Origin of the sequence: Paenibacillus sp. NPDC057934 (assembly GCF_042887565.1) — a bacterium.
Taxonomy (GTDB): domain Bacteria; phylum Bacillota; class Bacilli; order Paenibacillales; family Paenibacillaceae; genus Paenibacillus_AQ.
Genome location: NZ_JBHVPB010000008.1, coordinates 1 through 217,915, shown reverse-complemented (window position 1 = coordinate 217,915; position 217,915 = coordinate 1). Strand labels below are relative to the sequence as shown.

175 protein-coding genes, 2 tRNA genes, 2 pseudogenes, 1 riboswitch and 2 other annotated features are annotated in these 217,915 nt (G+C 48.9%); of the genes and pseudogenes, 149 read left to right on the top strand and 30 right to left on the bottom strand.

Translation table 11 applies throughout. The annotated features are described in order from the left end of the window. The 5 genes from ACFVRY_RS19635 to ACFVRY_RS19615 form a co-directional block, all read left to right on the top strand. A partial coding sequence (locus ACFVRY_RS19635) for a WIAG-tail domain (RefSeq protein WP_387501981.1) occupies positions 1-1,196 on the top strand: 1,196 nt, incomplete at its 5' end. A gap of 241 nt (positions 1,197-1,437) precedes the next feature. Beyond that, positions 1,438-2,280 (top strand): glycosyltransferase family 2 protein, encoded by an 843-nt coding sequence (locus ACFVRY_RS19630; protein WP_387501980.1) that lies wholly within the window; start codon positions 1,438-1,440, stop codon positions 2,278-2,280. 3 nt (positions 2,281-2,283) lie between these two features. After that, complete coding sequence (locus tag ACFVRY_RS19625; RefSeq protein WP_387501979.1) at positions 2,284-3,222, top strand: glycosyltransferase family 2 protein; 939 nt, start codon at positions 2,284-2,286, stop codon at positions 3,220-3,222. Continuing rightward, a complete protein-coding gene (locus ACFVRY_RS19620; protein WP_387501978.1) occupies positions 3,219-3,956 on the top strand; it encodes a glycosyltransferase family 2 protein in 738 nt (245 codons plus the stop codon). Before ACFVRY_RS19625 ends, ACFVRY_RS19620 begins: the two co-directional genes overlap by 4 nt. A gap of 47 nt (positions 3,957-4,003) precedes the next feature. Further along, on the top strand, positions 4,004-4,735 hold the full coding sequence (locus ACFVRY_RS19615) for a sugar phosphate nucleotidyltransferase (protein WP_387501977.1): 732 nt from the start codon (positions 4,004-4,006) through the stop codon (positions 4,733-4,735). Between the two features lie 168 nt (positions 4,736-4,903). Here the strand turns inward: ACFVRY_RS19615 and ACFVRY_RS19610 are convergent, their stop codons facing one another. Then, a complete protein-coding gene (locus tag ACFVRY_RS19610) occupies positions 4,904-6,508 on the bottom strand; it encodes a glycoside hydrolase family 26 protein (protein WP_387501976.1) in 1,605 nt (534 codons plus the stop codon). A gap of 229 nt (positions 6,509-6,737) precedes the next feature. Between ACFVRY_RS19610 and ACFVRY_RS19605 the strand changes: the two genes are divergently transcribed. The 9 genes from ACFVRY_RS19605 (at position 6,738) to ACFVRY_RS19565 (ending at position 14,282) form a co-directional block, all read left to right on the top strand. After that, the gene (locus ACFVRY_RS19605; protein ID WP_066376590.1) at positions 6,738-7,025 is read left to right on the top strand and encodes a nucleoside-diphosphate sugar epimerase; all 288 of its coding nucleotides are present in this window, start codon (positions 6,738-6,740) and stop codon (positions 7,023-7,025) included. 23 nt (positions 7,026-7,048) lie between these two features. After that, positions 7,049-7,387: an alpha-helical endospore appendage domain-containing protein gene (locus tag ACFVRY_RS19600; RefSeq protein WP_387501975.1), complete on the top strand. Its 339-nt coding sequence runs from the start codon at positions 7,049-7,051 to the stop codon at positions 7,385-7,387. Then, positions 7,384-7,692: a hypothetical protein gene (locus tag ACFVRY_RS19595; protein ID WP_379469371.1), complete on the top strand. Its 309-nt coding sequence runs from the start codon at positions 7,384-7,386 to the stop codon at positions 7,690-7,692. Before ACFVRY_RS19600 ends, ACFVRY_RS19595 begins: the two co-directional genes overlap by 4 nt. A 5-nt stretch (positions 7,693-7,697) precedes the next feature. Next, complete coding sequence (locus ACFVRY_RS19590) at positions 7,698-8,111, top strand: FliH/SctL family protein (protein ID WP_387501974.1); 414 nt, start codon at positions 7,698-7,700, stop codon at positions 8,109-8,111. Positions 8,112-8,294: 183 nt separating this feature from the next. After that, positions 8,295-8,813 carry a GNAT family N-acetyltransferase gene (locus ACFVRY_RS19585; protein WP_387501973.1) on the top strand — a complete coding sequence of 173 codons (519 nt, stop codon included), beginning with the start codon at positions 8,295-8,297 and terminating at the stop codon, positions 8,811-8,813. Between the two features lie 209 nt (positions 8,814-9,022). Next, positions 9,023-9,121, top strand: a riboswitch (purine riboswitch). Positions 9,122-9,210: 89 nt separating this feature from the next. Next, a complete protein-coding gene (locus ACFVRY_RS19580) occupies positions 9,211-10,548 on the top strand; it encodes a 5'-deoxyadenosine deaminase (protein WP_387501971.1) in 1,338 nt (445 codons plus the stop codon). A gap of 125 nt (positions 10,549-10,673) precedes the next feature. Continuing rightward, the gene (locus ACFVRY_RS19575) at positions 10,674-11,429 is read left to right on the top strand and encodes a DeoR/GlpR family DNA-binding transcription regulator (protein ID WP_387501970.1); all 756 of its coding nucleotides are present in this window, start codon (positions 10,674-10,676) and stop codon (positions 11,427-11,429) included. Between the two features lie 243 nt (positions 11,430-11,672). Next, on the top strand, positions 11,673-13,007 hold the full coding sequence (locus ACFVRY_RS19570) for a DUF6271 family protein (RefSeq protein ID WP_387501969.1): 1,335 nt from the start codon (positions 11,673-11,675) through the stop codon (positions 13,005-13,007). A gap of 18 nt (positions 13,008-13,025) precedes the next feature. Beyond that, on the top strand, positions 13,026-14,282 hold the full coding sequence (locus ACFVRY_RS19565) for a sugar efflux transporter (RefSeq protein WP_387501967.1): 1,257 nt from the start codon (positions 13,026-13,028) through the stop codon (positions 14,280-14,282). Positions 14,283-14,509: 227 nt separating this feature from the next. Here ACFVRY_RS19565 and ACFVRY_RS19560 read toward each other — a convergent pair whose 3' ends face one another. Together ACFVRY_RS19560 and ACFVRY_RS19555 are read right to left on the bottom strand one after the other, a co-directional pair. Continuing rightward, positions 14,510-15,343 (bottom strand): sugar phosphate isomerase/epimerase family protein, encoded by an 834-nt coding sequence (locus ACFVRY_RS19560; protein ID WP_387501966.1) that lies wholly within the window; start codon positions 15,341-15,343, stop codon positions 14,510-14,512. Further along, positions 15,343-16,416 (bottom strand): Gfo/Idh/MocA family protein, encoded by a 1,074-nt coding sequence (locus tag ACFVRY_RS19555; protein ID WP_387501965.1) that lies wholly within the window; start codon positions 16,414-16,416, stop codon positions 15,343-15,345. The genes ACFVRY_RS19560 and ACFVRY_RS19555 overlap by 1 nt, the downstream gene beginning before the upstream one ends. Before the next feature lie 197 nt (positions 16,417-16,613). Here ACFVRY_RS19555 and ACFVRY_RS19550 point away from each other — a divergent pair, with 197 nt between their 5' ends. From ACFVRY_RS19550 to ACFVRY_RS19530, 5 genes are all read left to right on the top strand, one after another. Beyond that, positions 16,614-18,512 carry an LTA synthase family protein gene (locus ACFVRY_RS19550; protein WP_387501964.1) on the top strand — a complete coding sequence of 633 codons (1,899 nt, stop codon included), beginning with the start codon at positions 16,614-16,616 and terminating at the stop codon, positions 18,510-18,512. A gap of 9 nt (positions 18,513-18,521) precedes the next feature. After that, positions 18,522-19,940 carry a glycan biosynthesis hexose transferase WsfD gene (gene wsfD, locus ACFVRY_RS19545; RefSeq protein ID WP_387501963.1) on the top strand — a complete coding sequence of 473 codons (1,419 nt, stop codon included), beginning with the start codon at positions 18,522-18,524 and terminating at the stop codon, positions 19,938-19,940. A gap of 317 nt (positions 19,941-20,257) precedes the next feature. Next, on the top strand, positions 20,258-23,338 hold the full coding sequence (locus ACFVRY_RS19540) for a sensor histidine kinase (protein WP_387501962.1): 3,081 nt from the start codon (positions 20,258-20,260) through the stop codon (positions 23,336-23,338). Positions 23,339-23,360: 22 nt separating this feature from the next. Further along, positions 23,361-24,452: a response regulator gene (locus tag ACFVRY_RS19535; protein ID WP_387501961.1), complete on the top strand. Its 1,092-nt coding sequence runs from the start codon at positions 23,361-23,363 to the stop codon at positions 24,450-24,452. Positions 24,453-24,465: 13 nt separating this feature from the next. Beyond that, positions 24,466-25,647: a response regulator gene (locus ACFVRY_RS19530; protein WP_387501960.1), complete on the top strand. Its 1,182-nt coding sequence runs from the start codon at positions 24,466-24,468 to the stop codon at positions 25,645-25,647. Between the two features lie 461 nt (positions 25,648-26,108). On the opposite strand, the gene ACFVRY_RS19525 is transcribed toward ACFVRY_RS19530, so the two are convergent. Next, on the bottom strand, positions 26,109-26,870 hold the full coding sequence (locus tag ACFVRY_RS19525) for an AAA family ATPase (protein WP_387501958.1): 762 nt from the start codon (positions 26,868-26,870) through the stop codon (positions 26,109-26,111). 242 nt (positions 26,871-27,112) lie between these two features. On the opposite strand from ACFVRY_RS19525, the gene ACFVRY_RS19520 reads away from it, so the two are divergent. The 11 genes from ACFVRY_RS19520 (at position 27,113) to ACFVRY_RS19470 (ending at position 37,704) form a co-directional block, all read left to right on the top strand. After that, on the top strand, positions 27,113-28,201 hold the full coding sequence (locus tag ACFVRY_RS19520) for a CgeB family protein (RefSeq protein ID WP_387501957.1): 1,089 nt from the start codon (positions 27,113-27,115) through the stop codon (positions 28,199-28,201). Positions 28,202-28,233: 32 nt separating this feature from the next. Continuing rightward, positions 28,234-29,367: a CgeB family protein gene (locus ACFVRY_RS19515; protein WP_387501956.1), complete on the top strand. Its 1,134-nt coding sequence runs from the start codon at positions 28,234-28,236 to the stop codon at positions 29,365-29,367. A gap of 25 nt (positions 29,368-29,392) precedes the next feature. Continuing rightward, positions 29,393-29,560, top strand: coding sequence for a hypothetical protein (locus ACFVRY_RS19510; protein ID WP_387501955.1), 168 nt, complete (start codon positions 29,393-29,395; stop codon positions 29,558-29,560). A gap of 55 nt (positions 29,561-29,615) precedes the next feature. Beyond that, positions 29,616-31,112 (top strand): glycosyltransferase, encoded by a 1,497-nt coding sequence (locus ACFVRY_RS19505; protein ID WP_387501954.1) that lies wholly within the window; start codon positions 29,616-29,618, stop codon positions 31,110-31,112. A gap of 90 nt (positions 31,113-31,202) precedes the next feature. Continuing rightward, complete coding sequence (gene wecB / locus ACFVRY_RS19500; protein ID WP_387501952.1) at positions 31,203-32,297, top strand: non-hydrolyzing UDP-N-acetylglucosamine 2-epimerase; 1,095 nt, start codon at positions 31,203-31,205, stop codon at positions 32,295-32,297. Further along, positions 32,287-33,273: a polysaccharide biosynthesis protein gene (locus ACFVRY_RS19495; RefSeq protein WP_387501951.1), complete on the top strand. Its 987-nt coding sequence runs from the start codon at positions 32,287-32,289 to the stop codon at positions 33,271-33,273. The genes wecB and ACFVRY_RS19495 overlap by 11 nt, the downstream gene beginning before the upstream one ends. Beyond that, positions 33,270-34,109 carry a dTDP-4-dehydrorhamnose reductase family protein gene (locus ACFVRY_RS19490; protein ID WP_387501950.1) on the top strand — a complete coding sequence of 280 codons (840 nt, stop codon included), beginning with the start codon at positions 33,270-33,272 and terminating at the stop codon, positions 34,107-34,109. The genes ACFVRY_RS19495 and ACFVRY_RS19490 overlap by 4 nt, the downstream gene beginning before the upstream one ends. Beyond that, entirely contained in the window at positions 34,034-35,101 is a 1,068-nt protein-coding gene (locus tag ACFVRY_RS19485) for an NAD-dependent epimerase/dehydratase family protein (protein WP_387501948.1), read from the top strand. The genes ACFVRY_RS19490 and ACFVRY_RS19485 overlap by 76 nt, the downstream gene beginning before the upstream one ends. After that, on the top strand, positions 35,098-35,817 hold the full coding sequence (locus ACFVRY_RS19480; protein WP_387501947.1) for a glycosyltransferase: 720 nt from the start codon (positions 35,098-35,100) through the stop codon (positions 35,815-35,817). Before ACFVRY_RS19485 ends, ACFVRY_RS19480 begins: the two co-directional genes overlap by 4 nt. A gap of 133 nt (positions 35,818-35,950) precedes the next feature. Beyond that, positions 35,951-36,673 carry a glycosyltransferase family 2 protein gene (locus ACFVRY_RS19475; protein ID WP_387501946.1) on the top strand — a complete coding sequence of 241 codons (723 nt, stop codon included), beginning with the start codon at positions 35,951-35,953 and terminating at the stop codon, positions 36,671-36,673. Continuing rightward, the gene (locus tag ACFVRY_RS19470) at positions 36,670-37,704 is read left to right on the top strand and encodes a glycosyltransferase family 4 protein (protein ID WP_387501945.1); all 1,035 of its coding nucleotides are present in this window, start codon (positions 36,670-36,672) and stop codon (positions 37,702-37,704) included. The genes ACFVRY_RS19475 and ACFVRY_RS19470 overlap by 4 nt, the downstream gene beginning before the upstream one ends. 106 nt (positions 37,705-37,810) lie before the next feature. On the opposite strand, the gene ACFVRY_RS19465 is transcribed toward ACFVRY_RS19470, so the two are convergent. After that, complete coding sequence (locus ACFVRY_RS19465) at positions 37,811-38,881, bottom strand: glycosyltransferase family 4 protein (protein ID WP_387501944.1); 1,071 nt, start codon at positions 38,879-38,881, stop codon at positions 37,811-37,813. Between the two features lie 210 nt (positions 38,882-39,091). Here ACFVRY_RS19465 and ACFVRY_RS19460 point away from each other — a divergent pair, with 210 nt between their 5' ends. After that, positions 39,092-40,198 (top strand): YhcN/YlaJ family sporulation lipoprotein, encoded by a 1,107-nt coding sequence (locus ACFVRY_RS19460; RefSeq protein ID WP_387501943.1) that lies wholly within the window; start codon positions 39,092-39,094, stop codon positions 40,196-40,198. A gap of 109 nt (positions 40,199-40,307) precedes the next feature. Here the strand turns inward: ACFVRY_RS19460 and nagA are convergent, their stop codons facing one another. From nagA to ACFVRY_RS19415, 9 genes and pseudogenes are all read right to left on the bottom strand, one after another. After that, the gene (gene nagA, locus ACFVRY_RS19455) at positions 40,308-41,498 is read right to left on the bottom strand and encodes an N-acetylglucosamine-6-phosphate deacetylase (RefSeq protein WP_387501942.1); all 1,191 of its coding nucleotides are present in this window, start codon (positions 41,496-41,498) and stop codon (positions 40,308-40,310) included. Then, positions 41,486-42,214 (bottom strand): glucosamine-6-phosphate deaminase, encoded by a 729-nt coding sequence (gene nagB / locus ACFVRY_RS19450; protein ID WP_387501941.1) that lies wholly within the window; start codon positions 42,212-42,214, stop codon positions 41,486-41,488. The genes nagA and nagB overlap by 13 nt, the downstream gene beginning before the upstream one ends. Continuing rightward, on the bottom strand, positions 42,214-43,092 hold the full coding sequence (locus ACFVRY_RS19445; RefSeq protein ID WP_387501940.1) for a MurR/RpiR family transcriptional regulator: 879 nt from the start codon (positions 43,090-43,092) through the stop codon (positions 42,214-42,216). Before ACFVRY_RS19445 ends, nagB begins: the two co-directional genes overlap by 1 nt. 205 nt (positions 43,093-43,297) lie before the next feature. Next, a complete protein-coding gene (locus ACFVRY_RS19440; RefSeq protein WP_387501939.1) occupies positions 43,298-45,109 on the bottom strand; it encodes an FTR1 family iron permease in 1,812 nt (603 codons plus the stop codon). A gap of 201 nt (positions 45,110-45,310) precedes the next feature. Further along, positions 45,311-46,537, bottom strand: a complete 1,227-nt coding sequence (gene efeB / locus ACFVRY_RS19435; protein WP_387502122.1) for an iron uptake transporter deferrochelatase/peroxidase subunit — start codon at positions 46,535-46,537, stop codon at positions 45,311-45,313. A gap of 98 nt (positions 46,538-46,635) precedes the next feature. Continuing rightward, positions 46,636-47,535, bottom strand: coding sequence for an iron uptake system protein EfeO (gene efeO, locus ACFVRY_RS19430; RefSeq protein WP_387501938.1), 900 nt, complete (start codon positions 47,533-47,535; stop codon positions 46,636-46,638). A gap of 219 nt (positions 47,536-47,754) precedes the next feature. Further along, positions 47,755-48,735, bottom strand: a complete 981-nt coding sequence (locus ACFVRY_RS19425) for a LacI family DNA-binding transcriptional regulator (RefSeq protein WP_387501937.1) — start codon at positions 48,733-48,735, stop codon at positions 47,755-47,757. 283 nt (positions 48,736-49,018) lie between these two features. Then, a pseudogene (locus ACFVRY_RS19420) lies at positions 49,019-49,117 on the bottom strand (LuxR C-terminal-related transcriptional regulator); the annotation flags it as partial. Between the two features lie 121 nt (positions 49,118-49,238). Next, positions 49,239-50,084: a helix-turn-helix transcriptional regulator gene (locus ACFVRY_RS19415; RefSeq protein ID WP_387501936.1), complete on the bottom strand. Its 846-nt coding sequence runs from the start codon at positions 50,082-50,084 to the stop codon at positions 49,239-49,241. Between the two features lie 243 nt (positions 50,085-50,327). Between ACFVRY_RS19415 and ACFVRY_RS19410 the strand changes: the two genes are divergently transcribed. The 8 genes from ACFVRY_RS19410 to ACFVRY_RS19375 all read left to right on the top strand — a co-directional run bounded on the left by ACFVRY_RS19410 (position 50,328) and on the right by ACFVRY_RS19375 (position 56,208). Then, complete coding sequence (locus ACFVRY_RS19410) at positions 50,328-50,630, top strand: Dabb family protein (RefSeq protein WP_387501935.1); 303 nt, start codon at positions 50,328-50,330, stop codon at positions 50,628-50,630. A 231-nt stretch (positions 50,631-50,861) separates the two neighbouring features. Further along, positions 50,862-51,047: a hypothetical protein gene (locus tag ACFVRY_RS19405; RefSeq protein ID WP_387501934.1), complete on the top strand. Its 186-nt coding sequence runs from the start codon at positions 50,862-50,864 to the stop codon at positions 51,045-51,047. 237 nt (positions 51,048-51,284) lie between these two features. Beyond that, positions 51,285-51,509, top strand: coding sequence for a helix-turn-helix domain-containing protein (locus tag ACFVRY_RS19400; RefSeq protein WP_019908812.1), 225 nt, complete (start codon positions 51,285-51,287; stop codon positions 51,507-51,509). Positions 51,510-51,695: 186 nt separating this feature from the next. Next, positions 51,696-52,211, top strand: a complete 516-nt coding sequence (locus ACFVRY_RS19395) for a MarR family transcriptional regulator (RefSeq protein WP_387501933.1) — start codon at positions 51,696-51,698, stop codon at positions 52,209-52,211. Between the two features lie 39 nt (positions 52,212-52,250). After that, on the top strand, positions 52,251-53,282 hold the full coding sequence (locus ACFVRY_RS19390) for a nitroreductase family protein (protein WP_387501932.1): 1,032 nt from the start codon (positions 52,251-52,253) through the stop codon (positions 53,280-53,282). Between the two features lie 406 nt (positions 53,283-53,688). Further along, positions 53,689-54,705 (top strand): ABC transporter substrate-binding protein, encoded by a 1,017-nt coding sequence (locus ACFVRY_RS19385; RefSeq protein WP_387501931.1) that lies wholly within the window; start codon positions 53,689-53,691, stop codon positions 54,703-54,705. Then, positions 54,686-55,462, top strand: coding sequence for an ABC transporter ATP-binding protein (locus ACFVRY_RS19380; RefSeq protein ID WP_387501930.1), 777 nt, complete (start codon positions 54,686-54,688; stop codon positions 55,460-55,462). The genes ACFVRY_RS19385 and ACFVRY_RS19380 overlap by 20 nt, the downstream gene beginning before the upstream one ends. Further along, on the top strand, positions 55,456-56,208 hold the full coding sequence (locus tag ACFVRY_RS19375) for an ABC transporter permease (protein ID WP_387501929.1): 753 nt from the start codon (positions 55,456-55,458) through the stop codon (positions 56,206-56,208). The genes ACFVRY_RS19380 and ACFVRY_RS19375 overlap by 7 nt, the downstream gene beginning before the upstream one ends. Here ACFVRY_RS19375 and ACFVRY_RS19370 read toward each other — a convergent pair. Beyond that, a complete protein-coding gene (locus ACFVRY_RS19370; RefSeq protein WP_387501928.1) occupies positions 56,189-57,178 on the bottom strand; it encodes a serine hydrolase domain-containing protein in 990 nt (329 codons plus the stop codon). The two genes, ACFVRY_RS19375 and ACFVRY_RS19370, sit on opposite strands and share 20 nt — an antisense overlap. A 214-nt stretch (positions 57,179-57,392) precedes the next feature. Here ACFVRY_RS19370 and ACFVRY_RS19365 point away from each other — a divergent pair, with 214 nt between their 5' ends. Together ACFVRY_RS19365 and ACFVRY_RS19360 are read left to right on the top strand one after the other, a co-directional pair. Further along, positions 57,393-58,175 carry a TrmB family transcriptional regulator gene (locus tag ACFVRY_RS19365; RefSeq protein WP_387502120.1) on the top strand — a complete coding sequence of 261 codons (783 nt, stop codon included), beginning with the start codon at positions 57,393-57,395 and terminating at the stop codon, positions 58,173-58,175. 177 nt (positions 58,176-58,352) lie between these two features. Then, positions 58,353-60,725 (top strand): YcdB/YcdC domain-containing protein, encoded by a 2,373-nt coding sequence (locus ACFVRY_RS19360; protein ID WP_387501927.1) that lies wholly within the window; start codon positions 58,353-58,355, stop codon positions 60,723-60,725. Between the two features lie 85 nt (positions 60,726-60,810). Here ACFVRY_RS19360 and ACFVRY_RS19355 read toward each other — a convergent pair whose 3' ends face one another. After that, positions 60,811-61,638 (bottom strand): TerC family protein, encoded by an 828-nt coding sequence (locus tag ACFVRY_RS19355; protein ID WP_387501926.1) that lies wholly within the window; start codon positions 61,636-61,638, stop codon positions 60,811-60,813. Positions 61,639-62,063: 425 nt separating this feature from the next. Between ACFVRY_RS19355 and ACFVRY_RS19350 the strand changes: the two genes are divergently transcribed. Next, positions 62,064-63,182: a hypothetical protein gene (locus ACFVRY_RS19350; RefSeq protein ID WP_387501925.1), complete on the top strand. Its 1,119-nt coding sequence runs from the start codon at positions 62,064-62,066 to the stop codon at positions 63,180-63,182. Between the two features lie 104 nt (positions 63,183-63,286). Here the strand turns inward: ACFVRY_RS19350 and ACFVRY_RS19345 are convergent, their stop codons facing one another. From ACFVRY_RS19345 to ACFVRY_RS19335, 3 genes are all read right to left on the bottom strand, one after another. Next, positions 63,287-64,177: a carbohydrate ABC transporter permease gene (locus tag ACFVRY_RS19345; protein WP_387501923.1), complete on the bottom strand. Its 891-nt coding sequence runs from the start codon at positions 64,175-64,177 to the stop codon at positions 63,287-63,289. A gap of 63 nt (positions 64,178-64,240) precedes the next feature. Then, positions 64,241-65,125, bottom strand: a complete 885-nt coding sequence (locus ACFVRY_RS19340) for a carbohydrate ABC transporter permease (protein WP_066376735.1) — start codon at positions 65,123-65,125, stop codon at positions 64,241-64,243. Positions 65,126-65,295: 170 nt separating this feature from the next. After that, positions 65,296-66,669, bottom strand: coding sequence for an ABC transporter substrate-binding protein (locus ACFVRY_RS19335; protein WP_387501922.1), 1,374 nt, complete (start codon positions 66,667-66,669; stop codon positions 65,296-65,298). 197 nt (positions 66,670-66,866) lie between these two features. Between ACFVRY_RS19335 and ACFVRY_RS19330 the strand changes: the two genes are divergently transcribed. The 6 genes from ACFVRY_RS19330 to ACFVRY_RS19305 all read left to right on the top strand — a co-directional run bounded on the left by ACFVRY_RS19330 (position 66,867) and on the right by ACFVRY_RS19305 (position 74,620). Next, entirely contained in the window at positions 66,867-68,687 is a 1,821-nt protein-coding gene (locus tag ACFVRY_RS19330; protein ID WP_387501921.1) for a cache domain-containing sensor histidine kinase, read from the top strand. Positions 68,688-68,689: 2 nt separating this feature from the next. Next, positions 68,690-70,345 carry a response regulator gene (locus ACFVRY_RS19325; protein ID WP_387501920.1) on the top strand — a complete coding sequence of 552 codons (1,656 nt, stop codon included), beginning with the start codon at positions 68,690-68,692 and terminating at the stop codon, positions 70,343-70,345. 368 nt (positions 70,346-70,713) lie between these two features. Further along, entirely contained in the window at positions 70,714-70,845 is a 132-nt protein-coding gene (locus ACFVRY_RS19320) for an ion channel (RefSeq protein WP_387501919.1), read from the top strand. 117 nt (positions 70,846-70,962) lie between these two features. Next, a complete protein-coding gene (locus tag ACFVRY_RS19315) occupies positions 70,963-72,669 on the top strand; it encodes a glycoside hydrolase family 13 protein (protein ID WP_387501918.1) in 1,707 nt (568 codons plus the stop codon). A 178-nt stretch (positions 72,670-72,847) separates the two neighbouring features. After that, positions 72,848-73,582, top strand: a complete 735-nt coding sequence (locus tag ACFVRY_RS19310; RefSeq protein WP_387501917.1) for a class I SAM-dependent methyltransferase — start codon at positions 72,848-72,850, stop codon at positions 73,580-73,582. Next, on the top strand, positions 73,583-74,620 hold the full coding sequence (locus ACFVRY_RS19305; protein ID WP_387501916.1) for an MBL fold metallo-hydrolase: 1,038 nt from the start codon (positions 73,583-73,585) through the stop codon (positions 74,618-74,620). A 250-nt stretch (positions 74,621-74,870) separates the two neighbouring features. Here the strand turns inward: ACFVRY_RS19305 and ACFVRY_RS19300 are convergent, their stop codons facing one another. Then, on the bottom strand, positions 74,871-75,473 hold the full coding sequence (locus ACFVRY_RS19300) for a phosphatidylglycerophosphatase A family protein (protein WP_387501914.1): 603 nt from the start codon (positions 75,471-75,473) through the stop codon (positions 74,871-74,873). 206 nt (positions 75,474-75,679) lie between these two features. Here ACFVRY_RS19300 and ACFVRY_RS19295 point away from each other — a divergent pair, with 206 nt between their 5' ends. The 3 genes from ACFVRY_RS19295 (at position 75,680) to ACFVRY_RS19285 (ending at position 78,368) form a co-directional block, all read left to right on the top strand. Further along, the gene (locus ACFVRY_RS19295; protein ID WP_387501913.1) at positions 75,680-76,804 is read left to right on the top strand and encodes a GerMN domain-containing protein; all 1,125 of its coding nucleotides are present in this window, start codon (positions 75,680-75,682) and stop codon (positions 76,802-76,804) included. 162 nt (positions 76,805-76,966) lie between these two features. Next, positions 76,967-77,725 (top strand): ribonuclease PH, encoded by a 759-nt coding sequence (gene rph, locus ACFVRY_RS19290; protein WP_387501912.1) that lies wholly within the window; start codon positions 76,967-76,969, stop codon positions 77,723-77,725. A 1-nt stretch (position 77,726) separates the two neighbouring features. Continuing rightward, on the top strand, positions 77,727-78,368 hold the full coding sequence (locus tag ACFVRY_RS19285) for an XTP/dITP diphosphatase (protein ID WP_387501910.1): 642 nt from the start codon (positions 77,727-77,729) through the stop codon (positions 78,366-78,368). A gap of 996 nt (positions 78,369-79,364) precedes the next feature. On the opposite strand, the gene ACFVRY_RS19280 is transcribed toward ACFVRY_RS19285, so the two are convergent. Continuing rightward, entirely contained in the window at positions 79,365-81,869 is a 2,505-nt protein-coding gene (locus ACFVRY_RS19280; protein WP_387501909.1) for a glycosyl hydrolase family 18 protein, read from the bottom strand. Between the two features lie 182 nt (positions 81,870-82,051). Continuing rightward, the gene (locus ACFVRY_RS19275) at positions 82,052-84,019 is read right to left on the bottom strand and encodes a glycosyl hydrolase family 18 protein (RefSeq protein ID WP_387501908.1); all 1,968 of its coding nucleotides are present in this window, start codon (positions 84,017-84,019) and stop codon (positions 82,052-82,054) included. Positions 84,020-84,772: 753 nt separating this feature from the next. Between ACFVRY_RS19275 and ACFVRY_RS19270 the strand changes: the two genes are divergently transcribed. From ACFVRY_RS19270 to ACFVRY_RS19255, 4 genes are all read left to right on the top strand, one after another. Next, positions 84,773-85,192, top strand: a complete 420-nt coding sequence (locus tag ACFVRY_RS19270; RefSeq protein WP_387501906.1) for an NfeD family protein — start codon at positions 84,773-84,775, stop codon at positions 85,190-85,192. Between the two features lie 13 nt (positions 85,193-85,205). Next, entirely contained in the window at positions 85,206-86,141 is a 936-nt protein-coding gene (locus ACFVRY_RS19265; protein WP_066376762.1) for an SPFH domain-containing protein, read from the top strand. Positions 86,142-86,239: 98 nt separating this feature from the next. Further along, on the top strand, positions 86,240-86,695 hold the full coding sequence (locus ACFVRY_RS19260; RefSeq protein WP_387501905.1) for a cupin domain-containing protein: 456 nt from the start codon (positions 86,240-86,242) through the stop codon (positions 86,693-86,695). Positions 86,696-86,849: 154 nt separating this feature from the next. Next, entirely contained in the window at positions 86,850-87,686 is an 837-nt protein-coding gene (locus ACFVRY_RS19255; protein WP_387501904.1) for an aldo/keto reductase, read from the top strand. A 108-nt stretch (positions 87,687-87,794) separates the two neighbouring features. Here ACFVRY_RS19255 and asnB read toward each other — a convergent pair whose 3' ends face one another. After that, positions 87,795-89,639, bottom strand: coding sequence for an asparagine synthase (glutamine-hydrolyzing) (gene asnB, locus ACFVRY_RS19250; protein ID WP_387501903.1), 1,845 nt, complete (start codon positions 89,637-89,639; stop codon positions 87,795-87,797). 145 nt (positions 89,640-89,784) lie between these two features. On the opposite strand from asnB, the gene ACFVRY_RS19245 reads away from it, so the two are divergent. Together ACFVRY_RS19245 and ACFVRY_RS19240 are read left to right on the top strand one after the other, a co-directional pair. Further along, on the top strand, positions 89,785-90,141 hold the full coding sequence (locus tag ACFVRY_RS19245; RefSeq protein ID WP_387501902.1) for a hypothetical protein: 357 nt from the start codon (positions 89,785-89,787) through the stop codon (positions 90,139-90,141). 195 nt (positions 90,142-90,336) lie between these two features. Then, a tRNA-Arg gene (locus ACFVRY_RS19240) sits at positions 90,337-90,410 on the top strand. Positions 90,411-90,488: 78 nt separating this feature from the next. Here the strand turns inward: ACFVRY_RS19240 and ACFVRY_RS19235 are convergent. Then, complete coding sequence (locus ACFVRY_RS19235; RefSeq protein WP_387501901.1) at positions 90,489-91,397, bottom strand: serine hydrolase domain-containing protein; 909 nt, start codon at positions 91,395-91,397, stop codon at positions 90,489-90,491. 417 nt (positions 91,398-91,814) lie between these two features. On the opposite strand from ACFVRY_RS19235, the gene ACFVRY_RS19230 reads away from it, so the two are divergent. From ACFVRY_RS19230 to ACFVRY_RS19175, 12 genes are all read left to right on the top strand, one after another. Then, the gene (locus ACFVRY_RS19230) at positions 91,815-92,825 is read left to right on the top strand and encodes a LacI family DNA-binding transcriptional regulator (protein WP_387501900.1); all 1,011 of its coding nucleotides are present in this window, start codon (positions 91,815-91,817) and stop codon (positions 92,823-92,825) included. Positions 92,826-92,859: 34 nt separating this feature from the next. Beyond that, positions 92,860-93,609, top strand: a complete 750-nt coding sequence (locus ACFVRY_RS19225) for an alpha/beta hydrolase (protein ID WP_387501899.1) — start codon at positions 92,860-92,862, stop codon at positions 93,607-93,609. A 29-nt stretch (positions 93,610-93,638) separates the two neighbouring features. Further along, on the top strand, positions 93,639-94,595 hold the full coding sequence (locus ACFVRY_RS19220) for an ABC transporter permease (protein WP_387501898.1): 957 nt from the start codon (positions 93,639-93,641) through the stop codon (positions 94,593-94,595). Between the two features lie 18 nt (positions 94,596-94,613). After that, positions 94,614-95,510, top strand: coding sequence for a carbohydrate ABC transporter permease (locus ACFVRY_RS19215; RefSeq protein WP_387501897.1), 897 nt, complete (start codon positions 94,614-94,616; stop codon positions 95,508-95,510). Positions 95,511-95,566: 56 nt separating this feature from the next. Beyond that, entirely contained in the window at positions 95,567-97,180 is a 1,614-nt protein-coding gene (locus ACFVRY_RS19210) for an extracellular solute-binding protein (protein ID WP_387501896.1), read from the top strand. 189 nt (positions 97,181-97,369) lie between these two features. Next, complete coding sequence (locus tag ACFVRY_RS19205) at positions 97,370-99,568, top strand: glycoside hydrolase family 3 N-terminal domain-containing protein (protein ID WP_387501895.1); 2,199 nt, start codon at positions 97,370-97,372, stop codon at positions 99,566-99,568. 19 nt (positions 99,569-99,587) lie between these two features. Beyond that, the gene (locus ACFVRY_RS19200; protein ID WP_387501894.1) at positions 99,588-102,929 is read left to right on the top strand and encodes a GH36-type glycosyl hydrolase domain-containing protein; all 3,342 of its coding nucleotides are present in this window, start codon (positions 99,588-99,590) and stop codon (positions 102,927-102,929) included. Positions 102,930-103,981: 1,052 nt separating this feature from the next. Beyond that, complete coding sequence (locus ACFVRY_RS19195; protein WP_387501893.1) at positions 103,982-105,346, top strand: cytochrome ubiquinol oxidase subunit I; 1,365 nt, start codon at positions 103,982-103,984, stop codon at positions 105,344-105,346. Next, entirely contained in the window at positions 105,346-106,359 is a 1,014-nt protein-coding gene (locus ACFVRY_RS19190) for a cytochrome d ubiquinol oxidase subunit II (protein WP_387501892.1), read from the top strand. The genes ACFVRY_RS19195 and ACFVRY_RS19190 overlap by 1 nt, the downstream gene beginning before the upstream one ends. A 15-nt stretch (positions 106,360-106,374) precedes the next feature. Continuing rightward, positions 106,375-108,150 carry a thiol reductant ABC exporter subunit CydD gene (cydD, locus tag ACFVRY_RS19185; RefSeq protein ID WP_387501891.1) on the top strand — a complete coding sequence of 592 codons (1,776 nt, stop codon included), beginning with the start codon at positions 106,375-106,377 and terminating at the stop codon, positions 108,148-108,150. Then, positions 108,147-109,874 carry a thiol reductant ABC exporter subunit CydC gene (gene cydC / locus ACFVRY_RS19180; protein WP_387501890.1) on the top strand — a complete coding sequence of 576 codons (1,728 nt, stop codon included), beginning with the start codon at positions 108,147-108,149 and terminating at the stop codon, positions 109,872-109,874. Before cydD ends, cydC begins: the two co-directional genes overlap by 4 nt. Positions 109,875-109,926: 52 nt before the next feature. Beyond that, positions 109,927-110,655 carry a response regulator transcription factor gene (locus tag ACFVRY_RS19175; RefSeq protein ID WP_387501889.1) on the top strand — a complete coding sequence of 243 codons (729 nt, stop codon included), beginning with the start codon at positions 109,927-109,929 and terminating at the stop codon, positions 110,653-110,655. Positions 110,656-110,818: 163 nt separating this feature from the next. On the opposite strand, the gene ACFVRY_RS19170 is transcribed toward ACFVRY_RS19175, so the two are convergent. Beyond that, a complete protein-coding gene (locus ACFVRY_RS19170) occupies positions 110,819-112,687 on the bottom strand; it encodes an arginine--tRNA ligase (RefSeq protein WP_387501888.1) in 1,869 nt (622 codons plus the stop codon). Between the two features lie 45 nt (positions 112,688-112,732). Beyond that, positions 112,733-112,954 (bottom strand) — a binding site (T-box leader). 230 nt (positions 112,955-113,184) lie between these two features. Between ACFVRY_RS19170 and ACFVRY_RS19165 the strand changes: the two genes are divergently transcribed. Together ACFVRY_RS19165 and ACFVRY_RS19160 are read left to right on the top strand one after the other, a co-directional pair. Continuing rightward, positions 113,185-114,816, top strand: a complete 1,632-nt coding sequence (locus ACFVRY_RS19165) for an exosporium glycoprotein BclB-related protein (RefSeq protein WP_387501887.1) — start codon at positions 113,185-113,187, stop codon at positions 114,814-114,816. A gap of 99 nt (positions 114,817-114,915) precedes the next feature. Further along, positions 114,916-116,019, top strand: coding sequence for a tetratricopeptide repeat-containing glycosyltransferase family 2 protein (locus ACFVRY_RS19160; RefSeq protein WP_387501885.1), 1,104 nt, complete (start codon positions 114,916-114,918; stop codon positions 116,017-116,019). A 91-nt stretch (positions 116,020-116,110) separates the two neighbouring features. Here ACFVRY_RS19160 and ACFVRY_RS19155 read toward each other — a convergent pair whose 3' ends face one another. Continuing rightward, complete coding sequence (locus tag ACFVRY_RS19155; protein ID WP_387501884.1) at positions 116,111-119,479, bottom strand: DEAD/DEAH box helicase; 3,369 nt, start codon at positions 119,477-119,479, stop codon at positions 116,111-116,113. Positions 119,480-119,695: 216 nt separating this feature from the next. Here ACFVRY_RS19155 and ACFVRY_RS19150 point away from each other — a divergent pair, with 216 nt between their 5' ends. Next, positions 119,696-120,148: a putative iron-sulfur cluster-binding metallochaperone gene (locus tag ACFVRY_RS19150; protein ID WP_387501883.1), complete on the top strand. Its 453-nt coding sequence runs from the start codon at positions 119,696-119,698 to the stop codon at positions 120,146-120,148. Positions 120,149-120,251: 103 nt separating this feature from the next. On the opposite strand, the gene ACFVRY_RS19145 is transcribed toward ACFVRY_RS19150, so the two are convergent. Next, positions 120,252-121,328, bottom strand: a complete 1,077-nt coding sequence (locus tag ACFVRY_RS19145; RefSeq protein WP_387501882.1) for a hypothetical protein — start codon at positions 121,326-121,328, stop codon at positions 120,252-120,254. Positions 121,329-121,349: 21 nt separating this feature from the next. After that, positions 121,350-121,520, bottom strand: a complete 171-nt coding sequence (locus tag ACFVRY_RS19140; RefSeq protein WP_387501881.1) for a hypothetical protein — start codon at positions 121,518-121,520, stop codon at positions 121,350-121,352. A 450-nt stretch (positions 121,521-121,970) separates the two neighbouring features. Between ACFVRY_RS19140 and ACFVRY_RS19135 the strand changes: the two genes are divergently transcribed. The 6 genes from ACFVRY_RS19135 (at position 121,971) to ACFVRY_RS19110 (ending at position 129,792) form a co-directional block, all read left to right on the top strand. Next, complete coding sequence (locus ACFVRY_RS19135) at positions 121,971-123,407, top strand: TolB family protein (RefSeq protein ID WP_387501880.1); 1,437 nt, start codon at positions 121,971-121,973, stop codon at positions 123,405-123,407. A gap of 65 nt (positions 123,408-123,472) precedes the next feature. Further along, on the top strand, positions 123,473-124,330 hold the full coding sequence (locus tag ACFVRY_RS19130) for a phosphate ABC transporter substrate-binding protein (RefSeq protein ID WP_387501879.1): 858 nt from the start codon (positions 123,473-123,475) through the stop codon (positions 124,328-124,330). A gap of 87 nt (positions 124,331-124,417) precedes the next feature. After that, positions 124,418-125,365, top strand: a complete 948-nt coding sequence (gene pstC, locus ACFVRY_RS19125) for a phosphate ABC transporter permease subunit PstC (RefSeq protein WP_387501878.1) — start codon at positions 124,418-124,420, stop codon at positions 125,363-125,365. After that, on the top strand, positions 125,362-126,243 hold the full coding sequence (gene pstA / locus ACFVRY_RS19120; protein ID WP_387501877.1) for a phosphate ABC transporter permease PstA: 882 nt from the start codon (positions 125,362-125,364) through the stop codon (positions 126,241-126,243). The genes pstC and pstA overlap by 4 nt, the downstream gene beginning before the upstream one ends. Before the next feature lie 274 nt (positions 126,244-126,517). After that, a complete protein-coding gene (locus tag ACFVRY_RS19115; RefSeq protein WP_387501876.1) occupies positions 126,518-127,924 on the top strand; it encodes an MATE family efflux transporter in 1,407 nt (468 codons plus the stop codon). 59 nt (positions 127,925-127,983) lie between these two features. After that, on the top strand, positions 127,984-129,792 hold the full coding sequence (locus ACFVRY_RS19110) for an LTA synthase family protein (protein WP_387501875.1): 1,809 nt from the start codon (positions 127,984-127,986) through the stop codon (positions 129,790-129,792). 173 nt (positions 129,793-129,965) lie between these two features. On the opposite strand, the gene ACFVRY_RS19105 is transcribed toward ACFVRY_RS19110, so the two are convergent. Continuing rightward, positions 129,966-130,039: transfer RNA gene (locus tag ACFVRY_RS19105), tRNA-Arg, on the bottom strand. Between the two features lie 171 nt (positions 130,040-130,210). On the opposite strand from ACFVRY_RS19105, the gene ACFVRY_RS19100 reads away from it, so the two are divergent. From ACFVRY_RS19100 to ACFVRY_RS18890, 43 genes are all read left to right on the top strand, one after another. Then, positions 130,211-131,104: a hypothetical protein gene (locus ACFVRY_RS19100; protein ID WP_387501873.1), complete on the top strand. Its 894-nt coding sequence runs from the start codon at positions 130,211-130,213 to the stop codon at positions 131,102-131,104. Positions 131,105-131,200: 96 nt separating this feature from the next. Then, positions 131,201-132,541, top strand: coding sequence for a trigger factor (gene tig / locus ACFVRY_RS19095; protein ID WP_387501872.1), 1,341 nt, complete (start codon positions 131,201-131,203; stop codon positions 132,539-132,541). Between the two features lie 319 nt (positions 132,542-132,860). After that, complete coding sequence (gene clpP / locus ACFVRY_RS19090) at positions 132,861-133,451, top strand: ATP-dependent Clp endopeptidase proteolytic subunit ClpP (protein ID WP_066376827.1); 591 nt, start codon at positions 132,861-132,863, stop codon at positions 133,449-133,451. A 12-nt stretch (positions 133,452-133,463) separates the two neighbouring features. Further along, complete coding sequence (gene clpX, locus ACFVRY_RS19085; protein ID WP_387501871.1) at positions 133,464-134,720, top strand: ATP-dependent protease ATP-binding subunit ClpX; 1,257 nt, start codon at positions 133,464-133,466, stop codon at positions 134,718-134,720. Between the two features lie 163 nt (positions 134,721-134,883). Continuing rightward, complete coding sequence (gene ispG / locus ACFVRY_RS19080) at positions 134,884-136,008, top strand: flavodoxin-dependent (E)-4-hydroxy-3-methylbut-2-enyl-diphosphate synthase (RefSeq protein WP_066376839.1); 1,125 nt, start codon at positions 134,884-134,886, stop codon at positions 136,006-136,008. Positions 136,009-136,550: 542 nt separating this feature from the next. Then, on the top strand, positions 136,551-137,162 hold the full coding sequence (locus ACFVRY_RS19075) for a hypothetical protein (protein ID WP_387501870.1): 612 nt from the start codon (positions 136,551-136,553) through the stop codon (positions 137,160-137,162). Positions 137,163-137,329: 167 nt separating this feature from the next. Further along, positions 137,330-139,039, top strand: a complete 1,710-nt coding sequence (gene lonB, locus ACFVRY_RS19070) for an ATP-dependent protease LonB (protein WP_387501869.1) — start codon at positions 137,330-137,332, stop codon at positions 139,037-139,039. Between the two features lie 175 nt (positions 139,040-139,214). Then, positions 139,215-141,545, top strand: a complete 2,331-nt coding sequence (gene lon, locus ACFVRY_RS19065; RefSeq protein WP_387501868.1) for an endopeptidase La — start codon at positions 139,215-139,217, stop codon at positions 141,543-141,545. Between the two features lie 47 nt (positions 141,546-141,592). Beyond that, entirely contained in the window at positions 141,593-142,249 is a 657-nt protein-coding gene (yihA, locus tag ACFVRY_RS19060; RefSeq protein WP_387501867.1) for a ribosome biogenesis GTP-binding protein YihA/YsxC, read from the top strand. Between the two features lie 83 nt (positions 142,250-142,332). Next, on the top strand, positions 142,333-142,920 hold the full coding sequence (locus ACFVRY_RS19055) for a non-ribosomal peptide synthetase module (RefSeq protein ID WP_387501866.1): 588 nt from the start codon (positions 142,333-142,335) through the stop codon (positions 142,918-142,920). Then, on the top strand, positions 142,826-143,803 hold the full coding sequence (locus ACFVRY_RS19050) for a tyrosine-protein phosphatase (protein ID WP_387501865.1): 978 nt from the start codon (positions 142,826-142,828) through the stop codon (positions 143,801-143,803). The genes ACFVRY_RS19055 and ACFVRY_RS19050 overlap by 95 nt, the downstream gene beginning before the upstream one ends. Before the next feature lie 103 nt (positions 143,804-143,906). Next, complete coding sequence (locus ACFVRY_RS19045; protein WP_387501864.1) at positions 143,907-145,916, top strand: S-layer homology domain-containing protein; 2,010 nt, start codon at positions 143,907-143,909, stop codon at positions 145,914-145,916. Positions 145,917-146,003: 87 nt separating this feature from the next. Then, a complete protein-coding gene (locus ACFVRY_RS19040; protein ID WP_387501863.1) occupies positions 146,004-146,798 on the top strand; it encodes a YveK family protein in 795 nt (264 codons plus the stop codon). After that, complete coding sequence (locus tag ACFVRY_RS19035) at positions 146,779-147,468, top strand: CpsD/CapB family tyrosine-protein kinase (protein ID WP_387501862.1); 690 nt, start codon at positions 146,779-146,781, stop codon at positions 147,466-147,468. Before ACFVRY_RS19040 ends, ACFVRY_RS19035 begins: the two co-directional genes overlap by 20 nt. Before the next feature lie 41 nt (positions 147,469-147,509). After that, complete coding sequence (locus tag ACFVRY_RS19030; protein WP_387501861.1) at positions 147,510-149,342, top strand: polysaccharide biosynthesis protein; 1,833 nt, start codon at positions 147,510-147,512, stop codon at positions 149,340-149,342. A 32-nt stretch (positions 149,343-149,374) separates the two neighbouring features. Beyond that, the gene (locus ACFVRY_RS19025) at positions 149,375-150,043 is read left to right on the top strand and encodes a hypothetical protein (RefSeq protein ID WP_387501860.1); all 669 of its coding nucleotides are present in this window, start codon (positions 149,375-149,377) and stop codon (positions 150,041-150,043) included. Then, entirely contained in the window at positions 150,036-151,097 is a 1,062-nt protein-coding gene (locus ACFVRY_RS19020; protein ID WP_387501859.1) for a stalk domain-containing protein, read from the top strand. The genes ACFVRY_RS19025 and ACFVRY_RS19020 overlap by 8 nt, the downstream gene beginning before the upstream one ends. A 45-nt stretch (positions 151,098-151,142) precedes the next feature. Further along, positions 151,143-151,760: a sugar transferase gene (locus ACFVRY_RS19015; RefSeq protein WP_387501858.1), complete on the top strand. Its 618-nt coding sequence runs from the start codon at positions 151,143-151,145 to the stop codon at positions 151,758-151,760. Between the two features lie 17 nt (positions 151,761-151,777). Beyond that, positions 151,778-152,431 (top strand): acetyltransferase, encoded by a 654-nt coding sequence (locus ACFVRY_RS19010; protein WP_387501857.1) that lies wholly within the window; start codon positions 151,778-151,780, stop codon positions 152,429-152,431. Beyond that, entirely contained in the window at positions 152,431-153,573 is a 1,143-nt protein-coding gene (locus ACFVRY_RS19005) for a DegT/DnrJ/EryC1/StrS family aminotransferase (protein ID WP_387501856.1), read from the top strand. The genes ACFVRY_RS19010 and ACFVRY_RS19005 overlap by 1 nt, the downstream gene beginning before the upstream one ends. 12 nt (positions 153,574-153,585) lie before the next feature. Continuing rightward, the gene (locus ACFVRY_RS19000) at positions 153,586-154,749 is read left to right on the top strand and encodes a glycosyltransferase (RefSeq protein WP_387501855.1); all 1,164 of its coding nucleotides are present in this window, start codon (positions 153,586-153,588) and stop codon (positions 154,747-154,749) included. 78 nt (positions 154,750-154,827) lie between these two features. Continuing rightward, entirely contained in the window at positions 154,828-155,850 is a 1,023-nt protein-coding gene (locus ACFVRY_RS18995) for a glycosyltransferase family 2 protein (protein ID WP_387501854.1), read from the top strand. A 10-nt stretch (positions 155,851-155,860) separates the two neighbouring features. Then, on the top strand, positions 155,861-156,841 hold the full coding sequence (locus ACFVRY_RS18990; protein WP_387501853.1) for a glycosyltransferase family 2 protein: 981 nt from the start codon (positions 155,861-155,863) through the stop codon (positions 156,839-156,841). An 87-nt stretch (positions 156,842-156,928) separates the two neighbouring features. Next, positions 156,929-158,227 carry an O-antigen polymerase gene (locus ACFVRY_RS18985; RefSeq protein WP_387502119.1) on the top strand — a complete coding sequence of 433 codons (1,299 nt, stop codon included), beginning with the start codon at positions 156,929-156,931 and terminating at the stop codon, positions 158,225-158,227. Positions 158,228-158,249: 22 nt separating this feature from the next. Beyond that, positions 158,250-159,287 carry a polysaccharide pyruvyl transferase family protein gene (locus tag ACFVRY_RS18980; protein WP_387501852.1) on the top strand — a complete coding sequence of 346 codons (1,038 nt, stop codon included), beginning with the start codon at positions 158,250-158,252 and terminating at the stop codon, positions 159,285-159,287. A gap of 18 nt (positions 159,288-159,305) precedes the next feature. Beyond that, complete coding sequence (locus ACFVRY_RS18975; RefSeq protein WP_387501851.1) at positions 159,306-160,706, top strand: lipopolysaccharide biosynthesis protein; 1,401 nt, start codon at positions 159,306-159,308, stop codon at positions 160,704-160,706. A gap of 258 nt (positions 160,707-160,964) precedes the next feature. Beyond that, on the top strand, positions 160,965-163,148 hold the full coding sequence (locus ACFVRY_RS18970; protein WP_387501850.1) for an S-layer homology domain-containing protein: 2,184 nt from the start codon (positions 160,965-160,967) through the stop codon (positions 163,146-163,148). Positions 163,149-163,506: 358 nt separating this feature from the next. Continuing rightward, the gene (gene hemA, locus ACFVRY_RS18965) at positions 163,507-164,904 is read left to right on the top strand and encodes a glutamyl-tRNA reductase (protein ID WP_387501849.1); all 1,398 of its coding nucleotides are present in this window, start codon (positions 163,507-163,509) and stop codon (positions 164,902-164,904) included. A gap of 4 nt (positions 164,905-164,908) precedes the next feature. Beyond that, positions 164,909-165,733, top strand: coding sequence for a cytochrome c biogenesis protein CcsA (gene ccsA / locus ACFVRY_RS18960; RefSeq protein WP_387501848.1), 825 nt, complete (start codon positions 164,909-164,911; stop codon positions 165,731-165,733). Between the two features lie 7 nt (positions 165,734-165,740). Further along, positions 165,741-166,388 (top strand): precorrin-2 dehydrogenase/sirohydrochlorin ferrochelatase family protein, encoded by a 648-nt coding sequence (locus tag ACFVRY_RS18955; protein WP_387501847.1) that lies wholly within the window; start codon positions 165,741-165,743, stop codon positions 166,386-166,388. 3 nt (positions 166,389-166,391) lie between these two features. Continuing rightward, positions 166,392-167,369: a hydroxymethylbilane synthase gene (hemC, locus tag ACFVRY_RS18950; RefSeq protein WP_387501846.1), complete on the top strand. Its 978-nt coding sequence runs from the start codon at positions 166,392-166,394 to the stop codon at positions 167,367-167,369. Positions 167,370-167,375: 6 nt separating this feature from the next. Further along, positions 167,376-168,926 (top strand): uroporphyrinogen-III C-methyltransferase, encoded by a 1,551-nt coding sequence (gene cobA / locus ACFVRY_RS18945; RefSeq protein WP_387501844.1) that lies wholly within the window; start codon positions 167,376-167,378, stop codon positions 168,924-168,926. A 732-nt stretch (positions 168,927-169,658) separates the two neighbouring features. Continuing rightward, complete coding sequence (gene hemB / locus ACFVRY_RS18940) at positions 169,659-170,660, top strand: porphobilinogen synthase (RefSeq protein ID WP_387501843.1); 1,002 nt, start codon at positions 169,659-169,661, stop codon at positions 170,658-170,660. A 177-nt stretch (positions 170,661-170,837) separates the two neighbouring features. After that, positions 170,838-172,139, top strand: coding sequence for a glutamate-1-semialdehyde 2,1-aminomutase (gene hemL / locus ACFVRY_RS18935; RefSeq protein WP_387501841.1), 1,302 nt, complete (start codon positions 170,838-170,840; stop codon positions 172,137-172,139). Between the two features lie 65 nt (positions 172,140-172,204). Continuing rightward, on the top strand, positions 172,205-173,101 hold the full coding sequence (locus tag ACFVRY_RS18930; RefSeq protein WP_387502118.1) for an RluA family pseudouridine synthase: 897 nt from the start codon (positions 172,205-172,207) through the stop codon (positions 173,099-173,101). Between the two features lie 508 nt (positions 173,102-173,609). Next, on the top strand, positions 173,610-173,879 hold the full coding sequence (locus ACFVRY_RS18925) for a hypothetical protein (protein WP_387501840.1): 270 nt from the start codon (positions 173,610-173,612) through the stop codon (positions 173,877-173,879). Positions 173,880-174,534: 655 nt separating this feature from the next. Continuing rightward, entirely contained in the window at positions 174,535-175,971 is a 1,437-nt protein-coding gene (locus ACFVRY_RS18920; protein WP_387501838.1) for a LysM peptidoglycan-binding domain-containing protein, read from the top strand. A gap of 530 nt (positions 175,972-176,501) precedes the next feature. Next, a complete protein-coding gene (locus ACFVRY_RS18915) occupies positions 176,502-179,138 on the top strand; it encodes a valine--tRNA ligase (RefSeq protein WP_387502117.1) in 2,637 nt (878 codons plus the stop codon). A 5-nt stretch (positions 179,139-179,143) separates the two neighbouring features. Then, positions 179,144-180,514, top strand: coding sequence for a bifunctional folylpolyglutamate synthase/dihydrofolate synthase (locus tag ACFVRY_RS18910; protein WP_387501837.1), 1,371 nt, complete (start codon positions 179,144-179,146; stop codon positions 180,512-180,514). Between the two features lie 7 nt (positions 180,515-180,521). Next, the gene (gene murC, locus ACFVRY_RS18905) at positions 180,522-181,898 is read left to right on the top strand and encodes a UDP-N-acetylmuramate--L-alanine ligase (protein WP_387501835.1); all 1,377 of its coding nucleotides are present in this window, start codon (positions 180,522-180,524) and stop codon (positions 181,896-181,898) included. Positions 181,899-182,126: 228 nt separating this feature from the next. After that, complete coding sequence (locus ACFVRY_RS18900) at positions 182,127-183,287, top strand: GGDEF domain-containing protein (RefSeq protein WP_387501834.1); 1,161 nt, start codon at positions 182,127-182,129, stop codon at positions 183,285-183,287. A 90-nt stretch (positions 183,288-183,377) separates the two neighbouring features. Further along, a complete protein-coding gene (locus ACFVRY_RS18895; protein ID WP_387501833.1) occupies positions 183,378-184,520 on the top strand; it encodes a GGDEF domain-containing protein in 1,143 nt (380 codons plus the stop codon). Positions 184,521-184,779: 259 nt separating this feature from the next. Beyond that, on the top strand, positions 184,780-185,958 hold the full coding sequence (locus tag ACFVRY_RS18890) for a glycosyltransferase (RefSeq protein ID WP_387501832.1): 1,179 nt from the start codon (positions 184,780-184,782) through the stop codon (positions 185,956-185,958). Between the two features lie 87 nt (positions 185,959-186,045). Here ACFVRY_RS18890 and ACFVRY_RS18885 read toward each other — a convergent pair whose 3' ends face one another. Then, positions 186,046-187,032: a diaminopimelate dehydrogenase gene (locus tag ACFVRY_RS18885; RefSeq protein ID WP_175369736.1), complete on the bottom strand. Its 987-nt coding sequence runs from the start codon at positions 187,030-187,032 to the stop codon at positions 186,046-186,048. A gap of 268 nt (positions 187,033-187,300) precedes the next feature. Between ACFVRY_RS18885 and ACFVRY_RS18880 the strand changes: the two genes are divergently transcribed. The 28 genes and pseudogenes from ACFVRY_RS18880 to ACFVRY_RS18745 all read left to right on the top strand — a co-directional run bounded on the left by ACFVRY_RS18880 (position 187,301) and on the right by ACFVRY_RS18745 (position 217,489). Further along, positions 187,301-188,668, top strand: coding sequence for an SPOR domain-containing protein (locus ACFVRY_RS18880; RefSeq protein ID WP_387501831.1), 1,368 nt, complete (start codon positions 187,301-187,303; stop codon positions 188,666-188,668). A gap of 141 nt (positions 188,669-188,809) precedes the next feature. Beyond that, positions 188,810-189,055 (top strand): DUF4321 domain-containing protein, encoded by a 246-nt coding sequence (locus ACFVRY_RS18875; protein ID WP_175369735.1) that lies wholly within the window; start codon positions 188,810-188,812, stop codon positions 189,053-189,055. A 360-nt stretch (positions 189,056-189,415) separates the two neighbouring features. After that, positions 189,416-193,720 carry an S-layer homology domain-containing protein gene (locus ACFVRY_RS18870; RefSeq protein ID WP_387501830.1) on the top strand — a complete coding sequence of 1,435 codons (4,305 nt, stop codon included), beginning with the start codon at positions 189,416-189,418 and terminating at the stop codon, positions 193,718-193,720. Between the two features lie 125 nt (positions 193,721-193,845). Beyond that, a complete protein-coding gene (locus ACFVRY_RS18865) occupies positions 193,846-194,583 on the top strand; it encodes a Maf family protein (protein ID WP_387501828.1) in 738 nt (245 codons plus the stop codon). A 675-nt stretch (positions 194,584-195,258) separates the two neighbouring features. Beyond that, positions 195,259-195,355: pseudogene (locus tag ACFVRY_RS18860) on the top strand (Maf family protein); the annotation flags it as partial. A gap of 34 nt (positions 195,356-195,389) precedes the next feature. After that, on the top strand, positions 195,390-196,079 hold the full coding sequence (gene radC / locus ACFVRY_RS18855; RefSeq protein ID WP_066376956.1) for a RadC family protein: 690 nt from the start codon (positions 195,390-195,392) through the stop codon (positions 196,077-196,079). Between the two features lie 40 nt (positions 196,080-196,119). Then, the gene (locus ACFVRY_RS18850) at positions 196,120-197,154 is read left to right on the top strand and encodes a rod shape-determining protein (RefSeq protein WP_066376960.1); all 1,035 of its coding nucleotides are present in this window, start codon (positions 196,120-196,122) and stop codon (positions 197,152-197,154) included. 57 nt (positions 197,155-197,211) lie between these two features. Continuing rightward, complete coding sequence (gene mreC, locus ACFVRY_RS18845; RefSeq protein WP_387501827.1) at positions 197,212-198,090, top strand: rod shape-determining protein MreC; 879 nt, start codon at positions 197,212-197,214, stop codon at positions 198,088-198,090. Next, positions 198,090-198,620, top strand: coding sequence for a rod shape-determining protein MreD (gene mreD, locus ACFVRY_RS18840; RefSeq protein ID WP_387501826.1), 531 nt, complete (start codon positions 198,090-198,092; stop codon positions 198,618-198,620). Before mreC ends, mreD begins: the two co-directional genes overlap by 1 nt. 80 nt (positions 198,621-198,700) lie before the next feature. Then, a complete protein-coding gene (minC, locus tag ACFVRY_RS18835; RefSeq protein WP_387501824.1) occupies positions 198,701-199,360 on the top strand; it encodes a septum site-determining protein MinC in 660 nt (219 codons plus the stop codon). 5 nt (positions 199,361-199,365) lie between these two features. Further along, positions 199,366-200,160, top strand: coding sequence for a septum site-determining protein MinD (minD, locus tag ACFVRY_RS18830; protein WP_387501823.1), 795 nt, complete (start codon positions 199,366-199,368; stop codon positions 200,158-200,160). 168 nt (positions 200,161-200,328) lie between these two features. Then, positions 200,329-201,186 carry a peptidoglycan DD-metalloendopeptidase family protein gene (locus ACFVRY_RS18825; protein WP_387501822.1) on the top strand — a complete coding sequence of 286 codons (858 nt, stop codon included), beginning with the start codon at positions 200,329-200,331 and terminating at the stop codon, positions 201,184-201,186. Continuing rightward, the gene (locus ACFVRY_RS18820; RefSeq protein WP_387501821.1) at positions 201,179-202,021 is read left to right on the top strand and encodes a M50 family metallopeptidase; all 843 of its coding nucleotides are present in this window, start codon (positions 201,179-201,181) and stop codon (positions 202,019-202,021) included. Before ACFVRY_RS18825 ends, ACFVRY_RS18820 begins: the two co-directional genes overlap by 8 nt. 62 nt (positions 202,022-202,083) lie before the next feature. Beyond that, on the top strand, positions 202,084-203,325 hold the full coding sequence (locus tag ACFVRY_RS18815; protein WP_387501820.1) for an Rne/Rng family ribonuclease: 1,242 nt from the start codon (positions 202,084-202,086) through the stop codon (positions 203,323-203,325). Between the two features lie 780 nt (positions 203,326-204,105). Beyond that, positions 204,106-204,193, top strand: a sequence feature (ribosomal protein L21 leader region). Between the two features lie 14 nt (positions 204,194-204,207). Then, on the top strand, positions 204,208-204,519 hold the full coding sequence (gene rplU, locus ACFVRY_RS18810; RefSeq protein WP_066376967.1) for a 50S ribosomal protein L21: 312 nt from the start codon (positions 204,208-204,210) through the stop codon (positions 204,517-204,519). Positions 204,520-204,531: 12 nt separating this feature from the next. Beyond that, a complete protein-coding gene (locus ACFVRY_RS18805) occupies positions 204,532-204,867 on the top strand; it encodes a ribosomal-processing cysteine protease Prp (protein WP_387501819.1) in 336 nt (111 codons plus the stop codon). Positions 204,868-204,885: 18 nt separating this feature from the next. Next, positions 204,886-205,197 carry a 50S ribosomal protein L27 gene (rpmA, locus tag ACFVRY_RS18800; RefSeq protein ID WP_019908993.1) on the top strand — a complete coding sequence of 104 codons (312 nt, stop codon included), beginning with the start codon at positions 204,886-204,888 and terminating at the stop codon, positions 205,195-205,197. A gap of 238 nt (positions 205,198-205,435) precedes the next feature. Next, positions 205,436-206,176, top strand: coding sequence for a Spo0B domain-containing protein (locus ACFVRY_RS18795; protein ID WP_387501817.1), 741 nt, complete (start codon positions 205,436-205,438; stop codon positions 206,174-206,176). 15 nt (positions 206,177-206,191) lie between these two features. After that, positions 206,192-207,502: a GTPase ObgE gene (gene obgE / locus ACFVRY_RS18790; RefSeq protein WP_387501816.1), complete on the top strand. Its 1,311-nt coding sequence runs from the start codon at positions 206,192-206,194 to the stop codon at positions 207,500-207,502. 330 nt (positions 207,503-207,832) lie between these two features. Continuing rightward, complete coding sequence (locus ACFVRY_RS18785; protein ID WP_387501815.1) at positions 207,833-209,005, top strand: SPFH domain-containing protein; 1,173 nt, start codon at positions 207,833-207,835, stop codon at positions 209,003-209,005. A gap of 12 nt (positions 209,006-209,017) precedes the next feature. Further along, positions 209,018-209,764: a hypothetical protein gene (locus tag ACFVRY_RS18780; protein ID WP_387501813.1), complete on the top strand. Its 747-nt coding sequence runs from the start codon at positions 209,018-209,020 to the stop codon at positions 209,762-209,764. 14 nt (positions 209,765-209,778) lie between these two features. Continuing rightward, positions 209,779-210,552, top strand: coding sequence for a hypothetical protein (locus tag ACFVRY_RS18775; RefSeq protein ID WP_387501811.1), 774 nt, complete (start codon positions 209,779-209,781; stop codon positions 210,550-210,552). A gap of 174 nt (positions 210,553-210,726) precedes the next feature. Next, on the top strand, positions 210,727-211,164 hold the full coding sequence (locus ACFVRY_RS18770) for an ACT domain-containing protein (RefSeq protein WP_387501809.1): 438 nt from the start codon (positions 210,727-210,729) through the stop codon (positions 211,162-211,164). 57 nt (positions 211,165-211,221) lie between these two features. After that, positions 211,222-212,508: a homoserine dehydrogenase gene (locus ACFVRY_RS18765; RefSeq protein WP_387501808.1), complete on the top strand. Its 1,287-nt coding sequence runs from the start codon at positions 211,222-211,224 to the stop codon at positions 212,506-212,508. 47 nt (positions 212,509-212,555) lie between these two features. Then, positions 212,556-213,536: a homoserine kinase gene (gene thrB, locus ACFVRY_RS18760; RefSeq protein WP_387501807.1), complete on the top strand. Its 981-nt coding sequence runs from the start codon at positions 212,556-212,558 to the stop codon at positions 213,534-213,536. Further along, positions 213,533-214,420 carry a prephenate dehydratase gene (pheA, locus tag ACFVRY_RS18755; RefSeq protein WP_387501806.1) on the top strand — a complete coding sequence of 296 codons (888 nt, stop codon included), beginning with the start codon at positions 213,533-213,535 and terminating at the stop codon, positions 214,418-214,420. The genes thrB and pheA overlap by 4 nt, the downstream gene beginning before the upstream one ends. Before the next feature lie 3 nt (positions 214,421-214,423). Beyond that, entirely contained in the window at positions 214,424-215,305 is an 882-nt protein-coding gene (gene ilvE, locus ACFVRY_RS18750) for a branched-chain-amino-acid transaminase (RefSeq protein ID WP_387501805.1), read from the top strand. Positions 215,306-215,572: 267 nt separating this feature from the next. Further along, the gene (locus ACFVRY_RS18745; RefSeq protein WP_387501803.1) at positions 215,573-217,489 is read left to right on the top strand and encodes a LysM peptidoglycan-binding domain-containing protein; all 1,917 of its coding nucleotides are present in this window, start codon (positions 215,573-215,575) and stop codon (positions 217,487-217,489) included. The last annotated feature ends 426 nt before the right edge of the window (positions 217,490-217,915 follow it).

Here is a 217,915-nt window from a genome sequence, read left to right as displayed (position 1 = left end):
AGCTGGCAGAGGGAGCTGTGAACAGACAGCATTTGCAGCCTGACAGCATAACTAGCGGGCACCTGGCAGAGCAAAGTGTGGAAGAGCGACATTTAAGTCCCGGAATTATTAAGCTTTCGCATTTGGCAGAGGAGGTATACACGTCTGATCTTCTGCCTGATGGCAGCATAACAGAAGCGAAGCTGGCAGAGGGAGCTGTGAACAGACAGCATTTGCAGCCTGACAGCATAACTAGCGGGCACCTGGCAGAGCAAAGTGTGGAAGAGCGACATTTAAGCCCCGGAATTATTAAGCTTGAGCATTTGGCAGAGGAGGTATACACATCCGATCTCCTACCTGATGGCAGCATAACAGAAGCGAAGCTGGCAGAGCAAAGTGTGGAAGAGCGGCATTTAAGACCCGGAATTATCAAGCTTGAGCATCTGACAGAAGAGGTATACACGTCCGAACTCCTGCCTGATGGCAGCTTAACAGGAGCGAAGCTGGCAGAGGGAGCAGTGAACGGACAGCACTTGCAGCCTGAAAGCATAACCGGTGGGCATCTAGCTGAGCAAAGTGTGGAAGAACGGCATATAAGACCCGGCAGTATCAAGCTTGAGCATCTTGCAGAGGAAACACACATCAGCGGACTGCTGCAGGATGGCAGTATACCAGGGATCAAGCTGCTGCCAGGCAGTGTAGGAACGCTGCAATTGTCGACCGATGCCGTTGGGACTGCAGAGCTGCAGGATGAAGCCGTAGATTCCGGCAAAATTGCCCCCTTCTCCGTACAGTCTCGCCATCTCGTGGAAGAGAGTGTACAGGGCTATCATCTTGCGCCGGGCGCGGTTAGCGCAGAGCATCTGGTCCCCGGCACGGTCAATCCGGAGCATCTTTCCTTCAGTCCGGTGCAGACTGCTGGTTCGCGCAAAGCCTTTCAGCAATTTGGCATGACAGCCTTTATGTTCAATGGGGATGCAGAAAGCGTCGAAGTGACAGTGACCTTCGACGAGAGCTTTGGCCACACTGGCTATGTCCTTGTGGCGATGACGAATCAGCCTTTCTTTCATGCTTCTCTCAAGAGCCGGTCCTTGCATGAGGCCGTAATTGAGGTAGTTAGACTACGTGAGAACAGCCAGTTCTACGGTGTTGTTTCCTGGATTGCAATCGGTTCTCCACAGCTCAAAGCTGCTGGGAATCAGGTTCTTTTCGATTAATGGATGACTGCATAAGCCCATCAATGACTAGCGCGGCCTGAGGCCGCGCTTTTTTTTCATCATCACAGGAGATTCAGGTTCGGTGACATTGCTGGAGGACATGGCCTTTTGTCACTAAACGGCATTTGTCCTGTTTTCTGTGCGTATGAGACATTGGCCGTTACCCTGCACGGCGGATGACATAAACTGTGGTGTAACCCTCAGCCCGGATAATCAGCCCTGCAAGAAAGGTGGATGTGATATGAAGCCCAAACGTTCCTCTGCCCGTCGCCAGTTGCGACCGGCTCCCAAAGCTCGCCGGCGGACGGCCCGTCTGGTGCAGCAAGCTGCAGCAGTACCTCCTGTCAATCATTCCGAGCCTTATGTGTCTGTTATCATTCCCGCCATGAATGAGGAGCGGACCATCCGTGGTGTAATCGCCGAGGCCAGGGGGGTTCATTCGCGCTGTGAGGTTATTGTGATTGTGAACGGCTCTGCTGATCGTACAGCAGAAATGGCAAGTTCATCAGGTGCCCGCGTAATCTCCTACGAACAGCCGCTTGGACATGACGCCGGACGCAGTGTTGGAGCAGAGGCTGCTATAGGGGAAGTCCTGCTGTTCTTAGATGGAGATTTTGTTATACCGGCTTCAAAATTGCGTCCTTTCGTGCGGGCTGTAAGCGAAGGTGCTGACATTGCCCTGAATGGTTATTCCGGTCCGGTTCGCCAGGCAATGCCTCATCCGGTGGTGCTTTCTAAACATGCGCTGAACCTTCTGCTCGGCCGTCCGGACCTGAAAGGCAGCTCTATGACTGCTGTGCCGCATGCCTTGAGCCGCAGGGCGATTACAGTGCTGGGTAGCGGCCTGCTGTCTCGTCCGCCGCTGGCTCATGCGGCGGCTGTTACGACAGACTTGCGGGTGCAGGCGGCTCTTACAGTGGAGGTAGGGAAACTGAACTCGATCCGCCGCAAGGCGGGCGGAAGGGATCCCCTGCAGCAGCAGATTGTAGAGGATCATCTGGCGGCGGTATCCCTGCTGCTGGAGCGGCGCGGACACCGGGCCGGCTTCGGCGACGGGAGCCGGCGGCGTGAGATCGTGAGGTGACAGATGAAGATAAAGTCGACACGTAGACGGAAGCTTATCGTAGCCGTGCCTGGCAAGTCCGCCTCTCAGCGAGTGGCGAGAGGTGCAACAGCAGCGGCCAGCAGAAGGAGTCCGCGGCGCAGCGGCGGCCGGCCCGCTGTGACCCGCAGACATGGCTCTCCCAAGATGGGAAGATGGAAGCGGAACGGCACCCTATCGGTAATCATCTCGGCGCGTAATGAGCAGAAAACACTGCTGCCTTTGCTCAAGCAGGTGTCGCGGCTTCAGCCTATGGAGATCATTGTTGTACTTAACGGGTGTAGCGACAACAGCTACCGGCAAGCCCGCCTCTCCCAGGAGGCGATAATCATCCACCTCCCGGATTCTGCAGGTCATGATGTCGGCCGGGCTATAGGCGCGAAGCTGAGCAGAGGGGACATCCTGCTGTTCCTGGACGGCGACATGGTGATTTCGGCGCCGCAGCTTGCTCCCTTCCCTGCTGCCGTGGACAAAGGAGTAGATGTGGCCCTTAATGACCTGAACTCGTTGCTGCCGCCGTTCCGGCTGAGCGACGATGTGACTCGTAGCAAGATGTTTCTGAATCTTGCTCTGGGCCGGGGAGATCTGGGAGTTAGCTCTATGACGGCCGTTCCGCATGCGCTCTCTAGGCATGCGCTGGAGAAGATCGGCTTTCAGGAGCTGATGGTTCCGCCCAAAGCGCAAGCACTCTCTATCCTAGGAAGCCTCCGGGTGGAACAGGTGGGAACGGTTGATGTCATCAAGCAAAATAGGCTGCGCAGAACCAATATTGGAACGGGCAACGCTGTGGAGCAGCTGATTACCGGGGATCATGCCGAAGCACTGCATGAGGTACTTTCCCGGCGGGGCCCCAGCAGTCTTGCACCGGAAGAGGTCTTTTGGGAAAAGCGGCGTCAGATGGCGATCTGGAGGAATGGGTTATGACGCGAACTAGTATTATCATTCCGACCTATAACGGACTTCGCCTGCTGCGGATCTGTGTGGAGGCCATCCGGGCTTGGACGGAGGTTCCTTATGAAATCATTGTTGTAGACAATGCCTCAAAGGATGGGACCGCAGAGTACTGCCGGTCGCAAAAATTGGCGTTTATCTCTTTACCCGTCAACCGCGGCTTCCCCGCCGCCTGCAATCTCGGGCTGCAACTGGCTTCCGGTGATGAAGTGCTGCTGCTGAATAATGATGTAGTTGTCTCCACCAGGTGGCTGACCAATCTGAAGGCGGCGCTGTACAGTGCGCCGGGTATCGGGATTGTCGGGCCAGTGACGAACTATGCCAGTGGCCGGCAGCAGGTCAAGACGGAATACACTGACTTGCCAGGGTATCATGAAGCTACGAAAATCGCGAATATTCCCGATCCCCGCAAATGGATCGGAACGCAGCGGCTGGTGGGCTTATGCTTTTTGCTGAAGCGAGAGGTGCTGGAGTCTGTGGGGCTGCTGGATGAGAGATTCTCACCGGGACATTATGAGGATGATGACTACTGTTACCGCGCTCGTCAGCAGGGTTACCGGCTAGTGATTGCCGGAGACTGTCTCGTACACCATGAAGGAAGCTCCAGCTTCAAGGAAGTATACAACAGCGGCTGGGGGGATCTGGTGGAACGAAACCGCGGCAAGTTTATAGATAAATGGCAGGTGGACCCTGCAAATTTCATGTAATGTGCAGACCCTAAGACTAACGACGTAGATAAAGAGGAGGAAAGTAAGTGAAGGGAGTCATACTGGCGGGCGGAACAGGTTCCAGACTCTTGCCGCTGACCCGGCTTATGAACAAACATTTGCTTCCGGTCGGCAATTATCCTATGGTGTGCTACGGTATAGACCGGCTGCGCCAAGGGGGGATCACCGATATTCTTCTGGTCATCAGCAAGCAGTCCGCCGGGTTGTATACCGATTTTTTGGGCAGTGGTACCTCTTTCGGCGTCTCTCTGACTTATAAAATTCAGGAAGCCGCGGGAGGCATCGCGGAAGCCCTGGAGCTTGCGAAAGGATTCATTTCTCCGGGGGAACGGTTCGTGGTTCTACTCGGCGACAATTTGTTTTTAGACGATCTTACCCCATACGTGGATAGCTTTCTCAAACAGTCCCAAGGGACGGCCAAAGTGCTGCTGACACCAGTGGAGGATGCACGCAGATACGGTGTTCCCGTCTTTGACGATAAGGACCCTTCGTGGATTGCCTACATCGAAGAGAAGCCCAAGCGGCCAAAGACGAATTACTGCGTGACCGGTATTTATATGTACGACTCGGACGTATTTGACATTATACGGCGGATCGCTCCCTCGGGAAGAGGCGAACTAGAGATCACCGATGTGAACAACCTGTATGCCGCAGACCGCAAGCTGAGCTATGATGTGCTGAAGGAATGGTGGAGTGATGCCGGAACGTTTCAGTCACTGCGCGAGGCTGGAGAGAAGATGAAAGACTTGCTGCCTTAACGGGAGAGTGCAAGTCAGGATAATAAGATTTTGTTGAAAAGCGGCCGGTACCTTCTGGGTAGTGACGGCCGCTTTTTATGAGTTAATGTGGAGAACACCTTGCTTTTTCAGGGGTGAACAGTGTTACTTTTGAAGAATTTTCAAACCCCACTACAAGATTGACATGGTCTACTGTACCGTGGTTTTGACGACTTTTTTGGTTGCCAGCTTGCCGGTTCCGTCAAAGGCTTTGACTGTAATGTCGATGTTCTTGCCTTTATAGGGGGTAAAGTCGACGTTCACTTTCCAAGGTGGCGATGAAGCGGTCGCTATAGTTTTTCCGCCAATGTCGTAAGTTACCTTGGACAGCGTCGGTGACCATGTTTTTACATAACCGGCGAGCTTCAGCGGTGCAGCGGGCACAGTGCTCCATCCGACAGGCAGGTAAGCGAGTTTGGATTCATCGCCGAATGCCTCCAGATAATAAGGGGATGCCACGGCATCTTTATATGCTTGAAGCAGCGCGGCGTTGGCTGAAAGCTGATAATATTTGATCCGCGAAGCATCGTAGTTAGAGTTGAACCAGAAAACAGCCTTCACCTTTGGGTAGAGCATGGGAAGTGTTCCATAGAACTCTTTGAGCTTATAGATAGCCCAGTCAGTCTTATCCTGCATCTTCTCCGGGTACATATAAGAAATTCCACCCTCAGCAATGAAGATCGGCTTGCGATTTGCGTAGGTGTTATAGATTCCAGCCAGTTTATCAACATGGCTTGTCCGGTCGACGCCTTGGCCAAGTGGATCATTCACCGGATTGTAGATCGAGTAGAGGCTGACTCCGATCCAGTCTACATAAGCATCACCAGGATAGTAGCTGTCGATCGTATCTTCCGGCTCGCTGCCCGGCGCCCATACCATTGCAACGTTTCCTTTGGCTTCCTGATGCATAACATTCGCTACCAGCCTGAACTTCTCTTTGTATATTTCAGGAGTGGTGTACCATGGCACCCATTTGCCGTTCATCTCGTTAGCGAACCTGAGCAAAATCGGAATATCGGCTGCAGCCATATCCTTGGCAAGCTGGCGCAAATAATCATCATCTTGTACGACCCCTAATCCCTGCAGCGGCTGGATGGCGATTTCTAGGCCAGTGCCTTTTTTCTTCGCTTCCCGGATGTGCGTTTCTATGCTGGAGAACTTCATTCCATAGGAAAAATAGAGCAGGTAAGCAGCATGATTCTTGCCGGTCAGCGCCGGGAATCCTTCTGTATAGAACTTTCCGCTGCCGTGGGTGTTCTCATCCCGCTCGGTGTAAGCTCCCAGCAGGGCACCATTCTTTGGTTCAAGTACGGCCCCGTGAAAGTTGGTATTTCCCACGCTGCCTGCAGTTGTCTCATAATACAAACTGACCTTGCTCCGCAACTTATCCGCTTTGACACGAACAGCGATGCTATCTTGCTTTCGCCCTGCCTTCAAATAATATTCTGATTCCTTATCCCAATTGGCCACAGCGGCATCATAATCTCCCAGCTTGACATAATTGTCGCCGATCCGGCGTTGCATACTGCCCGCATTACCGTATTCCCCCTTAGCTAGAAATATCGGAAGGGTCTGATTGTATTTAGCTATGGCCTTGGTGTATTGACCGTTGTTCTCCAGCCGCTGCGCTTCCTTGTACACTTGCCACACATCGGCTGCCGCCGCTCGCTGTGGCATCAGCTCGAATAGCAGCATGACGGCGATGATTGCACTGAGCCAGCGTAAGGATAATCCATAATTTCTTCGTTGAGACATTGTTATTTTTCCTCCATAAATAGTGTCTAATAGAAAATTATATATTAGGCCTATATTCCTATCAAACCTTAATTTACCAAATGAATTAAATTTTTAACTGCGTCATTTGGTTGTACTCTTCCCTATTTGTTTCCGGAGACCTTACGTCAGCTTTGTTGAGATCCTCGGCACAGCAAGGGCATCTGCCGCATATGTTGTAGCAGGGCGTTTGAGCAAAGGAGACCTGAAGGTGCAGAATAAAATAACAAAAGTGCTGCAGCACATGGCCCATACGCACGAACAGATGGCGCGGATCCTCGACGCCGAACGTCACGTGGTTGTCCGTATGTCGCAAATCGTCCATGATTTGCCGGATGCAGAGCCTGATTTTGGAGGAACCAGCGGTCTGATCGAAAGCTCGGGTCAGGTCAACAAGAATATTATTTCGTATCTCAATGCCCTGGCTGATCTGGAAGAGGCGATGGCGGAAGGGGTCGGCAGAGTCATCAAGGAAATGAATGGGCAGGAAGAAGAGTAGGCGCAAGGAGTAGGAGGCTGGTGATGAGCAGGGAGAAGGCTTTTCTACAAATGCTGGAGTCGACGGCAGTGATCCAGTGGAACGTCGCCATGATTCTGGAGGCGAAGGCTGTCGAGGCGGAGAAGGTCAAACAGTGGACACAGCATCATATCCACGCGAGAGCGTTCGAAAGCCATGAGGAGCAGTTAAAAGAAACCCTCTCCATTCACGAAGTGATCGTTGAGATGGTCGAAGGGCTGACCAAGCTGGAGAACGGGCTTTACAGCAATTTGAAGGCTGTGCTGGGCAGTGGTGAGGAAGAAGGCGGCGGAGAAGGGTTCTCGGGCGGCGACGGGTTTGATTTTGGGGACCTGAGCAAATGACCGGGGGCCGTCTATCGGAGCATGCCGTCAAACTGGAGATGATCCGCTCCATTTCCCGTAGCCAGGCTGCGTTGGCCGCCATACTGGAGAGTATCGCTGAATTGACGGGGCATTCCGAGCTGACGGCCCGCAAGCTGAGCGACAATATCCGGATCTTAAGTGGGTACCAGAGCGCCATGTGCCGGATGATGTCCGGCATTTCGCTACACCGGCCTAAACGGGGAACTCCTGCAGCGCCATGGTTAAACAAGACTAAGACGTGGGCTGGAGGAACCTCCAAAGTACATGGAGTACAGGAGGAATAAAGAGAATGAAGAAAAAGAGCAGCAGAAAAGTGCGTTTAGGCACGACAACCCGCAGACGGCGCAAATTGTTGCTGTCGCGGAAGGTCAAGGTTCGCAAAGGCCTTGCCCGTAAAACTCGCAGAGGACTGATCCGTAAAGGGAAGACCCGCAAAAGTCTTGTGCTGCGCAAAAAAAGAAGACTTCGGCGCCGCCGCATCCTGCGCAGAAGAATCAACATTGCCCCACAAGCTAACGCAGCACCTCCAGTGGATCCTAACGATGCACCACAGGTGATTCCGCTCCCCCCGGATCTTGGCGTCTCTCCGGAAACGCCTCCGGGAGACGCCTATCAGCAGGGCTACACCGAAGCATACAACGTGGGGTTCGACGCCGGTTTCGCCAAGGGCTTCGAGGACGGGCATAAGCTGGAATTCAAGTAACCCAGAGGCTCAGAGGCCTGGGTCAAGAAGGAAAAAACATCCGGTCGGGAAGAGTCCGTCCGGATGTTTTGCTGTTCTTTTTTTCCGGAAATCCCCTCCTCAAAGTGGACCCGAATATGATAGACTTCTTATCAGGGTCTCGCTGAAGGGATCGAATTTGGAAGAAAGAAAGCAGGTGCACAGGTGAGCAATGGGATTCGAACTGCACATAAGGAAGAGCTGGAAGAAATCATGAAGCTTATTGCCAAATGTGTAAAAGTCATGCAGGATGGCGGAAGTGACCAATGGGATGAGCATTATCCCAATAAGGAAGTTATCGGAACAGACATTGAGCGCGGTACACTATATGTATACGAAGACAATCAAGCTATTGCGGGAATCCTTGTACTAGATGAGAATCAGGCAGAAGCCTATGAGACGATCACTTGGGAGCAAAACCAGGGACCTCATTTAATCATGCACCGTTTGGCAGTACATCCTGAGGTTCAGGGCAAGGGTATTGCACGGCAATTGATTGCTTTCGCAGAGGAATTGGCGCTGGACAGAGGGTATACAAGCATTCGTCTCGACACCTATGCTAAAAATACAAGAGCGTTGGAGATATACCCGCGGCTGGGCTATGATCTTAGAGGCGAAATCAGCTTTCCGAGCCGTACGGCAAACTTTCCAGTGTTTGAGAAGGTACTGATTGCTGCAGAGTAAATCTATGTTAGATATGTTTGATATCATCGTTTGATGGGATCGGATAACATTGAATATGTCATTTAAAATAACATATATACCGGATTCATTCTTTGTTTGTAGAATGTAAATATAGAAAACATAAGAAATACGAATATCAATGTCATTTTAATTAACTTTTAATTGACGTGAATCATGTCTTTCTTTTATGATTGGCTTATTCAAGTGACTGAATTGAATAAGCTTTTTTTCGTATATCCTTAATAATGGGTTTAAGGGTCTCTACTGGAAACCGTAAATTTCCGGCTACGAAAATATGCTACGGCATATTTTGTGGCCTTTTTGTGTTACAACTGGTTCTCAGTACTCAACAGCAATTTAACAATTCGGGGTAACCAGGCTAAAGGGGGAGAACGCAGTGGCAGACATCCTGATTAGAAACGCAGAGATTGTAACCATGAACAGCTCGGAGGATATCATCACCGGTGATATTCGAATCAAGGGCAATCTGATCGCGGAGATCGGCAGTGGGCTTACTCCACAAGCGGGCGAGACTGTAATTGATGCCACTAACCGTACGGTTATCCCTGGCTTTATCCAAACGCATATCCATCTGTGCCAGACGCTGTTCCGCGGCAAAGGGGATGATCTGGAGCTGATGGATTGGTTGCGCAAGCGAATCTGGCCGCTGGAGGCTGCGCATGATGAGGAATCGCTGTATTACTCTGCGATGCTGGGTATCGGCGAGCTGATCTCCAGCGGGACTACGACGATTGTGGATATGGAGACGGTACATCATACGGATTTTGCTTTTCAGGCCATTGCGGCGAGCGGCATCCGCGCCTTGTCCGGCAAGGTGATGATGGATCAGAAGGGCGGGGATGTGCCCGCAGCCTTGCAAGAGGATACAGCATCCTCCTTACAGGAGAGCGTGGATCTATTGGAAAAATGGAATGGCTACGGGGGAGGGAGAATTCAGTATGCCTTCTCCCCGCGGTTCGTTATTTCTTGTACCGAGCCGCTACTGACGGAGGTGCGGGATCTGTCTGCCCGGTATGGGGTTAAGGTTCATACCCATGCATCGGAGAATCTGGGAGAGATCGAGATTGTGCAGGCCATGACAGGTATGCGGAACATCGTCTATCTGGATCATTTGGGTCTGGCCAATGAGCGTCTTATTCTGGCGCATTGCATCTGGCTGGATGCCGAGGAGCGGCGGATTTTGCGGGAGCGCGGCGTGCATGTCAGCCATTGCCCCGGCTCCAATCTGAAGCTGGCTTCAGGTATTGCGGATACGCCGGGCATGCTGCATGGGCATGTCTCCCTGAGTCTTGGTGCCGACGGTGCCCCTTGTAACAACAACCTGGATATGTTCAATGAGATGCGCTTGGCTGCCATCATCCAGAAGCCGCAGCATGGGCCGACGACTATGGATGCGAGAAGTGTGTTCCGCATGGCTACCATTGGCGGGGCTAAGGCAGTAGGGATGGAGAGCAGCATCGGCAGCATCGAGGTGGGCAAAAAAGCTGATCTCGCATTGCTGAACTTGCGTAATTTTCACACCTTCCCGTCCTATGATGTGGACCCGATCACCCGAATTGTGTATTCTGCCACCCGTGCGGATGTGGAGACGACTATTATTGACGGCGAGATCGTGATGGAACGTGGGCTCATGAAGACGATGGATAAGGAAACGGTGCTACAGGAAGCCAATCGTTCTATTAAAAGACTGCTCAGCCGCACACCCCTGGGCTGAGTCTTGCCGGATTGACCTTGATCAATCCCAGCCGCTATAATTTGCGTAGACAAACGCCGGAAATTACGCGCCGCGGATTGTTATAGACTTCGTCCGCGAGGGACGATGAACAAGGGGTCTTACCAGTGCTCAAAGAAGAACGGCAACAAATCATTCTGGATATGCTTGTGAAGGAAGGGAAGCTGGTAGCGGCCGAGCTCAGCAGCCGTCTGAATGTGTCCGAGGACACGGTGCGCCGCGATTTGCGGGAAATGGACAATGTGGGTCTGCTGCATCGGGTACACGGAGGTGCGCTGCCGTCATCCCCGACGTTGGCCAGTTTCGGAGACCGCGAGCGGCTGGGGACAGAAGCGAAGATGTCTCTAGCTCAAGGCGCAACCTCGTTGATCCGCAGCGGCCAGGTTATTCTTATGGATGGCAGCACAACCACGCTGCAGATTGCCAAAGCCATCCCAGCGCATATCTCGGCGACTGTGATTACGAATAGTCCTCCGGTAGCTGTGGCCTTGGCTGGTCATCCAGGAATTGAGGTTACGATGCTGGGCGGCAAGCTGTTCAAGGAATCCCTGGTGAATCTGGGTCCGGCTACGATTCAGGAATTACAGCATATCCGTGCTGATTTGTGCTTCCTCGGAGTGTATTGCATTCACCCCGAGTTCGGCATTAGTCTGCCGCACAGCGATGAGGCTTTTGTCAAAAGAGCTATGATCGCAGGTTCATCGGAGGTGGTGGCACTGGTGACACCTGATAAGCTTGGAACCTCAGCACCGTTCATCGTCGCCCCAGCCTCGGCATTGACTTGCATGATTACGTCAAATGAAGTGCCGGAGGACATTCTTCTTCCTTATAGGGAACAGGGAATTACCGTCATTCAGTACTAACATGAGGGATACCGCAAAACAGTGTAGAGGCAATACAGATTACCAGAAATACAGATTACTGCAACAGAGCTTGCTGGAATCAACTAATTATGGCAGAGGGTCACGTGACCCTCTGCTTTTTTGTTGTTACTAAAGAGCGAAACTGTGGTGTAGATATATCGTCCCATTCCGTGATTTTTTCATAAATGTTATAATATTCCTTGTTTTTATATTTAATCCAAAATATTGGGAGAGGGTATGTTTATGTTTGCTATTCCTACCAACCGGCCTGTTTTAGCTGCCGCTCAGTCCATTCTGCGTGAAATGACATCGATGAGAAAGCGAGGGATGGACCCTGAAGAGCTGATCATATTAGATAACGGGCCATCTCCTGTAGTGGAGCAGAACAGAAGGGATATCGAGGAACTCCGGAAGGAGACCTCCATACCTATTATTTACCATGACCTGGATGATCAAATGCAATGGATTCGCGAACTTGCAGAGCAGAGTGGCAGGCATATAGCCGAGCTGACCTCCCTGCTCTACCCATTCCCGGGAGAAGGGGATTATGGCAAGGTCTTTAATATGATTTATTTGGCTGCCGCCAGATATGGCCGCAAGGTGGTCCACCGCAGGGATTCCGATTGTTTTGCCCCGCAGGGGGATGAAGAGCTGTATCCGGTATGGGGGGAGATCCAATTTATTGGCAAACGGGTAGCCGAGATTCAACATTTAACGGATACCTGCGAACCTCTTGTCACAGCCTTGCAGCAGGAAGAGATATGGATTGCCGGCAGTGACTATACCGGTAACTGGAATGTGAACATTGAATCCCTACAGGAACGTAACGAACAGACACTCCCTCAATTACTGCGCATTCTGAGCATTCCGGAATCCCGGATTCCGGATTATATTACTGCCAAATACAGCGACGATCATTTGAGTGGCCGTTCCCGCCCGCTACTGATTACCTGCCAGCATGCGCCCGACGTGCCTGAGATCGTACCTTATTATCCGGAATGCGGAAATATCGCGATGAAGGAGATTTTTGAGTGGATCCCCAACTTTATCGGCTCGCGGTGTATCGGTTTCGATTATCATACCTATATCCTGGGAGCGCTGCTTAAGGTACCGGCGGTGTATCATACGAACCGGATTATTCATGCGCATGATAACAACCGGAAAGAGTTGGACGGTTCCTATAACTATTGGAAAGGGATGGCGAAGCTAGCGGATTATAATCTGTTCATTACCGAATTCCGTATCCGCTATCTGGATCAAATCGCACCAGAAGGGGTGAACGGGTTCCGTGATCTTAAGGAACAAGGCCCATCCACACTGGTGCGGCTGTTATCCGAATGCCATGCGGGCTTGGATAGAAGTGTAAGGCTGGGCCTGATTCACGATTTGGTGCATCGGCTGCTGCTTCCCTCGGGCTTGGCAGAATATCTGCCGGTGGCAGAGGAATTGGAACGCCGGGCGGAGGAACTGGTTGACGAACTGGATGATGATTACCGGAGAAGCATCGCACTGCAGGCGATCTGGCAGGAACTCGTAGAAATCTCCGGACGGGTAGGAAGCCCGTATGTACAAGCCTAGGAAGGATGACAAGACCTCATGAATCACTTAATAACAAGATTGAAGACCGATATAGCAGAAGCACGAGGTATACCGGCCTATCTCCCGGCCCTGGCCTGCACGTTCCTGATGGGTGTCGGCTTCTCATTGACCATGACCTTCATGCCGTTATTCGGTATGCAGCAAATGGGGATGAGTTCGTTGATGCTTGGCATTTTTCTAACCGTATCGTCCATGTTTGAGGTAGGGATATGCAGTTGGCTCGGGAAATTGTCGGATACGCGGGTGGACCGTAAAATCATTCTGCTGTCTGCATCCATTGCCGCCGTGCTGGGTTATATTCTGTTTGCTTTTCTCGATAACTACTACGCCTTGCTGCTGGTGTCCATTACGTTTATGGCACTGGCAACCGCAGTGTTTCCGCAGATCTTCGCCTATGTCAGAGATGCCGCCACTGCGGTGAACAAGGATGCTTCCATCGCCATTTCCGTGCAAAGAACGTTGTTCTCGTTCTCCTGGGTGGTAGGTCCGCTGCTGGCTCCGCTGCTGATCAGAGAGAAGAATTACAGCTTACTGTTTCTGTTCGTGGCTCTGCTGTACGCTGTTATAGCGGTCATCACCGTTGTCTATTTAAAGAGTTATGGTCGGCCTGCTGCTATTAATGAAGCTAATGATCAAGATATGGCAAAGCGGAGCAAGATGAGCAAGCCGATTGGCCGCTGGCTGTTGTGGATTTCTATTGCCGCTTTTATGGTCTTTGAGACCAGCAACGCCATGTCGGGGATTGCACTGCCGCTGCTTACGACTGCTGATCTACAGGCAACGGACCGCACCGTAGGGCTGATCGTGGGCTTGAATGCCTTGCTGCAAATCCCGTTAATGCTGGGCTTCGGACTGCTGGCTAAAAGATATGGTAATGCCTTTATGATGAAGAGCGCCGGCTGGTTCGGTATTCTCTATTTTGTGCTCTCGGCTTTTGCCGAATCAACCTGGCAGCTTGCCGTCTGCCAAGTTCTGAATGCCGCTTATGTCTCTATTGTTCTGGGGGTCGGCCTCAATTACTGTCAGGACCTGATGCCAGACTCGCCGGGTGCAGCGACGACGTTGTACTCCAATGCCACGACGATTGGCGTTATGCTGGGTGGTTTTATGGCAGGAAGTATTGGGGAGTGGATCGGAAACCGGGCGATCTTTATCGCATGTGCTATCCTGGCTGGACTTGGGCTGGTGCTGATTAACGGTACCAGTATGTTCCGAAGTAAAGCGCCTGTGCATACGGCAGAGACCGTATCGTAAAGCAGAGATCGTATCATAAAGCAGGTATAAGGGAGATCACTAATCACTCATGATCTCCAGATTGAAGCAAACATGCATGGAGTGTTCTGCCTTAACTAAAAAACGCCTGCCGGAGACTGCAAACCGCAAGGGATGCTACTTCCGTCAGGCGTTTTCTATAGATAATTCTACAATCGTACAATCTGCAACCCTGATGTGCTGTGTGTCTGAGCGCACTACAGCTTTTTCTAGGCTGTAGCGATTTTGCTGTTTAGAAAATTGCTGCTTCCCAGAACGTCCCGTTCCTCCAGGCCGTGCATGATCAATGGCCCTTGGTATCCGCATCTGAGCAGCAAATCTATATACTGCTCGTAATTAATCAGTCCCTCTCCGGCCGCACCGAAGCGGGTGCCCGCTTCATCCAGCACATCCTTGGCATGTGCGAGGATAATGTCCTTCCCAAGCAGATGAAAGGCTTCCTCCAAAACCGCCGGAAGCTCCTGTGGCCTTCCAGCCGGGTACAGATTGGCTGCATCCATAATGATTTTGAGCCGGGAGGATTGCATTTCGTCTAGCAGGCGGCGTGCTTGGCGGGCGGAAGCCACAACATTGGCTGGCTCAGGCTCGATGGCCAACTGAACGCGCTGCTGCTCGGCGAGCAGCAGCGCTTGCTCCAGTGAGGCCGTCAATGTACGCCAGGCTTCGGGCGAAGCATTGCCGGGATGATAAGCCCACATATTGCCGGGATCGAGCGTTCCCGTGCACAGCGTAATCACGGAAGTGCCCATGTCCCGGCAGGCTCCGGCCAGCAAGGCTAGGGCATGCAAGCCTTTTTCCCGAACTGCGGGATCAGGGTGGACCATGTTGAAGGTGCCGGATACGGCCGACATGGTGATCCCGCGCTGCCGTAGTTCATGCCCAATCATTCTGGCTGTATCTATAGAGAGATCATCCGGCAGGGAAGAAAGTCCGGCACAGGACATATTGAACTGGGTCTCGGTGAAGCCGTAGCTGCGGAGGCTGTCCAGCACTTCAGGCAGGGATCGTCTCTGAAAAGTCTTGGAAAAGATCCCCAGATTCATCAGACACCTCCCGTGATATCTTCAAGTGCAATCCGTTGTCCTGTCTCTACAGATCTGGCGATGGCAGCCATGCCCCGCATCGCGGCAATCCCATCCTGGATGTTCGCTCCCTGAAGTGGCAATCCATGCAGAATGCTATCTGCGAACCCTTCGGTCTGCAGCTTATAGAAATGAGCATCCGCGCCCAGCGGGCGGCGGGTGACGCCATCCGTGGCAGAGAAGACCTCGACATCGCTGGATTTGAACAGCCATGGATTATAGGTCTTGCCGGTGACGCTGCCGTGCTCGCCATAGATCTGGAAGCCTTCGTGCCAATCCATGCGCACGGCAACAGTAAGATCGAGATGGCCCAAGCTGCCATCGGCGAATTCCACGGCGACGAACCAGCAGTGCGCGCTGTATTTCTGCACATGCCTCGCTTGGACAGCAAGAATTTCTCCTCCCAGATAGCGGGCGGTGTCCAGCAGATGGCTGCCATGTGTGAGCATGTAGTAGCGCTGCTTGTCTTCCTTGGGATTGCCTTGCGGCTTTAGCGCGCCACTGCCGGTTACAGGCAGCGGCATCACGTTATCCGTAACCGTATAACGGTAAGTAGAATCGCAGTACCAGGCCTTCAGCGCCAGCATCTGGCCCATTTCTTCACGGATGAACTTCCGGGCATAAGCAATGCCGGGGTCAAAACGCTTCATGTGACCAACCTGAAGCAGCAGCTCACTCTCCTCCGCTTGCCGCTCTAACTTCAAGCATTCCTCCACAGTTACGCCAAGCGGTTTTTCCACTAGCACATGCTTGCCTGCAGCCAGCGCTTTAGCGGCCATAGGCACGTGAAACTGATCGGCAATGCCAATGATTACGGCCTCCACCAGGGGATCGGCAAGCATGTCATCATAATTATAATAGACCTTCTGGGGGGAATGGACAGCGGCCATGACGTCTGCCAGTTCCTGCGAAATGTCGCAGATGGCGTACAGCTCTGTATTACGTCCTCTCCGACAAGCCTCGAAATGAGCAGCCTGGGAAATCGGCCCGCAGCCCAGCACCCCGATGCGCAGCAGCCTTTCTTCTTTGAACATGAGAATTCCTCCTGATATTGGGAATAGTAGTTATTAAAAAGTATATGCGCAAAAACATGCAATATCAATTATAAAAACGCATTAATAACAGCAATCCATTTTGAAATAAAAACAATTATTGCTATACTAGTGAAATCTGCTATTTTCCAAGCGGAAAACAGGAATCGAAATCATGTTCAAGAGTTAGAGGGGATGTTATGTACAAAGAGAAAAACGGGCCGGTATACGCCCAGTTTTATATGGTATCAGGGCTGCTGCTATTGAAGCTGTTGCTGCTGAGAGTATTGTTTTTTGACAGAATCGCCTGGGAGTGGGTGGCCGCCGATGCTGCTCCGTTACTGATGTTGATGGGGGTGCTGGCTGTAGTGATCCCCCGGCGTCTGAAGTCTGAGGTCTTCTGGACATTCAATATCGTACTGTCGCTGCTGTTCTTTGCGAGTAGTGTGTATTTCAACCATTTTGGAGCGGTACCTACCTATCTGGCTCTATATGAGCTGAATCAAGTGTTCCAAATCAAGGAGAGCGTGGAGTCGACGATACAGATTATTGACTACCTGTTCTTTGTAGATATCGTGGTGTATGCTCTCTACCGCGGGTTACGCAAATGGCTGCGGGGTTCTGCCTATACACAGGAAAGATATGTATCGTCTAACGCCCGCAGAGGTCATCTGATCGTGCTTCTAGTATGTGTGATCGGTGGCGCTTGGCTGTCAGGCTATACAATCACGAATGCCAAAGGCATCACGAATGAATTGGTGCAGGCGGAAAGCGCTGGATTCCTCAACTATGAGGTAGTGGCAGCAATTAAGGCTAATGCCGATAACGGTCTGATCGGAACCGGGGATATTAAGGAGACCATTGGAAAAGTTGAAGTGCTGGAAGCTTCCTATCCTTACCGCGATCAACCAATGGGGACGATCCCTGATCGGTTTGGCTCACAGAAAGGCCGCAATGTCATTGTGATTCAGATGGAAGCCTTTCAAAACTTCCCGTTGCATCAATCGCTAAATGGTCAGGAACTGACACCGGTACTGAACAAGCTTGCGGATGAAGGTTTTTATTTTCCCCATGTCTATCAGCAGATTGGTCCGGGGAACACATCCGATGCCGAATTCATGAGCAATACGTCTATCTATCCCATTGCTACGTTAGCGATGTCGACCGGATTCGGAGATCGTGAGCTTCCCAGCCTGCCGCGTCTTCTGCGCAGCAAGGGCTATGAAGCGTATACCTTTCATGTGAACAAGGTTGGTTTTTGGAACCGGAATGAGCTGTATCCGGCATTGGGTTTCAACGGTTACTATGACAAACAGAGTTTCAAGAATGACCACTTTAACGCGTTTGGTGCATCGGACGAGCAGTTGTACATCACCGGGGTGGAGAAGCTTGCTGAGCTAAAAGCCAAGGGAACACCTTTTTACGCACAAATGGTCACCGCTTCCAGTCACCACCCATTCAAGATTCCTGATGACTTCAAAAAAATCAACGTCGAAGGTGACTTGAAGGATACGATGCTGGGCGACTATTTGACGGCAATCCATTACACAGACTACGCCATTGGTACCCTTATTGAAGGCTTGAAACAGAACGGACTTTGGGACAATACGGTGCTTGTCATGTACGGGGACCATTTCGGCCTCCAGCCGAAGGATGTCTCGCCAGAGCAGGTGGAGAAGGCGCTTGGGATCAAATATGATTCCCGGGTCAGCCGCTTCAACATTCCGCTTATTGTGCGTGTACCGGGGATGGAGCAGGGGAAGGTGATCAACCGTACCGGTGGACAGCTGGATATTATGCCGACGGTTGCCAATCTGCTGGGTGTTTCATTGGAGGGAGAGGGCTTTACCGCCTTTGGGCATGACCTGTTGAACATCGACCGCAATGTGGTAGGGATGCGATACTATCTGCCGACAGGCTCATTCTTTAACGATGACATCATGTTCGTGCCAGGCACAACGTTTCAGGACGGTGAAGCCATCTCACTGAATACACTGGAGCCGGTGACGGACTTCAGCAAGTATGAGACCGACTATGATTATATTCTTCAACTAATGAGCTTGTCTGATGAATATGTGAAGCTGCTTCCGCAGCGGTAAGGAGAGACTATGAGAAGATTAGGCCGTCCAGAGACGGTAGTGGTGCTGGTCGGACTGGGGATTATTATTTCTCTGTTGTTCTGGGGTCATTTCATTGGAGTGGCTGACAACGGAGATTTCCTGCGCATGATGAGCACTACCGGTCTGAATTACTACGATGCTAATGAATCGTATGCCGATCGTTTTTTCAGCTTTAGCCATTCCCGTTTCTCGTATGAGAATCTGTTCAAGGGCTTCTATCCGTCCTCGCAAATCTTGCTGGTACTGATTCCGCGGCTGCTGGGTGGGCTGTTTCACGGAAGCTTCTTCGATATTCGTTTGCTGGGTGCAGTGTATACTGTACTGCTGCTGGCAGCATCCTGGCTGCTAGTAAAACATAACGCAAAGGGATCATATCTGACAGGGCTGTTACTTGGTGCCGGTATTCTGTTCGTCTTTTATGACATCGGGTATCTGGCGTACTTCAACTCTTTGTACGGTGAGCCGGTATCGCTGGTGTTTATGCTGCTGGCTTTCGCTCTGGGTTTAAAGCTGACATCTATGGAAAAGCCCACGCCCAGAGTGCTGACCTGGTTCTTTATCGCGGTGGTCTTTCTTACCTGTTCCAAAATCCAGAATGCGCCGATCGGGATTGCCTTCGCCCTTATTTTTCTAAGATTCTCCTTCCTTAAAGGAGAGGGGAACTGGCGGAAGCTGGCGCTGCGGTTCTCTGCCGCGATCTTCGTGGTATCGGTCGTTCTGTACGTGGCTGCGCCGAAGGATCTGAAGCATATCAACCTGTACCAGACGGTCTTCTTCGGAATTCTTAACGAATCGCCGGATGTGCGTGGGGATCTGCGCGACCTGGGATTGCCGGAGCGGCTTGCGGTACTGGCGGGGACGAATTATTTTCAGAATGATACGGCTATCAAGCAAAATGACCCTTCGCTAGGGCCGGACTTCTACGACCGGGTATCCCATAAGGATGTGTTGTTCTTCTATCTCAAGCATCCAGATCGACTGATTAAGAACATGGAATATGCAGCGAGCAACAGCATGGCTATCCGTCCATACTATCTCGGGAATTACGAGAAGACGGAGAACAAGCCGGCCGGAGCCTTATCCTACACCTACAGTACGTGGAGCCAATTCAAAAACAAACATATCCCGCACACGTTGGCTTTTCTGTCTGTATTCTACGTTGTGTACTTCGCAGTGGCACTGTTTCAGTATTTCCGTGCTCGGGAAACCCGGAGCCGAATGGCGGGAGAACTGCTGATGCTGCTGGGTCTGATTGGTATCTTTTGTTTCCTGGTACCGATCCTAGGCGATGGTCGGGCTGATATCGGCAAGCATCTGTTCATGTTCAACGTGAGCTTCGATATGATGGTTGTTGTGATGTTCGGCTGGGTGCTGCACCGACTGACCCGGCTGTGGAAGCGGGGGTAAGCACACTACTCGGAGCTTCAATTGCGAAGAATGGTTTGTTACTTTTAAATACAAGGTCATTTACATGTTAAGATAGGTTTATTTGAGACACTTTAAGAGGCATTGCCCTCTAAAGTGTCTTTTTGCTATACGCCCGTCTTAGACGAGACGAAAAACTAATATATATGTAAGATGAATGAGCAAAAGAAAGTAACGAAAAGCGAGAAGGAACGAAGGGGAAAGTTTGGAACTGTAGGAATCTATTTATTTTGAGATTTTTGTGAGTCACTAGGTATACAATGAGGTTGTTCTATTGTTTGTGGAGAGGGGAACGGCTGGTGAGAAGGATCAAATATAGCAAGGCTGTTGGCTTTGCTTTGTTTTTTGTAATAGCAATATCGTTATTGACCACAATTTATTCCCACACGCTTCCTAACCGGATGGCGCCTCTGGCCAAGCATGGCGTGCTTGATCTAACCCAGTGGGATTTGCACAATAATGGCGTCATCAATCTGGATGGAGAGTGGGAGTTCTACAAAGACGAACTGCTTGAGCCCAAAGATTTCGTGCAAGAACGTGCAGAGAAGGCCTCCTATCTGTCCGTCCCGGGTACATGGCGGGGGAAGAGTGAGGAGGGAGGGGTTAGCCGTAAAGGCGCTGGAACGTATCGGCTTACCATTTTATTAAAGGAGAAGGACGAAGTTCTCGGATTGAAAATGCGGAGCGTCCGCATGGCCCACCGGCTATTTATCAATGAGGATCTGGAAGGCGGGAGTGGTGTTCCTGCAAAGAATGCCGAGGCTTTCCAGCCGAGCAATACGCCCTATACAGTTTTTTTTCATACGGATACAGGCAAGCTTGAGATTCTTCTCCAAGTATCTAACTTCAACTTTGTTACCGGGGGGATCGTGAACTCCATTCCTTTTGGTACACAGGGACGAATTTCGGAAGTGAGCAGCATTCAGCTGGGAGCGGATATCGGGATTATCTTAATTCTGGTCATGTTCGGAGCTTATCATTTTAGCTTCTATTTTCTGGGACGAAGAGAGAAGGCTTATCTGCTTAGCGGACTATATTTGCTGCTGCAAGCCTTTCAGGATTCCTTATATGGTGAAAAAGTGTTTCAGCGCTTCTTCCCGGACCTGCCGTTTAACTTTACATATAAGCTGCTGGAGTTCAGCCAGTTTATGGGTGCGATTATTATTTTCATGTTCTTCTGTAGTGTGGAGACCCGTCTGATGTCTGTGAAAAAGCTGAGGCTCCTCCTGTTGCCCTTCGCACTGTACCTCATAGCAGTTGTCACTGTGCCGTACAGTGTCCACATCAGTGTGAAATATTTTTTGGTGATCTATATGGGATTCGCTGTAGCTGGGCTTATTATCCGTATGATCTACTTGTACATTCGCAATCTTCAGCCATCGTCCCATCGCTCAGAGCTTCTGCTCATCATAGTGGGGGCTTTCGCGTTGCTGGTGTTTTTGGTGGATTCAAGCCTTTATTCCGAGAACGTCATTACCAATGATCTGGTTGGCAAATGTGGGGTCGTCATCTTTATTGTCCTCATTAATATCATGCTGGCCTTACGATTCTCGAATGCTTATGCCAATATAGAGGTGTTATCACGCCGGCTGATGGTCTCCAATCAGTTGAAGGACGAGTTCTTAGTGAACACTTCTCATGAGCTTAAGACCCCCCTGCATGGCATTATGAATATGACCTCCTACTTGCTGGAGGATACGGAAGAGAATCTGCAGACGAGCCAAAAGCAGAACCTTTGGCTGATTAAGGATACAGCAACCAAGCTATCCATGCTTATTGAGGATCTTATTGATGTCAGCCGTCTGAAGCATGGGGAGCTGCGTCTGCAAATGACGGTGGTGGATCTTCGCGTCGCTTCCCAGATCGTTATAGATGTGCTGCAGTTCGAGCTTGCGGGTAAAAAAGTAATGCTTGAGAATCTGGTAGCCGACGATACCTGGGTTCTGGCAGATGAAAGCCGGTTACAGCAGGTGCTGTATAACCTCGTTCATAATGCAATTAAGCACACGGAAGAGGGAGAAATCCGCATCAGTTGCAGCCTTGCTGAGAACATAGCATCCATAGTAGTAGAGGACACGGGAACCGGCATTCCGCTGGATAAGCAGGAGACGATATTTGAATATTTTGAACAGGTGGAGAAGCCGCTCCCTAAGGATGGTTATACCGGCATGGGCGTTGGACTGTACATCAGCCGTAAACTGGTGGAACGCATGGGCGGGGAAATCCGGGTGGAATGGTCCGAGTTGGGACTAGGAACACGAATGCTTTTCACCATGCAAAAGATGCAGCGGATTCCGGGATACCGTGAATCAGCGGCAACCGCTGAAAGGCAGAGAACGGCTCATACTGAGCTTATCTCATTGGATGACATCGACCCGGAGTTTGCGCACACCATATTAATTGTCGATGACGAGGCCTCCAATATCCATAGTTTGCTGCATATCCTAAGAAGGCATCACTACAATGTAGTTACTGCATTCTCTGCTAAAGAAGCCTTGGACAAAATGAACACTTATCCAGGTATCGACTTGGTCATTCTGGATGTCATGATGCCAGAAATCTCGGGCATTGAATTATGCCGGACCTTGCGTGCCAAGCACTCTATTCTGGAGCTACCGATCTTGTTCGCTACGGTCAAAGATTCGGGATCAGACATTGCGCTGGGGTTTAGGGTCGGGGCGAATGACTATGTCACCAAGCCATTTGATGTGGAGACGCTTATCGCGAGAATCCAGACCTTGATATCAATGAAAACGTCATTCGAGGAGGCGCTTCGTAACGAGCAGGCTTTTCATCAGGCACAGATTAAGCCCCATTTTCTATACAATGCACTAAGCAACGTCATTTCCTTCTGTTATACGGATGGAGAAAAGGCCGCTTATTTGTTAACCATGCTCAGTCAATATATCCGCTTTATTCTGGACATGGACCGCTCTACGCTGGTGGTGCCCTTGCATCGGGAATTGGAGCTTATCCATGCGTACGTTGAGATTGAGAAGGCCAGGTTTGGGGAGCGGTTTGATTATGTGCTTGCCGTGGACACCGGGCTGGAGTATTTTGATATCCCTGCTTTAAGTATTCAACCCTTCGTTGAGAATGCTATCCGGCACGGACTGTTTGAGAAAGAAGGACAAGGCAGAGTTACACTAACTGTGCAGGCAAGAGAAGAATATATCAAAATTACTGTCGAAGATGACGGGATTGGTATTCCGGATGATTTGCTGTACAAGCTGACCGGTGGCGAAAGAGAGGACGGAGGCATAGGCATTGCCAATGTTAGAAAGCGTATAGAGCGGATTCCGGGTGCTGGCTTAAGTATCCATTCCAAACCGGAGCAGGGAACGGTAGTCACGATCTATTTGCCTGTAGAACAGGGATAAGAGGAAACGAAGGAGGACAAGCATGTTTCGTGCGGTAATTGTTGAGGATGAGCAGCCCATTCTTGAATTGATGAAGGTCATGATTGGTCGTGATCACAATTTCATCATTGCCGGTGCATTCATCCATCCACTGGAGGCGTTGGAGCAGCTGCCGGAATTGGAGCCGGATGTGGTGTTTATAGATGTTGAAATGCCGAGGCTGAACGGGATCGAGTTGGCTAACCGAATCTATGCATTACTCCCTAAGACACAGATCGTATTTACGACAGCCTATAAGGATTACGCCGTGGAGGCGTTCGAGGTACAAGCCTTGGATTATATACTCAAACCCGTGACGCCAGCGTCCATTAACCGGGTGCAAGAACGCCTGAATCACAAACGCGTGTCTAGTAACGAGAATCTTCAGAGAAAGAAGGTGGCAGTCCGCTGCTTTGGTGAATTTGAGGTTCGGGATGCCAGGGGGAACCCGCTGCATTACCGCACCCGAAGAGCAGAGGAGTTATTAGCATACTTCCTATGTCATCCGGCTACCTATATCAGCAAATGGAGACTGCTTGACTTGCTTTGGCCGGAGATGTCGGAAAAGCAGAGCTTTTCTAATTTTTACAATACGCTGTACCTCTTAAGGAAATTGCTAAGGGAAAATAACTTTGAGATGGAAATCAAGAAGCTCAATGACAGATACATGCTGGATATCGGTAATGCAGTTTACGATGTACTGGCGTTTGATCAGGCTAAAAGTAATGAGGGTAAAGAGGCGCTCAACGAGGAGCAAGCAGAGTATCTTTGTTCCTTGTATCAGGGTCCGCTACTAGAAAATAAGCCATATATATGGAAAGCAGCCTTGGAAGAGGCGTACTTTAAGCAGTATACCGTGCTGATTGGTGAACTCGTTGAACGGAAGATTGCTTCTGGGTACTTGGATCAGGCAGAGGATCTGCTGGAAGGCTATCTGTCTATGTATCCACTGCAAGAGAAAATGTATGAGCTTCTGATAGATAATTATGAACAACGCGGAAAAAAAGAGAAGATCAGCCGACTTCGCGAACAATATCTGGAGGCGTATAAACAAGAGTTTGGTGCTGAAGCATTGGCAGAACTGAAATTGAAATGAGGAGGATCATTGGTTGAATGTTAGTACCCGAGAAAGGAACGATGGAATGGAAGAAGGAAGGGCGGACTTATTTACTGTTGTCATTGTGGAAGATGAGAAGCCGATTCTGGAGCTGATGAAGGTAGTTGTAGGAAGGAATCCGCACTGTCACATTATCGGGGCGTTCAGCAATCCTATGGATGCCTTGACCAGCCTGCCCAATCTCCAGCCGGACATTGTGTTCTTGGATGTGGAGATGCCGCGGCTTTCCGGCCTAGAACTGGCTCGCAGAATTGATGAGTGCTGCGAAAATACGCGGATTGTATTCACAACAGCCTACAAGGAATATGCGCTTGAGGCCTTCAATGTCTTCGCTTTTGACTATATTCTGAAGCCGGTTACCCCGGCTGCTATCGCGAGAATTACAGATCGGATGATAAAAGAAGCCGGGCGCTCGTCTGCGTCTGCGGCCATGTCCACTTCCATGCCGACGGTTTTTATCCGCTGCTTCGGAGGCTTTGAAGTTCGGAATTCGAAGGGAGAGCTCATCCATTGGTCCGCGCGGAAGACGGAAGAGTTGTTTGCTTATTTGCTCTGTTATCCCAATCAGGATTCTAACAAGTGGTATCTGATGAATGTGCTGTGGCCGGATATGGATGAGGAGCGTGCTGCACATAATCTGCACAATACGGTGTACCGCCTGAGGAAACTACTGAAGGAACAGGACATCGGCATGAACATCGTCAAAACCGGAGACGGCTATTGTCTGGAAACCTTGCAGGTTTCCTATGATCTGCTGGAAATGCAGCGGAGCAGCCCGCCTTTGGCTGATACACTGGAGGATATGTCTTCGCTGGAGCGTTTATGCGATCTTTATAGGGGCAGCCTGCTTGACCGGAAGGATTACCTTTGGAAGGTAAAACTTGAGGAAGGCTGTGCCAAGCAGTACAAGGTACTACTCTATCAACTGGTACGGCGCCAAATGGCTAGAGAAGACTGGGCTCAGGCGGAGCGGAGGCTGGAAGCAGGCCTGTTGCTTCACCCCCTTGAGGAAAATATGCACCTGTTGTTACTAGAGGTGTATGCGGAAAGTGGCAAGCCGGAGCGTGTTGTGAAGCACTATGCAGGTTTTGAGGAGCAATACCGCAGAGAATTGGGACTCGGGCCACCGCAGGAAATGAAGAGATGGTTGGATGCCTATGTGAGCAGCCAGTAACTGTAACGGTCTTATAGTGGAATCCCCTGTACCCGTCTTCATAACAGTAGAAAATGGCGCTACCTTCCCAACTAACGGCATTTTTGTACCTTATATTTCTTGATTAAAGGAAAATTAGGGGAATAGAAGCATTATTGTATCTTATTTTTAAAAAAAGTGCCTTGAAAGGGCTATAGTGAAAGATTTAACGTACAATATTGCACTTAATTTCCAAATACCCTTTGACGTAGACTAATTAGGATACAAAAATGCCGTTAATTTCACTTCGGAAATAATGTCGACCGGAAGTCCAAACATTCCACCAAAGTGACGACCGAGCCTTACGTTCGGATCTTACGTTGAGCTCTTAAGTTGAGCTCTTAAGTTCGTCTTATATAGCAATCTATCATTTCTCGCTTCAAATCCCCCAACTAGCTTCAAATCCCTCAGTAGCTTTTAAACTCCATCCGTCTGAAAAAATCCTATTCATCATCCACGAGCAGTTCCCGTAGCATCTTCTCGCGGTCGTTCATGAATGCTTTGGTCACAGTGAAATGTTCAGTCTCCTCCAGCGTGACCTTGCGTATTCCCTCACTCTCCAAAAGAAAGATATCCGCGCCGGGATAGGACATCAAAATTGGAGAGTGGGTTGCGATAATAAACTGAGAGTTCCGTTTCACCAGCTCATGCATCCGTGCTATTAGCGACATTTGGCGTACCGGAGAAAGCGCAGCTTCCGGCTCGTCGAGAATATAAAGTCCCCGTCCGCCGAAACGATGGATGAAGGCAGCTAAAAAAGACTCACCATGGGACTGCTCATGCAGTGACTTGCCGCCATACGAGCCTATAATAGCTGGACCTCCGGGTTCCTTGTCCAACTCATCTATATACGAAGCGACATTATAGTAGCTCTCCGCCCGCAGGAAGAATCCGTCCTTTGGCCGTTTCACACCTCGGGCAATTCTTAAAAACTCATAAAGCTGCGAATGAGAGGGACGAGTACTGAACGAAAAGTTCAGGGTCCCGCCTTCGGGATTAAAGCCCCAGGCAGCAGCGATACCTTCCAGCAGTGTTGATTTTCCCGTCCCGTTTTCCCCGACCAGAAAGGTAACCTGCTTCTCAAAAACAAGACGCTCCAGATCACGTACCGCTGGCAAATTGAAGGGGTAAGAGCCGAAAGAAGGAACTTTATCCCGCAGCAACTCTGCGTGTCGTAGATACAGCATGACGTTGGCGTTATACATGTGGATTTCCTCCCCGTAGATCGAGTCAGGCAGCAGCACAGCATTCGTCCTGAATCTGATGATCCCTCTATTATAGCAGTTTGGCAGGAGTGGATACATTCTGCATTGGTGTGTGCCAAGTCGGGCGAAAGACAGGGGGCATCTGCCAATTTATGCGTGCTACAGACAGATGTCCATGAGGCGAGTGCTGACTCCGCATATAGTACACTGTCTTGAGAATACGACAGGGCAGGGTGAAGGCCGTGACAGCAACGATAAGAAAGGCGCATAACCCCGAATACCTCCATGGTTACCACGAGGGGTATCACTTCGGGTTATGCCAGGCCGTGCAGCGATTGAACCCGCCGAAAGCGGAGGCATGCCGGCCATTTAAACTCATGTATGTACCTCAGGGTTTCGAAGCCATTGATACTGGTGTGAGGGAAGCATTGCAGCAGCTTGTCAGCGAATTGGTGGTTAGCACGCCTGAAGCTATGTATGAGACTGCGGCAAGAGAGCGGCCGGGAGCAGTGCTCGTTATGAACGGGCTGCACGTGTTCCCGGAGAACCATCTGGAACAGATTGCTGCTATACGGGGTCTGGGCATTACAGCGGCGATCTGGTTTGTGGATGATCCTTATTTTACAGAGGACACCGCGGTCATTTGGCGGCATTACGATCATGTCTTTACGCATGAATTGGGTGCTGTGGAGTTTTATCGCTCGCTTGGAGCGGTGTCGGTACATTATGTGCCCTTGTGTGTGAACCCAGACATGTTTCATCCCCGCCGCACCGGGCCGCAGTACAAGTACGATATCGTATTCATCGGCAATGCCTTCCGCAACCGGACAGAGTTGTTCGACAAGTTGGCCCCTTATTTAAGCACCAAGAAGGTATTGATTGCCGGGGGATTCTGGGAGCGGCTGGGCCGTTATGACCAATTGGCCCCGTTCATCAAGGATGGGTTTATCCCACCCGCAGAAACTGCGAATTATTACAGTGGTGCCAAGCTCGTTATCAATATTCACCGACCGTGGGAAAACGGACAGGATAACCGTAATACACATCAGTTGCCTTCCCGGTCTATCAATCCGCGCACCTATGAGATCAGCGCCTGTGGAACGATGCAACTGACGGATGTTCGGGAGGATCTGGGCAGCTTTTACCGCCCCGGTTATGACATTGAAACGTTCGGGTCCGCAGAGGAATTGCAGCGGAAGATGGACTATTATCTCCATCATGAAGAAGAACGTCGCCAAATTGCGTTACGGGGACTTCATACCACGCTGCGAAATCATACGTTTACTGCCCGCTTGCCGCAGCTGCTAAATGTCATTGCCCCACGAAAATGAATCTATTCATGAGATAAAGGAGCGAGAAGCTGATGAGCAATAATTTTGTACTCCCTACACCCCCGCTGCCTCTTACGCCTGCGGAAGAAGAAAAGCTGCGGGGAAGGTTAACCGGCTTCAAGACAGGTTATGACGAAGGGTATCTGCGAGGCCGGCTGGCAATTCTAAGCGGCAGACCGGAGGAACCGGTGCCTGTGCGCAATATCCACGTTATGTATGTAGCTTCAGGCAAAGGGTACCCTTATTCTCCCCTGGATGAAGCCGTTGTCGCAGCTCTGCAAAAGCTGGCCTCCCGGGTAACAGTCACGGATGTTCGTCAGAACTTGGTGGAGCTGGCCGGGGCCAATCAACCGGATCTGGTGCTAGTCTTGGACGGAATGGATCTGCCGTTGGAGCAGATTAACGAGCTGAGAAACTCCGGCATTCGCACGGCCATCTGGCTTACAGATGATCCTTACTACACAGACTTCACTTTGAAAATCGTACTGCATTACGACTATGTATTCACCTTGGAGCGCAATTGCGTTGATTTCTATAAAGGACTGGGCTGCCAACAGGTTCATTATCTGCCATTTGGGGTCCACCGGGAGCATTATCATCCGACTACGACACGCTCACCGATCCAGCGCGATATCAGCTTTATCGGCTCCGCCTACTGGAACCGGGTCAGCTTCTTCCGTGAAGTCTTGCCTGAACTGATGCAGTACAACACGGTCATCAACGGAATCTGGTGGGACCGCTTGCCCGAGGCTCCGCAGTATGGCGAACGGATTGAGATCGGCAAATGGATGTCCCCGCAGGAAACAGCACTTGCTTACAGCGGCTCCAAAATCGTCATCAACCTGCACCGTTCCCACATTGATGAGGATGTCAACAACAATTCACTGGCTATTCCAGCCGTTTCTCCGAACCCGCGCACCTTTGAAATTGCCGCTAGCGGTACGTTGCAGCTCTGCGATGCCAGGGATGACATGGGGAACTTTTACAAGCTTGGTGAGGAGATTGAGACTTATGCCAGCCCGAAGGAAATGATGGACAAAATTCGCTTCTACCTTACGCATGAGGAAGAGCGCCGGGAGATTGTACTTCGTGCCTATGAGCGGACACTGAAGGATCACACGTACACCAAACGCCTCAATCAATTGCTGACTATTATCTACAGCTGAGCGAAATCAGGTGAGGGACAGGAATGTGCTTTTGCCAGGTGAGCAAATGCCGGTGCCGGGAGTCTATTCATCTCAATATACTGAATCACCGGATTCGGCATTTGTCTCTGCAGGAATAGCCTGGCTGATGGGTACCGCTGTACAGGGAGGAGTCCGGTCCATGAAGGAGCATTGGTGGCCGGACTCTGGATAACTTTTAGGAGGTGAATGGTCGCTCCCAGCCCTGGTTAAAGGAGCGCCAAGACGCCATGGCCGACAAAGCTACAATCGTCCTCTTTTCTCATGTCTCCAATACACGAAGCATTACCGGTGCGGAGAAGCTGCTGCTCTTCTTCGGCCGTGAGCTATCCCGGTTTTTTAACTGCATACTGGTTGCGCCGCATGAAGGGAAGCTGACCGGGCAGGCCCGGCACTTCGGGCTGAATGTAGAGCTTATGCCGATTCCTCTTTTGTATGGAATGTACACTCCGTATGCAGGTCTTCCAGCTGATGCTCGAACCATGCAGGAGGGTAGGGAATATCGGGAGCTAACGAACTGGCTGGTCGTTCTGCGTCCGGCCTTTATCATCACCAGCACCTGTGTTCATGTGCTTCCTGCTATTGCCGCTAAGTCGCTGGGTATTCCTGTACTCTGGAAAATTTCAGAAGCTATAACGGACAATGAATTTACACAGATCAGTGTCGATCTGATAGACCGCAACAGTGATGAGATCCTGGCCATCTCCCATACGGCAGCAGCCTGTTTTACGCCCGAGATGATGGCGAGCAAGGTCACGCTGCTTCCCCCGTCATGGAATGATGGAGAGATGATGGCAGCGTCCTGGAGCAAGCTGCGTAGCGAACGGAGACTGGAGCTGCGGGTGCAGCCGCACCAGAAGCTGGTCGGCTATATATCTTCCTTTATTAATAAGGAAAAGGGACTGGAGCATTTCGTAGATATGGCTGTAATTGTATCGGCCGCACAACGGGATGCGAAGTTCCTAGTTATCGGGACACCGGGGGATAAGAGTTTCTATGACCGCTGTGTTCGTAAGGTGAAATTAGAAGGCCTTCAATCTCGCTTCCAATTTGTTGGCTATGAGGATTGTCTGCCGGCTGCTTATTGTGCGATGGATGTACTCGTTGTGCCCAGCCTCATCCGTGAGGGCTTTGGGATGACAGCCTTGGAAGGAATGTCTTACGGCAAGCCTGTCGTGGCCTATGCTTCAGGGGGACTGCAGGAGATTCTGCAAACTGCGGGCTGTAGCGATTATCTCGTCCCGGTAGAGAATACCGACGCACTAGCCGATGCGGTAAAAGCTTTGCTGGCGGAGCCTGGCCATGCCGCCGCGATAGGCAGCAGGGCGCGCGAACTGGCCGAGGCCGCCTACGGCCCGGCAGCGTACCGCATGCGGCTGCATGGACTCGCGGAGAAGTGGAACCTCCGCTACTGCACTTCGTCGCCCGCTGCGATCCCCGTCGCAGCGGTGCCTCCGCCCGGACCTGCGGTCCCGGGCGAGAGCGAACCTCCCGCCGCAGCTGAGCAGCGGCGGGGAACTTCGCGCCGCGCGTCTCTGCGGCGCAGCAAGATCCGGCGCGGCCGTCTGCGCCGCGCCAAGGACCGGGCGCGCCGGCGCGAGCGCCCGTCCGCCATTCGCCGCGCGTCCCGCAAGCGGCGGTCCAAACCCGCCGCCCGGCGGCAGCGTTCCGGCGGCAAGAGCCGCAGCAGCGCCCGCCGGGCCAAGGGCCGCCGCAAGGCGGCGTAGGCCGCGCCAGGGGAAGCGCGGCCTCTCCGACCGGCCGCTTCAGACCTGGCGGCCGGAACGGAATTATATACAAAGCAGGGGAGTGAACTCATGAAGATCATGACGATCTTGGGCACACGGCCCGAAATTATCCGTCTAAGCGTAATCATTCCGCTGCTCGACGAGCATGCGGAGCGGCATGTGCTGGTGCATACCGGCCAGAATTTCACCTCCAGCCTCAGCGGTATCTTCTTTGCGGAACTGGGGCTACGGGCGCCAGATTATGTGCTGCAGGATAAGCAGGCAGGGCTTGGTGGACAAATGGCCGCCATGTTCGGCGGACTGGAGCCGATTCTGCGGAAGGAGCAGCCGGAACGCATTCTGCTGCTGGGTGATACCAACAGCGCGCTATGTGCGATTCTGGCTGAACGTATGGGAATTCCGGTGGTGCATATGGAGGCGGGAAACCGTTGTTACGATTTAAATGTGCCCGAAGAGAAAAACCGCCGTGTCATCGATGCGGTTTCCACCATTAATATGCCATATACGCAGCAGAGTAAAAGACATCTTGTCAGTGAAGGTTTCCCTACGAACCGGATCGTGCTGACTGGTAATCCGATCCACGAAGTGATGACACATTACGAAGCCCAGATTGGGGGGAGTGATATTCTGGACCGGTTAAGCCTTACACCGGGTCAGTATTTCCTGGTCACGGCTCACCGTGCTGAGAATGTCGACGATCCTCGCTCGCTTGAACAAATTATGTCCGGTTTGAATGAGGTTGCCGAGCATTTTGGAATTCGCTTGATCTGCAGCATCCATCCCCGCACACGCTCCCGTCTTACGGAGCAACTCTCGCTATCCATGCACCCGCTGGTTGAATTTCATGAGCCTTTCGGATTTTTTGACTTTGTCCATTTGGAGCGACATGCGCTGTGTGCGATTAGCGACAGCGGCACTGTTCAGGAGGAATGCTGCTTGATGGGAGTACCGACTGTTACTATTCGCAAAACCACTGAACGCCCGGAGACGGTGGATTGCGGAAGCAATGTGGTATCCGGGGTGAATCGGGACAGCATTCTGCGCTGCGTCAAGCTGATGACCTCGCTGCACCGGGAATGGGAGGCACCGGAAGGCTATAAAGCCCCGGATGTCTCGGCTAAAGTAGTCAAATTTTTGCTTGGAGGGAACCTGCATGTTCAATAAGAAACGGATTCTGGTCACAGGCGGCACCGGTTCCTGGGGACATGAACTGATCCGGCAGCTGCTGCCGCAAAATCCGCGTGAAATCATAGTATTCTCCCGCAGCGAGTCCGCCCAGGTAGCGATGAGTCGCGAATTCGAGGATGACCGTCTCAGCTTCACCATTGGCGATATCCGCGATAAGGATGCTCTTACCGCAGCATGCCGGGGGATCGACTATGTATTTCATCTGGCAGCGCTGAAGCATGTTCCGGTCTGCGAGGATCAACCTTATGAAGCCCTGAAGACCAATGTGGTCGGCACACAGAATGTGATTGAGTCGGCGATTGCCAGCCATGTTGAGAAAGTCATCTATATCTCTACCGACAAAGCGGCTAACCCGTCCAACTTCTACGGAATGACGAAAGCGATCGGGGAGAAGCTGATCGTCTACGCTAACCTGCTTGGTTCAAACACCCGGTTCGTAACGGTACGTGGGGGCAACGTGCTAGGCACGAACGGCAGTGTTGTGCATCTGTTCATGAAGCAGATCAAGGACAAAGGGCAGGTGCGCATTACAGATATGGGGATGACGCGCTTCTTTCTGACCCTGCGCGATGCGATTACGCTGCTCTTCAAAGCCTCGGAGGTCAGTGTCGGCGGTGAAATCTTTGTCATGACCATGCCGACCTGCCGGATCGTCGATCTGGCGGAGGTACTGATTGAGGCTTCCGGGAGAGAGGATGTCAGTATCGTTGAAGCGGGTATCCGGCCTGGTGAGAAAATCCATGAAATCCTCATGAGTGATTTTGAAAGTATGACTACAGTAGTCTATGACGAGCAGTATCTGGTGATTCTGCCGACACTGGATATGCCGGAACTGAAAGAGCATTACAGCCGCTACCCGCATGTCTCCTTTAACAGCTTCAGTTCCGAGACCAATCTGATGGACCAGAATGAGATCAAGGACATTCTGATCCGGGGAGGGTTTCTGCAATGAAGCTGCTCATCCTCGGTGGAAACGGTATGGCGGGGCATATGCTCGTGAATTATTTTCGCCGTCAGGGCAAGCATAGTGTGTTCTATACAACCCGGGATAAAAAAGATCTCAGTGGGCTGTATGTAGACGCCGACGATATTGCCGGGGTGGAAAATCTGGTTGATATCGTCTCCCCCCATTGCATTATCAATGCCATGGGGGTGCTTAACCAGTTTGCAGAGCGTGACAAGATCGGAGCTTACCATGTGAACGGCTTTCTGCCGCATCGCCTGCGGCGTGTGGCAGATGAGGTTCATGCACGGCTAATCCATATCAGTACCGACTGCGTGTTCGAAGGAACACGCGGCGGTTACGCCGAGGATGATACCCCGGACGGGACCTCGGTATACGCGATTACCAAAAGTCTTGGTGAGGTGCGTGAACCGGGGCATTTGACCATTCGCACTTCTATTATAGGGCCCGAAATCCGCTCCGGCGGAATCGGTCTACTGGAGTGGTTCCTGGCTCAGTCAGGCCAGGTCTCGGGCTACAGCCGGGTGATGTGGAACGGCGTAACCACTCTGGAGCTGGCCAAAGCTATAGATTCTTTGCTGGATTCCACCGTTTCTGGCCTCATCCATCTTGCCCATCCCCAGCCGGTAAGCAAATATCAACTATTGCAGCAGATTCGCACAGCTTTTGACAAGCGGGATGTGGAGATTGTTCTTGAAGATATGTACGTGCAGGATCGTACACTCCAAAGCACAAGACCCGACTTCAGTTGGGATTTCCCAACGTATTCGGTGATGCTGGCGGAGCTGGCAGAGTGGATGAACCCGCCAGAAGCGACCCTATGAACGGGCGGAGGCTGCTTATCACCGGCGCAGGGGGATTTACTGGACGCCATGCGGTTCACAGCTTTGCATCAGACGGAGCGCAGGTTACGGCAGTGCTGCGCCATCCAGGGAATGACAGGGGAGTAGGGGGAGTTGCTCCTATATTCCCGGAAGGCGTACATGTGTATTACTGCGATTTGAGCGACAGGAAAGCCGTGCATGAAATGATCCAGACAGTCGCACCAGACGAGGTTCTGCATCTTGCAGGCAAAAATTCCGTACCGGAATCCTGGCGTGACCCGCTCCTGTATATAGAGAGTAATGTAATGGCAACCCTCTACTTGCTGGAAGCCCTGCGAAGCCGGCCCCAAAGTCGGATTCTGGTGGCGGGATCACGTCTCAAGTTCAAGGCGGGCACGGTAGAGGGACCGCCGCATCCCTACAGTCTCAGCAAAACATTGGAGGAACTGGCGTCACTGGCCTGGGGAACCCTTTTTCGGCAACCGGTAATTATCGCTGAGCCCTGCAACCTGATTGGCCCCGGTCCCTCCACCGGGTTTTGCTCATTATTGGCTCGATATATTGTCACTCTGGAAACAGGAGGGCAACCGCCTCTATTCAAGCTTTCTTCCCGGTATGACCTCCGTGACTTTCTGGATGTTCGTGATGCTGTCAGAGCCTATAGCGTAATTTTGAATAAAGGAGAGACAGGAACAGTGTATAAGATTGATTCCGGGCAGCAGCGTTCCTTGGGCGAGATTGCGGAGTATCTGGTCAGCCGCTCGGCAGTAGCGGTTCCGCTGGACTGGGGCTTGGGAGCCGATGAACCACTGAAGCAGGTCACGACGAATCGGACTCAACGTGAGGATGTCAGGGCAGATGACCAGAACCTTAAGGCTACACCGGAAGTGAATGTAGCCACTTTAGGTTGGCAACCGGAGATCGGACTGGAGACCTCGCTCACCGATATTCTGGTCCATTATCGAACCGATGGGGAAGGGAGATTAGTATGAATAATCCGAAAGTATCAGTAGTTATCCCTTTTTACAATTGTCCTTATATTGAACAGGCGTTGCAAAGTGCGTTGTCACAATCCTGGCAGCCCTATGAAATTATTCTGGTAGATGACGGTTCGACGATACATCAGGAGCGGATTACCCCGTATCTCCCTTATATTCACTATCTGGGGAAGAGCAACGGGGGAACCGCCTCCGCTCTGAATCACGGTATTCGGCAAGCTACGGGCGATTATATCGTCTGGCTTAGCTCGGATGACCTGTTCTATCATGACAAAATCAGAAATCAGGTTCTGTACATGGAACAGAACAACCTGCTGATCTCCTATACCAACTTCAATTATATTAACGGACAATCCCAATTGATCAAGATGGATGCGGCAGCGGTGTTTCCGGATTATCTTGCCTATCTTCGCTGCTTCCTCCAGGGCAATCCCGTGAACGGTTGTACGATCATGATTAAGAGAGAACTGCTTGGAGCCATTGGTTACTTCAACGAAACGCTACCTTATACCCATGACTATGACTTGTGGTTCCGGGCGATATTGAATGGCTATCCACCGGTGCTGCTGAACCAATCTCTGACCGCTTACCGTCAGCATGACGGCATGGGCACATTGAAGCATTACGATGCCATTTTGGAGGAAGTGGCTGTAACCATCGACCGTTATCAAGCTCCGCTCCGTGACCTGATTTCTTCTATGGGAGGCTAATAAAGAGAGAAGGACAGGGGGGATTCCTGGAGGGCTAAATGACCCGTGCAGCGACCTCCGCCTGCACGGCCTCCTTTAAAGGACGGCAAAGATTCCGCGGAGACCGGACTTTTTAGGAGAAGGAGGTGAGCACATGAATAATAAATCCAAGGTTTCGGTAGTCATTCCTTTTTACAATTGCCCTTATGTGGATCAGGCGCTAGACAGCGTTCTGGCTCAGAGCTATACCGATATCGAAATTATCGTCGTTGATGATGGTTCCACTGTCCATGTGGAGAAGCTTGCACCTTACATGGACAGTATTTTATATATCCGCAAAGAAAACGGGGGGACAGCATCGGCCCTGAATCAGGGGATTAAAGCGGCAACGGGAGGATTTTTTGCCTGGCTCAGCGCGGATGATATTTTTCACCCTGACAAAATCAGAAGACAGCTGGAAATTCTGCAAAGCTCGGGTCTGTCCTTTAACCATACGGCCTATTATTGCATCAATGAACGGGGGGAAAGGCTGACCGAAGCGGTGAATTTTCCGTTTGTCAGTAAAAAGCATCTGCTGGAGACGTTGATGACGGGCTGCACCGTGAATGGCAGTACCGTGCTACTAGATACGGATATTTTTCGGAAGCTGGGGCTGTTTAATGAGGCGTATTTGTATACCCATGACTATGAGTTATGGCTCCGGCTGCTGCCTTATTACGAATGGTCTTTTATAGAAGAGCCACTGCTTGATTACAGGGTTCATGAGGCCATGGGCTCTGTGATTCATAGCGAGGCGCAACGTCGGGAAATCAAACGGCTACAGGCCAAGTATCGTATGCAGATTCTGCGTTTGTTGCGGAAGGAGGAGAGCAAATGAAGCTGACGTTTCCGATTCTGACTTTGTCCAAGGGCGGGGCGCAACGGATGTTAGCTGAACTCGCCAACCGTTTGGCCGGGTTCGGTCATGATGTGACGATCCTTATGCCCCGGAACGGGATTGTGGAATATCCTATGAAATGCAAAATCATTCATTCCTCGGGTGCGGTTATCAGCGCTGCCGATTTTCCCTTCAGTGATGTTATTGTTTCCAACTATTACAGTACGGTGGCAGTGTCGCAGCAGGCCAGCGAAGCAGGCAAAGGTATTCACACCCGGCTGACGCTCTGCTATGAACCGACTTTTTTGCCAGACAATAATGTGTCCTTCGCCTCCTACAATGTGACGAACAATCTCTTCGTCCTGTCCAATTGGCAGCAAAGTCTGGTGCAACTAGTCCATGGCATCAAGGGTCGAATTGTGCCCATTGGTGTTAACTCTGACTTCTATAATATGAAACTCCGCAGGCAGGGAGGTAGACCGCTCATTGTTTCGACGATCTTGCGCAAGCCTGAAGGGGGGTTCTCCGACCACCGCGAGCAGGCTTACCTGATCCGGCAGTTGAACAAGGTGAAGGAGCGGCATCCAGGGGTGGTGATCTACCTAATTATTCCACCGCGCGAGTTTGCCGAATCAGCGATCCTACAAGAATTCCTGCATGATCCGGCCTACCAGATTCGTACACCGGCCAATGATGCTGAGCTTTGCTACCATTATAACGAGAGCGACATTTTCGTCAGTGCAAGCACACATGATTCAGGTTCGCTGCCTGGACTAGAGGCCATGCGCTGCGGAGCGGCGCTCGTAACCATTTATGCGGGCGGAAACATGGAATATTGCAAACCTGGCGAGAACTCTCTGATGTCCTATCGCTATGAGAACAAGCTGGCTGAGGATGTGCTGAGGCTGATTGAGGAGCCGAATATACGTGCTAAACTTGCGTTTAGAGGTGAACAGGATTCACAGGGTTTTACCTGGCAGCAGAGTGCTGAAATATTTCAGCGTGAGCTTTTGGAGATCCTGTCGCAGTAAAGAAAGTCAATTCTTTGTCATAGGGATATAAAAAGAACCTTCAATGCCACGTCAGTGGATTGAGGGTTCTTTGAGCAGAGTTAAGCGATTTGAGGCCAATTTGAATTTAAAAAATGGAGAAGGAGTTCAGCATCTCGCGAAAGGAGTGGCTGTATTGTCCCGAACCGAAGCTGGTGACCATATGGTCTCTGCCCTGCTTGCGGATGCGACTCCGCAGCTTGTCGTCATCCATCAGCTCCAGCGCTTCTGTGACCGCGGTGTCAATATCACCCAGCGGATAGAATTTGCCGGTCTGGTTATGCACGATAAAGGAGCGGACACCATCCGAATCCGTACTGAGCACAGGGCAGGTACAGCAGATGGCTTCAGCAACGGCATACCCAAATCCTTCTGTAATTGAGGTGGATAACAGGAGACCCCCGGAATTTACAATGGAGGAAAAGTATACTGGCATAGTCCCGTTAGGAATGTTAGTAAACACGCTGAGTCGGTCTTGCAGTCCCAGCAGCTGAAGCATCGTTTCAAATTTCTCTGATTCTCCCACTCCAGCCAGGGAGGGGTCATGGAACATCCAGAGATGTAGATTCGGCTTATGGCTTCGGAGGCGATAGGCGATCTCCAGATACTCGCGCCAATTCTTGTTGCTCTCCAGACGACCAACCCAGGCGAGGACCGGGTCGGCAGGTGGATCATTCGGAATATGATTAAAGGTGTGTACATCGACAATGTTAGGAATGATAAAGCGCCGCATCCATGGGCAGATTTGCATGAATAGTTCCATTAAATGATCTGTAGGCGGAATCAGGATTGCATTGCAGAAGGATTGTAAATAGGGAACAGCTACTGTAATCAGTTCCTTCGCTTCATTTCTTTTTCCCAACCCCTGCGCCTCATAGATGAGAATTCCTCTGTAACCGAGCATACGGAGTCGTTCCAAGAGGAAAATATCTGAAGTTACAACAATGGCATCATAATAATTGGATTTGATGATTTTGGTGATCTCTTCATCCGTGGAACCGATAAATGTCGGAAAGGCTGCTCCGTTATCCTCGCCCGATCCCGGCATGAGATACAGCAGATGGCATTCAATCCCGCTCCGCTGCAAGCTCTCGCATCTCAGCTTGTTCAGCGTTTCGACCCCTCCGCTGGGTACATAAAACGTAAATAAAACCTTCAACGCTCACCCCTCCTGACTATTTTGCAACGGTAACGCCGGACCCTTCTCGAAAACATAAGCTACTGTTTATAAGATACGCGGCTGTTCCCTGGCATGTGACGGTGAAAGCCTGTAGTGCCAAATCCTTTCAGCATAGCCTGACTGAAATCAAGCCATCCTAACGATTGTTACATTGGACACCCATTACATTTAGAGATGGAGGATGAATTCATGTTGCGATCCAAAATCAGCATGTCCGTTTCCGCTGCATTGCTGCTTGGTATGGTCAGCCTTACCGGGTGTGGTGCCAACAACACGGCAGGAAACACGGTTCATACGAAAAGTGTCCGGGGAACACATGATGGCAGGCTGTCCGTGAATTCGGTGCGCGGAGGGAACCAAATCCGCAACTACGACAAATTAGAGATGAGTCAGAAGCTGGCTGACCGTGTAGCTTCCTTACCGGAAGTTCGCTCCGCCAATGTCATGCTTGCCGGCAGATCAGCGTATGTTGCTGTAACCCTTGACCGTTCGACTACCCAGCCGAATGCCTTGGGAACAGGGCGTTACGGGACACGCTCTTCATCCACAACACATGGACTGGGGAATGGCACAACAAATGGCTATACTGACGGAGGCATGTATGGTTCCAGCAGAACAGGTCATTACGGGACACGCTCTTCATCCACAACACATGGACTGGGGAATGGCAGAACGAATGGCTATACTGATGGAGGCATGTACGGTTCCAGCAGAACAGGTCATTACGGGGCGCGTTCTTCATCCACAACACATGGACTGGGGAATGGCAGAACAAATGGCTATACTGATGGAGGCACTTATGGTTCCAGCGGAACAGGTCTGGGTGGGAGTGCGTACAGTCCAGGGCTTGGTGCAAAAGGAACTTACAACCCAGGTCGTGGAATAACAGGTAACGGTAACGGTGCCCTTGGCACAGGACGCAATATGGCTGGTGTCGGCGGAACAGGTGCGGGTGTAGGGCTAAACACTAACCGTGGTTACGGAATGCAAAGCACAGGTACAGGGTCTTACAATGACCGTGGAATAACCGACCTTGGCACTACGAATACAACAACACCAGCCAGAAACGTCAAGATGGAAGAAGATAATGTGACTCAGGCGATCAAGGATAAGATTGCAGCCGAGATCAAAAAGACCTCGCCAAATATCGATGCCGTATATGTATCTGCCAATCCGGATTTCGTGGAACGCTTTAACGTTTATGCTGAAGAAGCGCGCGCCGGGCACCCGCTGAAGGGTTTTGCGGATGAATTCCGTAAAATGGTAGAGCGCATTTTCCCGACTCGCAGTCACTAACCCTTGGTTAGTATGTCTGGAGAACTCCCGGACTAATCGTCATTTTTAACCTGATCGGCACAAAAAAAGCAGCAGCCCCGCCGAAGCGTGGGACTGCTGCTTTCTTCATTTAACTTTGCCGCTGTTGCTTGCGGCCGCGGATCCATACTTCTTGCAGTTGAAGCTTGTCGTCAAGCAGCAGGATATCCGCTTGCTTGCCGGTTTCTAGCGAGCCGATTTTCTGTTCGAGGCCCAGCGATACCGCCGGAGTAAAGCTGGCTGCACGGGAGGCTTCTTCCAGACTGATTCCGGCTTGCTGAATCAGGAATTGAAAGCCACGAATCATCGTAAGCGTGCTGCCAGCAAGAGCGGCTGGATTATCACGGAGAGTGGCGATGCCATCTTTAACAATGACGGGCAAATCACCAATTGTATATTCCCCGTCACTGAGTCCGGTCGCTGACATGGCATCCGTGATCAGCAAGAGATTGCCGTCACTCTTCAACTGAGCCAGCAGGGCCACCATGGCAGGATGGACATGAATCCCGTCGGCAATAATCTCTCCGCGTATGCGTTTGTCAGATATTACGGCTCCCACCGTTCCAGGCTTACGGTGATGAAGCGGCGTCATCGCATTGAACGTATGCACAGCCTGATTCAAGCCAGCGTCCGCCGCGGCAATGACTTCTTCATAAGTTGCATCGGTATGACCGAGAGCAGCTGTGATGTCATGCTTCCGAAGCCAACGGATCGCTTCCAGCGCACCTTCGCGTTCCGGTGCCAATGTGACCTGGCGGATCATACCGGGATAGGTATGTTCCCATTGCTCCAGCCAGTCAATATTAGCCGGGACAATATGCTCCGGATTCTGGGCACCCGGCCATTTGTGGCTAATGAACGGGCCTTCCAGATGCACTCCCGCCAGCTGTGCATAAGGCATTTCCTTGGAAAGGTAGACATGTACTTCTTCCAGAACACGGTCGATATCAGCTTTGGTGGCCGTCATCGTGGTAGCCAGCATAGTCGTTGTTCCCTGGGTACTGTGGAACTTTGTAATGGCGTCAATGGAATCTTTATCACTGTACATAAAATCATATCCGGCTCCGCCATGAACGTGAACATCCACAAAGCCAGGTAGCAACAGGTCATTGTCATGGTGACTTGCTTCCCAGTTAGCATAGGCAGAAGGCAGGTTATGAGCTTCACCGGCATAGAGAATTCGCTCTCCAGAGATCGCAAGCACGCCTTGCGGAATCAGACCGTCCGGAGTCAGCACTTTACCATACAATAATTCGCCGTCTGTTGCCGTTATTTCAGCCATTTTCCTGCACCTTCATCCAGCAGCACGACTACGTTCGGGTGACTTTGCAGCAAGGAGGCTGGGCATTGAGTGGTGATAGGACCCTCAATGGCATTGCGGATCGCTTCGGCTTTCTCTTCGCCACGGACCAGAAGGACGATCTGCTTGGCTTTCAGGATGCCACCAATTCCCATTGTGACCGCCTGACGGGGCACATCTTCCAGCTTATCGAAGAAACGGGCATTGGCTTCCCGTGTACCTTCCAGCAAGTCTACCACATGAGTACCACTGCTCAGACTGGCATCCGGTTCGTTGAAGCCGATGTGACCATTGCTCCCGATGCCGAGGATCTGCAGGTCCACCGGGCCATTCTCTTCCAGCATCCGGTCATAGGCGGCACATTCTGCGCTAGGATCAGATGCGTTGCCATCAGGCACATGGGTCCGCGAGAGATCGATATCAACATGATTGAATAAATGCTCGTTCATGAAGCTGCGGTAGCTCTGCGGATGATCCGCAGGCAAGCCTACGTATTCGTCAAGATTATAAGAGGATGCTTTGGCAAAGCTCACAAGACCTTTTTTGTGCATGTCTACAAGCCGGGCGTAAACACCTACTGGTGAGCTTCCGGTAGCCAGGCCGAGCACGGCTTTAGGGTTACTTTGCAGCAGGGTTGCAATCAGATTGGCACCGGTTTGTACGAAATCCTCTTCACTATGAAATTTTAAAATATTCATTAGGATTGACCTCCTCGTTTATGACGATAATGTTGTACATTCACATAAGATTGCTCCAGCTTAGGAATATAGTCTGTAAATCGCGTACTGACCATTCCGGTAAATAAAATATCAATGATATGCAGTTGTGCAATGCGTGAAGCCATATCGCCCCGCCTCATCCCCTTCTCCAGTGAGGAAGAGAAAAGCGGGATATCGGCGAGTGAGGCAAGTGTGCTGCTGCCGTAAGAAGTTAGGGCAATAGTACTGGCTCCACCTGCACCGGCACAGTTCAAGGCGTCAATCGTTTCGGGGGTTTCCCCGGAGTAGGAGACCGCAAAAGCCACATCGCCCTCGCCCAGCGAGGAGGCAGAAGTAATCTGCATATGGGAGTCTGCGAAGGCTGTGCAGTTCACACCGATGCGAATGAGCTTCTGATAGAAGTCTTGCGCCACGATGGAGGAAGTAGCCATCCCATAGAGATCAACGCGGCGGGCGCGGCACAGCAGATCTACAGCAGCCTCCAGCCGCTCTATATTAAGCAGCGAAGTGGTATCCCGGATCGAGGCGAGATGATTGTTCTGCATCGCTTCAACAATGGTGGAGAGCGGATTGCCCGCGACAATATCCTGATAGGAAGAGCCGCCTTCGTGTTGCCCCTGATCGCTGCCAGCAATTTCTGCAGCCAGGTTTACTTTAAAGTCCGGAAAACCCTTGAAATGAAATACCTTGCAGAAACGGGTAACTGTCGCCGGGCTGACGCCGCATTGTTCAGCCAGTTCTGTGATACCCATATGGACAATCTCGGCGGGAGAAGCAAGAATCCGCTCTGCGAGCTTGCGTTCCATTTGCGACAGCTTGGTCATCTCATGCTCCAGAGCATGAAGAATTGGGGACATGACCCACCTCCATTCGTAAAATTCATTTTAAAATTATTTTTAAAATTAGTTAATATATATAGAAAATTATTTTCATAAATAGGATAAAACAAAACGATGAGCGTTGCAAGGGCATCTTTATGAATAAAGTGTGGAAATGACAAAAACCCGCTCGCAACCATTGCGATACGGGTTTCTGAGAATAATATTAGATGTGTTCGAGCGGCTAGGCTGCGGTATGAGACGAGGTTTTGCCAGGTCTGCGCCGCAGCATTTCCCACAGGATGAACAGCAGTACGATCAACTGAGGCAGCAGTGTCTCCCATGTCGGGTACAAGCCCAGCCATCCAATAGAAGGAAAACCTTCCTGCACATGTGAGGGAATCTTTCCGGCCACCTGTAGGGAATGAATGCTTTCCCCAAGAAAGCGGAACACCAGATAATAGATAAGCACGGTAGCCGTTTTGAAAAAGGCTCCGATGGGCAGTTTCGCACTCAGGGCGATGATGGAATAACCCAGAATGATCAGGATTAGCAGTGCGCTTCCGATCCCGATCAGCAGTGAGGAGGTCTTGATTGCTGGGGCCATCCCTACATAAAAGATTGTTGTCTCCGCGCCCTCCCGGAGAATGGCTAGTAGCGAGACAAAGAACAATGACCACAGGTTGCCTTTAGCCAGCGCTCCATCAACCTGTCTACCTACATAGTTATTCCAGGATGCCGTATTCGACTTGCTGTGCAGCCATCGTCCAATGGTTAGCATCATGACTACGGCTACAAGTCCGGACACGCCTTCAATCATTTCGCGGGTGCCACCGGCTGCCGCTTTGGAAATGGCATAGGAGAGCAGCACTGCCAGAACAGCACTTCCGGCAAGACCAGCCGCGGCTCCGGACCAGATCCATTTTTGTGCAACGGGTTGCTTGCCCCGCTTCACATAAGCGAGCAGAGCGGACAGTACGAGAATGGCCTCTAGCCCTTCACGAAGCAGAATCAGAGCGGCATCCCAGGCCGTGTAGTGGGTTTCTCCCGCTAGCGGGGTCAACTCAGCTGTCATCTGCTCCAGAGTGGAGAGTGCCCGTTCCAGCTTCGGCGGGTTGGAGAGTAGATATCCCGTTACAGCTGCACTTTCATTTTCGATACTGGTATAGACCTTAGGGGAAGCAATCTGCACCTGACCTTCAGCCATCGGCCAGACAATAATGAACTGCTCCATGACCTCTGCGGCCTTGGCACTATCTCCATCGGTAGCTGCAGCTGTGGCCTGCTTGAGATAGGCAATCAGCCCTTCAATGGAGGTATCCTCGCCGGCAGTGTTCGGCGCAGCAATGGCTTTACCCTGGCCGTAATCAGCGAGCAACTGGTACAGCGCGTTGGCTTCGCTGCGGGCCGATTCCTCACGGCGCGGCTCTGCCTGCAGCGCGATCCGCAGCAGGCTCATCTTCGTCTCTAGCATGCCGTAGACGGCGGGATTGTCCTTGCGGATGGCGCGCTCCACCGGCTTCCAGCCGCTGGTTAGAGCGCTGTACGCCTTCTCCGCGGCGGCCCAGTCGGCGCTTTGCGCCGCATCCCGCGCCGTCTTCGCCGCGGGCAGCAGCTTCTCCGCCGCGCTTCGCCCGGCGGCAGCGGAATCACCGCCGCTATCACTCGCGGCGGTCACATACGCGTCCACGGCTCTGGCGAGCGTGGACAGTGCGCTCTTGGCGGGCTCTCCGCCGCCCGCCTTAAGCGTGGACGCCGCTTCGGCCAGCGCGGCGTCTACGGCTGCTGCCGGACCGGCGAGTGCCTCGTCCGGCGTGCCAGTGTTCGCGGTGCGCCACAGTGCCGCGAACGTCTCCACATCGACGGCGGCGTCGCTCCAGCGGCTCTGCCCGGCTTCGACGAGCGCGCTGCCGACAGGCGGCAGCAGCTCATCATGCCGGGCGCTGCCTTCCGCCGCGAAGCCTGCTGCTGCCGGGAGGGTCAGCAGCATACAGATCAAGAGCATCATGGCGGTTGCCTTAAGCGCCCGCCAGGGATGATGAACAAGAGAGAACATCGGGATAATCCCCTTTCAAGTAAGAAGGCATATGAATAGAAGCCAAATATAGAAGGCATTTGAGATAGGCTCAAATATCGCTGCAAATGTAGTTTGCTTATTTTAATGGAACCATCCCTAATGTGACTCGTGTCGTCGGACTTCGTAGCTTCCGGGCTTCACTACTACTTTAAGTAATTCTCTTGTCTGGAAACACTCCGGTCAGCCGAGCAGTGTGTCTCCGATAAAGCCGCCTTCGCGGACGCCAGGGAAGCAGGCGAAGACCGCACTGCCGATATGGACCATATATTCATTCAGGCGATCATTGCGCGATAAGCGCTGCTGAATCGTCACGAACTGTTTGACGAGATCCCGCTGGAAGCTGATGAATAATAGACCCGCATCCAGCTGGCCGGTCTTGGCATTCAGTCCGCCGGAATAGGAGTAGGAACGGCGCAGCATTTTGACAGTGCCATCGCCATGGGCCAGGGCGGAATGGGAGTTCGCTGGAATCAGCGGTTTGCCGGAAGTATCCGCTGCCTTAAGGTCCAACTTATCGAATTCGTCCCGGGCGCCAATAGGGGCACCGCTCTGACGGTGCCGACCGAAGGTCGCTTCCTGATCGCTCAGGGATGAGCGGTCCCATACTTCGATGCGGAACCGGACCCGGCGAACCGCCATATAGGTGCCGCCGTTCATCCAGGCAGGGCCTTCGCCGCTGCCCGGCCAGACGACCTTGTTCATCTCGGCTTCATCGGTAACATCGGGATTCCCGGTGCCGTCCTTGAAGCCGAGCAGATTGCGCGGTGTTCCATTCTTGGGATCAGCCTCGCCCGTCCGCTGGAACCCTTCCTGGGTCCAGCGCAGCACGGCAGTCCCGCGGGCAATCCGCGCCAGATTGCGGATGGCGTGGAACGCCACCTGCAAGTCATCCGCGCAGGCCTGCACGCAGAGATCACCGCCGCACCAGGCGGAGTCGAGATTGTCACCCACAAAAGGCGGGAGATCGGCCAGCGAGGAAGGCCGCTGCCCGGACAGTCCAAAGCGTTCGTCGAAGAAGGACGGTCCCACGCCAAAGGTGAGCGTGCAGCGAGAAGGGCTCAAACCATCAGTCTCTCCGGTATCGGAAGGCGGTAAATTAAGGTTGTCATTGGTATTGCCGACCAAACGACCTGTGGTTAGAGCAGCCGCAGCGGTGGTCCATTCCTGTAACAGCTTCTTCACGTCGGCGAGTTTGGTCGTCGTCAGGTCGAAGGCTGCAAAGTACAGGAAGTTTTGTGCAGGTGTAAGAATGCCTGCCTGATGGCTGGCATAAAAAGGGATGGAGGAATCGGTCTGCACAGGAGTGGCGGGTGCTTTGGCAGCTGTTCCTCCCCTCGAAAGCAGACTCCCCATGGCCCCGCCGCCCAGCAGGAGGCCTAGCCCGGTGGCGCCAGTAAGCCGCAGCATATCGCGGCGGCTTACTTTTGTATCCAGCAGTTTCTGGCTGGGCTCTGAATTTGTTGTTGGGGTAGATTGCTTATCCTTATCGTGTTTTTTCATGATAATCACACTCCCAGAATGGTCCCCATGTTAGATAGTGGCTCTGCGAGCGCATCGAGGTTCTGGCTTAATTTGCGAACTTCTTCTTCCTTCAGTTCCTGGTAGGAGACATAGCCATCACCAGATTTGAACGGTGCCAGCTCTGCTTGCAGCGCTGCAAATCGTTCACCGATCGTTTGCTCAAGTGCGGCATCTTTTTTGGCCAGCTCCGGTTTGAGTAGTTCATATATTTTCTGTGCGCCCTCTACGTTGGCGACAAAATCGTACAGGTCGGTGTGGGAATAGCGTTCTTCTTCACCCGTAACCTTGGAGGAGGAAACTTCGTTCAGCAGTTCAACAGCTCCGGTAACGAGCAGATTGGCATCAATCTCTACCGTCTCTACTTTTGCCCGTAGCAGTTGTGCATCTTTCAGCAACTGGTCTGCTGTTTCTTCGAATCCAGCTGTGGTTTTATCCTCCCAAAGGGCCTTCTCCAGCTTGTGGAAGCCGCGCCATTCCGCAGGATCGACATCATTTTCACGGGCGTCAATATGAGGATCCAAATCTCCGAGCGCTTCAGCAATAGGCTCAATCCGTTCATAATACATCCGAGTCGGAGCATACAGCTTCTTGGCCTCTTCAATCTGGCCTGCCTTCACGGCGTTCGTGAACTTCTCCGTCTCTTTGACGAACAGATCACACTGCTCGATGACAAACGTGCGGTATTGTTCGATGGCTGATGTGAAGTCTGCTGCCTCAGTCGTATTGGAGGCATCAGCAGTCGCTGCAGGAGCATTGGTTGCCGTGTTGCTGCCCGCTCCATTTGTTGATTGGGCCGTGTTTCCATTGGTATTATTACTTGCGCAGCCGGTAAACAGAATAGAAGCCGCAAGCAGTCCTGCGGGTACAGCATAACTGAATTTCAAACGAGCCACCCCTTTATATATATGTGTGTGAATGATAATCGTTATCAATAATACTGGAACAATCATAAGTCTGTGTACTTGGGCTGTCAATATAAAATGTGATAATTCTCATTGATTAGCATTACAGCATAAATAAGGCGGACACCAGTAGGTGTCCGCCTATTGTTTCAATAGGGGAATTCCTAGATTTATCCCTTTGTTGTGCCGATTAGCACTCCTTCACACAGAGGAGCGCTCTATAAGTTCATAATCTAGCTTACGGTGGACGGGCTGGCTCCCGCCATCCCCGTGGATCTGCTCATGGATCGTCTGAAAAGCAGCCGCGCCCATCTCGAACAACTTGTTATCAATCGTGGTCAGTCCCAGCAGCTTGCCGATGGGCTGGTTATCAAAACCGATCACTGCGAGGTCTTCAGGAATCCGGATGCCTTGTTTCCCGGCTTCTATCATCAGGGCGGCTGCGACATGATCCCCGGCGACGATAATGGCTTCCGGCCGTACTTCCATCGCGCTCAGACGATGCAGCAACGCTGCTCCATGCTCTTCGTTCAGGCAATCAAATATCATCCATTCTTCATGCAGCGGAAGTCCGCTCTCTTGGTGAAAGTCCCGGAAAGCAGACTGACGGATGGAGGAGGAGGAACCATGTTTTCTCCCGTCACAATAGCCAATGGAACGGTGGCCTTTATCGGCCAAGTATTGCAGACCATGGCGGAAGGCGGCGTAATGCTCGATGTAGACAGAGGAGAAGCGGCTTTCCCCGCTGTTCTGGCAAGTGACGATAGGGCCATATGCAGTATATTCTTCGATAACCTCCGGCTTCAGGGAGGTGGATACAATAACCACACCATCGATTTCCTTGTTGCGCAGCATTTCCAGTACCTTAAGCTCTTCTTCAGGACGGTAGTTAGTCTGGCACAGCACTAGTCTGTATTGAGCCAGTAATGCTTCCTGGGCCAATCCCTCCATAATGATGGAAAAATAATAGATACGAATTAGCGGCATGATTACTGCGACTGATTTGGTACGTCCGGTGATCAGATGCACAGCGTTCATATTCCGGCGGTAATTCAACTGTTCTATGGTATTCAGGACCGCATTCCGTTTGTCCTCGCTGACATAAGGGTGATTGTTAAGCACACGCGAGACGGTGGTTACGGACACTCCGGAAATTCGGGCGATTTCTTTAATATTGGCCATACGCAAGAAAGCCTCCTGAAGTGGATATTGTAGTGATGATCTTATTCTACCACATGATTTTTACTCCCCCGAAAATAAAAGGCTTGCTCTGGTATCCATTTCATATTTTACACTGAGGATGCAACAGCATTACCGGACTAAATCGGCGTGACCGCAAGGGCGTGACGAACCGGTAAGGTTAATGTTGCTGTTTTTTTGTTTAGCGTAAAGGACAACAAAAAACCTCCTCTCACCCGATTGGGTGAAAGAAGGCTTAAACGCGTCACTTTCGACAGCAAGGTAGCTATATTTTCAGATCCTCAAGCTTAATCAGCTCGACAACCGCTTGCGAACGGCCTTTTACGTTTAATTTTTGCATGACATTGGAGATGTGGTTTCGAATGAGTAGTGAAACCCGTCCAAGTATGATTCCTCTATTTAAAACAAGCGATACCCCGTTACCCGGACATCGCTTGTTTTTTTGTTATGAGCGTGATCGTAATACAAATTCTTGAGCATCTTCATTACGAACTCTTTTCTTTCAAAAGCTGCTCCATCTTCTCCATCGTACCATCCTGCTGTGGGACGTGAATGGTCACTGTTAACTCCGGGTGTTCTAGGGATTGAAAAGAGATGTAATCAAAGTTTAGCTGACCTAGATTGGGACAATGGAGAGTTTTTGGGGCGTCAATAGCCTCACGGACATCATAGGCGTCCCAGAAATCGCGAAATTCAGAACTCGCTGCGGATAATGATTCATATTGTTCGGACCACCAAGGGTCATCTGCGTACCGTGCATAGCCGGCGTGAAATTGGGAGGCAATACGCCGGGCGTGATGCTCCCACTGATCGCCTTTGAGATGACGGAATTGCGGAGAAGTAAAGGTCATCCATACGAAGTTTCTCTCTTGTTCGGATTTGAGGTTGAAATCCCCGTTCAGAACGCAATAGGCAGAGTTCCAGGCCACAATGTTCATCCTAAAGTCCATAATGCAGGCTGGAGAAGTAGCAAGCCCATCAAGAAAACGCTGAAGAGATGACTCCACTGCCGGAGCTTCTTGAATCTTTTCCAAAGGGAACTGCTTGCGGGCCAGGTAAAAGATATGCTTTCGTTCCGCTGCATCGAGCATGAAGACATCGGCTAGACGGTCGAGTACATCTGCTGAGACATTAATAGGGCGTCCCTGTTCCAGATAGGTATACCAATCTAGCCCGACTCCCGCTAGCATTGCTACCTCTCCACGGCGTAGCCCCGGTGTTCTTCTTCGCCCATGATCCTGCAGTCCGGCTTGTTCCGGAGAGATGCGTTCCCGTCGTACCCGCAAGAACCGTGCTAATTCTTGATGACGGTCTATCTGTGGAATCGACATTACCCGTGCTCCTTTCTATATAAAGAATCCAAGGATAGTGGGACTGCCAGTCCCAGGATAACCTGATCTCTCCCTGGTGTTTGCCCAGCGATGTAATATAGTTTATGTCACTTCATGACGTGAAATCAACGGGAGAAGGGAAGGGATAAAAGACAGTTATCTGTAAAAACTGTTCATATCGCATTACATCTGCGGGTAGTCGGAGTCTCAATATAATAGTTTAGACAAATGGAGGAGTTAAATATGTACGAGCATATCGTTCTTTTTAAATTCAATGAGAAAGGAACTACGGAGAAGCAAGAACAAGCGATTCGTCAAGTGCAGTCTTTCAAAGGCAATATTCCCGGAATCGTTGAACTCAGCGCAGGAATCAATGAGACAGAAGAGACCGCAAACATGAACGGATACGCCTTGGGTATACGCGTTACCTTTCAAGATCAGCAGGCCTGCCGGGATTACATGAATCACCCTCTGCACCAGGAATTGCTGCAAAGTGTGGGGCCATTGGTCGACAATGTTGTCGTTGTAGATTATCCAATCATATAAGTTCATGCAGTTATCCTCGGGCTTTATCCCGGTAGTTCAACAGGTGTCTCTCACAAGGAGACACCTATCTGTCGTTGATAAACAAATCCTTATTATATAAGAGTTTCAATAATAAATATTGTGTCTATCCAGTGGACATCGCACTTTAGCGCATTGTTCTATGCTATAATGAAAGCGTAAACATGATATGTAAAGTACCGTTGAGCTCATCGCCTAAGGAGGATGATGGATATGCTGACAGGTTTGAAGGAACTTACCAAATGGGTGTTTGAATTTTGGCAACCAGGGATGCCTTCGGGAGTAGAAGACTACCAGAGTATCGAGTTTACAACGAGTCGCCATATGCACAATCCACAATTGCCAAGTCCGCTCACTTATGAAGAAGAAGCGCGGATCAAGACTATAAAGTTTCATTAATTCATTATCTTCAGGGCCGTACGAACCGGAAGCCATTTCCGATTTGGCGGCCTTTTATTTCGTTGTCTGTTTTTTTGTATGCGTGCATGTCATGGCAGCAAATTTTTCGCTGTATCCGCTACCGCCTATTTTAGAGTCGCTACGTCACCATTAACATCTCCCATACATAGTATGGTTTTGACTGTATCCCTTTACCTTGTTATACCAAACAAACCCGAGCAAGGAGGGGTGACACCATTGAAAGGGAACGAACATCATAGCAAATTTCTTTTAACGCATCGCGAGCGTGAAGTTTTTGAACTTCTTGTTCAGGATAAAACTACGCGCGACATCGCTGGCCTGTTGTTTATCAGCGAAAAAACCGTCCGAAACCACATCTCCAATGTTATGCAAAAATTAAACGTAAAAGGCCGTTCGCAAGCGGTTGTCGAGCTGATTAAGCTTGGGGAGCTGAAAATATAGCTACCGTGCTGTCGAAAGTGACGCGTTTAAGCCTTCTTTCACCCACTGGGTGAGAGGAGGTTTTTTGTTGTGTTATAGTACATAAAACGATATTGATAATCATTATCAGTTATGATATATTGTTCACAGGTAAACAATATTTTAGATATCTATATGCTTTTTAAAGGAACGGAGTGTGCAAAAACGATGAATTCAGGTTCTGGCTTTCAACAACTGCTATATGAGCAGTATATTCGCATGCTGCATCTGCATGAGAGCTATGCGAATGAGGAGCTGGATCATTTTCTTCGCATCGCGAGTGCTGCGTCAATTGAGAACTGCCCACGGAATCTTACGGATATTCATGTGATTGATTGTATCGGACGATATGAACCGATCAATAGCACCTCTATCGCCGAACGGATGGAATTATCCAAAGCCGGCATAACCAAAATCAGCGGCAGGCTGCTGGCTGATGGGCTGGTTGAGCGGACGCAGATGAATGACAACAAGAAAGAGGTTTATTTTCTGCTAACACGGCAGGGCAGGATATTATTCGATCTGCATGAGAAGCTGCATGATATTGAAGCTGAGCGGGCGTTTAGCTTTTTGGGCAAATATCCGGCCGAAGAATTACATATTATTCAGCGCTTTATCCAGGACGTCAATATAGAGATGGAGTCACGATTGGGCAAAACAGATATTCCAGAAATGAATGAATAATTACGTGAATAATATCAGCCAACGGTGAGGTGGGGTAACATGGATCTGGAAGCATTGATCAAGGAACGTAGAAGCATTAGGAAATATAATCAGACCCCGGTGTCTGAGCAATTGGTGACTGAACTGTTGAACTCGGCCGCAGCACTGAATGGTCCTATAGGTAACGAACCATTGCCCTGGCGCTATCTGTATGCAGGGTCAATGGAAGCAAGGCTACGACTGGCTAATTACTTGACGGAACAAGTGACGCAGAGCCGACTGGGGAAGCTCATTCCCGGTAAACTGGTGGAGATGTATAAGAAGAGGTTCACCGACATCCCTGCCCATCTAATTGTGATATGCGATACGGACCCGGAGCGTGGTCAAAGTGAGTCTATTTATGCGGAGGCTTGTGCCGTTCTGCAGAACTTCCAGCTACTGGCCTGGGAGCGTGGGCTTGGCATGGTCTGGGATACAGAGCCGATGATCCAGACCGAAGCGTTCTTTAAGGGAATTGGCCTTCGCGGGCAGGAGAAGTTCGTGGGGATTTTTCATATCGGATATTTTGACAAGTCGCCAAGAGGCCGGGCGCGAACAGCTGCGGAGAAAAAATGGACGGTAGCGCAGGATAATGATCTTGTCCAGGAACAAGTGGCTACTCGGCAGCCCGTCCCGCAGGGACTTGTGCTGGAACTGCTGAACCATGCGGTCTGGGCGCCCAATGATGGACTCCGTGAGCCTTGGCGCTTTGTTTTTGCAGAGGAAGCATATAGAGGACTCATGCCTGGGCAGGGTGAAGCGGCTGCTTATCTTATCATTGTGATGCCTGAAGATAGCGATCCAATCAAGCAAAATGAGGATTTGGCTGCTGTGGCCTGTCTTATGCAAAATTTTGTACTATTGGGCCGGGAGAAGGGGCTGCGGGTAGTACGGACGATGAATGAGTGGATTTATGACCGCAAATACAGCGCGCCCTTTGGTGTACAGGCTAATGAACGGATTGCAGCAGTATTGGAACTTGATCTTACGGATGCTGTGGATCGTCCAGTACGTGAAGCCCAATTTCCCAACCTTATCCTAGAGGGAATTTAGCTCGCCGGTACTCAAGCTTATGTCAGCGGAAACACATTATTCGACACTCATGCCTTTCTCTGCCAGACGGCGGGGGAGGCTATTTTCGTATGGTCAGTTATGGCTCGGGTTCTGGAACTATTTAAATTTATAAATATACAAAATGCAACAATAGGTGTAAAATGGCATTGTTTGAAACTGCCGGAATGACATAAAGGGATATTCACAGATTTGTTTGTGAAAAAAAGAGCAAAGATTTGACTGCGGCTGTGCAGGCTGCTGACAATAATATTTCCGATGGAAAGGAGGAAGCCTTGTTCCTTTATGCAGGGCGTACCGGGCATTTGGCAAGTGCTGGCGGAACTGAAAGGGCCGGATACGGCTGTAACGGAGTTACATAGAAAACACATGGGAGATGGAACAAACGATGAAGAATAGAGTGACTGTGAAAAAGATGACGATGCTGCTAGCACTCATGCTAACAGTTAGTATAGTGGGCGTGGCATGCGGTAATAAGGCCAGCAATGCCACTACAAATAACGCTGCAGGAAATACTGCAACTGCTAGTACATCTAAGGACACACCGGCAGAGACCCCAGAGTTATCGCTTGGACTTCTGCCTTCGATCGATGCTATTCCGTTCATCATTGCCCATGAGCAGGGCTTTGACCAGAAGCGCGGCGTGAACCTGAATATTCAGACGTTCAAGAGCGCCAAGGACCGCGATGTAGCTTTTCAAGCGGGGAAAGTAGACGGGCTTAGCGCCGATCTGGTGGCAATCTCCATCTACAATCAAGCCGGGCTGGATGTGAAAATCACGAGCACGACTTTCGGTGAATTTGACCTGCTGACCGGGAATGACGACATCAAGGACGTGAAGGACCTGAAAGGCAAAACCGTGATTTTGTCCAAAAACACTTCCACACAGTATACGGTGGCTACGATCCTGAAGCAGGCCGGTTTGACCGAAGAGGATATCAAGGTGACTGAAGTCCCGCAGATTCCAACTCGTCTGGAGCTGCTTAAGAATAATAAGGCTGATGCCGCCATTTTGCCGGAGCCGTTTGTAACGATGGGTAAAGCCGCAGGTCTGCGCGTGCTAAGCTCCACGATTCAGGCGAATGTAAATCCATTCGTGCTGGCTTTCCCGCAAAGCGCAATTGATGCCAAACCGGACGCGATTCGGGCTATGTATGCTGCTTATGACGATGCAGTAGAGTATATGAAAACACATGACCAAAGTGATTATATTGATCTTGTGATCAAAGAAGTAGGTTACCCGGACACATTGAAGAACGAGATTAAGATTCCGGCTTATATTCCAGCCAATCAGGTGGATGTGAAAGAGGTTGAAGCTGCATTTGCCTGGGCACGGGAAAAAGGTCTGCTGACTAAGGATATTAAGCCCGAAGATGTGATCTCTGATGTCCAGTTTAAGAAATAGCGGACTGTGCGTAAAGGACCTGGAAGTTGAATATAAAAGCGGGCAGCTGGCGCTGGAACGGATGAATTTCACCCTGCCGGAGACTGGCATCTATACGGTTATAGGGCCTTCCGGCAGTGGGAAATCCACGCTGTTGCGTGCGATTGCCGGCCTGCTGCCTTCCTACCAGGGCGAATTGCTGTTCAATGGAAAATCGCTGCGCGATAAAGAAACACTGGTTGGCCTTGTGCCACAGAATTACGGCCTGCTGCCCTGGAAGACGGTGCAGGCTAATATTGTAATGGCGATGAAGATCGCCCACCGGTCTACCCAGAGTAAGCTGGAGCAGGAAGAACAGATCACCCGCTGGCTGACCGCCATGGGGATCTCGGAGCTGGCGAAACGTTACCCGCTGTCACTCAGCGGAGGGCAACAGCAGCGGGTCGCGATTGCGCGGGCGTTTGCTATTTTACCCACCATTCTTTTGCTGGACGAGCCGTTCTCGGCTCTGGATGCCATTACGCGGGAAGCGTTGCAGCAGCTGTTCCTGGACAATTGGCTAGCGAACCCGGCCACAGCGCTATTCGTTACGCATGATGTGGAGGAGGCCATTCTACTGGGCCAGAAGATCATTATTATGCCATCCAGCAAGCAGGATTCTCCGGTCTTTGTGGACAACGAGACAGTGTTTGGCATGCAGCACGGGGAGAAACGGGACAGTGATGAATTTTTTGAGCAAATGAAGAGAATCAGAAAGGTAATGCAGGAGAAATGGTGAAAAAAAAGAAGCTCCATCAAGTGTTCAGGTTGTTATTGGTCTTCTTCTGTATGAATGTGGTCTGGTATATCGCTTATTTGCTGATGAATCACCCGATTCTGCCGAGTCCGCTGGCAGTCTATCAGGCCATGGGCGAACTCGGAGGACGGGATCTTGCACTGAATGTCGGCTACAGTCTGATGCGGATTTTTGCGGGGGTACTGCTGGCGTTGCTCATCGGCCTAATGATTGGCTTGTTAATGGGGCGCTCGGCTACCTGGAACAAGCTGCTTGATCCGGTGGTGTACCTGACTTATCCGGTGCCGAAAATTGCTTTGCTGCCAGTGGTGATGCTGTTCTTCGGGCTTGGTGAGACCTCCAAGATTTTGATGATCATGCTCATCCTGCTCTTCCAGATTATTATCTCCGTGCGGGACGGCGTGAAGTCTATCCCGGATAATACGTATGATGTCCTGACGAGTCTCGGTGCAGGCTCTGCGCAGAAATTCTGGAATGTCACGCTGCCCGGCGCATTGTCTGTAATTCTCAGCACGATCCGGATTTCCCTTGGAACAGCGATCTCTGTGTTGTTCTTCACAGAAATCTATGGCACAGACCATGGCATGGGCTTCTTCATTATGGATGCCTGGCTAAGGCTGGATTATCCGGAAATGTACGCAGGCATCATGCTGTTCAGCCTCGTGGGCTTTGTACTGTTCCTGCTGGTGGACCTTCTGGACTACAAGTTCATGAAGTGGCGGAATTAGAGCTGCCGCTATAAGGTTCTTCGGTCAGAAGCGGTACCACCAGCTGTCGGAAGACATCTACAGGCTTCCTCTTTCTGCCGTATTTATCGTTAGTAACAACTACGACCAGCTTGAAGCTGGGGACAACCACGATATATTGGCCGCCGTAGCCAAGTGCATAGTAGTAGCTTGTCTCGCCGAGGTCTTCCTCAGCGTTAGGGAAGCTTGAGACCCACCAATGCCAGCCGTAAAATCCCTTGCGGGGTAGTGTGGCTGCATACAGTGGCTGCGTGGCTACATGTACGGTGGATGGGGAAATGATCTGCTGTCCTTCCCACTGACCCTTTTGCAAAAACAATTGGCCGAATTTGGCCATGTCCTTAGGCTGCATATACAGCCCGAAGCCGCCGGTGTGATTACCCTGCGGGTCGATATCCCAGCGGTACTCCTGAATGCCGAGCGGCCCGAACAGATGCTGCTCGGCGAACTCCGCAACTGTTTGTCCTGCGGCCTGCCGCAGGATGGCCGACAGGAGTTGGGAGCCGCCGGAGTTATACTCCATGCGTGTCCCGGGCTCATCTTCCAGTGGCAGGGATAGCACATACTGGATCCAGTCGTCCGTCTTCGTCATGGTCGGAAAGGAATTCCGTCCGCCAAATTCAGTCCAGCCAAAACCTCCTGTCATCGTTAGCAGATGTGCCAGAGTAATCTCATGCTTGTGGTGATCCTGGTCTAGTAGGAGAGAAGGGAAAAACGTTGTAATAGGGGTATCCTGGTGAGGGAGAATTCCCCGGTCTATGGCGATGCTGACCAAAGCTGAGAGAATGCTTTTGGTGCAGGAATTTATTCTACTAAGTTGTGCAGTAACCTCTGATTCTCGGTAATGCTCCAGTACAGGGGAACCCTTGTGGAGAATCAGGGTGCTGCGGATTTCTAATTCCTCCAGCCCTTGAACCAGCGATGTGAAGTTAAAGTCGTGTATGCGGATCATCTCCTAGGTAGTTAGTGCGCTTGTATGATGAATACGGTTCTGGAAAGTCTACCAGATCATCTGATGAAGTTCAAACTCGGCAAGTTCATTCTCGCAAATATATCCGTAACGAGGTTTGTAGTTGGAAGTCCAGAAGGTCGTTTATTGTATTCATAGTGGTATTTGTTTATACTCCTATGGAGAAGGTTATCGGGACATGAAAGGGGAACAACCATTGATTGAAGAGCTACGCAAAATTGGATTATCGGATCTGGAAGCAAGATGTTATCTGACCCTGCATGAAGAGGGCAACCTGTCCGGTTATGAAGTGGCCAAAAGAGTGTCGGTGTCCCGTACAAATGTGTACGCGGCACTTCGATCGCTGACGGACAAAGGCGTGTGCAGAGCTATTGAAGCCGAGCCGGTTCTGTACGATGCTGTTCCGATTGGACAACTGATCCGTCTCCTCAAGGCAGACTTTGAGCAGACGGCAGCGAATCTGCTGGAGCAGATGCAGAATCCGGTACGGACGACCACCTCTTTTTATAACTGGCAGGGTGAGCGGGCGCTGGAGATGGCTATCCGGCGATTGGTTGCGAATGCAGACAAGAGTATCATAGTTGATTTGTGGTCAGAGGATATTCATTGGGTCGAAGAGGTGCTGCTGGAGGCTGAGAATCGGGGCGTGGAAGTGGTGCTGATCACGATTGGTGAAAGCCACACACCACTTAAGAAGGTTATCGTTCACGAGCGGCAGGAGGCATGGAACGGGGCGGAGAGCCGGCGCTTCTCGATCCTCTGCGATAACCGTTCCGCCTTAATTGGCAGTTTCGGTAAAACGCTACGGCTGACGGCTCTGGAAAGTGATCACCCTTCGGTGATCGAATTGTTGCAAAACGCTTTTTATCATGATGTCGTGATGGAAAGAATCGGGCAAGACTTCGCCGAGGTACTGGCAGCGAAATACGGCAGTCACTATGAGGCAATTATCGCTCCATATAAAGGCTTGCTTGAGTAAGTTTTGTGAACAATCGGGGACAGCATCTGCCACCATAGTGGCCTGTGGTGTCCCTTTTTGCGGTCAGCGATGAACGATTTGGAGAGTTTAAGAATTTCCTGTCGCAAATAAATAATGGGAAATTAATGAAACTAATGGTATAATTAGTAGATCATGTGTAGAGGAGGATGAACACTTTTGAAAAGCAACAACACTACTTTTATTCAGCAAAAGACTAGAACTGCACTAGTAGCCACCGTCGCACTCTCTCTGTTATTGCCCGCGGGCCTCGCCGGAGCGGCGAGCTCTGTTACTGTCAACTCATCAGCCGTCAATGTCTCGGCAAGCGCAGTTAGCGAGCCTGCTACAAACACAGAGGTCGTGGCTGCTGACCCTTCCAAGGTGAAATTCTCGAAGGAAGCTGCCATCGCCAAATTAAAGGAATTATTCCCTATACTTAAAGAAGCAAACATTAGTTCCACGGAGCTCGGGTCAACCAATAGGTATCCACCTTCCCCGAATCAAATGGTCTGGACTATCCAGTGGCATTATCAAATTGGAAATTCAGGGTTCGGATCCAGTAGTGAAATGGACGCCCTGAACGGTGATCTGCTCAACACGTCTATCTATTTTTCTAATCAATTTGATAATGAAAGCTACTACCCGCCCAAGGTAACAGAGGCTCAAGCGCTGGAAAAAGCACGAGCTTTTATTGCTAAAGCCGCAGCTAGCATCAAGAGCAGTGATTTGAAGCTGCAGGAAAGTCCTATATATGATTATGGAAACGCATTGTTTGGACCGATTCGTTACAATTTCTCGTTCAATCTCTTGAAGAATGGACTTCCTTCCGCAGGCGATTATCTGAATATTACAGTGGATGGTAATGGAGAAGTGGTCTCCTTTAATAAATCTTCTGAGAATCTCGTCTATCCTTCGGCAGTGCCAAAAGTAACCCAAGCCCAGGCGGAGAAGAGCATTCGGGACAGTTTTGATGTGGGATTATATTATAATCCGATTTATAAAAATGGGGTACCTGACAGTTGGATTCTGAGCTGGTCTCCGCTGGAGCAGTCGCTCTACGCTGTTGATGCAGCAACGGGTAAGAAATTGACGGATGATGGACTTACGGCATCTTCCAGTCCAGTGACCTACACCGCTGTACCGCAGGCTAAGGAAGTCTTCAAGTCGCAGGGTAGCTCTGAACTTACTGCAGAGCAGGCGGCCAAGCTGGTAGAGAAGGTAGGGTATATTCCTGCCGGACGCAAACTGACCAACAAATGGCTGAACGATAGTTACCCGAGTCCAGGTCGCAAGGTATGGAGACTCAACTGGGATGAAGGACAGCGAGGCTTTGGACCAGGGTTTCCGTCCCAATCCTCTGCCGAGATTGATGCGGTTAGCGGAGAAATCATAAGCTTCCAGACGGAGGAATACAACTTTAGTGAAGATGGGAAACCGAAGACTCCCGCAGCGCCAGCAGGTGCGAAGAAACTGACTGCTGCGGAAGTCGCGCAGAAGGCGAATACTCTAATCAATGCACTGTACCCGCAAGCTAGCAGTACATTGAAGCAGATTGAATATGGCACTGAATGGAGTACGCTTCCAGATGGTGCAGGCTACAGATATCAGTACATTCCCCAGCATAATGGTATCCCTGTTAGTGGAAGCACCATCAGTTTAAATCTGGATGTGTACGGAAGATTGCTGACTTACTACGGTAATCGTTTGAACACCGACAAGATTACCCAAGAGCCGGTAGCCAAGATTACCAAGCAGGATGCGCTGGAAAAATACGCAAAGCAATACAAGGTGGAGCTTCAGTATAAACGGACCGGCGGCTATGTTTTCAATAATACCTATGCAGAACCGAAGGTGACCTTGGTGTACGCGTTGGTGCCGACCGAAGAGAAGAACTCGTCTCAAGCTTTGAACGCTGTCACCGGTCAATGGACGACCATCTTCACGAATCCTGTGAAGAAGGGTGCTGAAGCCAGTGATATCAAGGGGCACGCGGCCGAGCAGCAGCTTGCTGAACTTCTGAAATACGGAGTACTCGAGGTGGATGAGAACGGCAAATTAAACCCCGATCAGGAGATTACTGCTGGGGATTTAATTAGTTATCTGGCCAAAGCTACTCAACCTTACTATACCAACTATAATAATGGTAGTGAACGTAAAGCAGTAGCCGGTACTAGTGTGGATAGTCCGTATTATGATGCTGTGAGTTTTGCCGTGCAAAGCGGCTGGATCAGCAAGGATACAGCGTTCCAGGCTGAGAAGAAACTGACTCGTGAGCAGTTGGCTGTTCTGCTAACCTCTTTTGTAAAATATAGCAAAATCTCCGCCTACCTCGATAAGGATGCTGCGGTAGAACAGTTCAGTGATGCATCCGCTATCGTTAATAAGGGTGCGGTAGCTCTCACTGTGAAGCTGGGGCTTTTGAAGGATGATGGTGGCAAGTTCAATCCCGGCCAGAATGTAACAAAGGCGCAAATTGCTACTATTATTGTGAAGCTGGTAGAACTGCAGGGTAAAACGGATCAAGCGATCGGCAGCGGCAATAGATACTAATCCCAAGTATAAGCTTGTACCAAAAGAACAGCCTGCTCTCCGCCATAATGGCGGGGCAGGCTGTTTGCTTTTGTAGTATTCGCTATTACTTGCCTAGCTGTTTATTTACTTCCTTGACCAGGTTGTCATGAGCCTGCTCTTCCTCTTTCTTACTGCTCATGAACCATCCGATTACAGCAATAAGTACTAATACTACGTAGAAGGTTAATTTCCACCAGGTGCTGTGGGCGAAGTCCTCAGACAGCACGCCGAGCGAAGGATGCGCCAGAGTGATGATCGCCAGCTTGACGCCGACCCAGCCGACGATGAAGAAGGCTGCAATCTCAAGTCCAGGGCGGGAATGGAGCAGCTTGACGAAGAAGGTAGCTGCAAAACGCATAATGACCAGTCCGATGAATCCGCCAGCGAAGATGACCAGGAATTGTCCACCGTCGAGGCCTCCAATTTTAGGCAAGCCACTTGCAGGGAGCGCTACGGCCAAAGCTACTGCTGCCAAGATGGAGTCGACGGCAAAAGCGATATCAGCGATCTCGACTTTAAGTACGGTAAACCAGAAACTCGATTTCTTTTTAGCCCCAGCGGTCTCACTGCCGTCGCCAGCAGTTGCTTCGGTAGAGGGCTTCTTGACCAATAGTTTTCGGAAAATATGGTTACCCGCAATAAATAACAGATAAATTGCACCAATGGCTTGTACCTGCCATATATCTACCAGATAAGAGATGACAAATAGTGAACCGAAACGGAACACAAATGCCCCGGCCAATCCGTAGAACAGTGCTTTCTTCCTCTCTGCATCTGGCAGGTGCTTGACCATAATAGCCAGAACCAACGCATTGTCTGCTGCCAGTAGCCCCTCCAGTGCTACGAGGACAAGCAGTACCCATCCATACTCTAATAATAATCCCCAATCCATTGTTGTTTCCTCCTCTTTGACTGTAAGTATCCCGTAAAGAGACACTTTTAATACCATAAAATGGTAATATTAATATATAAAAAAGACCTTTACCAAACAGATTAGCCTTTGGAATAAAGGTCTAACCTGATTGGTAAAGGTCTCGCTAACAATGTATATTGCCAATAAAGCCGGAGAACATCCTCACGTTCTCGTACTGACGACTTTATTTAACAGCTACTCCCCTTTACGGGATATATGAAATTTTGAAGTTTCAGCAATGATTCTAGGTAGATCATATATTAGTTGAATCCCCATGTCAATGGTTGTGTGTGTGATCGTAGGGGCATGATGATTTTACTTTTGCATGTTGTGAGGTTAGGATGTGCATATGAAGTCTATATAATTGATAGAGTATCGAATTTACGTGAAAGAGAGCGTGATCCATGATGAAAAAGCCAAGGTTTACGTTCCTAGCTGCTACGTTACTACTCTTCTTGGCGGCATGCAGCAGCATAGCACCGGCACCCGAAGGGGTCAAAGATAACAACAATGAGGAACACCCCCCTGTTCAGGCAGAAATCCCATTTCTCGTCTACCGGGTGGCGGATGGGAACGGCGGAGCGGCGAAGCTGGGAACCTGGGATCTCTCCCGATCGGAGCTAGCCTACGGGGATGATCTTTATTCGTATAAGGGTGACCATGCTTCACCGCTATATTGGAGCGGAACCACATTGATTCTGGATCGGCAAAATGCCGTGCCCGTGAGCGGATCGGATCATGGTTATACGCTTCAGCTAACTGATGTGAAGCAGAAGCCTGAGGAGCAGAAGTATGTCTTCAAAGGGTTCGAGGTGACAGGCTCTGGAGATGAAGAGAACCCTGTGTACACGATTCAGGACCAAGAAGGCAGTTATAAGCTTACACTGAACGATTTTCAGGGGTTTACAGACAGACGTTTTTATCTGGCTAACGCAGCCGCTACAAAGGATAATAGTGGCTTCAGACTTGTCTTTACGACGGCGCCCAAAGTTTTTAAGCCGGGCGAGGGCTGGATCGTCGTTGTTGACTACAACAAGACTTCGTCCGGATTCTCGGTAGCGGAATTTCCTGCGACAGGACTTCCTTTTGGCGATATGATTGTGAGTCCTGACAATTCGATCTTGGATGGCGATCACCTGTACGTGTGGAGAAGCAGAGATTTCGGATATTTTGATCTGAAGAAGGAGACCTTTGTTACGCAAAGCGCAATTTATAAGGACATTCAGGATTTCCTGCCAGACCGGAAGCCGAACCCGAATGTGGACCCACAGATCATTCCTGTTGGCCTTGTAGGCAATGTGCTCCTGCTCTACGATCCGACGCTATACTTTGACGAGAGCACCAGTGGAGCGGTTGTATACGCCTATAATGGCGAGACACCTGCTGGTAAGCTGCTAATCAAGGGCAGTCAGTTAACCATTTACGATAGCAATAACAAGCAGGTTGGTGAGCCACAGACTTTTGATTACACCCTCACGGGTGGGGAGCGGTTTTCTTTTCCGAAAGTGATCGGTGATGGATAAGGCTATGTGCAAGAGTCGATACGAACAAGGAATGGATACGGATAAAACAAAAGCATGGAGACTCTTATTCCGCGAGAGTCTCCATGCTTTTTATGCCTTGAAGGTTAGCCTTTGACCGCTCCGGCTGTAATCCCTTTGGTCATTTGCTCGGTGAAGAGCAGGTAGATCAGGATCGTCGGGATAGCGATAATTGTCATGACCGCGAACTGCGCGCCGTAGTTGGACGAGTATTCACCAGCGAATTTCATGATGGAGAAGGGTATGGTTTTCAGATCCTCTGAAGTGAGGAAGGTATTCGCCATAATGAATTCATTCCAGGTGCTGATGAAATTGAGTACGCAGACCGTAGCCAGTGCGGGCTTGGTAATCGGAAAAATGATTTTAAAAATGACGCCGTAAATGCTGGCTCCGTCGATCACTGCGGATTCTTCAATTGCGCGTGGAATGGTCTCCAGGAACCCGGTCATAATCAGCACACTCATTGGGATCACGATAGCTGAGTATGGCAGGATTAGGGTGTACATATTGTTGAGCATGCCCAGCTTGTTGAACAGAATGAAGTTCGGCAGCAGGGTGGCATGAATCGGAATAATCATCCCCATCATGATTAGGGAGAGAACAATTCCGCTCAGCTTCCATTTCATGCGGGTGAACGCATACCCCATCATCAGGGAGACCAGGGCAGACAGCATCACCGTAATGACTGTAATGATAAGGCTGTTGGCAAAGTAGCGCGGGACCCGCCCGTAGGTAAAGGCATTAACGTAATTCTGCCATTGTGGCGGGGACGGCCACTTCAGAAATGAGCTTCCGAAGAATTCACCGCTCTTCAGCAGGGAGTAGTCTACCAGCCAGATTAGCGGAAAGAGCTGAAACAAGGCAATCAGGATTAGGAAAGCCATCATTAGGATTTTACCGCCGGATACCTTGCGGCGTTCCTCTTTATGCGGCTTCGTGCTTGGCAGCGGGGCTGCCGGCGATAAGGAATTGGTCATTATGGGTTCCTCCGGTTACAGTCTTTTCTTAGAGTTATGGAAATGCCGACGGTACTTTCGGCCCTAGAATTCACCGATATCTTTTTTGAGTACTTTGTTCAGCACAACTGTCAGCACCAGGCAGAAGATGATGAACAAGATCGAAATCGCATTCCCGTAACCGTACAGCGACGAGGAGAAGGCGGTTTTGTACAAGTAGTTGCCAAGGAACTGCGTGCTGTTCGCCGGACCGCCATTCGTCATCAGGAATACGGTCTCCATCTGCTTAAGACAAGTCGTTACGGCGATGATGATGGCTACCCGCATCATCGGTGAGAGCAGTGGAATGATGATACGCGTGTAGAGCGTGAAGTTATTCGCTCCGTCGATCTTGGCAGCTTCGCTCAAATCACTTGGAATGCCTTGCAAGCCTGAGTAATAGAGCAGTAATGCATACCCGAAACCTTGCCACATGACGACGATGATAATACACCAGATGGCTGTATTGGGATCACCGAGCCAGTCATGCTTCAGGGCCTCCAGGCCAATGCCGTCCAGCAGCTTATTGAGCAGACCGTAATTGGGATGAAAAATACTGCTCCAAAGCTTGGCAGTTACGACGATGGAGATGACTGCGGGAATGAAGAAGATGGTCCGGAATACCTTCTCGTATTTACCGGCATGTGTTAGAAAGATCGCCAGCAGAATGGCGAAGGGATGCTGCAGGAATACGGTCGCCGCCGTCAGCAGCAGTGCGTTGCCCAGCGAGGTCCAGAATACCTTGTCATGAAACAGAATCTCACGGTAATTGTCCAAGCCAATAAAGTTGTATTTGCCGATTCCGCCCCAATCTGTCGAGCCGTAGTAGGCGCTCATAAAGATAGGAATGCAGATCATAAAGGCAAACAGGAACAGACCGGGCGCGATCAGCAGGGCAATTGCTTTTTTGTCGCTTAATACTCTGTGCATGGAATCTCCGTCCTTTTAAAAGGGTAATCTATCTACTTCCATCGTACCGGGAAGCCACCCGGCGGAACATGCCGTAAATTTCAGATCGTTGTATGTATTTTTTAAAAAGAAAACCCCCGGCTTCTGAAATAAGCCGGGGGTTTTGAGAATAGGGGGAAGCAGTCTATAACTTACTTGCCTGCAAATTTATCCGAAGCGGCATCCAGCGCCTTGGCGAAATCTTCGGCAGACATTTTGTCGGACAGCAAGCTTTGGTGAGCCTCCATAACCTTTTGCTTGAACTCGTCGTCACCGATATCCTGCAGCGGCGTGCCACTGGAAGATGTCATGGTGCTGAAGATATCGATGAGTTCTTTTTGGAGATTAGTTTCAGAGCCAGTCAGGAATTGGTCAAACTGCTGCGCAGGTGTACCCGCGCCGGCTTGCCAGAGCAATTTGGACCAGTTCTCTGGAGTGAAGAAGTATTTCAGGAACTCTACAGCAGCCTCGGGATGCTTGGAGTTCTTGCTGACCGCATAACCGCCACCGTACCATGCAGCGACATCCGTAGTCTTGCCTTTGTCAGACGCAGGGAAGGCGAATGCGCCGACATTGTTGCGGAAGTCATCCGAGAAGTTCTCGTCAGTAGCTAGGCCGGATTCCCAGGCACCCATGAAGAACATCGCAGCCTGACCTTGACCGAACAGGTTGCGCGCCGCGCCGTAATCAGCTGTCAGCCAGCCGTCAGCGAAGGCTTTGGCATCCGCGAATGCCTTCATATCCTTAGCAGCAGTAACGAGATCAGGATCGGAGAAGGAGATTTTGCGGGCTACTGCTTCATCCATCTTGGTGAAATCGCCGTTCACACGCTGTGCGGCAAATTCATACCAGATTGGCAGTGTCCAGGCATCCATACCGTTCATGGCAATCGGGTTGATCTTCTTGTCGCGAAGCTTTTTAACAACATCCATTAGCTCGGCAGTCGTCTTAGGGACTTCAATGCCATTGTCGGCGAAGATTTTTTTGTTATAGTACATGACCATATAGTCAGCTCCGCGTGGCAGACCGTACAGCTTGCCGTCCTTGCTGAAGCCGTCCATGGAACCGGCTACAAATTGATCGCCTTCAAAATCAGCTTTATTCAATTCAAGCAGCAGATCGTTGTCCAGCAGCGGGCTCAGGAATGATGGCTGGCCCCAGGCCTGAATGATGTCTGGCAGCTGGTTACTGGAAGCATAGACTTTGATTTTGGATTTGTAGGGCTCATCTTGAAGCGCTTCCACTTCTATTTTGACGTTGGGATGCTCTTTCATGTACGCATCAATAATATCCTGTTCCACTTTGCCGGAGCCGTTGGCACGATCCGCGAGCGCGGTGAAGAACTTTAGTGTAACTTTCTCTTCAGGTGTATTTCCGCCCGAGTTGGTAGCAGGAGCCGTGGACTCCGGTGAATCTGTAGGTGTATTCGCAGCTGGCGCATTATTATTGCCGCCGCCGCAGCCTGCCAGTCCAACCGACACCATCAGACTCGCTAGCACAAGCTTTATTCCTTTTCCGTTCATCATAAACCCACCTTTTTTTGGAGATGTCATATTTTCGTTGCATTCTCATCTTAAAAGGTTCCGGCCTGCTTAAACATGGTCCAAAATTAAGAAATATGTACTCATTTTTCAGTTCTTGTAAAAAGCGCGACCGGCCAATTCAATTTTAAGCTATAATTGTTTTACCAATAAACTCCTATTTATAAAAGAAGGTGGTTCCCATGGTCCATAAATTCCGCCTTGTGAGCCGTTACCGCCATCTTCCGCTCCAGTTCAAGCTGCTACTGTGGTTTGTACCCTTGCTCCTCGTAACGATATTCGCGATGGGCTGGAATTCCTACAGAATATCCTCCCAGCAGGTCGTGGAGAAGATGAGGCAATCCCAGGACCATTTGACCAAGAAGACGACAGAACAGATCGACGAGATGGTGAAAGGCATGGTTTCCTTTTCCAACACAATGTTCCTGGATGAAGGCGTGCAGAGGCTTCTGAATGCGTCAACAGAGGCGCAGCATGACCGCAATTCTGTTTTCAAGACGGTTACAAACCTGATGATTGCCAGCAATTCCATTCAGTCGCTGATCTTGTATACGCTTCAGGACCAGAACCAGGCGGCGGAGCCCTTTGCCACAAATCAGGCTGGCTTGACGACTGCTATGAAATTCTCTGATTTTGTACATACCTCATACTATGCTGAGGCGGTTGCCGCTGCAGGCAGTCCGACCTTTGGTCTGACTAGACCTTCCGACGGGATCTTCGTCGGGGATCATTATCATAAGATTGTCCTCTCCCGAATCATCAAGAATGTATATACTTTGCAACCGGCGGGCTTAGCCGTAATCGGTGTGGATGCAGGGAAGATTGGAAGTCAATATCTCGATAATTCCAAGGATGATGTGGATATGTTCGTCATCGACCGACAGGGTATGGTCATTACGGCCTCGAACCGGAGCTGGATCGGTAAGAAGGATATCGAACTTCCGTATTTTGTAGACAGCAATCCTGTTTTGACGGTGAAAGAGAGGCTGGATCAGGCCGTCGGTCATGACCAATGGATTGTGTCGCATCTCCAGTCCGAGTTGACGGGCTGGTACGTTGTCGTTGTTCACTCCAAGCGGCAGCTTGTGAAGGAACTGGGTCAGATCTCCCAGGTAACGTTCACCATTGCCTGTCTTTGCCTGATTATGAGTCTGCTGGTGACCTGGTTCGCGGCAGCGGCTATTACGAAGCCCCTTAAGAAGCTGTCTCGCTCGATGCGGCGATTGCAGACTGGGGATTTCTCGCAGCGCGTATTTTTCGAAGGTAACGACGAGATTGGACTGCTAGGCCATGGCTATAATCTCATGGTACAGCGTATCAAATCATTGATCAACGATGTCTATGCCTCCACACTCAAGCAGCGCGAAGCAGAATTGAAAACGCTTCAGGCACAGATTCGCCCGCATTTTCTCTACAACACCTTGAATACAATCTGTTGGGAGGCAGAGAAGAAAGGCGACAAGGAAATTGCCGACATGGTCTACTCTCTCTCCCAAGTCTTCCGGCTTAGCCTAAATGACGGCCGAGATACGTTTACGCTGGAGCAGGAGATGGAGCTTGTCACTAATTATTTGTTTCTGCAGAAGAATCGTTTTCGTGACCGCTTCCAATTCGAGATCTTCCTGGACGACAGCCTGAAGGATTTCATCGTGCCTAAGCTGCTACTGCAACCGCTGGCCGAGAACGCTGTCATCCATGGCATCGAGCCATTGTCCGGCAGTGGGCTGATTGCTATTCGCGCGTACCGCAATGACCGGATGATCGTACTGGAGGTGCAGGATAACGGAGTGGGCATTACGCCGGAAGGACTGAAGGAATTGCGCCAGCGTCTGGAACTGCGTAAGCCGTTGGCGGAACCAGAGAGCGGCATCCGTACGGGATTTGCCCTCGCCAATGTACAGGAACGGCTGGAGCTGTTCTTTACAGGGACCCAGATGGAAATAGAGAGCATTGAAGGAATGGGAACTCGCATTATTATTCAAATCGCTGTGGAGGGGCCATGATAATGAAGCTGAGGCTGCTGATTGCTGAAGATGAAGATACCATTCGTGAAGGTATTGTAAACATGATTGACTGGAGGTCACATCAGATTGAAGTGGTTGGCGAAGCGGGCAATGGCACTGAGGCACTAGCGCTAATGGAGGATCATCCACCTGATCTCCTGCTGACGGATATTCGGATGCCGCAGATGAACGGGCTGGAATTAATTGAAGCCGCTCAGCGCAAGGGTTATGGCTTTCGCTCGATTATTTTGTCCGGCTATAATGAATTCTCTTATGCCAAACAAGCAATTTCGCTCGGCGTTGTGGATTATGTGCTGAAGCCTTGCCGCCCCGAAGAGATACTGAAGACGGTGCTAAAAGCCAAGAATGCTATCGAAGCCCAGCGCAGCCAGGAGAATGTGCTGTTCGAGAAGGAGCGTTCCTGGCACAAGAATGCGCCATTGGTCAAAAGCCAGGTGCTGTCGCAGTGGATTCATCATCCTCCCGTTCCGCTGGAACGACGCGAGGAATTGATTGAAGAGCTGTCCATGGCGATTGCGACCGAAGGACCGCAGATTGGTCTCGTCAGCTTTGACATTGAGCCACTTTCTGCGAGAAGTAAAGGGCAGGATTTTGTCTTGCTGCGATATGCGGCGCTCAATATTATCAGAGAGACACTGGGGCCAATCTATAAAGGCCGGATCGAGACCTTTCACGACGGGAATCACCTGCTCTGGATCGGTAGTGGCCTTGTGGCAGGTGATCAGCGGAAGGTCTATCGGGCACCTGCGAACCTGAAGGATGCCATTGGGAAGTTGCAGGACAATCTGGAGAAATATCTCAAGCTGTCGATCAGTATTGCGGTAGGCTCCTGTCGCACACATCTCTCGGAAGCGCATCTGTCCTATATGGAAGCGAACCAGGCGATGGAATTGCGTTTTCTGAACGGCAAGGGCGGAGTCTATTTTTACACTGAAGGAACTGCGGGACAATCCGGTCCTTGTGCCGAGGTGGTTAGTATATTGGAAGACGAAGGGCTGAATGCTCTGGAGGATGAGATGTTGTCCGCGGTGACGGCGGGCAGCTACGAAGTCGCTCTAGATTTGCTGGAGCGCTGGTTGGACCGCTTCCGCAGCAATCCGCTCTGTCTTAAGCAGGAAGTTAATATCCGGGCGACGGCGCTGGTGGTTCGTCTGAAGCGGCTGACCCAAGAGAAGCAGGTAGCCGGATTTGAATGGAAGCAGCATCTGGTGAACTGGATGGAGCAGGCCCCGCAGGTGGAGACGCTGGAAGAGCTGTCAGCGATCCTGAACATGGTGATGCAAAGCGTTGTCGAGGCGTTCTCCAACCATCGTCCGCTGCACCGCACTGTGGTAACGGCGCTGGAGATTATCAGGCAGAAATACAACACGAACCTGACGCTGGAGTATGTGGCCAAGGAAGCTTACGTGTCCAACACTTATTTAAGCTCGTTGTTCAGACAAGAGTTGGGTGTGAACTTTCTAGATTATCTGCACCAATATCGGGTGGAGGAAGCGAAGAAGCTGCTCCGGCAGAACCTGAAGATGTATGCGGTAGCGAAGCTGGTCGGGTACGGAGAGGAACGCCATTTCAGCGCGACCTTCAAGAAGTGGACGGGGCTCACGCCCTCCCAGTATCAGAAAGGTCTGGAGAAATAGTCTGAGAAGTGTGTTTTGCTGAAAATAGTAACGTGGGGGATATGCTGGACCGGTAGGAGACAATACATTACAGAGCAGGAGAAAGGAGTTTTATATAGAGTGTTTAAAAATAGCCCTCCCTCATTTGAGGCTAAGAGAGGCTTGGATACCGGGAAAATATACCGTTAAGCATTCGGTTTTGCTTCATTTTCCATTAATAACTGGAATTTCTCCTGTTAAAACCTCTTTTTACTCGTAAGGCTCTAAATATGAGGGGATTAGCAGGAGTTTTTCCAGTTATTTTTATGAAATAAGGAAATTTAACTAAAATAACAGGAGTTATTCCCGTTAATCCCAAGCCCTGTAGATTGGGGAGGACTTTTCGGCGCATGACAATCGGCTACGGATGTACTACCCCGCTCTCGCATGCTGTCCGCGCATTCGCCTGGCTCACATTAATCCTCGGCATTGATCTGCTAGCGGCCTGCTTGATTACACGGGAGGCTTCGAAAGAATTATAGCAGGATGTTATCTCCTTCTGTCGCAGTGGTTAAAATAGACTAATGTGTCCGCGCAGTCAGGCTACTGTTTCGGCTTGCTGCATTCATGCGGACGCTGCACAGAAGGAGGATCTCGTCATGAACCCCAAATGGTGGAAGGAAAGCGTAGTGTACCAGATCTATCCGATCAGCTTCATGGACAGCAATGGCGATGGCATCGGAGATTTACGCGGCGTCATCTCGAAGCTGGATTACCTGCAGGAGTTGGGTGTGGATATGATCTGGGTCTGCCCGATTTATAAATCTCCGAACCATGATAATGGTTACGATATCAGTGATTATTGCGACATCATGAAAGAATTCGGTACGATGGATGATTTTGATATGATGCTGCGTGAAATCCATGCCCGAGGCATGAAGCTGATGATGGATCTTGTGCTGAATCATACTTCCCATGAGCATCCTTGGTTCATAGAATCCAGAGCCTCGAAGGATAATCCTAAGCGGGACTATTATATATGGAGAAAAGGGAAGAATGGCGGTCCGCCAAATAATTGGGAATCCTACTTCAGCGGTTCGGTATGGGAGCTTGATCCCCAGACGGATGAATATTATCTTCATCTGTACTCCAAGTACCAGCCGGACTTGAACTGGGAGAATCCAGTGGTAATTGACAAGCTGCATGAAATGGTGCAGTGGTGGCTGAAGAAGGGTGTTGATGGCTTCCGTTTCGATGCGATTGCCCATATTGCCAAGACCCATGGCTACCCTGATGCGTTGAATCCTGCAGGTACGTCGACCGTACGGGCATACGAGATGTTCTCCAACTTGGAGAATGTGCATACGTTGCTCCAGAACCTGCATGACCAGGTACTTTATTATTACGACATTATGACGGTGGGCGAGACCTCAGGTCTGGGACCGGAGCAGGCGCTGGATTATGTCGGTGACGGACGGCGGGAGTTGAATATGACCTTCCAGTTCGAGCATATGTTCATCGATGCGGCTTCCCCGGGCAGTGGAAAATGGGATGTCGTGCCGTGGAGTCTGCTGGACCTCAAACAGATTATCACGAACTGGCAGACGGTTCTGCATGACCAGGGCTGGAATGCGAATTACCTCTGCAACCATGACCAACCACGCTCGGTGTCACGGTTCGGGAATGATCTCTATTATCGTGTCCCGTCGGCTAAAATGCTGGCGACCTTCATCCAAATGCTGGAGGGTACGCCTTATATCTATCAGGGCGAGGAGATCGGGATGACGAATGTCGCCTTTGAATCCATTGATAATTACCGTGATGTAGAGACACTGAATTATTATGAAGAGAGACGTCGTGCGGGGGTACCTGAAGAGAAGATCATGGCCGCGATTCATGCTAAAAGCCGTGATAACGCTCGCACACCCATGCAGTGGGATGATGGTCACGAAGGCGGATTCACGACCGGTGTTCCCTGGCTCAAAGTGAACTCTAATGCGCTGGAGATTAATGCTATGAACGCAGTCAAGGACCCTGACTCTATCTATCACTACTATAGACAATTGATTGCGCTAAGAAAGCAGCATAAGGTAATTGTCTATGGTAAATATGAATTGCTGCTACCCGATGATCACGAAATCTATGTCTACACCCGGACCCTAGAGGACCAGCAGCTGCTGGTTATCTTGAACTTTTTTGACAAGGAGCCTGTATGTCAGCTGCCATCCGGGGTCGTGCCGGAGAAGAGTCAACTGCTGATATCCAACTACCCCCTGGCAAAAGAGGAGGACTTGGCACATCTAAAGCTTCGGCCCTACGAAGCCAGAGTCTATTTGCAGAGTCTGAAAGACGGCGCCGCGAACTGAGCGTAAGAACAATGAATGGCTAGGGCGCATTCATTACAGAAGACAGGCGGGGAGGAGTTGCTCCCGGCCTGTTATTTTTTACCACGGCTGCGACTTTGCTTTAAATGGAAAAGGCGTTACAATAAACGGTAATATACATAAGGCATGAATGGGAAGCAGTTTTGGGAGGAGAGACATAATGGCTGAGTGGTATGAGAAGAGCTTCGGTGAGGATTATCTGATCGTCTATAGACACCGTGATTTCGGAGGCGCGCGGCGAGAGGTGGAGCAGATGATCAATTGGCTGGATCTGCCGGCGGGTTCGAACGTACTGGATCTGTGCTGCGGGATGGGCCGTCATTCGCTAGCCTTGGCGGAAGCTGGTTTCAACGTCACTGGTGTGGACCTATCAGAAGCGCTGCTACGAGAGGCACGGTCACAAGAAGGAGCGGAGCAGGTAACCTGGATTCGCTCAGATATGCGGGAGCTTCCCCTGGAAGGCGGCTTTGATGCGGTGGTGAACCTGTTCACTTCATTCGGCTACTTTGAAGAGGATGGGGAGCAGGTTAAGGTACTTCGGGAGATCTACCGTATGCTGAAGCCCGGCGGCAGATTCATTATTGATTTTCTGAACCCTGCTTATGTTATCCATCATCTGGTTCCCCATTCTACACGTGAAGACGGCTTGAATCATATTGAAGAGCATAGAGTGATTGAGGACGGCTATGTGAAAAAAGATATTATTCTGACTGCAGGGATGGACGGGGAACCTCGTCGTTATCATGAACGGGTAAAGCTGTATTCGCTGGAGAAGTTTCGAGAGATGCTGGAGCAGGCGGGGCTGCGGATTCAGTCTGTTCATGGGAGCTATGACGAAGCTGATTATGATGCGGAGACTTCCAAGCGGATGATTTTCCGGGGCGTAAGGCCGTAGATGGTATCGGGCAAAAGAATTCGCGAAAACGAAGGCTTCCCGCGGAAAGCCGACATCACTTCTTGGGACAATGGCGCGATTCTGCAGATATCGGTGCCGATGGACCCGCCGCTGCGCCGGGTGAACAGCTACCTTCTGCCAGGACCGGGCGGAACGGTCACGGTGATAGACCCTGGTCCACACAAAGAGGAAAGTGTACTAGCTTGGCAGGGCGTATTACAGGAACTGGACTTGCGATGGGAACAGGTGCAGGATATCGTTGTTACGCATCATCACCCCGACCATTACGGCCTGTCCGGATGGATGCAAGAACGCAGCGGCGGCAAGGTGTGGATGACGGAGCGTGCCCATGCCGAGGCGTCACTAATGTGGGGCGAGAAATCCATAATGAATGAGACACTGCCTTTGTTCTTCGCCAGACATGGCATGCCGGAAGCCCTGACGGCGGAAATCCGGGTTCATCTGGAGAGCTTCACGCCGCAGGTTACCCCGCAGCCGGAGATTACCGCCCTTGATCCAGCGGCGCCCTTTACGATGGGCGGCCGGGTATGGCAGCCGGTGGTGACGGGAGGACATGCCCCGGGGCATGTCTCGTTCTACCACGCCGGCAGCGGGGCTATGATCTGCGGCGATGCCGTGCTGCCGCAGATCTCTCCCAACATCAGCCTACACCCCGGCGGCGATGGTGGGCCGCTGCTCACGTTCCTGCAGGGACTGGAGCAGCTAGGGAGTTACCCGGTGAGCTTCGCGTATCCGGGTCACCGGGAGCCGTTCAGCGGCTTTACGGAGCGGACCCAAAGTCTGCTCCGTCACCACGAAGAACGGCTGGACACCGCCGAGGCGCTGCTGCAAGGCGGCCTGCTCAGCGGCTTCGCGATCTGCGAAGCCTTGTTCCGGGGCCGGGTGACAACGGCGCATCAGATGCGCTTCGCCATGAGCGAAGCGCTGGCTCACCTCGCCGAGCTGGTGCGGCGAGGCCGAATTGTGGAGTCCGGTACAGAGAACGCCATTTTGTTTGCACTGGCGAAGTCTGGATGAGTCCTTTTCCCGATAGGCTGCTTTTAACATTATCGACCACAGTACAAGTTTCCGTTTATTGAATGATTCCACGAGGGCACCGGTGATAGAGGAGTCCTGTAACATAATAAAGCCTCCATAAACACTTTACGTGTGGGAATGGAGGCCTCTTTTTGTTCTATAAAGCATGTCAAAAGTCGATTTGATTCATCCGAGAGTCAATTTACACCAACTATGGCACGACTCTGTTACACCAGTTCAGGCTCAAGAATTATTCAGGCTGTTCCCCGTCTTGAGGAACCGTCTTACTGGCGGCAGATTCGCTGTCCTCTGGAGCATGCGCCAGCCCATAATCTTTTTCCCGCTCGGCTTGCTTGCGGTGGGCAATTCGGCTGCTTGCCGCTGCGGCCACAGCGCCTACAATATCATCGAGATAGGTATGAACCTGTCCCGTGCTCTTGTCATTCAGGCGCTCCAGTACCCCCGGCTTCAGTTTATCTACATAACCGTAGTTGGTGAAGCCGATACTGCCATACACATTGACGATAGAGAAGGCGAGAATCTCGTCCACCCCATATAATCCCTCATCATTTTCAATCATATCCTGAAGAGGCGGGAACAGCTTGCCCTCTTCGGCCAGAATATCCAGCTGGATGCCGGTTAGTACCGCATTCTGTACTTCCCGCTTGCTGAGCACCATCTCGACGTTGTGAACACACTCGTCCATCGTTAGGCCCGGATAATATTTTTGCTGTAGCAGCATTACCAGCTCGGCAATTTCCAGCAGTGATACTCCACGTTTGTGCAGCCAGGCATAGGTTGCGTCTGCGACCGCCTTGCTGTTCAGACTGTAAGGCATTTTTGCATCAGCCATGCTCAGTCACCCCGTTAATGAGTCGTTGGTTGTCAGCGGTGGTTCAGGTCGATATGATCTATCCGCTGTACTTGGAATTTTACTTTTATGGGACAGATTTGTCCAGAAAGGCGAAATTAGGATAAGCTCTTGTTATTTTTTGGACAGAGGGCTCGTATACATAGCAGTATTAAATGCTTATCCAACCTTGAAAGGGGCAATTCATTATGAATCGAAAGCAATATATCCGCGGCTTGTCCGCAGCCTGCCTGCTGGCCGTTCCACTAACGCTCTCCGGTTGCAACTGGTTTGGTTCTGAATCTGCCGCAGTTGATCCGCCGCCAAGTGAGGTCGAAGCGCAGATGCTTCAGATCAGCGGGGATTCTACACTGGATTCCGGTGTGATGGGGCGAGTGACGGAAGAAGATACAGGTAACGTTACAAGCAAAGATAAGAAGGCATCGACTGCAAAAGCCGATGGTCCGCGCACCACCGTATATCTGGAGGATGAACACGGTCTCCTCGCGCCGATCTCGCTTGCACTTCCCAAGGGGGATAAGAAGGCTGCGCTGAAGAACTCACTTACCGCACTGGTAAGCCAAGGTCCACTAGCAGCTTCGCTTCCGACCGGGTTTCAAGGCGTACTGCCTGCCGGAACAGCTGTGAAAGATGTCACCGTCGATCCTGCAACGGGACTTGCCGTAGTCGAGTTCAATGAGTCGTTTGGTTCCTATGAAGCCAAGGATGAGCGCAAGCTGCTGGAGGCGGTCACCTGGACGCTAACCGGACAGGACGAAATCAAAGGCGTTCAGCTCTGGGTCGACGGCAAAAAACTAACCGAAATGCCGCTTAAGGGTACGCCGCTGGATCGCCCGCTCTCCCGCACCATGGGCATCAATCTGCCGAAACACAGCACGAATGTCATGAATTCCAGTGCAGTTACGGTTTATTTCTCCGCAGAATCGCCTGATGGTACTCAATATTATGTTCCGGTCACCCGTTTTGTAGACCCGGCGCAGGAGCCGCTTAAGGCGGCGCTGAATGAATTAATTACGGGTCCGGAATCAGACAACGGTCTGCAGATGGTGATGACGGAGGGAACGAAGCTGGATTCTGTGGATGCGGGCCAGAACGGTGTGATTACCGTATCACTAAGGGACGACATGTTCGCTGATGCCAAGGATGTACCGGCGGAAATGCTGGAATCCGTCGTACTTACGGTCGCTCAGAATACAGGGGATTCCCTTGTGCAGATTGTGATGAACGGGAAGACTGCGGTGACTGGAACGGATCATGTGGATTACGGTAAACCGGTTTCTGCCCCAGAATATGTGAACGAGCTGCCGCTTTAATCAATGGTTGTGGCGGTCAAAAAGATGCTTTTGTGCCTGCTCTTTGGTAGAATAAAGGTTGCGCAAAAAACGTACGCCTGCGCCCGCGGTCCAAGTTGCGGCAGGCGTGTGGGGAAACGGCTAGGACAAACTTTTAGCTATTCGATGTAGGAGGCAGAAAAGATGAGATCAAACGGGCGAAACGTCGACGAATTGCGTCACGTGAAGATAACGACCCAAGTAAATAAATATGCCGAGGGCTCTGTACTTATAGAGATGGGCGACACTAAGGTGATCTGTACAGCAACAGTGGAAGAGAAGGTTCCGCCCTTTCTGAAGGGGCAAGGCAAAGGCTGGGTAACCGCAGAGTATTCCATGCTCCCACGGGCAACCCAGACTCGTAACCAGCGGGAAGCCGCTCGTGGCAAGCTGACGGGCCGGACGATGGAGATCCAGCGGCTAATTGGCCGGGCACTGCGTTCCGTTGTAAATCTGCAGGCTCTAGGCGAGCGGAGCATCACACTGGACTGTGATGTGATTCAGGCGGATGGGGGAACCCGGACCGCTTCGATCACAGGAGCTTTTGTAGCCATGGTGTTCGCTATCAATAAGCTGGCACAGGACCGTAAATTGAGTCAATTCCCGGTTACGGATTACCTCGCAGCCATCAGTGTCGGAGTTGTGGGCGATAAAGCTTTGCTTGATTTGAACTATGAAGAGGATTCCAAAGCGAAAGTCGATATGAATGTCGTTATGACCGGCGCCGGTGCATTTGTGGAACTGCAGGGTACTGGTGAAGACAGACCATTCACGCGTCAGGAGCTCGATCAACTACTAGGGCTTGGCGAGAAGGGGGTTTACGAGCTGATTGCCGCACAGAAAGAAGTTCTGGGCGAGGTCGCTCTGAAAATCCAATCGGGTCAGCCAGGTCAGGAGGTCTAGTATGAGCTCCGCAGGTGATATTCTTATTGTAGCTACGAAGAACAAAGGGAAGCTTCGTGAATTTCAGCATGCCTTTGAGCCGCTGGGACTGACAGTCAAGAGCATGTATGACTATCCTGAGCTGCCTGATGTGGTGGAGGATGGCGAGACTTTTGCCGCGAATGCGTTCAAGAAGTCGAAAGCAGTGGGCGATGCCCTTGGACTGCCCGTACTTGCCGATGATTCTGGCCTGTGTGTGGATGCGCTGGATGGCAGACCGGGCGTCTATTCTGCTCGTTATGCCGGCGAAGGTGCCACAGATTCGGACAATAATCTGAAGCTGCTCGGCGAACTGGAAGGACTGAAGCAGGGGGAGGACACGGACCAACCGCTTTTGAGTACAGCCCGATTCGTATGCACCTTGTCACTTTATGATCCGTCTACGGGACAGGAACTTACGGCAGAAGGATCAGTGAACGGCTGGATTACTTCTGAGCCTTCCGGGGCTGGGGGCTTTGGCTATGATCAGCTGTTCTACCTGCCAGGATATGAGAAGACGATGGCGGAGCTGACTCTGACCGAGAAGCAGGGCATTAGTCACCGGGGCGCAGCACTTCGAGCGTTGACCGAGAAGCTTGCGGCGCAAGGCGGCGTCCGGCCGTAAAGGCTGATCCCTTCGTGTAAGCGTAAGCCAGAAGATAACAGAATTTAGACCCTCCCGTTTAGCGGGAGCTGCGGGTACATAAATAAGCTTGCAGGACAAGGCTTGGGCCTTGGTTCTGCAAGCTTATTTTGCTTTATGAAAATCTTCAGTAATAAAGCTTCATTTTAGAACACCACGTAGTTTGGAAAATGACGTCCTCGTCTCAATAAGGTCCGTTTTGTCGTCTAATAGTAGAAAATGCACCCTTTGAGCTTCCTTTGAATCTCCCTTTGAATCATTCATTATCACAAAAGGTTAACTCTTCGGGTAAGAAATTTGCTGAAAGATCAACTTCGCTCGATAGGGCATGGGAATAACGGGAATAGCTCCTGTTATTTTGGCTAAATTCTCTTCTTTTCACAAGATAACTGGATAAACTCCCGTTAATTTCTTTGAATTTACGCATTTTACGGATAAAAGAGGTTTTTAACGGGAGAAATTCCAGTTATTCGGGATAAATAAGGTTAACGAAAGCATTTAACGGTATATTTTCCTGCTATCCAATCATCAAAATCACTTTATGCTCAAACACGGGCTTAGACCAATATTCAGGCGAAGTGTGGAGTATGGAGTATGGAGTATGGAGTGTGGAGTGTGGACTGCGGACTGCGGACGCTGTGACTGACTCCCTTATCCCCCGGGTTCAACCTTCTCTGCTCGCCAGAATTAGGAATGCTCGGCTACAGATGTGTTGCTCAGATGCGCCAGATACCCAAGCCACACTAAGTCACTTCAAACTACACTAAGCTATTTGAAGCAACTCAAGCAACTCAAGCAACTCAAGCAACTCAAGCTACTCCAAGCCTGCCCATTCCGGATGTTAGATTTTTAAAATCACACTAACTATTCGCTTATTCGAGTGAATGGGATTCCATGAAATCAGAAGCAGCACGTGTTTAAGTTAGCAATCCTATACACCCACAATGGCCAGAGATCAGTCCTTGTGGCTTAAGCCTGCTAGAGTAGCTTCCAAAGTGCAGGGGTAGTAGCAGGCTCCCATCCTATCAGGGAGGTGTGGGGCTGGAGGCAGGCATACGACTTGCCACTGTAAGTGACAGTGTCGCCTGCTTTGTAGGCAATCCCTACTGCCCAGGCTGTGCCAGCAGTCGAAGGCGTCGGTGTCGGTGTCGGTGTTACTGTTGCGGTTGGCGCTGCTGTTGCAGTCGGTGAAGGGGTTGCGGTGGCAGCGGGTGTTGCTGTCGGTGCCCCGCAAGCACTAATGAATTTCCAGACGCCATCCGGACCGCTGAGATCGGGACGGTCGCCCTGAGTCCACCATTTCGCTTCATACAGTGAGCCGTTGTAGGATGCACGCTGGCCTTGCGTGTAGACCGACGATGCATTCCAGGCTGCAGCCGCACACGATCCCGGCGTTGGAGTGACGCTAGGTGTTGGCGCTGCTGTCGGTGCAGCAGTTGGCGTAGCCGAAGGTGTTGGCGTTACTGTCGCTGTAGCAGTTGCTGTAGCCGATGGTGTTGCAGTCGGTGCAATAGTTGGTGTAGTTGTAGGTTTAGCTGTTGGCGTGGCTGATGGTGTCACCGTTGCTGTAGCCGCTGGTGTTGATGTCGGTGCAGTAGTTGGTGTAGTTGTAGGTTTAGCCGTTGGTGTGGCTGAAGGTGCCACTGTTGGTGTCGCAGAAGGCGTCGGTGTTGGGGTTACGCCTCCATACAATTTGTCATACTCCTGCTGAGATGAACTTCCGTTAAGTGTGACCCGTTGCGGACCGCCGGAAAAATTCAGCTTCATCATACCTGGAATGTCCAGGGTTGTTCCATTCGCCAGAGTTTGGCTGGCCGTACCGGTAATACGGTAGCGGTTAAAGTCCCAGGCTGTAGCAATTTGCTCCACAGTGCCCGCTCCCCAGGCGGAAGTCAGAGTGGTGGTGGTAGGCAAATCGAATTCCAGCTTCCAGCCCCCTGGAATATCGGTGCCGGTGTTGTTTGTGATTTTCAGAGAGTAGGTATAGTTCGGATGGTCATAGGTCCCGCTGAAATTGACGCTGAAGTTTTTCGGTGCTGGAAGTTGCGGTTTGGGAGGTCCGCCTGGCAATGTAGCATTCTTGAGCTGATTATAGGCGAAATCCGTCAGCGAGGTACCGTACGTGTAGGTGCCGTCCGCTCTTTGGGAGTAGTCGCCGGTTAGTTCCCAGAACATCATGCCGCCAAGGCCCTTTTGCTTGATGTAGTCGAGTTTGTAGCCAAGGGATTCCTGGTCTTCATAGGTTAAGAATATTTTCTTATCCGCGTTGAAGAGGTAGGGCGTCTTGGTTACAGGATCGAAGTAGCGTTTGTTCGCCGGGTCCTTGAGCAAATTGAGTATATGCCAGATCGGATTTGCTCCGGCAGGCTGCTCTGGCGCTGGATCATTCCAAATTCCATAATCGCCGTCCGCGCCGCCTCCCGTGATCGGTGCAGTGCCATATAGGCCAGTATTGTTGATACCTCCGCTTACATTCTTCCAGCCTCGTGAATAGTAAGGAACGCCGATCACTATTTTCTCCGGGGGCAGGGTGCCGAGGTAGTAGCGAACGGCCCAATCGGTGTTCAGGACGGGTGTCCCCAGCGCGGCGGTCTCCGTATCTCTGGAGTCCGGATACAGGGCGGAATGCGGCCCGACATAACCGTTCCATGCGCCGTGAAAATCATAGGTCATGAGGTTGGCCCAATCCAGATATTGATTAGCTTCTCCCAGCTTCATGCCGCCGAGAATCCAGGAGGAAGCAGTAGCAGCGACAGTGAGATCATACTTTTGGTTGTCTTGCGCACCAGCTTGATCCAGCTTCTCCCGCAGCTTCTTCATAAGTAAGACGTAGTTGTTATAATTCACGCCGCGAAGCGGCTCCGCGGCCCCAAAATCATTAGGATTTCCGGACTGTGCCGTTCCGGACGGATACTCCCAGTCGATATCCACGCCGTTGAATTGGTAGGTGCGCAGGAAGGTAATCACACTGTTTGCGAACGTTTCCCGTCCAGCTTCTGAATTGGCCATGTTGTAGAATCCGCCGGAGCCTGCCCAGCCACCAACCGAAATCAGGGTGCGCACATCCGGATAGAGCTGCTTGTATTTAACGAGCTGATTGAAATACCCTTTAAATGGAAGTGAGGTTAATTGTCCGGGGTAATCCTTCTCGATGGCTGCCGTGCGGTCCATGAGTTCGATTTTGTTCTGTGCGCTGACTTGGGCAAATGCATAGTTAATATGGGTGATTTTACTCCACGGAATTTTATCTACAGTGTAAAAGCCTTTGTTCGCCTGGTCTCCCCATTCCGGGAAATAGGCGACAATTTTGCGGGGGTGATCAGGAGCCGGTGGAACTGCGGCAGCGCTCGCTCCTTCGGCCTGGGCAATGCTTTGTGATCCGGCACCTGCACCCGCATACAGGGGAATCAGAAGAATCAGGCTCAGCATAGCGGCGAGAAAACGGGCGGGGAACGGATGCCTTAAACGTGTATTTGTTTTCATGGGGCAATCCTCCTTTGAAATGTAGGGGATGATGGCATTCAGACCATATACAGAAGACGGCGCTTCCCAAGCGTCAATCCTGAGTGTAGTGAGCATTCGGGATCAAGTTGCTACGGAAAGCGCCGTAATCAAATAGAGTGGCACTCATCATGTACCAATGTTAACTCGGTCGTGTACTAAGGTTAGTTTAGTTTCCAGAGGGCCGGTGTATTAGCTGGCTCCCAGCTTACAATGGAAGTGTGGGGCTGCAGGCAAGTATAGGATTTGCCGCTATAGCTGACCACATCACCGACTTTGTACGCTACACCTGCCGCCCAGGTGGAAACGCCCGGTGATACCGTTGGGCTTGGTGTAGGTGTAGCTGTTGGAGCCACCGTTGCGGTTGGCGTCGGCGTTGGTGTTGGTGTTGGAGCCACCGTTGCTGTCGGTGTTGGCGCTACAGTAGCAGTTGGGCTAGCTGTGGGAGTACCGCATACGCTGATGAATTTCCATACCTCATCAGGGCCGCTAAGATCGGGACGATCACCTTGTGTCCACCATTTGGCCTCATAGAGCGATCCGTTATAGGAAGCACGTTGACCCTGGGTGTAAATCGTAGTAGCACTCCAAGCTATAGCACATTGTCCCGGTGTAGTAGTCGGTGTAGGCGTTACAGTTGGTGTAGCCGTAGGTGCTACTGTTGCTGTCGGTGTTGCAGTTGGTGTTGCTGTTGGTGTTGCTGTTGCTGTTGGTGTTGCTGTTGGGGAAGGCGTCGGTGTTGTGGACGGTGTCGCTGTTGGCGAAGGGGTCGGCACTACGCCTCCAGAAAGATCCGTAATGAGTTTGTTTTGCAGCGTTTTGTTACGGTCGCCGCTGACTTCCCAGAACATGGCACCAGCCAGACCCTTGAACTTCAGGTAACTAATCTTGTACCCAAAGGACTCTACATCGTCATAGGTGATGAAGATTCGAGTCGAAGGGTTATAGAGATAAGGGACCTTGGCGGTATTGTTCCAATATCGGGTGTAGCCGTTCTTGTTAATATAGTTAGCTTCTAGGTCATAGAAATCGTAGCTTCCGTTCTCCCAAGTGCCTGTGCCGGAAATGCCGGCGGATACCTGATATTGTCCATTGCTTGCACTCGGTGCTCCGCCGTAGCCACGACCATAGAAGGGCATACCCATTACGAGTTTGCTGGCGGGCACGCCACTTGCCAAATGAGATGTAATTGCCTTGTCGATATTGTAATTCTGCGGATCGGTAAGTCCGGACGAGCCTGCTGCCGGATCGTAGTACAGCGGAGCATTATGACCGGTGGTTGGATTCCAGCTGCCATTAAAGTCGTAGGTCATAATGTTGATCCAGTCGACTACAGAGGCGATGCCAGCCATATCATTATTAGCTACATAAGACGGACCTGCGCCGGAGGCAATGGTCAGCAGATAGGTTTTGCCGTCTGCTTGCCCGGCAGTGTTCAGCTTCTCCCGTATCTTTTGTAGGAGCAGTACATAGTTCCCCCTGTCCGCAGGACGAACACTATTGCCAGCCAGACCGCCGCTCACCGGGTATTCCCAGTCGAGATCGACGCCGTCCATCTTGTATTTGCGAATAAAATCAACGGCGGAGTTAGCAAACACCTCACGGGTGACCGCCGATGCTGCTACGTCCGAGAAGCGGTTCGACCAGGTCCAGCCGCCAACAGAAATGAGGGTTTTGAGGTTCGGGTTCCGCTCTTTCAGCTTCCAGAGTTGCTTCAGGTTGCCTTTGATGGGATCATCCCATTTGTCATCTCCGAAGCTCTTTCCAGCATCAATCCAAGGATCGCCGAGAACAATCGTGCCGTTTGGAACATTTATAGTTTGAGCTTGCTCATTTTGACAGGTCCAGGTTACGGGATTCGGTCCGGTAGGATCGGAATTGCCATGAATGCCATTCCAACAGATATCAGCGAACGCGTAGTTAATTACATTCATCTTGGTAGGGTCGATATCCGATACGTTATAATTGCGTGCATAGGCAGCCCACGAAGGATAATAACCAACTAACTTGTAATCCTGTGCCGCATTGACAGTCTTGATGTTTGCGCCCAAAGCGGAGAAGAGGGTAACCAGAAGTGCTGCGACCATTCCAATGGCAAAGGTTTTACGTGAGCTTTTTTTCTTGAATATCATTGACGAACTACCTCCCTGGTTCAATGTTTGGACCGGAATCCGTACAGCAAGAAGTTCTGGCTTTCACCCCCTTGGTCTTAAAAGATTCACCTTCACCCTGTTGATTTCTATCATTTCAATAGCCTAATAAAAAGTGGAGAGAGCCGTGAAATGCTAGAGTAACTCAATTCGTTTAAAATGTAAGCGTTTCCTGAAATTCTTCGTACGCAATGTTAATTTTCCTTACTCTTGAAATGTAACATGTCTTGTAGGGGTTGGGATAATGCCGAGAAAGTCTGGAAGGGATAGGGAAAGTTGAATTAGAAGGATGATTTACATGGGAAGCGGTGAAGGTAATTTCTATTTTCGGTTAAGTTTTGTGAATATGCTAGGGATAAAATTATATAATAGAGGGGTAAAATTTTCTAATATATGGACTAATGCTCATAAAAACCCTTTTATTATTTTTATGAAATAGTCATTTTTAGTAGTTCATGGTATGTTAGTTGCCCTTACGGGTTATTTAGTGTGCGATGATGTATACCTATTCTCACTTCGAAAAGAGATCGAAGGAATCTATAAGTCTATTTGTTTTGAATTTGTTAGCTTTTGGGTCTGAACCATCTTTTTCAGATGAAAATGCAGACTGACACATAACCCTCAAGGTGGTGAAATATATATCATATGTATGCCTTAGACGACTTTTTTTTCAAAGGATGCAACGCGCTGCCAATTTTTTCGTTATAGTAGTATATAGGGAAGGTGGTGTACCCCATGGTCATTTGGGCTATCTGGTTTATTGTAGCCGGTCTCCTGCTCGTTGTAGAAATGATGACGCTTACGTTTTATCTGCTTTGGCTATGCATTGGTGCTGCAGTCGCGGGTCTGGTCTCACTTATCATGCCGGACGCTATTCTGATTCAAGTTGTGCTTGGCTCGCTGGTTGCCATTGGTTTGACACTGTTCTCCAAGCCGATTGTGGCTAGGTTTCGTAGTTCCAGAGGCTTCAAGGATACAGGGACGGATATTGTCGGAAGACAGGGGATTGTTGTCGAGCCAATTGAACCGGGGCGTTATGGCCAGGTCAAAGTTGGCGGGGATACCTGGAGTGCAAGCTCGTCACAAGTGCTGGGTAAAGATGAAGTTGTCAAGATCATTGGAAGAAGCAGTACCATTATTGAAGTAGAACGATAGGGGGCGTGTAAGAATGGAATGGATCATTATTGGGGTTGTACTTTTTGTGGTAATTGTATTTGTAGCTTTGACGGTCAAAATTGTACCACAGCAGCGGGTGGGGGTTGTCGAGCGTCTCGGTAAATTTCACCGTCTGTTAAAACCGGGTCTGAACATCCTTATTCCAGTTATTGATCAGGTGCGCACTTATCATGATTTGCGGATTCAACAGGCCAATGTGCCGCCACAGACAGTGATTACGAAGGATAACGTGCAGGTGCAGATTGATACGATTATTTTCTATCAGGTAGTTGGACCAGAAGAAGCCACTTACGGTATTTCTGATTACGTCTATGGGGTGCGCAACATTTCCACGGCAACCATGCGGCAGATTATCGGTAAGCTGGAGCTGGATGAGACTTTGTCTGGCCGGGAAAAAATCTCTACCGAGATCCGGATTGCCCTTGATGAGGCGACGGAGAAATGGGGCGTGCGGATTGAGCGCGTCGAGGTTATTGACATTAAGCCGCCGGTTGATATTCAAGAAGCGATGGATAAGCAGATGAAGGCGGAACGTAGTAAGCGGGCGATCGTGCTGGAAGCCGAAGCTGCCAAGCAGGATATGATCTTGCGCGCGGAAGGCGACAAGCAGAGTAAGATCCTTAAGGCGGAAGGGGATAAAGAAGCCCGTATCCGCGAAGCGGAAGGTTTGCGTCAGGCACAGGAGCTGGAAGCGCTGGGTGAGGCGAAGGCGATTCAAGCCGTAGCCGAAGCAGAGAAGGTTCGGATTGAGCTCCTCCGTACTGCGGGACTGGATGAGAATGTATTGGCGTATCGTTCCTTTGAGGCTCTGACTGAAATCGCTAAAGGACCGGCGAATAAAGTATTCTTGCCGTCTAGCACAGTAGAGACTCTGGGTAGTCTCGGGGCAATTGCTGAAGTATTCAAGGCTAGCAAGGACGGAAAGTAAGCAGATAATAGACAAAGGCTTTTTATTCCGTTAAAGTGGAAGCGAAACCGGGAGAATGAACCGGTGAAATTTCCCAAACGAGTAAGGAGAGAAGAAAGTTGACACAAAAAGAAATTTCCCCGTTAGTGGAGGCGCTAGGCTTACAGCCTCATGTCGAAGGCGGTTGGTACAAAAGGCTTTGGGTATCTTCTTTTGAAATTCCGCAGAACACGCTTGGTGAGGCTTATTCTGGCCCACGAGGCTCGGCCTCTTCCATCTATTTTTTGCTGCATGGAGATGAAAGTTCGGATTGGCATACCGTGCTGTCTGATGAGGTTTGGCTTTGGCATTCCGGCAGTCCGATTGTCTTGAGTATTGGTGGCACTGGCGATAAGCCGGAAGATGTACAGGAAGTGATTTTGGGTACGAATATCGCAGCAGGCCAACAGCCGCAGGCGATTGTTCCGGCAGGGGCATGGCAAGCGGCCCGCACGCTTGGCGAAGAGCCAGCGCTGGTGTCGTGCATTGTTTCGCCAGAGTTCCATTTTGATGATTTCAAGCTAATTGAGAAGTAGCAGACAGGCGCGGGCAGCAATTGCCCGCGTTTTTTTGTTTGTTTTTTTCTGGAAGGACAATCTGGTATACTTATTTTGGTAAGTATCAGCTTCTGGAACCTGTTTTTAGGTTAAGTATGATGAAGTGAACAATACACGTTTGGAGGGTGAAGCAATGAGTACATTGAACGGACCGTTTACAGGCGGCCCCACATTAAATGACGGCGTGACTATGCCATGGCTCGGAATTGGTGTCTGGCAGACCAAGGATGGCGAAGAGGTTGTCCATGCAGTGAAATCGGCACTAGAGGTAGGCTATCGTAGCATTGATACTGCGGCGGCGTATAGGAATGAAGAAGGTGTCGGACGAGGCATACGGGAAAGTGGAGTGGCGCGCGAGGAACTGTTCATCACCACCAAATTGTGGAACGGCGATCAAGGTTATGAGTCTGCGCTTCAGGCGTTTGAGGAAAGCCGGCGCAAGCTGGGGCTTGAGGTTATTGACTTGTATCTTATTCACTGGCCGGTTGCAGGGAAATACCGAGATTCTTGGAAAGCACTGGTCCATCTGCAAAAAGAGGGCTTGGTCAAATCCATCGGCGTGAGTAATTTCCAAATTCATCATCTCAAGGACATCATAGAAGATACCGGGGTTGTGCCTGCCGTCAACCAGGTTGAATTCCATCCGCTGCTGACTCAGCGCGAATTGCTGAAGTATAGCCGTGAGCAGGGTATTCAATTGGAAGCCTGGAGTCCACTCATGCAGGGGAATCTGGATCTTCCGCTGATTCAGGAACTGGCGACAAAATACGGAAAAACGCCTGCGCAGATTGTACTGCGGTGGGATATCCAGCAGGGTGTCATCACTATTCCGAAATCCGTTCATGCCACCCGTATTCAGGAAAATGCAGGCATCTTTGACTTCACACTCGGTGATGAGGATGTCAAGGCACTGGAAAATCTGAATCAGGACAGCCGGTTTGGGCCGGACCCGGACAATTTTAATTTCTAAATAATCCTTTGCCAGCCAAAGGATTTTTAATAGCCCGAGTACTACAAAACAGCAGGCTCCCAAGTTGGGGGTCTGCTGTTTTTGGTAGAGGATATCATCGAGTAGCAATTAACGGATAGCTACGTTATATGTGCGGAGCCAGAGATCTACCTGTGACAGGTAGGAGAACAGTTGCGGACCGGACATCAATTGCCCGAACCAGGGCAGATTGGTGGAGGATTCCGGCGAAGCAGCAATCTCGCGGATTTTGGCAGCATCAATCAAAGGAAGCAGCGGGGAGGAGGCATCATTAAGAATATTCAGCATCCGCTGGCGCACGGCATCTAGATAGGCCGGATTATGGGTTTTGGGGTAGGGACTTTTCTTGCGGTACAGCACATCATCTGGCAGGACGCCTTCCAGTGCTTTGCGCAGAATGCCTTTTTCCCGGTTGCCCACGGTCTTGATCTCCCAAGGAATATTCCAGACATACTGCACGAGCCGGTGGTCGCAAAAAGGTACGCGAACCTCGAGACCCACGCCCATACTCATCCGGTCTTTGCGGTCGAGCAGGGTAGGCATGAACCGGGTAATGTTAAGGTAGGACATAACACGCATTTGTGCTTGCTTGCCGGTTTCCCCGGCTAGGACAGGCACTTCGGCGACTGCGTCACTGTACCGATCCCCGAGATATTCCAGCGGCCGAATCCATTCGCCGATTTCCGGAGACAATAATCCGGCCCGCATCTTCGGGGCTACGGACCAAGGGAAAGTTCCAGAGGAGAGCATCTCTTCCCGGTGAAACCAAGGATAGCCGCCAAAGATTTCGTCAGCCGCTTCACCCGAAATGGCCACGGTTGCTTGCTTCTTGATCTCACGGCAGAACAAATAAAGAGAAGAGTCCACGTCCGTCATTCCTGGCAGGTCGCGAGAGTACAAGGCATTATCAAGAGCTTCGACCAGCTCCGGGGTATCGAAAGCGATGTAGTGGTGGTTCGTGTTCAATTCTTCCACCATCCGCTTGATCCAGGGGCCGTCTGCACCAGGTTGGAAGGTATGGCTCTTGAAATGCTTGTCGTTGTCAACATAATCGACCGAGAAGGTATTGATTTGCCCCTGGCCGGTGCGGTTGTAATAGCTGACAGCTAGCGCAGACAAGGCGCTGGAATCCAGTCCTCCAGACAGGAGGGAGCAGACCGGTACGTCGGAAACGAGTTGGCGCTCCAGCGTATCCTGCAGCAGCTCGCGCACCTTGGCGGCAGTTTCGTTCTCATTATCTGTGTGCTCGAAGCTTTCGAGTTTCCAGTAGGCATAGCTACGCAGTCCTTCCCGGCTGTAGATCATGGCGTGGCCAGGACGGAGTTCAAACATATCCTTGAAGACCCCTTGCCCGGGGGTGCGGGCAGGACCGACGATGAAGATTTCCGCAAGACCCTCAGGGCCCACAACGGGCTGCACTTTGGGATGTTGGAGCAGTGCTTTCGGCTCGGAGCCGAAGACGAAGACATCATCCACCTGACTATAGAAAAGCGGCTTGACGCCAAGGCGATCGCGTGCGAAGAACACCTGCTCTCGCCGGCCATCCCATATGGCAAAAGCAAAGATGCCATTCAACTTCTCAACGGAGTCTGGTCCCCACTCAATATAGGAATGGAGAAGAACCTCGGTATCGCACTCCGTGCGGAATTGGTGACCGCGTACGACCAGCTCCTTTTTCAGCTCGGGTGCATTATAGAGTTCTCCGTTATAAACAATTGCATATGCATGGTCCTCATGGCGGGTAATCATCGGTTGTGCGCCGTTTTCTGGATCTATTACGCTAAGTCTGCGATGTCCGAAGGCGACAGGTCCTGAAATCCAGGTGCCTGCTGCGTCCGGTCCGCGATTAGCCAATGTATCGGTCATTTTGACCAGTAGTCCCGAGTGCTGCGTAAGATCATCGCGCCACTGGATAAATCCGGTTATTCCGCACATGATGGTTCATCCTCTCTTTTTGTGCGATTGTTGTCCTTACTTTTTTGCCAAGTAATACAGATATATGCCGAAGCAAGGAATAAAATGTATGTCCTTATCCGAACACTAGGAGAGGGGGAAAATCGCCGGGAAGGATGGATGACAAGTGTATTATATTAAAGATGCCAAAATTCGCAGAATGACGGAATATGACGGAGCGCCATGCGCAGAGGTTGGGGTATTGCCAGGGGCTGCCGAGGATTCCGGGCTGCTTGTATATATCGTGGAGGACGAGCGCGAGGACGGGTACGAAATTGTGCGTATTGTGACGAACGATGCTAACACTGCTACAGACTGGTTCGACAATAACCTGCATGATGCCTTTGTAGATGTGACTTCAAACGCCTTTACCGGCAGCATTGTCATGAGTCCTGAGGAGGAACGATCCAAGTTCCAGCGAGAGCTGTTAATTTTTGGGGATTTGAAAAAGCAACTGGAGGATCATTTTCGGAGACTTTCCTAAGCATAAAATCCCGGTTTCGCTTTGTCCAAGGCCCGCGGAAAGGCGGGTCTTTGTGCAGGGTGATCTCAAGAGAGCATCCAGAAGAAAGCGCTGATTAGATAAGAAAATGAAAAAAACATGTGTTTTCTATAGTTATGCCTTGAAAAAAAATCTGAATAGGGTATAATAAATAACGTTGCGTTAATACATAATCATGTCCCGGTAGCTCAGCTGGATAGAGCATGCGCCTTCTAAGCGCACGGTCGGGGGTTCGAATCCCTTCCGGGACGTCATGAAAAAAGCCTTCCATATGGAAGGCTTTTTCTGTGTTTTCAGTTTCTTTTCTCGGGTAGGAGTGCTGCCGTCAGCTACAACTGTGGCCATATCTCTGACCATACAGCATTCAAGATTCCTTGCATATTCTCCTCTTGGCTGTTAATGGCGATGACAGCCTGCTTCTCCGGCAGGACAATACAGAACTGTCCGTAGGCCCCATCTGCCCGGTAGGCTTGATGAGTACACATCCAAAACTGGCAGCCGTAGCCTTGCCCCCAATCCGCCGGTCCATCGTTATCAATTCGCTTTCCGGTAACATAGTCTATCCACTCCGCTGGAATCAATTGCTTACCTTCCCATTCCCCTCTTTGCAGCATAAGCTGTCCGAAGCGACTCAATTCTTCCGTATTAATCACAAGTCCAGCGCAGCCGAGTGTTCTGCCAAGCGGGGTAGTCTCCCAGTAGACATCGTGGATGCCGAGTGGTGCGAACAGGCGTGGAACGAGATAGTCTTTCACGGTTTCGCCTACGGCCTCCTGAATCATAGCCGAGATCATAATGGTGTCTCCGCTGCTATACATGAACTTTTCACCTGGTACACGGTCGAGCGGCAGGGATAGATAATGCTTTACCCAATTTTTCTCCGGCAGAGTGGCTCGCTCTTCCGCCCAGAATGGCGGGTTATCATGTCCTGAAGACATACGAAGTAAGTCATAAAGGGTCAGCTCACCCGGCTGCATGGAGTCATCAGTAACACCGGTTAGAGGAGGGTATTCGGGAAAAAGATCTTTGAGTTTAGTTTCCAATGAAAGCTTGCCTTCTTCAATGGCCAGTCCAGCCGCCATAGCGGTAAAGGATTTACTGACCGAATGCTGGATACGGCGGATATCTTCCGCAAAGGCTACCTTGCCCAGCAACTTCCCTTGCTGCAGGACACGGACGCCAAAAACATTCCATCCGGATTCCCGGATCAGGGTTTCAAATGAGGTCAAGTTAAGCATAATTCCCCTTCTTTCTGCAGATGCTTCTATAAGTGTACAACCTGTTGAAGAAACAACACAAGTGGAAACGTTTCCTGAAATAGTAAGAAAAAAACGAGGAATAAGGTGGTTTAATCTCTTTTCTACGGTGGTGAAGAGAAATGCTTGATGAATTAAATTCCATTTATTAGTTATTGACATAAATTATGATTTATAATGAACGAAATACTATTGAAAAATTAAAATGGTACTTTTTTGATGTTGGACATTTTTGTTGACAATCCCAAAAATGATGTTCATAATGAACAAAGAAAGCGAATACAGATAGAGAATAGTTTCTTATTGTTATCATGGGAAACGTTTCCCATAGATTTTAGTTGTTTTCATAGCTGCATTTTATGTTATGAGAATTTGATAACCGGAGTGGAGAGAAAGAACATGAACATTAAGGATATTGCCAAACTATCGGGTGTGGGCATAGCCACGGTCTCGCGGGTCATCAATAATACGGGCGTAGTCAGTGAAGCCACCAGGGCGAAAGTCATGGAGGTTGTCAAAGAATACAACTACATTCCTAATGGAAATGCACGCAACCTGAAAAAGACACAATCCAATACGATTGCACTCATGGTTAAAGGGATCTCGAATCCGTTCTTCGCGAACATGATCAAGGAAGTAGAGCGCCAGGTAAACCTGCGCGGCTGTCCGCTCTTGATCCAGCATGTCGAAGACGGGGTGGACGAGATTAACACGGCCCTTCAACTGGTCAAGGAGAAGAATCTGTACGGAGTTATCTTCATGGGCGGTACTTATGATCACTCCGAAGAAAAGTTCAAGCAATTATCCATTCCATTCGTGCTTACGACCATCACGACGACTAAGGATGTTGATCCTTCGGTCTTTTCCAGTGTGGTCATTGATGATGTTCAGGAGTCGTATAAGGCGACAAGCTACCTGATCTCGCTCGGCCATCGGAAGATTTGTTTCCTAGCTCGATTCCCGTTGGTACAGCATACGACCGGAAACAGACGCCTGCTGGGGTACATCAAAGCACTTGAAGAGCATGGTATTGAGTATGATCCCGCACTGGTGGAGGATTGTGAATACAGTCCAAGTTCAGGGTTTACGGCAACCAAACGCTTGCTCAATAAGAAGAAGGAAATCACCGCAGTGTTCGCTGCATCGGATACGATTGCGATCGGGGCAGCTAAGGCGCTGCTGTCGCTTGGACTTTCCATTCCGAATGATGTGTCGATCATCGGCTTTGACGGCATTGAGATGGCTGAGTATTATCACCCCTCCCTCGATACCATCAGCCAACCCGGTGTGGACATGGCGAAAGCCAGCGTTGAAATTTTGTTTGACCTGATCTCGGGACAATCTGCGAACAAGCACACGGTATTTGAATCGGTGCTGGTTAAGCGCGGATCTTGTAGAAAAATCAAATAAATCGGCGTCAGTATTGAACAAAAGGAGATAGCATATGGCACTTTTAACCGTTGAGACAGGTTCTCCTACCTTGAGAATGACGACCACAGTCAATATCATCTCACCCGTTGATGCCGGCACAGGATCAGGCGGAATACTTTATCTGCTGCACGGCGCGGGTGACAATGCCAGCACCTGGCACAGACTAACTACCGCAGAGTTGTATGCAAGCCAATATGGCTGCACGGTGATTATGCCTCAAATGGGCAGAAGTTACTACACGGATATGGAGTACGGGCTGGATTACTTCCGCTATATTACACAGGAACTGCCCGAGTTCTGCGCGCGTCTGCTCAATCTTGAGTCCGATCCGCAGAAGACGTTCATCGCTGGTTTGTCGATGGGCGGGTACGGAGCGCTGAAATGTGCACTGACTTATCCGGAACGCTACAGCAAGGTCGTGTCCTTGTCGGGTGTTACTGATCTTCAGAAACGCTTGAATGATCCGCACATGGCCCCGGAGATGTCGAGGGAGATGATGGGGGTCTTTGGCAAGGGGTTGCAGGTGAAGCCGGATCAGGATATCCGCGTACTTGCGGACAAGCTGGTGGAGGATAACCGGTCACTGCCGCCCATTTTGACCTGCTGTGGTTCAGAGGATCCTTTTGTGGAGATGAACCGGGAATTCGCCGCATATATGGAGACGACACCTTATGATTTCAGGTATGTTGAAACACCCGGCAGCCATGAGTGGCGGTTCTGGGAGCAGCATCTGAAGACAACCTTTGATTTTCTATATAACTAAAAGTCTCAAGTAGAGTGAGGAGATGCAATTTGAAACCCGCAGCCGCATTACCGGCAAGTAAGATGAATGACAGCAAGTTTCGGCTGTTGATGAGGGAAATTTGGAAGAACAGGATGGTCTATACCCTGGTGTTGCCAGGTCTGGTTTGGCTGATTCTGTTCGCTTATCTTCCAATGGGTGGTTTGTCGCTGGCCTTTAAAGATTTTAAAGCCAATTTGGGAATATGGGGCAGCCCATGGGTAGGATTTGAAAATTTCAAATATGTATTCCGGGACCCGGCGTTTGCTAATGCGGTCTGGCGGACACTGGTCATTAACATCGGCAAGCTGATCATCCAGTTCCCGTTCCCGATTATCCTGGCGCTTCTGATTAACGAACTGCGCATGACCCGTTATAAGAAAGCCCTGCAGACTGTATTTACTTTCCCCAACTTCTTGTCATGGATCGTTGTGTCTGGTGTAGTCATCAACGTACTTTCTTATGATGGTCTGGTGAACAGCCTCATTAAATTACTCGGAGGAACGGGCATTAACTTCCTGGGTTCCGAGAAATTGTTCGTACCGATGTTGTACTTAGCAGATATTTGGAAGTCAGCTGGATGGGGAGCGATTATCTTCCTGGCCGCGATTTCCGGGATTGATACGGATCAATATGAAGCCGCTCAGATTGATGGTGCTACGCGACTTCAGCAAATTTTCAAGGTTACGATTCCGAACATTCTGCCTACCATTACCATTATGTTCATTCTATCCGTAGGTGGTCTGATGTCTTCCGGGTTTGACCAAATCTTCAATATGGCAAATGCGGCGACCAAGAATGTCTCAGAAGTGCTGGATGTGTACATCTACCGGATTACGTTCCAGTCCGCGACGGACTTCTCGTTCTCAACCGCAGTCAGTCTGTTCCGTTCGATTGTCAACATGATATTACTGCTTCTGGCTGACAGAGCTGCCAAGCTTATGGGCGGCGACGGTTTATTCCGGTAAGAAAGGAGAGCTAAACAAATGAGTAAGAAATCCAAGGTTAAGGTAGGCAGCCAGAAGATGACGACAATGGATTATGTCATTTTCGCAATTCTGACTGTAGGTGCTTTAGCCATCCTCATTCCTTTTTGGAATGTAATCATGATTTCCTTTTCCACGCAAAAGGAATATGCCGACAATCCATTGATGCTATTCCCGAAACATCCGACGCTGGAGTCGTATAGAGCGCTCTTCGCGGAAGGTCTCATCGGGACGGGCTATCTGAATACGATGAAGATTCTTGTACTGGGTCTGCCGTTAAGCTTGTTCTTGACGACAAGCATGGGCTACGGCCTGAGCAGAAGCAAGTTTCCAGGTAAAAAACTGATCTTCATGCTCGTCCTGTTCACGATGATTTTCAACGGCGGGATTGTACCGCTCTATCTCATCATGAAGGACTTGCACTTGACAGGCACACTATGGTCCGTTATTTTGGCCGGAAGCTTCAGTGCCTTCAACCTGATTCTGATGTCCAACTATTTCAGCGGCCTGCCTGAATCCCTGATGGAATCGGCGCGGATCGATGGGGCTGGGGAGTGGAAGATTCTCTTTAGAGTAGTACTTCCATTGTCGGCACCGATCGTAGCTACAATTACGCTGTTCTATGGTGTAGCTTTCTGGAATGGATGGTACGAAGCAATGATCTTCCTGCGAAAAGCGGATCAGATGCCGCTGCAGAATGTGCTTCGATCTATCATTACGGAGGCCCAGGTCAATGCAGCCAATGCCAGCAGCTTGGGTGCTGCCGGCAAGCAATCCTTCTCCATGGGAATGAAAATGGCGGCGGTATTCATAACCATGGTTCCGATCATGTGTTTCTTCCCGCTGCTACAGAAGCATTTTGCTAAAGGGGTATTAACAGGGGCTATCAAGACCTAGTTTATACATGGGTATCATCAAGAGACAGAGAGTCACACAAAACAGGAGGGTCTATCATGAACGCATTCAAAAGAAAGTCAGTCAAAACGGTTCTGGCAGCTGTACTAGGTACTTCCATGGTCTTGCTGGCAGCATGCTCCAACTCAAGCAATAATGGGGCTGAAGCAGGCAACTCCGATTACGGAAATCCTACAGATGGTTACAAAGATAACCTGAATATCTCCATTGCCAGCACGACCAAAACGGCAAACTCTGATTTCGATAATGAATTTCATAAATATTTTACCGATAAGTTCAACATCAAATGGGATTACAACTACGTAGAGTGGGATTCCTGGGCAGAGAAGCTGCGCCTGTGGATCAACTCCGGCGATCTGCCAGACGTAGCGAGCTGGAACTATGTTCATGGCGATGCCCTGAATTACATTGATCAAGGTCTGTTGTACAAACTTCCGGATAACTGGAAAGAGCGTTGGCCAAGCGTAGCAGCAGCTTACAAGCTGACTGGACTTGGTGACAAGCTGGAAGAATTGGTTGGTGGTACTTATGTTCTGCCAAGACCGGTATACAACGAGAACAAGCCTGCTGATCCACTTGTGAACCAAATCGGCGTTATCGCTCTTCGTGCAGACTGGGCTAAAGCCGTTGGTTTCCCATTAAAGGATGCTTACACTACAAGTGAACTGATGGAATTTGCGAGACTGCTTAAAGAAAAAGATCCGGGCAAGGTTGGCGCGAATCTGGTTCCGATCTCTTATGATGTCAACGATGCACTGACCAACATTATTATGGCTAACAGCGCACATTCCCGTGTGGAATCTGCTTTCTACAAAGATGCGGATGGCAAATACCAATGGGGACCTGCTAACCAGGAAACTCTGACAGGCTTAAAGGATCTGCAACAAGCTTATAAAGAAGGTTTGCTGCACCCAGAGTTCTACACTTGGAAGAACGGTGAAGCTAACCAAAAGTTCAATGTTAACGGCGTATCCGGGGTTACCAGCCTTGGAGGTCTGGCTTCTTACAGAAAAGACATGGACCAAAGATTGAAGGATAATCTCGGCCTGAACAGCGATGATATGGTGCATACCGCTATCGTACTTGGCGATGATGGCAAATACCGCAACCTGGAGCAAGCTAACTTCTGGTCTGCTGTAATCTTCTCGCCAAACATCAGCAAAGAGAAATTCGAGCGCATCATGGACTTCATGGAATACACAACAGCCAAAGAAGGCAACTTGATTGTCAACATGGGCTTTGAAGGAAAAGACTGGAAGTATGGTGACAACCAAGAGTTAGAGAGCCTTCTTCCTGAAGGAACAACGCTGGATAAGAAATATCCAAACCGTTTTGAAGGACTGTATGTCCTGGCAGATGACTTCAGCATCATTAATCCTGGCATCAAGAAACAATACCGTGAGCGTTCAGTGCAATTGTTCAAGGAAAAAGCCGAACTTGGAGTGAAAGACAAATCACTTGCTGATTACGATTGGGATTTCCAACTGTATGATTCCAAAGCCAAGAACCAGGCGTCCTTCGACTATGCTACCGAGTATACGAACCTGATTCTGCAACCAGGCGATCTTGAAAAGAACTGGAACGATTGGGTTAACAGCAAAAAGTCACTTGTACAACCTGTTCTTGATGAATTGAACAACTTGAAAAAGTAATTCCTGTCCCATGCGCGGAGAAACCAAGCGTGGTTAGTATTTTCAAAGAATCGTGCGGACGGGAAAGTGTGATCCCCGTCTTCCCGGGCTCGCCCGGGCCGAACCTCTACAGAACCCGGGTGCGAATGTCTGCATCCGGGTTATTTTATTAGACATTATATATAGAAATCATACAACGGGGGACTTGAAATGGACGATCGGCAACTGGTCATCTTGTTAAATCAGATGACACTTGAGGAGAAGATTGCTCAATTACAACAGCTAGCCGCTAACTTCTATGAAGGGGCGGAGAGCGGAGGGCAGATTACTGGCCCGATGGAAGCCATGGGCATGACAGATCAAATGATTGAGAGCAGTGGTTCTGTGCTTGGTCTGGCAGGGGCGGAGCAGGTAATTGCCGTGCAGAAAGCTCATCTGCGCAAGAACAGACTGGGTATTCCGCTGTTGATGATGGCAGACATCGTTCACGGCTTCAAGACGATTTTCCCAGTACCACTGGCGATTGGGTGCTCCTGGGATATGGAAGAGGCCGAGCGCAGCGCAGCTGTTGCCGCCAAGGAAGCTGCGGTCTCAGGCGTACATGTGACGTATGCACCGATGGCTGACCTGGTGCGTGATCCGCGCTGGGGAAGAGTGATGGAGTCCACGGGAGAGGACCCGCATCTCAATAGTCTGTTCGCCCGCGCGTTTGTTCGCGGCTTTCAGGGCAGCGATCTGGCAGGCGATAAGGACCGTGTGGCGGCCTGCATCAAGCATTTTGCCGCTTATGGACTCTCTGAAGCCGGACGTGATTACAATACGGTAGATTTATCTGAACGCCATATGCGTGAATATTATTTGCCGGCCTATCGTGCGGCCCTGGATGAAGGTTGTGAGATGGTGATGACCTCGTTCAATACCATTGATGGAATTCCGGCCAGCGGGAATGTGAAGCTGATGCGTGAATTGCTGCGCGAAGAATGGGGCTTTGATGGGGTCCTGATCTCCGATTGGGGTGCAGTGAAGGAACTGATTCCGCATGGCGTTGCCGAGGATGAAGCTGAGGCAGCTCTGAAGGCTATGCGCGCCGGTGTGGACATTGAAATGATGACGGCTTGTTATGTACACCAATTGCCAGCCCTTGTACGGGACGGCCTGGTGGATGAGAAGCTGATCGATGAATCTGTGCTGCGCATTCTGAAGCTGAAGCAGAAGCTGGGATTGTTCGAGAATCCGTACCGTGCTGCTGATCCGGAGGCAGAGCGTGAGGTTGTGTTCAGTCAGGAGCACCGTACAGCAGCACGTGAGTTGGCCGTTAAATCCAGTGTGCTCTTGAAGAATGACGGCGTGTTGCCTCTCTTGGAAGAGCAGAAGGTGGCCCTGATTGGTCCATTCGCACGCAGCGGTGACATTCTTGGTCCATGGTCCTGGACGGGCTCTATGGAGGATGCTGTCAAGCTGGAGACGGCTATGACCGCACGGGTTGGCGCGGATCACATTACCGTTGCTGAAGGCTCGGGCATAGAGACTATGACTGAAGAGCAATGGCAGGAAGCGGAAGCTGCTGCGCTGGCTGCAGATGTTATCGTGCTGGCACTCGGGGAAAGCTCCGAAATGAGCGGTGAAGCCGGAAGTCGTGCCGATATTCGTTTGCCGGAAGCGCAAAGAGAATTGCTGCTTCGCATGAAGGCAATGGGCAAGCCAATCGCTGTCGTATTGTTCAACGGCCGTCCGTTGGATCTTGGCGGTGTATATGAGACAGCTGACGCCATCCTGGAAGCCTGGTTCCCGGGCAGTGAAGGGGGAGCGGCAATTACAAGCCTGCTCTACGGCGACGAGAATCCTTCGGGACGGCTCAGTATGTCCTTCCCGGTATCGGTCGGGCAAATCCCGGTATACTATAACCATTTCAACACAGGTCGTCCTGTAGATTCACCGGATGCTGATGGACGTTATGTCTCGCAATATCTCGATATTTCGAATGAACCGCTGCTGCCGTTTGGCTACGGTCTCAGTTACACAACCTTTACTTATAGTGAACCAGTAGTATCCTCGGGAATTATGTCCCAAGATCAGCCGCTTCAGGTGTCGGTGACTGTCACCAATACTGGAACTGTTGCTGGTCAAGACATCGTGCAGCTCTACATTCGCGATATTTCGGGCGAAGTTGTCAGACCCGTTAAGGAACTGAAGGACTTTGCCAAAGTCAGTCTCCTGCCTGGAGAGAGCAGAGAGATTCACTTCACACTTACAGAAGAACAGCTTCGCTATCATCACAGTGATCTCAGCTTTGTTAGTGATCCGGGACAATTCCAATTGTTCGTCGGACCAAACAGCCGGGATGTGAAGAGTCACAGCTTCCGCTTAGAGAAGGCTGCAGTAGAAAATATACGGCATGTGCTGTCGTAAAGGATAGGAGTGATCAGGAATGACAACTAACAACACGAACATCTCCCTGAGTACTGGAGAATTGTCGTTTACTTTTCTGAATAGCGGGGATGTATTTAAAGCTTCATACGGACGGACGATGATCAACCAGCTTTTGTCGAGTCTTTTGGATGGTGCGCTGTCCAACCTTTACCTGCGTTTGCACCTTGATGGAGGTATTCAAGCATTTCCTTTGCTAGGCATCCGTTCTTCCAGCACGGTTCGCCAAGATGGTAACCGTGTAGTTTGGGACGGCAAAGCCGGACATGTGGCATATCAAGTGGTCTTCACCTTGGGTTCGGATAGTATCTGGTTCTGGGATGTAAAACTGACAGGCAGCGATGTTGAGGTGGATCTGGTGTACGGCCAAGATGTCGGTATTGCCGATATCGGCGCGGTCCGCAGCAATGAAGCTTATTTGTCGCAATATATTGACCATGCGGTATTTGAAGATAGCAACAAGGGTTACGTTGTGTGCTCCAGACAAAACCAGCCGCAGGGCGGGAAGTTCCCGTATCTACAGCAAGGTTCCCTGACCGGAGCAGCCGGATTCTCTACAGACGGATTCCAATTCTTCGGCCTGTCCTACAAGGAGACGAACGAACCAGAATCCTTAAGCCGTGAGAAACTGGCGAACGAAGTGTATCAATATGAGTTTGCCTATACAGCGCTGCAATCTGCACGTGTGAAGCTGGATGGTAATGCCCGCTTTGTCTTCTACGGTTTATTCAAGGAGAATCACCAGGATGCAGTGACTGGACTGGAATTTGCAGACGAGATCACTGCCGCATGGAACTCGGTAGAAGATGCCGTAGTCCAAGGTGGAGCAGTGGATGAACGTCCTGCCCTAACGTCTGAGCTAGGGGCGCCGCTGGCTGCTCTGTCGTTGACTACGGAAGAAATCAATGCTTTGTATCCGGTGCGCCATCAAGAAGAGTGGGAGGGGGATACGTTACTGTCCTTCTTCACAGATACTTATGAGCATGTAGTCTTGAAGGAAAAAGAACTGCTCGTAGAGCGTCCACATGGTCATATTCTGATGAGTGGAGACAATGCCCGTCTTAACGATAAAGTTATTACTACTACTTCTTATATGTACGGGATTTTCAATGCTCAGGTCGTTATCGGCAACACGAATTTCAACAAATTGATGACCAATCCCAGAAATGCGCTGAATATTGCTAAAACATCAGGTCAGCGGATTTATGTACAAATCGATGGACAGTACAGACTGTTGACGATGCCATCCCTGTTCGAAATTGGCTTCAACAATGCCCGTTGGCATTACAAGACTGAGAATGAGGTCTTCATTATTACGAACTACACGACAGCGAAAGAACCTGAGCTGTTGCTGAATGTTCGGGCAGAGAGCGGCACAGCCTATCGTTATTTGGTAACGAACCAGATTACGATGAATGTCAACGAATATGAGCTGGCTTACAAAGTGAAGCAGGAGAACGGCAGTATCATCTTCCAGGCAGACAGCGAATCACTAAGCTCTGATGTATATCCTGAGCTGCAGTATCGTTTCCAATTGCAAGGTGCTGAGTTCTCGCTAACGGATGAGTCTAAGCTGGTTATCGGAGTTAACCCAGAGAAGGCACCACTAGCTATTTTGGAACTGTCGCCGAGTAAGGAATGGACCCTGAGTATTCAAGGTTTGTTAGACGGCCAAGCACTCCCTGAACGCCATACAACAGTAGAAGCTGAGATTGCTTCTTATCGTGAATTCTATACCGGTGTTATGAACGGATTCCATCTGAGCAATAAAAATGGAGAAGAAGGCGAACTGTTCAAAGTAAACGCTCTGGCTTGGTGGTACACGCATAATATGCTGGTCCACTATTCTGTTCCGCATGGTCTGGAGCAGTATGGCGGCGCGGCATGGGGTACACGTGACGTCTGCCAAGGACCGGTTGAATATTTCATGGCTACGCACAAGTATGAGCAAGTTCGTGAGATCATCCTGACCATCTTCGCTCACCAATATGAGGACGATGGCAACTGGCCACAATGGTTCATGTTTGATAAATATACGAAGATCCAACAGGAAGAAAGTCATGGCGATATTATCGTATGGCCGCTCAAAGTTCTAGGTGATTACCTGGCGGTGACTCGTGATTATGGAATTCTGCAGGAGCAGCTCCCATACACTCGTAAACATAGCTTCGACTTCACGGAGGAGACTGAAACCCTGCTGGATCATGCACGTAAGGAGATCGGCTATATCCAAAGCCACTTCCTGCATGATACTCATCTATCCTCCTACGGCGACGGGGACTGGGATGATACGTTGCAGCCTGCGAACCCGCAGCTCAAGCAATACATGGTGAGCAGCTGGACGGTTGCTCTGACCTATCAGACGCTGAACCGCTTCTCCAAGGTGTTAGAGGCTGTTGATTCAGGCACTGCACAGGAGCTGGGCAAGCTGGCCGAAGGCATTCGTGAAGACTTCAACAAACACATGTTGCAATCCGAAGTTATCCCTGGCTTCCTCTACATGGAAGACCCGGAACAAGTGAAGCTGATGGTACATCCTAGTGACACCGAGACAGGGATTCAATATCGTCTTCTGCCAATGACACGCAGCATGATCAGTGAACTGCTGACGCCTGAACAGGCTGAAGCGCATTATGCGGTGATTCAGGAGAAATTGTTCTGTCCTGATGGTGTGCGCTTGATGAACCGTCCGGCTCAATATGTCGGCGGAGTCAGCAAGCATTTCAAACGTGCAGAGCAGGCTTCGAACTTCGGCCGCGAAATCGGACTTCAGTATGTGCATGCACATATCCGTTACGTGGAAGCGATGGCCAAGCTGGGCAAGAATGATCAGGTCTGGAGTGGACTGGCTGCCATCAACCCGATTGGTATCCGTGATGTAGTGCCGAATGCTGAATTGCGCCAAGCGAACTCTTACTTCAGTAGTTCGGACGGTAAATTCAATACTCGTTACGAAGCGCAAGAAGGCTTTGACAAGCTGCGCACCGGTGAGGTTCCGGTAAAAGGTGGCTGGAGAATCTATTCCAGCGGTCCTGGGATCTATATGAACCAGCTGATCTCTAATGCACTTGGCATTCGCCAAGAGGGCGGAGATCTGATCCTCGATCCGGTCCTGCCGGAATCGCTTGACGGCATGAAGTTTGCTTTTGAATATGCTGGAGCCAAAGTGGACTTCATCTACCATCTGACAGGTGGAGATATCTCGCGGGTTACAGTGAACGGCAACGATGTTGTTACCAAAGACAACCTCAACCGTTACCGTAGCGGTGGTGTTCGCATCGAACGCAAAGACTATGACCAGTTCAGCAAAGCTGAGGGTAACGTCGTAGAGATTTACCTGTAAAAAGCATGCTATATAGAATGCATCAGAGGAATAAGCATAGCCAGGAAATAAGAGAGCTTATATAAGAAAGGATTGAAGTGTAATTAACGGCATTTTCGTACCTTAAATCCTCTGTATCTAGGGGATATTGGAGATTAAGTGCAATATTGTATCTTAAATTATCCAAAATAGACCATCCAGTGTATTTTTTCGAAAATTAAGATACATTTATGATCTTATTTCCCTGATTTACCTATATTGAAGAAAAATAAGGTACAAAAATGCTGTTAGTTGGGGAGGAAGCTCTTTTCTCACTGTAAAGACAACAGGTGAAGCGGACTATACCGCTTCTAGTGGTTGAAATCTGTCGACAGACAGTCTATGAACCGATGCGAGCTCTCCTATGAAAAGTATTCAGGCGAGAGCTTTACACCTGCAGTTCCAAACTTCAGTTCGCACATCTTCGCTCTTTGTTAATTCCTTTTGTTCGATTGTATATAACTAAAAAAGAGGCGATTCCTGGCTGGCCAGCCGGAATTGCCTCTTTTTTGTTCATTGGTATAAATTAGAAAATTAAGTTAGAACAAAGTTTGTTGGGAATACATCTTCGAAGCGATCTTGCCGTTCCGATTGTATCAAGATTCTAATTGAGAGATGTCCTACAAATATGCCTTACGAATCATGTTCTTGCCGTTGAAGCGGGGGAGACATTGGATTAATCAGAAATTGAGGGTTCTCTGTAGGATCCATCAATAGCTCGTTCGGGTTATTTTAATGATGTTCACGTAGTTGTCAGAAAGAGTTGATCCTTTCTTGAACGTTTAAAGACGAAGTCGTGACCTCAATGGAATTGCTTCAAATTGAAGATATAATAATTTTGAATATCGGGATTCATAATATAAAAAGCAGAGACGCAGGGGTGCAGGGAAAGCTTTTTGTCTATCTTGTGAAAAAAATCTCTATTAGCTCATTACGAGGTCTAAAAAAGGTTTATGAATGAAACAGAACGGAGACGCTGAGTAGAGTAATTCTGGTATTTAATATTATAGAGTTAGTAGGGGAGGCATTAGCCTATGGGAGTAGATACGGTATTTTGGAGTAAGCTGGTTACAGGGATGACCCTGGGGTTTCATGCTATTTTTGCAACACTTGGCGTCGGCATACCGCTGATGATTGCCATTGCCGAGTTGATCGGTGTCCGCAAACAAGATCCTCACTATACACTGATGGCCAAGAGATGGTCACGGGGATTTGTTATTTCCGTAGCAGTCGGTGTTGTGACAGGCACCGCCATTTCATTACAGCTAGCTTTGGTATGGCCTAATTTTATGAAAATGGCGGGCAATGTCATCGCGCTTCCGTTATTTCTAGAAGTATTTGCGTTCTTTTTTGAAGCTATTTTTCTAGGAATCTATTTGTATACATGGGATCGGTTCAAAAATCCGTATATTCATTGTCTGCTGATGATTCCCATTGTCTTGGGAGCAGGGATGTCTGCGGTGTTTATCACAACGGTCAATGGATTTATGAATCAGCCTCAAGGCTTTGTAATGAATGCCGGGCAATTCACAGCTGTTAATCCGTTACAAGCCATGCTGAATGCTGCAACCTTCTCCAAGGTGTTTCATGTATTAAGCTCCGCTTATTTGACAGGAGCGGCCCTCTTGGCCGGCGTTGCTGCTATAACCATGCTGAGAAAAGGCGTTACGCCTTACCACAAAAAAGCCTTGAAACTTATGATGGGAGTAGTGTTGCTATTCAGCTTGCTCAATACGTTGGCAGGGGATGTTTCGGCTAAATTTTTGGCTGAGCATCAGCCGGAAAAGCTCGCTGCCGGGGAATGGCATTTTAAAACGGAAAAGGGCGCAGATTTGATTTTACTCGGCTTTCTTAATGCGGAGCATGAAGTCATAGGTGCACTCCATCTCCCGAAAATTCTCAGCTTCCTGGCTTTTGGAGACTTTAATGCAACGGTCACAGGGCTTGATCAAATCCCGAAAGAGGAATGGCCTCCGCTGCTCATTCATTACTTCTTTGATGCGATGGCTGGAATTGGATTTGCACTACTGGCGATTTCCCTGCTTTATTTCCTCTTTGTCTTCTGGAAGAAGCGCAATGAGCTTAATAAATGGCTGCTTCGAATAATAGCACTAGGTGGGGTGCTTGCTTTTATGGGCGTCGAATTAGGCTGGTTCTATGCTGAGCTGGGACGGCAGCCTTGGATCATCCGGGGATATATGCGTGTGGATGAAGCAGCGACCTCTTCGCCCAATGTGCGGATTTTATTTTTCTTCTTCTTGCTTCTTTACATCGTACTGGGGATCATGTGTGTTCTTGTGTTAAGACGCTTGTTTAACAATAATCCGCCAGAAGTCGAGATGGAAAAGTGGGCGAAGGATAAACGCAATCTCACTACGGAAGAAGGGGAGCACACGTAATGAATTATGAATTGATTGGTATCTCGGTGCTCTGGCTGTTCTTGTATGGTTATTTAATAGTAGCTTCTATTGACTTTGGCGCAGGTTTCTTTGCTTTCTACGCTCGCCTGACCAAGCAAGACCACTTGATTAATCGTCTGATTTCCCGTTATTTATCCCCCGTCTGGGAGATTACGAATGTCTTCTTTATCTTTTTCTATATTGGTATGGTCGGTTTTTTCCCTGATACGGCCTACTACTACGGTTCTGCGTTGCTTGTTCCGGGAAGCATTGCTGTGATTCTGCTTGCTATTCGGGGATCGTTCTATGCTTTTGAGAACTATGGGGCCAAAAGCAGCATCGTGTATTTATTTCTATACGGGGCTTCCGGCTTGCTTATTCCGGCATCCTTATCGGTAGCGCTCACCTTATCTGAGGGCGGATTTATTGTAAAAGAGCAGGGTAGTGTTGCGCTTGATTACTGGGCATTGTTTTCAAGCCCGTTATCCTGGAGCATCGTTGGACTGGCGATTGTTTCCGTCCTGTTCATCAGCAGTACATTTCTGACGTTTTATGCGTCCCGTGCGGAGGATAAGGGGGCCTTAAAGCTGATGCGGAGCTATGCTCTGTTTTGGAGTACGCCAACCATTGTTATTGCACTGACCGCTTTTATTTATCTTGGCCAACATAATGCGCGTCATTTTCAAAATATGATGGATTTATGGTGGCTGCTGGCGATTTCCGTTGGATTCTTTATGACGGCAATGTGGCTATTGTACAATGGGCGCCGCTACGGATTGGCGTTTATATGTGTCATGCTGCAGTTTTTCAGCGCTTTCTTTGCATACGGTATCGGGCAGTATCCCTATATCATTGATCCTTACATTACGATCCAGAACAGTGCCACTTCGCCGGCTATGGGTCTCGCGTTAATTATTGTTTTTGTCGGAGGGCTATGTCTACTCATCCCTTCACTTATTCTAGTGTTCAGACTTTTCCTCTTTGATGCGGATTATGTAAAGGGGAAACATTAAAGGAGGGGAAGGAACGTGAAGGGGAAAACAAGTCTGATCTCTCAGCAAATGTCTATGCAAAGGAATCGCCTCGCTATCCTCGCCGTTTTCTCTCTAGGGCTTGGGATAGCTATTGTGGGCCAAGCTGCACTGCTGGCGAATGCAGTCCAACGGATCTTTGTGCAAGGGGAAGCACTTTCGTCAGTGGTTGCTCTGCTGGGAGCACTGCTGGCTGTTATGGCTGTACGGAGTCTTTTATCCTACGGAAACGGAAGGGTTGGCCTCAACATGGCAGCTAGCGCCAAAAAGAATATGCGGGCGGCGTTATTGCAGAATATGATTCACGCCTCCATTCCTTCTGCCATTCGTGGACAAGCAGGGGAGAAGGTGAGTATTGCCCTGGATGCCGTAGATGAGGCTGACAGCTATTTCAGCCAATATATGCCCCGTATGATCGAAGTTTCTATGATTCCGGTGCTTATTTTAATAGTTGTATTTACACAGCATGCCAATTCCGGCTTTATCATGCTGTGCACAGCGCCCTTTATCCCTTTATTCATGATTCTGGCGGGACTAAAGACCAAGAATAAATCTGAGGAGAAATATGCCCAGCTCGCCGAATTCTCAGGCACGTTTCTCAATGCAGTCCGCGGACTCGTAACGTTGAAAATATTCGGGCAGACCCGGCGCCAGCAGCAAGAAATTGAACGCAGCAGTATGGGGTACCGGGATGCGACGATGAGTATTTTAAGAATTGCGTTTACGAACACATTTATGCTGGAGACCATCGTGATGCTAAGCATTGGTATAGTTGCCCTGGAGTTGGCGATCCAATTGCTCATTTTTAAATCGATTAATTTTCATACAGCCTTTTTGATCCTGCTTCTTGTTCCTGAATACTACAGTCTTTTCAAAAATACCGGAACAGCCTTTCATAGCGGACGCACAAGCATGGGCGCGATCCGGAAGGTTGAACAGATGATGGTTGAAACGAACGGGGAAAGCCAGGGAATGAAAGAAAAAGAGGAAGAAACGAGGAACGATGAATTCCATTCGGATGACATTGCCATGCCTCCATCCATCAGGCTGGATAACGTTACATTCCGCTATCTTCCCGATTCGTTTGAACTTTACACACCATCTATAATGATTGGACAAGGCGAGAACGTGGCGATTGTGGGCAAAAGCGGCTCAGGCAAAACGACCCTGCTTCATCTCATTGCCGGCTTGCTCAGACCGGATTCCGGTGAGATTCTGGTGAACGGCAATCTGAATTCGCAATTCGCAGAATCCGAGTGGTTCGAACGAATGAGCTATATTACGCAGCACCCGTATATTTTTGCCAGCACACTCGCTGAGAATATTGCCATAGGTACTGGCCGGAATGTGTCCAGAGCAGAAATCGAGCGGGCAGCATCAGAGGCTGGACTTGCTGACCTCGCCGCCCAGTTGGAGCATGGCTATGATACCTTGGTTGGTGAAGGCGGGAGAGGATTGTCCGGAGGTGAGCAGCAGCGTCTGGCTTTGGCCCGTGCCTTTCTGAAGCGGCCGTCTCTGATTCTTTTTGATGAACCAACGGTAGGTTTGGATCTGTACACGGAGCGTATTCTGCAGAAGTCCTTAAATACACTGGCCCAAAGGGCGACAATGATTACGGTGGCGCATCGGCTGTATACGATACAGCATGCTGACAACATTCTTTTTATGGACAATGGCGTATTAGTAGATTCGGGTCGGCATGACGAGCTTCTTAAGACTCTACCTGCGTATGCCGAGATGATCAATGTTCAAAGAGAAGGGGGATTGGCATGAACGATCTGGCTATTCTGTCCAAAGCGATGATACAGGAGCGAAAAGATATTGTTATTGCCATTTTGGGTGGATTTGTGGCCGGCATTGCCGGAGTGTTTCTTTTTTCCACAAGCGGCTATCTGATCTCCCAGACTGTATTTATGCCGCCCCTGTATACCTTGATTGTATTGACCTCGCTGGTCAAAATGCTTGGTTTGCTTCGTGCGGGGAGTCGTTATGGAGAACGCCTGTATTCCCATCGCGCGACATTCTCCATGTTAAGCCGGTTGCGGACAACCTTTTTTGCCAAGTTAATTCCCTTAACTCCTGGTGTATTGAATAAAAAGCGCAGTGGGGATTTGCTTGCCCAGATCGTGGGGGATGTGGAGAGCTTACAATTTTATTTTTTACGCGTCGCCTATCCGCCGGTCATTGTTGTTATGGTTTTTTTGGCAACGGTCTTATTTACATCGGTATTCTCCATCTGGATTGCAGTGTTATTCGTGCTTGGGATGCTCATCATAGCCTTTGTTGTTCCTGCCATAGTTCTAATCGGCCAGCGAAAAATAGTGGGTCATGTGCGCGGTCAGCGGGCAGCACTGTCAACAGAGTTTACCGAAGTTCTGTATGGTTTTCGTGAATTAAAAGTATATGGTCAATTAAAGCAGCGGGAACAACAGCTTCAAAATATTTCAGCAGATTTAGCGGCCGGACAGCGGCGAGAAGCGGGTCATTTGCTCCTAGGACAATCCCTGCATACCTTTGTTACGTTTTTAATTTCCTGGGGGGTACTGGTGCTTGGTGCTAGCCTGATTATGAACGGCCAACTAGCTGGCGTGTTTCTTGCCATGCTGGTCATGGCTTCACTCACCGTATTTGAAGAAGCTGCGGCAATGGCTACACTGCCTGCATACAAGCAGGATAGTGAACATGCTGCCAATAGACTTACAGAAACGGTTAAGGCCGCTAATGAGGAATCTTCACCTTCAGGTGGACTGCTCTCTGTTCAACAAGGTGTCTCGGTTAAGCTATCAGATGTTGCGTTTCAATATGAAGGGGAATGGCGTCCTGCGTTAAAGAACATTTCGTTGGAACTTCCGCCAGGCTCCAAAACGGCAATTGTCGGGCCGAGCGGCTCCGGAAAATCAACGATTGTTGATCTGCTGCTGGGGCTGCGTAAACCAACTGAAGGGGAAATCCGGATAAATGATATGTTGCTCGAAGATCTGAACGAAACCAGCATTTGGGCCGCGGCAAATGTAGTTTTACAACATAATCATTTTTTCCGGGGAACCATTAGAGAGAACCTGCTGCTCCAAGGCGAAGATTATTCTGATGAAGTGTTGACTGAGACTCTGGGTAAGGCCGGGCTTCCAAATAAATCGTTAAATGATGTGGTATACGAGAATGGTGAGAACTTGTCCGACGGAGAGAAACAGCGTTTGGCTTTGGCACGAACAATGCTCCGGAAAGGAAAGCTATGGGTACTGGATGAACCCACTTCATCTTTGGATTATGTTACAGAACAGCGTGTCTTAAGACATATTTATGAGCAAGCGGCTGAAGATACACTTCTGTTGATTTGCCATCGGCTTATCGGTCTGGACCAAATGGATCAAATCGTAGTGATGGATCAGGGGAAGATTGTGGAAAGCGGTTCTTACTCAGAGCTGATGGAGCAAAAAGGTTATTTCTATGAGATGAAGGGGATTGAGCGGCAGCTGGTTGGAGAAGATCGGGCATAAAGTTTCGCTGTGTCCATGAAGAGATTAGGAGGTGAACGATCTGACTCATTTTTTGAATAAAAGAATTCTGCTAATAGACGGAGATAATCGGGTACGGACATTACTGAAACACTATCTCGAGAAAGAGAGCTTCATTGTGGATGAAGCTGCTAGCGGTGTTCAAGCGATTCGACAATATTATGTGCATGGAAATTTCGATTTGATCGTACTAGACTACGAGCTGCCGGATATAAGTGGGCTGGAAATCTGCAGATACGTTAAGCATAGTGGGGACGTTCCCGTTGTTATTTTATCTGCACGCTCCGAAGAAGGAGACCGGATCGAGGGATTTCGGGCGGGCGCTGATGATTATGTCGTCAAGCCGTTTAGTCCAAGAGAGGTTCTATTACGTATCCAAAGTATTGTGGGTCGCATGACCGGAGCCTGCATCTCTCATGTTAATGATTCATCAAGCAGTGAAATTTTGATTGCGGGAATTCAGATTCAGCCCGGTGCCCGCCGTATACGGGTTCAAGGAAATGAAATTCACTTAACGCGCAAGGAGTACGATCTACTGTATCTTCTAGTTACCAATCCGGAAAAAGTGTTCTCTAGAGAAGAATTGCTGAGAGAAGTATGGAAGTCGCCCGCGAAGGATATATACGATAGGCGCACAGTCGACACCCATATCAAGCGATTGCGTGAAAAGCTGACTTTCCATTACCCGGAAGGAATTGAGTTCATTCAAACCTTATGGGGACTCGGTTATATGTTCCGCAGTCCTGAGCAATCTTTGTCTTGAGCAGGTTCCGAAACTGCCGGTTCAGGATATATTTCATTATCAGATTCTGCCTAGAATAGTAAGTTTAAAAAAAGTCTCTGTGGTCACGTTATACTCTAACGCCCCAGAGACTTTTTTTAGGTTATTGATGGATGGCCTGTTCAATTTCTAACCTTTGAACCTGCTACATCCTGCTTGGCGCGGGAAGACCTAATACGTTCAGCGCATCGCCCAGCGTGGTCTGGAACTTGCCAGTCAGCCAGACCCGAAATCTCATGCTGTCTGCTTCTCCCTTAAGGATGGGGCAGAGCGAGTAAAAGTTATTGAATAGGGTAGCCAAGGTGTGGGCATAGGTACAGATCAGGTTCGGCGCGAGACCCTGTCCAGCCTCTTGGAGAGTATCCATCCAAGCGCTCAGATGTCTCAGTAATGCTGCTTCCGCAGCTTCTGGTGTGCTCGGGAATGGAACTCCCGGTTCCGGCAGCATCCCAGCCGCTTCAGCTTTGCTAAGTACACTTCCTGCACGGGCAAAGGTATACATCAGATAGACGCCGGTATTACCGGAGATTTCAGTAGCCTGCTTGAAGTCGAAGACAATTTCGGTGCCAAGGTTGAAGCGCAGCAGGTAATACCGGATGGCGGCATGAGCAATGATACGGCTGGATAATCCGCTTTTATCGGAACGGCTTTCTTCAATAGTACTCTCCATCAAAGTGATCAGGTCTGCAACCTTCACACCAATTCCTTGACGGCCCGACATGGCATAAGAACCTTTGCCACCAGAGACATCAATGCCCAGTTCGGCTGCGGAAGCCGGGCTTAGTGAAACTACGCCATAGCTTACATGATGCAGCTTATCGGCCTGCTCGTTGTAGCCGAGCACCTGCAGCGCCTGCTTCACCATCTGTTGTGGATATTCCTGCCGTTTATCAATAACATTGATGACAGCATCTGCTTTGCCATAAGGCAGGGTAGGGCCAGTCATGCCCGTCGTCCATAAACCAGCGGAAAATTGACTGTAGGAAAAGTCTTTTTCGAGCAATCCGAATTTCCACAGATGATAGGCAATATCTTTGGCGGTATAGGTCAAGATTCCATTGGAGCGCACCAGTACTTTGTCCTGGTGGTATTCGTCACTCTCCGCGCCTCCCGCTGGCGTCTCTCCGTTGTTCTGCTTCAACACCCAACATCCGGCAAGCTTGCCTTCTGTTTCTTGAACGAAAGTCGGAGTTTGTGACAGCCGGTCAAATGCAGCCGCCCAGAAACCTTCTCTGACAATGCTGCTTTCCCAGACGAGCAGATCATAATCAATGCCAAAACCTTTCATCTCTTCTACATGCTCCCGTACGATACGCTCGGCGACGAGATTACCGAGCCAGGCTGTATTTCCCCGACCTTCTTCCAAGGCATGCAGGGTGTCTGATCGTTTTGCTATCATCTCAGGCTCAAGCGCATACGCTTTGTTCACTTGAGAATAAACATCCCAGCAATAATCCCCGAAACGGACATAATCACCTTCCAGCGGAATGTTCTGTAATCCCACCACTGTATCGGCAAGTTGGTTACCAAGATCATCCACATAGTTATGGACTTCGACCTGTTTCCCTGTTCTTTTCAGTATGCGGACTAAGGTATCCCCGATACAGGAGTTGCGGAGATGGCCGATATGTGCGGCCTTATTAGGATTAATGGAAGTATGCTCGACAACGACTTTCTCCCCTATTGACACCGGCAGGTCGAACGAACGCTTCGCCCATTCCGACCAATGAATCGACAGATTAATAAAACCGGGAGCGGCAACCTCCACTTTGCTGAACAGACCTGAGCCGCTACCCTGCTGTTCAAGTTCTGCTGCAATAAGTTCGGCAATGACCATAGGCGCCTTGCGCAAAGTCTTGGCTAACTGCATGGCGATGCTGGTGGAATAATCGCCATGCTCTAAACTGGTAGGCTGTTGGATTGGGATGGGACCACTGGAGTATACTACACCCAGCTTAGTGCATACACTATGTACACTTTGATCCAGGCTTTCTTTGATAAGGCTGCTTAACATGAAAACTCCTCCTTTTAGATATAAAAAAACAGCCCTCGTCTCTAAAAAAGAGACGAGGGCTGTTAGCGCTCGCGGTACCACTCTTGTTGCCGGACCTTCGGTCCAGCCACCTCACAGGTTAACGGCCTTCTGCCGGGACTTCCTACTGTTAGGTTCAGAAGTCCATCTCACGGGTGCGCTTCATTATCAGTTCCGCCACCGGCTTTCACTTTCCCGGCTCGCTGAGGGCTGGAATACCATAATTACTCTCCCGATCATCGATTGTCTTATTAATTTTTCTAAGTATACCCAATTTCCCCAAGAATGCAATAGTCATTTCCCTTTTCTTGCAAACGGCTCGGAAATTAAATCTTTCTCTATATCTGAATACATTGTTATGTCCGTCCACACCGACCGTAACAATCTCGAATATTACTATATCGAGGCACTGATTCATAAATGCTAGTGATAATGATAGTGTCGCAGCTTCTAAATCTATTATAAAAGGAGTTGGAGAAATGACTTTTTTGTCAACAGGGCCGATAGAGAATGCGGTATCGCCGGTGAGTGGGGTAAGACCGACTCAACACGTTATTGTTAAAATCGATAACCGCAGTTCTACTACCGTCTCTTCGGTTGAGATTTTCGGGTATTATCTGAATGGTGTAAGAACGGAATATGTTCTTGAGCTACTGACTGTAGCGCCCAATCAGGTGATCACCAGAGAATATTTTGCCGATTTTGATGGCTTCGAATTTCTTTTTGAAACACCGATTGATCCACCGGACGACGATCCTATTCAAATCTCTGTATGGGGTATTGATGCTGAAGGGCAACTGGTAACCGCCCACCGACTTGTCTCCTCTGAATTATTGAGAGAGCCATTTAGTATAACCGGTGAAACTGGTGCTACGGGTGCGCCAGGTGCAACTGGCGCTACTGGAGCAACGGGAGCACAAGGAGCTCCGGGAGCAACAGGTGCAACGGGAGCACAAGGGGCCCCAGGAGCGACGGGTGGTACTGGAGCGACGGGCGGTACTGGAGCGACAGGTGGTACTGGAGCGACAGGTGGTACTGGAGCAACTGGTGGAACTGGAGCAACTGGAGCAACTGGAGCAACAGGTGACACAGGAGCGACGGGTGCAACAGGAGCGGCTGGAGTGACTGGAGCGACGGGAGCAACCGGAGCAGCAGGAGTGACCGGAGCAACTGGAGCAACTGGTGGAACTGGAGCAACAGGTGGAACAGGAGCGACGGGAGCAACCGGAGCAGCAGGAGTGACCGGAGCAACTGGAGCAACAGGAGCAACAGGAGCAACAGGTGACACAGGAGCGACGGGTGCAACAGGAGCAACAGGAGCAACTGGTGGAACTGGAGCAACAGGTGCAACAGGAGCGACGGGAGCGACAGGTGACACAGGAGCGACGGGAGCAACAGGAGCGGCTGGAGTGACTGGTGCTACGGGAGCAACCGGAGCAGCAGGAGTGACCGGAGCAACTGGTGGAACTGGAGCAACTGGTGCAACAGGAGCGACGGGAGCAACAGGAGCAACAGGTGACACAGGAGCGACAGGTGCAACTGGAGCAGCTGGAGTAACAGGTGGTACTGGTGCCACAGGAACCGCAGGTTCCAGTGCTATCATTCCTTATGCTTCGGGTCTTCCAACTACGTTGACTACAGTACTGGGTGGTCTGCTGAATACCTCGAGCTTAATTGGTTTTGGTACGAACTCCATAGGTCTGTCGATTGCCGGCGGTACGATTGATCTTACCGGTGGTGCAGGGCTCTTGGTCAACGAAGCGTTCTCTGTTCCGCGTGCGGGTACCATTACCTCAATGGCTGCTTTCTTCAGTACAACAGCTGCACTCAGTTTGTTAGGTAGCACGCTCACTATTACTGCCCGACTGTTCCGTTCGACAGCGCCTAACAACAGCTTCACGGCAGTGCCAGGAGCTGTTGTAACACTGGCTCCTGCGTTCACAGGTGTTTTGGCACTCGGTACAATCAGTAGTGGAACAACTACTGGCCTTTCGATTCCAGTCAATCAGGGAGACCGTTTGATCCTGGTCTTCTCCTCAACGGTAACAGCAGGGCTTGACGTGGCCACTACGATTGTCGGTTACGCAAGTGCCGGTGTCGCAATCAGCTAATCTTTAACTGGTTCGGCCCCAACATTTAATAAGCAAGGGCTTGTTACAAGCCCCTGCTTATTTTTATCCCTAATGCATCATTCGAGGAAGGAGATATCCATGATTTCAGTTAGTCTGTGCATGATCGTGCGTAATGAGGAAAAAGGACTCTTCCGCTGTCTTTCAACGGTTAAGGAGATCGCCGATGAGATTATTATTGTGGATACAGGTTCCAACGATAAGACCAAGGAAGTCGCGAAGAGCTTCGGGGCCAAGATCTATGATTTTGAATGGATTGACCACTTTGCTGCTGCAAGAAACTATGCATTCAAGCAGGCGACGAAAGAATATATTCTCTGGTTGGACGCCGATGATACGATTGCCAAGAAGGATCAGACTCTTTTTAAAGAATTAAAAAAGACGTTGTCCCCCCATATTCACAGCGTAACCATGCCTTATAATTTGGCGTTTGACCGTGACGGGAACGTGACCTCAAGTCTGAGGCGCAACCGGTTAGTTAGGCGGGATAGCAATTTTCAATGGATTGGACCCGTGCATGAGTATCTGGAGGTCGGTGGGAACATTCATCACAGCGAAGTGTGTATCACACATGAAAAGGATAAAGAGCATACGGACCGCAATCTGCGCATTTATCGCAAAAGAGCAGAGCAGGGAGAACAGTTCTCTCCTCGTGACTTGTACTATTACGCCAATGAGCTTCGTGATCATGCCTTGCACCGGGAAGCTGTGGAATACTATGGTAAGTTCCTGAGTACAGCAGAGGGCTGGATTGAGGACAATATTCAGGCTTGCCTGAAGTTGGCTGGGTGCTATGTACAATTGGGCGACAAAGAAAAAGAGTTCCAGGCTCTCTGCAAAACTTTGCAGTATGATGTTCCCCGTGCGGAATTCTGTTGCCGGATCGGTGCCTTCTTCCTAGAAAAACTCCAATACAAGGAAGCTATTTACTGGTATCAGCAGGCACTGGATCTGCCAGAACAGGCGGAGAATATGGGCTTCACCAACCGGGCCTATTCAACCTGGTACCCGCATTTGCAGCTCTGTCTGTGCTATGACCGGATAGGGGAGCATCTACAGGCGAATACACATAATGAGTTAGCCCTAAAATACGCCCCGTCCCATCCAAGCATGCGATATAACCGAAAGTATTTTAGGACACTTCTGGGTTCTGCGTACAACAAGGAAACAAGGACTGAAAAATAAAATGACAATCCCCCCATGGGATAATCGTCGTAGGGGGGATTGTCACTTCTCTGTTTTTTCTCAGACAAGTCTTCTGTTGAGGTTTATTGCATCAAATCCGCAGAATTTCCCGGATATCCTGTTCTGTTAGCGCGGACAAGCTCTCTTGTCCCGGCTTAATAACTTCATCGATCAAGTTCTTTTTCTTTTGCTGCAATTCGTACATTTTGTCCTCTACAGTACCTTGGGCAATGAGACGGATCACCTGCACGACATTCTTCTGTCCGATGCGGTGAGCACGGTCGGCGGCCTGCTGTTCTACAGCGGGATTCCACCAGAGATCATAGAGGATGACGGTATCCGCTCCTGTCAGGTTCAGCCCGGTGCCGCCTGCTTTTAGCGAGATCAGGAACAGGTCTCCTTCTCCTTCGTTGAAGCGGGTGCATAGCTGGGTTCGCTGGGCAGGCGGCGTTTGGCCATCGAGATAGAAAAAGGGAATGCCTTGCACCCCAAGCTCGCGACCGATCAGATCCAGCATACTTGTAAACTGTGAGAAGACCAGCATCCGTTTGCCGGAGCTGCGACATTCAGCGATAATCTCCAGCAACTGCTCGAACTTGCCAGAGCTGCCATGATAGCCCTCGATAAACAGGGAAGGGTGGCAACAGAGCTGACGCAGCCGGGTCAGTCCGGCCAGAATTTTGATCCGATGTTCCCCAAACCCACCGAAGCCGTCGCTGTCTAGGTGCTTCAGTGCTTCTTTTTGCAGTCGGGCAAGGTAAGCTACATACAGTTTCTTCTGATCTGGTAGCAGCTCGGATGCTTGTACAGACTCAATCTTGTCCGGCAGTTCCTTGAGCACATCACGCTTCAGGCGACGCAGCAGGAATGGCCTTGACCGTTTAGTAACCGCTTCCCTCGGCAAATCATGAAAAGTCTTTTTATTCCCGGGAAATAGTCCAGGAAAAACAGCGCTAAAGATAGACCATAAATCTTCCAGCGCATTCTCTATAGGCGTTCCGGTCAAAGCGAAACGGTAGCGTGCCTCCAAACTTCGAACCGCCCGGGCAGTCTGAGTGACTTCATTCTTGATGAACTGCGCTTCGTCGAGAATCAGTGTATGAAAGGATCGCCCGCTATACAGCTTCACATCCCTCCGCAGCAGCGGGTAGGAGGTGATGATCACATCTGCTCCGGCAGTGTTCTTAAGCCTTCGGCTGCGTTCCGTCAGGTTGCCATCTGCGATGACTGCTTCTATCTCAGGAGCAAATTTCTTCAACTCGTTGTGCCAGTTGTAGAGTAGTGAGGCCGGGGCGACGATCAGCGCCGGACGACCTCCGTCCCTGATGTCCGGAAGTTCGGAGAGCAGGAAGGCGATGCTTTGCAGTGTTTTACCAAGACCCATATCATCGGCCAGAATGCCGCCGAATCGATAATGGGCCAGTGTCTTGAGCCACTGGAACCCAAGCTGCTGATAATCCCTCAGCACAGGAATGAGGCTGTCCGGTACCGGGAAATCCAGATTGTCTGGATTTCCCAGATTGGTGAGAAGTTTACGGAAGCTCCTGTCGAGCTTGACCGCATTTCCTTTATGATCGGTGGAACCGAGATGCAGTCCCTGAAGAAGAGGCAATGAGAATTCTTTGCCTTGAATCTCTCCGGTCTTGATCCCTACTTCGTTCATAAAAGTAATAATCTCCTGAAGCTCCTCAGTGTCCAGTGGCAGTAAGGCCCCATCCGGAAGACGATAATATCGGCGCTTTTCCTGAAGTGCTTTTAGAAGGGTAGCGATCTCATCGTCAGGAATGCCACCCATATCAAACTTGAAATCCAGCCAGTCCGTTTTTTCATTCCAGCGGACGCTGACTTTAGGCGGAGGATTTCCTGTGAGCAGTCGCCCTTTAACAGCGGTGGTTGCGTAGACATCCAGCAAATCCTCCAACAGTGGAACTGTATGGTGCAGAAAATCGAATTCGTCATCTTCGTTGCTCATGAGAAAGCTGCTCTCCGTTCTGACGAAAGCTGCTTTCTCCATCAGCTCCATGATTCGGGCTTCCTGTTTACCGTCCCGCATAAGGATAAGGTCTGTACCGCGGCTGCGATGTTCTTCCAGCGGATTCAGGACGATATCTCCGTATTGAAACTCCAGTCCGGCGAGCAGACGGTCCCTGATTCGGTCCAGGTAGAGTCGGGCTTTTAACGGGCTATGAAGGATTCGGTCCGAGATGGAGTCGGCGATCGTGACTGTACCCAACTTCAAGAGGCCGGGAATCACTTTGTCCATGAATGACTCGATCTGCTCTGGCGCAATGCCGAGGCTGGCTTGGCGGGAGGTGCCGAGCATTTGCTTGATCCCGGTAAGCCGCCCGCACTCTTGGGAGGGGAGTTCCAGCAACTGGCCTGCGGACAGCACCAAATCGTAATCTTCCAACACCGTGATGTTGTCCAGTCCCTGAACCTCCAGACGGTAGCCGCCGCTGCCCGTTTGATCTAGGTGAAATACCAGAGGGAGTGCTTCCTGCGAGAGATTCACGCCCTCATATAGACTGTCCTCCTGCTGGAGGTGGACTGAAGGTGCTGCTACTAACTGGGGGTGTAGTTCCTTCCAGAAATAAGGCGGGATAGGCAATAACCGTTCCCGCTCCCCACTTGATCTATTCCCATATTGTTGGTTAATCCCCATGCTCTCGCGATAGACTTTCTCACTCTGCACGATCTGAAGGAGCTTCTGGATAATCTCATTGTCCTTTTGAACAAAGCTATACTGCGAGGGACTATAAATAAAATGCCTTGAGAATTCAAAATTCTTTCCACGAAGAACCGCTTCCAGGAAGGTTCTGATTTTCTGCACAATATATAAACGTTTGGTTCCTATCTTCAGCTCGATACCAAGCATTTCAGCGCTGCCGTAGCCAGAGAGCATGGGCCTCACTATCCATTCCACAACGAGCGTATCTCTCGCGTCCACATAGCTCCCCTCGCCGCTAGGGCGGGGTCGCCGGTGTGAATTTCCAAACATGTCCAGCATACTATCAACCAGCTGACTGTCTTGTGCGGGGATTCCTGAGGAATGCTGAAGGTTGCGTGGTGTCAGTCTGCTGTCCTCTCTGTCTGACTGCCCTTGCTGGAGCAGGGCAGTGCCCTCTGAACGCTGATCCAAATGATCGGCATGCGCCAGCTCATGGATGTGAATCAGCATGGCAGCAATATGCTTGCAGTAAGGCCCGCCGTGTGAATAGACAGGACAACTGCACTCCGCCTGGACGTCTCCATCACTGTCCACGGCAACCTTGACGTCATAGCTGGGATGCCCCTGAACGATGGACTCATACTCTGTCCGGCTGACGATCCCGCCGCGATCCTCTAGCTGTTCTTCCCGGGTTAATTGAACCCTATTGCTATGGAAGAGGATGGCTCCTTCTTCTAGAACGGACTTCCCGCACAACAGCTTAATTACCCGCTCCGGTACACTGTATCCCATGCCTTTATTCCTTTCTTCTGTCCACCAGTCTGTTCACGCTCCGTGATAAATCTAGTCCTATATTAACAGAACAAGCGTGCTCCTTCAAAGAAGTAAAGGAGAATAGCATATGCTACAATGTCAAAAGAAGCGTTTATTATATCCAGCACGGTAACGCATATTAGTAGAGATTTACACTGGATGGTACATTCAAAACTGCATAAGGAGAGTTGAAAAATGGAGAGCTGTTGTCAAACATCCACTAAAAAGCCAACAACACCCACTCAATGCCCTGCCTGTCATCTAAAAGGTAAAAGTATTCAAATGATTACGCTCAAAGCGTTGCTTCAACCAACAGCGTTAGAAACCATTCACCCTGAATCGGCTTACGCTTTCTGCACTAATCCGTCTTGTGAAGTTGTCTATTTTAGCAACGAGCAGACCTTTGGCAAAGATATGCTCAAAATCCCGGTGTTCCAAAAAGACGAGGCATTGGATGTGCCTGTTTGTTACTGCTTTGGATGGACTAGAGAACGTTTAATAACAGCTGTTGAAGAAAATCAGCATCCAATTGTACATATACGAGAACAAGTTCAAGCTAATCGTTGTGGGTGTGAGGTTAATAACCCGCAAGGGGCCTGTTGTTTAGGTAATGTCACTACATTCATCCGGAGTCTGGACAAACGGTAGTTTCTTGTCAGCTTATTAGCAACATTTTTGACGAAAGAGCCTACGCAAAAAAAAGCGGAGTTCCGGCTTTACTGCCGAATCTCCGCTATTTTTAGTACGCTATCTACATCTCAGAAATATACTTTACTTTTCCATTATAGAAGTACAGGTAGACACTGCCGTATACCGCCAATCCAAGAGAATCATTAGTCCGGTCCGGATCGCCCCATGATAAGTAAACTTCATCATAGGTCATGCCGACGGATACCTTTTCGGCAACAATAGCTGCCCACATTTTATCGCTACTGTTGGTTAATGTACGAGGATTTTTATAAAGGAACGTGCTGCTAATATTATCGATTTGATCCCCTACAGGCGCCATAGTAATGATCTTTTCTTCACCGCTGGCCCGGCGCAAGACAACGTCAATATCGCCATTTTCATTATCTGCCTGAACACTTATTATGGTGACTTTCTCCATATTTTTGAACGGGCTATCTTCGATTTTTGCATTTCGCACCCATCCGAGCGTGCCGTTAAAGGTCTTCTTCAAGTATTGCAGGTAATCCATCGTATACATCATAGCTTCGTCATAAATGTCTTGATCCAGCGTCCATGCTGTGCCATCATCCTTGAGCATTGAATACTCAATCGAAGAGCTTCCATCATATTGGACGTCAGTAATCCAATGCGTACCTGGGAAACCGTAGACATAGACCTTCTTACCTACAACACTGCCAAAGTTTCTTGGAAGCTTGCTGAGCGCTGTCAGCGTGGAGTTGCTCTTCGTCTTACCATCATCCCCACTCCAGATGAACAGTGAGTAAGCGCTGGAGGCGTACTTCCCGTCAATCGCGCCGATTTTCAGCAATGTCTTGAAAGCAACGTAGTTGGAATTGTTGTACAGGACGGAATTGTCCTTGTTTAGTGTTGTGGCACCTTTGGCGCCGCTCACACTGATGCCTGCAGCTGTCTTGGTCATGCTGATTCCCGGAATTTGATCCAGCAGCTTCACAGGTACGTATGCCGATGAATTGACCAGGAGCGATTTGGAAGCTGAGATAATCAGCTTGCCGTCCACAAACGTAGAGATTTCGTTATAAGCTGGTGCCGCTGCCGCAGCGGCTTTCCCTGTTCCCGCAGGGCTGCCCAGCCCGATAACGAGTAGCAGGGCAGTTAGGATTACGACCAATCTTTTCATAAATTTTCTTCCCCCAATGTATTATGCTTTAGCCGGTGTCTGACGGCTTAGCGTTCTATACATTCGGTGGGACTCCAGTAAATTCCTGCCGATTCGACATAATTCTATGGGGGATAGAAGTGAGAATCCGATCAGCGCATACACGTCGAGGGGAATCATCTCCCAGCCCTGGCCGCGGATCATAATGTTCATTAGTGCCTCATCGCCATAATATAAAGGTGTCACCAGCTCGACTGGCTGCAACCAGAGTGGAAGCACACATAGCCCACAACAATTCCCTAACGTTTTCCAAATGATTTGAAGATATGGTATACAGAAATGACGGGAGTGTTCATATTCATATTTATTCTCCTTACTTTCCGAATTGTTGACAGCAGCAATCTCCAGGTAAAAGGGAGGACCCTACGGCAACTATTTTTATGCAAATAGACCCAGCGGAAGACGCTGTGGTCTTTTTTTTATACTATATCCACTAGAAAAACGGGACTAATAGACTCATTTCGCGAGATTTTACACTCTCTTTACAAAATACTACCAAAATATGCCCAAATTAATAATTCCAAAACATTCCTCTGCAACGCCATTGACAATTGTAGACGAAAATAACATTAGCAGTTACCTATAGGAAAAGGGTGAATCTAATTGAAAAACAGTAAATGGATAAGCGCAACCTTGGCTTCGGCACTTCTAGTAACCGCAGGGGCAGGGAGCGCATTAGCTGCCAGTGCAGGTGGTAGTAAGACAGGAACAGTAAGTGCAGCAGTCTCCGGGCCGGTAAAAGTCAAGGAAGGTACCGCTACATGGACTGTAAACGGCACGCCAGTCACATTCAATACTATTGACAGCGGCGGTTATAAACTTTATGCACTTAGCCAAGTAGCCGGCGAGATCGGAGCTCACGTAGCAGCCAGCGCAAGCGGCATTGCGTTGAACGACAGCAAAGGCCTACATACCCTTCAAATCAAACCAGGCTCCAAGAGCTTTCAAGTAGATGGTGAGGCACAATCATTCACCATTGCGCCTGTAACATACAAAAACAGCACTTATGTAGAACTGACCAAGCTTGTTGTATCCTTGGGCGGTGAACTGGATGCTGATAGCACTTCTATCCTAAGCTTTGCTCGTCCTGAAGGTCTATTCGATACACTTCACTGGGCAGCAGACGGTAGCGTTATCGCTAACCAAAGTGATGCTGAGTCGACTCAACTTCTTAAGTTCGGCGGGGATCAAGGTAACTACCAATTGTTCTCTACCGATGACAGCGCAGTAGATTTCGCTGTATCCGCTGATCAACGTTGGGGAGCTTTCAATGACGATACTGGCCAACTTCGCCTGATTGACCTGAACAGTGGAGCTATTAAAGCACTTGGTACAGACAACAGCGTGAAGACTGACCTGATCTGGTCGAAAGACGGTAAGAAAATCTACTTTATCCAAGGGGACAAGCAAGAGAAGATTGCTTCTATTTCCGTGGAATCGGGAACTGTAGCCACTGTACTTGCTGATAAAGTTGAGAATAAATCCGAACTGCGTGTGTCTGCTGACGAGAAGAGCGTTGCTTACATCGTTAACTTGACTGGTGTAGCCAAGAATGACGCTGACAGCACAGAAGATTCCCTTACAGTTGACTTCAGCAAAGCTGGAGAGCAACTATATAAGCTGGATCTGACTGTGAAAGATGCTAAACCTGTTGCACTCACTACTTCCGCAGACAACAAGCTGTACCCTGAAATTCTTGCAGATGGCAATGTAGCTTACCTGAGTGCAGATGCTGACGGTAAAGCTGCGAACACACTGAAGAGTGTGAAAGCAGACGGAACTAGCACGAACATCGCGCTTGATGTTGAACCTACATGGGTAAGCAGTGTGAACGATGGTCTGGTGGTATCCGGTACGACAGCTGATGGCACTACAGTGGTATACTCCATCAATGCTAGCGGGGCAAAAACTGAATTGTACCGTTCTACAGAAGATGTATCCGAAGTGGCTGTATCTAAAGATGGCAGCAAGCTGGCAATCATCAGCGATGGCAAAGTGGTTGTCATCAAAGGCGGCAAGGCTCTCGAACTGACTAAATAATAATTCGCTTGCACTTCATAGTTCTTACTAATTTAACGGCGAATAGCCGAGAGGAGAAATAATTCATGAAAGTTTTCAAAAAATTCACGGTAACTGCACTCACAGCAGTTCTGGCGGTAACAACAGCTTTTGCAGGGATTGCTTCTGCAGCTGACACTCTTTCCGGAAAAATTACGGTTAATGGTTCCACAGCATTGCTTCCACTAACGTTGCAAGCAGCTAAGGAATTCCAAAAACTGCACCCTAAAGTGAAAATCGCCGCTTCTGGTAAAGGTTCCGTTACTGGACCGCAAGCTGTGAAAAAAGGCATTGCTGACATCGGCGCTTGCGACTGGGATGCAAGCATTGACGTTCCAGGCTTCAAAGCTTTTGACGGTCAAGTAGCAAACAAAGTAGCTGTTATTCCATTTGCTACAATCGTTAACAAAAATGTCGGCGTAGACAACCTGACTACAGAACAACTTAAAGGTATTTTCTCCGGTAAAATCACTAACTGGAAAGATGTTGGCGGTTCGGATGCTGATATCGTTGTAATCACTCGTGCTTTCGGTTCCGGTACACGCGTTAACTATCAAGCTAAAGCTTTGGCTGGTGGCGATATCGTGAAGAAAGAAAAGAACTACAAAGAAACAGGTTCCAGCGGTGACATGAAAACGGCGGTAGCAACTACTCCTAACGCTATCGGATACATCGACTTGGTGTATGTAAGTGGCGATGTGAAGGCTGTTAAATTCAACGGCGTTGAAGCTACTACAGATAACGTAATCAACGGTTCTTACAAGATTTGGGCTTACGGTTACTTTATGACTAAAGGTCAACCTACTGGCGCAACTAAAGAATTCATCGATTACGTACAAAGCAAGAAGTTCCAACAAGGTTCCTTGAAGAAGCTTAAATTTATTCCAATCGCTTCGATGAAATAATAGTAATATTCAAAGATTATATTGAACGGTAACAGCGGCCAGCTCCTAGAGAATCAGCGGGGGCTGGCCGCTTACAGGAGGGAACGTATGGGGGCACCAGTCCACAACCTGGAATCCAGGCTGAAACAAAGCTCAGTTAAGGTCAGCGCTAATGCAAAACGTCATGGCAGGCATTTGCTAAGCAATTCAATATTCCGGTATTATTTTTTGTTCAGTATTCTAGCTCTTTGCTTTGTACTGGGCATGGTTATCTTATTTATCGGCAAAACGGCTATGCTAATGTTCGGCCAGGTCTCATTGGCTGATTTCTTCTTCTCTTTTAATTGGAGTCCGGAAGAGGATGCTTTCGGGGCAGCCGCTTTTATTGTGAATACACTTTCACTAACTGCGCTTACAATGGTCATCGCAGTTCCCATTTCGGTAGGGATGGCGGTGCTTGTTGCTGAGATCGCCCCGAACTGGCTGAAGACCTTTATTCGCCCAGTGCTTGACCTGCTGGTTGGGATTCCATCCATTGTTTATGGATATCTGGGCCTTACCGTATTGCTTCCCTTCCTGCGTGATGTCAGTGGTCAGGGTCTCGGTGACGGAATATTGGCCGCGGCGCTTGTTCTATCCTTGATGGTACTGCCAACGATTTGCCGGATCAGCGATGATGCCATCGTGGCTGTGCCGCGCAAATACCGTGATGCTGCTTATGCTCTCGGTTCTACCCGTCTACAAGTGATCATGCGCGTAGTGCTGCCTGCAGCAGGCCGGGGGATTATTTCTGCGGTCATTCTCGGGATGACCCGTGCGGTTGGTGAGACCATGGCTGTCGTCATGGTTATCGGGAATACAGCCCAACTAGCCAAAACACTGTTCACACCTTCTTCGGTGCTGACAAGTAACATCGTAATGCAAATTTCTAATGTGGAATTTGACTCGACCTGGAACTATGCGCTGCACATGATGGCCTTCTTGTTGCTCGTGATCTCCTTCGTGCTGATTCTGATCATTCGGATACTCGGAAGAAAGCGGAGGGATGCAGCATGACCAGCTTCACACGGACACGCCATACGGCGCGGGCGCAGCGGCGTGATAAATTGGCTACGTACGGCTTTTATACGCTGGGCGGCCTGATTCTGCTGCTGATTTTCTGGCTGCTGATTTCGATTATGAGCAAAGGCTTGCCATCCCTAAGCTTCGACTTTCTGATCAAGCAGCCGGAGGAAATGGATGTTGGCGGCGGGATTGGTCCTGTGCTATTCAACTCCTTCTACATCCTGTTCATCTCTCTGATTATCTCGGTTCCAATTGGAGTGGGTGCGGGTATTTACATGGCAGAATACGCGCCGGATAACAAATTTACCGGTGGACTGCGGATCTGCGTGGAAGCCTTGTCCTCGGTTCCATCCATTGTGTTTGGTATGCTGGGTCTAGCGATCTTCGCTGAATATTTTGGTATTGGACTTACGATTCTGGGCGGAGGCGTCAGCTTGGCGCTGTTGAACCTGCCGATGCTAGCTCGTGTTACAGAAGAAGCAGTTCGTGCCGTTCCCGGCGATATCCGTGAAGCGGGCTATGCACTTGGTATGACCAAATACCATGTTATTCGTACGGTAGTGCTCCCGGTTGCCATGCGGTCTATCGTGACTGGTATCTGTCTGGTTGCCGGTCGTGCCTTCGGGGAGTCTGCGGTTATCATCCTGACTGCTGGCCTCAGTACCTCGGGCGAAATGTGGGACTTTAACCTGTTCTCGCCGGGCGAGACGCTCGCGGTGCATTTGTGGTACGTTCAATCCGAGGCGATTGTCGAGGATGCACGGCAGATTGCCGATCGATCGGCAGCTGTGCTTGTTATTGTCGTCTTACTCATCAACCTGGCCTTCCGCTTCCCGCTGTGGCTGAGCAACCGCCGTACGGGACGCTGATTACAGTTGAAGTAAGGCCTTCTGTTCAGTAGTGCTATATTTTATTGTCTGAGTCTAAAGCTGTCTCCGGTGGTTTTCATGCTGCCTGGAGGCGGCTTTTTGCGTTGCGCTTCAGCGGAGACACAATAATCCTTTTTTCGGTCATAAGGCTCCGTCTGCTGGTAGTGAAGGGCACTCTTGATCTCCTACACTTGTATAGAAGCCGAGAAGGGTGTGAAGTCTGGCTCTGGATAACGGCGTCTATCTTATTTTTAGAGAAAAGAGGTTTCCTTCTATGCCAACGATACAACAAACCACAGACGGAAAAGAGAAGCAGAAGCTTCTAATCTTGAACGAGAATCTGTGGAAGATGATGTTTCAGCTATCTTGGCCGGCAATTATCGCCATGGTATTGTACGGATTAAATGCCGTAATCGCCGCGGTATTTGTCGGTCGATATGTAGGCGAGACTGCCTTAGCGGGTGTCTCCGTAGCCTACCCATTGACACAGATCAGCCTGGGGTTAGGCTCCCTGATCGGGGTTGGAGCGGGGGCGGTGTTGAGCATTGCCATTGGAAGGCAGGATCAGCTTACCCAGCAGCGATTGATGGGCAATGTGAATTATCTGACGGTCCTTGTGACTGCAGTCTACATGGTGCTGGGTCTATTATTTTCTACTCAACTGGTGTCAGTTATGGGGGGAGAGGGACAAACGCTGGCGCTGGGTAACAGCTACTTCAGAATTACCGTCTGGGGGTCTTTCTTCTGGATCTACGGTTTGGCCGCGAATATGATTGTCAGAGCCGAGGGCAAGATGAAGTCTGCGGCAGTAGTGATGGGTATTGGCTTGGTGGCGGATGTTCTATGCAATTATTTGCTGGTGGTCGTCCTGGATCTTGGGGTGGAGGGTGCTGCTTGGGCGACCAATATCGGTATGTTCGTCTATACACTACTGGGCTGGATTTACTTCGGCAGAGGATGGTCTTCTTTCAAAACCAAAGCCTTTGCGATTTATCGGGATAGAGCCACGCTAAAATCCATTTTCAGTCTGGGTATGTCCTCCTTCATTATGAATTTTATGAACCTGGTGCAGGCTGTAATTGTGTTCAATGCTCTGTCCAAATACGGCACCGTTGCCGATGTGGCCTTCTACGGAGTTGTTTTCCGGGTATTCACGTTCTTGCTCACACCGATCTTCGGTCTCATGCGTGCACTCCAGCCGGTCATTGGGATTAACTTCGGGGCTGAGAAGTACGAGCGTGTCATTCAGTCCTACAAAATATTCACATTAGCTTCCATGGTGCTGACCTTGCCATTCTGGCTAATCGCCATGTGGAACCCGCAGATGATTCTGGGGTTAATGTTACCCGATCAGGTCTTCAGCGGGTCGGAGCTGATGTATTTCCGAATCAACATGGCGGTTCTGCCGCTGCTTTCAATGATTTTTATGGCGATGACCTTCTTCCCTTCTATTGATAAAGGAAAACCGGCCGCAGTCATCGGGATTGCCAGACAGCTTGTGTTCTACGTTCCGGTGATGCTCGTTCTGCCGAGAATCATGGGAGTTTCCGGAGTATACTGGGGGACGCTGGCGATTGATGCCATTGTCGTACTGTGGACGGCGTGGATGGTTCGCAAGGAATTCAGCCTTCTAAGGAAGCGAGTCAGTGCCCCGGTCACAGAAGCACAGCTGCAAATTTAAGGTTTATTTAATCAAAATGGCGTATACTGTTCGTTTAGAATAGATAGGGGAGGATATGTATGCGTCGTTTTACGTCTTCCAAAGGACTGAATATGCTACTTTTACTGCTGCTGCTCGGCGGATTTCTGCTTAATTTTTTCATGCAGACTGCTTCGCTCGGGATGAATGCCGGCAGCGCCTTGGCCTGGATTTCGCAATATTACTGGCTTTATATATTTGGTAGCTTGTTCTTTTTCTTTGTACTGCTTTGCTTTGCTGTAATCATCCCCAATATTTATGCTGGAACGCTACTGGCGTTCGCAGGTTGCCTCCTAATCGGGATAGCGGATTACAAGAAGTTGTCCACCACGGGGGAACCGCTGTTCCCTTGGGATTTAATGCAGCTTAAAAACGCTCGTGAGATGAGTAAAATTACGTCAGGGATGGTCTCCCCGCTTGCGGTGGTAATGGCAGTCGCCCTGCTAGTCGTAGCAGTTTATTTAATCTGGAAGCTGCCTAAAGTGAAGATTCGCTTCTCGCTGCGCGCAGCCTTCACGATTCTCTCCACTGTTATGATCGCCGGATTTATCTGGATGGTTAGTGGTCAGCATGCGCTGGCGACTTCTATCCAGTACCAGAATATTTATTGGAACCAGAAGGTCAATTACAGCCAGAATGGTTTTGTGTTCGCCTTCACGGGCAATCTCAAGCAGAAGCTGATCGAAAAGCCGGATGACTACAGTCAGGAGTCTATTGCCCGGATTGCTAAGAAATATGATGTCTTACCGGCTGATAAAGATAAGACTGCTGCGCTGACGGAGCGTCCAAACATCATGTATATGATGGACGAAGCGTTTTTTGATGTGACCCGTTTGCCTGGCTTCACCTTCAGTGAAGATCCGCTGGCGTTCATTCATCAGGAGGGACAGAACACTCCGTCGGGTTACCTGCTCTCACCGGAGTTTGGAGGGAACACGGCCAATATTGAATTTGAGGCGTTGACCGGCTTGTCGATGTATTTTCTTAAAGACGGCTCGATTCCTTATCAGCAAAAGATTGTAAAAATGTCAGAGATGCCTTCCATTGTTAGTATACTCAAGGGTAGAGGCTATCAGGCGCTTGCCGTTCATCCTTTTGACGATACCTTCTATAATCGAAACCGGGTCTATCCGATCCTGGGCTTCGACGAATTCACCAGTGAGAAGGAGATGGAGAACTCCAACCGGATTACGCCAAACGGTTATATGTCCGATATGTCTGCCGTTCAAGAGGCCGTAGATAAGTTGAAGGCAGCGAAGCAGCCGACATTTCTACACCTTGTAACCATGCAGAATCATTTTCCCTTTATTAAAGGATTGAATGGAGAGAACACCACTAGTGTGGGTGGTACTCAGCCGGCCTGGAAGGACGAGCTAGAGACCTATGTCCATGATACGAAGCTGACGGACGAAGCGGTGGCTTATCTGGCCAAGGAGCTGAAAACGATCCAGCGTCCGACAATCGTCGCCTTCTGGGGTGACCATCTGCCAGCGCTGTCGGCTGATATTTACACCCAGGCGGGATGGGACAATGATCCAAGGTTGAAGCATGAGACGAAGCTGGTCTATTTGGCTAATTTTGATATTGGAAAAGAGCCGGCGGGTACGATGAGCCCTGCGTTCATCGGGCCCACGGTATTCGAGTTGTCGGGTCAGGAGATGCCAGTATTCTACAAGCTTCTGAGAGAAGTGCAGGCAGAGATTCCGGGCTTGAGCAAAAGTGTGCTGATTGGTTCCGATGGTCCCCTCAAGGATCTGAGCGAGCAGCAGCAGGCGCTTTTGGAGGATTATCGACTTGTGGAGTACGATATTCTGGAAGGTGAGAATTATTCACAAGACTTGCTGTTTTAGGCGGATGGAATAACGTTGGTACAATAGCGGATTTATTGGTAATGCCCGGGGTAACCCGGGCATTTTTTATGGATAAAGATTTAATTACAATCTTTTGAAACTGATTATTATAGTCTTTAGGCGACTTAATGTGAACGCAAAAAAGCCTTCCGTAAGGGAAGGCTTCTGCATGACGTCCCGGAAGGGATTCGAACCCCCGACCGTGCGCTTAGAAGGCGCATGCTCTATCCAGCTGAGCTACCGGGACACGTCTGATGAGTGAAAAGCAAGCAAAAATTATGTTATCATACATAAGAGTGTTTTTCAAGCTGTTTTTTTAAACGTAAGCAAGGATATGCTATAATCAACCAAGATATCGGTATGAAAAAAAGGAGGTGCCCTCATTAAACATTCAAATTCCCCTGCCAAAGACAATATCGTGTTGTTTCCGCGCACGCTGGATTATTACCAGATTCAGCTGACAGTCATGCTGGAGAGTGAGCGTTACGGGGAAGCGATGGAGCTGCTACGGTTTCTGCTGCAGTGCCAGGGACAGGAAGAGCGGCACTATGAGGAATGGCAGTCCCTGCTCGATTGGCTGGTGGCAGCTTTTCCTTATGCCTCCGGCAGCGAAGAAACGGACAGCAGTTCCCGGCAAGAAGAGGAAGAGCTCAAGGAGGAGGATATGGCTCGGGTGCTGGCGAGATCCAAGCTGGAGGAAGATGCCGACTATCCCATTAAACTGCTGAGAAAAATTATGGAAGAACCATTGTCCGAATCGACAATTCTGGCGTTGGAGCAGCTCTCCTACCTGGAAGGGGAAGGAATCGATGAGGCACTGAGTCATTGGCTTCAGCAGAGCGATGTCCATCCACTCCTGCAATTCCGCACACTGCAGACGCTGCGCAGGCGCGGCGCCCAGGGAAGCATCCATCTGGCCCGGGGCCAGGAGACGGCCGTTGTCGAGATCGAGAGTGTGCCACTGCAGAACGAGGATTTCCCGCCGCAGATAAGTCAGGTCCTGGAACGAGTGGCTGAGCAGGCCGAGGTACATGAGCCTACGCTGTATTATTTTGCACAGGAGCTCTGGGGGCAGTTCGTAATGTCTATCTACGAATCCAGAGATTATCGGACGCTGCTGGAAGGGGAGGACGTCATGCTGGACATATGGGCCGGGGCGTTGCACCAGATGGTCTCCGAGAGTTTGAACGGTGTCCGGCAGGAAGAAGAAACTCGGGCCATGTACGGGATCACAGATAGCATGCGCTTTCAATTTGAAGGAGCTTACCGTACTCTGAAAGGATTTGTAAAGACTTCTCTACTTGATAAATGAAGTGATGTTGTATATAATATAATGGTTATTCTGTGCGTGAACTGCGTGAATATTTGAGTAAACTTGTGAACCTATTTTTGGAGGGGAAAGTATAACATGAAAGCAACTTGGGAAAAGATAGAGAAGAACCTTGGCGTTCTTGAAGTCGAAGTCGGAGCAGACCGTGTAGCTGCAGCACTCGACAAAGCTTTTAATAAAGTAGTTAAGAAGGCAAACGTGCCTGGATTCCGTAAAGGTAAAGTGCCACGGCCGATTTTCGAATCCCGTTTTGGTGTAGAAAGCCTGTACCAGGATGCCATTGACATCCTTCTTCCTGAAGCTTACGGTGAAGCGGTTGAACAAACCGATATCTTCCCTGTAGATCGTCCTGAAGTGGACATCGAGCAATTTGCTAAAGGCCAATCTTTCATTTTCAAAGCGAAAATTACTGTGAAACCAGAAGTAGTCCTTGGTCAATATAAAGGTCTGGAAGTTCCAGTTCAAAAAGCTGAAGTTACAGAAGATGAACTGAATGCAGAATTGACTCGTCTGCAAGAGCGTCACGCTGAGCTGGTTGTCGTTGAAGACGAAACAGCAGCTCTGGGCGACATCACCGTGATCGATTTCGACGGTTCTGTTGATGGCGTACAATTCGAAGGCGGACAAGCTGAGCGTCATTCCTTGGAACTGGGAAGCAATTCCTTCATTCCAGGTTTTGAAGAGCAAGTTGTAGGCATGGGCACTGGCGACTTCAAAGATGTTGAAGTAACTTTCCCTGAAGCTTACCATGCTGAGAACCTTGCAGGTAAAGCTGCTGTATTCAAAGTGAAGCTGCACGAAATTAAACGCAAACAGCTTCCAGCTCTGGATGACGAGTTCGCTAAAGATGTAAGTGAGTTCGATACACTGGATGAGTACAAAGCAGACCTGAAACAACAACTGGAATCCCGTAAAACGGATGAACTGAAAGGCGCTCGCGAGAACGCTGTTGTTGACAAAGCTGCAGCGAACGCTGAAGTTGAAATTCCAGAAGCGATGATCGCTAGCGAAGTTGAGAACATGGTTCGCGACTTCGACAACCGTCTTCGTCAACAAGGCATGAACATGGACATGTTCCTCAGCTTCTCCGGCCAAACTCGTGAAGACCTGCAAAACCAAATGAAGGGCGATGCTGAAAAACGCGTTCGCAACAACCTGGTTCTGGAAGTTATCGCGAAGCAAGAGAACATTGAAGTGACCGAGGAAGACGTAAACAAAGAGTTGGCTACTATGGCTGAATCTTTCAAACGTACTCCTGAAGAAATTCGCAGCATTCTTGCAGGTAACGGTTCCCTGGGCAGCCTGAGCGAAGAGCTCTCCCTGCGCAAAACCATTGACTTGCTTGTTGAGAGCAGCGTAGAAGTTGAAGCTACTGAAGAAGCTGCTGCTGAAACAGCTGAAGACAAAAGCGCTGAGTAATTCCTGCGCGAATTGATCCACCTATAATGGCCTGTTAGTAGGCCTTCATACACAGAAGATAAGGCACGTATATTTAGCTACGTGCCTTATTTTTTACATATGATATGTATTTCACTACCTTTCAGAGATTATAATTCTCAGTAAGCTTACGGGATGCGGTTATGAAACCCTGTCAATACGGATATAATTGCGAGGTAATGTCATACACTTAAGCATTGTAATAGACCCGGGTAGTGAAAAAATGACATTGCGTCTTGAACGTGTTAAAATATTTCTGAAACGGAAAGACTAATCTATACAGAGAAAAGAGGTTGGTGACATGAGTCTGGTACCAATGGTTGTGGAATCTACAAGTCGGGGCGAACGCTCATACGATATCTATTCCAGGTTGCTTAAGGACCGCATCATTTTCTTGAGCAATGCGATTGACGATGATGTCGCCAATCTGGTTATCGCCCAGTTGCTGTTTCTGGCTGCGGATGACCCCGAAAAAGACATTCACCTGTACATCAATTCACCCGGTGGTTCTGTAACAGCCGGCATGGGTATATATGATACGATGCAGCACATCAAACCGGATGTTTCAACGATTTGTGTGGGCATGGCCGCAAGTATGGGGTCACTGCTCCTGACGGCGGGTGCGCCGGGTAAACGCTTTGCGCTTGCTAACAGCGAGGTCATGATTCATCAGCCGCTGGGTGGCGTTCAAGGCCAGGCTTCCGATATCTGGATTCACACAGACTGGATTCTTAAGACCAGACAGAAGCTGAATCAAATTTATGTAGATCGCACAGGTCAGCCCCTTGAAAAAATCGAACGGGATACCGACCGCGATAACTTCATGAGCGCGGAAGAAGCCAAGGAATACGGGCTTATTGACCAAGTCCTCACTTCACCGATCAAATCTTAAAGGGGTGGTTAGATGTTTAAGTTTAATGATGAAAAAGGACAATTGAAATGTTCTTTTTGCGGTAAATCGCAAGAACAGGTACGCAAACTAGTAGCCGGACCTGGCGTTTATATATGCGACGAATGTATCGAGCTGTGCACGGAAATCGTGGAAGAAGAGCTCGGTCATGAGGAAGAGCTGGATCTGAAGGATATTCCGAAACCAATGGAAATTCGCGATATTCTTGATCAATATGTTATCGGTCAGGAGCAGGCTAAGAAATCCCTGTCGGTAGCGGTATACAATCACTATAAACGTGTGAACAGTCAGAGCAAGGTGGAAGATGTTGAGCTGACGAAGAGTAATATTCTTTTGCTTGGTCCGACAGGTTCCGGTAAGACGCTCTTGGCACAAACTATGGCGAAGATTCTTAACGTACCTTTTGCCATTGCCGATGCGACTTCCTTGACTGAAGCCGGTTATGTTGGTGAGGATGTGGAGAACATTCTCCTGAAGCTGATCCAAGCAGCCGATTATGATGTGGAAAAAGCCGAACGCGGTATTATCTATATTGATGAAATTGATAAAGTGGCACGTAAATCCGAGAACCCGTCGATTACCCGTGACGTTTCCGGTGAAGGTGTACAGCAGGCTCTGCTGAAAATTCTTGAAGGCACTGTAGCTTCCGTTCCACCGCAAGGCGGACGCAAGCATCCACATCAAGAATTCATCCAGATCGACACTACGAACATCTTGTTCATCGTTGGTGGTGCCTTCGATGGCCTGGAGCAAATGATCAAACGCCGGATCGGCAAAAAGGTCATCGGCTTCAACGCTGCAGCTGAAGGTCAAAAGGATCTGAAACCTGGCGAATACCTGTCCATGGTATTGCCGGAAGACCTACTCAAATTCGGTCTGATCCCTGAGTTCGTAGGCCGTTTGCCGGTCATCTCGACTCTAGAGCCGTTGGATGAGAAGACTTTGGTACGGATTTTGTCCGAACCGAAGAACGCACTCACGAAGCAATACATCAAGCTGCTGGAGATGGATAACGTTGCGCTGAAGTTCGAGCCACTGGCGCTCGAAGCCATTGCCAAGGAAGCCATCAAACGCAACACAGGTGCCCGCGGTCTGCGTGCTATCATCGAGAGCATTATGCTCGACGTGATGTATGAAGTACCTTCTCGCGATGACATCAAGGATTGTGTCATTACCGAGCAGGTTGTTCAAGAGAAGGCTCTGCCGGAATTGAACATCAAGAAAGACAAGAAACAAGAGGAAAGCGCGTAATATATAGAGTGAACTTAAGAATCGATTTGTGACACCTAATTCTTAAGTTCAGCTTATGTTGCGTCCTTAACAATACATGCCATCGTCTCCACCTTTCTTCCGCTTATCCCGCTTCACTGGCGGGAGGGAAGGGGTGGAGCTTTGGCGTTATGGGGGAGAAATCATGTTCTTGAGACACCAGACCCGTCCCGTCAATGTAGGCGGAGTCATTATTGGCGGTAATAACGAGGTTGCGATTCAAAGCATGTGTACTACCAAAACTGCGGATGTAGAAGCTACTGTAGCGGAAATTCTGCGGCTTGAGGAAGCCGGATGTCAGCTGGTGCGCGTTACCGTCAACAACGAAGAAGCTGCTGAGGCTATCAAGGAAATCAAGAAACGGATTCATATCCCGCTTGTAGCGGATATTCATTTTAATTATAAGCTGGCACTCATAGCGATTGAGAACGGTATTGATAAGGTGCGGATTAACCCGGGTAACATCGGTCGTCGCGAGAAGGTTGAAGCGGTAGTCAAGGCCTGTAAGGAAAAAGGGATTCCGATCCGGATTGGCGTAAACGCCGGTTCACTGGAAAATCATCTGCTTGAGAAGTACGGTTATCCGACCCCAGAAGCGATGGTCGAGAGTGCTTTGTATCATATTGGGATTCTGGAAGAGCTGGATTTCCACGATATTATCGTATCGCTTAAGGCATCTGATGTGCCGATGGCCATCGAAGCATACCGCCAGGCGGCAGAAGTTATCCCTTACCCGCTGCACCTTGGTATTACTGAATCCGGTACGTTGTTCGCCGGGACGGTGAAGAGCTCGGCAGGTATTGGGGCATTGCTCTCCATGGGTATAGGTAGCACCGTGCGGATTTCACTGAGCGCCGATCCGGTGGAAGAAGTGAAGGTAGCACGTGAGCTCCTGAAGACCTTCGGCCTGATCTCCAACGCGGCTACGCTGATTTCCTGTCCGACCTGTGGACGCCTGGATATCGACCTGTTCTCGATTGCCAATGAAGTGGAAGAATACATCTCCAAACTTAAGGTGCCGATCAAAGTATCTGTGCTGGGCTGTGCCGTTAACGGTCCAGGCGAAGCGCGTGAAGCGGATATCGGAATTGCCGGGGCGCGCGGAGAAGGCCTGCTGTTCCGCTATGGCCGGATGATCCGTAAAGTGCCCGAAGCTGATCTCGTTTCCGAATTGAAAAAAGAGATCGACGCGATCGTAGTTCATTTTGAAGCTACAGGGGAAATCCCCGGCCGCAAGCATGCTCAATTAGGGCCGATTGAAACGGCGTAATCCGTTTATTTTATCTACTATTCATTGTTTGGGAGTAGCCTCACATCGTTGCTCGACTGATGACTTGGCAGCTTGTACTGAGAGACTGATGTTGGTAAACTGATCTTGGACAGCTCGCTGAGAAACTGATTTTAGTGTACTCATACTATGCCGCTGGTACCGAGGAGCTATTTCGAAAATAGAGGCATTTCTGCACCTTATATACGTGCCAAGTGAGGGGAAAACCAATATAAGTGCATTTCTGCACCTTAAAGTTAGCAAATGTTAGGGTTTAGGTGAATAACCTTCGAATTAAGGTACTAAAATACCCTTATTTCTAAATATCCCTAATTATCAGTGTAATTAAGATACGATTTTGCCCTTAATTTGTCCCAGCCATTAGTTGTGGGAGGAAAACGGCATGATGCATATTTGTAAGTAGTGGCGAAGAACGCCCTGCGAACGCTCCGGGTTATCCGGCGGCGAGAGCGGGGCGTTTTTTTGTATTTTTTTAAATAAAGGAGGAGAAGACCATCAATTATGAACAAGCACATGAAGCCTTTTTGGAGCACCATCTGACCGCTAGGTCAGGAGAAAGACAGGGTCGGCTGAAAAGAGGACACGGGCATGCTGAACAACTATTTTTACACAATGTATGGTGGCCGCTTCGGGGAGATTTCGCTGACTTGCATCCGGAGTATGAAGTGGTGGATTGGCGAGGACGTTCGTACTTTGCAGATTTCGCGTATTTACCAGGCCCCCTCAAACTGTTGTTTGAAATCAAAGGGTACGCAGCGCATGTTAGAGATATGGACAGACAGAAGTACAGTAATGAGCTGAATAGAGAAACTTTTCTGTATAGGATGGGGTATCAGGTACTTTCCTTCGCTTACGATGACGTGGAACAACGTCCAGATTTGTGTATAACCCTACTAAGACTTGCGCTCAGCCGGCACCAGACGATTAAGGCGCCAGATAGCAGAGTTCAGCTCATGGAAAAAGAAGTTATGCGTTTCGTCGTAGGGCAAGCAGGAAGCATCCGTCCGAAGGATGTGGCCGATTTTTTTGCCTTGAACCCAAGAAGGGTACGTATGCTGCTGTCGGGATTGTGTGAGAAGGGCTGGCTGTACCTGTTAAAAGAGGTGAAGGAATGCGGAATGTACAGTATGAACTAGGCCGTGAGGTTCTGCATTACTGGGATTGATGAGAGAGAGTTGGGAAAGTAGAACGCTAATGCAGAAATCATCTCCTCCGAGCGTTTATGAATGACCGAAACGGCTATACTACCTAGTAGTAGCCAAGGGTGCAAGAGAGGTATTCAGAACGAACAGGAGGATGAGCTATGGAATTAAGTATATTGCTGATGATCGTGCAGCTCTTTTTCGCGCTGGTTATCGGCGTTTATTTTTGGAATCTGCTGCGGGGACAGAAGACCAATAAAACGGCGGTAGACCGAGAGTCGCGAAAAGAGCTGGATAAGCTGCGCAAAATGCGGATGGTATCGCTGACCAAGCCGCTGTCGGAGAAGACGCGTCCGGCCTCAATCGGAGATATTGTCGGGCAGAAGGATGGCCTGCGGGCCTTGAAGGCCGCGCTGTGCAGCGCGAATCCTCAGCATGTTATCATTTACGGGCCACCAGGTGTTGGTAAGACAGCTGCAGCGCGTGTAGTGATGGAAGAAGCTAAGAAGAATGTGCTCTCCCCGTTTAAAAATGATGCTAAATTCACTGAGATTGATGCTACTACGGCCCGTTTTGATGAACGGGGAATTGCCGATCCGTTGATCGGCTCCGTACATGATCCTATCTATCAGGGAGCCGGGGCCATGGGTGTGGCTGGAGTGCCTCAGCCCAAGCCTGGTGCGGTTACGAAGGCGCATGGGGGGATTCTATTTCTGGACGAGATCGGGGAGCTCCATCCCATCCAGATGAACAAGCTGCTCAAAGTGCTAGAGGACCGGAAGGTGCTGCTGGAGAGCGCCTATTACAATTCGGAGGACAGTAATACACCTGCGTATATTCATGATATTTTTCAAAATGGCCTGCCGGCCGATTTCCGTCTGGTAGGCGCAACGACGCGCTCGCCAGAGGAAATTCCGCCTGCGCTCCGCTCGCGCTGCATGGAGATCTATTTCCGGCCGCTGCTGCCGGAGGAGATTGCGGTCATTGCCCGTGATGCTATTCAGAAAATCGGACTGAAGCCGAGTCCTGAGGCGGTTACCGTTGTCCAGCAATATGCTACCAACGGTCGGGAAGCCGTCAACATGATCCAGTTGGCGGCCGGCCTTGCGCTGACAGAGCAGCGCGAAACCCTTAGCGCGGGTGATGTAGAGTGGGTAGCAAGCAGCAGTCAGCTCCCGCTGCGCACCGAGCGCAAGATTCCAACAGCTCCGCAGGTGGGATTGGTCAACGGGCTAGCCGTTTACGGGCCGGGCATGGGCACGCTGCTGGAAATTGAAGTGTCGGCGGCACCTGCTACAGGCGGTCAGGGCCGGCTGAACATCACTGGCGTTGTCGATGAAGAAGAGACGCGCGGTGGCTCCCGGACGATCCGGCGTAAGAGTATGGCCAAGGGCTCAGTGGAGAATGTCTTGACCGTGCTGCGCACCATGAACTTGGAGCCGGACCGTTATGATCTGCACGTTAATTTCCCTGGTGGCACACCCATCGACGGGCCTTCCGCCGGGGTGGCGATGGCAGTGGCGATCGTCTCTGCTATCCGGGGGCTACCCGTGGACAACACGGTGGCGATTACTGGAGAGATTGGGATTCATGGCCGGGTGAAGCCGGTGGGTGGCGTTATTGCCAAGGTCGAAGCTGCCTTCCAGGCAGGAGCGACCACTGTTTTGATTCCCAAGGACAACTGGCAATCCCTGTTCGAAGATCTCTCGCCACTGCAGGTCATTCCTGTGGAGACAGTGGAGGAAGTGTTCCGCCACCTCTTCGGCGCACATATCGCCGATGTGAGATTGCCAGCGGTATCCGGTGAGACGTTCTCGGGAGCACCCTCACTGCTCAAAGCCGATGCTTCCGGCGAAAGCGCCAATCTGTAGATTTTCTTATTTTGCAGATTCAATATCACCGCCAGCAACTTGCAAAATAGATTGCAGTACAAACATAGCAAACACCGGCAGGCCGCATAAAAGCGGCCCGTTGGTGTTTTGATGCTGCTTTTGTTAAAATGAATGCATATGACATTACTTGAGAGCCATTGGGGGTGTGAAAGCGATGATACAGAACAAATCGAAAGGTCGTCGTTTTCCTTTATTGCCGCTTAGAGGCCTTCTTGTGTACCCAAGCATGGTGCTTCACCTGGACGTGGGCCGCGAGAAGTCAGTCAAAGCGCTGGAGAAGGCTATGGTTGAAGATAATTTAATCCTCCTTTGTTCTCAGTCAGAAGTGAATATTGAGGAACCGGGTCAGGAAGATATTTTTCGGGTGGGTACCGTCGCCAACGTAAGGCAGATGCTGAAGCTGCCAAACGGCACGATTCGTGTGCTGGTAGAAGGTGTGGAACGGGCCGAAATCATTCATTATACGGATAATGAGGAGTATTATGAGGTCATGGCGCGCGAGCTGCCGGAGGAAGAAGGAGCTGATCAGGAGAGCGATGCCCTGATGCGCACTGTTCTGAATCAGTTCGAGCACTATATCACACTTTCCAAGAAAGTTACGCCAGAGACGCTTGCTGCGGTGTCCGATATTGAGGAGCCGGGGCGTTTGGCTGACGTGATCACTAGCCATCTGGCGCTGAAGATCAAGGATAAACAGGAAATCCTGGAGACCATTGATGTTCGCAAACGTCTGGAGAAGCTGCTCGATATCCTCAACAATGAGCGTGAAGTGCTGGAACTGGAACGCAAGATCAACCAGCGCGTGAAGAAGCAGATGGAGAAGACACAGAAGGAATATTACCTGCGCGAGCAAATGAAAGCGATCCAGAAAGAGCTTGGCGAGAAGGAAGGCCGGGCAGGGGAAGCGGAAGAGCTGCGAGCCCAGATGGAAGAGAAAGATCTGCCCGAACGTGTCAAAGAGAAGATCGAGAAGGAAATCGACCGTTTGGAGAAAATGCCAGCCAGTTCTGCAGAAGGTGGCGTGATCCGCAACTATGTGGATTGGCTACTTAGCCTCCCATGGAATGACTGGACCGAAGATGATCTCGATATCGTGAAAGCTGAACAGGTGCTGGACGCGGATCATTATGGTCTGGAGAAGCCGAAGGAGCGGGTGCTGGAATATCTGGCGGTTCAACAGCTCGTCAAGAAGCTTAAGGGACCTATTCTTTGTCTTGTGGGGCCTCCGGGTGTCGGCAAAACATCGCTGGCCCGTTCGATCGCCCGTTCTCTGAATCGTAAATTCGTCCGCATTTCGCTCGGTGGTGTGCGGGATGAAGCCGAGATTCGCGGTCACCGCCGCACGTATGTCGGTGCCATGCCAGGACGTATCATTCAAGGCATGAAGACTGCCGGTAGTACGAATCCGGTCTTCCTGCTGGATGAAATCGACAAGATGGCAGCGGATTTCCGCGGCGATCCTTCAGCCGCACTGCTGGAGGTGTTAGACCCGGAGCAGAACAATACGTTCAGCGACCATTTTGTCGAACTGCCATTTGATCTGTCTAATGTCATGTTCGTCACAACAGCTAATGCGGTACACAACATCCCGCGTCCGCTTCTGGACCGGATGGAGATGCTGTTTATTCCAGGATACACGGAGCTAGAGAAGCTGCAGATTGCCAGTCGTTATCTCATGCCGAAGCAGAAGACGAACCATGGCCTGGAAGAAGATCAGCTGAATATACCGGAGGAGACCCTGCTTAAGATTATCCGTGAATATACGCGGGAATCCGGGGTGCGTAACCTGGAGCAGCAGATTGCTGCCTTGTGCCGCAAAGCTGCGAAGCAACTGGTCTCTGGGGAGAAGGAAACTGTCAGCATCCTGGAGGAAGATCTTAAGGATTATCTGGGAACCTCCAAGTATCGTTATGGCATGGCCGAGCTGGAGGACCAGATCGGAACGGTAACAGGTCTGGCCTGGACCGAGGTTGGCGGAGATACGCTGCTGATTGAGGTGACGGTGGTTCCGGGTGCAGGCAAACTGATTTTGACCGGGCAGCTAGGGGATGTCATGAAGGAATCGGCGCAAGCTGCTTTCAGCTACACCCGTTCGAAAGCGGTGGAGCTGGGGCTGGAGCCTGATTTTTACGAGAAAAATGATATTCACATCCATATTCCGGAAGGTGCCATTCCTAAGGATGGACCATCGGCAGGCATTACAATCGCTACCGCGCTAATCTCTGCGTTAACCAAACGCTATGTCTCGAAGGATGTCGCCATGACCGGTGAGATTACGCTGCGCGGCCGTGTACTGCCGATCGGTGGACTGAAGGAGAAATCTCTTGCGGCTCATCGTGCCGGGTATAAGAAAATTTTGCTGCCCAAGGACAATGAACGCGATCTGAAGGAAATCCCCGACAGTGTCAAAAAAGATGTAGAGTTCGTACCGGTATCCCATATGGACCAGGTGCTGCATCATGCGCTTGTCGAGCATCATACCTAAAAATTAGCAGTGAGCCACGAAGTAGTGTGCATTAGAAAGGAAGTCCTATGAAAGTTAACAGTTCCGAATTTATTATCAGTGCCGTCGGCCCTGATCAATACCCAGATGATGCCTTGCCAGAGATTGCTCTGGCAGGGCGCTCTAATGTAGGGAAATCCTCTTTAATCAATCGTATGATTAACCGCAAGAATCTCGCCCGGACTAGCTCCACCCCAGGTAAGACGCAGCATATGAACTATTACCTTATTAATGAAAACATGTATTTTGTGGACTTTCCGGGATACGGGTATGCCAAGGTGTCCAAGACCCAGCGTGCGACCTGGGGCAAAATGGTGGAAAAATATTTGGCCGAACGGGACACGTTGAAGCTCGTTCTGCTTATCGTGGATTTGCGCCACCCGCCTACAAGCAATGATAAAATGATGTTCGACTGGCTGAAGCACTATGATATTCCGCTTTGCGTGGTGGCCACCAAGGCTGATAAAATTCCCAAGACCCGCTGGCCGAAGCATGTCAAGATCATGAAGCAGGAACTCGGCGTACTGCCGGGTGATTTGTTCATTCAATTCTCATCGGAAATCGGACTTGGCCGTGATGAACTGTGGGCACTGGTCTCCGAGCATATCCAGTCTACCGAGCAAGAAGTGGTGGAGGAAGAAGTTTCCGGTCAAGAGCCGGATGCTGGCGAAGTCTCCGAAGCGTAGAGCGTGCCGAGTAGATGTGGAATGAATCTCGTGTTCATTGTATAATCTTGCTAAACAGTGTTACCAAGAATTGAGGGATCAAGATGGCTCAGCGTCTGGCTACGGAATATGTGAATGCGACTTTGCAAATGACGGAATTTCAGATGAACCAGTTCCTGCTCTCGGCAGATACCTGTTATATCAGTCACCGTGTCAAAGTGCTCGGCGGCGGAGAACAGGAGATTGTGCTGGAGGAGGCTGGGGGAGAGGAAGTTCATTTGTCCTTTGAACGCAAAGGTAGCATTTATGTCGGCAAGTTGTCCTGCAGGGTGGTCAACCCCCATTTGAATAATGCGGTCCGCAAGCTGTTCGTGACCTATAAAGGGACAGGAACGGTACACCGGATATACAAAGGTTTCACGATGATGTATTACTATGTGGCTGGCTCTGTCCGCCAAATTTCGGAAATTACGCCTAGTGGCAGCAAGCTGATCTACCAGCACAAGCATACGGCTGCGGAAATGCTAAAATTGTACCATTCCAACCTTGTAGAAGAGGAGATTGCTAGCCTCAGACGGCAAGTGGATTTGCTGCTGGATGCACGCAATACCGCAGGATCGTTGTCACGTATTGCAGAGCTTGATGGTGAATTGGGCGCTGCTGCCGAAAGGCTCTTCCAATTGGAAGCATAATGAAATAGTTACTGAAAGTTACAATCATTTCCAAAAGAAATGGTTGTATTTTTTTGTCGAAAAACTAAAGATGCGGGTAGAAGGGACCGATAGAGAACTTATGATAGATATACATTGCCACATCTTACCCTTTTTGGATGACGGAGCTAGTGATTGGGATGCTGCACTAGCCATGGCGAGTGATGCCCTAGCGGATGGGATCACCAGCGTAGTCGCCACACCACATCACGCCAATGGACAATATATGAATCCAGCAACGAATACAATGCTAGCTGTGGAGGAGCTAAATGAGAGACTTCGGCGGGCCGGGAACCCGTTGAACGTTCTTCCGGGCCAGGAAGTCCGTGTCTATGGCGATCTTTTGGCTGATCTGGAGCAGGGTGAACTGTTAACTTTGGCAGGCTCTCGTTATCTTCTGCTGGAGATGCCCTCCTCACGAATCCCCCGGGGCATGGAGGAGGTCTGCCACGAACTGATCATTCAGGGACTGATTCCGATTATTGCACATCCGGAGCGCAATGCCGAGGTGGCGGCAGAGCCAGCCAAACTGCTAAAACTGACTGAAATAGGTGTACTGGGTCAATTGACTGCGCAAAGTCTCGCGGGTACCTTCGGGAGCAAGCTGCAAAAACTGTCGCTGGAGCTATGCCGTAAGGGGGCTGTACATATGATCGCCTCCGATGCCCATGATAGCGTGCACCGCCCGTTCGGACTGAGTGAGGCGTACAGGAAACTAGAGGCAGAAATGGGTTTGGAGGTCTGCGACTATTTCCGTGAAAATACGCAGAAAATTGTCATGAGTGAGCAGGTTTTTCAGCAGGAATTCGTAAAAATACGAACAAAACGTCAGAAATTGTTCGCTTTTTTTTCCCGGAAAGGCTGACCTAATGCTTGATTGATGGTAGAATGGTTTTTATTGGGTTGAAGACACCAAGATTTTTCCAGTTATACCAATTAAAAAATACATAAGAAGAGGTGGATGAACAGTGACTTTGAAGAAGAAACTGGCAGTATCGACTTTGGCAGTCAGCTTGGCTACTGCATCTTTTGCAGGAATTCCGTTTAGCAGCGAGGGGCTGGCTAAGCAATTTGGATTTACGGGAGTAGCGGCGGCTTCAGCGGTAACTACCAAGTCGGCAATTAATGAGAGAATCCAGAAAGTATATGACAACGTGACTACCGGTGAGGCGCTTTACAAATACAAGCAGCAGGCTTTGGGACTCAATGCTGATGAATTCTATGAGATCTTTGCTCCTGTGCTTGATAAACTGGTTAACACGGAATTTCTGAACACAGAAGACGTTGCTACGTCTTATGAATTGTTCAGAAGTGCTTCTAGCGTAGTATACGATGTATACACAGATGGTACGGATGTCATCAAGGACAAGCTTTTTGTGGACAAGAACATTGAATTGCTGAATAAAATTGCCAAGAAAGCCGGAGTAGCGAGCCTTTCTTTTGATGACTTCAGTGAATTCATCTTCGGTGCTAACGGCGTAGAAGCTGAACTGCGTAAATTGCTTGACGGTAAAGACCCTAGCCAAGTGCTTAAAGATAAAGCTCTACTGAAAAAAGCGGTTCAAAATGTTCTTGAGCGTAAGGTGCCAGGGAATAACTCTCTAACCGTTAGCCAAGTGGTGTACAATCTGGGCATTACAAGTGAAGAAGTTTATGCCACTGTGAATAATATCAGAGAGAAGCTCGACACTGCTGAGCCGGCAGCTCTGACGCTCGGACTTGCTTACCTTAAAGCGTATCCATTGGACAAGAAAGACAACGAAAATCCTAACCCTGGAACTAGCACCCCTGGTGGTAGCGGTTCAGACTTCAATACAGGTACACCAGCTCAGGTCGTTATTAAAGAAGGCGGAGTCTACGATGTGTCCAAGCTGGTATCCATTGTTGACGGCAAAGCTACACTGAAACTGGTTGACGCTGATGTGCTCAAAGCAATTGACGCACTTGTAGCAGCAAATAAAGAAGCTAAAACACTGACTTTGGATCTGGGTACTGTGAACGCTAAGACTGTAGAAGTGCCGCTGTCCAAAGCGATTATCGAGGCAGCTAAAGCAAAGGGTATCGCTAACATTGCAGTAACCTTCAATGGTCTGACTGTGACGATTCCTGTAGGACAATTCGATGCTGCAATTGCGCTGACGGTTTCCAATGTTGACGATGCAGTCGTAACATCCGTAACCCAACTGAAACTGGCTTCCAGTGTATATGAATTCGGATTGACTGTAGACGGTAAAGCCGTAACTACCTTCAAACAACCGATTACACTGAAGTTGCCATTGAAAAATACTGAAGGTCTGGATAAAGAGCTTCTTTCCGTAACAAAGCTTGTATATAGCAGTCTGCAATTCCAAGGTGGCGTGCTGGATGGCGACTACATTGTGAAGCCACGCGATACATTCTCTTCTTACGCTGTACTTGAGAACAAAGTATCCTTCAGCGATATCGCTAGTGTACAAGCATGGGCAGGAAGACAAATTCAAGTTGTAGCCGCTAAGGGTGTTATCGAAGGCGTAGGCGACGGCAAATTTGCTCCGAAGAGCAACGTGACTCGCGCTGAGTTCGCGAAGATGCTCATCCGTGGCTTGAATCTGGAGAACAGCTCTGCTACCCAAACTTTCAGCGATGTAAAAGCTAATGACTGGTTCGCACCTTATGTAGCGGTTGCTGCTGAGAAGGGCATTATCAATGGTCGTGGCGATAACAAGTTCGATCCGAGTGCAACGATTACCCGTGCTGAGATGGCAACGATGATCTCCCGTGCGCTGAAATCTGTGAAGGACATCAAGGACCCGGCTTCCCTGTCGGCTCTGAGCGCATTCAGTGATGCTGCCAAGATCAGTTCTTCCCTGAAAGAAGGCGTTGCCTTCGCAGCAAGTCATGACCTGGTCATCGGCAATGCTGGTAAATTCAGCCCTAACAATTCAGCTACTCGTGCTGAGGCAGCTGTAATTATCTACCGCACTATTAACTTTAAATAAAAAAGTAAACTGGAGAGCCTCCTTTCATGAAGATGAGAGGAGGTCCTTCTCTGGGATATTCTAGAATCAACTTGGAGGTAATTTCACTTGTCATCACAAGAATTGGATCTTCGCGATTATTTCCGGATTATCAGGAAGCGACTGTGGATGATCGTCAGTATTGTTGTAATCGTGTGCGCTCTTGCCGGGGTTTACAGTTTGTATATCAAGAAACCGGTATATGAAGCATCCACCAAAATTATCGTCAACCAGACTCCGACCCAGTCGGCGATGACGCAGCTCGATCTTAATCAGATCAATACAAATATTCAACTGATCAATACGTATAAAGAAATTATCAAAACACCGGCTATTCTGGATATTGTTATCAAGAATTATCCGCAGTTCAACATTACTACCGAAGAGCTTTTGAAAAAGGTTAATGTCAGCTCCGTCAACAATACGCAGGTGATGACACTTGTCGTTCGAGATAATTCCTACACACAAGCAGCAGAGATTGTGAATGCCATTTCTCTTGTGTTCAAGCAGGAAATTCCATCGCTATTCAATGTTCAGAACGTATCGATCTTGAATGAAGCCAAAGTGAATCCTCCAGTTGAACCTAGACCCGTCGAACCCAATGTGTTGTTGAATATCGCCATCGCTTTTGTAGTGTCGTTGATGATTGGATTAGGCATCGCCTTCCTACTCGAATACATGGACGATACAATCAAAACGGAAGCGGATATTGAGAAATATCTGGGTCTGCCTACGATCGCGATGATTACAAGAGTGGGACAAGAGAATGGTGCGAAGCCCACTTCGAGACAGGCTCAAGCCCAAGCCCAAGCCCAAACTTCCGGAAAGGCAGGGGACCTTGAACATGTCACAGTCACCAAATAATCAACAACGTCACCTCATTACAGTTACCAACCCGCGCTCGCCTATATCGGAAGCTTTCCGCGCGCTGCGTACGAATATTGATTTTTCTTCGGTGGATGAGAAGATCCAGATCATTATGATTACCTCCTCCGGTCCAGAAGAAGGTAAGTCCACTGTTTCGGCCAACCTGGCCGCTGCATATGCGCAGTCTGATAAGAAAGTGCTATTAATTGATGGCGATTTGCGCAAGCCTACCGCCCATAAGACATTTAAGCTCAGCAATCGCTATGGATTATCCTCTCTACTGTCCAAGCAGGCTGATCTGGAAGATGTAGTTCAGGACTCTGGTGTACCTAACCTGTCCCTGATCACTTCAGGACCGCTTCCTCCGAACCCGGCTGAGATGATGGCCTCCAACCGTATGACCACTGTGCTTCAGGAAATGCGTGAATTATTCGATATTGTGATTATCGACACGCCTCCACTCCTAGCAGTGACCGATGCGCAGATTGTGGCTTCGAAGAGCGATGGCGTAATCATGGTAGTCAGCTACGGCAAGGTTAAACGAGAAATTGCGATGAAAGCCAAGTCCGGCCTAGATCGGGTAGGGGCGAAAATGCTGGGCGTCGTTTTGAATAACGTGAAACGCAAGGCCAGCGAGGGGTATTACTATTATTATTACGGAAATTAACCAGAATCGTAGGGAAAATGTTATTTTTGGAGGCACTGAAAATGACAGCGAAAACTAGAATAGTTGTATTATTCCTCGTAGACCTTGCCATCATCTGGTTCAGTATTGTGACATCTTATCTGTTCCGTTTTTATGATGATATGCCTAGGGAATATTACATTCAAATCTATCAATATGGACTGATCTCAACCGTAACCTTCGGCGGGAGCCTGATTTATTTTGGCTTATATCGGCGAATGTGGCAGTATGCCAGCATCGGAGAAATCATATCAGTCATTAAGGCTATTCTGGTAGGAGCGCTGCTCTCTTACGGCATAGCCTTCATCATTTTACCGGAACGTGTGCCATTTGGCGTAGAAGTTCGTTCGGTGGAGACCATTTTGGTTCTGGTAGGCGGTGTGCGTTTCTTTTGGAGGATGTTTCATAGAGAGCGAATCAACTATAAGGATACACAGACACATACCCTCGTTGTAGGCGCAGGAGATTGCGGTACACTTATAGCCCGGGAAATGATGGGCCCGATGTTTGCTCACAATAAGATCGTGGGATTCATTGACGACAGTATGAATAAATATCATATGACGATATTGGGAATTCCTGTGCTGGGCAATCGTTATTCCATTCCTAGCATTGTGAAAGAACGAAATATCCACGAGATCATCATTGCTATGCCTTCTGTCTCACGCAAGGAGATTTCCGAAATCATTAACATTGCCAAGAAGACAGGCGCGAAGCTGAAGATTATTCCTGCACTCAATGATCTCATCGCCGGCAAAATATCCGTCAAGAAGCTGCGTGACGTTAGTGTAGAGGATTTGCTGGGACGGGAGCCAATTGTCGCAGATATGAACGGCATTCTGGGGTATGTCTATGGCAGAAGCGTATTAGTTACTGGAGCAGGCGGGTCCATTGGTTCGGAGCTTTGTAGGCAGATCCTACCTTTCTCACCGGACAAGCTGCTTTTGTTGGGACATGGTGAGAACAGTATCTATACTATCGAAATGGAGCTTCGCAAGAGCTTTCCGGAGGCGCAAATCATTACAATTATTGCGGATGTACAGGACCGCACCCGGATGATGGATGTCTTCCGCAGTCATAGACCGCAAGTAGTCTTTCATGCAGCAGCACATAAACACGTTCCCTTGATGGAGCGAAATCCTTCTGAAGCGATCAAGAATAACGTGTTCGGCACGCGCAACGTGGCTGATTGTGCTGATAAATATGGTGCCCAGCGTTTCGTGATGATCTCTTCAGACAAAGCCGTGAATCCTACCAGTGTGATGGGGGCGACCAAGCGGATTGCAGAGATGTATGTGCAGAGCCTGAGTGCGACGAGTCAGACCAAATTTTCGGCGGTGCGCTTTGGCAACGTACTGGGCAGCCGAGGCAGCGTGATCCCGGCATTCAAGCAGCAGATCGCAGCGGGTGGACCGGTAACAGTAACGCATCCTGAGATGGTACGTTATTTCATGACCATTCCGGAAGCAGTACAGCTTGTCATCCAGTCTGGTGCTTTTGCCAAAGGTGGAGAAGTGTTTGTCCTGGATATGGGAGAACCTGTGAAGATTCTCACTTTGGCTGAAGATTTAATTACGTTGTCTGGATTCGAGCCGTATGTAGATGTTGAGATTAAGTTCTCAGGAATTCGTGAAGGAGAAAAGCTGTATGAAGAACTCCTGACGGATGAAGAGAACCTGGGTGCGACCCAGCATAATCGGATTTTCATAGGAAAACCGGAGATTATGAACCAGAACCAGCTTGAACTTGAATTCAAGCGTCTGGAGCGTGTACTGCCCGAGGAGCCAGAAGCCATTCGAGAAGTCATTAACCAGATTGTTCCCATGCAGCCGGTCGCACAAGCGGCGATCAGTTGACTAATCTAATTCAAAGCAGGGGGAACCCCTTAATGGTAAAGAAAAAGAAGTGGAAGAAAATTGTGTTCTGGTCCCTATCCATAATCATTGTACTAGGTGTTGGTGGCGCATTCGCAGCTAATTATGCCGTTGACAAACTTATGAATTCCATGGCAGAAGGATTTGATCTGGATGCAGAAGCCACAGTTGTAGCTGATGGACAAAGTAACGATAAATCACCAGATGTATCTGGCCCCGCTAACAATAGTGTTCCAGCACAAGGAACGGACTCTTCTATTGCAAGCCCTTCCGAGGAAGGAAATGGAACCGTGCCGACGAAGAAGCCTGCTGAAGGAGTTTCAGGGACCACTCCGCCAGGAGACAAGGGAACTACTGGAACAGCTAAAGATGGCTATACCACAGAAGTATCTAAAGATAAGGCTAAGGAAATTCAACAGAGTATCACAGTGAAAGATAAAGCCGATGTCGTATCTATTGTTCTGGGTCAACTCAGCGCCTCAGATATTAAGAGGCTGCAAGAGCTTGCACAAGGCGGCTTAACCGTCGAAAAGAAAAAGGAAGCGCGCAGTATTATTCTTGGCAAAGTTAGCGAAGAACAATACAATGAGCTGTCGAAAATCGCCAAGAAATACGGGATTAGTCAAGGGAAAACCCGTGATCAAGTCATCGAAGAAGAGAAGGACGTGACCAAAAGTGAGTAAATTAAAAGTTTCAGCCGTTATGTTGAGCCTGGCAGTGTTAATCAATGTCGCACCATTGTCTGTATCCGCTCCAGCTTCTGTTGCTGCAGCTTCTACGACAACTAAGACCAATACTATTAAGGTTCAGAGCGTGGATGTAAAAATGATATTCGACGGTGTAACCTTGCAGCCGCCAGCTGGCCAGCATGTGTTCATCTACAATAATTCAACCTATGTACCACTGCGCTTCATGTCCTATGCCCTGCAAAAATCAGTGAGCTGGGATGCCAAGAACCTGAAGGTTACCGTAGCAGAGCCTAGCAGTTCGGAATTGGTAGTTATAAAAGAGTTCTTAATGAATGCTGCAAGTAGTGGAGCAAGTTCAGCTCCTGCGGCAAGCATTGCTCTAAATCATATCGATGCTAGTTATGTATTTGGCGGTTCAGCCAAGAAATTGCCTGCAGGCCAATCCAGCTATATCCTGAATGGCTCAGTATATGTACCACTACGTTTTTTATCGGAATCCGTAGGCTATTCCATTAGTTGGGACCAGAAAACCAAGACGATTACAGCAGCATCCGCTGCGTTCAACGAACAAGAGGGCAAGAATAACTCAGGCTCCAATCAGCCTGCCAGTACCAAAGCCCCTACAGCGACTAATGCACCCTCTGCAACACCAACTCCAGCTCCAACAGATGCAGCAGCAGGAAATCCCGGCGGTAGCGGCGGTGCAGGTGGCGGAGGAACAGGAAGCGGTAAAGTTTCTTATGAATCCATCACCAGCGCAACGGAAGCAAAGCTGAATGCGCTCAAAGCTGAGAGTGAATCTGCACTATTCAGCACGGCAATGGAATACCTAGCAGCCAAAGATGATGCCGAGAAGAAAAAGAACATCAAGGCAAAGGGCGTGCAGCAACTGAATTCCTTCAAAGCAAGCTTCAATAGCATAATCGCAGAAACTGAACAAAAACTGAACGCGAATGGTTACAGCACAGCGATCATTAGTGAGTATAGAAGTGCTTTTGAAGAGACTTTAAAACGAGGAATGGCATTGGCGGAAGGATTGGCGGGTTAATATCCGCCTTTCTTTATAATCAGAAAAGCAGAGGTTGAGAACTGAATGAAACCCTATTTGGCTTTTAAAAGAATACTTGATTGGATAGCTGCTTTGTTTCTGATTATTGTGACTTCTCCTATCATGTTAGCAGCAATAGTAGCAATCAAAAAAGATTCCAAAGGCCCTATTCTATTCCGCCAGCAACGGCCTGGTAAGCAAGGTAAGATTTTTACTGTTTATAAATTCAGAACAATGACTTTGGAAAGAGACGTGGAAGGCAATCTTTTGCCGGATATTGAACGGATGACCAGAGTGGGTTCCTTTTTACGTAAGAGTAGTATTGATGAACTCCCACAGCTATTTAATATCTTAAGAGGTGAAATGAGTTTTATTGGTCCTCGCCCCTTACTTGTACAGTATCTTGAACATTACACACCTGAACAAAATCGCAGACATGAAGTGGTGCCAGGCATATCTGGTTGGGCTCAAGTGAACGGTAGAAATACAATCAGTTGGGAAGACAAATTCAATTATGATGTTTGGTACGTAGATCATATAAGCTTTGTGCTGGATGCGAAAATTGTTTTTAAAACGATAAAAAATGTTATGGTTCGTGACGGGATTAATAGCTCAGAAACCAACACGATGCCAATTTTTACTGGGGATACCTTAAAGGGTTAATTTAAAGAGTGTGAAGATTGGGTGATTATGAATTGTCGAATCTATTGATATTGGGTGCGGGTGGACATGGTAAAGTTGTTGCAGATGCAGCAATGGCCACAGGCTCTTGGAGCGGTATAGCCTTTTTAGATAGCAATAAGGATCTTAAGGAAGTTTTAGGATTCCCAGTGGTCGGAGATATAGAGAGCTACACATTCTTTCTCGAACGTTTTCCAGCAGCATTTGTTGCTATAGGACATAACAAGACTAGACTGCTTTGGCTCGAAAAACTTAAACAGGCAGGGTTCCAAATCCCGACTATTATTCATCCGGCTAGTACAATAAGTAGATTTAGTAGTATTGGAAGTGGAAGCATTGTTATGGCTGGAGTGGTGGTTAATGCAGCTACTACCATTGGAGAGGGTTGTATCCTTAATACATCAAGTTCAATTGACCATGACTGCATTATAGAGAGAGGAGTGCACCTATCTCCAGGAGTGAATGTTAGTGGTACTGTCAGCATCAAAAGCTATACTTGGCTTGGGGTAGGTGCAAAAGTATCTAATAACGTTACGATTGGTTCAAATGTTACTGTAGCTGCTGGAGCTGTGGTCATCAACAATGTATCTGATCATGTGATGGTAGCAGGGGTGCCTGCAAAAATAAAAAAAGACTTCGGAGATGAACGGTGATGAATGAACGAATTTTTTTATCCCCTCCTCATATGAGCGGGAATGAAATGAAATACATACAAGAAGCATTTGATACCAATTGGATAGCTCCGCTGGGTACCAATGTAGATAAATTTGAAGAAGAATTATGCGAGTACGTCGGAGTTGATCACGGGCTAGCATTGTCCTCTGGTACAGCAGGAATTCATTTAGCATTGAAATATTTTGGAGTTGGCCCTGGAGATTACGTATTTTGTTCAGACTTAACTTTTGCAGGAAGCTGCAACCCTATCCTCTATGAATATGCAAATCCAATATTTATTGACTCAGAACCTGAAAGCTGGAATATGTCCCCGATTGCTTTAGAGAAAGCCTTTGAGTGGGCCAAAAAAGAAAATAAAATGCCTAAGGCAGTTATTATAGTTGATTTGTATGGTCAGAGTGCCGATTATGACTCGCTGCTTCCAATTTGTGAGCGTTACGGAGTCCCTGTTATTGAGGATGCTGCTGAGGCGCTAGGAGCTACGTATAAAGGAAAGAAATGTGGATCATTTGGACATATCAGTATTTTCTCATTCAATGGCAACAAGATTATCACTACTTCTGGTGGTGGAATGGTTGTCTCTAACGATGAAGAGGCCATAAAGAAGATGCGTTTTTGGGCAACCCAGTCCAAAGAGCCTGTTAGGCACTATGAGCATAAAGAGGTCGGATATAACTACCGGATGTCTAATATTTGTGCGGGTGTTGGGAGAGGTCAGTTGGAAGCTTTGGATAGTTTCATAAATAAGCGAAGAGCTATTAATGAAAGATATAAATCTTTATTGGAATCTCTTCCCGTTGAATTCATTCCAATTTCTGAGATTTCCAAATCCAATTACTGGTTGTCCGTTTTTATGATCCATGAAGAAGGTGGGCATAAAATTCGAGAGCGCCTTTTGGATGAACTAGAAAATCAAAACATAGAAGCTCGCCCTGTATGGAAACCTATGCACTTGCAACCTCTCTTTCATAATAGCATCTACTTTAGTCACTCAGATAAAGTCTCAAAGATACTATTTGATACAGGCATATGTCTTCCTTCTGGCACTGGAATGTCTGAATTTGATATTGAAAGAGTTGTTAAAATCATCAAAGAATCTTTCGAAGTTGTAAAGAAATAATGTTTATAATTATTGCTGGTTAGTTATTTTGATTTTATTGGAAAATGTATATTATATGGAAGTGATAAAGATATGAAACGTATTTTAATTTGTACAACTATTTTATCAACAGTAAAAGCTTTTCTTATTCCACATATACAATTGTTGCAGGGCATGGGTTATACAGTTGATATTGCAGGTAACAAAGATGTAAGTGATTTAGATGCAGTTGTTAATAATGTCTATGATTTACCTTTTCAACGCAATCCTTTATCAAAATTAAATATAGTTGCAGCTCGTGATCTAAAGAAAATAGTAGAGAGTAACAATTATGATAAAATACATTTTCATACTCCTATTGCTAGTGCACTAGGGCGGTGGGTAGCTAAAGGAACAAGAAAAACAGGGACCAAAGTGATGTATACAGCTCATGGATTCCATTTTTACAAAGGATCTCCTGTGATAAATTGGTTAACTTATTATTTAGCAGAGAAATTTCTTGCGAGATATACTGATGTACTGATTACAATAAATAAGGAGGATTATGGTAGGGCGAAGACATTTAAAGCTAAGAATGTGAAATATGTTCCAGGTGTTGGGCTAAATATTGATAAATTCAGGAGTATTCTATCAGATAGATATGAGAAACGATCAGAATTGAATGTTCCGGATGATGCTTTTTTATTGCTTTCTGTTGGTGAACTCAATGAGAATAAAAACCATGGGACAGTTATTAAAGCTTTGGCGAAGTTAAATAACCCAAATACCTATTATGTAATATGTGGGGTAGGATCAAATGCAAACTACCTTGAGAATTTAGCTATGGAACTTGGAATAGCATCTAAGGTCAAACTACTGGGTTTTCGCACCGACATAGCTGAGATATGTAATTGTTCTGATATATTTCTCTTTCCATCTCGTAGAGAAGGCTTGGGGTTGGCAGCATTAGAGGCAATGGCATCTGGTTTGCCTATAGTTACATCTAATGTACATGGAATAGTTGATTATTCAATTAACGGAGTTACAGGATTTAACTATGATGCTGATGATATTGATGGATTTTCATGGGCTATAAATGAATTTATTGTTAATAAGCAGCTAATTGTAAAAATGGGTGATTATAATAGAAAATCACTAAAAGTTTATGAATTGGATTATGTTATTAATGAAATGAGACACATTTATATGAATTATTGATTTCCATATATTTTTAGGAAAGGGGATTAGTGATTGACGCGCGTTCACTAAGAGAATACTTATCTTAAAAAAAATGAAATGGAGACAATGATGAATTTAGGCAAGTTATTATTTAGTATTATTATTCCTGTATACAATGTAGAGGAGTACTTGAGGGAATGTTTGGATAGTCTTATCGAGCAAACATATAAAGGATTTGAAATTATTTTGGTGAATGACGGATCTACCGATAGTTCCGGAATTATTTGTGATGAATACGCGGAAAAATATAATAACTGTTTAGTTTCACATACTTCTAATCAAGGTGTTTCTGCAGCTAGGAATTTAGGGATTGATAGGGCCACCGGAGATTATATAATGTTTGTCGATAGCGACGATTGGTTGGAAAGAGAAGCCTTACAAAAAATACATGAAATATTAATTGAATATCAATATGATATTTTAATGTATGGTTTAATTAAAGACTCTCCTGCCAGAAGCAGAATAATTCTGGAACAGAGAACATCTGAAAGATATTTATCCAATATAGAAGTTGCAAAAAAAATGCCTGCTTTAATCAAAAATGAATCTATAAATAGTGCCATTAAGGTCTATAAAGGTACTATGTTGAGAGACAATAATTTCAGATTCAATACAACTATTGAAATTGCCGAAGATCATTTGTTTAATATACAGTGTTTTTTCAAGGCAGAATCGTTGTATATTTTGGATGAAGTTCTATATCATTACATGTCACGTAGAGATACATCATTATCTAGAAAATTCACGGATAATAAATATAAAAGTATAATAATGGTAAACAATGAATTACTTCATTTAATAAAAGATGATGACAATTATTATGAATTATATGAATCACTATTATATATTCGGTTAAAGAATATTTACTCGTGCTTTATGGATGTGTTTAATCCTAATTGTAACTATTCATTTCGTAGAAAATTGCAGTTCATAGACAATATACTTATTGAGGAGAAAAATACCGATTTTAGTGTTGTTAATAATAAAATGTTCTTCATTCTGGCTATGGCTTTGAAAACAAACTCAAAAATACTCATCTTTTTGATTAGTAAATTAATTTATATTCTCAGGAAGAAATAGAGGTATTTGTATGGAATATTTAATTAGCGTTGTTGTTCCAATATACAACGTCGAACTATACCTAAATAAGTGTGTTGAAAGTATCATGCAACAATCTTATGAAAATATTGAAATTATTTTGGTGGATGATGGTTCGTTAGATAAGAGTGGAGATATTTGTGATGGATATGCCAAAAAAGATAATAGGATTAAGGTAATTCATAAAGAAAATGGCGGGCTTAGTTCAGCACGGAATGCTGGAATACATATGTCTACAGGAAACTATATCTGTTTTATTGATAGTGATGATTGGATCAATAAAGAATTTATTGAAAAGTTGTTTTCGAAAATAATTGAATATGATGCTGATATTGTTGTATGCGGATTTACCTACGAATATGGGGAAAAGAGTATAGAAAATAATTTCATAGGCAGCCAGGAATCTTTGGATAGACATGAAGCGTTGGAAAATTTATTTAATGGGAATTATTTAAATATGACCGTTGCATGGAACAAATTATACAAAAAGAAATTATTTGATACTATACAGTACGAAGTTGGAATAATAAATGAGGACGAAAATATTATTCATGAAATTCTATATAAAAGTTCAAAAGTTATATGTATAGATAAATGTTTATATCACTACAGAATGAGAGAAAATAGCATAACACAAAAGACATTTTCAATTAAAAATTTGGATAGTGTGCATGTATATGAAAATAGATTAGCCTTTTTTGAGGAGAATAATGAAAATGAGTTTGTTGCTTTAACATTACATAAGTACTTCAGAGTTTTATTAAATAATATTTGTAATGTGTATTATAGTGACATTGATAATAAGTCAGTGTATTACGACAGTCTGAAATCTAAACTTGATTCTAATCTAAATAGATTCATCAATTTAAACGACATGAAATTATCAACCAGATGTTTATTATTATGCTATAGAATCAATGCAAAATTAGGCATATATTCCAATAAATTATTGCAGAGACTTAATAGAAAATAAGAAAAAAATTTGAGATAATTTCCTCGAAATAAGATAGTATTTCGGATTATTATGGGTCTACTGAAGTGAAAGAGGTTGATTTTGGACATGGAAATTCTTTTTGTTTTTCTGTATATAATGATGATTTTTTTAAGTCTGTTAATTTCAAAATTCAAATATCAAAAGCTATTACTCCCCAATACAGTTTTTACTATATTATGGGGAATAGTTGGGTTTTTATCCATTGTTGGTGACGTTGGAGCTTTAAGGCCAAGTGCAACAATTCATGTTTATGCCATTCTTACAATAGCTACATTTAATATTACTTACTTTATTTTTACGAAAAAAGCTCATCTAACACCTAATATTAATTATAAGAGTACTATTTTATATGAAATAAATAATAAAGCTGTTTATTTAATAGAGATAATTGCACTCATATTGATCAGCCCTAATCTTGTTGCATCATTGAAAGCCATTTTGGCAAATGGATTGGATTTAACTTATGTAAGAACTCAAACCTATATATTACAAAGATTTGATAGTCAGATATTGATGTTTTTATTTAGAGCAGTTCCTTTGACGTTATTTTCAGTTGTAATGTTATTAGCAATATATAATCTGGTAAATGGTAAGAAAAGATTTCTTAATTTGGTTGTATTTAATTTATTGATAGAAATCCTCACTTTCGGGGGTAGGGGTAAATTATGGAATTTTGTTGCGTTTTTTATAGGTGCATTAATATTAACTGATAGTTTTAAAAAAATAAAAATCAAAGGGAATAAGTACTTGATTTATGCAGTCACTGCTATGGTGATCGTTACTATTTTGCGTGGTGAGGATTTATTAAATGTAATCAAGGCTGCGTATTTATATTTTGTAGGACCCTTTTCATATTTAGAACTGATAATAAGGGACCCTTTAAGGTTTGGTTTAGAAGAACCGGCTATGTATGGCTATCTAACACTAGGTTTTTTATTTGAACCAATTGTCCTTACGCTTAAAGCACTACTAGGTTTGCAAATAGATGTTCCGAGCTATCATTTTAATATCTATGCGCAACCATTTGTTAATATCGGAGACGCAAAAATTGTTTTTTATAATAACAACACAACTATGTTATACACTTTTTTAAGAGATTTTGGACCAAGTGGGGTTATTATAGGAACTTCATTTCTCGCATGGTTAATTTGCTTTTTTCAAAAAAAAGCGATTCAGAAAAATAATCTTAGATATAAAATTATATCAATATTTATGTATTCGATAATTTTGGATAGTGTAAGACTGTATATGCTTACTAATACTACTCTTGTTATTATATTTATCACCTTAATGTTTGCTATTAAAAAACAAAGAAACCAAAATACAGATATTATAGACGGAGTTTATATCGGAAAAATGAAATGAATTGTTAAAGGGAGAAGTGTACATGGGAATCCTTAATAAGGCTAGACTAGTAATGAGCAAGTTTGATTTGTTATTAAAACTCAATAAATTAAAAAACATTAAGAATAATGAGAAAATTATATATTTGTTATCACCTGAACATGGGAATATGGGTGATCAAGCAATTGCAATTGCAATAAGAAAATATCTTCAAGAAAAATTTATTGATAAAGTGATCTTAGAGTTTTCATACACGGAATATATTTTAATAAAAGATAATTTAAAAACAATTTTAAATGATAAGGATCTTATTTTCTTACATGGTGGGGGCAACTTAGGGAATTTATACATAAACGAAGAGAACTTGAGAAGAGATGTTATTAAAAAATTCCCCAAAAATAAAATAATAATTATGCCCCAAAGCATCTCTTTTACGCAGGATAATAATGGTCAGAATGAACTGGAAGTAACAAAAAAGATTTATAGTGAACATAATAATTTGAATATAGTCTGCAGAGAAAATAAGAGTTTCAAAACAGCACAAGAAATTTTCCCGAACAACCAATTATTATTGGCACCTGATAGTGTAATGTATCTAGAGGATTATTATAAGCAAACATTAAGTAGAGATGGTATATTGCTTGCATTAAGAAGTGATAAAGAAAAAGTGCTTGATGATAATTTGGTCACAAATATTAAAAATGCTATAGATGTTTTAAATGAAAATATTGTGTACAGAGATACAATAATCAACAAAAGAGTTAATAAGGAGAATAGAATTTTTGAATTTAATAAGATGCTAGACTCCTTTGCAAGTAGCAAATTAGTAATAACTGATAGATTTCATGGAGTTATATTTTCTGTTATAACTAAAACTCCATGTATCGTATTTAAATCATTAGATCATAAAATATCTGAAGGGATTAAGTGGTTTGCTAATAAGGAATATATTTATTACGCAGAAGCTAAAAATGAAAATTTGAATGATATTATAAAAGAACTTTTGAAAAAAGAGATCGATCCAACTAGTAATGAACTAAAAAATAAGCTTGAAAAAGAAATGGAAAGAATCATTGGATAAATAGGTGAATTTAAAATTATGAATAAATATAGAAAATTAATAAATAATTCAGCTATTTTTGCAATAGGAGATCTTGGAAGCAAACTGATTCTAATTTTTTTGGTTCCGCTATATACATACTATTTATCTACAAGTGAGTACGGTACGATCGATATAATTACAACTACGACTAGTATGTTATTACCAATTATCTCATTAAGTATCTATGATGCTGTATTAAGATTTGTTATGGATAAGGAATATCATAATGAAGTAGTGTTCACTAATTCCTTAGTTGTTACATTATTAGGATCTTTGGTTGCTTTATTCTTTTATCCGTTCTTATCGTACTTTAATATTTTGGACGGATTATTGGGTTATATGTATATAATTTTTATCTTGCAAGCATTGCAATCAATATTCACACAATTTGTAAGGGCTATTGGGGAAATAAAAGTATATTCCTATAATGGCATTTTAATGACGATCGTTACAGCTGGAATGAGTATTTTATTAATAGTAAATTTAGAAATGGGTATGGATGGGTACTTTATAGCTGTAATTATCGGGAATATAATTTCTATAATTCACCTTTTTTTTCAAACCAAATTATACTCGTATATCAAACTAGATGGATTAAATAGATCTATAACTAAAGAAATGCTGATTTACTCTATACCGCTTATACCAAATGCACTAATGTGGTGGATTATGAATGCATCTAATCGTTATTTTATTTTATTTTTTGTAGGAGCCAGCGCGAATGGATTATTCGCCGTAGCAAATAAAATACCTAGTTTACTTTCAATATTAAATACTATATTCTTTAAAGCCTGGCAATTATCAGCTATTGAAGAGTATGAAGATGAAAGTAAGACGAAATTCTATTCTCAAACTTTTTATTACTTTTCAGTTGTTATGTTTGTAGGTACCTCAATTATTTTAATGTTACTAAAGTATATGATGGGAAGCTTAGTGTCGAAAGAATTCTACTCTTCTTGGGAATTCATTCCTTTTCTGTTGATAGGTATAGTTTTTTCAAGCTTCTCAGCTTTCTTAGGTACAAATTATATAGCAGCAAAGAAAACAAAAGGGATATTCAGAACATCGCTAATTGGTGCTGCAATAAATATTATATTAAATCTAATTTTCATACCATTGGTTGGAACAAATGGAGCAGCGATCTCTACAATGTTAAGTTTTCTTATTATATGGATAATGCGCACTTACGATACTAAGAAGTTTATCAATATGAAATTAGACATAACACACATAGTAATAAACTTAGCATTAATTTTTACACAGGTTGTTATATTGTATATGGAATTTAGTTTACTTGTAGAATTTACTATAGAAATTGTATTATTTATTTTCGTAATTATAGTTAATAAAAAGATATTTGAATTGATAAAGCAAATTAGATTTAAGCCAAACGTATAGATCTTGTAGTAAGAATTTTATTATTTACAATACCCAACGAAATTTTCGCTGGGTATTTTTTTATTGATACTTTGGCTAATACAACGCTGAGGATTCTTCATCTATGAATCTTTTCTTTTCTCAAAACACGTCTTTACACCTATTACATTTGACTCTCTTCCTGTATAATTATTCCTTGGAAATAGTTCTCTTCTCCTGATAGATGATAGATAATGAGGGGACAAGAACTATGTATGAACATAGTGGAGGCGATGGTAAGTGAAGGGGAAGAGTATTCGTTATGCGGCAGTCTGGTTGATGCTGCTTAGCCTGTTGTTTGGCGGGGTTGCTAATGCAGCGACGGTTGTGCAGCAGAGCAGTTCATATGTTTTTATTGATGTGAAGACTACATATTGGGCGAATGAAGCCATTGAGAGTATGGCTAGTCAGGGGATTATTACCGGGAATCCGGATGGTACGTTTAAGCCTGAAGCGCCGATTACGCGTGAGCAGCTGGCGAAGCTAATTACGTTGACGTTTGGTCTGGATTTGGTGGAAGCGGAGGAGCCGACGTTCTCTGATGTGTATCCATCTTCCTGGGCCTATAAATATGTGGAGTCCTCCAAGGACTACCTGACAGGTTACTTTCCTATGAAGGGCAAGCCGTTCTTTGATCCTCAGGCCAAGGCTACCCGTGAAGATGTGGCGGTAGCGTTGGTTCGGGCCATGGGTCTGGCTACTGAAGGTGTAGATGCGGACAGCGCACTACGCTGGAAGTTCAATGACTATAGTGATATTTCTCCGCAGCTTGCTCAAGAGGTAGCCGTGGCGGTGGACAAGAAGTTGATTCAGGGCTTCCCGGATGGAAGCTTCAAGCCGAACGCTCCGATCAACAGAGCTTCTGTGGCTACGCTGCTGTATCGGGTGTTAAAGTCCTCTTACACCAATGCGAGCAAAGATGTACAACTGGATGTGCAGGTGCCTGCTAAAGTATCCGATGCTACGCTCAAGATTACGGGCAAAGTCAATGCGGACGCCAAGGTGTACATTAATGAGGAAGAAGTGGAGAACAACAACGGTTCTTTTGCAGAAGCCATCAGTTTGGATGCGGGAGAGAAGGTTTACGACTTTGTCTTCAAAGCCGTTCTACCTAACGGACGCTCCAAGACAGTCACGAAGCAAGTATCTTTTGAAACAACAGGTCCCAAGCTGACGGTACAAGCCCCCGAAACGGCCAACCAGCCATCGGTGAATATCACCGGTAAAGTCACGGACAGCAGTGATACGTATCCAACGGTAACGATTAATGACAAGAGTGTATATGTGTCCTACGGCGGGACTTGGAATGCGGATGTCACGCTTAAAGAAGGGGTCAACAAGCTGGTCATTACTGCAACCAATAAGAACGGTAAAACAGCGGTAGTTGAAAAGCAAATCACGCTCTCGCTAGGTGGACCGGAATTGGTACTCGATACCACTCCTGAAACGGTGAATAAATCCACCATCACACTTAGCGGTAAAGTGACGGATAAGAATGACAGCTCTCCGAAGGTCTACATGAATGACCAATTGATCAGCAGCTACGGTACGTTCAGCAAGGATGTAACGCTTAAAGAAGGTGAGAATGTGTTCGCCTTTAAAGCGACCAACCGTCTGGGTAAAAGCTCGGCTGTCGTCACCAAGAAGATTATTTTCACAGTAGGCGGACCAGAATTAACGTTGGATCTTATACCGGACACTAGTAGCACCAAAACCATTACGTTTTCCGGTAAGGCCACTGACAAGAATGACAACTATCCGAAGATTTATCTGAATGATCAGTTGATCAGCAGCTACGGCACTTTTAATAAGGATGTGACTTTGAAAGAGGGAGAGAACGTATTCCGTTTCAAAGCCGTTAACAGCCTGGGCAAGAGTTCTGAAGTCATTACGAAGACGATCACTTTTGCAATAGGCGGTCCGGAGCTGACGATTGATTTTGTCCCGGAAACAAGCAGTTCGACAACACTGACTCTTACAGGTAAAGCCACTGACAAGAATGACAACTATCCGAAGATTTATCTGAATGACCAGTTGATCAGCAGCTATGGCTCCTTCAATAAAGATGTAACACTGAAGGAAGGGGATAACGTATTTACGTTCAAAGCCGTTAACAGCCTGGGCAAAAGCTCGGAGGTCATCACCAAGACGGTCAAATTTGAAGTGAGTGCACCAGAGTTGAAGCTGGATTATATCCCTGAGACCACTAGCAGCAAGCGGCTTACGTTTACCGGTAGTGCAAGTGATGCCAATGACAGCAGTCCGAAGGTCTACCTGAATGACAAGCTGATCAGCAGCTATGGCAGCATTTATCAAGATGTAACGCTTACTGAGGGGGATAACGTCTTTACCTTCAAGGTCACCAACAAGTTTGGAAAAATGATTACGGTGGAGAAAAAGATTGTGTATACACCTGCCGAGTAATCTTGTAACAGGTTGTGCCATTTTAAGTTACATTTATGCCCGGCGATGATTCGCTGGGCTTTTTTTATCAAGTTGGCCGATTGCTACTTTATGTATACAGTGGATGAATGTTTTGTGAAAAAATCATAATTTCTTTGATTATTCCCCATCCTAACCATGGAGTTTCCATTAGTTTTTATTTATAATGATTATTATCTGGAGTTCATAAACCGTTCAAAAAATATGTAAAAAGTCGTAATTTCGTGTGATATACTTAACACAGCGTTTGTGAATGATATGAAAGATTCGTCATTCGGATATGAGATCGTGACGCAGCAATGCTTACAGCAATAAATGAGACTAGGATGGTGAACTTGCGATGCACATCGTCGTCGTTGGACTGAATTATCGTACGGCGCCCGTAGAGGTGAGGGAGCAGTTCGCTTTTGCGGAACAAGATTTACCGGAAGCGCTTCACCAATTAATGGAAACGAAGAGTGTTCTGGAGGGTGTTGTAGTTGCCACCTGCAACCGGACGGAGATATACGTGGTCGTGGACCGTCTCCATATGTGTGGATATTTCATCCGCAGCTTCATGGAACAGTGGTTCGGGGTGAGAAGTGAGCAATTTACGCAGCATATGTATATATATGAAGACGAGCAGGCGATGGCACATTTGTTCCGTGTGACTTGCGGTCTGGATTCGATGGTGATTGGCGAGACGCAGATATTGGGTCAGGTGCGTAGCGCTTTTTTGACTGCACAGGCGGAAGGGGCTACGGGAACGTGGTTCAATAAGTTGTTCAAGCAGGCGGTTACGCTCGGCAAGCGGGCTCATAGTGAGACTTCGATCGGCGAGAGCGCTGTGTCGGTCAGCTATGCGGCTGTGGAACTGGGCAAGCGTATTTTTGGCATGTTCACTGGTAAGAGAGTGCTCATTCTTGGCGCCGGCAAAATGAGCGAACTAACCGTGAAGCACCTTTATAGCAGCGGTGCGGCCGAGGTGATTGTAGCTAACCGCACATTGTCGCGGGCGGCGGAACTGGCCGAGAAGTTCTCTGGCAAGCCAAGTACGATTGAGGACGCGCTGAAGCATCTTGATGAGGTGGATATTGTGATCAGCTCTACGGGGGCAACAGGTTATGTGCTTACCGCCCAGCAAGTAGCGGAAGGCATGAAACGCCGCCCTTCGAGGCCGCTGTTCATGATTGATATTGCGGTTCCGCGGGATATTGATCCCGAGGCGGCCAATGTATCCGGTGTGTTCCTGTATGATATCGACGATCTGGAGGGCATTGTCGAGAGCAATCTGGAAATGCGCCGCAGCGAAGCTGCCAAGATCGAGGTCATGATCAGTGAGGCAATGGACGAGTTTCAGCTCTGGCTCAAGACGCTGGGTGTTCGTCCGGTGATCCGTGCGCTCCAGGATAAATCGAATGCGATTCATGAAGAGACGATGGAGAGCTTGTTCAACAAGCTGCCAGAGCTGGATGAACATCAGCGTAAGGTAATCCGTCGTCTGACGAAGAGTATCGTGAATCAAATGATGCATGATCCAATTAATGTGATCAAGGAGATGTCCGGGGGCAAGCAGGGAAGTGAAGCCCTTGATTATTTCTCCAAAATCTTCGCGTTGCAGGAGCATATGAATGAAGGCTCACAGGGTGGAGGCTCCCCATCTACCAATCAGGCCCATGGTAAACAAGTAACAGGTGCAGCTGCGAATGTAGTGCTGCCAGGAACAACGCTTGCTCCGGCAGGCCTGCTGGGCAGGTGAGCAGATGCTGTTGAACGGAATATATGATGCCGCTCTGCTGGTGTATGCCTTGAGCCTGCTGTTTGTTTTCTCGGATTGCCTTCGGCGGAGTCCGAGTGAAAAACGGCTGGGCACAGGGCTTCTTGTTGTTGTCGGCCTTCTTCAGCTTACGGGGCTCGGTATTCGCTTTTCCGAGGAGGGGGGGCTGCCGATTTTCACCCCTTATGATTTCTTATTCTGGTTCTCGTTCAGTATTGTGCTGACCTCACTTGGTGTAGCACTGACACGAAGATCGGAGTTTACCATTCTTTTGCTTAGCGTGGCGGGATTCAGCGTGTTCCTGTTGAACCGAGTCTGGCTGACGGCTGAGGATCATACGCTGCAGAGTTGGAGTGCGGTACATGGCTGGCTGGCCGTGCATATTATCCTGGCGAATTTGAGCTTTGCAGCACTGACGCTGGGGACGGCGTTTGCGATCATGTATTTGTTCCTGCATACCCGCTTGAAAAATAAGAAGTGGAGTGACAGAATTCGTCGCCTGCCCAGCCTGGAAGTGCTTGATAAATACACCTATTATTCGGTCTTGGCCGGAACCCCGCTGTTGGTCTTTTCGCTAATAATGGCAGGACTTTCAATCGTAGTGGAAGGACGTCTGCTGCTGTTTCAGGATTTGAAGGTCCTGACCACGCTGATCGGCCTTGGGATTTACATAGCTTATCTTATATTGAAGCGGTCTGGCCAGAATAGTGGAGTGTTGATGGCTCGCTGGGCGATCTCGGGATATGGATTCATTATCCTCAACTTCCTGTTGAACTCCTTGTCGAATTTCCACCGCTGGGGCGGAGAGTGAGGCTGACATGTCACTTTATTTGCCGATAATGCTGGACTGTTCAGGACAACACTGTGTCGTGATTGGCGGCGGAGCTGTAGCGGAGCGCAGGGTGCTTGGTCTGCTGGAAGCCGGTGCGCAAGTTACGGTGATCAGTCCCGAATTGACAGAGGCATTGACCGGCCTTGCCGAAACGAGTCGCTTGATCTGGCTAAGCCGCCACTATGCTCCCGGTGATATCCGCGGAGCCTTTCTCGTATATGCGGCCAGTAATGATGTACAGGTGAACGGGGACGTGGCGCAGGAGGCCCGAACGCAGGGGATTCCCGTGAATGTGGTCAGTCATGCAGAGGTCGGGAGTTTTATTACGCCTGCGGTTCTTCGGCGGGGACGCTTAACAATTGCTGTATCAACATCAGGGGCGGGGCCCGGAGCGGTCACGAGGATCAGGGAGCAGTTGGAGGAGTTACTGGGCGAGGAATACGAACCCTATCTGGATTTTCTGTACCGAATGCGAGGAGAGATCAAGCGCAGGGAGCCATCTTCATCGGTTCGCAGGCATCTCTTGCGCAGGCTGGAAGAGCTTGATGTGTTGGATGAGATGAGACAGGGAACCTTTATAGAGTGGCGTCCGGAGGTCATTGACACTTGGATTGCCGACAACCGGGAGGAATAAGAAATGCGGAAGATTATTGTAGGCAGCAGACAAAGTGCACTGGCACTGACACAAACCGGGCAGGTCATTGCCGATCTGGAGCGGCTGAGCCGGGAGCATGGATTGGAATTCACATTTGAAGTGAAGAAAATCGTCACCAAAGGTGACCAAATTCTTGATGTTACGCTGTCTAAGGTGGGTGGTAAGGGGCTTTTCGTTAAAGAGATTGAACAGGCTATGCTGGACAAAGAAATCGACATGGCGGTACACAGCATGAAGGACATGCCATCCGAGCTTCCGGAAGGCTTGATGAACGGCGCTGTACCGCAGCGCCAGGACCCGCGCGACTGCCTGATCACCGGGGATGGCGCGGGCCTAGAGGGTTTGCCGCCAGGCGCGCGCGTCGGGACGAGCAGCTTGCGGCGCTCCAGCCAGCTCGCAGCGCTGCGGCCGGATCTGGTTATTGAGCCGGTCCGCGGGAACATTGACTCGCGGCTGCGCAAGCTTGAGAGCGGGGAATATGACGCGATCCTTTTGGCCGCGGCTGGACTTGCGCGGATGGGCTGGCAGGAACGGGTCAGCGAGTATTTGCCGCCGGAAGTGTGTCTGCCCGCTGTCGGGCAAGGCGCGCTGGGCATTGAGTGCCGTGAGGACGATGCCGAGCTGCGGCAACTACTGGACTTATATAACGATCCCCACACCGCTGTGACGGTGACGGCGGAGCGGACGTTCCTTGGGGTGCTGAACGGCGGCTGTCAGGTACCGATCGGCGCTTTTGCCATTCTGAAAGAAAGCTTAGAAGGCACCTCAGATGCAACCAATCGCACTGCGGAGCCGGGACGGAACGTGATATCGTTGACGGGAATGGTGGGAACACCGGACGGCTCGACGATCCTGAAAGAGACCTACATCGGGGAAGACCCTGTGCAGGTTGGGAAAGAGGTTGCGCAGCGACTGATTGCTAAGGGAGCGGAGAAGATTCTGGCTGAAGCAAGGGGATGAGGGGAAATGACGGGGAAGGTCTATCTGGTAGGTGCAGGACCCGGAGATGCAAAGCTGATCACGGTTAAGGGACTACAATGTATCCAAAAAGCGGATGTACTGGTGTATGACAGACTGGCCAGTCCAAGGTTACTTAAGCAGATGAAGCCCGGCGGGAACAAGGTCTATGTAGGCAAGCTGCCTGACCGCCACACGATGAAGCAGGAAGAAATCAACCAGCTATTGGTTGATCTTGCGTTACAAGGAAAGACGGTGGTACGGCTCAAGGGCGGCGATCCGACGATTTTTGGCCGGGTGGGCGAGGAAGCGGGACTGCTGCGTCAGCATGGCATTCCATATGAGATCATCCCTGGCATTACCTCGGCGATCAGTGTTCCGGCCTATGCCGGCATTCCTGTGACGCACCGGGACCATGCTTCTTCCCTGTCGATCATCACGGGCCACGAAAGCCCGGATAAGCTGGATCATTCCATTCATTGGGATAAAGTAACGAATGCAACGGGTACACTTGTCTTCCTGATGGGTGTTGCCAAAATCGGATATATAAGCGGTCAATTGATCAAACATGGTCGACCGCCGGAGACACCGGTGGCCCTTGTGCGCTGGGGCACTCGTGCTGAGCAAGAGACACTGGTTGGTACGCTGGCCGATATTGAGGCCAAGGTGCTGGCGGCGAATTTTCAGCCGCCGGCGGTGATTGTGGTAGGCGATGTCGTGCTGCAGCGCGAGGAGTTGATGTGGGCAGAGGCGCTGCCGCTGTTCGGCAAGCGCATCCTGGTCACCCGCTCGCGCAGCCAGGCTAGCGAGCTGGTGGACCGCATTGAGGAACTCGGCGGGGAACCGTACGAGTTCCCGGTGATCGAGACGATCATGCCGGAAGGCGAAGAGAAGAAGGCTATCATCGCCGAAGCGCTGGGCGCGCTTGCGGCGTATGATTGGGTCTTCTTCACGAGTGTGAACGGCGTGGAGTTCTTTTTCCGCCACCTGGAGGAGCTGGGGGCGGACATCAGGCGGCTGTACCGCGCGCGGATTGCGGCGGTGGGGCCGGCGACGGCCAGGGCGCTAGCGCAGCGCGGCCTGGTGAGTGAAGCCCTTCCGGAGCGGTTCCAGGCGGAAGGGCTGGTCGAGAAGTTCGGCGCGGAGCTGCAGCCGGGCCAGAAGGTTCTGCTGCCACGCGGCGATCTGGCACGTGACTGGCTGCCGGACAAGCTGAAGGAGTTGGGCCTGCAGGTGACAGAAGCTGACACGTACGAGACGGTGGTCACCGGCGAGGACGATGATGAGCTGCTCAAGCTGCTGGAGGAAGGTCGTGTACATGTCGTTACCTTCACCAGTTCCTCCACAGTGCGTAATTTCCTGACTATCCTGAAACGGATGGGGGTACAGGACCCACTACCTCTATTGGCAAATGTTAAGGTTGCCTGCATCGGTCCGCTAACACAAAAAACGGCGGAGGAAGCCGGATTAACCCCGGGACTTCTGGCGGAAGAGTCAACACTGGAAGCGCTGGTGCAGGAGCTATGCCGCTGGAATGCAGAAACTCGGCAACATGCATAAATGGTAGGTGTTCCTATGTGACTGAGAGTGTATGTTAGTAGCTGCAGGATTGAATACGGTCTTATCGGAGTTAGTGTAACTGGTGGGGGAGAGTAGGGGCACGTTAGAACCTACCCAAGCGTCGGAAGAAGCAAAGGACTATGAGAACCTAAGTAACCGCTGGAGTAAACAGAGATCCATGAGGACCTGAGTAACCATTTGAGTAAGCTGGGGCACATGAGAACTTGAGTAACCATTTGAGTAAGCAGAGCATGAGAACCTGAGTAATCGCTGGAATAAGCAGAGACCTCTTGGGCACCAGCCCAGCTGCTGACAAGCCTTCATTCTATAGAACCTTGGGAAAATAAGTGCAAATCTGTACCTTAATTTTATTGAAGTTAGGCATACACAGCATTTAACGGCAAAAATGTCGCTTAAATTCTTGGATTGACCTTCGGGGGCTCTCAACACGAGGGAATATAATGCATTTTTGCTCTTAATCACCTAAAATACGTTATTTCGCTAAAAATAAGGTGCGATATTACCTTTAATTTCATCCGACTAATTTTTGTGAGTGACATAGTCTTTCTATCTGTGATGCTGCTTTTCTGTTAGTGATACAGCTATTTTGGGTGTGATTCAGCAATTTAGTTTGTTAAGAATAGAGATACTAAGCGAGATAGTCTTCTTTAAGGTGTTCTGCACACAACTTAACGCACAAAACACAATTAACCTATTTCGGGAGGGAAAAACATGAGTTTTCCAATCATGCGGCACCGCCGTCTGCGTGGCACCGCTGGGATTCGCGGCATGGTGCGCGAGACGGTATTGAATGTGCTGGACTTTATACAGCCGATTTTTGTGACATACGGAACGGGCGTGAAAAATGAGATTAGCTCCATGCCGGGTGTATATCATTTTTCGCTGGATACTTTGAAGGAAGAGGTCGATGAAATTGCGGCGTTGGGAATACCGGCAGTTCTACTGTTCGGGATTCCAGAAACCAAGGATGCCATCGGTTCATCCGGGTTTGCGGAGGACGGTATCGTGCAGGAGGCGACTCGTCTGATCAAGCAGTGGTACCCTGAGTTGCTGGTCGTTGCCGATACATGTTTGTGCGAATTCACGGACCATGGACACTGCGGTATGGTACATACCCATACTGTTAATGGTGTGGTGCATGGAGATGTGCTGAATGATGCCTCGCTGGAACTGCTGACTCGCACGGCGGTATCCCAGGCGAAGGCTGGTGCGGATATTATTGCTCCGTCTAATATGATGGATGGATTTGTACAGGCGATTCGTACCGGACTGGACGAGAATGGTTTTGAGCATGTGCCTATTATGTCTTATTCGGTCAAATATGCTTCGGCGTTCTACGGCCCGTTCCGTGAGGCAGCTGATTCTGCACCTCAGTTCGGCAATCGCAAGACCTACCAGATGGACCCGGCTAATCTGCGGGAAGCGATCCGTGAAGCGGATTCGGATGTGCTGGAAGGCGCGGATATGCTGATGGTCAAACCTGCGCTGGCTTATCTGGATGTGATTCGCACGATTCGTGACCAGTTTGATCTGCCGTTGGTTGCTTATAATGTGAGCGGTGAATATTCAATGGTCAAAGCAGCAGCCCAGCAAGGCTGGATTGACGAGCAGGCCGTGGTGCTGGAGATGCTGACCGGAATGAAACGTGCGGGTGCGGACATTATCATTACTTATTTTGCGAAGGATGCCGCTCGCTGGCTGCGTGGTGGATAGGCTGCACTGATGCAGCAGGCGAAGCAATGGACATCTGCTTGTCTAGGCTCGCTGGTTGCGTGGTTGGTAGGCTGTACGATAAGCGGTGAAGTACTGAGCAGTGCTGAGCGATAAAGTTCTAAGCACACCTGGCATCTGCCGGATGTAAACATATTCATGAACAGGAGTGAAGATAGAATGGGTAATGTGCCACTGGCGCGCCGGGAAGAGGCTTCCCGGAAGGCTTTTGATGAAGCGAAGCAATATATCCCCGGTGGGGTGAACAGCCCTGTGCGGGCATTCAAATCGGTAGGACTGACGCCGGTCTACGTTGATCGTGCAGCAGGTTCGCGTATTTATGATATCGACGGCAATACATTTATTGACTTTGTCTGTTCGTGGGGACCGCTGATTATGGGGCATGCCCATCCTGAAGTGGTACAGGCTCTGCAAGAGACGGCGGCTAAAGGAACCAGCTTCGGTGCGCCTACTTTATTGGAGACGGAAATGGCTAAAACCGTAGTTGAACGTGTGCCGTCTGTAGACATTGTACGTATGGTCAACTCCGGTACAGAGGCGACGATGAGTGCTATTCGGTTGGCCCGTGGTTATACCGGACGCAGTAAAATTCTGAAGTTCGAAGGCTCATACCACGGTCACGCCGACAGTCTGTTGATAAAGGCGGGATCTGGTGTAGCGACACTCGGACTGCCGGATAGCCCTGGGGTCCCGGAAGGGGTGGCGGCGAATACGATCACCGTTCCTTATAATGATCTGGAATCTGTGAAGGTAGCTTTTGAACGGTTTGGCGATGAGATTGCGGCGATCATTGTGGAGCCAATAGCGGGTAATATGGGTGTTGTTCTGCCTCAGCCTGGCTTCCTGGAAGGTCTGCGTGAAGTGACGACTAGCTTTGGAGCATTGCTGATCTTTGATGAGGTTATGACTGGCTTCCGGGTTAATCGTAGCTCTGCACAAGGTTTGTTCGGCATTACACCTGATCTGACATGTTTCGGCAAAGTCATTGGCGGCGGTCTTCCAGTTGGCGCTTACGGTGGTAAAAGAGAGATTATGGAGCAGATGGCTCCATCCGGGCCGATCTATCAGGCGGGTACGCTCAGCGGTAATCCGCTGGCCATGGCCGCAGGATTGACCACGCTGAAGCTGTTGACCCCGGAAGTATATGATCATCTGGAGAAAATGGGAGCTAGACTGGAAGCGGGAATGAAACGCAATGCCGAAGAAGTCGGCATCCCGCTGACGATCAACCGTGTGGGCTCCATGGTATGTCCGTTCTTCACCGAAGGTCCGGTTGTCAATTACGATACTGCTAAAGCTAGCAGCCTCGACACATTTCGCCGTTATTTCGGCGAAATGCTGACTCGTGGCATTAATGTGGCACCGTCCCAGTTTGAGGGCATGTTTGTGTCCGCAGCACACAGTGAGCAGGATATTGATGACACCATTGAGTGCCATTACAATGCCCTGAAGGCCCTGTGACAGCGGTGAACGGGGGGATTATCGGCGGCGGTTCCTGGGTTAAGCGCGGGGAGTGGCTGGAAGCCATGCCCGGCAGGGTTTTGACAGGTGCGGAGGATAAGGAAGCCGCTATAGACACTTGGCTGCTAACTACAGTGGGGATGCCCCAGAAGCTGCATATGCGGCTACGTCATGAGAAGGGCATTCTGAGAAAAGGGGACCGGCTGCGGCTGGCCCTTTTTCCCTTCCGCGAGGCCGGGATTGAAGCCGTATTGCAGCCTCTTGACGTCCTCTTTGAGGATGATTTCTGCTTAGTCGTGCACAAGCCGGCAGGCGTGGCGGTGCATCCTGACGGTAGCAGCAAAGAGGTTACGCTGGACCATCTGGTTGCAGGACATTATGCTGCCTCCGGGGGTGGTATTGCCGTTCGTCATATTCACCGGCTGGATAAGGATACGACGGGTCCCGTGCTATATGCTAAGAATGAATTTGCCCAGCTCGTCTTTGACAGCAACATGCGCGACAAATCTATCTCACGGCATTATGTTGCCATCGCTGAGGGCAAAGTATCTTCCAGCCTTAAAGTAATCAATGAGCCAATCGGGCGCGATCGGCATCATGCGGCGCGCAGAAGGGTATCGCCAAGCGGTCAGTCTGCAGTAACGCTGATTACCGGGCGAGAGCAGCTGCACGGGGGCACTTTACTGCGTGTGCAGCTGGAGACTGGCCGGACGCATCAGATCCGCGTCCATCTCAGCCATGCTGGGCATCCGCTGTACGGGGATGACCTGTATGGCGGGCCAGCCTGGAAGCGGGATAACGGGACGGGTGGTGCCAGCTCTTTGAAAGGTCGTCAGGCGCTGCACGGGGAGCAACTGGTCTTCCGGCACCCCTGGACCGGGGAAGAGCTTGCGATCAGCGATCCATGGCCAGCGGATATGCTGGAGTTACGCGAGTTGCTGATGGATGTTTGGCAGGCGTAAGGCATACGAGTAGATAAGATTATCTAAGGGACTGTCCCAAAACTAGGTATATTCCTTGATGAGTTACCCATCTACTAAAAATAATGCAAAAAATAGAACATGGCGGTGCTCAGGAGGATTCCTGAGCCCGCCATGTTTTATTTGTGATTAACGTCCCCCCTTTTTGAGCAAAGGACAGGTAAGAGACAGACAAGAGACAGACAAGACATAAGCAAGAGATAAGCAAGAGATAAGCAAGCCCAAGCCACTCGCCCTCAGCGTGCGTGCGAATCCGGTAAAGTAGAAGTGGATGTACCAGTCTTTAAACAACTGGAAATACTCCTGTTAATTTTTCGAAAATGGAGGGTTTCCAAATAATAACGGGAAACACTCCCGTTAATTTCTAAGATCCTTCTCAAATCTCCTAAAACAGGGGGGAATAACTGGAGAATTTCCTTTTAATTCGAGCAAAATGCTTAAAAGGGGAGGATTAACAGGAGATTTTCCTGTTAAATAAGAGCCAAGCTCCATGGTTAGGGCTGAGGATCTGCATCAGGTTCTGACAAGTCACCATGCTGCGCTACGGGCTCTGACAAATCTACCGGCAGCGGTTGTGGGTTCTGACAAGTCTACTATGCTGTGCAACATGCACACGGCGGTGCAAGCTCCCCTTTTATTATTATTCCAGAGCTTCAGCCCTGCGTTTGAGATGGAGCGTGCTCTACCGCATCGATTTTTGGATTATATAGAACGCACTTATAATAACAAACATGGCCAAGAAAAAAGAGAGCTTACATAAGAAGGTTCGAAGTGCAATTAACAGCATTTTCCTACCTTAACTCTTCCAGAATACCCCGTGCAGCGTGCTTTTTCGGAAAAAAGATACAATAATGACCTTATTTTCCCTCGTTTCCCTATAATGAAGAAAAATAAGGTAACAAAATGCTGTTAGTTGAGGAGTTGACTCTTCTTTTTTACTGTTAAGATGACTGGTGAAGGAAAATACTGCTTCTTGTGGTTGAAATGAGCGTTTATTTTACTGTCCACTTGAAGGGAAACGTTCACTTTTGGAGTAACTATTATTAGGTCAACCAGAGATTACTGGTTGTACCCGTTGCGCTCAGTGTAGCCCCGCGAGAGGCCCCGTTTTAGTACAACTGGTTACCTAGAGTATCCCTCGCGCCGGGCTTCTTTTAGCACATTTTGTTCTCCCAGTATCGCTCCAACCTCCACGCATCCCTTGTTCAAATGCCGCACTTACCCGTTACCCGCTGAATCGTGAAGGCATACAATACGTTGTTGTTATGGTTCTTCAAATAATCCTGTCCGCCTAGTAGCAGTCAAAGTTGTCATGCCTCTCTGTTTAAAGCATATACATGAGGGGAGTAACATTTTGGGCTTATGCTCTGGGCTTGTCTCAGGGTTAGATTATGCCAAGAAGGAGGACATTTCCCGTGTTTGACCAGTCCCACGGCTTGCGGTTTGATATTTATGAACGGATTCACCTGCCGGCAGAGCTGCCTGGAATAGCAGAACTGGAAGAGGTTGAGCTGCTTCCGGACATCCAGGTAATTCAGCGGGAGGACCGGGCGGAGCTGTATGGCCAGCTACTGCTTACCGGTCTTTACCGGAGCGAAGATGACGTGACGCAGCGTCTGGATCATGCGATTCCCGTTGAAATTACAGTTCCGCTGACACGGATCAGCTCGCTTGAAGACATAGGGGTGGAGATTGAGAACTTCGATATCGATCTGCTCACGATGCGTACGGTGAATATTACGGGTGTGCTGTCGCTGCGAGGCATCGAAGGCACAGAGGCTGTGCCGGCCTGGCAGGAAGAAGAGTATACGGTAGCCTATTCTCCCTCTGCTGAGCAGAGACCAGGCCAAGCGTCTGCCGGGAACCCGCCCGAAGGGGATGCGCTGTACGAGAATTCGATCTGGACCTATGGCGAAGGTGCAGCCGAGGAGACTTCGATAGAGGAGCGGGAAAATACTGTAGCAGCAGCGGAAAATCTGGCGTTTACCGATACTGAGACTGCGGCTTTTGCAGCATTGGCCGACCCTGTTGATGCTGCGGAGCCTGCCCATCACTCACAGGACAAAGAGCAGGAACCCCGGGTATTCACACATAGTTTGGAGTCTCTAACTGGTCCGCAGTCTGGCAGTCCCCAGTTCACTGAAGCTCAATTCACTGAAGCTCAATTCACTGAAGCTCAATTTATTGAAGCCCAGTCAACTGGAGTACAATCCGCACCTGCAGAAAACTGGCTCAATTCCGAGCATTGGAATCGCGAAGAGACCGGACAGCCGGCTACTGAACTGCTCTCCACAGAAGTGGAGAATAATGCTGCCGCTGTCAGCGGCTCTAATTCAGAGATTGCAGAAGAGCCGTCACTGGCCGCTGTACATTCCTCTGAACAAGCAGAAGCCAATCCGGATGAGACAGCGGTCCACGAGGCAGAGCCTGTCCTGGCTGCAGATTCGTTGTCCCAGGAAAGCGAGGCTTCCCTCGAGGAGAAACAAGATCTCAAGGTTGCGCTGGGCAGTAAGAAGGAAGAAGCCACGAAGGAAAAAGAACATCTTACGTTCTCTTCGTTGCTAAGTTCTAGCAAGAGCCGCAAAGAGCAGGAGGCTCTTCAGGCTGAGGAGTTGGTTGCGGAGGCCGCTGCTGTCCCTGAGGTCGGCAATGGTACGGAATGGAAAAGCCGGTTCATCAGTTCTTCTAGCAGCAGCAACCTGTTTCGAAAAGTCCGGCTATGCATTGTGCAGCGAGAAGAAACGCTCGATACGATTGCCGAGAAGTACCAGCTCAGCGCCCGTGAACTGGGCCTCTATAACCGGCTTAGCGGGCAGAACGTTGAAGAAGGTCAGGTTTTGTATATTCCGTAATAAACGCTGCACTTGCCCAGGTTGACTATGTTTAACTCTAAATGTATTATGGAGTAAGCACTATCTAGTCAAAGACTGGGAACGGGAAGAGTAGGCGGTAAGCCCTTCAGAGAGCGGAATTGCAAGTGCTGTGAAATTCCGCAGGATCCAGCCCCCGAAGTCGCCCCGGAGTCGCCCCTCTGAGCTTGTCTTTCATTCTGTGGAATCCAGGTTAGGAAGTGGCCGGTAGCAGCCGTTATCTGTACGAGGTGTCGCACTGGGTTTCTGGCCTACTTCCGGGTCAAGAAGCGGAGTTTTATTTTTCCATTGGTGCGAAACAAAGGTGGTACCGCGAAAGAATGGCCTTTCGTCCTTTGAGACGAGGGGCCTTTTTTGTTTTTTTTCAATCTAAAACAGGTATAGCTGTAATCAAACGATGTTATATGGAGGGTATAGAAATGGCTGAACACAATAACAATTCATCCGAGGCGCTGTCGGGCCAGCAGGATTCAGAGGCAGAGAACGCGACAGCCCAGGATTCCAAGAATGGTATGCCGACAACATATGATCCCAAGGCAGCGGAGAACAAATGGTATGCCTACTGGTCAGAGAACGGTTTCTTCAAGGCAGGTGGACGTCCGGATGCTAAGCCTTACAGTATTGTTATCCCGCCTCCGAACGTTACCGGTATGCTACATATCGGACATGCGCTGGATTTCACCCTGCAGGACATTCTAATCCGTACTAAGCGGATGCAAGGCTTCGATACCTTGTGGCTTCCGGGGACGGACCATGCGGGCATCGCAACTCAAGCCAAGGTAGAGCAGAAGCTTCGCCAGCAGGGAGTATCCCGTCATGATTTGGGACGTGAGAAGTTCCTGGAGCAGGTATGGGACTGGAAAGAACAGTACGCAGCAACGATTCATGAGCAATGGGCCAAAATGGGCCTTTCCCTTGACTACTCCCGTGAGCGGTTTACGATGGATGAAGGCATGTCCAAGGCGGTTCGGGAGGTCTTCGTGAAGCTGTATGAGAAAGGCCTGATCTATCGCGGCAAACGCATTATCAACTGGGACCCTGCTGCCCGTACAGCGTTGTCTGATATTGAGGTTGAATACAAGGAAGTTAACGGACATTTATATCATCTGCAGTATCCGCTCAAGGATGGCAGCGGCCACATCACGGTGGCGACTACGCGCCCAGAAACAATGCTGGGAGATACGGCAGTAGCTGTGCATCCAGAAGATGAGCGCTATAAGGATATGATCGGCAAAACGCTGATTCTCCCTATTGTTGGGCGTGAGATTCCGATTATTGCTGATGATTATGTTGATAAGGAGTTCGGAAGTGGCGCGGTTAAGATTACGCCGGCCCATGATCCGAATGACTTTGAAATGGGCTTGCGCCACAATCTCCCGCAAATCAATGTGATGGACGAAAGTGGCACTATGAACGCTGAAGCTGGACCGTATCAAGGTCAAGATCGCAGTGACTGCCGGAAGGCGATTACGGCTGATCTTAAGGCGCAGGGTGTGCTGGTATCCATCGAGGATCACGTGCACCAGGTAGGCCACAGCGAGCGTTCTGGCGCGGTAGTTGAGCCTTATCTGTCTACCCAATGGTTCGTGAAGATGCAGCCGCTGGCTGAAGTGGCGATTGCTGCGCAGAAGGAAGGCAATGGCGTCAACTTTGTGCCGGAACGTTTTGAGAAGACCTATCTAAACTGGATTGAAAATGTACGCGACTGGTGTATCTCCCGTCAGCTATGGTGGGGACACCGTATTCCGGCTTGGTACTCCGAATCTACAGGGGAAGTGGTTGTTGCCCGTGATGAGGAGGAGGCACGCAGAATTAGCGGTCTTGATGATCTCAAGCAGGATGAGGATGTACTGGATACTTGGTTCAGCTCCGGGCTATGGCCGTTCTCGACAATGGGCTGGCCGGACGAGAACAGTGTGGATTATCAGCGTTATTACCCGAACAATGTACTTGTAACGGGTTACGATATTATTTACTTCTGGGTAGCTCGGATGATCTTTACCGCTCTGGAGTTCACGGACAAGATTCCGTTCTCCGATGTGCTGATGCACGGACTGGTACGCGATGCTGACGGTCAAAAAATGTCCAAATCGCTTGGTAACGGCGTAGATCCGCTCGAAGTTATCGAAAAATATGGCGCAGACGCGATGCGCTATATGATTTCTACCGGCAGCACGGCAGGTCAGGACCTGCGTTTCCGCTGGGAGAAAGTGGAGCAGGCGCGTAACTTTGCCAATAAGATCTGGAATGCATCACGCTTTGCACTGATGAATCTGGAAGGTGTAACCTTCGATGATATTGACATTACTGGTGAGCTCGGCACAGCCGACCGCTGGATTCTGCACCGCTTGAACGAAACTTCTCGCGAAATTACGCGTCTAATTGACGCATACGAGTTCGGCGAGACGGGCCGTGTGCTTTACAACTTCATCTGGGACGATCTCTGTGACTGGTATATCGAGTTCGCCAAATTGAATCTGTACGGCACGAATGAAGCCGCCAAATCGAAGACGCAATCGGTTCTGGCTTATACGCTTGATCGTACACTGCGTCTGATTCATCCGTTCATGCCGTTCATCTCGGAAGAGATCTGGCAGCATCTGCCGCATGAAGGAGAGACGATCACTCTTGCAGCTTGGCCGGAATATGACCAGGCACTGGAGAACGCCGAAGCTGTTGCGGAGATGAATATCCTGATGGATATTATCCGCGCTGTCCGTAATATCCGGGCGGAAGTGAACGTGCCGATGAGCAAGAAAGTTGACCTCATCATTAAAGCCGGAAATGAAGACATTCTGGGCATCATCCAGCGCAATGACAATTACATCAGCCGCTTCTGCAACACCTCATCGTTCGCGGCCGGTCTGAATCCGGTAACCGAGGGTAAGGTGATGTCGGCTGTAGTCACTGGTGCTGAGCTGCTGCTGCCGCTGTCCGGGCTGATTGATATTGATCAGGAAATTACCCGCCTGGAAAAAGAAGTGCAGACGCTGAACAGCGAAGTTGAGCGCGTGGAGAAGAAGCTGAGCAACCAAGGCTTCGTAGCCAAGGCTCCAGCAAAAGTCATCGAAGAGGAACGGGCGAAACAGGCCGATTATTCCGCCAAACGGGAAAAGGTTCTTGCCCGCATCGCAGAGCTGAGAGGATAGACGACATGGAAGACATGATCCGGGGCGGAAGTAACGCCCCTCTTGGAACCTATACAGAAGCCGTGGACTGGATTAACAGCCTCATTCCATTCGGTATCCGCCCGGGACTAGAGCGGATCTACCTGATGATGGAGCGGCTCGGCAATCCGCACCGCCGGCTCAAATTTATTCATGTGGCAGGGACGAACGGGAAAGGTTCGACCTGTGCCTTTTTGACAAGCACTTTACTGCAAAGCGGCTATACAGTAGGAACCTTCACCTCGCCGTTTATCACGAAATTTACGAACAGATTTCAGTATAACGGCGAGGATATTCCCGAACAGACGTTGCTGGATGTGGCTAATACCTTGCGTCCGTTGGTAGAAGAGATCGCAGCAAGCGAGCTGGGATCGCCAACAATGTTTGAGGTGGCCACAGCACTGGCGATTGTCTATTTTGCGGAGCATGCTTATCCTGATGTAGTCGTATGGGAGACTGGGCTTGGGGGAAGGCTGGATGTAACGAACATCGTGACCCCTATTGTCTCTGTTATCACCAACGTCGGCTATGACCATACCGATGTGCTAGGAGACACCTTGGAGCTGATTGCCACAGAGAAGGCCGGAATTATCAAGCCCGGCGTACCTGTGGTTAGCTGTGTGACCCAGCCGGAAGCGGTAGCGGTGCTCAAGAAAAAGGCGGCTGAATGCCGCTCCAAGCTCTACCTTGCCGGAGAAGATTTCAGCTATGAAGTCACCGGAATTCGCGAGGGTCTGCAGACCTTTATGTTCAAAGGTCCTTTCCGATCAATTGAGATTGGCATCGGATTGAAGGGCGAACATCAATGCAGCAATGCTGCCGGGGCCATGATGGCTTTGGAATCCTTGCGGCAGTATATGGCGTTCATGCTGGATGATGAAGATGTGCAGGAAGGCTTCCGCCGCACTTTCTGGGCCGGAAGACTGGAAGAAGTATCTCCAAGGATTGTGCTGGACGGCGCCCATAATCCGGAGGGGGCGGAAACTCTCGCCAAGAGCCTCCCGCAGTTCTTTAAATACGATAGATTAAATTTGCTTATGGGTATGTTGGCAAATAAGCATCATGAATCGTACTTCAAGCATATACTGCCTATAGTGGATACGCTCATCCTGACCGAACCAGATTTCCGGAAGAAAATGGACGCGGAAGAACTGCAGGCGATTGCAGAGAGCCTGCGGGAGAAATATGCCAAAGAAAACTTGGTGATTATAGTAGAACGTGATTGGGACAAAGCGCTGCAATTGCTGAAGTCGACGACAGCTCAGGAAGACCTGGCTGTGGTCTCCGGCACGCTGTATTTAATATCTGATGTGCGCGGTGCGATTTTGCAGCAACCCGATTCTGAAAAAGGCTGGTGACAAACTGTTGGATACTACTGAACGTGTGCATTTTATAGGGATCGGCGGCTACGGTATGAGCGCGATTGCCCGGGTAATGCTAGAAATGGGATATACGGTGACAGGCTCTGATGTCGCGTCGCAGGAATTAACGGATAAATTGATTGCCAAAGGTGCGAAGGTCTATATTGGACATACCGCTGAGCAGGTTAAGGGCGCGGATTTGGTCGTCTACTCTACCGCTTTGTCCAACGACAATGTGGAATGGGTCGAAGCGGAACGGCTGAAGATTCCGATTCTGCACCGCTCGCAGATGCTGGGCCGACTGCTGAATGAACGGAAGGGTGTTGCTGTTGCTGGCGCCCATGGTAAGACCACAACTTCTTCTATGATCGCCCTGGTTATGGAAGAATGCGGTGTGGACCCTACCTATATTATCGGTGGGGAAATTATGAATATCGGTACGAATGCCAAGGCGGGACAAGGGGAGTTTGTCGTTGCGGAAGCGGATGAGAGCGATGGCTCATTCCTGCAGTACCATCCTTGGCTTGGTATTGTTACGAATATTGAAGCCGACCATCTGGAGAATTACGGAGGGGACTTTGGCCGCCTGAAGGCTGCTTACGTGCAGTTTATGAACCAACTGCGTGAAGATGGCACTGCTATCGTATGCTCGGATGACGAGAATGTTATCTCTCTGTTGCCTGAAGTGAAAGGCAATGTAACGACTTATGGTATCCATTCGCCGACGGCGGACTACATTGCAACTGACATTGTGCTGGGCGACAGACAGGTCTCCTTCACCATGAACGGTTATGGCGAGGTGCTGGGTCGGATTGATTTGTCCGTACCGGGACAGCACAACCTGTACAATGCAATGGCTACGGTGATCACCTGTCTAAAATCGGGGATTCCGTTCGAGAATATTGCCAAGGCTATTGTCAATTTCCATGGTGCCAAGCGCCGATTCCAGGTTCTCGGTGAAGTTGATGATATCCTAGTCATTGATGACTATGCACATCACCCGACGGAGATTCAGGCGACCATCAGTGCTGCCAAGGCAACCGGCAAGCGAATTATTGCCGTATTCCAGCCTCAACGGTATACCCGCACCTTCTTCTTGCTGGATGCCTTTAGCAGAGCTTTCAGTGAAGCGGATGAAGTAATCATTACCGACATCTACTCACCGGCTGGGGAGAAGCAGATCGAAGGCGTAACCTCGGCGAAGCTGGTAGAGCTGATCAAGCAGAACAGCAACGCTGGTGCAAGGCATCTGCCTACCAAGGAAGATGTTGTGACCGATCTGCAAGACCGGATCGCGTCCGGAGACCTCGTGATTACGATGGGTGCAGGTGATATCTGGAAAGTGGGCTATACGCTGGCTGATCAATTGAAGAAACGCTAGCATCAGGCAGAGACCAACCAGGGAATCAGTGATTTCCATTTGAATTACACCTCTTAAAGGTTACCCGGGATAACATTTGTTATTCCGTTACCTTTAAGAGGTGTTTTTTGTAGGTGAAGAATTATTTAAAATTTGAAGTGAAGAATCATTGTTTTTTTGCCGATAAAGCCTTAGGATACATCTTGGTATTGATAAATGAGTGACTCTCTCGTACATGGTGGTGTACTAATGAGCTTTCAGATTGAGATAGAGACAATGATCACTGCGTTTATTTTTGGTAATTTATTTACTATTCTTCTTGTAACCTCTTATCAATTTCGATCTCCCAGAGATTCTGCGTCCCGCCTGTTCACCTTATCTAAATGGTTGCAGCTTGGTTACTGGAGCTCTCTACTGATCTGGAATGATCTCCCTCACGGGTTTATAATACCAATCAGCAATGGCCTGATGCTCTGCGGGGGTTGTCTGGAAATGCTGGCTTTGCTCAAAATGATGGGGTTGCTGGGGCGCAAGGTGAAGATATATTACACTGTATTTATTGTTGGTAGTGTACTCAGCTATGCGATTGTCGCTTTGTATTTTAACCAATCTGGTCTGCGCATCGCGACGGTCTCATTATGGGTAATGCTGTTCATTCTTTATCCAGCTCGCCTGTTGACAGCCGACCAATCTGCTTCGCCACTGCAAAAAATGATGGGATCGCTGTTCTACGTCTATGCCTTCATTTTAGGGGTAAGGGCAGTAGTGGCCATTGGAGAGCCGAGGATGACTGTGTTCAGCGGCAATCTATCTCAGGAATTATATTACATCGGCTTGTATTTAATGATGATTTTATACAATGCGGGCTTTTATCTGCTGTCGAATGAGCGCTCCCACGAGAAGCTGAAACGAATTGCGGCCTATGACGAGCTTACCGGAATCCTGAGCCGCCGGGCCTTTATGAGTGAGACCAGGCTGAAGCTGGAGCTTGCTGCGAAAAGAGAGGCATGGATATCTTTTCTCCTGCTGGATATTGATCACTTTAAGCAAGTGAATGACAGTTGGGGACATACTATTGGGGATAAAGTGCTCCAAAGCTTTGCGCTTACCACGCAAGACAAGCTGGGTATGAGTGATCTGTTCGGCAGACTCGGCGGCGAAGAATTCGCAGTTCTGCTCGAGGGGGCGAATAAAGAAGAAAGCAGCCGCAAGGCGGAGGATATTCGGCTCGCCATAATGAACTCGATTTTTCCGGATCTTCCACTGAAATATACCGTAAGCATAGGTGTTATCACGATCCGGCCTCTTGGCAACTCTGATTTGGACAAACTTTATAAAATCTCCGATGCGGCGTTATATCAGGCAAAGCAGAACGGGAGAAACCAAGTGGTTCGCTCTGAATGGGCCTGATTCCAAATGAAGAAGCATCCAGTTTGTTAACGCTTAGGGGGTGAAATTATCAACATCAACTTTAATCTGAATACACTACTGATCTGCCTGATGCTCGGGAATCTGTTTACAGTGCTGCTTATCTTGGCCTATCGGTCCCGCTATCCCAAGGATATGACCTCTTCCGTATTTATTGGTGGCAAAGGTCTGCAACTGGCACTACTCGTCGTGTTGATGCAGAGAGATTTCATCCCCTTCGAATGGATGCTTCCGGTTGTGATCTTACTCAGCATCAGCAGTGGAATGGTGGAGTCCCTGGCCTTGTTACTGCTTCTGGACGCCTCGAGTCCCGTGATTCAGAAACGTTATTATCTATGGGTAGGAAGTGCCGCTGTTCTTCTGTTGTTTCTCCATGTAGCTTTTGGGCAGGGACGTCTCCTCTCTGCGGGGCCGGCTGTGATCAGTGCAATTTCACTGCTGTATCCCACTTACAGACTGGCAGTGAAGAGTAAGGATTCCCCTTTGCAGAAAATGATGGGTCTGCTGTACAGCATAGCCATTGTGGCTCTTGGCTGTGGTGCTTTTACCATTCTATATCCTGAAAATTTGTTGAGTGCGCAAGCCGAACAAGGCCTGCAGATGTTCTTCCGTATGGGAATTTATCTGCTGATGTTCCTGGGAACAGCCGGATTTATGCTGCTCTCGAGGGAACAGTCCTACGCTGAACTGGAACGGGTAGCGACCTATGACGAGCTAACGGGTATTCTTAACCGCAGATCGTTTGTCTTGCGCGCCCACAGGCTGATCGCTGCGGCAGCGAAGGAAGTCACGCCGTTTTCGTTCCTGCTGATGGATATTGACCATTTCAAGAGTGTTAATGATACATACGGGCATGATACCGGGGATAAGGTGTTGAAGGACTTTGCTGTCAAAATAGTACAACAGCTTAGGGATGAGGATATCTTCGGCCGATTCGGCGGGGAGGAGTTTGCTGTGCTCCTTCAGCGGGCAGACGAAGCGGCAAGCGATGAAATTGCCGAACGGTTGCGGACTTCGGTCTCAGGGGCGGTGATCAATGGCGTCTGGCTCGATTATTCTGTCAGCATTGGGATCATCAGCGTGCGATCCAGTGAACGAATCTCGCTCAACGCATTATATAAGCTGACCGATACCGCACTTTATCAAGCCAAACAAAGCGGCCGCAATCGTGTGGTGCGCAGCCAAGGCAACAGCACTCATCCAGATATAAGTTAGATGGGGGCTGTTTTGCATCACTCGCTGAAAGGGGAGGCGCTGTAAGATCATCTGGGACAAATTATATAGTGTCTACCTATATATATATGAAAAATAATTCTTTTATCCTATAAATCGACACCGCTTTGGCGAAAAATGAGTTACTATAGGTATGCATCTAAAGTTTCATATTAGAGTTAGGATGCTTTTTATCCTGCTTTTTTGTGCGCGAATATCTTGGTAACGATTATTTCTATAGAGCAACAAGGAGTCGAAATTCATGCGTAAGAGATTATTATTCCTGTCTGCCCTTACCCATAGTCAGGAAGACGGCGAAGGCTGGATCAGGACGAGAAGTATTCTTGAGATTTTACTGGAGAAATATGATGTTGATCTGCTGTTGTATGGCAATCATTATACAGCTGATCTTCCGCAAGCGGGGAGTTCACTCATGGTTCATCAGGTCAAGATGATGGGCTCTTTGCGGGGGAAGCAGCAGGGGTCGCTATATACGCCGGGAAGACGGTTCTATCCGGGAAATACCAGCAAAGAAATGAAGCTTGCTATTGCTGAGCTATGCCATATGAATTCATACAGTCATGCCTTTTTGTCCTATAACTTGCCCGGTAGTTATCTGGATATTCTGAACCGGGTGCAGCCTGGGATTACCTTGATCATGGATGCCTTCCAGCCACGGACTGGACGCACCTATTCAAAGACAGGCAGAAAAAGAATCTTGATTAAGCCCTATGACCATCTGAATGCTGCGCGGTTGCGCAAGGACATGCAGCGAACCATGAACAAGACTGCGCTGCTGCTTGCGGCTTCGGAATGGGATGCTCTTTCGTTCAAAGCGGTATCCTTCGAAGATGCTGGCAAGGTACAGGTGCTTCCCTCGTTTATCAATCTTGATAAATATGAGAAAGCAGAGCCAGTATTTAAAGAAGACGGAGTTGTTCTTCATTGGAATATGAGTACCCCGCAGGGGAAGCGTGCTGCACTGCTCTTTCAGCAGAATATTCTTCCGGTGGTCCGTGAGAAGGTACCCGGCACAAAATTCTATATCATCAGTAATTTACTGGAAGCTGAAGTTGTGGAATCGCTTAAGGAAGAAAATGTATTCATAGCAGCCTCCAATGAAGAGGCGATTCATTACATACGTCAATCTAAGGTCTTGTTTGCTCCTCTGCTAGAAGGAATAGAAGCCCGTCCGGAAATTCTGGAGTCATGGGCGTTAAAAACACCTGTTGTCACGACGTTTCGTGGATCGGAGACCTTGATCTGTGAACATAAGCAGAACATCCTGACTGCAAAGACCATCGAGGAGATCGCACAAAGCATTGTAACACTTCTAAAGGATCAGGAACTGGGATCCATCATGGCTGACCGGGCATTCCAGACCCTGCTGAAGCATTATGAATTCACGGACATCAAGCAGAAAGTACTTAGCCTTGTCTAAGACTGGACTGAGGCTTTAAATAAAACAACCCGCACAGAAAGGCAAGTAGCTTGCCATCTGTAGCGGGTTGTTTTTGTGTAGCTGGGATTACAGCAGATTGCGGCGCAGTTCTTCCGCCGATTTCGGCGAGAGGTGTCCCAGCGGGATATCGAACACGGTTTTGGCTCCGCTTTGGCCTTCGTTGCTTAGGCGGACAGCAGCTCTGGCATATGCTACGAGAACGCTGGCTGTGAATTCAGGATTGCTTTCCAGCTTGAGGCCGAATTCAACAATTTGTTTTGTGCCTTCGCCGGTAACACCACTACGAATGACAAAGCCGCCATGCGGAATGCCGCTGTGTTGTGCGGCCAGCTCTTCCTCTGTGATGAAGGTAACTGTAGTGTCATAGTCGGCGAAATAGTTAGGCATGTTGACGATTTCGGCACGGATCGCTTCGCGGTCTGCACCTTCCTCAGCCACAACATAACATTCTCTAAGATGCTTCTCGCGTGTAGTCAGCTCCGGCGTTTCTCCGGAACGGATGGCATCGATAACCTCTTGGACAGGAACAGTATATTGTACACCGGCTTTGACGCCTTGTACCCGGCGGATCGCATCGGAGTGGCCTTGGCTGACGCCTTTGCCCCAGAAGGTATATTCCTTGCCCTCAGGCAGAATGGATTCGGCCAGCAGGCGGTTCATTGAGAAGAGACCTGGGTCCCAGCCAGTAGAGATTACGCTGAGTGTGCCACCTTGCTTGGCTGCGGCATCCACGGTAGCAAAGAATTCAGGGATTTTGGCATGTGTATCGAAGCTGTCCACTGTATTGAACAGGCTCGCGATCGCAGGTGTCTGCTCTGGCAGATCCGTAGCGGAACCACCACACAGAATCATGACATCAACTTTACCTTTATACTGCTCAACGGCCGAAATATGCTCGAATTTCACACCGGCTTCACCGGCTTCCACTTGTCCGGGTTCCCGGCGAGTGAAGATTGCTACGAGCTCGATATCCGCGCTTTGGGCAATCGCCTTGCGCACACCTTTTCCAAGATTGCCATAGCCTACGATTGCTGCTTTGATTGACTGTTGCAGAAGAAGCCCTCCTAATGTGATAGAAAATGTAAGATTAACCCCTAAGATGTTGACTATCGGGATCAAGATTTAAGCTTGTACCCTCAACGTAACACACGGTGTTATTTTAACATAATATGCGAAGAGAGCGCACACGTAAAGGGGACAAGCTTGTATTTTTCAAATGGTAAGCGACCTTCAGAATAGAGGCAAATTCTAAAAATATAGCATATCTCTCTATCTTCTATCATATCTTCTGATATAGAACAGATAAGGTGAGGTGCGGGCAGTGAATAACGGGAGAATGACGTTCCGGTTCGATGTTGACAAGGACAAGCCGTGGCCGAAGGAAGAAGAACGCCGCTCCAGTAGCAATGTCGGGACGGCTGAGGAATATAAGACTGAACCGCTGAAGCAGGAGGATGATTTTCTGGACCATGGTTGGGTGTTCGAGCCGGAACCAGAGCCAGAACCGCTGACCTTGCGTGGAACCGCTTCTAAGCCCTCCTACATCTATCCATCAGGCTCGAAGGATCAACGCTGGCAGGATGTAGATAAGATAGAGGAGAACAACGGCACATTACAGGGGCGGCAGACTTTCTTTCAAGGTAACAAGTCTCCTGACCTGTGGGATTCCCACCGTCCCCCATCCCCTTTTGTCGAAGAAAAGGAAGAAGAATGGCGTTCACGCAAAATCCCAACCCAGCACGGCTATGACCCTGTTGCGGAATACTATGAAGACGATAGTGAAAAGGTGGGGGGCGGGTACGGTGGTGCGTATCATTCTCGCCGTCCCTCGTATTGGTGGAAATTTGCGCTCTCCGTGGCCGGGGCGTTAGGAACAGGCCTGCTACTGGGTTACACCGCTCTTTCCTTCTTCGGCGGGGGTGGCCCCGGCGCCGGTGTTAATTCAGCTGTCACTGGCCACGCTGCCGTGCAGACTCCGAATGGTGACAAGGCTGTGGATCCTGCTGGCGTAGGAACTTCGGGGCTGCCCTTAGCGGAGAACGGAAATCCCAGTGTGAACACGATTCCCGTGCATATTACGCCACAGAGCTATTATCTGCTCCAGTATGGCGTCTTCAGCTCACCGGATGGTGCTTCGCAAGCCCGGAAGGAACTACTTGGTGCCGGCCTTGCCGCAGGGGTTGACCCGGATGATGGCAACCGGGTATATGCCGGTCTGTCGCCGGACCGGGAACAGGCCAAGCTGCTTAGCGGCGGTTTGAAGAATCAGGGCATCGAGCTGTATGTGCGGGAAGTTACCCTGCCGGCTGCAGAGCGACTGGCCTATGCCGGGAACGCTGAGACAGTAGAAGGCTACTTCACGGCTAGTGATAAACTGCTCGGAGAACTCAGCAGTCTGTCCGCTGCACTGCTCAGCACGGGACAGGTCGATACGGCAGGGGCTGCCGCTGTCAGCGATCTCCACCTCCAATGGAAGGAGGCGGCCAAGGGCCTGGAGCAGTCGCTTCCGCCGGAGACACAGGCCCTCTGCGCTTCGCTGGAGAAGTCGATGAACCAGGGGATCTCAGCGCTCGCTGAGTATAACAAAAGCAAAGCTGGTGGCCTGCTATGGGAAGTACAAGGCTCGATGATGGATTTTCTAACCGGCCAGAAAAAGCTGTTGGCCGCCATGGGGGCCAGTTCCTCTTAACCTATAAATCCTTTCTATTTAGGCAATTGCCAATAGAGAGGATTTTTGGCATATCCGATGAATCAGGATCTAGAATTTGTATTGAATTCTGTTTCATCTTATAATAGTTAGGATGTAAAAAAATGGTGAGGGAAGACGGACATGAAGAAGAAAAATGTAGGAATACTGCTGTTATTTCTAATTCTGGGCTGGCTGACTGGCGCTTGGATTGCTAAGCTGCTGGAACCTGTAAAGGCGCTATCTTTTCTTACAAAATCAACGGTGCTGAAATGGTCGCCGCAAGCCGATTTTGACATCATTAGTTACGACATCACTATTCAATTTAAACTGTGCATATTAAGTCTCGTTGGTATCATAATAGCTGTCTGGCTGTACCGCAGGCGGTGAGTATGAACGATTTCAAAATTATAGCAAGAAGAGCTGGGAATACCATAGATAGAACCTATGGTGAGATTATTGTCCCGGATGTACAGCGGCAGCGTCGACGAGAGTCGTAGGCGTAAGCCGCTTTTTTGTTGCTCAGAATCTGCTCAGAATCTGCTCAGAACGGTGTGATATGGTTAAAAAGTTCCGATAAAAATAGGGAAAATAGAACTATTTTCGACAGAAAGGGAGTGGAGTTGTCGACTCGAGATTTCGTATTTAGCAAACCACAAAGTCGTGTGAACAAGAATTATATATTAACTGAAGCAATAGGTTGAAACGAACCATATTGTTGCTTTAAAGGGAAGAGAGGGTTGAAATATTATGGAGCGAACGTTCAAAAAATTTGTTTCGTATGTCCTGTTATCTGTATTGTTCTTTGGTATGATCGCCCCCGCTCTGCCATCGGAAGCCGCTCCAGCGGCTACAACGAAGTGGGTGACGTTCAAATATGATGATTTTTCTGATTCCAATCTTAGTAATGTATTATCACTAAACGGTAAAAGCGCTGTTGTATCCGATGGGGCGGTTAGTCCCAAACCTATCCTCCGTTTGAACTCAACAGTGGATGGTTATAACGGATTCCACAATACCCCGGGATCTGTTGGGTCATACGGCACTGTGTTCAGTAAGCAGAAAATTTATAGTCAAAACAACTTTTCTTTCAGTACCTACTTTTCCTTTCGCTTTACGGGTCAAGGATTTGCCCCTGGGTTTAATAACCTAACGTATAATCCGTCAGGAATATTTGGTGCTGACGGGATTACCTTTACTGTCCAAACCATGCAAAGCAATGCCGGTACACCGGGTGGCGGTATGGGATACAGCGGGATTACTCCGAGCTTTGCGATTAAGTTCGATACTTACAAAAATCCGGAACTGGGTGATCCGAGCGATAGCTACATCGGACTTGGTGTGAACGGTATTATAAATAATACACTTCCGACCTATGACTTGCTTTCACAGAAAGGATATAAGTTGAAAGACGGTTCAGTCTATCACGCTTGGGTGGACTATGACGGTTCTACGAAGAATGTAAAAGTGTACATCAATCGGAATTCAAATAGTAGAAATACGGCAACTAAGGCTCTAGATGTTAACAACGTCAATTTAGGGTCGATTTTTGCCAATCAAGATGCCGTTTTTGCTGGCTTTACGGCTTCGACTGGTGGAGCTTGGGAGAATCACGATATCTTAAATTGGTATTTTACAAATAAGGTTGATCCAATTGATACGACTGATCCTAATTCTACATACCAGCAGGCTCCTATCACCGTTGCGATTACACCTGCTGTTAATAGCAAGCTGGGCAAAACACAATTGACAGTGACGGCTAAGGATGCAAGCGGTAATCCGGTTGCCAATGTTCCGATTACGCTTAAAGCGGATAGTGGAACCATTGAAAATCTTAATGGACAACCAATTACACCTGTACCTGCAGTTGTAAATGCGGACGCTAATGGACAAGTACAGGTGTTGCTAAATATGGGCTCTACACCTAACGTGACTCCTGGTAACGTAACAGCAATTGCCGAGGGAGGAGCCTACAGTGTGTTGGCTATCCCTCCATCTCCGACAAATTTGAGGACAAGCGTTGTAACCAATACAGGGGCTACGTTAGCATGGAACGCTGTGACCGGTGCAACTTCGTACCAGTTATTTGATAACGACACGCTCCTTACGACAGTGAGTAACACGACTTATAGCGTGACAGGTTTGGTCGCAGGAATAAGTCATACTTACACTGTAACGGCAGTGAAAAACAATGTGCAATCCGCGCCTTCAGCATCAGTTAATGTTACCGCTCCAGTACCGGCGCCAACATTGCCAGCATCACCATCGCCGGGAAGCAATCCGAATACGACAAAGGTGACGACACCTGTAGGAGCGGGTAATCACCTGTTGACAAAAGTCTCCTCTAGCCTAATTCCAACGCCAAATGTGGGGGATGCAGCGCCAACAGGAGCGGGAATAACGAATCCGTATACGCCTGGCGCAGATATCACTGGTGTGGATGCAATAACGAACAGATACATTGGTATTTATGAAGTAGACAGCACCAATAAGGTGGTATCGTTCAAGCTGATCATACTGACAGCAGGCGATATTAAGGAGTCCACTCCAGCGCAATATATCGTTGATCTTTTGACTTATCCAAGTAATGAGTTGCTTCAAGTCGGTGCTAGCCAAGCTCTCGTTACAACAGCAGTCTACTCCGACCAAAGTATATTTGATGTGACAGATAAAGCTACTTACAATACAACCGATCCAACCGTTGCAACGGTAGATGCAAGTGGTATTGTTACGGCAATATCAGAGGGAACCACCGTGATCACGGTAGAATATGGCGGAAAGTCTACTTCGGTAGTCTTTACCGTGCAAGTTGGTATCCCTGATATTAGGTTGGACCTCACAGCTTCCCCAGCTTCTGTTGTAGGAGACGGAAGGTCGTTAATTACACTCAAAGCCAGCGCTATCCGTTTGGTAGATGGGAATCCTGTAGAGGGTAAGACCATTACGTTCCAAGGGATCGGTAACACTACGCAAACGGCTGTGACAGATGCAACCGGAACTGCGGTAGTGACGTTTACCGCGCCTGCTATTTCAGGGGTATTACCCGTTCATAATACTATCACTGCCTCGGCTGTTGATTCGACGGGACTAATGGCGCAGACAAGCATAGCGGTCCATTATATGCCAGCTACGGTTCATGGCGTTCTAACGGACAACACGACAGGCAAACCAATAGCAGGAGCGGTTGTCTCCGTGTCTACAGATTTTAACGGGGATGGAATCGTAGATTTCTCTCAAGAAGTTACAACTGGGGCAGATGGCTCGTACCAGATCTATGTGCCGCGGGGGAATTGGAACTATAGTATGAACATTCAAACCCCTGTAACCATTGGCAATCAGACGGTGATGTTAAATAAAACGCAAACTGCCCAAGTGGGGACTTTAAACGGAACGGAGCAAATTTTTACTGCTGCTAATAACATAAGTGGCCAGCTATTAATCGCGCAAACCGCCGCCGAAAACGGGAATCCACAACCGACGATAGACAGTTTGTTTGGAGCCGGAAACGTCAGTGCCATTGTGCAAGGTACAGGTGCAAATAACTTTAAATCACAGATTGTACTCGATGCAAACGGCAGCTTTGATGTGAATAATGTACCTCAGGGACAATATATTGTTGCGTACCAGATTAAGGCTTCGGATGGAACCATTTTAGCCGGACCGACTGTAACCGTGAACGTGAATCAGAACGGGGAAATGAGCGTAGTGTACTCCTTAATTGATCCTTACGGCGTTGTTAAAGATGCGGTTACGGGTCAACCGGTAAGCGGAGTATCTATGAATCTGTACTGGGCGGATACTGAACTCAACAAGCAGAAGGGTCGTACTCCGAATACGCTTGTAGCCTTGCCAGAGTTGCCCGGCTTTGCACCTAATCAAAATCATAATCCACAAGTCACGAATGCCGATGGAGAGTATGCTTGGATGGTATTCCCGGATGGAGATTATTACATTGTGGCTACGAAACCTGGCTACGGCACTTTTAACACGTTGACGGAGCAAACCAGTGTGACCCCTGATCCTGGTTCGGACAGCTATATCCAAAACGGAATTATTCACGTGGGTCAAAGCCTGGTGCAGTTTAGCTTCTCTATGCAACCGCTCAAGGAGTCGAACTCTGGCTCAGGTAATTCGGGGAGTACGAATAGCGGTAATGCGCGTAATAATGCGCCTGGAGACCTGACAACAAGTAATGGTACACAAACGGGAGTAACCCTGAGCTGGACTCCTGTAACGGGAGCATCCTCTTACAACATTTATGATAACGGAAAGCTTATTGCTTCCGGAATTACGGGTACTCGTTATGAAATTACAGGGCTTGAAGCGGGAACAAAGCACAGTTTTACCGTGTCGGCTATCGTTAGTGGAGTAGAATCTAAGCTATCGGAAAGTCTAACGTTTACGACACTGGGCAGTACTGTCAATCCTTCTACACCTCAAGATGCACAACATCATGAGAAGTACATCAATGGATATCCAGACGGAACCTTTAAACCGGCGAAGAATATAACTCGTCAGGAAGTGGCAGCTTTACTGTTCCGGGTCTATCAGCTTTCAAAATCAGTAACGGACGGCACGGCTTATTCGGATGTCTCTAGTAGCGACTGGGGAGCGGAAGAAATCGCAGCTGTGACGAAAGTGGGCATGATGAACGGATATCCGGACGGAACATTCCGGCCGAATCAGCCGATTAGCAGGGAAGAAATGGCGGGAATCGCCGCTAGGTTGAAACACCTGCAAGGCAAGGGGGATAATGTCTTCACGGATATTTCGGGCAGCTGGGCTCGTGAGCCTATCAATTCGGCAGCAGAAGCCGGTATTCTGAAGGGTTACGAAGACGGAACCTTCCGTCCGAAAAAGAACATGACCCGCGCAGAGGCAGTCACGATGATTAATCGTCTGACGAGCCGCGGCCCGCTAGCCGGTGTAGTTATCCCTTCATGGTCTGATGTTAGTCCAAGTCACTGGGCATACGGGGATATTGAAGAAGCATCGGTAGATCACGATTACATCATTCAAGATGGTACAGAAAGACGAGTAGAGCAGGGGAAATAAAGTAAGATTTTATTAATGGACTATACTGCCAAACTCTTCGAGATGGCAGATAGTCCATTATTTTATGTTGCCTTTTCATTTTGTTATACTGTATGCAGCAACATATGAAAAGAGGGACCGGATTTATGTCGATTCTTAACCCGAAAACGATTATTTTAGCCTCGTCTTCCCCAAGAAGGCAGGAACTGATCACTTCCTTGAACCTTCCTTATGAAGTAATAGTCAGTGATGTCGATGAAACAACGGAGTCGGGGTTATCTCCTGCAGAAATAGTAGGACAGCTATCCCACCGAAAAGCACAGGCTGTATACGAACGTTGTGTAGCCGAAACGCGGTTCGAAACTGGCGGTGTTATTGTCGGCTCTGATACGATTGTAGTGCTGGGAGATACGGTGCTGGGCAAACCTAAGGATGCTGAGGACGCATTCCGTATGCTGCAGTCCCTGCAAGGGCAGGTGCACCATGTCTACACTGGCGTTGCTGTCATCGGTATCCATACTGACGAGCGGGATAACGCAGCTGGCGGACCACTAGATAAGGCTGAGGCTGATGAGACCCTAATGTACCTCGGAGAGACTGGTCGGTATCGTGTAACAACGGAGTCAGCAAGTGGACAGCCAAAAGCAATTGTGGGTCACACGGTTAGCCAGATTACGTTCAGACCTATGAGCGATGAGGAGATTTGGGCATATATAAATACGGGTGAACCGCTTGATAAAGCCGGAAGTTACGGTGTACAGGGGATAGGCTCGGTTTTCATCGAAAGAATCGAGGGTGATTTTTACAGCGTTATGGGTCTTCCCTTAAATTTGCTGTACCCGATCTTAGCGGAATTTGGGATCAGTCCATTTCAATTGAAGTAAAGTATTTCCAAGCGAAGGTGTCAGTTATTGCTGCACCTTTTTTGCGCTCATGGGGTGAAAAAACAATTGGTAAATGTTGTTTATATTCATTCCTCTCTATGAGAGTTTATTTTAGGTTATACTTGCCTAGGAGGCGTGATGAGCGTGGATGAAGATTATGTTCCGTCATACATTCAGGAAAGTTACAACAGGGCCATTCATACTATGAGTGATGTGAGGATGGCAACATCCGTGGGTGCACATTTGACAGACCAGATTTTAACCGCTTAAAATTGATAAATCAATAGAAAGCCGCTCTTTAACATTACTTTTCCTTCGGGAAATGAAAAATAAAGGAGCAAGGTTTCTAATAGACGATAATTATGACTCTTTCGCCTATGATGATTCAATGCTTGGAATAGAATCGTGGTATAATGAGTTGGATGTTAAGGGTATTCGTCGAAAAATCAAAGATATTATCAAATCTAGATGAACGACGACGTAACGATTAGAGTCAGGATGTAGGCATCTTAATCCTTTCCTAGGATTATTAGTTTGTGCGGACTGCAGTAAGCATTAGACGTACATATGCGGAACGTGCTGGAGAGTCGGCTCAATAACCTGCTCCACTCATTACATCCTCGCCCCGAACGTTAATAGTTGCAATTAAGACTTCAATGGATTGGCTTCACGTAAGTGGACAGAATCGAAGGCTGTTATTTTAACGTTATCGGACTGCCGTTGTCGCTGCTTTTGGGACATGCTGTCCGAATTTGGTATAGCTGCCCTCTAAATTGACAGGCAGAATAAAGGGAAGAGGGATCGGGATGGAGTCGCAAACATTTATGCTGCGGGACCTCCCCCATGAAGAACGACCAAGAGAGCGCATGATGCATTATGGGGCGGAATCACTAAGCCAAGCGGAGCTGCTGGCTATTCTGCTGCGGACGGGAACACATCAGGAATCGGCTATTCATGTTGCGCAGAGAATACTTAGCCAGGTAGGAAGCTTGCGTCAGCTGGCAGACCTTAGCATTAAGGAAATGACTGAAATTAAAGGCATCGGCCCTGCCAAGGCGGTGCAACTAAAAGCTGGCATTGAGCTTGGAAGGCGCATGGCGAATTCCCGGCTGACCGAACCAGTCATTATCCGCAGTCCTCAGGATGCGGCTGAAATTTTGACTGAGCAATTACGTTACCTCCAGAAGGAGCATTTTGTCTGCCTGTTTCTCAATACGAAGAATCATGTTATTGCACAGGAGACACTGTCTATGGGCAGTTTGAATGCTTCCATCGTGCATCCCCGTGAAGTCTTCCGGGCAGCCATCAAGTGCAGCAGCGCTTCCATTATTTGTGCGCATAATCATCCTAGCGGTGATCCTACACCCAGTCCGGAAGATATTGCCCTGACGGGGAGATTGCTTAGAGCGGGAGAAATTGTTGGCATTGACGTTCTGGATCATCTCATTATCGGAGATAAAGGTTTTGTGAGTTTGAAGGAAAAAGGTCATATGTAATAGAATTTTTAAGATTGACTTAGGAAAAGGAGAATACAGCATGTTAGGTGGCTTCACGAAAGACTTGGGAATTGATTTGGGGACAGCGAACACGCTAGTCTATTTGCGCGGCAAGGGAATTGTGGTAAGAGAGCCATCCGTGGTGGCTATTAATACAGATTCGAAATCCATTGAAGCTGTAGGCGAATCCGCCAAAAAGATGATCGGTCGTACACCGGGCAACATCCGTGCCATCCGTCCGATGAAGGACGGGGTTATTGCCGACTTTGATACAACAGCTACAATGATCAAATACTTTATTCGTCAGGCACAGAAGCAGCGCTCCATGTTCCAGCGCCATCCGAATGTAATGGTCTGTGTACCTTCGGGTATTACCGCTGTTGAGCAGCGTGCCGTTGAGGATGCCACAAGACAGGCAGGTGCACGTGAGGCTTATATTATCGAAGAACCGTTCGCTGCTGCAATTGGTGCCGATCTGCCGGTATGGGAACCGACAGGAAGCATGGTGGTTGATATCGGCGGGGGAACCACCGAAGTCGCTGTCATCTCTCTCGGAGGGATTGTAACGAGCCGTTCGGTCCGTGTGGCTGGTGATGAGATGGATGAGTCGATCATTCAGTACATCAAGCGTCAGTACAATCTGATGATCGGGGAACGCACCTCAGAGCAGCTTAAGATGGATGTGGGTTCCGCTCTGCCACTGGAGAAGGCTGAAACGATGGAAATCCGTGGCCGCGATCTGGTAACTGGTCTGCCGAAGACGCTGACCATTACCTCTGATGAGATTTGCGAAGCATTGGCCGATACCGTAACATCTATTATTGAAGCTGTAAAAGTTACCTTGGAGAAATGCCCGCCGGAGCTGGCTGCTGACATTATGGACCGCGGTATTGTGCTGACCGGTGGCGGAGCACTGTTGCGCAACCTGGACAAGCTGCTTGCTCGCGAGACCGGTATGCCGGTTATCGTGGCTGAGAATCCGTTGGACTGTGTAGCGATCGGAACGGGCAAGGCCCTGGAGAACATTCACCTGTTCAAGAGCCGCAGCGGCTCTACCTTCCGCTCCAAGCGTTAAGAATGGACTGTTTGTGAACGTCAACCCCTGATATGGGAGAAAAACGGTTGTTAGAGGGTGTTGAAACTGTTTAAGTTATTTAACAACAAACGTTTGTTCATCTTACTGATTACCCTGGTGATGTTCATCGTGGTTATGGGCTTCAGCCTAGGGACAAGGAAATCCTTGTCCTGGCCGGAGAACTTTGTCAGGGATACGACCGGTTTTGTGCAAGGCATATTCTACAAGCCCGCTGGATATGTAGCGGGCTTCTTTGAAGATATTGCCAACCTGCACAAGCTGGCGGAAGAGAACGAACAGCTCAAAATTGTCGTGGCGCAATATACACGGGAGAAAGCGCAATATAACTTTATTCAATCAGAGAATGAGCGCCTAATGAAGGATCTCAAATTTACAGAGACCCAGAAAGAGAAATATAACTACGACTATCGTATTGCCCATGTTGAGAGCATCAATACTGAACCTAACAATAGTACGCTAGTCATTGATATCGGTTCCAAGGATGGGGTTAGACCGAATATGGCGGTAATCTCTACAGAAGGTCTGGTCGGTGTGATTAGCCAGGTCAGCAATTTTACCTCTACGGTAAAATTGATGACGATGATGAATGCGAATGACCCCAATTCACAATCGGCTATTGCCGCAACCGCCATCGGCAAAGAGAATTCCAGCTTCGGTATGATCGAGAGTTACGATCCCAAAACGAAGAAACTGATGATGAACAAGATTCCGCCCGGTGATCCGATCCAACCTAAGGATCAGATCGTGTCTTCCGGCATCGGCGGCTTGTATCCGCGAGGACTGACTATCGGAACTGTTGACAGTGTCAAGGTAGGCGAATTTGGCCTAACCTCCTCCGCAGTGATTACGCCTGCTGCTGATTTTCAGGATTGGAAGGAACTGATTGTCGTTTACACGCAGGAGCGTGCTGAATAGTGAGAGTGAATAAATCGGTCTGTATTTTGCTGCTGTTCCTCCTATTCGTACTCGAAGGGACTGTCCTGCCGAGACTGATCCCGAATGCTTGGCAGATGCGGGTTATCCCCAGCCTGGTCTTTATTGTGATTCTATTTGTAACTGTCTATCATCACCGTCATACAGCGCTGATCCTGGGGCTCAGCTTCGGTATGCTGCATGATATTGTTTTTTACGGTCGGATCCTTGGCGCCCATTCTTTCGCAATGGGCGTTTCGGCCTATCTGATCGGTCTGATCTTCCAGACTCCCCGTGCACCGCTGCCGCTCATGATGACAGTAGTTTTGCTGGGAAGCCTGTTATCGGACAGCATTCTGTTCGGAATCTACAGTGTGTTTAATTTGAATCAGGAACCCTACAGCTGGGCGCTTCTTGAGTATATGCTCCCTTCCATGCTCTTTCATTTTGCCGTAGGTCTGCTCTTGTATGTTCCGCTCCGTCGCCAGCTTGAGAAGCTGAAGAATGAGACGCGCAAGGAAGAAACAGCATAAGTCAGTCGGTAATTTCTTCCGTTGAAAAGCAGGAACTTACGGGGCTCGGCACGAATGATTCAGGATAGGGGGACAGGTATATGACAGTGAAATCCAAACATGTAAGGATCAAGGGCATCAAGGATGGCCTGGTATTCCTGCTAGACGACAAGTGTCCCTTTGAAGATCTTCTGAGCGAGCTTCGCTTCAAGCTGGAGCACAGCCATCAAAATATTTTGACTGGACCGATAGTGCATGTGGATGTTAAACTGGGCAGCCGCCCCGTATCCGAGGAAGAGAAGGATGCTGTTCTGGACATTCTTAGAGGTCAGGGCAATCTCTTGATTCGGTCTGTGGAGGCGCTAGAAGATCCGAGCGGTGTAGACAGCGATGCTCTGTATATGGTCAGTGGCATGGTCCGCTCCGGCCAGGTGCTGCACCATCAGGGAAATCTTTTGCTACTCGGTGATGTGAACCCCGGGGGAACAGTAACCTGTTCCGGCGACATTTATATTCTTGGAGCGCTTAGGGGGATGGCCCACGCCGGTGTGGAGGGCAACGAAGAAGCGATTATTGCGGCCTCGCTTCTGTCACCGACCCAGCTTCGTATCGCAGACATCATCAGCCGTCCGCCGGACGAATGGGAGACCCGCGAGAGCAGCATGGAATTTGCCTATTTAACAAACGGAGCTATGCAAATCGACAAAATTCATAATATGGTCAAATTACGTCAAGGTTTAAATGTGTTTAAAGGGGTGTAGCCTCCATGGGAGAAGCGATTGTCATAACCTCGGGCAAAGGCGGAGTTGGCAAAACAACCACAACAGCCAATATTGGTACCGCACTTGCGTTGCAGGGCAAAAAAGTATGTCTGGTCGATACGGATATCGGACTGCGTAATTTGGATGTTGTAATGGGGCTGGAGAATCGGATTATCTATGATCTCGTGGATGTGGCCGAAGGCCGCTGTCGTCTGAATCAGGCGCTGGTCAAGGACAAGCGCTTTGATGAGCTGTACATGCTGCCCGCCGCCCAGACGAAGGACAAGACCTCTGTGACTCCGGAGCAGGTACGGGACATTATCCTGGAACTGAAGAAGGAGTATGAATATGTCCTGATCGATTGCCCGGCCGGTATTGAGCACGGCTTCCGCAATGCGATTGCCGGTGCGGACAAGTCTATCGTGGTTACCACGCCGGAGCATGCCGCTGTACGGGACGCGGATCGGATTATCGGGCTGCTGGAACAATCCAATGTGGAGTCGCCGAAGCTGGTAGTGAACCGTATCCGGCCTGGTCTGATCAAATCGGGCGATATGCTGGATATTGAAGATATATTGCAAGTGCTGAACATCGATCTGATTGGGATTGTACCGGATGATGAAATGGTAATCAAAGCCGCGAACAGCGGCGAGCCTACCGTTATGAATCCTGATTCTGCGGCTGCTATTGCTTATCGCAATATTGCTCGTCGTATTCTTGGTGATGCCGTGCCGCTAATGCAGTTGGACCGGAAGCCGGATACTTTTAAGAAGTTCAAGAAATTTTTCGGATTAAGCTAAACAAGGCGTTGTTCATAGGACTGCCGAAATACGGGGACCCACCGCTTAGAAATTGTGCGGGGGCCCCATTTTTATGCCATTTCACACTCCGGTCTATCGGAGGCTTGTTCTAAAGAGACTTCCTGGCTTCATAAAATGGAAGTAAACAAGCCCGCCGGAGGGATCGATATGGACCAGAAATCAGATATCAAGAATCGCCGCAAGGAGCGCATCCGCCTTTTGCTGGAGGACACCTCCAAAGAATCGCCGCTCCCGCCGCTGTATGTCTTACCTGAACACAATACAACCTTCAAGGAATGGAATCAGGAACCGAAGAAGGACAACGGTTTAGACCCAGAACCCGATCCGGAGCTACTCTGGAAGCAGCGCCGTAATAACTGGGAAGACGATGGGGAGGGCGAGAAGCCACGATTTTTCACGGGATTTCTGCGCCGAACAGTCGCCAGTATTCTTGTCTTCGGGGCCGTATGGGGAATATTTGCGATTCAGCAGCCCTGGGCACACAAGACACAGGTCTTTATTGTTGATGCGCTGAGCCATGACATGGATTTTGCAGCGGTCAGAGTGTGGTATGAAGAGCATTTTGATGGTGCGCCGGCGTTCATCCCTATCTTCGGAGATAAAGAGCAATCGGCGGAGAAGGTTTCAGCCCTTCATGAGTGGAGTGCACCCCTGACGGGGAGTATTGTGCAGCCCTTTGCCACCACATTGAAAGGTGTGGAAATTATGCCTGAAGAAGATTCAAGCGGCAGTGTGACGGTGAAGAGTGTAGATATGGGGCGAGTGCTGTCCGTCTCTCGAGAAGCGCAAGGCGGAATCCGCGTAACGCTACGGCATACGGGGAATGTCACTGCCGAATATGGTCATTTGAGTGGAACCAGGCTCAAGGCCGACGATTGGGTGCAGAGCGGCGATGCGGTCGGTTGGATTGTGGATTCAGGAACGACGCCGGAGACCATGTTCTTTTTTGCCATGATGAAGGACAAGACCTACATTGATCCATCCGAAGTGATCACCTTTGATTAGGATCAAAGGCATCGAACTGTCGCTGCATCCGCTGTTTGTACTGATCATGCTTTTTTCCGTCCTTACCGGACAGTTTCTCGAACTGCTCACCTTATTCACCATCGTGCTGATTCACGAATTGGGACATGTCTGTGCAGCGCTTCTTGCTGGAGTAACCGTCAAGTCTGTTCAGCTTCTTCCCTTTGGCGGCGTTGCCGTCATCGAAGATCATGGAAGGCTGACCGCAGGCAAGGAGATTGCGATCGCATTGGCCGGTCCGCTCCAGAATGGCATCTTGATGTTGTTCGCTTGGCTTATTGGCAGCCTGGGTCTGGGGAACGAGGCGTTCTTGAATTATTTTATTGAGGCTAATGCCATCATCGCACTTTTCAATCTACTGCCGATTCTGCCTCTTGATGGGGGGAAGGTGCTCCGAGCAGCAACGAGCGTTATATGTCCCTATTATTTCACTTTGTTATGGTGCGGACGATTAAGTATAGCTGCCAGTGTCCTGGTTGTGGTCTATGCACTGCTGCCGCTTGGAGCGGGTGGAGGCTTGCGGCTGAACGTACTCATGATTGGCGCTTTTCTGCTTTATTCCAACGTTACTGATCAACGCAATATGCCCTATGTCTTCATGGCTTTTTTAATGAATCGTGAAGCGGTATACGAGCGGCATCTTCTAACGGGAACGGTGGCCTCGCCGATTGTTGCCAAGGCTGCGAAACCTTTGGATGCAATATTGCGTCTATTTAAACGTAACCAATACCATTTGGTATATGTGCTGAATCGTGAAGGCGACGTGGTCGCCGTAGTACCGGAACAGCGTTTGATCTCTTCCTACTTCGGAATGTAGAATATAAGCTTAGCCGGATTTGAAAGTGAATATGAAAGATTGATTGAACCAGAGGTGAAGCCATGAAACAGATGATCGTTCACTGTACGCAGCATATGACCCGGATGGCCCTTCTGGAGAACGGGAAGCTGGTAGAGTATGCTGCGGAACGTGATCAGCAGCAAGGGCTGGTCGGTAGCTATTACAAGGCCAGAGTCATTAATGTACTACCAGGTATGCAGGCTGCTTTTGTTGATATCGGACAGAAGAAGAATGCATTTTTATATGTTGACGATGTTTTGCATCCCCATTTGGAGAAGCAACCGGCGGTGAAGCCCTCTATTGAGACGCTACTTCAACCTGGACAAGATATTGTGGTTCAGGTTAGAAAAGAACCCCGGGGCGGCAAGGGTGCCCGTGTGACCACACATTATACGCTGCCAGGCCGCTGGATTGTCTTTATGCCTTTTGCCGAATACGTCGGCGTATCGAAGAAGATCAATCGCGAATCGGAGCGGAACCGGTTAAAGGGCATCGGTGAGCGTCTGCGCAGGGAAGAAGAGGGCATCATCATGCGGACTGTTTCCGAAGATCAGCCCCAGGAAGCCGTAGAAGGTGATCTTGCTTTCTTGCGTTCGCAGTGGGATCATATCTCACGGCGTGCGCTTTCATCGGAAGTACCGGCACTGCTTCACTCTGACCTCAGCATTGTGCAGCGATTTATCAGGGACGCGTTTAACCCAGAGCGTGACGAACTGGTGCTGGATTCCGCCAAGGCAGCTAAAGAAGCAGAGGTCTTCCTTGGCGATATGGCACCTGGAGGGTACAAACCTGTAGGATTGTATAATGGTAAGGAGTCGATTTTCACCGCCTATGGCGTGCAAGAGCAGTTACATAGGGGATTTGCGCGAAAAATCATGCTGGAGGGCGGTGCTACGCTCATCTGGGATGAGGCCGAGGCGCTCACCGTGATTGATGTCAATACCGCTCAGTATACGGGTGGGGCATCGCTGGAGGAGACAGTGACCCGCACGAACCTGCTCGCAGCAGAGGAAATTGGACGTTTGATCCGTTTGCGGGATACTGGTGGAATCATCATTATTGATTTCATTGATATGGAGCAGGAGGCACACCGGAGAATGGTGACTGACTGTTTGGAACGCGTAATCAGCAAAGATCGGACGAAGACGCACATTCTGGGCTGGACAAGACTTGGACTACTGGAGATGACTCGGAAAAAAGCGAGACATGATTCCACCGGGTTTGTGCCAGCCATCTGCCCATGCTGCGGAGGCACCGGGAAGTCTGGCAACTGGCATGAGTAGGAGCTTGGCTGTAGGGATTGGTTTAGATGCTGTGGGTTTAAATGCTGTAGGTTTATAAGCTTTAGGATTATGTGCTTTAGGTTTATATGTTGAAGTCCATATGTTGTAGGATTAAAGCTGTAGGTTTAGTTCATATGTTATAAGTCTACTTGCTGTACCTTTTTATAAGTTGAATTTAATATTCAAATATAAAATCCAGCGTCTCTCCGGTGAAACTGGGTCTTGCGGCTGCATGTCTTGAATTCCATAAAACAGTCAATGACGACGCTGTAGGCAATATCACCTCAGTGTGGTGTCTCACGCAGCATTCATTTCCGCTGCATCCCAATTAACGGCATTTTTGTACCTTATATTTCTTCTTTCCGGGGTAAATATCCAAATAAGGTTATTATTGTATCTTATTTCATGCCGATCTGCTGAAAATTCTTCATTTTGGAATATTTAACATACAAAATTGCCCTTAATCTAGGCAAACCAGCCATTGCACCACATTTAAGGTACAAAAATGCCGTTATTTACACTTCGGAGCCTGGGAGGGTTGTTCTCTCCTTCAGTTTTGTTTGTAACGTCTTCTATATAGCAGGAAATCAGGATTAAAAGCATAAAATTGGGCTTAATGGCGGAAGATAGTAATAATAAGAGGGTATCAGGATGAATAGCGAAGAAATTAGGATTAGTGACAGAAAATCACGCTGATTATATTCAATCTGAGTTGCAGCATTGACTGTAGGCAATATCTATGATAATATCTTCAAGTATGTGTTTGGTTATCTGGCCCTGCACATGCTGTAACCGCTCCGATCGGGTATGCAAGCGCGGTTTCCTTTAGGGAATTTGCCACCTAGACTAGGCGAGTCTGAGACATGAGGAGGTGCAATTACAATGTATGCAATTATCGAAACTGGCGGTAAGCAATACAAAGTCCAAGAGGGCGATGTATTGTTCATTGAGAAGCTGAACGCTGAAGACGGTGCAAGCGTAACGTTTGACCGTGTATTGGCTGTTTCCACTGAAGGCGGTTTGACTGCAGGAACTCCGCTTCTGAGCGGCGCTACTGTAACAGCTAAGGTTGAGAAACACGGCAAAGGCCAAAAGGTTGTAGTTTACAAATACAAACCTAAAAAGAACTACCACAAGAAGCAAGGTCATCGTCAACCGTACACGAAAGTAACGATTGAGAAGATCCAAGCGTAAGAAGGTGCGTTTATGATTAACGTGCGGATTACAAGGGTTTCTGCTCAAGGTACGATTGTCGGTTTTACTGTAAAAGGGCATGCAGAATTTGCAAAGAAAGGCTGGGATATCGTATGTGCCGGTGTTTCCACAGTTACCTTTGGAACGGTAAATTCGATTGAAAAGCTGACCGGAGTTGTTCTGAATACTTCAATGGACGACGGTTTTCTAAGTGGAACTCTGGTTCCAGTGGATGATCCTGAAGTATCGGCCAAGATTCAACTGCTTTTGGAATCTATGGTTGTAATGCTCAGTACTATCGCTGATTCATACGGGAAGTATATAAAAATACAGCAAGTCATCATTTAAAGAAGGAGGTTGACCAACATGTTGAAATTGGATCTTCAGTTTTTCGCATCGAAAAAGGGTGTAGGTTCCACAAAGAACGGACGTGACTCCCATTCCAAGCGTCTTGGCGTGAAACGTGCTGACGGTCAAGCAGTTACCGGCGGTAACATTCTGGTTCGTCAACGCGGAACCAAAATTCACCCAGGTACGAACGTAGGTATCGGTAAAGATGATACTTTGTTCGCTTTGGTGGACGGCGTAGTGAAGTTCGAACGTTGGGGCCGCGATCGCAAAAAAGTGAGCGTGTACCCAGTTGATGTCGCTCCGGTAGCAGCGGCACTGGAAGCGTAAGCTTACAGAACCATAAAGACAGTGAAGCCTCCGGCATGAGTGCCGGAGGCTTTTTTGATAAATTAGATTTGCATATTTTCTTGGATTAGATTTAAAGATTTCTGTGGGTTTCGTGAATTTTGCGTCGGAAGCTAATGATCTTCCGGGAATGGCTGTGTTATACTGGAAAATGGTAAAAAGATGTGTAGATTTTCTAACGGGGTCATGAATTTTGCGAACTGAGGGACGGGGAATAAGAATGAAATCCTGGAAACGTGTAATCTGGGCAGTCATGAGTTCCGCAGCACTTCCTTTAGGTCTCGTGTATTGGCGGACGTCCCTTTTCACATGCTTGCTGCTCGGTATTTGGGTAGCGGCTGTACTTGCTTTCACGTGGAGCCAGACCCGGCGCCATTATGAAAGGGAGCTGCATTTACAGGAGCAGAGAATGCAAGAGGCTGCAATCCGCACACTAGGCCATCATCGTCATGACTGGATGAATGAATTGCAAGTTCTTTACGGATATATCCAACTCGGCAAACCTGATAAATCAGTGCAATGTGTGGAAAGAATAAAAGAAGGCATTGCGCTCGATAGTCGGATCGCCAAGCTGGGAATTCCTTCGCTGGTCTTTTATCTGCAGTCATTCCGAACTTATAGGAGTAGCCTGGATCTCGTGATTCGGGTGGAGGAAGGCTTGCAGCTAGTGGACAAGTTGACACCGGAGACGGGGGAAGAACTAACTTCGATTGTAATGCAGACCATAAGGGCTTACCAATACAGTGGGCTTGCCGCACAAGGGGACTCCAGGAGACTCGAGCTAGGCTTTAGACAGGATGGCGGAGACATTCTTATCTCCTTTGAAAGTGAGGGAGGGCATGGCAATCCCGAACTGCTCAGGGTGCAAATTGATAATATAGTACAAGGCAAAATTATGAGAGCGGAACAGTTCAAGCCCGGCAAGGCTTATGTAGAGCTGCGTCTGCCGTTTGAGATGTGAGGAAGGTGAACGTGAATGTTCGTAGATAAAGCTAAGATTTATGTAAAAGGCGGAGACGGTGGTGACGGTCTCGTGGCTTTCCGCCGCGAGAAATATGTGCCAGAAGGTGGTCCAGCTGGTGGTGACGGTGGCCGAGGTGGCGACGTTATCTTCCGTGTGGATGAAGGCTTGCGTACACTCATGGATTTCCGGTACCAGCGTCACTTTAAAGCTGACCGTGGGATCAAAGGACGCAATAAGAGCCAGCATGGTGCCAATGCTGATCATATGATCGTACGTATCCCTCCGGGAACGATCCTGATTGATGATGATACCAATGAAGTGATCGCCGATATGACTCGTCATGGGCAGCAAGTGGTTGTGGCGCGAGGCGGCCGAGGCGGCCGAGGCAACACTCGTTTTGCAACAGCAGCCAATACGGCGCCGGAGCTCGCAGAGAATGGCGAGGAAGGTCAGGAGCGCTATGTAGTCATGGAACTGAAAGTCATGGCAGATGTAGGGCTAGTCGGATTTCCGAGTGTAGGGAAATCCACGTTGCTATCAGTGGTATCTGCTGCCAAGCCGAAGATCGGCGCGTATCATTTTACAACCATTACTCCGAATCTTGGCGTGGTAGATGTTGGTGACGGACGCAGCTTCGTTATGGCGGATCTGCCTGGACTGATCGAAGGTGCACATGAAGGGATTGGCCTTGGCCATGAGTTCTTGCGCCATGTGGAGCGGACCCGCATCATTATTCATGTCGTGGATATGTCCGGCTCGGAGGGGCGCGATCCATTCGAGGACTGGGTGAAGATTAATGATGAGCTCAGACAATACAATGCGAATCTTGCGGAACGTCCGCAGATTGTTGCGGCCAACAAGATGGATATGCCTGAATCCGCTGAGCATCTGATCTCCTTCCGTGAGCAAGTGGCCCAAGTGCGTCCGGATATTGAGATCATGCCGATTTCCTCACTGACGCGCGAAGGTGTGCAGGAGCTGCTGTACCGGGCTACCGACATTCTCGATAGCATCCCGGTTGCTCCGGTGGTGGAAGAGGTCGCTGAGACTACCGAACGCAAAGTATACAAGCTGGAAGCTGAGGATGACAATACCTTCACGATTACCCGTGATAACGATACTTACGTCGTCACCAGTCCACGTATTGAGCGGATGCTCAAGCGGATGCAGCTGAATACCCATGATGCCATTCTGAAGCTGGCCCGGACCTTGCGTCATATGGGTGTGGATGCAGAACTGCGTAGACGCGGAGCTGTGGAAGGCACGATTGTTCGAATTGCCGATTTTGAGTTTGAGTTTGTGGAGAACAGCAGCTACTACTAAGCAGCAGAGCTGTCTAGAGCGCCTACTTCGTCTGGCCTTGTATGAGGCAGATGGAGTAGGCGCTTTTTTTAATATAAGGATTATATGTTTTACGCTTATACCATCATCCTTAGATTTCTCGCTGAAACGGATACCGTCCCTTAGAGGAAGGCAAAGCCGTTTCTACATGATGCTCAATTTATTTTCACAAAAAGCCACCAAAACCATGAATTTATCGTATACAATAAAGAACGGAAAAGCACTTATTTCCAATTGGAGTCTTATTCAGAGGTATTGCGGAACGGCCGATATATACCTACATATCCATGAATATGAAAGAGGGATACGCAGATGGCAATAATTGAAGTGGTGAAATATGATGGTCCTCCCGGCGTCTTTGCCTGGAAATATCCCAATCAGGAGCTTGGCACATGGACACAGCTTATTGTTAATGAGTCGCAAGAGGCTATCTTGTTCAAGGGCGGCCAGGCGCTGGATTCCTTTACAGCAGGCAGACATACGCTCAGCACAGCGAATATTCCGGTGTTGTCCAATCTTGTGAACCTGCCGTTTGGCGGTAAATCTCCCTTCACAGCTGAGGTATGGTTCATAAACAAAATGAACGCTATGAATGTCAAATGGGGAACGAGTTCGCCGCTGCAACTTCAGGATCCTAAATATAAGATCATTACCTCGGTTCGTTCTTTTGGGCAATTTGGGGTGAAGATTGAAGATCCGCGCAAATTTCTGCTCAAGCTTGTAGGCACACTGCCACAGTTCGACCAGGACACGCTGCTTACCTATTTCCGGGGACTTCTCATGGCCAACATCAATGAGTTAATCTCTTCCTATCTGGTGCACAAAAAAATCAGTATTCTGGAGATTAATGCCTATGTAGCTGAAATGTCCAAACACATCCAGGATCGTCTGGCGCCGACCTTTATGGACTCTGGCATTGAACTGAACAATTTCTTTATAGACTCTATTAATATTCCGGACAATGATCCGGCAACAGTGCGTCTGAAGGAAGCACTCGCCAAAAAAGCAGAGATGGACATTATCGGCTATACGTATCAGCAGGAACGTAGCTTTAATTCGATGGAAGAGGCTGCCGGCAACCCGGGGAGCAACATTGGAGGGGGTATGATGAACGCTGGAATGGGGCTTGGCATGGGAATGGGCTTTGCTGGTCCAGCCGCTGAGATGATCAATCAGATGACTCGGGGAATTGGATTTGACGCGGGTGTTCACTCCGGGAACGGAACTAAATCTTGCTCAAAATGCGGCAATGTTAATACAGCAGGATCCTTATTCTGCAGCAGTTGCGGCCAGAATTTGTCCACTCCGCCCGCAGATGCAACCTCAAGCAAGCTGGGCTGTCGTAAGTGTGGACACGAGCTATCTCCTGGGTCTAAATTCTGTCCGCAATGCGGAGAAAGTCAAATTATCAATTGTAGCGGCTGTGGTCATGAACTGAAGCCCGGACAGAAATTCTGTGCGGAATGCGGCACGAAGGCTGGATAAGAGGAGGATATCATGAACCGTAAAAGGCCTTATACAGGCATCATCACTGTAATTTATGCTGCGGTGGTCGTTGCTACTGTGCTATTCCTTACTATGCTTGGTTTCTCCGAGAACGTGCCACGGTTCGTTATCACGTTGATCGCTGCGCTGATAGCAGAGAGTGTAGTCTTTGGTTATACCCTCTTTTGGATAAAAAGCGCAGGCAGCGTCAGCGGAACGCCGCCAATCCTGCTTAGCGGCGCGTTCATTATTGCCGCCTATGCGTTGGCCGTCGTGATCTCGGCTGTTTTTCTGGATAGGCTGCTGGGTCTGCCCTCCTTTTGGTACGCAGCTGTGCAACTGTTAATTCTCGCTGCTGCTGGTGGTTGCCTTGCCCTAATCGGGCTGTACGGCTGGAATGCTGGAACACAAGAGCATAAAGAGCGGCAATCCACGCGCAGCCTGTTCCGGCAGCGGAAGGAACTGGCCGACATCAAGCGGGCTGCCCGGAGCTGGAGGCATGCCGAAAGAGAGACGCTCGTGAAATGGATTGGCAGAATAGAAGAGGCATTTACATACAGTGATCCGGTTTCCAGACCGTCTTTGTACGCGACAGAGGATATGCTGAGCCAGCAAATTGCTTTGCTGCGAGATCAGGTGGAGCTTCTGCTGTCCTCGGGCGAGCCGGGAAAAGACTGGGAAGCGCAGCTGCAAGGCATCATAGGCGACATTGAGGCCACACTTCAGCGCCGCAACCGTGAGTTAGCGGCGCTCAAATAGGGGGAATAAGCTATATGGCTAAATTAAATATTCAAGATCCCCCCGCATCGGGAAGCGGAAGAGAGTTCTATCTGCTGGGCTATAACCGGACGGGGATCGACAGTTTTATTATTGCGTTATCCTATGTTCTGATGCCCATAGGTCTTGTTGCTGCTATCCTTCGAATGCTGCTGACACATTATAAGAATCAGCAGAAAGCCAGTAACTATAATCTGTTGTGTCATGCGCTGATTGGGGGCTTTGTTGATCTTTCCTTGATTATGATACTGTCAGGTGGTTTAGATGAATTAAATATGGGAATTTTCTTTATTGTCTTCATCGCGATCCTCTTCCTTATGCCTGCTTACTTTCTAGGTAATGCTGCATCCAAGGCCAAATTGAAGTTTTCACAGCTCTGTCATTCGTACATAGTGATGTCTCTGGACGAGGGGGTGCGCTACATCGGTACACTGGCCCAGTTTACCGGGCAAAGTGAAAGTGATGTGCGCAGAGATCTGCGGTATTTGCAGGAGCAAGGTCTTATCCCTAACGGGCTGACATTTTATGAAGGGCAAGGAGCGGAAGGCAGCGCGGTAAAAGAAACAACTAGCACTGCCAGAGCAGGGCAAGCAGCAGCTCCTTCCGGCTCTACGGAGAGAACGTCCGCATCCAGCGAGCCGAAGCCAAAGCCAGGTCCGCAGCAACTGCCCAAGGCGATGCGCTGCCCGGGCTGCGGCGCGCAGAATACCGTGCAGCCAGGACAGGCGAAGCCCTGCGACTATTGTGGAACAACCCTGACATACAGCTGATAGCGCGAGCTGCGGTATGTGCGAAGCCTCCGATTTTGTCGGGGGCTTTGTTTTATTTTCGGGTACGGCAGAGGCTCTATTTTAAAGATGGACGAAAAACTATTGCTTTTTCAGGCAAAAATCTATTATAATGTCCACTATTAAAACACAAAAGTCTTTGAGGAGAGGACGTTCGTGAAAGAACGCTATTATTTAGTCCGTGAGGACATTTTACCCGATGCGGTGCTCAAGACGATGCAGGTTAAACAGTTGCTTGAAGCCGGCGATGCCAAGACTGTACACGAGGGTGTGGAGCAGGTGGGCTTAAGCCGGAGCGCTTTTTATAAATACAAGGATGGCATTCACTTAATTCACCAGTTGGAGCGTGAGCGTATTGTCACGATTTCCATGGATTTGGAACACGAATCCGGCATGCTGTCCAAGGTGTTGGGCTGTGTGGCAGGACATGGAGCGAATGTGCTAACCATTCACCAAAGTATTCCGCTGCAGGGTCGGGCGAATGTGGTTATTTCCGTGGAAATCTCCCATTTGAACCAAGAGCTGGGGCAGATGCTTGATAGTCTGAAGAACATTTCAGGTGTGAAGCGGGCATTGATTGTGGGGCAAGGCTAAACACTACAGGTATTTTTTTCGGAGCGATTGCTTCGTATACTTATAAGGAGGATATTGATGAAGCCGGTTAAAGTTGGTTTGCTGGGTCTGGGAACAGTCGGTACAGGCGTTGTCCGTATCGTGGTTGGAAATCAGGAGGACCTCAGTAGTCAGGTCGGGTCTCCTATTCTGATTGAACGCATTGCTGTGAAAGATCTCGATAAACCCCGTGATGTGGAGATAGATCCCGCCAAAATCACTACAGACCCGTGGGAGGTTATCCGTGATCCAGAGATTGATGTCATCGTAGAGGTGATGGGCGGCATTGCCGGAACCAAAGAATATCTTCTTGAAGCACTGGACCGTGGCAAGCATATCGTTACCGCTAACAAAGATTTGATGGCGCTGCACGGGTCGGAGATCTTGGCTAAGGCGCAGGAGAAGCAGTGCGATGTATTTTATGAAGCTAGTGTGGCGGGAGGCATCCCGATTATCCGTACCCTTATTGAAGGGTTCTCGTCCGACAAGATCATGAAGATTATGGGGATTGTGAACGGTACAACCAACTATATTCTTTCAAAAATGAGTCAGGAAGGCGCCTCCTATGATGATGTGCTGAAGGAAGCTCAGGAACTTGGGTATGCAGAGTCTGATCCGACCTCGGACGTGGAAGGGCTGGATGCCGCGCGGAAAATGGCAATTCTCGGCACGCTGGGCTTCCGTACGAATGCTGAGCTCAGTGACGTTAGTGTAAAAGGAATCTCTAGCGTGAGCAAGGAGGATATTGCCTTTGCCAAGCGTTTGGGCTATGAAATGAAGCTCCTTGGTATTGCGGAATGTGACAACGATGCTTTCAGCATCAGTGTCCAGCCGACGATGATCCGTTCCGGACATCCGCTGGCCTCCGTTGGCGGCGTATTTAACGCAGTATATGTGTATGGCGAGGCTGTTGGGGAGACGATGTTCTACGGTGCCGGTGCTGGCGCAATGCCTACTGCAACCTCAGTCGTAGCCGATCTGGTGGCGGTGATCAAGAACTTGAGATTAGGTGTAAATGGGCTCAAGCAGATCGTGCCTTACAAGCAGAAAAAGCTGAAGGACAGTGAAGATATCTTCTATAAAAACTTCCTGCTGCTGCATGTCGATGACAAGGCAGGGGTGCTGGCCAAGATTACCCAGGTCTTCGCAGAGTATGATGTCAGTCTAGATTCGGTTGTACAGCAGGCCAATCCTAACAACCCCAATGCGGAGATTATTATCGTAACCCATGATGCCAGCAAGGCAAGTATGGATAAGGTTCTGCGTCATCTTGAAGAGTTAAGTGTAATCCGCCGCGTCAAGAGTCATTATCGTGTAGAGGGCTAACCACCTAGAATCCATTCTGCAAAAAAGATAAGGAGATCACACCTGCTATGAGTAAATACGGAAGGTCACGGGTTAAAGTCCCGGCCAGCACCGCTAATCTCGGTCCGGGCTTTGATACTTTGGGCATGGCTTTATCGCTCTATGCCTGGATTGAGATGGAGGAAGCAACGGAGACGATATTTCATCTTTACGGCGACGAGATGAAGGGGGTGCCCCAGGATAAGAGCAACCTGTTGTATCAAGTGGCCCAGATGGTCTTTGCAGAAGCGGGTGTCTCGATGCCTGAGCTGTCCATCTCCATGTACTCGGAAATTCCGTTGGCTCGGGGCTTGGGAAGCAGCGCATCTGCCATTGTCGGCGCGCTGGCGGCAGCCAACGCTATGATCGGCTCACCACTGGATAACGCCAAGCTCTTCAATATGGCCACCGCGCTGGAAAAGCATCCTGACAACGTGGGTGCCTCCCTGTTCGGAGGCATCATCACCGCCGTCTGGGACGGAGTCCAAGCCAATTATATCCGGCTTGACTCTCCAGAGAACCTGGAAGTGCTCGTCGTCATTCCCGAGTTTGAGCTTGCAACCACCAAAGCACGCGGCGTTCTGCCAGCCGAGGTGACTGTCCGCGATGCCGTCTATAACATCAGCCGCACGTCCTTGTTGACGGCGGCGCTGGCTTCCGGCAGACTGGATATGATCGGCAAAGCGATGCAGGATCGGCTGCACCAGCCGTACCGGGCGCCGCTGGTGCCAGGTATGGAGAAGCTGCTCGCCGAAGCGCCGCAGCACGGAGCACTCGGTATTGCGCTCAGTGGTGCCGGTCCAACGCTGCTCGCATTCGTGGACGGCAGGGAGAGCCGAAAGGCTGAACTGGAAGCTTTCCTGAAGGAAACGATGCAGGAGCATGGCATTCCTGCTCGCACTTGCTGGCTGCCTGCTTGTGCTGAAGGTGTAACAGCGGAGGTGCTCCCGAGGACTGGGATGCAAAGTGATTCATTTTTGGATATGATAAAAGGAGAAGTACGGTCATGAAATCAATAGCGGTACTGCCGCAGGGCTCGGTATCCCATGAAGCGCTGCTGTATTTGTTCGGCGATGAGCCGGTAAACATTGTGCATCATAAGTTAATTTCCGACGTGTTTCTTTCTACGGTGAATGGCATTACGGATTACAGCGTAATTCCAATCGAGAATACGATTGAAGGCTCTGTGAGCCTGCATATCGACTGGTTGATCAATGAGGTTGATTTGCCGATGCAGGCAGAATGGATTTTTCCTTCGATTCAAAATTTGATTGCCAATCCTGGTGAATTCACAGATGCAAGTGGTAACAAGGATTACTCCAGGCTGGTGAAGATTCTTTCCCATCCTGTAGCGACCGCACAGTGCGGTCAGTATATTCGTAAGAATGCGCCGTTGGCAGAGCTTGAGCCAGCAGGAAGTACTTCTGAAGCTGTCGAGATCGTCAAGAACAATCCCGGCAAAGGCTGGGCCGCCATTGGTACAGCACTTGGTGCTGCCAAGCACGGCCTGGAAATTATCGACCGTAAGATTACGGATCACGATAACAATTACACACGTTTTGTTCTGGTTGGCCCTGAGAAGGTGACACTTCCCCGCGTGAGCAGCGGTAATAAGACCAGTGTGCTTGTCACGCTTCCGGAGGATTTTCCGGGTGCCCTGCATCAAGTGCTGGCTGCCTTTGCTTGGCGGAGACTAAACTTGTCACGTATTGAATCTAGGCCGACGAAGAAGAAGCTGGGTACTTATTATTTTTACATTGATGTGCTCGAACCGATAGAATCCGTCCTGCTGCCTGCGGCTATTGAGGAAATCAAGGCCCTGGGCTGTCAGGTCCGGATTCTGGGTTCATACCCCACATACACCTATGAGGAAGAGAAAGCGGAGGTGCAGTAAGTAATGGCTGAACAAGTAATCTATTTGGATGGACAATATGTAACAAAGGAAGATGCAAAGGTATCCGTTTTTGATCACGGGTTTTTGTATGGTGACGGTATTTTTGAAGGTATCCGTATTTACAACGGAAATATATTCAAGTCTAAAGAACATTTGGACAGGCTGTATGATTCGGCAAAGTCGATCATGCTGGAAATTCCATTGACTCTGGATGAGATGCAGGAAGCTATGGCGGAGACCATTCGCCGCAATGATATGCGCAACGGCTACATCCGTCTGATTGTTTCCCGTGGTGTAGGTAATCTGGGTCTCGACCCGCGTCGTTGTCCGAAAGCCAGTGTAATCATTATCGTGGAACAACTGGCTATTTATTCGGAGCAGGCTTATTTGAATGGACTTCGTGCCGTTTCGGTATCCCAGCGTCGTAATCTCCCGGATGCCCTTAATCCGAAGATTAAATCACTGAACTACCTGAACAACATTCTGGTGAAGCTGCAGTCGCACCTGTCCGAAGCCGATGAGGCTATCATGATGAACGCCCAAGGTTACGTAACTGAAGGTTCGGGCGACAACATTTTCATCATCAAAAATGGTGTGGTTTACACGCCTCCTTGTTATCTCGGTGCCCTTGAAGGTATCACGCGTCTTGCGATCATTGAGCTGTGTGAGAAGCTTGGCATCAAGCTGAAGGAAGAACCATTTACCATGCACGATGTTTATATCGCAGATGAAGTGTTCTTCACAGGTACGGCTGCTGAGGTTATCGCGGCACGTGAAATCGACGGACGCATCATCGGTGAAGGCCAAGCAGGTCCGATCACGCTGAAGCTTCTGGAAGAATTCCGCAACGTCGTTGATAAAGACGGCTATAAGGTTTGGGAATAACAATACATCTAATTACAAAAGCTCCTATCATGTTTATCATGATAGGAGCTTTTGTATAAACTCAGAACTTCTTTCATGTACACCATGATAGAAGTTTCTGTACAAACTCAGAAATTCTTTCATGTACGCATGAAAGGATTTTTTTTGCATCAGGGATGTCAATCGCCCATGGGCTGCATAAGATGTAGTAACGAAGGAGGCGGCTGTACCGCATATAACTATGCAAGCAGGCAATACTCCAAAAATTTTCAGGGAGGTTAATGCTGCGTGAAAATACACATTGTCAAACAAGGCGATACGCTGTATGCATTGTCGCAAAAGTACGGAGTGCCGCTGGAAAAAATAATCGAGGCTAACCCGCAACTCAGCAATCCCGACGTGCTGTCGGTCGGTGAGAAAGTGAAGATTCCCTCTTCAGGTCCTTCACCCGTACCCGGTAATAGTGATCTCTACTACAAGCACACCGTAAAGCAAGGGGATACCTTGTGGAAACTGTCCAAAGCATGGGGGGTTCCTCTGAAGGATGTGGTAGATGCCAATCCCCAGTTGAAGAATCCTAACGCCCTGCTGATTGGCGAAGTGGTCAATATCCCCAAGAAAGGGACAGTGTCACCGCTGCCTAATGGGAATGTAGCTCCAATCGAAAATCAGAACGTTACGCCGGTACCAGCCGCCAATGCCGTGTCCGAAAAGACACAAGTTGGAGGAAAAACCTACACCGGGCCTAAAGAACAGCCTGCGCCACCGGTTGCACCACTGGCTGAATCCGTCCCAGTTCCCGTTCCAGCACCCACTCCAACTCCCGCTCCCGCTCCAGTACCAATTGCTAAACCCAACCTCAACCCCAATCCGAATCCGAATCTTAGCCCAGCCACGAATATTAATTCTAATCTAGCTCCAGTGCATGTCAACGAGCCAGTACCGATTAAAGAAACGATCCATACCGAATCTCAAAGCCTCTTCGTACAAATTTCTGTTCCTGCTCAAGAAGCCATTTCACATCATGAACCTCCTAAATCGGAATACAAACCGGTGGCACCTATTTTTGAGGAGAAGAAGTCGCCTTGCGATCACAATGCAGGATATCCTGGATTAACAGAAACTAGTCCATTTCATGGAACAACTGCTCCGAATCAAAACCTCAGTCCGCAAACTAATTATGTACAGCAGTCATATGCACAGCCATGGTACGCACCAGATTGCCCTCCATTTTACTACTATCCGGAATGGGTCTCCCCAGTATCCGAGAACCAGTCTCCATGGCACACAAATGTATCGCCTGCTTATGAGAACCAGTCTCCATGGAACACGAATGTATCGCCAGTTGCAGAGAATCAATCTCCATGGCATACGAATGTATCGCCAGTTGCGGAGAACCAATCTCCATGGCATACGAATGTATCGCCAATTGCAGAGAATCAATCTCCATGGAACACGAATGTATCGCCAGTTGCAGAGAATCAATCTCCATGGCATACGAATGTATCGCCAGTTGCAGAGAATCAATCTCCATGGCATACGAATGTCTCACCGGTTGCGGAGAATCAATCTCCATGGCACAATTCGGTCAATGCTGCACCTAATGATAGTTTTGTATCTGGAATACAGCCCAATAATCAATTCCCTGGTGCGGTTAGTCCTCAATATAGTGTGTACCCGCAGAGCCTGCCATGGCCGCCATGCGGATGCGGGGGGGAACCAGCTTTTCATCCATATCAGCCATACTCTTATGAGGCTCCAGTCTATAATTCATTTCCGCCGCATGGACATCATCCTGGTGTAGTCTCGCCTTATGGGGTAGGGGGACCGTTCTCTCCTAATCAGGGTATAGTTCCGAATGCGCCTCTGGGAGCTTTTGGAGGGGAAGGACCCGTACTATCTAATATTCCTCCAAATCCGCAATATCCAGGGGTTGGAGACTATGCTCATCACAGCCGTGTGCCGGAAATTCAAGAACCTGAAGTATTCATTCAGGAGAGTCAGCCCGTTGCAGCAACTGCTACAGAAGCTCCTAGCGAAAGAGTTATTGAACAGAAGGGAAGTAAGAAAGCGGCAGTAGCTTCCAAGGCCAAAACATCGGGACAGAGCAAATCAGGCAAACTCTCGGGCAAATCACAACGTTCAAGTAAAAGCAGTCGGAATGACAGCACCAAAAAGCGCAGAAATCCATGGATTTCTAACTAAGATGAATTCAATCAAATGGTGAAAAGCATTACGTACAGATATTGTATCGCCAGATACAATATCTGTACGTTTTTGTCTTATGTTGTTATACGGATATTTAGTCGAATATTGAAGACGCTTTAAGAGAATGGACTATTTGCTAAAGTGATGAATAATAAAGCTTGCATTATGGTAAGGTAACATGGTATATTTTATGTCTGGTCACGAGCAGAAATAATTGTTTGTCGATCGGAATGATATGAATGACCGGCTTCGTAAAACTTTTCAAAAAAAGTGTTGCATTATGTCGGAAGTCATGATATATTATAGAAGTTGTCGCTGAGACATTAGACGGACAACGAGAACAGCTTGATCTTTGAAAACTGAACAACGAGTGAGTATCGAATTCACGAAAGTGAATTCAAAATGAGAATGTAAATTCTCGTC

Coding starts and splice junctions, on each gene's coding strand:
- ACFVRY_RS18930 (WP_387502118.1), top strand. CDS start 172,205: ATGCCCGGCAGGGTTTTGACAGGTGCGGAGGATAAGGAAGCCGCTATA.
- ACFVRY_RS19555 (WP_387501965.1), bottom strand. CDS start 16,416: ATGTTCAAAGAAGAAAGGCTGCTGCGCATCGGGGTGCTGGGCTGCGGG.
- ACFVRY_RS19210 (WP_387501896.1), top strand. CDS start 95,567: ATGAACGCATTCAAAAGAAAGTCAGTCAAAACGGTTCTGGCAGCTGTA.
- ACFVRY_RS18900 (WP_387501834.1), top strand. CDS start 182,127: ATGAGCTTTCAGATTGAGATAGAGACAATGATCACTGCGTTTATTTTT.
- ispG (WP_066376839.1), top strand. CDS start 134,884: ATGTTCTTGAGACACCAGACCCGTCCCGTCAATGTAGGCGGAGTCATT.
- ACFVRY_RS19145 (WP_387501882.1), bottom strand. CDS start 121,328: ATGAAAAGATTGGTCGTAATCCTAACTGCCCTGCTACTCGTTATCGGG.
- lon (WP_387501868.1), top strand. CDS start 139,215: ATGATACAGAACAAATCGAAAGGTCGTCGTTTTCCTTTATTGCCGCTT.
- cydC (WP_387501890.1), top strand. CDS start 108,147: ATGAACGATCTGGCTATTCTGTCCAAAGCGATGATACAGGAGCGAAAA.
- ACFVRY_RS18875 (WP_175369735.1), top strand. CDS start 188,810: ATGAAGAAGAAAAATGTAGGAATACTGCTGTTATTTCTAATTCTGGGC.
- ACFVRY_RS19205 (WP_387501895.1), top strand. CDS start 97,370: ATGGACGATCGGCAACTGGTCATCTTGTTAAATCAGATGACACTTGAG.
- ACFVRY_RS19445 (WP_387501940.1), bottom strand. CDS start 43,092: ATGTCCCCAATTCTTCATGCTCTGGAGCATGAGATGACCAAGCTGTCG.
- ACFVRY_RS19345 (WP_387501923.1), bottom strand. CDS start 64,177: ATGACCAATTCCTTATCGCCGGCAGCCCCGCTGCCAAGCACGAAGCCG.
- ACFVRY_RS19340 (WP_066376735.1), bottom strand. CDS start 65,125: ATGCACAGAGTATTAAGCGACAAAAAAGCAATTGCCCTGCTGATCGCG.
- tig (WP_387501872.1), top strand. CDS start 131,201: ATGAAAGCAACTTGGGAAAAGATAGAGAAGAACCTTGGCGTTCTTGAA.
- lonB (WP_387501869.1), top strand. CDS start 137,330: ATGGAATTAAGTATATTGCTGATGATCGTGCAGCTCTTTTTCGCGCTG.
- ACFVRY_RS19030 (WP_387501861.1), top strand. CDS start 147,510: ATGACAGCGAAAACTAGAATAGTTGTATTATTCCTCGTAGACCTTGCC.
- ACFVRY_RS19470 (WP_387501945.1), top strand. CDS start 36,670: ATGAAGCTGACGTTTCCGATTCTGACTTTGTCCAAGGGCGGGGCGCAA.
- wecB (WP_387501952.1), top strand. CDS start 31,203: ATGAAGATCATGACGATCTTGGGCACACGGCCCGAAATTATCCGTCTA.
- wsfD (WP_387501963.1), top strand. CDS start 18,522: ATGAGAAGATTAGGCCGTCCAGAGACGGTAGTGGTGCTGGTCGGACTG.
- ACFVRY_RS18825 (WP_387501822.1), top strand. CDS start 200,329: ATGGACCAGAAATCAGATATCAAGAATCGCCGCAAGGAGCGCATCCGC.
- ACFVRY_RS19505 (WP_387501954.1), top strand. CDS start 29,616: ATGGCCGACAAAGCTACAATCGTCCTCTTTTCTCATGTCTCCAATACA.
- ACFVRY_RS18775 (WP_387501811.1), top strand. CDS start 209,779: ATGGCTAAATTAAATATTCAAGATCCCCCCGCATCGGGAAGCGGAAGA.
- ACFVRY_RS19490 (WP_387501950.1), top strand. CDS start 33,270: ATGAAGCTGCTCATCCTCGGTGGAAACGGTATGGCGGGGCATATGCTC.
- ACFVRY_RS19230 (WP_387501900.1), top strand. CDS start 91,815: ATGAACATTAAGGATATTGCCAAACTATCGGGTGTGGGCATAGCCACG.
- ACFVRY_RS19225 (WP_387501899.1), top strand. CDS start 92,860: ATGGCACTTTTAACCGTTGAGACAGGTTCTCCTACCTTGAGAATGACG.
- ACFVRY_RS19200 (WP_387501894.1), top strand. CDS start 99,588: ATGACAACTAACAACACGAACATCTCCCTGAGTACTGGAGAATTGTCG.
- ACFVRY_RS19475 (WP_387501946.1), top strand. CDS start 35,951: ATGAATAATAAATCCAAGGTTTCGGTAGTCATTCCTTTTTACAATTGC.
- ACFVRY_RS18865 (WP_387501828.1), top strand. CDS start 193,846: ATGTCGATTCTTAACCCGAAAACGATTATTTTAGCCTCGTCTTCCCCA.
- ACFVRY_RS19190 (WP_387501892.1), top strand. CDS start 105,346: ATGAATTATGAATTGATTGGTATCTCGGTGCTCTGGCTGTTCTTGTAT.
- ACFVRY_RS19315 (WP_387501918.1), top strand. CDS start 70,963: ATGAACCCCAAATGGTGGAAGGAAAGCGTAGTGTACCAGATCTATCCG.
- ilvE (WP_387501805.1), top strand. CDS start 214,424: ATGGCTGAACAAGTAATCTATTTGGATGGACAATATGTAACAAAGGAA.
- ACFVRY_RS18915 (WP_387502117.1), top strand. CDS start 176,502: ATGCCGACAACATATGATCCCAAGGCAGCGGAGAACAAATGGTATGCC.
- ACFVRY_RS19595 (WP_379469371.1), top strand. CDS start 7,384: ATGACCGGGGGCCGTCTATCGGAGCATGCCGTCAAACTGGAGATGATC.
- ACFVRY_RS19550 (WP_387501964.1), top strand. CDS start 16,614: ATGTACAAAGAGAAAAACGGGCCGGTATACGCCCAGTTTTATATGGTA.
- ACFVRY_RS19495 (WP_387501951.1), top strand. CDS start 32,287: ATGTTCAATAAGAAACGGATTCTGGTCACAGGCGGCACCGGTTCCTGG.
- ACFVRY_RS18980 (WP_387501852.1), top strand. CDS start 158,250: ATGGGAATCCTTAATAAGGCTAGACTAGTAATGAGCAAGTTTGATTTG.
- yihA (WP_387501867.1), top strand. CDS start 141,593: ATGAAAGTTAACAGTTCCGAATTTATTATCAGTGCCGTCGGCCCTGAT.
- ACFVRY_RS19255 (WP_387501904.1), top strand. CDS start 86,850: ATGAGTACATTGAACGGACCGTTTACAGGCGGCCCCACATTAAATGAC.
- pheA (WP_387501806.1), top strand. CDS start 213,533: ATGAAATCAATAGCGGTACTGCCGCAGGGCTCGGTATCCCATGAAGCG.
- ACFVRY_RS18955 (WP_387501847.1), top strand. CDS start 165,741: ATGTCACTTTATTTGCCGATAATGCTGGACTGTTCAGGACAACACTGT.
- ACFVRY_RS19515 (WP_387501956.1), top strand. CDS start 28,234: ATGAGCAATAATTTTGTACTCCCTACACCCCCGCTGCCTCTTACGCCT.
- ACFVRY_RS19440 (WP_387501939.1), bottom strand. CDS start 45,109: ATGTTCTCTCTTGTTCATCATCCCTGGCGGGCGCTTAAGGCAACCGCC.
- ACFVRY_RS19600 (WP_387501975.1), top strand. CDS start 7,049: ATGAGCAGGGAGAAGGCTTTTCTACAAATGCTGGAGTCGACGGCAGTG.
- ACFVRY_RS19625 (WP_387501979.1), top strand. CDS start 2,284: ATGAAGATAAAGTCGACACGTAGACGGAAGCTTATCGTAGCCGTGCCT.
- ACFVRY_RS18925 (WP_387501840.1), top strand. CDS start 173,610: ATGGTTAGGGCTGAGGATCTGCATCAGGTTCTGACAAGTCACCATGCT.
- ACFVRY_RS19480 (WP_387501947.1), top strand. CDS start 35,098: ATGAATAATCCGAAAGTATCAGTAGTTATCCCTTTTTACAATTGTCCT.
- ACFVRY_RS18870 (WP_387501830.1), top strand. CDS start 189,416: ATGGAGCGAACGTTCAAAAAATTTGTTTCGTATGTCCTGTTATCTGTA.
- ACFVRY_RS19130 (WP_387501879.1), top strand. CDS start 123,473: ATGAAAGTTTTCAAAAAATTCACGGTAACTGCACTCACAGCAGTTCTG.
- thrB (WP_387501807.1), top strand. CDS start 212,556: ATGAGTAAATACGGAAGGTCACGGGTTAAAGTCCCGGCCAGCACCGCT.
- ACFVRY_RS18995 (WP_387501854.1), top strand. CDS start 154,828: ATGGAGACAATGATGAATTTAGGCAAGTTATTATTTAGTATTATTATT.
- ACFVRY_RS18975 (WP_387501851.1), top strand. CDS start 159,306: ATGAATAAATATAGAAAATTAATAAATAATTCAGCTATTTTTGCAATA.
- rpmA (WP_019908993.1), top strand. CDS start 204,886: ATGTTGAAATTGGATCTTCAGTTTTTCGCATCGAAAAAGGGTGTAGGT.
- hemA (WP_387501849.1), top strand. CDS start 163,507: ATGCACATCGTCGTCGTTGGACTGAATTATCGTACGGCGCCCGTAGAG.
- ACFVRY_RS19310 (WP_387501917.1), top strand. CDS start 72,848: ATGGCTGAGTGGTATGAGAAGAGCTTCGGTGAGGATTATCTGATCGTC.
- ACFVRY_RS19405 (WP_387501934.1), top strand. CDS start 50,862: ATGCTGACAGGTTTGAAGGAACTTACCAAATGGGTGTTTGAATTTTGG.
- ACFVRY_RS19415 (WP_387501936.1), bottom strand. CDS start 50,084: ATGTCGATTCCACAGATAGACCGTCATCAAGAATTAGCACGGTTCTTG.
- ACFVRY_RS19195 (WP_387501893.1), top strand. CDS start 103,982: ATGGGAGTAGATACGGTATTTTGGAGTAAGCTGGTTACAGGGATGACC.
- minC (WP_387501824.1), top strand. CDS start 198,701: ATGACAGTGAAATCCAAACATGTAAGGATCAAGGGCATCAAGGATGGC.
- efeB (WP_387502122.1), bottom strand. CDS start 46,537: ATGCTGCGGCTTACTGGCGCCACCGGGCTAGGCCTCCTGCTGGGCGGC.
- ACFVRY_RS19305 (WP_387501916.1), top strand. CDS start 73,583: ATGGTATCGGGCAAAAGAATTCGCGAAAACGAAGGCTTCCCGCGGAAA.
- ACFVRY_RS18815 (WP_387501820.1), top strand. CDS start 202,084: ATGAAACAGATGATCGTTCACTGTACGCAGCATATGACCCGGATGGCC.
- ACFVRY_RS18990 (WP_387501853.1), top strand. CDS start 155,861: ATGGAATATTTAATTAGCGTTGTTGTTCCAATATACAACGTCGAACTA.
- clpP (WP_066376827.1), top strand. CDS start 132,861: ATGAGTCTGGTACCAATGGTTGTGGAATCTACAAGTCGGGGCGAACGC.
- minD (WP_387501823.1), top strand. CDS start 199,366: ATGGGAGAAGCGATTGTCATAACCTCGGGCAAAGGCGGAGTTGGCAAA.
- ACFVRY_RS19280 (WP_387501909.1), bottom strand. CDS start 81,869: ATGAAAACAAATACACGTTTAAGGCATCCGTTCCCCGCCCGTTTTCTC.
- ACFVRY_RS19355 (WP_387501926.1), bottom strand. CDS start 61,638: ATGGATTGGGGATTATTATTAGAGTATGGATGGGTACTGCTTGTCCTC.
- ACFVRY_RS19160 (WP_387501885.1), top strand. CDS start 114,916: ATGATTTCAGTTAGTCTGTGCATGATCGTGCGTAATGAGGAAAAAGGA.
- asnB (WP_387501903.1), bottom strand. CDS start 89,639: ATGTGCGGAATAACCGGATTTATCCAGTGGCGCGATGATCTTACGCAG.
- ACFVRY_RS19270 (WP_387501906.1), top strand. CDS start 84,773: ATGGTCATTTGGGCTATCTGGTTTATTGTAGCCGGTCTCCTGCTCGTT.
- ACFVRY_RS19025 (WP_387501860.1), top strand. CDS start 149,375: ATGGTAAAGAAAAAGAAGTGGAAGAAAATTGTGTTCTGGTCCCTATCC.
- hemL (WP_387501841.1), top strand. CDS start 170,838: ATGGGTAATGTGCCACTGGCGCGCCGGGAAGAGGCTTCCCGGAAGGCT.
- rph (WP_387501912.1), top strand. CDS start 76,967: ATGAGATCAAACGGGCGAAACGTCGACGAATTGCGTCACGTGAAGATA.
- ACFVRY_RS18765 (WP_387501808.1), top strand. CDS start 211,222: ATGAAGCCGGTTAAAGTTGGTTTGCTGGGTCTGGGAACAGTCGGTACA.
- ACFVRY_RS19330 (WP_387501921.1), top strand. CDS start 66,867: ATGGTCCATAAATTCCGCCTTGTGAGCCGTTACCGCCATCTTCCGCTC.
- ACFVRY_RS19150 (WP_387501883.1), top strand. CDS start 119,696: ATGGAGAGCTGTTGTCAAACATCCACTAAAAAGCCAACAACACCCACT.
- ACFVRY_RS18805 (WP_387501819.1), top strand. CDS start 204,532: ATGATTAACGTGCGGATTACAAGGGTTTCTGCTCAAGGTACGATTGTC.
- nagA (WP_387501942.1), bottom strand. CDS start 41,498: ATGGCTGAAATAACGGCAACAGACGGCGAATTATTGTATGGTAAAGTG.
- ACFVRY_RS19300 (WP_387501914.1), bottom strand. CDS start 75,473: ATGGCTGATGCAAAAATGCCTTACAGTCTGAACAGCAAGGCGGTCGCA.
- ACFVRY_RS18785 (WP_387501815.1), top strand. CDS start 207,833: ATGGCAATAATTGAAGTGGTGAAATATGATGGTCCTCCCGGCGTCTTT.
- ACFVRY_RS19565 (WP_387501967.1), top strand. CDS start 13,026: ATGAATCACTTAATAACAAGATTGAAGACCGATATAGCAGAAGCACGA.
- ACFVRY_RS18985 (WP_387502119.1), top strand. CDS start 156,929: ATGGAAATTCTTTTTGTTTTTCTGTATATAATGATGATTTTTTTAAGT.
- ACFVRY_RS18795 (WP_387501817.1), top strand. CDS start 205,436: ATGAAATCCTGGAAACGTGTAATCTGGGCAGTCATGAGTTCCGCAGCA.
- ACFVRY_RS19165 (WP_387501887.1), top strand. CDS start 113,185: ATGACTTTTTTGTCAACAGGGCCGATAGAGAATGCGGTATCGCCGGTG.
- ACFVRY_RS19275 (WP_387501908.1), bottom strand. CDS start 84,019: ATGATATTCAAGAAAAAAAGCTCACGTAAAACCTTTGCCATTGGAATG.
- ACFVRY_RS19380 (WP_387501930.1), top strand. CDS start 54,686: ATGTCCAGTTTAAGAAATAGCGGACTGTGCGTAAAGGACCTGGAAGTT.
- ACFVRY_RS19285 (WP_387501910.1), top strand. CDS start 77,727: ATGAGCTCCGCAGGTGATATTCTTATTGTAGCTACGAAGAACAAAGGG.
- ACFVRY_RS19590 (WP_387501974.1), top strand. CDS start 7,698: ATGAAGAAAAAGAGCAGCAGAAAAGTGCGTTTAGGCACGACAACCCGC.
- ACFVRY_RS19395 (WP_387501933.1), top strand. CDS start 51,696: ATGAATTCAGGTTCTGGCTTTCAACAACTGCTATATGAGCAGTATATT.
- ACFVRY_RS19215 (WP_387501897.1), top strand. CDS start 94,614: ATGAGTAAGAAATCCAAGGTTAAGGTAGGCAGCCAGAAGATGACGACA.
- nagB (WP_387501941.1), bottom strand. CDS start 42,214: ATGAATATTTTAAAATTTCATAGTGAAGAGGATTTCGTACAAACCGGT.
- ACFVRY_RS19015 (WP_387501858.1), top strand. CDS start 151,143: ATGAAACCCTATTTGGCTTTTAAAAGAATACTTGATTGGATAGCTGCT.
- cobA (WP_387501844.1), top strand. CDS start 167,376: ATGACGGGGAAGGTCTATCTGGTAGGTGCAGGACCCGGAGATGCAAAG.
- ACFVRY_RS19460 (WP_387501943.1), top strand. CDS start 39,092: ATGTTGCGATCCAAAATCAGCATGTCCGTTTCCGCTGCATTGCTGCTT.
- clpX (WP_387501871.1), top strand. CDS start 133,464: ATGTTTAAGTTTAATGATGAAAAAGGACAATTGAAATGTTCTTTTTGC.
- ACFVRY_RS19115 (WP_387501876.1), top strand. CDS start 126,518: ATGCCAACGATACAACAAACCACAGACGGAAAAGAGAAGCAGAAGCTT.
- ACFVRY_RS19055 (WP_387501866.1), top strand. CDS start 142,333: ATGGCTCAGCGTCTGGCTACGGAATATGTGAATGCGACTTTGCAAATG.
- ACFVRY_RS19235 (WP_387501901.1), bottom strand. CDS start 91,397: ATGCTTAACTTGACCTCATTTGAAACCCTGATCCGGGAATCCGGATGG.
- ACFVRY_RS19325 (WP_387501920.1), top strand. CDS start 68,690: ATGAAGCTGAGGCTGCTGATTGCTGAAGATGAAGATACCATTCGTGAA.
- ACFVRY_RS19320 (WP_387501919.1), top strand. CDS start 70,714: ATGACAATCGGCTACGGATGTACTACCCCGCTCTCGCATGCTGTCCGC.
- ACFVRY_RS19005 (WP_387501856.1), top strand. CDS start 152,431: ATGAATGAACGAATTTTTTTATCCCCTCCTCATATGAGCGGGAATGAA.
- radC (WP_066376956.1), top strand. CDS start 195,390: ATGGAGTCGCAAACATTTATGCTGCGGGACCTCCCCCATGAAGAACGA.
- rplU (WP_066376967.1), top strand. CDS start 204,208: ATGTATGCAATTATCGAAACTGGCGGTAAGCAATACAAAGTCCAAGAG.
- ACFVRY_RS19410 (WP_387501935.1), top strand. CDS start 50,328: ATGTACGAGCATATCGTTCTTTTTAAATTCAATGAGAAAGGAACTACG.
- ACFVRY_RS19630 (WP_387501980.1), top strand. CDS start 1,438: ATGAAGCCCAAACGTTCCTCTGCCCGTCGCCAGTTGCGACCGGCTCCC.
- ACFVRY_RS19560 (WP_387501966.1), bottom strand. CDS start 15,343: ATGAATCTGGGGATCTTTTCCAAGACTTTTCAGAGACGATCCCTGCCT.
- ACFVRY_RS19610 (WP_387501976.1), bottom strand. CDS start 6,508: ATGTCTCAACGAAGAAATTATGGATTATCCTTACGCTGGCTCAGTGCA.
- ACFVRY_RS18895 (WP_387501833.1), top strand. CDS start 183,378: ATGCTCGGGAATCTGTTTACAGTGCTGCTTATCTTGGCCTATCGGTCC.
- ACFVRY_RS19050 (WP_387501865.1), top strand. CDS start 142,826: ATGCACGCAATACCGCAGGATCGTTGTCACGTATTGCAGAGCTTGATG.
- ACFVRY_RS19375 (WP_387501929.1), top strand. CDS start 55,456: ATGGTGAAAAAAAAGAAGCTCCATCAAGTGTTCAGGTTGTTATTGGTC.
- ACFVRY_RS18780 (WP_387501813.1), top strand. CDS start 209,018: ATGAACCGTAAAAGGCCTTATACAGGCATCATCACTGTAATTTATGCT.
- pstC (WP_387501878.1), top strand. CDS start 124,418: ATGGGGGCACCAGTCCACAACCTGGAATCCAGGCTGAAACAAAGCTCA.
- ACFVRY_RS19620 (WP_387501978.1), top strand. CDS start 3,219: ATGACGCGAACTAGTATTATCATTCCGACCTATAACGGACTTCGCCTG.
- ACFVRY_RS19570 (WP_387501969.1), top strand. CDS start 11,673: ATGTTTGCTATTCCTACCAACCGGCCTGTTTTAGCTGCCGCTCAGTCC.
- ACFVRY_RS19140 (WP_387501881.1), bottom strand. CDS start 121,520: ATGAACATTATGATCCGCGGCCAGGGCTGGGAGATGATTCCCCTCGAC.
- ACFVRY_RS18890 (WP_387501832.1), top strand. CDS start 184,780: ATGCGTAAGAGATTATTATTCCTGTCTGCCCTTACCCATAGTCAGGAA.
- hemC (WP_387501846.1), top strand. CDS start 166,392: ATGCGGAAGATTATTGTAGGCAGCAGACAAAGTGCACTGGCACTGACA.
- ACFVRY_RS18910 (WP_387501837.1), top strand. CDS start 179,144: ATGGAAGACATGATCCGGGGCGGAAGTAACGCCCCTCTTGGAACCTAT.
- ACFVRY_RS19525 (WP_387501958.1), bottom strand. CDS start 26,870: ATGTATAACGCCAACGTCATGCTGTATCTACGACACGCAGAGTTGCTG.
- ACFVRY_RS19390 (WP_387501932.1), top strand. CDS start 52,251: ATGGATCTGGAAGCATTGATCAAGGAACGTAGAAGCATTAGGAAATAT.
- obgE (WP_387501816.1), top strand. CDS start 206,192: ATGTTCGTAGATAAAGCTAAGATTTATGTAAAAGGCGGAGACGGTGGT.
- pstA (WP_387501877.1), top strand. CDS start 125,362: ATGACCAGCTTCACACGGACACGCCATACGGCGCGGGCGCAGCGGCGT.
- ACFVRY_RS19170 (WP_387501888.1), bottom strand. CDS start 112,687: ATGTTAAGCAGCCTTATCAAAGAAAGCCTGGATCAAAGTGTACATAGT.
- ACFVRY_RS19385 (WP_387501931.1), top strand. CDS start 53,689: ATGAAGAATAGAGTGACTGTGAAAAAGATGACGATGCTGCTAGCACTC.
- hemB (WP_387501843.1), top strand. CDS start 169,659: ATGAGTTTTCCAATCATGCGGCACCGCCGTCTGCGTGGCACCGCTGGG.
- ACFVRY_RS19335 (WP_387501922.1), bottom strand. CDS start 66,669: ATGATGAACGGAAAAGGAATAAAGCTTGTGCTAGCGAGTCTGATGGTG.
- ACFVRY_RS19425 (WP_387501937.1), bottom strand. CDS start 48,735: ATGGCCAATATTAAAGAAATCGCCCGAATTTCCGGAGTGTCCGTAACC.
- ACFVRY_RS19265 (WP_066376762.1), top strand. CDS start 85,206: ATGGAATGGATCATTATTGGGGTTGTACTTTTTGTGGTAATTGTATTT.
- ACFVRY_RS19035 (WP_387501862.1), top strand. CDS start 146,779: ATGTCACAGTCACCAAATAATCAACAACGTCACCTCATTACAGTTACC.
- ACFVRY_RS19350 (WP_387501925.1), top strand. CDS start 62,064: ATGATGAAAAAGCCAAGGTTTACGTTCCTAGCTGCTACGTTACTACTC.
- ACFVRY_RS18850 (WP_066376960.1), top strand. CDS start 196,120: ATGTTAGGTGGCTTCACGAAAGACTTGGGAATTGATTTGGGGACAGCG.
- ACFVRY_RS19370 (WP_387501928.1), bottom strand. CDS start 57,178: ATGATCCGCATACACGACTTTAACTTCACATCGCTGGTTCAAGGGCTG.
- ACFVRY_RS19295 (WP_387501913.1), top strand. CDS start 75,680: ATGAATCGAAAGCAATATATCCGCGGCTTGTCCGCAGCCTGCCTGCTG.
- ACFVRY_RS19155 (WP_387501884.1), bottom strand. CDS start 119,479: ATGGGATACAGTGTACCGGAGCGGGTAATTAAGCTGTTGTGCGGGAAG.
- ACFVRY_RS19535 (WP_387501961.1), top strand. CDS start 23,361: ATGTTTCGTGCGGTAATTGTTGAGGATGAGCAGCCCATTCTTGAATTG.
- ACFVRY_RS19110 (WP_387501875.1), top strand. CDS start 127,984: ATGCGTCGTTTTACGTCTTCCAAAGGACTGAATATGCTACTTTTACTG.
- ccsA (WP_387501848.1), top strand. CDS start 164,909: ATGCTGTTGAACGGAATATATGATGCCGCTCTGCTGGTGTATGCCTTG.